Source organism: Rothia sp. HSID18067 (assembly GCF_003989445.1).
Lineage (GTDB): Bacteria > Actinomycetota > Actinomycetes > Actinomycetales > Micrococcaceae > Rothia > Rothia aeria.
Genome location: NZ_RBMF01000001.1, coordinates 343835 through 574520, shown reverse-complemented (window position 1 = coordinate 574520; position 230686 = coordinate 343835). Strand labels below are relative to the sequence as shown.

The 230686-nt window shown below is 56.0% G+C and carries 180 protein-coding genes, 10 tRNA genes and 4 pseudogenes (2 of these 194 cut by a window edge); 59 read left to right on the top strand and 135 right to left on the bottom strand.

Going from position 1 to position 230686, the window contains the following annotated elements; translation table 11 throughout:
- Both D8M23_RS02570 and uvrA read right to left on the bottom strand, forming a co-directional pair.
- A protein-coding gene (locus D8M23_RS02570) for a GNAT family N-acetyltransferase (RefSeq protein WP_126853533.1) crosses the window boundary here: on the bottom strand, positions 1–683 show its 5' portion. It extends 340 nt beyond the left edge of the window; only the first 683 of its 1023 coding nucleotides appear in the window; its start codon is at positions 681–683; the stop codon falls past the left edge of the window.
- Positions 680–3568 carry an excinuclease ABC subunit UvrA gene (gene uvrA, locus D8M23_RS02565; RefSeq protein WP_126853531.1) on the bottom strand — a complete coding sequence of 963 codons (2889 nt, stop codon included), beginning with the start codon at positions 3566–3568 and terminating at the stop codon, positions 680–682. Before uvrA ends, D8M23_RS02570 begins: the two co-directional genes overlap by 4 nt.
- Positions 3569–3756: 188 nt before the next feature.
- Between uvrA and D8M23_RS02560 the strand changes: the two genes are divergently transcribed.
- Positions 3757–4530 carry an MBL fold metallo-hydrolase gene (locus D8M23_RS02560; protein WP_126853529.1) on the top strand — a complete coding sequence of 258 codons (774 nt, stop codon included), beginning with the start codon at positions 3757–3759 and terminating at the stop codon, positions 4528–4530.
- A gap of 873 nt (positions 4531–5403) precedes the next feature.
- Here D8M23_RS02560 and D8M23_RS02555 read toward each other — a convergent pair.
- The 5 genes from D8M23_RS02555 to D8M23_RS02535 all read right to left on the bottom strand — a co-directional run bounded on the left by D8M23_RS02555 (position 5404) and on the right by D8M23_RS02535 (position 14670).
- Positions 5404–7116, bottom strand: a complete 1713-nt coding sequence (locus D8M23_RS02555) for a formate--tetrahydrofolate ligase (RefSeq protein ID WP_126853527.1) — start codon at positions 7114–7116, stop codon at positions 5404–5406.
- Between the two features lie 151 nt (positions 7117–7267).
- Positions 7268–10444, bottom strand: coding sequence for a type I restriction endonuclease subunit R (locus D8M23_RS02550; protein ID WP_126853526.1), 3177 nt, complete (start codon positions 10442–10444; stop codon positions 7268–7270).
- Between the two features lie 16 nt (positions 10445–10460).
- Positions 10461–11741, bottom strand: a complete 1281-nt coding sequence (locus tag D8M23_RS02545) for a restriction endonuclease subunit S (RefSeq protein ID WP_126853524.1) — start codon at positions 11739–11741, stop codon at positions 10461–10463.
- Positions 11742–13418, bottom strand: coding sequence for a type I restriction-modification system subunit M (locus tag D8M23_RS02540; RefSeq protein WP_126853522.1), 1677 nt, complete (start codon positions 13416–13418; stop codon positions 11742–11744).
- Between the two features lie 211 nt (positions 13419–13629).
- Complete coding sequence (locus D8M23_RS02535) at positions 13630–14670, bottom strand: zinc-dependent alcohol dehydrogenase family protein (RefSeq protein ID WP_126853520.1); 1041 nt, start codon at positions 14668–14670, stop codon at positions 13630–13632.
- A gap of 204 nt (positions 14671–14874) precedes the next feature.
- On the opposite strand from D8M23_RS02535, the gene D8M23_RS12265 reads away from it, so the two are divergent.
- Positions 14875–15264: a MerR family transcriptional regulator gene (locus D8M23_RS12265; protein WP_006887235.1), complete on the top strand. Its 390-nt coding sequence runs from the start codon at positions 14875–14877 to the stop codon at positions 15262–15264.
- Positions 15265–15424: 160 nt separating this feature from the next.
- Here the strand turns inward: D8M23_RS12265 and D8M23_RS02525 are convergent, their stop codons facing one another.
- The 10 genes from D8M23_RS02525 to D8M23_RS02480 all read right to left on the bottom strand — a co-directional run bounded on the left by D8M23_RS02525 (position 15425) and on the right by D8M23_RS02480 (position 25138).
- A complete protein-coding gene (locus D8M23_RS02525) occupies positions 15425–15988 on the bottom strand; it encodes a hypothetical protein (RefSeq protein WP_126853518.1) in 564 nt (187 codons plus the stop codon).
- 304 nt (positions 15989–16292) lie between these two features.
- Positions 16293–16820, bottom strand: a complete 528-nt coding sequence (locus D8M23_RS02520) for a hypothetical protein (protein WP_126853516.1) — start codon at positions 16818–16820, stop codon at positions 16293–16295.
- A 265-nt stretch (positions 16821–17085) separates the two neighbouring features.
- On the bottom strand, positions 17086–17646 hold the full coding sequence (locus D8M23_RS02515; RefSeq protein WP_238693737.1) for a hypothetical protein: 561 nt from the start codon (positions 17644–17646) through the stop codon (positions 17086–17088).
- Positions 17647–17804: 158 nt separating this feature from the next.
- Complete coding sequence (nrdF, locus tag D8M23_RS02510) at positions 17805–18782, bottom strand: class 1b ribonucleoside-diphosphate reductase subunit beta (RefSeq protein ID WP_126853513.1); 978 nt, start codon at positions 18780–18782, stop codon at positions 17805–17807.
- Positions 18783–18924: 142 nt separating this feature from the next.
- On the bottom strand, positions 18925–19410 hold the full coding sequence (locus D8M23_RS02505; protein ID WP_126853511.1) for a DUF2087 domain-containing protein: 486 nt from the start codon (positions 19408–19410) through the stop codon (positions 18925–18927).
- A gap of 98 nt (positions 19411–19508) precedes the next feature.
- Positions 19509–21689 (bottom strand): class 1b ribonucleoside-diphosphate reductase subunit alpha, encoded by a 2181-nt coding sequence (gene nrdE / locus D8M23_RS02500; protein WP_126853509.1) that lies wholly within the window; start codon positions 21687–21689, stop codon positions 19509–19511.
- A complete protein-coding gene (gene nrdI / locus D8M23_RS02495) occupies positions 21662–22189 on the bottom strand; it encodes a class Ib ribonucleoside-diphosphate reductase assembly flavoprotein NrdI (protein ID WP_126853507.1) in 528 nt (175 codons plus the stop codon). Before nrdI ends, nrdE begins: the two co-directional genes overlap by 28 nt.
- 42 nt (positions 22190–22231) lie before the next feature.
- Positions 22232–22471 carry a glutaredoxin-like protein NrdH gene (gene nrdH, locus D8M23_RS02490; protein ID WP_006887234.1) on the bottom strand — a complete coding sequence of 80 codons (240 nt, stop codon included), beginning with the start codon at positions 22469–22471 and terminating at the stop codon, positions 22232–22234.
- A 799-nt stretch (positions 22472–23270) separates the two neighbouring features.
- Positions 23271–24374, bottom strand: coding sequence for an App1 family protein (locus D8M23_RS02485; RefSeq protein ID WP_006887173.1), 1104 nt, complete (start codon positions 24372–24374; stop codon positions 23271–23273).
- Positions 24375–24646: 272 nt separating this feature from the next.
- Positions 24647–25138, bottom strand: coding sequence for a hypothetical protein (locus D8M23_RS02480; protein ID WP_126853505.1), 492 nt, complete (start codon positions 25136–25138; stop codon positions 24647–24649).
- Between the two features lie 143 nt (positions 25139–25281).
- Between D8M23_RS02480 and D8M23_RS02475 the strand changes: the two genes are divergently transcribed.
- Positions 25282–26232, top strand: coding sequence for a polysaccharide deacetylase family protein (locus D8M23_RS02475; protein WP_238693736.1), 951 nt, complete (start codon positions 25282–25284; stop codon positions 26230–26232).
- A 213-nt stretch (positions 26233–26445) separates the two neighbouring features.
- On the opposite strand, the gene D8M23_RS02470 is transcribed toward D8M23_RS02475, so the two are convergent.
- Positions 26446–27135: a polysaccharide deacetylase family protein gene (locus D8M23_RS02470; protein WP_238693735.1), complete on the bottom strand. Its 690-nt coding sequence runs from the start codon at positions 27133–27135 to the stop codon at positions 26446–26448.
- A 290-nt stretch (positions 27136–27425) separates the two neighbouring features.
- Positions 27426–27986: an excalibur calcium-binding domain-containing protein gene (locus D8M23_RS02465; RefSeq protein ID WP_126853499.1), complete on the bottom strand. Its 561-nt coding sequence runs from the start codon at positions 27984–27986 to the stop codon at positions 27426–27428.
- 235 nt (positions 27987–28221) lie between these two features.
- Here D8M23_RS02465 and D8M23_RS02460 point away from each other — a divergent pair, with 235 nt between their 5' ends.
- The gene (locus D8M23_RS02460; protein WP_006887292.1) at positions 28222–28653 is read left to right on the top strand and encodes a DUF4190 domain-containing protein; all 432 of its coding nucleotides are present in this window, start codon (positions 28222–28224) and stop codon (positions 28651–28653) included.
- Positions 28654–28793: 140 nt separating this feature from the next.
- Here the strand turns inward: D8M23_RS02460 and D8M23_RS02455 are convergent, their stop codons facing one another.
- On the bottom strand, positions 28794–30071 hold the full coding sequence (locus D8M23_RS02455; RefSeq protein ID WP_126853497.1) for a glutaminase: 1278 nt from the start codon (positions 30069–30071) through the stop codon (positions 28794–28796).
- Between the two features lie 319 nt (positions 30072–30390).
- Here D8M23_RS02455 and D8M23_RS02450 point away from each other — a divergent pair, with 319 nt between their 5' ends.
- The gene (locus D8M23_RS02450; RefSeq protein ID WP_161971643.1) at positions 30391–31008 is read left to right on the top strand and encodes a TetR/AcrR family transcriptional regulator; all 618 of its coding nucleotides are present in this window, start codon (positions 30391–30393) and stop codon (positions 31006–31008) included.
- 89 nt (positions 31009–31097) lie between these two features.
- Positions 31098–31868: an SDR family NAD(P)-dependent oxidoreductase gene (locus D8M23_RS02445; protein WP_126853493.1), complete on the top strand. Its 771-nt coding sequence runs from the start codon at positions 31098–31100 to the stop codon at positions 31866–31868.
- A gap of 60 nt (positions 31869–31928) precedes the next feature.
- Here the strand turns inward: D8M23_RS02445 and D8M23_RS02440 are convergent, their stop codons facing one another.
- The 11 genes from D8M23_RS02440 to D8M23_RS02390 all read right to left on the bottom strand — a co-directional run bounded on the left by D8M23_RS02440 (position 31929) and on the right by D8M23_RS02390 (position 43231).
- The gene (locus D8M23_RS02440; protein ID WP_052029782.1) at positions 31929–32438 is read right to left on the bottom strand and encodes a GNAT family N-acetyltransferase; all 510 of its coding nucleotides are present in this window, start codon (positions 32436–32438) and stop codon (positions 31929–31931) included.
- 299 nt (positions 32439–32737) lie between these two features.
- Positions 32738–32810: transfer RNA gene (locus D8M23_RS02435), tRNA-Ala, on the bottom strand.
- A 134-nt stretch (positions 32811–32944) separates the two neighbouring features.
- Complete coding sequence (gene rsfS, locus D8M23_RS02430; RefSeq protein ID WP_023132924.1) at positions 32945–33376, bottom strand: ribosome silencing factor; 432 nt, start codon at positions 33374–33376, stop codon at positions 32945–32947.
- A 53-nt stretch (positions 33377–33429) separates the two neighbouring features.
- Positions 33430–34968: a hypothetical protein gene (locus D8M23_RS02425; RefSeq protein ID WP_126853491.1), complete on the bottom strand. Its 1539-nt coding sequence runs from the start codon at positions 34966–34968 to the stop codon at positions 33430–33432.
- Position 34969: 1 nt separating this feature from the next.
- Complete coding sequence (nadD, locus tag D8M23_RS02420) at positions 34970–35719, bottom strand: nicotinate-nucleotide adenylyltransferase (protein WP_006887178.1); 750 nt, start codon at positions 35717–35719, stop codon at positions 34970–34972.
- 19 nt (positions 35720–35738) lie between these two features.
- The gene (locus D8M23_RS02415; protein ID WP_006887157.1) at positions 35739–35972 is read right to left on the bottom strand and encodes a hypothetical protein; all 234 of its coding nucleotides are present in this window, start codon (positions 35970–35972) and stop codon (positions 35739–35741) included.
- A 300-nt stretch (positions 35973–36272) separates the two neighbouring features.
- Positions 36273–37868 carry a GTPase ObgE gene (gene obgE, locus D8M23_RS02410; protein WP_126853489.1) on the bottom strand — a complete coding sequence of 532 codons (1596 nt, stop codon included), beginning with the start codon at positions 37866–37868 and terminating at the stop codon, positions 36273–36275.
- Between the two features lie 161 nt (positions 37869–38029).
- Positions 38030–38287 carry a 50S ribosomal protein L27 gene (gene rpmA, locus D8M23_RS02405; RefSeq protein WP_004004819.1) on the bottom strand — a complete coding sequence of 86 codons (258 nt, stop codon included), beginning with the start codon at positions 38285–38287 and terminating at the stop codon, positions 38030–38032.
- Positions 38288–38327: 40 nt separating this feature from the next.
- Positions 38328–38639 (bottom strand): 50S ribosomal protein L21, encoded by a 312-nt coding sequence (rplU, locus tag D8M23_RS02400; RefSeq protein ID WP_006887214.1) that lies wholly within the window; start codon positions 38637–38639, stop codon positions 38328–38330.
- A 396-nt stretch (positions 38640–39035) separates the two neighbouring features.
- Positions 39036–42503: an Rne/Rng family ribonuclease gene (locus D8M23_RS02395; protein ID WP_126853487.1), complete on the bottom strand. Its 3468-nt coding sequence runs from the start codon at positions 42501–42503 to the stop codon at positions 39036–39038.
- A 488-nt stretch (positions 42504–42991) separates the two neighbouring features.
- A complete protein-coding gene (locus tag D8M23_RS02390; protein ID WP_006888309.1) occupies positions 42992–43231 on the bottom strand; it encodes a hypothetical protein in 240 nt (79 codons plus the stop codon).
- 160 nt (positions 43232–43391) lie between these two features.
- Between D8M23_RS02390 and ndk the strand changes: the two genes are divergently transcribed.
- Positions 43392–43805, top strand: coding sequence for a nucleoside-diphosphate kinase (ndk, locus tag D8M23_RS02385; RefSeq protein WP_126853485.1), 414 nt, complete (start codon positions 43392–43394; stop codon positions 43803–43805).
- A gap of 96 nt (positions 43806–43901) precedes the next feature.
- Here ndk and D8M23_RS02380 read toward each other — a convergent pair whose 3' ends face one another.
- From D8M23_RS02380 to ileS, 4 genes are all read right to left on the bottom strand, one after another.
- The gene (locus tag D8M23_RS02380; protein WP_126853483.1) at positions 43902–44558 is read right to left on the bottom strand and encodes a vitamin K epoxide reductase family protein; all 657 of its coding nucleotides are present in this window, start codon (positions 44556–44558) and stop codon (positions 43902–43904) included.
- 186 nt (positions 44559–44744) lie between these two features.
- Complete coding sequence (locus tag D8M23_RS02375) at positions 44745–45146, bottom strand: DUF4233 domain-containing protein (protein ID WP_126853934.1); 402 nt, start codon at positions 45144–45146, stop codon at positions 44745–44747.
- 106 nt (positions 45147–45252) lie between these two features.
- Positions 45253–46782 carry a bifunctional folylpolyglutamate synthase/dihydrofolate synthase gene (locus tag D8M23_RS02370; RefSeq protein WP_126853481.1) on the bottom strand — a complete coding sequence of 510 codons (1530 nt, stop codon included), beginning with the start codon at positions 46780–46782 and terminating at the stop codon, positions 45253–45255.
- A 163-nt stretch (positions 46783–46945) separates the two neighbouring features.
- Positions 46946–50293: an isoleucine--tRNA ligase gene (gene ileS, locus D8M23_RS02365; protein WP_126853480.1), complete on the bottom strand. Its 3348-nt coding sequence runs from the start codon at positions 50291–50293 to the stop codon at positions 46946–46948.
- An 860-nt stretch (positions 50294–51153) separates the two neighbouring features.
- On the opposite strand from ileS, the gene D8M23_RS02360 reads away from it, so the two are divergent.
- Positions 51154–51996: a DUF6318 family protein gene (locus D8M23_RS02360; protein WP_126853478.1), complete on the top strand. Its 843-nt coding sequence runs from the start codon at positions 51154–51156 to the stop codon at positions 51994–51996.
- A 111-nt stretch (positions 51997–52107) separates the two neighbouring features.
- On the opposite strand, the gene D8M23_RS02355 is transcribed toward D8M23_RS02360, so the two are convergent.
- Positions 52108–52374, bottom strand: a complete 267-nt coding sequence (locus D8M23_RS02355) for a hypothetical protein (RefSeq protein WP_126853476.1) — start codon at positions 52372–52374, stop codon at positions 52108–52110.
- Between D8M23_RS02355 and D8M23_RS02350 the strand changes: the two genes are divergently transcribed.
- A complete protein-coding gene (locus D8M23_RS02350) occupies positions 52364–52954 on the top strand; it encodes a DUF6318 family protein (RefSeq protein WP_126500122.1) in 591 nt (196 codons plus the stop codon). The two genes, D8M23_RS02355 and D8M23_RS02350, sit on opposite strands and share 11 nt — an antisense overlap.
- 96 nt (positions 52955–53050) lie before the next feature.
- Here the strand turns inward: D8M23_RS02350 and D8M23_RS02345 are convergent, their stop codons facing one another.
- The 5 genes from D8M23_RS02345 to D8M23_RS02325 all read right to left on the bottom strand — a co-directional run bounded on the left by D8M23_RS02345 (position 53051) and on the right by D8M23_RS02325 (position 59748).
- Positions 53051–54856 (bottom strand): ABC transporter ATP-binding protein, encoded by a 1806-nt coding sequence (locus tag D8M23_RS02345; protein ID WP_126853474.1) that lies wholly within the window; start codon positions 54854–54856, stop codon positions 53051–53053.
- Entirely contained in the window at positions 54849–56702 is a 1854-nt protein-coding gene (locus D8M23_RS02340; protein WP_126853472.1) for an ABC transporter ATP-binding protein, read from the bottom strand. The genes D8M23_RS02345 and D8M23_RS02340 overlap by 8 nt, the downstream gene beginning before the upstream one ends.
- Positions 56703–56736: 34 nt before the next feature.
- Positions 56737–57333: an MptD family putative ECF transporter S component gene (locus D8M23_RS02335; RefSeq protein ID WP_126853470.1), complete on the bottom strand. Its 597-nt coding sequence runs from the start codon at positions 57331–57333 to the stop codon at positions 56737–56739.
- 67 nt (positions 57334–57400) lie between these two features.
- Complete coding sequence (locus tag D8M23_RS02330) at positions 57401–58948, bottom strand: ABC transporter ATP-binding protein (RefSeq protein WP_238693734.1); 1548 nt, start codon at positions 58946–58948, stop codon at positions 57401–57403.
- Complete coding sequence (locus D8M23_RS02325) at positions 58936–59748, bottom strand: energy-coupling factor transporter transmembrane component T (RefSeq protein WP_126853468.1); 813 nt, start codon at positions 59746–59748, stop codon at positions 58936–58938. Before D8M23_RS02325 ends, D8M23_RS02330 begins: the two co-directional genes overlap by 13 nt.
- 110 nt (positions 59749–59858) lie before the next feature.
- On the opposite strand from D8M23_RS02325, the gene D8M23_RS02320 reads away from it, so the two are divergent.
- Positions 59859–60368 carry a DUF3995 domain-containing protein gene (locus D8M23_RS02320; protein ID WP_238693733.1) on the top strand — a complete coding sequence of 170 codons (510 nt, stop codon included), beginning with the start codon at positions 59859–59861 and terminating at the stop codon, positions 60366–60368.
- 1 nt (position 60369) lies between these two features.
- Here D8M23_RS02320 and D8M23_RS02315 read toward each other — a convergent pair whose 3' ends face one another.
- Together D8M23_RS02315 and nirD are read right to left on the bottom strand one after the other, a co-directional pair.
- Positions 60370–61452, bottom strand: coding sequence for an ADP-ribosylglycohydrolase family protein (locus D8M23_RS02315; protein ID WP_126853467.1), 1083 nt, complete (start codon positions 61450–61452; stop codon positions 60370–60372).
- A 301-nt stretch (positions 61453–61753) separates the two neighbouring features.
- Positions 61754–62092 carry a nitrite reductase small subunit NirD gene (nirD, locus tag D8M23_RS02310; RefSeq protein WP_094757895.1) on the bottom strand — a complete coding sequence of 113 codons (339 nt, stop codon included), beginning with the start codon at positions 62090–62092 and terminating at the stop codon, positions 61754–61756.
- A 506-nt stretch (positions 62093–62598) separates the two neighbouring features.
- Between nirD and nirB the strand changes: the two genes are divergently transcribed.
- Together nirB and cobA are read left to right on the top strand one after the other, a co-directional pair.
- A complete protein-coding gene (nirB, locus tag D8M23_RS02305) occupies positions 62599–65286 on the top strand; it encodes a nitrite reductase large subunit NirB (RefSeq protein WP_126853465.1) in 2688 nt (895 codons plus the stop codon).
- A gap of 10 nt (positions 65287–65296) precedes the next feature.
- Complete coding sequence (gene cobA / locus D8M23_RS02300; protein ID WP_126853463.1) at positions 65297–66190, top strand: uroporphyrinogen-III C-methyltransferase; 894 nt, start codon at positions 65297–65299, stop codon at positions 66188–66190.
- Between the two features lie 133 nt (positions 66191–66323).
- On the opposite strand, the gene D8M23_RS02295 is transcribed toward cobA, so the two are convergent.
- The 6 genes and pseudogenes from D8M23_RS02295 to D8M23_RS12345 form a co-directional block, all read right to left on the bottom strand.
- Positions 66324–67058 (bottom strand): sirohydrochlorin chelatase, encoded by a 735-nt coding sequence (locus tag D8M23_RS02295; RefSeq protein ID WP_126853461.1) that lies wholly within the window; start codon positions 67056–67058, stop codon positions 66324–66326.
- Between the two features lie 103 nt (positions 67059–67161).
- Positions 67162–68325, bottom strand: a complete 1164-nt coding sequence (locus D8M23_RS02290) for an S-layer homology domain-containing protein (RefSeq protein WP_161971642.1) — start codon at positions 68323–68325, stop codon at positions 67162–67164.
- Positions 68326–68677: 352 nt separating this feature from the next.
- Complete coding sequence (locus D8M23_RS02285) at positions 68678–69478, bottom strand: SDR family oxidoreductase (RefSeq protein WP_039955174.1); 801 nt, start codon at positions 69476–69478, stop codon at positions 68678–68680.
- A gap of 464 nt (positions 69479–69942) precedes the next feature.
- Positions 69943–70230 (bottom strand): hypothetical protein, encoded by a 288-nt coding sequence (locus D8M23_RS02280; RefSeq protein ID WP_006888321.1) that lies wholly within the window; start codon positions 70228–70230, stop codon positions 69943–69945.
- 227 nt (positions 70231–70457) lie between these two features.
- Positions 70458–71000 (bottom strand): annotated as a pseudogene (locus D8M23_RS12350) (S-layer homology domain-containing protein); the annotation flags it as partial.
- Between the two features lie 36 nt (positions 71001–71036).
- A pseudogene (locus D8M23_RS12345) lies at positions 71037–71489 on the bottom strand (HtaA domain-containing protein); the annotation flags it as partial.
- Between the two features lie 387 nt (positions 71490–71876).
- Between D8M23_RS12345 and valS the strand changes: the two are divergent.
- Positions 71877–74609 (top strand): valine--tRNA ligase, encoded by a 2733-nt coding sequence (valS, locus tag D8M23_RS02270; RefSeq protein WP_126853457.1) that lies wholly within the window; start codon positions 71877–71879, stop codon positions 74607–74609.
- A gap of 117 nt (positions 74610–74726) precedes the next feature.
- Positions 74727–76205 carry an LssY C-terminal domain-containing protein gene (locus D8M23_RS02265; RefSeq protein ID WP_126853455.1) on the top strand — a complete coding sequence of 493 codons (1479 nt, stop codon included), beginning with the start codon at positions 74727–74729 and terminating at the stop codon, positions 76203–76205.
- 101 nt (positions 76206–76306) lie between these two features.
- Here D8M23_RS02265 and D8M23_RS02260 read toward each other — a convergent pair whose 3' ends face one another.
- The 6 genes from D8M23_RS02260 to D8M23_RS02235 all read right to left on the bottom strand — a co-directional run bounded on the left by D8M23_RS02260 (position 76307) and on the right by D8M23_RS02235 (position 81825).
- Positions 76307–76942, bottom strand: a complete 636-nt coding sequence (locus D8M23_RS02260; RefSeq protein WP_126853453.1) for a DsbA family protein — start codon at positions 76940–76942, stop codon at positions 76307–76309.
- 71 nt (positions 76943–77013) lie between these two features.
- Positions 77014–78351 carry an ATP-dependent Clp protease ATP-binding subunit ClpX gene (gene clpX / locus D8M23_RS02255; RefSeq protein WP_161971650.1) on the bottom strand — a complete coding sequence of 446 codons (1338 nt, stop codon included), beginning with the start codon at positions 78349–78351 and terminating at the stop codon, positions 77014–77016.
- Positions 78352–78728: 377 nt separating this feature from the next.
- On the bottom strand, positions 78729–79403 hold the full coding sequence (locus tag D8M23_RS02250) for an ATP-dependent Clp protease proteolytic subunit (RefSeq protein ID WP_126500133.1): 675 nt from the start codon (positions 79401–79403) through the stop codon (positions 78729–78731).
- Between the two features lie 16 nt (positions 79404–79419).
- Positions 79420–80058 (bottom strand): ATP-dependent Clp protease proteolytic subunit, encoded by a 639-nt coding sequence (locus D8M23_RS02245; RefSeq protein ID WP_006887997.1) that lies wholly within the window; start codon positions 80056–80058, stop codon positions 79420–79422.
- A 295-nt stretch (positions 80059–80353) separates the two neighbouring features.
- Positions 80354–81658, bottom strand: a complete 1305-nt coding sequence (gene tig / locus D8M23_RS02240; protein ID WP_006887985.1) for a trigger factor — start codon at positions 81656–81658, stop codon at positions 80354–80356.
- Positions 81659–81750: 92 nt separating this feature from the next.
- A tRNA-Pro gene (locus D8M23_RS02235) sits at positions 81751–81825 on the bottom strand.
- A 200-nt stretch (positions 81826–82025) separates the two neighbouring features.
- On the opposite strand from D8M23_RS02235, the gene D8M23_RS02230 reads away from it, so the two are divergent.
- A complete protein-coding gene (locus tag D8M23_RS02230; protein ID WP_006887965.1) occupies positions 82026–82211 on the top strand; it encodes a hypothetical protein in 186 nt (61 codons plus the stop codon).
- A gap of 172 nt (positions 82212–82383) precedes the next feature.
- Here the strand turns inward: D8M23_RS02230 and D8M23_RS02225 are convergent.
- From D8M23_RS02225 to D8M23_RS02215, 3 genes are all read right to left on the bottom strand, one after another.
- Positions 82384–82454: transfer RNA gene (locus D8M23_RS02225), tRNA-Gly, on the bottom strand.
- Positions 82455–82528: 74 nt separating this feature from the next.
- Positions 82529–83413 carry an Fpg/Nei family DNA glycosylase gene (locus D8M23_RS02220; protein ID WP_126853449.1) on the bottom strand — a complete coding sequence of 295 codons (885 nt, stop codon included), beginning with the start codon at positions 83411–83413 and terminating at the stop codon, positions 82529–82531.
- Between the two features lie 44 nt (positions 83414–83457).
- Complete coding sequence (locus D8M23_RS02215) at positions 83458–83946, bottom strand: ribose-5-phosphate isomerase (RefSeq protein WP_126853447.1); 489 nt, start codon at positions 83944–83946, stop codon at positions 83458–83460.
- 344 nt (positions 83947–84290) lie between these two features.
- On the opposite strand from D8M23_RS02215, the gene pepN reads away from it, so the two are divergent.
- A complete protein-coding gene (gene pepN / locus D8M23_RS02210; RefSeq protein ID WP_126853445.1) occupies positions 84291–86840 on the top strand; it encodes an aminopeptidase N in 2550 nt (849 codons plus the stop codon).
- Between the two features lie 103 nt (positions 86841–86943).
- On the opposite strand, the gene D8M23_RS02205 is transcribed toward pepN, so the two are convergent.
- From D8M23_RS02205 to D8M23_RS02180, 6 genes are read right to left on the bottom strand one after another with little or no spacing between them, the layout of a single operon-like run.
- The gene (locus tag D8M23_RS02205; protein WP_202976111.1) at positions 86944–87390 is read right to left on the bottom strand and encodes a hypothetical protein; all 447 of its coding nucleotides are present in this window, start codon (positions 87388–87390) and stop codon (positions 86944–86946) included.
- On the bottom strand, positions 87383–88318 hold the full coding sequence (locus tag D8M23_RS02200) for a HamA C-terminal domain-containing protein (RefSeq protein WP_238693732.1): 936 nt from the start codon (positions 88316–88318) through the stop codon (positions 87383–87385). The genes D8M23_RS02205 and D8M23_RS02200 overlap by 8 nt, the downstream gene beginning before the upstream one ends.
- 16 nt (positions 88319–88334) lie before the next feature.
- The gene (locus D8M23_RS02195) at positions 88335–90977 is read right to left on the bottom strand and encodes a DEAD/DEAH box helicase (protein WP_126853444.1); all 2643 of its coding nucleotides are present in this window, start codon (positions 90975–90977) and stop codon (positions 88335–88337) included.
- A gap of 12 nt (positions 90978–90989) precedes the next feature.
- Positions 90990–92948 carry a site-specific DNA-methyltransferase gene (locus D8M23_RS02190; RefSeq protein ID WP_126853442.1) on the bottom strand — a complete coding sequence of 653 codons (1959 nt, stop codon included), beginning with the start codon at positions 92946–92948 and terminating at the stop codon, positions 90990–90992.
- Complete coding sequence (locus D8M23_RS02185; protein ID WP_126853440.1) at positions 92948–93178, bottom strand: helix-turn-helix domain-containing protein; 231 nt, start codon at positions 93176–93178, stop codon at positions 92948–92950. Before D8M23_RS02185 ends, D8M23_RS02190 begins: the two co-directional genes overlap by 1 nt.
- A gap of 5 nt (positions 93179–93183) precedes the next feature.
- Entirely contained in the window at positions 93184–94032 is an 849-nt protein-coding gene (locus tag D8M23_RS02180; RefSeq protein ID WP_126853438.1) for an NBR1-Ig-like domain-containing protein, read from the bottom strand.
- 107 nt (positions 94033–94139) lie between these two features.
- On the opposite strand from D8M23_RS02180, the gene D8M23_RS11800 reads away from it, so the two are divergent.
- The 4 genes and pseudogenes from D8M23_RS11800 to D8M23_RS02155 all read left to right on the top strand — a co-directional run.
- Positions 94140–94412: a hypothetical protein gene (locus D8M23_RS11800; RefSeq protein WP_126853436.1), complete on the top strand. Its 273-nt coding sequence runs from the start codon at positions 94140–94142 to the stop codon at positions 94410–94412.
- A gap of 718 nt (positions 94413–95130) precedes the next feature.
- Positions 95131–95361 (top strand): annotated as a pseudogene (locus D8M23_RS12030) (phage holin family protein); the annotation flags it as partial.
- Complete coding sequence (locus D8M23_RS12025) at positions 95328–96092, top strand: recombinase zinc beta ribbon domain-containing protein (RefSeq protein WP_126853434.1); 765 nt, start codon at positions 95328–95330, stop codon at positions 96090–96092. The pseudogene D8M23_RS12030 and the gene D8M23_RS12025, both read left to right, overlap by 34 nt.
- Positions 96093–96282: 190 nt before the next feature.
- Positions 96283–97959 (top strand): annotated as a pseudogene (locus D8M23_RS02155) (DNA methyltransferase); the annotation flags it as partial.
- Positions 97960–98229: 270 nt separating this feature from the next.
- Here the strand turns inward: D8M23_RS02155 and D8M23_RS02145 are convergent.
- On the bottom strand, positions 98230–98700 hold the full coding sequence (locus D8M23_RS02145) for a globin domain-containing protein (protein WP_126853432.1): 471 nt from the start codon (positions 98698–98700) through the stop codon (positions 98230–98232).
- Between the two features lie 28 nt (positions 98701–98728).
- On the bottom strand, positions 98729–99523 hold the full coding sequence (locus tag D8M23_RS02140; RefSeq protein ID WP_126853430.1) for a transcriptional regulator: 795 nt from the start codon (positions 99521–99523) through the stop codon (positions 98729–98731).
- 72 nt (positions 99524–99595) lie between these two features.
- Between D8M23_RS02140 and D8M23_RS02135 the strand changes: the two genes are divergently transcribed.
- Together D8M23_RS02135 and D8M23_RS02130 are read left to right on the top strand one after the other, a co-directional pair.
- A complete protein-coding gene (locus D8M23_RS02135) occupies positions 99596–100492 on the top strand; it encodes an acyl-CoA thioesterase (protein ID WP_126853429.1) in 897 nt (298 codons plus the stop codon).
- 204 nt (positions 100493–100696) lie between these two features.
- Positions 100697–100993, top strand: coding sequence for an antibiotic biosynthesis monooxygenase family protein (locus D8M23_RS02130; RefSeq protein WP_126853427.1), 297 nt, complete (start codon positions 100697–100699; stop codon positions 100991–100993).
- A gap of 84 nt (positions 100994–101077) precedes the next feature.
- On the opposite strand, the gene D8M23_RS02125 is transcribed toward D8M23_RS02130, so the two are convergent.
- The 3 genes from D8M23_RS02125 to D8M23_RS02115 all read right to left on the bottom strand — a co-directional run bounded on the left by D8M23_RS02125 (position 101078) and on the right by D8M23_RS02115 (position 104121).
- The gene (locus D8M23_RS02125; protein ID WP_126853425.1) at positions 101078–101650 is read right to left on the bottom strand and encodes an HdeD family acid-resistance protein; all 573 of its coding nucleotides are present in this window, start codon (positions 101648–101650) and stop codon (positions 101078–101080) included.
- Between the two features lie 142 nt (positions 101651–101792).
- Entirely contained in the window at positions 101793–103472 is a 1680-nt protein-coding gene (gene ettA / locus D8M23_RS02120) for an energy-dependent translational throttle protein EttA (protein ID WP_006887972.1), read from the bottom strand.
- A 43-nt stretch (positions 103473–103515) separates the two neighbouring features.
- Positions 103516–104121, bottom strand: a complete 606-nt coding sequence (locus D8M23_RS02115; protein ID WP_065425815.1) for a CGNR zinc finger domain-containing protein — start codon at positions 104119–104121, stop codon at positions 103516–103518.
- A 90-nt stretch (positions 104122–104211) separates the two neighbouring features.
- Between D8M23_RS02115 and D8M23_RS02110 the strand changes: the two genes are divergently transcribed.
- The 3 genes from D8M23_RS02110 to D8M23_RS02100 all read left to right on the top strand — a co-directional run bounded on the left by D8M23_RS02110 (position 104212) and on the right by D8M23_RS02100 (position 106129).
- Positions 104212–104964, top strand: a complete 753-nt coding sequence (locus D8M23_RS02110; RefSeq protein ID WP_048779201.1) for an MBL fold metallo-hydrolase — start codon at positions 104212–104214, stop codon at positions 104962–104964.
- A 98-nt stretch (positions 104965–105062) separates the two neighbouring features.
- A complete protein-coding gene (locus D8M23_RS02105; protein WP_126853423.1) occupies positions 105063–105476 on the top strand; it encodes an MmcQ/YjbR family DNA-binding protein in 414 nt (137 codons plus the stop codon).
- A gap of 14 nt (positions 105477–105490) precedes the next feature.
- Entirely contained in the window at positions 105491–106129 is a 639-nt protein-coding gene (locus tag D8M23_RS02100; protein WP_126853421.1) for a hypothetical protein, read from the top strand.
- A 24-nt stretch (positions 106130–106153) separates the two neighbouring features.
- On the opposite strand, the gene trmD is transcribed toward D8M23_RS02100, so the two are convergent.
- The 7 genes from trmD to ffh all read right to left on the bottom strand — a co-directional run bounded on the left by trmD (position 106154) and on the right by ffh (position 113570).
- Complete coding sequence (gene trmD / locus D8M23_RS02095; RefSeq protein WP_006887974.1) at positions 106154–107065, bottom strand: tRNA (guanosine(37)-N1)-methyltransferase TrmD; 912 nt, start codon at positions 107063–107065, stop codon at positions 106154–106156.
- On the bottom strand, positions 107065–107685 hold the full coding sequence (rimM, locus tag D8M23_RS02090) for a ribosome maturation factor RimM (RefSeq protein ID WP_006887988.1): 621 nt from the start codon (positions 107683–107685) through the stop codon (positions 107065–107067). Before rimM ends, trmD begins: the two co-directional genes overlap by 1 nt.
- 149 nt (positions 107686–107834) lie before the next feature.
- Complete coding sequence (locus tag D8M23_RS02085; RefSeq protein ID WP_006887976.1) at positions 107835–108080, bottom strand: RNA-binding protein; 246 nt, start codon at positions 108078–108080, stop codon at positions 107835–107837.
- 2 nt (positions 108081–108082) lie between these two features.
- Positions 108083–108517, bottom strand: a complete 435-nt coding sequence (rpsP, locus tag D8M23_RS02080; RefSeq protein ID WP_006887964.1) for a 30S ribosomal protein S16 — start codon at positions 108515–108517, stop codon at positions 108083–108085.
- Positions 108518–108775: 258 nt separating this feature from the next.
- Positions 108776–109267 carry an NUDIX domain-containing protein gene (locus D8M23_RS02075; protein WP_126853419.1) on the bottom strand — a complete coding sequence of 164 codons (492 nt, stop codon included), beginning with the start codon at positions 109265–109267 and terminating at the stop codon, positions 108776–108778.
- Positions 109268–109284: 17 nt separating this feature from the next.
- Positions 109285–111780 carry a hypothetical protein gene (locus D8M23_RS02070; protein WP_126853417.1) on the bottom strand — a complete coding sequence of 832 codons (2496 nt, stop codon included), beginning with the start codon at positions 111778–111780 and terminating at the stop codon, positions 109285–109287.
- Between the two features lie 212 nt (positions 111781–111992).
- A complete protein-coding gene (gene ffh, locus D8M23_RS02065; RefSeq protein WP_126853415.1) occupies positions 111993–113570 on the bottom strand; it encodes a signal recognition particle protein in 1578 nt (525 codons plus the stop codon).
- Positions 113571–113759: 189 nt separating this feature from the next.
- Between ffh and D8M23_RS02060 the strand changes: the two genes are divergently transcribed.
- Positions 113760–114209: an NUDIX hydrolase gene (locus tag D8M23_RS02060; protein WP_126853413.1), complete on the top strand. Its 450-nt coding sequence runs from the start codon at positions 113760–113762 to the stop codon at positions 114207–114209.
- 211 nt (positions 114210–114420) lie between these two features.
- Here D8M23_RS02060 and ftsY read toward each other — a convergent pair whose 3' ends face one another.
- Positions 114421–115524: a signal recognition particle-docking protein FtsY gene (gene ftsY, locus D8M23_RS02055; RefSeq protein WP_174234613.1), complete on the bottom strand. Its 1104-nt coding sequence runs from the start codon at positions 115522–115524 to the stop codon at positions 114421–114423.
- A gap of 187 nt (positions 115525–115711) precedes the next feature.
- Between ftsY and D8M23_RS02050 the strand changes: the two genes are divergently transcribed.
- Positions 115712–117253, top strand: coding sequence for an MFS transporter (locus D8M23_RS02050; protein ID WP_174234599.1), 1542 nt, complete (start codon positions 115712–115714; stop codon positions 117251–117253).
- A 78-nt stretch (positions 117254–117331) separates the two neighbouring features.
- On the opposite strand, the gene smc is transcribed toward D8M23_RS02050, so the two are convergent.
- On the bottom strand, positions 117332–120910 hold the full coding sequence (gene smc / locus D8M23_RS02045) for a chromosome segregation protein SMC (protein WP_126853409.1): 3579 nt from the start codon (positions 120908–120910) through the stop codon (positions 117332–117334).
- 300 nt (positions 120911–121210) lie between these two features.
- On the opposite strand from smc, the gene D8M23_RS02040 reads away from it, so the two are divergent.
- The 3 genes from D8M23_RS02040 (at position 121211) to D8M23_RS02030 (ending at position 126528) form a co-directional block, all read left to right on the top strand.
- Positions 121211–122272 carry a 3-oxoacyl-ACP synthase III gene (locus tag D8M23_RS02040; RefSeq protein ID WP_023134713.1) on the top strand — a complete coding sequence of 354 codons (1062 nt, stop codon included), beginning with the start codon at positions 121211–121213 and terminating at the stop codon, positions 122270–122272.
- Between the two features lie 117 nt (positions 122273–122389).
- Positions 122390–125260, top strand: a complete 2871-nt coding sequence (locus tag D8M23_RS02035) for an alpha/beta fold hydrolase (RefSeq protein WP_126853407.1) — start codon at positions 122390–122392, stop codon at positions 125258–125260.
- Positions 125261–125391: 131 nt separating this feature from the next.
- Positions 125392–126528, top strand: a complete 1137-nt coding sequence (locus tag D8M23_RS02030) for an NAD-dependent epimerase/dehydratase family protein (protein WP_126853405.1) — start codon at positions 125392–125394, stop codon at positions 126526–126528.
- 7 nt (positions 126529–126535) lie between these two features.
- Here D8M23_RS02030 and mutM read toward each other — a convergent pair whose 3' ends face one another.
- The 10 genes from mutM to D8M23_RS11855 form a co-directional block, all read right to left on the bottom strand.
- Entirely contained in the window at positions 126536–127519 is a 984-nt protein-coding gene (gene mutM / locus D8M23_RS02025) for a bifunctional DNA-formamidopyrimidine glycosylase/DNA-(apurinic or apyrimidinic site) lyase (RefSeq protein ID WP_126853404.1), read from the bottom strand.
- Positions 127520–127573: 54 nt separating this feature from the next.
- Entirely contained in the window at positions 127574–128266 is a 693-nt protein-coding gene (gene rnc / locus D8M23_RS02020) for a ribonuclease III (RefSeq protein WP_006887990.1), read from the bottom strand.
- 17 nt (positions 128267–128283) lie between these two features.
- Positions 128284–128487: a 50S ribosomal protein L32 gene (gene rpmF / locus D8M23_RS02015; protein WP_006887962.1), complete on the bottom strand. Its 204-nt coding sequence runs from the start codon at positions 128485–128487 to the stop codon at positions 128284–128286.
- A 30-nt stretch (positions 128488–128517) separates the two neighbouring features.
- The gene (locus D8M23_RS02010) at positions 128518–129021 is read right to left on the bottom strand and encodes a YceD family protein (RefSeq protein ID WP_174234612.1); all 504 of its coding nucleotides are present in this window, start codon (positions 129019–129021) and stop codon (positions 128518–128520) included.
- 259 nt (positions 129022–129280) lie between these two features.
- A complete protein-coding gene (gene coaD, locus D8M23_RS02005) occupies positions 129281–129760 on the bottom strand; it encodes a pantetheine-phosphate adenylyltransferase (RefSeq protein WP_126853402.1) in 480 nt (159 codons plus the stop codon).
- Complete coding sequence (locus D8M23_RS02000; RefSeq protein ID WP_126853400.1) at positions 129761–130384, bottom strand: RsmD family RNA methyltransferase; 624 nt, start codon at positions 130382–130384, stop codon at positions 129761–129763.
- 41 nt (positions 130385–130425) lie between these two features.
- Positions 130426–133848 (bottom strand): ATP-dependent DNA helicase RecG, encoded by a 3423-nt coding sequence (locus tag D8M23_RS01995; RefSeq protein ID WP_126853398.1) that lies wholly within the window; start codon positions 133846–133848, stop codon positions 130426–130428.
- A 206-nt stretch (positions 133849–134054) separates the two neighbouring features.
- Complete coding sequence (locus tag D8M23_RS01990; RefSeq protein ID WP_126853396.1) at positions 134055–135197, bottom strand: kinase; 1143 nt, start codon at positions 135195–135197, stop codon at positions 134055–134057.
- A 97-nt stretch (positions 135198–135294) separates the two neighbouring features.
- Positions 135295–136494: a thiamine-phosphate kinase gene (locus tag D8M23_RS01985; RefSeq protein ID WP_126853394.1), complete on the bottom strand. Its 1200-nt coding sequence runs from the start codon at positions 136492–136494 to the stop codon at positions 135295–135297.
- Between the two features lie 17 nt (positions 136495–136511).
- Complete coding sequence (locus D8M23_RS11855) at positions 136512–138281, bottom strand: hypothetical protein (protein WP_193976819.1); 1770 nt, start codon at positions 138279–138281, stop codon at positions 136512–136514.
- Positions 138282–138619: 338 nt separating this feature from the next.
- Here D8M23_RS11855 and D8M23_RS01975 point away from each other — a divergent pair, with 338 nt between their 5' ends.
- The gene (locus D8M23_RS01975) at positions 138620–139198 is read left to right on the top strand and encodes a DUF3515 family protein (RefSeq protein WP_039955116.1); all 579 of its coding nucleotides are present in this window, start codon (positions 138620–138622) and stop codon (positions 139196–139198) included.
- A gap of 319 nt (positions 139199–139517) precedes the next feature.
- Here the strand turns inward: D8M23_RS01975 and D8M23_RS12020 are convergent, their stop codons facing one another.
- The 8 genes from D8M23_RS12020 to leuC form a co-directional block, all read right to left on the bottom strand.
- Entirely contained in the window at positions 139518–142226 is a 2709-nt protein-coding gene (locus D8M23_RS12020) for an S-layer homology domain-containing protein (RefSeq protein ID WP_238693730.1), read from the bottom strand.
- Positions 142227–142572: 346 nt separating this feature from the next.
- Entirely contained in the window at positions 142573–143685 is a 1113-nt protein-coding gene (locus tag D8M23_RS01965; protein ID WP_094757927.1) for a D-alanine--D-alanine ligase family protein, read from the bottom strand.
- A gap of 114 nt (positions 143686–143799) precedes the next feature.
- Positions 143800–144381, bottom strand: a complete 582-nt coding sequence (locus D8M23_RS01960) for a hypothetical protein (RefSeq protein WP_126853392.1) — start codon at positions 144379–144381, stop codon at positions 143800–143802.
- Positions 144382–144390: 9 nt separating this feature from the next.
- Positions 144391–145476 (bottom strand): NAD(P)H-dependent glycerol-3-phosphate dehydrogenase, encoded by a 1086-nt coding sequence (locus D8M23_RS01955; RefSeq protein ID WP_126853390.1) that lies wholly within the window; start codon positions 145474–145476, stop codon positions 144391–144393.
- Positions 145477–145489: 13 nt separating this feature from the next.
- A complete protein-coding gene (locus tag D8M23_RS01950; protein ID WP_126853389.1) occupies positions 145490–146344 on the bottom strand; it encodes a lysophospholipid acyltransferase family protein in 855 nt (284 codons plus the stop codon).
- On the bottom strand, positions 146345–147775 hold the full coding sequence (gene murA / locus D8M23_RS01945; RefSeq protein ID WP_126500165.1) for a UDP-N-acetylglucosamine 1-carboxyvinyltransferase: 1431 nt from the start codon (positions 147773–147775) through the stop codon (positions 146345–146347).
- A 366-nt stretch (positions 147776–148141) separates the two neighbouring features.
- Positions 148142–148729: a 3-isopropylmalate dehydratase small subunit gene (gene leuD, locus D8M23_RS01940; RefSeq protein ID WP_126853387.1), complete on the bottom strand. Its 588-nt coding sequence runs from the start codon at positions 148727–148729 to the stop codon at positions 148142–148144.
- 10 nt (positions 148730–148739) lie between these two features.
- Positions 148740–150179: a 3-isopropylmalate dehydratase large subunit gene (gene leuC, locus D8M23_RS01935; RefSeq protein ID WP_126853385.1), complete on the bottom strand. Its 1440-nt coding sequence runs from the start codon at positions 150177–150179 to the stop codon at positions 148740–148742.
- 103 nt (positions 150180–150282) lie between these two features.
- On the opposite strand from leuC, the gene D8M23_RS01930 reads away from it, so the two are divergent.
- Positions 150283–151143: an IclR family transcriptional regulator gene (locus D8M23_RS01930; RefSeq protein ID WP_126853383.1), complete on the top strand. Its 861-nt coding sequence runs from the start codon at positions 150283–150285 to the stop codon at positions 151141–151143.
- A 66-nt stretch (positions 151144–151209) separates the two neighbouring features.
- Here D8M23_RS01930 and D8M23_RS01925 read toward each other — a convergent pair whose 3' ends face one another.
- Both D8M23_RS01925 and D8M23_RS01920 read right to left on the bottom strand, forming a co-directional pair.
- Positions 151210–153039: a GTPase gene (locus D8M23_RS01925; protein ID WP_126853381.1), complete on the bottom strand. Its 1830-nt coding sequence runs from the start codon at positions 153037–153039 to the stop codon at positions 151210–151212.
- A 1-nt stretch (position 153040) separates the two neighbouring features.
- Positions 153041–154816, bottom strand: a complete 1776-nt coding sequence (locus D8M23_RS01920; protein ID WP_126853380.1) for a dynamin family protein — start codon at positions 154814–154816, stop codon at positions 153041–153043.
- A 166-nt stretch (positions 154817–154982) separates the two neighbouring features.
- Between D8M23_RS01920 and D8M23_RS01915 the strand changes: the two genes are divergently transcribed.
- The 16 genes from D8M23_RS01915 to D8M23_RS01840 all read left to right on the top strand — a co-directional run bounded on the left by D8M23_RS01915 (position 154983) and on the right by D8M23_RS01840 (position 169296).
- Positions 154983–155762 carry a DUF6318 family protein gene (locus D8M23_RS01915; protein WP_126853378.1) on the top strand — a complete coding sequence of 260 codons (780 nt, stop codon included), beginning with the start codon at positions 154983–154985 and terminating at the stop codon, positions 155760–155762.
- Positions 155763–155921: 159 nt separating this feature from the next.
- Entirely contained in the window at positions 155922–156731 is an 810-nt protein-coding gene (locus D8M23_RS01910; protein ID WP_126853376.1) for a DUF6318 family protein, read from the top strand.
- 289 nt (positions 156732–157020) lie between these two features.
- Positions 157021–157764, top strand: a complete 744-nt coding sequence (locus D8M23_RS01905) for a DUF6318 family protein (RefSeq protein ID WP_126853374.1) — start codon at positions 157021–157023, stop codon at positions 157762–157764.
- A gap of 133 nt (positions 157765–157897) precedes the next feature.
- Positions 157898–158764 (top strand): DUF6318 family protein, encoded by an 867-nt coding sequence (locus D8M23_RS11790; RefSeq protein ID WP_126853372.1) that lies wholly within the window; start codon positions 157898–157900, stop codon positions 158762–158764.
- 66 nt (positions 158765–158830) lie between these two features.
- The gene (locus D8M23_RS01895; RefSeq protein WP_126853370.1) at positions 158831–159589 is read left to right on the top strand and encodes a DUF6318 family protein; all 759 of its coding nucleotides are present in this window, start codon (positions 158831–158833) and stop codon (positions 159587–159589) included.
- Positions 159590–159687: 98 nt separating this feature from the next.
- The gene (locus D8M23_RS01890) at positions 159688–160290 is read left to right on the top strand and encodes a DUF6318 family protein (protein ID WP_126853368.1); all 603 of its coding nucleotides are present in this window, start codon (positions 159688–159690) and stop codon (positions 160288–160290) included.
- Between the two features lie 130 nt (positions 160291–160420).
- On the top strand, positions 160421–161215 hold the full coding sequence (locus D8M23_RS01885; RefSeq protein ID WP_006887823.1) for a DUF6318 family protein: 795 nt from the start codon (positions 160421–160423) through the stop codon (positions 161213–161215).
- A 175-nt stretch (positions 161216–161390) separates the two neighbouring features.
- A complete protein-coding gene (locus D8M23_RS01880; protein ID WP_126853367.1) occupies positions 161391–162071 on the top strand; it encodes a DUF6318 family protein in 681 nt (226 codons plus the stop codon).
- A 121-nt stretch (positions 162072–162192) separates the two neighbouring features.
- Positions 162193–162843, top strand: coding sequence for a DUF6318 family protein (locus D8M23_RS01875; protein ID WP_126853365.1), 651 nt, complete (start codon positions 162193–162195; stop codon positions 162841–162843).
- A 92-nt stretch (positions 162844–162935) separates the two neighbouring features.
- Complete coding sequence (locus tag D8M23_RS01870; RefSeq protein WP_126853363.1) at positions 162936–163589, top strand: DUF6318 family protein; 654 nt, start codon at positions 162936–162938, stop codon at positions 163587–163589.
- A gap of 135 nt (positions 163590–163724) precedes the next feature.
- The gene (cysK, locus tag D8M23_RS01865; protein ID WP_126853361.1) at positions 163725–164660 is read left to right on the top strand and encodes a cysteine synthase A; all 936 of its coding nucleotides are present in this window, start codon (positions 163725–163727) and stop codon (positions 164658–164660) included.
- Between the two features lie 218 nt (positions 164661–164878).
- The gene (gene epsC, locus D8M23_RS01860) at positions 164879–165463 is read left to right on the top strand and encodes a serine O-acetyltransferase EpsC (RefSeq protein WP_006887821.1); all 585 of its coding nucleotides are present in this window, start codon (positions 164879–164881) and stop codon (positions 165461–165463) included.
- Positions 165464–165715: 252 nt separating this feature from the next.
- Positions 165716–166771 carry a hypothetical protein gene (locus D8M23_RS01855; RefSeq protein WP_126853359.1) on the top strand — a complete coding sequence of 352 codons (1056 nt, stop codon included), beginning with the start codon at positions 165716–165718 and terminating at the stop codon, positions 166769–166771.
- A 213-nt stretch (positions 166772–166984) separates the two neighbouring features.
- The gene (locus tag D8M23_RS01850; protein WP_238693729.1) at positions 166985–167548 is read left to right on the top strand and encodes an MmpS family transport accessory protein; all 564 of its coding nucleotides are present in this window, start codon (positions 166985–166987) and stop codon (positions 167546–167548) included.
- Positions 167549–167641: 93 nt separating this feature from the next.
- A complete protein-coding gene (locus D8M23_RS01845) occupies positions 167642–168133 on the top strand; it encodes a nuclear localization sequence-binding protein (p67) (RefSeq protein ID WP_126853357.1) in 492 nt (163 codons plus the stop codon).
- Between the two features lie 419 nt (positions 168134–168552).
- Positions 168553–169296 carry a DUF6318 family protein gene (locus D8M23_RS01840; RefSeq protein WP_126853355.1) on the top strand — a complete coding sequence of 248 codons (744 nt, stop codon included), beginning with the start codon at positions 168553–168555 and terminating at the stop codon, positions 169294–169296.
- Positions 169297–169438: 142 nt separating this feature from the next.
- Here D8M23_RS01840 and gndA read toward each other — a convergent pair whose 3' ends face one another.
- Entirely contained in the window at positions 169439–170920 is a 1482-nt protein-coding gene (gndA, locus tag D8M23_RS01835; RefSeq protein ID WP_126853353.1) for an NADP-dependent phosphogluconate dehydrogenase, read from the bottom strand.
- Positions 170921–171092: 172 nt separating this feature from the next.
- Positions 171093–171165, bottom strand: a tRNA-Val gene (locus D8M23_RS01830).
- Positions 171166–171622: 457 nt separating this feature from the next.
- On the opposite strand from D8M23_RS01830, the gene aceE reads away from it, so the two are divergent.
- From aceE to D8M23_RS01815, 3 genes are all read left to right on the top strand, one after another.
- Complete coding sequence (gene aceE, locus D8M23_RS01825; protein ID WP_126853351.1) at positions 171623–174361, top strand: pyruvate dehydrogenase (acetyl-transferring), homodimeric type; 2739 nt, start codon at positions 171623–171625, stop codon at positions 174359–174361.
- A gap of 249 nt (positions 174362–174610) precedes the next feature.
- Positions 174611–176464 carry an AAA family ATPase gene (locus tag D8M23_RS01820; RefSeq protein ID WP_161971641.1) on the top strand — a complete coding sequence of 618 codons (1854 nt, stop codon included), beginning with the start codon at positions 174611–174613 and terminating at the stop codon, positions 176462–176464.
- The gene (locus D8M23_RS01815) at positions 176465–177991 is read left to right on the top strand and encodes a 5-methylcytosine restriction system specificity protein McrC (protein ID WP_126853347.1); all 1527 of its coding nucleotides are present in this window, start codon (positions 176465–176467) and stop codon (positions 177989–177991) included.
- 162 nt (positions 177992–178153) lie between these two features.
- Here D8M23_RS01815 and D8M23_RS11685 read toward each other — a convergent pair whose 3' ends face one another.
- The 25 genes from D8M23_RS11685 to D8M23_RS01695 all read right to left on the bottom strand — a co-directional run bounded on the left by D8M23_RS11685 (position 178154) and on the right by D8M23_RS01695 (position 207543).
- Positions 178154–178324 (bottom strand): hypothetical protein, encoded by a 171-nt coding sequence (locus D8M23_RS11685; RefSeq protein WP_153274068.1) that lies wholly within the window; start codon positions 178322–178324, stop codon positions 178154–178156.
- 11 nt (positions 178325–178335) lie between these two features.
- Positions 178336–182592 carry a non-ribosomal peptide synthetase gene (locus D8M23_RS01810; RefSeq protein WP_126853345.1) on the bottom strand — a complete coding sequence of 1419 codons (4257 nt, stop codon included), beginning with the start codon at positions 182590–182592 and terminating at the stop codon, positions 178336–178338.
- Between the two features lie 58 nt (positions 182593–182650).
- Positions 182651–182878: a phosphopantetheine-binding protein gene (locus tag D8M23_RS01805; RefSeq protein WP_126853344.1), complete on the bottom strand. Its 228-nt coding sequence runs from the start codon at positions 182876–182878 to the stop codon at positions 182651–182653.
- 182 nt (positions 182879–183060) lie between these two features.
- Positions 183061–184770, bottom strand: a complete 1710-nt coding sequence (locus D8M23_RS01800) for a (2,3-dihydroxybenzoyl)adenylate synthase (RefSeq protein ID WP_126853342.1) — start codon at positions 184768–184770, stop codon at positions 183061–183063.
- A 26-nt stretch (positions 184771–184796) separates the two neighbouring features.
- Entirely contained in the window at positions 184797–186098 is a 1302-nt protein-coding gene (locus D8M23_RS01795) for an enterochelin esterase domain-containing protein (RefSeq protein WP_126853340.1), read from the bottom strand.
- Between the two features lie 12 nt (positions 186099–186110).
- Positions 186111–186947 carry an ABC transporter ATP-binding protein gene (locus D8M23_RS01790; RefSeq protein ID WP_037235336.1) on the bottom strand — a complete coding sequence of 279 codons (837 nt, stop codon included), beginning with the start codon at positions 186945–186947 and terminating at the stop codon, positions 186111–186113.
- 14 nt (positions 186948–186961) lie between these two features.
- Positions 186962–188071: a FecCD family ABC transporter permease gene (locus tag D8M23_RS01785; protein ID WP_126853338.1), complete on the bottom strand. Its 1110-nt coding sequence runs from the start codon at positions 188069–188071 to the stop codon at positions 186962–186964.
- On the bottom strand, positions 188071–189123 hold the full coding sequence (locus D8M23_RS01780; RefSeq protein ID WP_006888690.1) for a FecCD family ABC transporter permease: 1053 nt from the start codon (positions 189121–189123) through the stop codon (positions 188071–188073). Before D8M23_RS01780 ends, D8M23_RS01785 begins: the two co-directional genes overlap by 1 nt.
- 198 nt (positions 189124–189321) lie before the next feature.
- Positions 189322–190428, bottom strand: a complete 1107-nt coding sequence (locus D8M23_RS01775; RefSeq protein WP_037287561.1) for a hypothetical protein — start codon at positions 190426–190428, stop codon at positions 189322–189324.
- 123 nt (positions 190429–190551) lie between these two features.
- Positions 190552–193176, bottom strand: coding sequence for a Cyclin D1-binding domain-containing protein (locus tag D8M23_RS01770; RefSeq protein ID WP_161971640.1), 2625 nt, complete (start codon positions 193174–193176; stop codon positions 190552–190554).
- Between the two features lie 143 nt (positions 193177–193319).
- Positions 193320–194363, bottom strand: coding sequence for an ABC transporter substrate-binding protein (locus D8M23_RS01765; RefSeq protein ID WP_126853334.1), 1044 nt, complete (start codon positions 194361–194363; stop codon positions 193320–193322).
- A 256-nt stretch (positions 194364–194619) separates the two neighbouring features.
- Complete coding sequence (gene rpe / locus D8M23_RS01760) at positions 194620–195309, bottom strand: ribulose-phosphate 3-epimerase (protein ID WP_126853332.1); 690 nt, start codon at positions 195307–195309, stop codon at positions 194620–194622.
- A 35-nt stretch (positions 195310–195344) separates the two neighbouring features.
- Entirely contained in the window at positions 195345–197108 is a 1764-nt protein-coding gene (locus D8M23_RS01755; protein WP_126853330.1) for an RsmB/NOP family class I SAM-dependent RNA methyltransferase, read from the bottom strand.
- Positions 197105–198034, bottom strand: coding sequence for a methionyl-tRNA formyltransferase (fmt, locus tag D8M23_RS01750; RefSeq protein WP_126853329.1), 930 nt, complete (start codon positions 198032–198034; stop codon positions 197105–197107). Before fmt ends, D8M23_RS01755 begins: the two co-directional genes overlap by 4 nt.
- A 7-nt stretch (positions 198035–198041) precedes the next feature.
- Positions 198042–198620, bottom strand: coding sequence for a peptide deformylase (gene def / locus D8M23_RS01745; protein ID WP_126853327.1), 579 nt, complete (start codon positions 198618–198620; stop codon positions 198042–198044).
- 74 nt (positions 198621–198694) lie between these two features.
- On the bottom strand, positions 198695–199570 hold the full coding sequence (locus D8M23_RS01740; protein WP_126853325.1) for a cytochrome: 876 nt from the start codon (positions 199568–199570) through the stop codon (positions 198695–198697).
- Positions 199571–199984: 414 nt separating this feature from the next.
- Positions 199985–200056 (bottom strand) — tRNA-Val (locus tag D8M23_RS01735).
- A 224-nt stretch (positions 200057–200280) separates the two neighbouring features.
- Positions 200281–200353 (bottom strand) — tRNA-Glu (locus D8M23_RS01730).
- A gap of 26 nt (positions 200354–200379) precedes the next feature.
- Positions 200380–200451: transfer RNA gene (locus D8M23_RS01725), tRNA-Gln, on the bottom strand.
- A gap of 282 nt (positions 200452–200733) precedes the next feature.
- Entirely contained in the window at positions 200734–203121 is a 2388-nt protein-coding gene (locus D8M23_RS12015) for an S-layer homology domain-containing protein (RefSeq protein WP_126853324.1), read from the bottom strand.
- A gap of 730 nt (positions 203122–203851) precedes the next feature.
- A tRNA-Val gene (locus D8M23_RS01715) sits at positions 203852–203923 on the bottom strand.
- Between the two features lie 21 nt (positions 203924–203944).
- Positions 203945–204015, bottom strand: a tRNA-Cys gene (locus tag D8M23_RS01710).
- A 48-nt stretch (positions 204016–204063) separates the two neighbouring features.
- Positions 204064–204136: transfer RNA gene (locus D8M23_RS01705), tRNA-Gly, on the bottom strand.
- 302 nt (positions 204137–204438) lie between these two features.
- Positions 204439–205491 (bottom strand): cell division protein ZapE, encoded by a 1053-nt coding sequence (zapE, locus tag D8M23_RS01700; RefSeq protein WP_126500190.1) that lies wholly within the window; start codon positions 205489–205491, stop codon positions 204439–204441.
- A 240-nt stretch (positions 205492–205731) separates the two neighbouring features.
- Entirely contained in the window at positions 205732–207543 is a 1812-nt protein-coding gene (locus tag D8M23_RS01695) for a cytochrome c biogenesis protein DipZ (RefSeq protein ID WP_126853322.1), read from the bottom strand.
- Positions 207544–207901: 358 nt separating this feature from the next.
- On the opposite strand from D8M23_RS01695, the gene D8M23_RS01690 reads away from it, so the two are divergent.
- The 8 genes from D8M23_RS01690 (at position 207902) to D8M23_RS01655 (ending at position 213561) form a co-directional block, all read left to right on the top strand.
- A complete protein-coding gene (locus D8M23_RS01690) occupies positions 207902–208279 on the top strand; it encodes a hypothetical protein (RefSeq protein WP_126500192.1) in 378 nt (125 codons plus the stop codon).
- Positions 208280–208400: 121 nt separating this feature from the next.
- On the top strand, positions 208401–209024 hold the full coding sequence (locus D8M23_RS01685) for a sigma-70 family RNA polymerase sigma factor (RefSeq protein ID WP_238693728.1): 624 nt from the start codon (positions 208401–208403) through the stop codon (positions 209022–209024).
- Positions 209014–209925: an anti-sigma factor gene (locus D8M23_RS01680; protein ID WP_126853319.1), complete on the top strand. Its 912-nt coding sequence runs from the start codon at positions 209014–209016 to the stop codon at positions 209923–209925. Before D8M23_RS01685 ends, D8M23_RS01680 begins: the two co-directional genes overlap by 11 nt.
- 89 nt (positions 209926–210014) lie before the next feature.
- The gene (gene ybaK, locus D8M23_RS01675; protein WP_126853317.1) at positions 210015–210515 is read left to right on the top strand and encodes a Cys-tRNA(Pro) deacylase; all 501 of its coding nucleotides are present in this window, start codon (positions 210015–210017) and stop codon (positions 210513–210515) included.
- On the top strand, positions 210496–211050 hold the full coding sequence (locus D8M23_RS01670; protein ID WP_126853315.1) for a GNAT family N-acetyltransferase: 555 nt from the start codon (positions 210496–210498) through the stop codon (positions 211048–211050). Before ybaK ends, D8M23_RS01670 begins: the two co-directional genes overlap by 20 nt.
- Before the next feature lie 38 nt (positions 211051–211088).
- Entirely contained in the window at positions 211089–211514 is a 426-nt protein-coding gene (gene msrB, locus D8M23_RS01665; protein WP_006887551.1) for a peptide-methionine (R)-S-oxide reductase MsrB, read from the top strand.
- A gap of 135 nt (positions 211515–211649) precedes the next feature.
- On the top strand, positions 211650–212933 hold the full coding sequence (locus D8M23_RS01660; protein WP_238693727.1) for an HRDC domain-containing protein: 1284 nt from the start codon (positions 211650–211652) through the stop codon (positions 212931–212933).
- 19 nt (positions 212934–212952) lie between these two features.
- Complete coding sequence (locus D8M23_RS01655) at positions 212953–213561, top strand: Rieske (2Fe-2S) protein (protein WP_174234598.1); 609 nt, start codon at positions 212953–212955, stop codon at positions 213559–213561.
- Positions 213562–213856: 295 nt separating this feature from the next.
- On the opposite strand, the gene D8M23_RS01650 is transcribed toward D8M23_RS01655, so the two are convergent.
- From D8M23_RS01650 to D8M23_RS01595, 10 genes are all read right to left on the bottom strand, one after another.
- Positions 213857–214615 carry a hypothetical protein gene (locus D8M23_RS01650; protein WP_126853313.1) on the bottom strand — a complete coding sequence of 253 codons (759 nt, stop codon included), beginning with the start codon at positions 214613–214615 and terminating at the stop codon, positions 213857–213859.
- Between the two features lie 514 nt (positions 214616–215129).
- A complete protein-coding gene (locus D8M23_RS01640; protein WP_126853309.1) occupies positions 215130–215828 on the bottom strand; it encodes a hypothetical protein in 699 nt (232 codons plus the stop codon).
- Positions 215829–215933: 105 nt separating this feature from the next.
- A complete protein-coding gene (locus D8M23_RS01635) occupies positions 215934–216605 on the bottom strand; it encodes a hypothetical protein (protein ID WP_126853307.1) in 672 nt (223 codons plus the stop codon).
- 283 nt (positions 216606–216888) lie between these two features.
- Entirely contained in the window at positions 216889–217455 is a 567-nt protein-coding gene (locus D8M23_RS01625) for a hypothetical protein (RefSeq protein WP_238693726.1), read from the bottom strand.
- Positions 217456–217644: 189 nt separating this feature from the next.
- Positions 217645–218298 carry a hypothetical protein gene (locus D8M23_RS01620; RefSeq protein ID WP_126853301.1) on the bottom strand — a complete coding sequence of 218 codons (654 nt, stop codon included), beginning with the start codon at positions 218296–218298 and terminating at the stop codon, positions 217645–217647.
- 43 nt (positions 218299–218341) lie between these two features.
- Positions 218342–219031 (bottom strand): hypothetical protein, encoded by a 690-nt coding sequence (locus D8M23_RS01615; protein WP_126853300.1) that lies wholly within the window; start codon positions 219029–219031, stop codon positions 218342–218344.
- Positions 219032–219077: 46 nt separating this feature from the next.
- A complete protein-coding gene (locus D8M23_RS11745) occupies positions 219078–219740 on the bottom strand; it encodes a hypothetical protein (RefSeq protein ID WP_161971639.1) in 663 nt (220 codons plus the stop codon).
- A gap of 14 nt (positions 219741–219754) precedes the next feature.
- Positions 219755–227092, bottom strand: a complete 7338-nt coding sequence (locus D8M23_RS01605) for a DUF6531 domain-containing protein (protein ID WP_126853298.1) — start codon at positions 227090–227092, stop codon at positions 219755–219757.
- Positions 227093–227262: 170 nt separating this feature from the next.
- Positions 227263–229275 (bottom strand): 1-deoxy-D-xylulose-5-phosphate synthase, encoded by a 2013-nt coding sequence (dxs, locus tag D8M23_RS01600; protein ID WP_238693725.1) that lies wholly within the window; start codon positions 229273–229275, stop codon positions 227263–227265.
- 167 nt (positions 229276–229442) lie between these two features.
- Positions 229443–230686, bottom strand: partial view of a class I SAM-dependent RNA methyltransferase gene (locus D8M23_RS01595; protein WP_006887569.1) — the 3' portion only. Its footprint extends 376 nt past the window's final position; 1244 of the gene's 1620 nt are visible here — the last part of the coding sequence; its start codon lies beyond the right edge, outside the window — the gene reads right to left on this strand; it ends in the stop codon at positions 229443–229445.

Sequence of the window (230686 nt, the reverse complement as noted above, 5' to 3'; positions counted from 1 at the left end):
TTTGCGTACCGGGCATCCCCGCGAAAACGCTCGCACTGTTGCGGGGTTAAAAACTCAAACCGCACCGGCAGCTTGGTGCCCGCAGTATCTTCCGGGCTGGTTTCGATAGCTGCCGCTGAAGCATTGGGGGCGGTTACAATAGTGTGCTCCCCCGTGACCTGATCGTATAGTGCATGGCGAAGAGATGCGCTATCAACACGACGCATCATGCCGATCCCTGGAACAGCACATTTCACTTCCTGAGCGGGAAGATTTTCGGGTACTACTGACTCCAGCAGCGCACGCGTGGGCGTGTAGTAGATGCTGGTTCCGCTCACCTGCTGGCTGTAGGGGGTCAGAAGCTCGTTAAGCTGGCGTAGCTGGGCGTAATCACCCAGCCAGTTTGGGTTATCCCCCGCCATATACTCGCGGGCTTTTTCAAGCACCCGCGGGTGCTTTGCGCACAATAGCCCCACCCCGGCATAGTTAGCGACTCGTAGTTCCCAAATATCGTCGTTGCGGCGGCGGGATGAGCCCATCTTATCCGCTGGCAGCTGCAGCTGCGCGAGTAGCCCTGTCCCCTGTCCGTGAGCCTTAGCGACTGAACCGTGCGGCAAACAAAAATCGGCTTCTAACTGGGCGGCGATCATATGCCGGGCACGGTCACGTGTGGTGACGGCACCACGTGCATGTGCAGCGTTCACAGAACCTCCTGGATAAAACGGCCGGTGTGTGAGGAAGCGACCCCAGCCACAGACTCGGGGGTTCCTTCGGCAATTACGGTACCCCCGCCATCGCCGCCTTCCGGCCCCATATCAATAATCCAGTCAGCGCATTTAATCACATCAAGGTTATGTTCAATAGTGATAACAGTGTTGCCCTTATTGACAAGCGACTGCAGAACCGCCAGCAGCTTCCGGATATCCTCAAAATGCAGCCCAGTAGTCGGCTCATCCAACACATAGATAGAACGACCATTAGAACGTTTCTGCAGCTCGGCCGCCAGTTTCACACGCTGCGCTTCACCGCCCGACAATGTAGTGGCAGGCTGCCCCAACCGGATATACCCTAGACCAACATCCACCAGGGTATTTAAATGCCGGGCGATAGGGGTAAAAGCCGCAAAAAATTCGGCGGCTTCCTCTACCGGCATTTCAAGCACATCGGCGATGGTTTTACCCTTGTAGTGCACTTCAAGGGTCTCACGGTTGTAACGTTTGCCATGGCAGGTCTCGCACGGTACATACACATCCGGCAGGAAGTTCATCTCAATCTTGAGCGTGCCGTCGCCTGAACAAGCCTCGCACCTGCCGCCTTTGACGTTAAACGAAAAACGCCCAGGGGTATACCCCCGTATTTTTGCCTCGTTTGTTTCGGCAAAAAGCTTACGAATATTATCAAATACGCCCGTGTAGGTTGCGGGGTTTGACCGCGGGGTGCGCCCAATCGGGGACTGATCCACATGAATCACTTTATCAAGGTGTTCAAGCCCCTCAATTTTCCTGTGGCGCCCCGGCACTTGTTTCGCGCCGTTGAGTTTATTGGCCAGTGAGGTGTACAGAATGTCGTTCACCAGAGTGGATTTCCCCGACCCAGACACCCCAGTGACGGCGGTAAAAACGCCCAACGGGAAAACCACATCCACATTCTTGAGGTTATTTTCGCGCGCACCGAACACTTTCACACGTCGTTTCTTATCCACCGGCCGGCGTGTTGTAGGTACCTCAATCTCACGGCGGCCCGCCATATAGTCACCCGTGATCGAGCGCTTATTCTTGAGGAGCTCATCGTATGTGCCTGAGTGCACCACCTGTCCCCCGTGCTCACCTGCGCCGGGGCCAACGTCCACTATCCAGTCTGCCTCACGCATGGTATCTTCATCGTGCTCCACCACAATCAGGGTATTGCCCATATCCCGAAGCTTCGTCAGGGTGTCAATCAGGCGCCGGTTATCCCGCTGGTGCAGGCCGATGGACGGCTCATCCAACACGTAGAGCACACCAACCAGTCCGGAACCGATCTGGGTGGCTAAACGGATGCGTTGCGCCTCGCCGCCGGAGAGCGTGCCAGCGGCGCGTGAAAGGGTCAGGTAATCAAGGCCCACGTCCAGCAGGAATTGCAGGCGCGCGTCGATCTCTTTAAGCACCTGCTCGGCGATTTTCATTTCACGCTCGCTAAGGGTCACTCCGCGCATGAACTCTAGGGCTGTGCGCAGGGGCAGTTCGGTTACTTCCGCAATGGATTTCTGCCCGACTTTTACCCCTAGGATAGTGGGATTCAGACGCGCTCCGCGGCAGCTGGGGCACGCCACCTGACGCATGTACTGTTCGTAGCGGTCACGCGCGAAGTCTGACTCAGTCTCTGCATGTTTGCGTTTAATGTAGGCTTTGACCCCTTCAAATCCGCTGGTGTAGCGGCGTTCGCGCCCGAATCGGTTACGGTATGAGACTTCGACTTTAAAATCTTTTCCGCTCAGGATTGCTTTCTGCACTTTGGCGGATAGCTTATTCCATGGGGTGTTAAGGTCAAACCCAAGTTCTTCACCCAGACCGGCGAGCAGACGTAACCAGTACTCGGTGGTTGCTTTGCCCTGTGACCAGGGCGCAATAGCGCCTTCGCCGAGGCTCAGCTCGGGGTTGGGAATCAGCAGCTCTTCGTCCACTTCGAGACGGGAGCCGATACCGTCGCACGCTTGGCAGGCACCGAACGGGGAGTTAAACGAGAAGGCGCGCGGCTCAATTGTGTCGATTTGCAGGGGGTGGTTATTGGGGCAAGCTAGGTTTTCGCTGAAACTGCGGGTACGCTTGGGGCTGTCTTCCGCCTCATCTACAAAATCGATAAGTAAACGCCCGTCGGCAAGCCGTAGTGCGGTTTCCACCGAGTCGGTCAGGCGCTGGTTAATGCCGTCTTTAATGACGATGCGGTCAACGACCACCTCGATCGTGTGTTTGTACTGTTTAGCCAGTTTCGGGGGATCGGAAAGCTGCACTGTTTGCCCGTCTACTCGGGCGCGTGAGTACCCTTGGGTTAGCAGGTCTTTGAAAAGATCGACGAACTCCCCTTTGCGTGCAGATACGACGGGGGCAAGCACCTGCACGCGGGTACGCTCAGGGTACCCCATGAGGGTATCAACGATCTGTTGCGGGGTTTGTTTAGTTATTTCTTCACCGCATTCTGGGCAGTGAGCATGCCCTACACGCGCCCACAGCAGACGCATATAGTCGTAGATTTCGGTGATGGTTCCTACAGTAGAACGCGGGTTTTTTGAGGTAGATTTCTGGTCGATAGACACAGCGGGTGAGAGCCCTTCGATGAAGTCTACATCCGGTTTGTCCACCTGCCCTAGGAACATGCGGGCGTATGAAGAGAGCGACTCGACGTATCGGCGTTGTCCCTCTGCGAAAATCGTGTCGAAGGCCAGCGAGGATTTTCCGGACCCTGATAGCCCGGTAAAGACGACCATCGCATCGCGTGGAATGGTAAGGTCTACATTTTTAAGGTTGTTCTCGCGTGCTCCCTGCACACGAATACTGCTTAGATCGTTAGCGCGCGGTGCAGCAGGCACGCTGGTGCCGGGGCGAGGGGACATCGGCTATCCTTCCGTTACTATCGAAATAATATTCTATCAGCCTTTGTCCTGGTCACGGGGTATTTCGATACGGGCGGAAGAGCCTGTGAGAAACTCATACGTTCGTAGGTATGTACAGTGATGCGTGGTTCTGCCCCAAGCTCAAGAGCCCTCAGTACCTTACACGTACCTCCCCTACACTTAAAAGTATGAGTACTTATCCCGAATCCACACTGCTGTTTGAGAATCCTGAATTCACGGTCCGCGCATTGAGCGTTTCTGAGATGGACAATAGCGTCTACCTGCTGACGATGCGCCACTCCGGTGAACAACTGCTCATAGACCCCGCAGATGACTCCGAAGCTCTCTATGCGTTTACCCTAGACGCACTACTGCACGACTGTCCTCATCTTGAGCTGACTGATGCGCAGGATCATCGCGTGCGCGTCATAGAGTCTGAGGCCGATTTTGAGGCGGTGCGGCAACGTGCGATTGGCGTAACGAGCATTGTAGTAACCCACGGGCATTGGGACCATATTCGAGCGATTAACGGTCTTGAGAAGTTCACTGGAGCCATCACCTCAGCTGGCGCGGAGGACATTGAAGCGATTCACGAGCTGGAAGGCTTTAAGGTGGAAGAGTCGCTAATGGGTGGTGAGACATTCGATTTTTACGGCAGTGATACTGTGGTTCGGACTATCTCAGTTCCTGGGCACACCCCTGGGTCGATCGTGTATGTTCTTGAAAGCGTGTGGGAAGATGGTTCACCCGCCACGCTCTTATTTACCGGAGACGCACTTTTTCCAGGTGGTGTTGGCAAGACGGATTCTCGGCAGCAGTTTGGCGAGCTTTTCGCAAACGTCCTGGAGAAACTTTTTGGCGCTTTTGATGACGACACGATTGTGCTTCCTGGTCATGGACGTTCCACGACTCTTGGGGAGGAACGCCCCCATCTGGAGGAATGGGGCGAACGGGGCTGGTAGGAAGTCGGCAGATAATCTGTTGCGTAGTGCGCGATTAGAGTCTAATGCCTAAGTTCTTCTCTATCATGCATCATTGCGCTCCTACCGAACACAAAAAGAAACGACCACGCTACCTTAGCGTGGTCGTTTCTCGATGCGTAGAACACATCTATCACTCAGCTCAAACACAAGCAATCCAAAGATCTATTCAAAACCTACGATTACCTGATGACATAAGTGTATATGAATTTTGGGCGCTTTTTTTGGGGTGTTTTGCCCCGATTGGCAGGCTCATGGCCCATAGACAGAGTTTGTAACCGTTTCGTTATATTCACCCTGTCCATAACAAGGTTTTTTAAGTACCAATTTGATTATTGGCGATTTTTTAGTGACCTAAATCATGTAAATTTTTTGGCGTGTATTCGCCTTGTTCGACGGCCTATTGTGATTCCTTCAAGATTTGGAACCGCCTCTTTCCAGGTCACCATCCCCCGGAAACGCCCGGTATATCGCGGTTTTTGAACCAGCAGTCTAAATTGTCAGTATTTTTATCAAGCTAAGCACAACCTTTAAAAATTCCGATCCAACAACCTGAAAATCAGCAAATTTAAGGTGCCGCACGGTTACAATTGGTCTGTTTTTAGGGGTCTACCAGAGCATCTGAATCTGCGCCCCAAATCCCCTAGTCAATACATGCTCAGCCAATCAATACACATTCTCTTTTGACACCCATTTATTCCCCCGCAGACAGCTATTTTTTCCCGTGGGGAACATTTCAAAAAACCTCATCTGAAAACTACACGTATGTAGTTTTATAAACTGAGCCCCGCATCTGGGGTCATATTCTGACCCAGATGCGGGGCTCACCAGCACGTACGCTGCTGCTACTGCCTCTTAGGAGAGACCAACCATCGTACCGTTTTCATCGAATCCAATGCGCTCAGCTGCGGGGCTCTTGCTCAACCCAGGCATGGTGCGCATCGTACCGCAAATTGCGTACACGTAACCGGCACCAGCTGCCAAACGAACCTCACGCACCGGCAAAGTCCAACCGGTGGGTGCGCCCTTCAGAGAAGCATCTGAAGAGATAGACAGGTGGGTCTTGGCAATCACCACGGGCAGGTTACCGTAGCCCAAATCAGCGAAACGCTTAAGCTGCTTAGCGGCGGCGGGAGCAATCGAAATACCGTCAGCACCGTACACCTTGGTAGCGACCTTCTCCAGCTTCGTTTCCAGCGAGTCCTCAAGGTCATAGGTGAACTTCAGCTCCGAAACATCATCACATGCCTCAGCAACCACATTCGCCAAATCGACAGTGCCCTTACCGCCTTCGGCAACGCCACGGTGAATAGCCACACGGGCACCTGCTTCTTCAGCGATACGGCGAATAGCCTCATGCTCGGAGTCGAAGTCGGTGGGGAACGCGTTAATAGCGACCACAGGCTGCACGCCAAAGTTACGCACAATCTCAATGTGCTTCTTCAGGTTCGCAGCCCCTGCCTCAACATCTGAGGGGCTTTCCTGCAGCATACCGTCGGGAAGAGGCTTACCGGGAACAATCTTGTACAGCCCGGAGTGCGACTTCAAGGCACGCACCGTTACAACCAGAACCGCTGCATCAGGCTTCAGCCCGGAGATACGGCATTTAACGTTAAAGAGACGCTCCGCGCCCATATCAGCGCCGAAGCCTGCCTCAGTAATCACGTAATCCGAATATTCGAGACCAACATAGTCCGCCACGATTGATGAGTTACCGGTAGCGATATTACCGAAGGGGCCCGCATGGATAAGCGCCGGAGTGTGCTCAAGAGTCTGCAGCAGGTTCGGGTTAATGGCATCAGCCAGAATGACTGCCAGGGCGCCGTCAGCCTTCAAATCGGCGGCGGTAACAGCCTCACCATCATAGTTCAGGCCCACAACGATCTTCGCCAGGCGCTCACGCAGATCCTTGAACGAGGTTGCCAGGGAGAGAATCACCATGATTTCGGAGGCGCTGGTAATATCGAACCCGGTCTGGCGGGGTACGCCGTCAATACGTTCACCCAACCCGACTACAACGTTCCGCAGAGAGCGGTCATTAATGTCAATGACCCGGCGCCATTCGATAGCGCGCGGGTCAATGCGTAGGTCGTTCCCCTGGTGCAGGTGGTTGTCGATCATCGCGGCAAGCAAGTTGTGGGCTGCGGTAACAGCATGGAAGTCGCCGGTCAGGTGCAGGTTCAGCTTCTCCATGGGCACGATCTGAGAGTAGCCACCGCCAGCTGCACCACCCTTAATACCGAAGGTGGGGCCCATGGCGGGCTGACGCAGGGTGAGCATCGCCTTGCGTCCGGTCTGTGCGAAGCCCTGGGCCAGTGATACGGAAGTAGCGGTTTTACCTTCCCCAAGCGGGGTGGGGGTCACAGCGGTTACAACAATGTATTTGGAGCCGCGCTTACGTGCGGTCTCCGCGTTAGTGGTTTCGTCCAGAAGAACCTTCGCAACATACTTGCCGTAGGGTTCCAGACGATCCGCATTAATCCCGTTTTCGGCGGCGATTTCGGTGATCGGCTCAAGGGTAGCTGCCTGAGCAATTTCAAGGTCGGAAGGGAAAGGCTTGGTCATCATCGTCCTTTGCAGTTGTAGCCAACAGTTCCTTTCCCATTTTATGCTTTAGCTCACGGATTGTCACCCATCTTTGTCTATGTTCGCAGATTCTCAATGTCTTACTTCCAGGCCCAAGAGAGGGCACTTGCGAGCACGTCAGTGCTGTTAGTGTTCACCTGCCTATCTGTCCTAGGAAAGGACGGAACCGCTCGTACAGACCTCGGGTTGCTTTTTCGACACGTTTCTTTGTGCGCGCATACGCGCTCTTTGTAGCACCAAACCTGCGTATTTTTGGCAAGATTTTTGGGAAGTCAGTTCCAGTTGTCTTGAATTCTCCTGTCTCAAAGGCCCTGTCCATAAACAGTTTGGTTTTTTCAGGGTTTAGCTTCTCATTTTTGATCAGCTCTTGCTCTTCGTTTTCACGGATTCCAGAGGCATAACGGATTAGTCCTTCAGCCGTATCGGTGTAAGCATCTGGGTTCTTTACCACTTCTTCTACATATCCCTGAATAATATCCTCACTGGGGCGTAACTCGGGGTTTGCATGTACCGCGCGGTTGATGGAGCGGCGAATGGTATCGCGTTCCTCCCTATCTTCCGCACCGTGAAGTCGCGCAACGAGTTCCAGGATATAGTCAACGTTCACTTCCTGGTGCTTCACCAAGTCGATTTCAAAAACCAGCTGTTCGAAAGCCTCAACAGTTTTTTGAGCTTCGGCTACTTCCTCGTCAGTTGATGCTGCGAACTCGTCAGGATCCTCTAAAATAATATGCGCTTCGGCAACTTCTGCACGTACATCCTGGTAGGTTCCGGTGTAGTCCTGAAGTGTGTAATCATCAATTAGCTGTGCCTGTTCGTCATATTCGTCGAACATCATGAGCTTATTATGCAGATCAAGTACCTCGCCCAAAGTCTGCACAAACTCCGCTTTCTGCCCCTCGCTAGACAGTGCTAATCCTGTAGCACCAATAGGAAATGATCCAAGCAGTTCAGTAGCTTTTTGAGTGTACTCTGTGTATATCTGTGAGTAAGGTTCAATGAGAGCGGTGCTTGCAGCATTTTTATCGCCGAAAAGCCCAAGCGCCTCATTCGTATTTTCTTCAAGATCACGGAAGCACACGATATTCCCGTAGGGTTTAACAGCGTTAAGGATGCGATTCGTGCGGCTATAGGCTTGCATAAGCCCATGCATGCGCAGGTTTTTATCAACCCACAAAGTATTAACTGTTTTGGAGTCGAACCCGGTAAGGAACATGTTAACCACAATAAGAAGATCAAGCTCACGGTTTTTCATCCGTTGAGAGACATCCTTGTAGTAGTTTTCAAAGCTGTTTCCTTCAAGCGAGAAGCTCGTCCCAAACGTGGCATTATAATCGCCCACAGCGTCTGAAAGCAGCTGCCAGTCTTCGTCGTTCAGATCATCCGTATCGAAGTTTTCCTCACTCATAAAGCCCTGCTGAGCAGCACCTGGTTTTGAGTATATGATGGCTATTTTGAGCGCAGAATCTTCACGAATATCATGACTTGCTATACGTTCTGCCTGCAGATGAGCGAACTGAGTGTAGTACTTACGTGCCGCCTCAATACTGCTGGTCGCTAGAATCGAGTTAAACCCGCGCCGTTGCGTACCTTTATAGTTGTACCCACTCCCCTGGTTAGTTTTCTTAGCATAGTTGGTCAGGATGTAGTCCGCGATAGTGCGGATACGGTCATCAGAATTTAGCAGTTCACGGGTCTGCTCGTCTTCATCACGGGTTTTTCCCTCAACGTCACGGTATTGAGCACTAACATTGTTGTACTCAATGCGGAAAGGCAGCACGTTACCGTCTCCGATAGCATTGACTACAGTATATTCATGCAGACGTTCGCCAAAGAGGCTTTCGGTGGTAGCACCCAGTGCGCCGGTAGAGTTTGCGTCAAAAATTGGTGTTCCGGTAAATCCGAAAATACTGTATTTTGTGAAGCGTTTAGTAATAGCTCGATGCATATCGCCGAATTGGGAGCGATGGCATTCATCAAAAATAATCGCCACACGTTGGGAGTACGCCGGATGTTTTGTCTCGCTCTTAATTAGGCTGTTGAGCTTGTGAATAGTAGTAATGATAATGCGTTTTGATGGGTCACTCAGCTGTGCGTTTAAAATCCGGGTTGAGCTGTTGGAGTTTGCTGCCCCCTTCTCAAAAGCGTCGTATTCTTTCATGGTTTGATAGTCAAGATCTTTGCGATCGACTACGAAGAGGACTTTTTCGACCAGACCCGTTTCAGCCAGTAATTGCGCGGTTTTAAAGCTGGTGAGGGTCTTCCCCGAACCGGTAGTGTGCCAGATAAAGCCTCCCCCTTGGCGGGTACCAATGCGGCGGCGGTCGTTATTGGCAATGAGCACACGGTTAATAATGCGTTCAGTGGCTACGATCTGGTAGGGTCGCATGACCAGAAGCGTACCCTCAGTATTCAGCACACAATAACGGGTAATAATATTGAGGATGGTTCGTTTTGCGAGGAAGGTTCGCGCAAATGGAATGAGGTCGGTAATACGATGGTTCTGTGCATCTGCCCAGTAACTTGTGAATTCAAATGACTCTGTACCTGCCTTAATATTTCGCTCTTGGGCATTTCCATATTTAGCTACCTGTGCGTTCCGCACCGTGTTGGAGTAGTATTTGGTCTGCGAGCCATTACTAATGACGAATAGCTGCACATATTCGTAAAGCCCTAAACCCGCCCAGAAACTTTCTTTCTGATAGCGGTCTATTTGTTGGAAAGCTTCTTTGATGCTTACTCCGCGCTTTTTGAGCTCGATATGCACCATAGGAAGGCCGTTAACCAAGATGGTGACATCATAGCGGTTCATCAGAGGGTGGGTGCCATCGCTGCCCTGCACACTGTACTGGTTGATGACCTGTAGTCGGTTGTTATTGGGGTTCCGGCGGTCTAGAAGCGTAATATTGCGGGTAGTTCCATTATCCCGTTCAAAAGCTATACGCGGTTCTTTCTGGACGCGGTGAGTTTTCTCGGCACGTCCCTCACTTGGTTTAGCAATGTGATCGGCAAGGAGCCGTTTCCATTCATCGTCGCTAAGAGCAAGAGGTTCATTATCACGTGTGTTAAGAAGTTCAATTTGCGTACGCAGATTGGTAAGCAGGTCTTCTTCGGTATGAATGGGTAGATACTCATACCCCTGAGAAATTAGGATTTCGATGAGCCGTTTCTCAAGCTGTGCTTCGCTCTGGTGGGCGCCATTTTTCTCGCGTGGTTCATCGTATTCTGCGATCACGGTTGCATAGTCGGCGTTGACTATGAGCGTGTCAGTGGGGTTAGTAGGCACCGGGTAGTGGGGTACAGTTTCCATACTGAGAGCCTTTCAGCTATTGCTTGTGTTCGGTGGAGTCGGATGCGCGCGGAAATGTGAGCAGACGGTCACGATAGTATTCATACTGCTTACGGCGAGCCTCAATTTCAGCAGGCAACCCTGAGCTAATATCGTTCACGAGGGCATCAAATTTATCGAGAATCTTTACGATGCGCTCCTGCTCAGCGAAGGGTGGAAGAAATATGGGGAATTCCAGAATTTTTTTCTTATTACCACGAGGCATTTTTCCTCCTCGCGAGTTTCTAACATTATAATCCACAAAACGGCTTGTAGTGAGCTGATAGTACAGAAATTTTGGGACTATATCATTCCTATATTCATCTTTAATACGGATAACTAGAACGTCACTTCCGGCTATACCCTCATTGTTAGAAATCCACATTTTCTTAAGATAAGGGCGTATATTCCCAAGGAGAATATCACTTGGAATATACCGGGTACCACTTATCGTGGATAGGCTAGCAGTGCAGCCTTGGAAATCCACGTTCAGATTTTCGACACCCACATATTCAAGAGGTTTCATAAGAGATTTTGTTTTATCCCTAACGTATTGAACCAAATCCCCTAAAATTTCAGACCCCCCCCCACTCAGATTCTCAAAGAGGGAGTTACGATAATACTCATACTGAGCACGACGAGCCGCGAGCTCCGCTTCTAGCTCCTTTTCAAGATCTGCTTCTAACTTAGTGAATTCGTCAAGAATTTCAACAATTGCATTCTGTACTTTAATTGGAGGAAGTGGGACAATATACTCCTTTACTAATGATCCAGAAATTGCTGGGTAGGCGGACCCGCTTTGGTGTTTCTCTACATACTTGTAAAAATTGTTAACGCGAATGATATGATATATATACCCTGGAAGAATCATATTCACGTTAGCTCGTAGTACTAAGTACCCTGTGCTGCATATCTGTCCATCATATTTGCTAGAGACTTTATAAACCCTTTTTAACAATGGGCGGGTTACCCCAAAAAGGACATCATTTTTACGTAATATCTGCTGTGCGCGGCTAGGGGCATTATAACTAGAAATTGTAGATGTCTCTTTAACCTCTATACCTCCAGTTGGAATAGAGGACAGGTCTATATATGTAAACTCTTGCGTTGGATATTCATTCCATTTTATTTTTTGAACGCTTGTAGTAACATCACCAAGTTTTACATACTCCACTCCATCCGGACAAAGTTCAGTCACCAGTTTTTCAATATAGTTAAGCGCTTTAGGGGCTTCTATATCCGAGGATACCTTTGGCATATCTTTTGTTTCTTCGCCCATTTATGCTTCCGTCCCTTCCAGCTCAGCCACGATCGCATCAATCTGGGTGCGAAGCTCAGTCTGACGCACTACGATCTGTTCAATCTGTGCGTTTAACTCACCGATATTGATCTGCTCGCGTGTGTCTTCTGCTTCTACCCAGCTCGAAACAGACAGGTTCGCGTCCTGCTCTAGCAAGGTTTCGTTCTTCACCAACTGGGCAAAATACTGCACATTCTCGCGCGCCCTCAAGGTTTGATAAATCTTCTCGCGGTGCGATTCAAGAAGCCTATTCTTATTACCCACACGCTCAAATTCCGCTGAAGCATCCACAAAAAGCACGCTCGTATCGCGCCGTGTACCCTTTTTGAGAACAATAATGCAGGTGCCAATTGTGGTACCAAAGAAGAGATCGGGCGGCAGCTGAATCACCGCATCAACATAGTTATTGCGCAGTAAGTATTCTCGAATCTTCCTCTCAGCACCACCCCGGTACAATACACCAGGGTACTCAACAATAGCGGCTGTACCATCTTCGGAAAGAGATGACAGTATATGCATGGTGAACGCTAAATCAGACCTTGCCTTAGGTGCCAGCACACCAGCAGGTGCGTACCGATCATCATTAATCAATAAAGGATTTGAGTCCCCTTCCCATTTCGTTGAATACGGTGGATTAGAAACAACAGCTTCAAACGGCTCAAAATCACGGTGTTGCGGTGAAGTCAACGTGTTCCCAAATGCAATATCAAATTTGTCAAAAGGAACACTATGCAACAGCATATTAATACGACACAAATTATAAGTGGTAGGATTCTTCTCCTGACCCAAAAATTCTTTCACGTTTTCTATCCCAAGGTGTTTAGCAAACTTAAGAAGAAGCGCACCCGAGCCGCAAGCTGGATCATATACACGCCCGATCTGAGTCTTACCATCGATTGCTATATGAGCAAGCAGCTCCGAAACCTCTTGGGGTGTATAGTATTCACCTCCACTTTTACCAGCATTTGCCGCATACATACCCATTAGGTACTCATAGGTATCGCCAAAAGTATCGTTGGAATGATCGTGGTAGCTGAAGCCTAGATTCATCTCAGCGATTGCTTTCATAACATTGAAAAGGACGTTATTTCGGGTCTGAATACTTGAGCCTAGAAACTTTTTACTATTCACGTCAAAATCGTCAAAGAGACCAGCGAAGTTCCTTTCACTCTGTGTACCCTTTGTAGATTTCTCAACTTCCTGAAAAACTTCTTCCAGGGTCTCGTTTAAGTTCTCATCGGTGCGAGCCTGTGCATACACATTTTCAAAAAGCTGGCTGGGGAACAGAAAGAAACCACGTTCTTTCACAATCTCCTGAACTACATCAAGGTCGATCTCCAAGTCATCTATCTGCGCATAGTCGAATCCTTCAGCTCCTGCTTCATACTCTGATTGATTGATGTACTCCGTGAGATTTTCAGAAATAAACCGGTAGAACATCATGCCCAGTACATACTGTTTAAAGTCCCAGCCGTCTACCGCCCCACGAAGATCATTGGCAATACGCCAAATAGTACGGTGCAGCTCTGCACGCTCGTTCGCCGATATTGATGCGGCACTGTGCTGGGCTACCTTGACGGTAGAACTAGTTTTTGCAGCCCCTCCCCCAGACAATTTTTCTGCGTCTGAGGAAGCGTCCTTCATCTGCTCAGTCATAAGCGGAAGGGTCCTTTTTCTATTGTTTGTGAGAAATTCTACGTGTGGTTAAGGATCTATATAATCTTTCCTATACCAACCCTTCAAGTATACGGGCGTCTTCTACGCAAATCACCCTTGGCTGTCGAAAAGGTCTAGGGAGTGTCACCGGCGCTTTACCACGCTGGCGACACTCCCTAGGTTGTCACAGAACTATCGTTCGTATCTGTCTCTACATCGTCAGCAGCACCTTGGTCGCGGTACGCTGATCCATTGCCTCATAGCCCTTGGGGGCTTGGTCGATAGGCAGTTCCAGATCGAAGACCTTACCGGGCTCAATCTCACCCTTATAAATCAGGTCAATCAGGGTCGGCAGGTATTTACGAACCGGTGCGGGACCACCTTCAAGATGAACCTGTTTACCAAAGAGCACGTCGGTACCGATAGAGCTGTCGTGGGGCACGCCTACGAAGCCAATGTAACCGCCGTGGCGTACGCATCCGAGGGCTTGGTCAAAGGCCTGCTGAGTACCCACAGCCTCTACAACACCGTGCGCTCCCACCCCGTCGGTAAGCTCTAGAACCTTGGCGATACCTTCTTCGCCGCGTTCTTCCACCACGTGGGTTGCGCCGAACTGCTTAGCCAGCTCTTGGCGCTTGGGGTTGCGAGACATCATGATGATCTTCTCAGCGCCCAGCTGCTTAGCGCCAATAACTGCACCCAGACCAACGGCGCCATCGCCAACTACAACAATAGCCTTACCAGGGCCAGCCTTGGCGGCGTCAGCTGCATACCAGCCGGTTCCCAGCACATCGGATGCCGCCATCAGATGAGGAATCTGCTCTGCGGTAGGGTATGCGGGAGTCTTAACCAGAGTGCCGTCTGCGAAAGGGATGCGGGCGTATTCCGCTTGGGTACCGTTTGAGCGCATACCAATGAAACCATCGCCTGCAGCAATCGCTTTCAGGCACCGTGACGGGTAACCATCCTGACAGGTTGCGCACTCACCGCATGAGATGCAGAAAGAACCAACGACAAAGTCGCCAGGTTTGACGGTCTTAACATCGTCGCCAACTTCAATAACCTCACCGATATATTCATGCCCCATCTGCTGGTGGTCTACAGGCTGCGCACCACGGTAGGGCCACAGGTCAGACCCGCAGATGCAGGATGCGGCAAGTTTAATAATGGCATCCGTGGACTCTAGGAGGGTGGGCATGGGGCGGTCTTCTACGACGACTTTACCGGGTTCTTCCATAATGACTGAACGCATTAGTGTACTACTCACTCTCGGCTAGTTTTAGCGGTTTACTATTGATTGCTGTACAAGACTACGTCCTTCGAGCTGCTCTAGGGCAAGCTTAAACCTTCAAACCCGATATAAAACACATTCTAAATGCGAACCATACCTGTATCACGCAAAGGCACGGGATGCTGCAGGCCCTTATATTCAGCAGGTCCGTGAAATAATGAAGGAATGAGCTACACGGTCAAAGAGGTTTCTGAACGAGTAAATCTAAGCCCCCACACGGTACGCTATTACACCGACCAGGGCCTCATTCCCACCTTGCAGAGGGACGAGAAAGGAAACCGTGTTTTTACCGATGAATGCATCGGTTGGTTCGAAACTATCCATTGCCTACGTAAATGCGGTATGAGCATTGCAGATGTGAAGACGTATGTAGATTTAGGGCGTCAAGGAAGTAAGACAGCTCCCGAACGGTTGCGCATTGTGGAGCAGTATGCGCGTATTGCCCAGCAGCAGCTTATTGAAGCACAGCAACGGGTTGATTTTGTGCACCGGAAAATTATGTTCTATCAGGAGCTGATCGAAAGTAACGATGAGTCCCGCATCTGTCCCCAATAGCCTATGCAGCATTAGCTTCCGCAAAGATATCGGGGCTCACCATTGTGAAGGAGAGCCCCGATATTTCTCTACTGTGCATCAAACAGCCACGCTATACGGAGCATATGGGTATCGCCCCTAACTGTTCACCGTACGTACTGGGCACAGGTATATCGATAAACTAGTGGGATGTATTACCACCTCCCCCACCGTTGTTTACAGCCAAGACGTGAAGAGGCTGAACCCGCAGTGTGTTGGCGTTTGCCGTGGTCTTAACTTTCACATGTTCCTGACGCATAACTGCGATGCATGCAGTATGCCTGGTAGGGTTACTGCCAATGAGGGCAACTTTTAGCACACCATTTTCTTCAATAGTTTTAGCGTGCAGGCTCGTGCAAGAGTTAACTTGAGCATCGAAAGTAATTTCGTGGTCACCGGTTATATGATAGCCACTCCATTTAACGATATGCCCGTTATACAACCGCGTGGAGTCATCGTCGCTATCGCCTGTATGCGGCAGAGGGACAACGGGGATAGGAGTAAAGGATTGTATCGCCGGTGAAGAAGTGGCGGTGGAAGCATCGGTACTTGCAGAAGCACTAGGCTGCGCCGTTACCGTTGCTGTGTCCCCTGAAGTTGCGGAGGCGGCGGGAGCGGTCAATGCAGCGGGCCCTAATGCTAAAGTCAGGGCACCGATCCCGATTCGACTAGCGTAGCGGATGGAGGAAGTACGAGATTGTGGCATGGGCATCAGCTCCTTCAGGATGGAAAATTTTCAGTTTTAGATTATTATTTCCCTAATCTTAAAGTGAAGAGTTAAATACTGGGAATGTGCCGCATGTTCCCTGAGAACGTTTAACGCTCACAAGAACCCGCCATATTGCTGCTTCCGAAGCACTATTATTTTTTCGTTTTATCCGCAGGCATCAAGAAGACCGTGGCACCCCGCCTCTCAGCGATTGGATGCCACGGCCTGCGCATAAAAGGCAGAGAGGAGCCAGCCCTACAACTTACTCCCCCTACCTTAATGAGCTTTGCAGCTCAGGCCCTTACGCAGGAGTAATCTTCTTATTAAGATGTACTTGCGACTTGGGCAGCTGCTGCACCTTGAGCGTAGATGCCTTAGCCTTAGTCTTGACCTTTACATCCTTGTAGAGCGCTTCCTCAGTACACCCATCAGGAGCACCAAGGATAGTTCCTTCCACCAGTGCGACCTTCAACGTACCGTTCTTTTCCACGACCTCCGCGCGGACGTCGTAGCAGCTAGGGGTTCCGGTAATAACAGTGAACGTAATTTCATGTTCACCAGTCACCCGATACTCGATCCAGTTAGCAATACGCTCATCCTGCATAAACTTAAAATTCTCGTCATGCTTAGCTTCGCCACTCACAACCGGTGAGTTATTTGAAGTTGACGAGGTCCCATCCTGCGAAGGCACCTGAGACAACGGACTGGCCGAAGGAGTCGCTGCCGATGCCCCGGGAACTGCAAGAGCAAATGATCCCAGCGCAAGCACTACCGCACTCACACCAAGAAGAGCAGTGCGGCGGGCAGATGAGGGGCGGGTCTTCAACATGAGTATCAGCTCCTTCAGGGTATAAAACTCTTCCTCTAAGACTAATATTTTCTCAACCTTAAAGTGAAGGGATAAAAATTAGAAATGTTCAGTAAGGTGCTGAGCCTCCCGTCCCCTACCCTGCTGCTGCGATATTATTTTCATTCACAGCTATTAAAGGAAGACCGTGGCGTCCCACCAGTCAAAGATGGAATCACCACGGTCTACTGTTTAGAGACAGCAAGAAAACCGACTCTACAGTTGAAGGCAGTTTCCTCATAATCCCCTAAGCACCTTGGATAGCTCCTTTATTGAGGCGCACCAGGGATTCAGGCAGCTGCTGCACCTTAAGCGTGGAAGCCTTAGCCTTCGTCTTTACCTTAACCTTCGCAATGCGCGCCTCTGCGGTGCAGGCATCGGGTGCGCCAGGAATGGTGCCCTCTACTAGAGCAACGTTCATCACGCCATCCTTCTCAACAACCTCCGCACGGACGTCGTAGCACCTAGGGGTACCCGTGAGGGTGGTAAAAGTGATTTCGTGTTCGCCGGTCACCTTGTAATCAGTCCAGTCGATGATGTTCTCGTACTCCAAGAACTTAAAATTCTCGTCATGCTTAGCTTCGGCGCCCTCATTCGGAGAGCCATTATCTTTCGAAGGCACCGAAGACGAAGCAGATGAAGAGGCATCCGCTGAAGCAGAAGCACTTGCCGAGGACGACGAACTTGCCGAAGAGTCTACTGCCGATGCTCCAGGAACTGCAAGAGCAGACGAACCCAGCGCAAGTACTACCGTACTCACACCAAGAAGGGCAGCACGGCGGGCAGATGAGGGACGGGTCCTTAACATGAGCATCAACTCCTTCACTCGAAATAACTTGCACTTTAACAGTACATATCCCTAAACCTTAATTTGAAGGTTTAAATCCTGTGAGTATGGTAAAAGCGAGCAGGGAAATGCCCCGCTCGCTTTTACACGTGCATAGTTATTTAAATAACACTGCGGCTTTAGAAGTCCCAGTCTTCGTCTTCGGTATTCACAGCTTTGCCGATCACGTAGGATGAACCGGAGCCTGAGAAGAAGTCATGATTCTCATCGGCATTGGGCGACAACGCCGAAAGGATAGCAGGGGAAACATTCGTTACCGAGGCCGGGAACATGGCCTCATACCCCAGGTTCATCAGAGCCTTATTGGCGTTGTAGTGCAGGAACTTCTTCACGTCCTCGCTCCAGCCTACCCCGTCATAGAGCGAGTGGGTATAAGCCACCTCGTTCTCATACAGCTCGTACAGCAGGTTGAAGGTGTATTCCTTCAGCTCTGCCTGACGCTCCGGGGTTTCCTTTGCCAGCCCACACTGGAACTTGTACCCGATGTAGTAGCCATGAACAGCCTCATCACGAATAATCAGACGGATCAGGTCAGCGGTGTTAGTCAGCTTGGCATGCGCCGACCAGTACATGGGAAGGTAGAACCCGGAGTAGAACAGGAAAGACTCCAAAAGTGTGGAAGCAACCTTCTTCTTAAGCGGGTCATCGCCGATATAGTAGGCGAGGATAATCTTTGCCTTCTTCTGCAGGTATTCGTTCTCAGAGGCCCAGCGGAATGCCTCATCAATTTCCTTAGTGGAGCACAGGGTCGAGAAAATGGAGGAGTACGACTTTGCGTGTACCGACTCCATGAAAGCAATATTGGTGTATACGGCCTCTTCGTGCGCAGTAACGGCATCGGGAAGCAGAGAGACAGCACCCACAGTACCCTGGATGGTGTCCAGCAACGTCAGACCGGTAAAGACCCGCATGGTCAGCTCTTTTTCTTCCGCGGTCAGAGTCTTCCACGTGGGTACGTCGTTGCTCAGCGGCACCTTCTCAGGTAACCAGAAATTACCGGTGAGACGGTCCCAGACCTCAAGGTCTTTCTCATCCTCTAAACGGTTCCAGTTAATAGCCTCAATTGGGTGGTCAACGAGGTGTACCTTTTCGCTCATACTTGTTTCTCCTATAGCGGATCAATGCCTTAGGGGCGTCTCATGTTTTTCTATTCTGACACAGTTCCTGCGCTCACTAGTTTCTCGCTCCCAGCTACTACCGTTATGAGCGCGCCAACTGGTTCCGTAAAGCTTAAGATAGCTACTGACTGAGGTAGTAGATCTGTGTGGCTGGGTCCCGTCGCAGCATCCCAAAATCTACCCCGTAGCGACGCACCAAAGCTGGGTCCTCGGTGTACCGTCGTATGCGGTCATTCAGTTCAGACTCTGCAAGCCGCTCGGATTCTGCAATACTTTCGGTGATAATCCACCGCAGAAGGGCGTCCTTATCCTCCGCACGGGATGGCCACCTCTGCACCCGTCCTTTAACAAGGAACCGCTGCACCCCCACAGTTTCTTGGCCCCGTTCGTGTTTACCCGCCAGTAAGTATTCGGTGAATACATCCGTCAGGATAAGGGAGCCCGCAGGGTCTTCCGCGACAAGCCCAACCGTTTTTAGACGGTCGATCAGTTTACGCTCACGCCGATTCGGCGACTCGGGTGCTTGCCCCAGAACAATCTGGGCATACATGCGCTGACAGTCAGAGTTAGCGAGTGCGGCGATTATTGGAGTGAGGTTCTGTTGCACCCTGGGTTGTTATCCTTACGTGTCTGGTTGGCTTCGGGGGTGTAAGAAGATTCTGTCTTCTCACACCCCGAAACACGATACGGGTGAGTTTCGCTGCATTACAGCATGCAGGATACGCAACCCTCAACTTCGGTACCTTCAAGAGCCATCTGCCGCAGGCGGATATAGTAGATGGTCTTGATTCCCTTGCGCCAAGCATAAATCTGAGCGCGGTTAATGTCGCGGGTTGTTGCAGTGTCACGGAAGAACAAGGTTAGCGACAGACCCTGATCCACATGCTGAGTGGCCACAGCGTAGGTGTCGATAATCTTCTCGAACCCGATCTCGTACGCGTCCTTATAGTAGTCAAGATTCTCGTTCGTCATGAAGGGTGCCGGGTAGTAGACACGCCCCAGCTTACCTTCCTTACGAATCTCAATCTTGGAGGCGATCGGATGGATTGAGGAGGTCGAACCGTTAATGTACGAGATAGACCCGGTGGGCGGAACAGCCTGCAGGTTCTGGTTGTACATACCGTACTGCGCTACATCGGCTGCCAGCTGAATCCAGTCCTCGCGGGTGGGAATATGGTGCTTGGCAAACAGTTCACAAACACGTTCCGTTTGCGGCTCCCATTCTTTCTCAATGTACTTGGCGAAGAACTCACCGCTGGCATACTTTGAGTTCTCGAACCCTTCAAACGTCACGCCACGTTCTTTAGCAATTTCCATGGAGGCGCGGATTGCATGATAGGCCACCGTGTAAAAGTAGATATTGGTGAAATCCAGTGCCTCTTCGGAACCGTAATGCACATGTTCACGCGCCAAGTAGCCGTGCAGGTTCATCTGCCCCAGCCCGACCGCGTGGCTCATGTCGTTACCGCGTTCAATGGAGGGGACGGAACGGATATCCGACTGATCTGAGACGGAGGTGAGCGAACGAATTGCCGTTTCAACAGTTTTTCCGAGGTTATCGCCGTCCATAGTCATGGCAATATTGAGCGAACCGAGGTTGCATGAGATATCCTTCCCCGTTTCCGCATACCCGAGATCGTCGTGGTATTTCGAGGGCTTTGACACCTGAAGAATCTCGGAGCAGAGGTTACTCATAATAACCTTGCCGTCAATCGGGTTAGCCCGGTTCACGGTATCCTCAAACATAATGTATGGGTAGCCGGATTCGAACTGCACCTCAGCGATGGTCTGGAAGAACTCGCGCGCATTAATCTTGGTTTTACGGATCCGCGAGTCATCCACCATTTCCTGGTATTTTTCGCTCACATTAATATCCGAGAAAGGAACCCCGTAGATGCGTTCCACATCGTACGGTGAGAACAGGTACATATCTTTGTTCTCTTTGGCGAGTTTGAAGGTAATATCGGGGATCACCACACCCAGTGAGAGGGTTTTAATGCGGATCTTCTCATCAGCATTTTCGCGTTTGGTGTCAAGGAACGAGTAAATGTCGGGGTGGTGTGCGTGCAAGTACACGGCCCCCGCCCCCTGCCGCGCGCCCAGCTGGTTCGCGTAGGAGAAAGCATCCTCAAGAAGCTTCATAACGGGGATGACACCGGAGGACTGGTTCTCAATTTTCTTAATGGGTGCACCGGATTCACGTAGGTTCGTCAGAGCGAACGCCACCCCACCACCGCGTTTTGAGAGCTGCAACGCCGAGTTAATGGAACGTCCGATAGATTCCATATTGTCTTCGATGCGAAGCAGGAAGCAGGAGACCAGCTCACCTCGCTGTTTCTTTCCAGCATTGAGGAACGTGGGCGTGGCAGGCTGGAAACGCCCCGAGATAATCTCGTCCACGATTTCCTCTGCCAGTGTCTCGTTGCCTTCCGCCAGCAGCAGCGCAACCATGCATACGCGGTCCTCAAAACGCTCTAGGTAGCGCTGCCCATCGAAGGTTTTCAGAGCGTAGGAGGTGTAGAACTTGAAGGCTCCCAAGAAAGTGGGGAACCGGAACTTCACGGCGTAGGCACGTTTGAACAGATTCTTGACGAAGTCGAAGCTGTACTTCTCGAAGAGCTCCGGCTCGTAGTACTGGTTCTCGATCAGGTACTCGATCTTCTCTTCAAGGTCGTGGAAGAATACGGTGTTGTTGTTGACGTGCTGCAGGAAGTACTGGCGTGCCGCCTGACGGTCTGCGTCAAACTGGATCTTGCCGTTTTCGTCGTACAGGTTCAGCAGAGCGTTCAGCTCGTGGTAGCTCATCCCCTGAAATTTTTCGGGGGTGGTCTTACCAGCGTGAGAAGCGCCGAGAGTTTCTAGCGCTGAGGGAAGTTTTGCTTCCAAAATTCTTCCAATCCTTCGTTCACTTTGTCTACGTCTGAGGGGGTTCCCATGAGCTCGAATTTGAAGAGCACCGGCACATCGCACTTTGCGGATACGATATCTGCTGCGATGCCAAAGAGAGGCCCGAAGTTGGTATTGCCTGCTCCGATAACACCCACCATGTTGCGGCGGTTTTCTTCAACGTTCAGGAATTTCACCACCTGCGGAGGCACGTTCCCCGCACCTTCCGGTTTACCGTAGGTGGGTACGCACAGCACATACGGTTCCTGGACGACGAGCGTGTCTTCACCGGTCCTTAACGGCAGGCGCTGGGTACGGGCATGAAGTTTTTCAACAAACTTGTGGGTGTTTCCAGAGATGGAAGAGAAGTAAACCACCAGTGGGGTCTCATCCCCTACCGGTGTGGTCGCTCGACCCTCGACGGCATCGCGGGCACCCAAGATGTACTCTCGGATCTCTGCGTTCTCGTCGGTGGGTTTCTGAGCGAGAGGGGTTGTCACTTTCTTCTCCTTGGATTGTGCCGCCGCAGGGGTGGCTGCTTATTACGCGGAAACCGCGATATCGGCTAGAGCGTTGATCCTATCGGGCTGAAAGCCAGACCAGTGGTCTTCACCGGCAATCACAACGGGAGCCTGCATGTACCCGAGGGACTTAACTTTTGCTAATGCTCGGTCGTCTTCGGTGATATCTACCTTGTGGTAGTTGATGCCTTTGGCGTCGAGGGCCCGGTAGGTCATGTTGCACTGAACGCACTGGGGCTTGGTGTACACGGTCACTACCATTGAAATTCTCCTTGTCGGCCCCGCAAGCGGCGGGAGCATTATTGCTGAATGAGTTGTGTGGTTACTTGTGCCCCGAAAGGCGGGGTGGGCGCCCCGTATCGCTCTCGTATTGAGGGAGCGTTGACGCCGATTCAGATTATCACCCGAACCGAGTATTAATACTACATGTAGTGTTAGAAATTTTTTTAACCCCAAGATGATGTGGTGCATCAATTTTTTCATGTTCGAAAAACCCACAGGAGCGCACGTTCTTCGCAGTGCCCCCACAACTTATCCACACCCCGGCCAATAAGCCTTCCCGCGCCGTTGCACGCATACCTTCAGGTTATCCACATGGTGGGGTTTACTATCAGTCTGGGAATCCCCATACCGTTTTCGCCTCTAAACTGCCGTGCGTCGTGATTTTAACGGGGTATGTGAGATTTACATCAGTTGTAATGCTTGATTTTTCCGACACTCCCGCACTTCCGCGATTTTACGGGGAATAACGGGCGATATTCTCCGAGTTGAATACTCGTTTTGAGGTCCGTACCAGTGGTTTAACTACACATATAAAGATTTCATAAAATTTTTGCTGTCCTCTGGTGCTGACATAGCACCCCGTATAGTTGGTTAAGCAACTTAAAAACAACTTAAACCCAAATATGCCATTTCTCGCGCTGAAAAAACATGTAGTTCCATAACTTTTGAGACCTTTAGAGGCTCATTATTGGTACTGTTTCCTGCCGTTACAAGAGGTCTCTACAAGAGTGATTTTCCGCCAGGGTGGGTACCAGGCCGCCCCTATACGCCGTACGCTTTAGAGCAGGCCGCGTTGGCGCAGTTTGCGGCTGAGCGTATCACCGTCATTTGCTTCCATCCACAGCGGCGACTGGGTCATCTGTTGCGCCCGCTTATCACCCCATACTCGCCCTGAGGCCAGCACCGTCTCCCCCACCGTTAGGTTACGAATCATAATAGCCGCAACATTCTGGGGGTACCGCACTGCAAACCCGTTGTATATATCCGGGTCGCGCTGGCCGTCATCACCGATGAGGATCCACTGCATCTCGGGGAACTCGTGCGCCAACCTTCGTAAGGACTGTACCTTATGTTGGGTGCCGGAACGGAACCAGCGATCTGGCGTAGGCCCCCAGTCAGTGAGCAAGAACGTGCCGCGCGGATACCCGTTACGGGTCAGAAAACGACGCAGTGTTGGGGTGATATTCCAGGCACCAGTAGACAGATACATAAAAGGGGCCTGAGGGTGCGCAGCCCGAATCCGGTCCATAAGCACAGCCATGCCGGGGGTAGGAATACGTGCGTGTTCATCAATCACGAACGAGTTCCATGCCGCTACAAGCGGACGCGGAAGCATAGTAACCATGACTGTATCATCAACGTCAGCAATTACGCCGATCTTCTGCTCAGCAGGCACAATGTAGACACTGGTGACAGCAGCACGGGAACCAGGAACATACATAATAACTTCATGAAGCCCCGCTGGCAGGTCAATATCAAGCTTAACGTCAAGGACACCGCCTCTATCGGTGCGAACCTCATAAGTTCTTCCCGCGATAATAATGGTTACGGGAGCATCAGACATGGCAATGGATGTGAAGGCACGCCACCCGCGCATGGGGTTGTCCGTATCTTGAGTACCCTCAACCACATAGAGCAGTTTCTCAAACGCCTCAGTTTTATACAGGGCACGTGCCAGTATACGCACCCACCCGTTCTTGGCGCCGGTGGCTACCCGCCCGTACCCCTCTGACGGGACAATAATAGGCTCTTGGCCTTGGGCGATAGCGCGGCGTTCACGCCACCGATGCAGGGTGTCGCCCACCCGGTAACCAATGTTGACTGCCTCATCGGCGGCCTCGGTTACCATGGTGCGTAATTCGTGGGTACCCAGATTTTCCATACGTATTAGTGTTCCATATAGACACCCCATTTTTCTTATTTGGGGAAGATTATATGGTCGCGTCACTATAATATTGGGCGCTCGGATGTCTCCAAATGGGCAGAACACAGACGCGCTCGTATCCTGCACAAGCGGTTGCGCAGGATACGAGCGGCAGCTGTTCAGTATCTATAGTGTGTGCGGTTTTTGTGTGTGCGCAGGCTTTAAAGGCTTTAAAGAATCGGTGGTGTATACACAACGCTGTGGGCTACGCGTTAGTTACCTGAGGAGCCCTAATGCGAATGCTTTGACTCGCCCGAGGCACCAGCAGGTAGCTGATAGGGTCCTGAGCTGAGCTTCACCTGGCAGTAGGCCGAGCCTTTCCCTTCGGCCTGTTCCGAGTGGTGCACCGGATGGTCTTCGCCTGTTACCTTAATAGCGCATTTAACAGTGTCTTGAGGATCATCGGCGTAGACGGCCACCGAGATAGTTTTACCGGCTAGCTCGTGGCTATTAGAGGCGCCTACGCGGTAGTACCCGGTTTTCTCGGTGAGTTTCTGCTCAGCAGAGTTCACCTCAATACCATCCTGGAAAAAGCGAACCTTACCCGCTTTGGCGTGGAAACCATTATGTTCGTTACCACTAAGCACCTCAGCTGAGACAGTAATGTCCCCATGGTTTCCGTAATCTTGGACGGGGGTGAAGGTAAGGCCGGGAGCAACTTCTGCGGAACACCCGGCTAATAGCACGGCCGTAGCCGCGAGCAATACGATTTTCTTAGCCATGCCCCCATAGTATCAGTCAAATCACTATCAACCGGTTGGTGACACACAAGCACAAAACCGCGTGGATGAGGGCACACACGGGGGAGCTTTCTCACCCTGTTGAGAATCTTAGCTGAGGGAGTATACGGGCTATGCTTAGAAGTATGACCATTCACAACTCGTTATTCTCACGCCGCACGTTTGTAGTGGGCTCTATTATCCCGCTCATAGCGGGATGCTCCTCCAAGAATACCGTAGAGAATGCCGCCGAAACGAGGTTTATCGCAGCCCCCACAGGCACGCCCCATAGCGACGATGCTTCACCAACTGCTGCCGTGGACTCCCCCGAACCTGCAGAGCCGCCGGTGTCAAAAAACCCAATCGCTAAACCCCACCCATGGAAAGATATCCAGTACCGTCTAGCTGGTGAAGGGCACTATGTGGCGTGGACAGTGGATGACGGCGCTAACCCCGAAACTGTGCGGGCTTACGCCGAGTTCGCGGCGAAAACAGGCACCCGCCTCACCTTTTTCATTAATGCCTCCTACACTTCTTTTGAGCAGAACCTTGATGTCCTTTTGCCGCTGGTGAAATCAGGACAAATTCAGATCGCAAACCACACCTATAACCACCCTAACCTGCTGAATCTTGATGATAAACAGGTGAAAGAAGAGTTCGTGCGCAATGAGGAAGAAATCATGCGGCTTTTTGGGGTGTCCTCAAAACCGTATTTTCGTCCACCCTACGGGTACTATGACGACCGGGTGCTGAAAATAGCCGCAAAAGCGGGGTTTTCACGGCCGGTACTGTGGGAAGGTACCACAGGTGATGAGGGGCAAACCACCCAACGTGTGGTGCTCAAACGTACGAAGAAGTATATGAAGCCGCAACGAATTATGTTGGGGCATCTTAACTACACCACTATTATTTCCCTGCTGGAACGTATTAAAGAGCTTCTTGACGAGCGTGGACTGGTAACAGTTACCTTACGCGACTACTACGGTGAAGCCTCAGAAGAAGAACTAAAAATTGTCCGCGATGCTGAAGCCGAAGAAAAGAAGAAAGAAGAAGAGAAAAAGAAGCAGAAGGAGAAAGAGAAAAAAGAAGAACGGTGAGCCTCAGCAAAGCTACGGCGGCCAAACCGGCTGCTGCTGCCGCGAGCGATTTAAAACCATAGGGCTGCTGATAACTCGCAGCAGCGGCAGTGCGGGGAAGGTTCTCCCGCCCCGCACTGCATGGGCTCAAGGGTTCATCATGGCATCATTGAGCGGATGTCTTCTCCTCTTGAATCCCGCAAAGTACCCAAGTGTTGGTTTATCCTCTGGTGTTTATCCCCCGTAATAGTCGCGGAGAGTAACAGTGACTAACCCGCGTTCATCCAATAACGCTTTAATTTTGTCGAGTACCGCAATGACACCCGTATAGTTCAGATGCCCAATAAGAATAGTTTGCGGGTTCGCATATGTACTGGCATATTTATAGATCTCTTCAGATGTAATAGGGGAAGAGTCAGCCAGTGAACCGTACCATAGGGTGGGCCGGTCAAACCCGGCACGCGCAGCGGCATCCAATACCCGCCGATCGTAGTACCCGTAGGGTGGGCGGAAGTAGGGCTTTGAAGACATTCCAAAGAGGCGTTCAATCTCGCGGTCGTTCTTCTCAAGCTCCTCAATGATTCCCGCATCGTCAAGATCGGTGAGAGCTGCATGTGACCATGTGTGGTTCCCGATTTGGATCTGCCCCGATGTCACTAGGGGCGCCAACACGTCAAGGTTCTGCTCGAACGAATCATAAGAGCCGTTAATGAAAAAGGTGAGGCGGGTGCCTGTTTTCGCCGCAAAATCTGCATAGGCGCGCACCACTTCGGGGCTTTTACCATCGTCAACGGTCCAAGCGATGTATTTACCGTCGCCGGGCAGCCCAACTTGCGGACCGTCCCAGGGGTACGGGGTGGAAACAGGGTTCACAGAGACAGAGGCAGTAGGGCTGCCGGAGGAGGTTTTCCCATTCACGGGCACAGGTGGAGTTTGTCCCTGGGAATTAGCGGCATTATCTACAGTGTTCTGCGCGCCGAAACTGCACCCTGCCAAAAGTGGTACAAGAGTGCCGAGCACGAATGCCCTGCGGGGCACACCAGGCTGCGCAGATTCAGTAATAGTGCGGGGTGATGAGGTATTGCACATAGGGGGTTTAGTCTTTCGAGGCATCGCCATGCACCGAAGGCCTGCGCACCAATGCAACAGAGAAGGGTGATGGCGGGGTGTTTAAGCTGAATGAGTTGAGTGAGAGGCAGAAGGCAGGAAGAAAACTATTTCCTCTTATTACCTTTTCCTTTGTAGGGTTCGCAGGCCACGCCGTCTCCATCACGGTCCAGATGAGCAGCGTATCCAGGCTGGCCTTTATGGATAGGTGCCGCGCCAGCTGCACGGACTTCGTCACAGTTCTTGTAGTACACTCCGGTATTTGCGGGAGTCTCAACCACAACAGGTTTCTGTTGCACAGGTTCCTGCTGTACCGGAGTTTGCCGAGCAGGTGCTGGAGCTTCTGTTGCTGGCTGTGTGTCTTCGGCAGGCACCGGTTTCTGCTCGGGCTCAGGCGCCGGGACTTCGGGGGTGGGTTCAGCCACAGGTGTTACCGCCTCCGGGGTTTTAACAGGTTCAGGTGTGGGCGAGGCGGTGGGGCTAGGAGTTTTCGAAGGTGAAGGACTCGGCGACTCTGTAGGTGAGGGGCTGGCAGATGTACTGCGTGCCGATGACGAAGCAGATACTGAAGATGGCGTTTGTTCTTTGCGAATATTGCCTGCGTTGCTGGAACACCCAGCAAGAAATACGGTACCGAGAAGCGCTACCGCAATAACTTGATTTTTCATATGGAATTATCCTCATTGACTGAGCGAGTGAGTAAGTGCTGAGCTGTCATTGCTCACCCCTAAGTCTATACGAAACCACCAGGTGCGGGAGAACCTCTCTGCCCCTAGCTCTAGTGCATATTTATTCTTTACTGGGAGCAAGATTTTAAGGTTTCTGAATGCTTTAGAATAGATGCAGAGCCATCGACGGTTCATGCACTTATCACTCAAAGTCTCAAATAACTTAAGGATTCCTATGTCCAATAAAACTGTGCCTCTCACCGAGGCGTATTCTGCCTACACACAGCCTTTAGAACCGCAGATTCTTGAAGAAATTCCGAAGAAAAAGTGGGCTGCCATTACCGCCTTAGTGCTCTCACTGATTGCTTTCTTCACGGGCATTCTGGTGATTGGTTTTGTACCCGCAATTTTCGCGATCGTATTTGCCGGTATCGCCCTTGGACAGGTAAAAAAGGGTGAAGCCGAAGGCGCTGGCATGGCGATCGGCGCCATTATCTTTGCGTCCCTAGCGATTATCGCCAGTGTTGGAATAGTGATCTTAGCACTTATTTCCAACTACTACACCGAGCAGCAGGTGATAGATGGATGCACCTCCGGCAAGGGCACCTACACCGTGGAGAACGGGCAGAAAGTCTGCCATTATATGGGCTATGCCATGGACATGTAGTTCTCATATTTATGCATAAAGGCTCGGTAAAAAACTGTCATACCGAGCCTTTATTGTATTTAATATCTCACTTGATGGGAGCGCCGGGATACGCGTTGTTTATTCGCTGCCTTGTAAGGTGATAAGCCCAATCATCAACCTTACACAAGCCCTATCTCATCGACGCTCTCCAACACCGCAACCTGCATTTTGCGAAGCGCTTCAACATCCGGGAGGGTGTCGTCCTGGTCAATCAGATAGACGGTGTACCCGTCAAATGTGAGTCTACGCATAATTTCCAGAAGCATATGCTGGGCAACCTCGTCCACAGAATAGACTCGCGTAACATCCAAAGCTATTTTCGTCCCCGTGTATTCGGTGTCCACAATTTCGCGGATAACACGCTCAGCACCGGCGAACCGGATCCTGCCTTGAAGCTGAATAACCTGAACCGTCTCGGTGCCAACTCCTACGCGGTAGTTAGCGCGTATTGCCGAACGGGCAACGGTGGGAATATTCATCACGTGCATACCCATGTCTGAAGAAAACCGCTCAAATAGCGACACGCCGCGGACACTATTGCCATGTATATCAAGGCGCGGTGAGAATGTTGCCACCCCCAGCTGCCCCGGCACAGCACCAATGATTCCTCCGCCCACACCGCTTTTGGCGGGAATACCCACCTGCGTTGCCCAGTCGCCAGCGGCATTGTACATGCCGCAGGTGAACATTACGCTCAACACCTGACGCACTACCGTTTTAGGTACCACCTGCTCACCGGTAAGAGGCTGCTCCCCATAATTCGCCAGAGTAGCTGCCATCATCGCCAGGTCTTTTACAGTTACTTCAAGTGAACACTGACGCGTGTACCCTTCCACCACCTTGGCGGGGTTCTCGGTGAGGATATCGTGACTACGGAGCATATGTGCAATAGCAAGGTTACGGTGCGCATGTTCTATCTCTGAGGAATACACCGCCTCATCAATCTGAAGGGGGCGCCCGGCAAATGCTGAGAGCCCTTCAACTACCCGTTCCATCCGCTTCTCTGGACTTATATTTTCGGCTCCCACCAGCGAGTGGGTGGTGATAGCCCCAGCATTAATCATGGGGTTCAGCGGACGTCCCGACTCGTCCTCAAGAGATATCTCGTTAAAAGGCTCTCCCGAAGGTTCAACACCCACTTTCGCCAGTACCTTATCAAATCCACGATCAGCTAGAGCTAGGGCATACACGAAAGGCTTAGAAATAGACTGGATAGTAAACACTTCATTGACGTCTCCGGCGCCGTAAAGTTCCCCATCAACCATTGCGATAGATGCCCCTAGTCGATCAGGGTTTACTCCCGCCAGCTCAGGAATATAGTTTGCGAGTTCCCCCGTTTTATCTGAGGCCACACTGGCGAGCACATCGTCGAGGTAGCTTGGTATAGGGGAACGCATAACAGTTTCTCCTGATAGGCGGGTCGTTACTTTCGTACGCGGTTGGTTCGGGAGCCAGACTGCAGAGTACACGCATCCTTGTCATGACAAAATATCTGCCCGAACGTTGAGCTTCTTGAAGTGTAGCTTTTCCGCTTTCAATACTCCAAATATGTGCTTGTATACAGCCGTGAGGCAGCAGCATGAATCCATGCATAGACGGTTTTGCGTCTTTGCCGGGTGAGAATACACCATGTTTTTTCTGTCCCTGGTGTGCGGGCCAAGAAATTCTTCCACCCGACCCTTGACATACCGAATAGTCGGTTTTTATATTGTCATTATGGCAGCAGATAAAACAGCAAATTCCAAGTCCAAGGGCCAGCTCACCCGGGAACATATCCTAGAAGTTGCCGCCCAAGTCTTTGCACAACGCGGCTATTCTGAAACCCGGTTAGACGACATTATTCAGGCCACCGGACTCACCAAAGGCGCCCTCTATTTCCATTTCCGTTCCAAAAGCGATTTGGCGTACGCCGTCATTGAAGACCACAAACGGCACTGGCTTGAACAGGGGATCCAGGAAATAGCTCAACACGATAACCCGCTAGAGCAACTAGAGGCGCTCAGTAACCTTCTGATTGCTCTGGTGTCGCAGGGAAAAACCGACTGGAACATTGTTCGTCTCGCCGACCAAGTGCGCTCTAAGGAACCGCCTGAAGACCTCATTAGCCCCCTTCAAAGCTGGGTTGATGTGGTGGCCGACATTATTGAACGCGGCAAGGCACAGCAGATATTCCACACAGAATTATCAAGTCAGGATGCCGCCGCGATCCTCGTTGGTTCCTTCGACGGCCTCAAAACTTCTAACGATGCTTTAGCCCAAGGAGACACCGAAAAGTTCAGACGCCAAGCTCACGCCTTAAACACAATGCTTATAGAGGGACTGCAGAGGCGTTAATCCATCCTTCTCCCCTGCCTTCCGAAACCTTTCGTCTGTTCAGACGAACTTTTGTCCTAGTCCAAAAAACTGATGATATGGAGTACTGTATGGCGACCCTCATTACTGGCGCTTCTTCAGGTATCGGCGAAGAATTCGCGCACCATTACGCCGCAGAAAAACACGACCTTGTGCTTGTTGCTCGCAGCGAAGACAAGCTGAATACTCTCGCTGATACGCTTCGTGGCCAGCACGGTATTCAAGTCACCGTCATTGCACTTGATCTGTCTGAACCGGATGCAGCTCAACGGCTCTGGGAAGAAACGAACCGCGCCAGGTTAGAGATTGATGTGCTTGTCAATAATGCAGGGTTCGGAACCCACGGTGATGTTGCTGATGATAATCCCGACCGTCTGGAGCAAGAAGTACGCCTCAACTGCCTCACGCTAACAGGGCTGACGGCACGCTACCTGCCCACCATGCGTGAACGCAAAACCGGAACCATCATAAACATTGCTTCGACTGCGGCTTTTCAGCCGCTGCCCCATATGGCAGTGTACGGCGCGACCAAAGCATTTGTGCTGTCCTTTACCGAAGCGCTCTGGGCAGAAACCCGAAAAGACGGCATCCGAGTGCTCGCGGTCTGCCCCGGCCCCACCGACACCTCATTCTTTGAAATCGCCGGTCAATCCGCAACGGTCGGGAAAATGCGTTCCACCCGCCAGCTGCTAGATAGCACCCTGCAGGCACTGAAAACCACAAAACCCAGTTTTGTAGATGGGCTAGGAAACGCCGTTGTGGCACGGCTTGTCACTCGTGTAGTACCAAAACGTGCCGTCATGGCCATAGTCGATCAGGCGTTCCAGCGCCAACGCAGCTAACATACACGGTAACACAGGGCCGCTAGCCGGTGCCTTTAGCTAAAGCGCTAAAGGTACCGGCTAGAACTCCAGAAGCATCGCTCCAGTGCTACCGCCAGCATCAACGAATCCTAGCTTTTCGTAGAGCTTACGCGCGGGATTCCCTGCCTCAACACTGAGACTAACACCCCGGTCCCCTCGCACACGAGCAACTTCTATAACATCACAGATAAGTTCCGTCCCCAGCCCAACACCGCGCGCCTCAGGCTGCACGGACACGCCCAGCTCACCGATACCAGGAGCCACAAAACCATATCCAGGATTCTGCTGAGGTAAATAGAGAACCCTTGCAGTACCAACCCACTGCCCCTGTGAGGTGCAGGCAACCACACCATAATCTCCCCGCCGCGCATCCATAACGATGTACCGCACAAATTCGGCTGTGCCGAGAAGATCCTGCATGGTGAACCTCTCCCCCGGCCAGTTCAGATTCATCAGAGTTGATTCGCGCAGAATATCAATATCGCTCGATCGTAGTTTTTTCTTGTGTAAGCCCAGGCGTGTACTTGCCCGTTCAACTGCATCAGCCATTTACCTCACCACACCTATGCCTAGTATTTGTGCTCTATCACTCTACAGACAGATACCCTGCATCGTCTAGCGTCCCGCCGACACCCATTAGCACTCAGATCTCTCCTAAAGCCGCACAAGAGTTGTTAGCAGCGTATGTTCTTTTCCAGCTCGCCTCTCACTCACTCTCAAGGGATGAAAAACTGTCTTCTTCCGCCTTAAGGCGGAAGTGTCACAATGCTTCACGCTTCTGAGTATTTGTCGGACTGTACAACAGGCACAAAAAATCACCTGGTCACATAAAACCAGGTGATGATTTGTGGAGATAAGGGGACTCGAACCCCTGACCCCCTGCATGCCATGCAGGTGCGCTACCAGCTGCGCCATATCCCCCTATTTAGTTCTGCCACCCTTTGGGGCAACAAGAAAATAATACACATGCCTGAGGTACGAATGCAAATCAGCACGGGCAGTATTCGCAAGACCACCCGCGAATACTGCCCACCCCAAGGTGAGAAGAACGAAGTTTAGCTATCGGCTGGGATAATACGCGCGGCGTCTTCCTCAGTCTCACCAGCAATATCGAAAGGTGTCTCCGTTTTAACACCCAACTCAATGCGTGGAGCTTGAGACCATAAACGATCCAGCGCATAAAACTCGCGATCTTCCTCATGCTGCACGTGAATCACAATATCGCCGAAATCAAGGAGGATCCAGCGCCCGCTCGCCCGGCCCTCACGGCGTACCGGCTTCATCCCAGCCTGCTCCCGAAGAGCATCCTCAACCCCATCAGCTACAGCGTTTACTAGGCGCTCATTATGAGCCGAAACCACCAAGAACCCGTCGATCAGACCCATAGCGTCCGAGGCATCAACAGCAAACAGATCTGTGCCCTGTTTTTCTTCTGCCGCCCGGGCGGCAATACGCAGTGCCTCAATCGAGGCGGGTGCTGCGGTCATAGTTTCCTTTCATATTCGCCGTCTCCGGCGGAGACCCCAGAAAGGGGCACATGTTACTTCTGGCTGAGCACTATAAACAGGCCGATGAGGATCACCGCGATACACAAGACCAGCAGGATCAGGCTCAAAGGACTCCGCTTACGGGGAACGTCCAGATCATCCTCATACTCGTCTTCATAATCCACGGCGTCCTGGGCCATGGTATTCGCAGCAGAGTAACCCGACTTGGCAAAGTTATTGAACGTAGGCTCCGGCTGCTCTTCAGGATCTTGGTTGTGCTCCACAATGCGGCGCACCAACTCCCCTACCTTATCAGGGTCAAGAGCTACCGTCGGGTCGTCGGCGGTGCTATCTGCATACGGCAAAGATGCGCTGGCTGACTCGGGCGTCTGGCTCCCTGCTGTCTGCTGCGTGTACGATGCATCCGGGGCGGTCGGTTTCTCGGCGGCCGTACCCTTCTTCTTGTCTAGCACCGACAGGTCCAGCCCTTGTGCATCAACAGCAGAGACAGGTGCTGGCAGCTTCGTGGGCTTTGCCTGCTGAGCATCTGCTGTCGCTGATGCGGCAGGGGCGGAAGGCTCGGACTTGGTGATATTAATATCGGGCTGTTTAGCCTGCACGAAGGAACTCTGCCCAACGGTCATGCTCGGCTTATCAGCCGCCGATACTGCCTCAGCAGTATTGGAGGCGCTGCTCTTGCGACCATCACCAGCAACATCTGCCGCGGTAAGACCGGTGCCGCCCGCCTCTGAAGTAGCAGCGAGAGCAGCTTCCGTATCAGCAGCTACCGATGCAGCACTTGAGACGGTAGAAGAACTGGTCTTCCGTGTCCCCGAGGCAGCGGCACTCTTCGCGGATTTTGAGGCAGAAGAAATCGACGTCAAGCTAATACCGCGCTCCTCCAGATCGGGAACCAAAATTGCGGTACCCGCACCAGGGTTAGAGGATTTGACGGTGTCCCAGGGGTTATTAGGGTTCAGGGGTGCCTGCCGCTTTGAAGCCCCAACGGCCGAACCGATCTTAGCTTTTTCCTTCTGCGCAGCACCAGAGGCTGTTCCAGCGTCCACATCAGATTCCACCTTCGGCTCATCACGCACCAAATAATCATGCATCGGTAACGAGCTTGTTTCAGGTGCGGGAGCAGTAAAGGAAGAGGTCAGCGGAATGTTCAAGGCGCTCAAATCTGAGGGGTCCTTGCTTGTACTCTTCTGCTGTTGCTGGTTCGGCTTAATAGCGTTCAGGCTGCTGGTCAGCGGCTCAGGCTCGTTCAGCTTATCCTCGTCGTTGGCGCTCATATCAATAGCACCCTGCGCGGCAAGAGCAGCGAAACGACGCTGAATTGAGAGCACACGGGGGTCGACCACCAGATTATTCACCACGGGGCCCATATGATCCACAGGCTCCGGAAGTTTACCGCGGCCCATAGCACGAATATACTCTGCTGCCTCTTCACGGTAACGAGCCAGACGACGTGGACCCATCATCTTCGTGGGTGGAGGAACCTCGATCCCGTCTTCAGTAACATAGGTCTCATAGAGGTAGGCTTCCTCTTCTGCGTAAGGCTTATTAGTGCCTTCCTGAGATTCAGTCATTCTAACCCTCTTCTTCCGTTACATAAACATTGTCTAACGCGCCCTGGGCGCTCGATCCCTCTACGGCTTCCCCACGCGGCAAACCCGCATCATAGGTTGACGTCGAATCGTCAGCGGAGTACAGCCCATACTTATTGATGTACTGTACCACTCCATCCGGCACCAAATACCAGATAGGTGCTCCGTCAGACGCACGGCGGCGAATATCTGTCGATGAAATCGCCATCGCAGGAATCTCAAGTGTAGTGATCTGTCTACCCTCCCCGACCGGCGGGTCAAGCTCATGGCCGGGGCGTGTGACCCCCACAAAGCTTGCTAAGTCCCACAGCTTATGCGCGTTGTGCCATGTCATCATCTGGCTAATCGCGTCCGCGCCAGTGATGAAGAATAAATCAGCATCGGGTCGTAACTGGCGTAATTCATTAAGGGTATCAAAAGTGTAGGTTGCACCGCCACGATCTATATCTATACGGCTGACCGTGAACCGTGGGTTTGAAGCGGTGGCAATCACAGTCATGAGGTACCTGTGCTCAGGATCGCTGACCCGCCGCTGCCCTGTTTTCTGCCAAGGCTGCCCTGTGGGTACGAACACCACTTCGTCAAGGTCGAACACAGCGGCAACTTCGCTAGCCGCCACTAAGTGGCCATGGTGGATGGGGTCAAACGTACCACCCATAACCCCCAGCCGGGTACGGCCAGAAGTTCGCGGCGGAATCGATTCGATATTAATTCGAGAAGGCTGAGGTGTCACAGTCTATATAATCTTCCGGTTACTGACCGTGCCTCGAGTTGTATTCCTTGAGCAGCTTAGCCTCTTCATCATCAAAAGCTTCAGGTGTGTGGTCAGGACGAACAATGCCACGGCCGCTGTATGACAGGGTTATCAACAGAAGAACAGCAAAGACCACGGCGGCGATCACACCATACATGTAGGTGGGCAGGCCCAGCAACATACCGTCTGCATGCTCAGCACCAGCGCCGTGTGCAAGAATAGCGGTACTCACGTATGTGATGTCCTTTCAACTTAGGTAAAAATCCTCATATGTTTCTATGCTACCGTGTTGCAGCGAAAATCGGGTAAATCACGGGTATTGACTGCACAGTATTGGATGTGCATTAACCACGTTTTTGTATACCCATCTCCGTTATTAGCCCTTGATGTGAGCGCCGTAGCCTATTCGAGGGGCGCTAGCAGGCTTTTTCTGATGTGAACCTCACATAGATATGTGTCAAGAGGTAGCATGTATGCCCCTAGCGAACACAGCTATTGTGTGGCAGCTAATACACCAGGAGCTTACATTGGGTTACTCAGCATCGGGCATGTCGATTCCCTCAGTGGGGCGCTTCTCCTTCAACTTTTTACGGTATTCCACAGACTCGGTCCACACGCCCGCGACACGTTCCTGCTCAAGCTCTGCACGGGCCTCAGCTTTCGCATCCATACGTTCCTTATATTCCTCACGTTTCTGCGCGCGGGTGGGACGAATAATCTCTTCAAGGCGAGTATCGGTACCGCGCGGAGAAGACAGAAGCTCAGCGCCGCCGACCATTGTGGGCTCCCAGTCGAAGACCACAGAGTTATCGTCCTCACCAATAACTACAGCGTCCCCGGCACGAGCACCAGATTTGAAAAGCTCATCTTCAACACCCAGCTTTGCCAGGCGATCCGCCAGGTACCCAACAGCCTCGTCATTGTTGAAGTCAGTCTGTTGAATCCAACGTTCCGGTTTCTCACCAATAACCCTAAAGAGCGGCTCAAGGTTGCGCTCCTCGCGGCGAATAATGAACTCTTGTTTCTTCTTAGAACGGAAACCTTTGGGACGCACAACGGGGGCGTCAACCACAGGTTTATCATCTTCACTGGCACGTTTCTGGCGGTCTTCTTCAACAAGGTTAGCCATCGCGAATATAAGCGGTTTAAGCCCTTCGTGGGAGGCCGTTGATATCTCAAACACCCGATACCCCATCTTCTCAAAATCGGGTCGCACGAAATCAGCAAGTTCACGCGCCTCGGGTACATCAATTTTGTTGAGAACGATCATCTGGGGGCGCTCGTTGAGCGGCACGGTCACGCCAGCAGTGGGGTCCACCTCATAGTTTTCGAGCTCGCCGCGAATAACCTCAAAATCGCTCATGGGGTCTCGGCCAGGCTCCAGGGTGGCACAATCAATGACGTGCACCAGCGCGGAGGAGCGCTCAACATGGCGTAAGAAACGGTGACCCAACCCCTTACCTTCGGAGGCGCCTTCAATCAAACCGGGAACATCCGCAACGGTGTACCGAACATCACCTGCCTGCACAACACCCAAGTTTGGGATAAGGGTCGTAAAAGGATAGTCAGCGATTTTGGGCCGAGCCGCAGAGATAGCAGCGATCAGCGACGATTTACCGGCTGAGGGGTATCCAACAAGCGCAATATCAGCAATAGACTTAAGCTCTAGAACAATGTCAGTTTCCTCCCCGGGAATACCAAGGAGTGCGAAACCGGGAGCTTTACGTTTGGCCGATGCCAGCGCGGCGTTTCCGAGGCCGCCCTGACCGCCCCGTGCGGCAATATATTCATCGCCTACATGCAACAGGTCGGCAAGCACGTTACCGTCACGGTCTTTAACAACGGTTCCCTGAGGTACGGTAAGCACTAGGTTTTCGCCGTTGTAGCCGTGGTGCATATCGCCGCGGCCAATATCTCCATTAGGGGCGTGCTGGTGGGGGCTGTGGTGGTATTCCAATAGCGTGGTGGTCTGGTTATCGACACGCAAAATCACGTCCCCACCATTGCCGCCGTTACCACCGTTGGGGCCGCCTAGCGGCTTAAATTTTTCACGGCGCACGGAAACACAACCGTTGCCGCCGCGACCGCCGGATACATGCAGGACCACGCGGTCCACGAATTCTGCCACGGGTGTTCTCCTTCTACATTTTCACGTGTGATGTGTTAGCGCGCCACTATGAGCGCGCAGGCACCGCCGTTACTGTTGGCGGTGGGCTACCGGTGTTTAAGCATACGGTAAGAGGGGGTAAGCCGTGAAGCCTACCCCCTCTTGCCTGACTGGCGCGAGTCTTACTCGGCGGCTGCCAGGATGTTAACGACCTTGCGGCCCTTGCGGGTACCGAACTCGACGGTGCCTGCTGCCAGAGCGAACAGGGTGTCGTCGCCACCGCGGCCAACGTTCAGGCCGGGGTGGAAGTGGGTGCCGCGCTGACGAACAAGGATCTCGCCTGCGTTGACGGTCTGACCGCCGAAGCGCTTAACACCGAGGTACTGGGGGTTCGAGTCACGACCGTTGCGGGTGGAGCTTGCGCCCTTCTTATGTGCCATTCTGTTTTCCTACCTTAAGGTTTATATCCGGTGGTTAAGATTACGCGTTGATTGCGGTGATCTTAACGGTGGTCAGCTCAGCGCGGAAGCCCTGACGCTTCTTGTAACCGGTCTTGTTCTTGTACTTCTGAATAACGATCTTCGGACCGCGCAGGTCTTCAATCTTTTCAGCAGTTACCTTGGCGGAAGCCAGGGACTTTGCGTCAGCGGTGATCTTGTCACCGTCAACGAGCAGCAGTACGGGCAGCTCGATGGTGCTACCGGGTTCACCTGCAACACGGTCAAGGGTAATTTTGTCTCCGACGGAGACCTTCTCCTGGCGGCCGCCAGCGCGTACAATCGCGTATGCCACTTTGGGACTCACTTTTCTCGACATCTTGCTTCTTCGTATCTCACACGTGCAGACAGCCTGCGCTTTCATTGCTGTGCGTTCCACAGGTATCTCATATGATCCTGGTGTGGATGCGGCCCGTGTCCCTCGTGGGATTGCCCAGTTGGATACACGCTCGGTCTGCCGGTGGTGTCTTCCAGAAACGCTGTAATAAGGGCTTCCAGAAGTGGTATCTCCCGCTGACCCTGCGTCGATAGGGCTTCACTGAGATAAATACCAATCGTTAAGGATACTGTATGCGCGGGTTTAGGCGCAATCCACCCCTTTGGGCAGTAAATAACAACGCCAGCACCGCAGTCACCTTCGGACTTGTGGTACCGGCGTTATTGTTATTTCCGATACGAACAGATCTAGGCCCTATTCTTTGCCGGCTCGTTTAATATCGGCAGCGGAAACACCGATGCCGAAAAGGGTCGGGGTTTCGGATTCGACGGGGGCTTTCGCGTCCGCCACAGAGGCCGAAGCCACCACCGAACCATGAGCCGACTCGGCGGCATCCACCGTCACAACCTTCGACTGTGCACCCGCCGAAGACGCCGCACGACGAGAACGACGCTTACGCGGCGCGGCCGCCGGTTCAGCAGCAGCCGTAGACGCCTGCTTCACCGGCTCAGCCTCAGTGACCTGAGCCCCGGCAGAACCACCCACACGGATGACACCCGAAACACGCGGCGCACCCGCATCAGCGGCGGGAGCATGACCCACCACACCCGAAACGGCGGTTTGGCCCCCCTGTGCAGCCCCATCAGCGGAGACGGCACGGCGCGAACGGCGGCTCTTCTTGGGGGACTCATGAACGTCCTCCACCCGCACGTCATCGCGGGTTTTCTGGGCCTGCTCATCCTCAACCCGTTTCGACCGGAAACCGCCGCCCTCCGTGCGCGCGATACGGCCTGCCTTCTGCGACGCACGAGCCTTCGCCTCGCCCGCCCTAATAGCCTCATACCGGGCAGAGCTACGCGTAAACCGGGAATCCAGCTCAGGGCTGTACGAGTCCGCGAAATCCTGCGCCGTAAACGCGCCCTGCTCGCCGCTCCAATGGGAATCGTCGTCAATCTTAGCGATCTTCGCCTCAGCCTGAGCCACATACTCATGAGCCTGTTCACTCGCAGCCTCGGGGGCTGTCCCCTGAGCGTTCTGAGTATTCTGATCCTCAGCACCCTCAGTGCGGCGTGAGCGTTTACGACGCTTACGCTTCTTACGTCCCTGCTCCTCAGCCTCATCAGACTGCTGGGATGCTGCCGCGATTGAGGCCATAGCGCTGCGGCGCTCCGCCTTCTTCTCTTCCTTCTCGGCATCTACCGAATCAACACGGCTAGCCGCAGCACGGGAACGTTTGCGGTCGGTGCGTTCTTGGCGGTGAATAAAATCTGAGGCGCCGCCCGAGCGGCCGCTAAGCGGCTGGTCGTGCACCAGCAGTCCGCGACCACCGCACGACTCGCACTGCTGTGAGAACACCTCAAGCAAGCCTGTACCCAGGCGTTTACGGGTCATCTGCACCAGACCCAGGGAGGTCACTTCAGCAACCTGGTGCTTAGTGCGGTCGCGCCCCAAGCACTCGATCAGGCGGCGCAGCACAAGGTCACGGTTCGATTCGAGCACCATATCGATAAAGTCGATCACAATAATGCCGCCGATATCACGCAGGCGAAGCTGACGCACAATCTCCTCAGCCGCCTCCAAGTTATTCTTGGTGACGGTCTCCTCAAGGTTGCCGCCGCTACCAGTGAACTTACCGGTGTTCACATCCACCACGGTCATAGCCTCGGTGCGGTCAATCACCAGCGAACCGCCCGAGGGCAGATACACCTTGCGGTCCAGGGCCTTCGACAACTGCTCATTCACGCGGTAGTGGTCGAAAAGGTCATCCTCCCCTTCCCACTTCTGCAGTCGGCCCATCAAATCCGGGGCCACATAGGTCACGTACGCTTCAATCGAATCCCAAGCGTCAGCACCCTGCACCTGCATGGCGGTGAAATCCTCATTGAACACATCACGCACCGTCTTAATCATCAGGTCAGGCTCCTGATACAGCATCTCTGGGGCGAGCACCTTACGGGAGTTAGCCTGCTGCTGGATCTCCTCCCACTGCGCACGCAGACGGTTAATGTCGTGAGTCAGTTCCTCCTCAGAAGCACCCTCAGCGGCGGTACGCACAATCACGCCTGCCCCATCGGGCAGCTTATCTTTCAAAATCTTCTTCAAGCGCGCACGCTCAGTATCGGGAAGCTTACGCGAAATACCGGTCATTGAGCCGCCCGGCACGTACACCAAAAAACGCCCCGGCAAAGACACCTGGCTCGTCAGGCGGGCGCCTTTCTGCCCAATCGGGTCTTTAGTGACCTGCACCAGCACCGAATCACCAGGTTTTAAGGCGTTCTCAATCTTGCGGGGAGTACCCTCAAGACCGCTCACATCCCAATTCACCTCACCGGCATACAGCACAGCATTCCGGCCACGCCCAATATCGACGAACGCCGCCTCCATTGACGGCAGTACGTTCTGAACCTTCCCCAGGTACACGTTACCGATCAGCGAATCCTGCTGCGTCTTCGACACAAAATGCTCCGCGAGCACCCCATCCTCAAGCACAGCGATCTGGATACGGTCATCCTTCTGCCGCACCAGCATCTGCCGGTCCACAGACTCGCGGCGCGCCAAAAACTCCGCCTCAGTCACAATGTGACGGCGGCGTCCCATCGACCGGGACTCGCGGCGGCGGGCACGTTTAGCTTCAAGGCGGGTTGAACCGCGCACACCAGTAACAGTGTTTGAAGTGTGAGAATCCGGCAGACGCGGTGCACGCACCTTCGTGACGGTCTCCACCTCATCGTCATCACTGCCCTCAATCTCAATGTCCTCAGTACCGCGACGACGACGGCGACGGCGGTGACTTGTGACCTCAGCCTCAGCAGCAACTTCCTCAAGGCGACGAGCCATCCGTGCCGCACGCTCGGCCTCAATACGTGCCGCACGCTGCTGTTCATACTCAAGAGTTGCTGCCGCTGAAAGCTCAGCAACATTTGGAGAATAAAACAGTGGCATAGCCCGTGGCGTTAACGAGGCGCGCATCTGTGCGAGCTTCTGCTGCTGCACATCACGCAGAGTTTTCGATTCCCCTTCAGAACTGGACTTTTCCTCAGATTCATCCTTCGGGGTATCTACCTCCGGCAGGGCTACAATGTCTGTCTCCGGTTCAGAAACCTGCGGTTCTTCGGCGGTACCAGCGGTAGCAACCGATGTATCTGCCTGAGCAGCCGGGGTCTGAACCGCTGTGACGGGTGAATCTTCTGAACTGGGTTTCTCAGTCACAGATTCAGGAGCTTCAGGTTCTGCGGCGGAGGTGTCTTCATTAGTTCCCTGCTCTGTATTCGGCAAAACGGCGGTCTGCTGCTCAGCTGCTGCCTCATCCTGAGAGGATTCGGAGCTATTGGCGGCATCATCAGCGCCTTCAAAAATTCTATCGATAGTGCTCGCGACCTCATCCTCCGAAGCTGGTTCGGCAGATTTTTTCGGGGCAGGAGCATGCTTCGCCTTTAAATTCCGTAGATCACTCAGGCTCTCAGCAACTGCACGTTCAGGGCTCAGCTCCTCCGAATCCTTAGACCCAGATTCAGCCTTGGAACGGCGAGAAACCGTACTCTTTTTTGAGGAACCGCGCCCCCGTTTTTTCTCGGCCTGATCGGCCTTATCCGCTCCCGGCACTTTCTCATTCAGGGAACGCACCGTCTCATCAGAGACATTCTTCTCACTCGCAAGTGATGCGATGTCGGCCAAAACACCCATATTCAGGCCGGATTCATTGGCGTTCATCTCTTCAGCCATATTTCCTTCTCTTGGTGCTCCCAAGCCGCATCTTGACGCACTAGCATTCGTTGCGCGCACGCGCATAAGCCTATCTACCCTATTCACAGCTCAAGCCCCCGGGTGCGCACACTATGCGCAACTACCGCGGAGGCGAGCGGCGGAGCGTCCTTTCGCATTCATAGCAGCACCCCGCACTAAATGGGCCGATTTTTTCGGTCGAGCCAGCGGACTTCCATCAACGCCAGACTTCGGGGGTATCTCGCCGCGCAAACGTTCTGCGGCCTAAGGCATTCCCCTCGACGAAAATACCGGATGCGCCCTTTACATGCGGGTCAAAAGGCGCACCTCTGCTATTCTCTCACATTCACGCCCTCACCCGCCATATTTGGGGATAAACACCCACCGATGCTCACACATCAACACAGAAAAAGCGGCGTGATGCACAAATCAACACGCCGCTCCTCCACGCTACGGTGGTGGCATCTTAGCTATTGGGTGGGCTGCTACTAACCCAGGCCCAGTTCGGCATCACGTTTTTCACGTTCTTGCTGTGCCAGTCTTGGGTCAGTTGGCAAATATTCCGGACCAGACCCGGTAGCGAACGGGATACCCACCATAAAAACAAACGGGGCAATGATCAGAAGTATCACCCACAGGAGAGAGAAATGACCGGCCGTCAGCAAAAACAGTGCCGTCAAAAATACAACGGCCGATGCAAGCATCATAGTGGTGCCGAGGGCTTTCACAGATATCTCCTAGAGGTTAACGGGTCTCTCCAGTTACCCCATTATACGCACCGCCGCACAGCAACAGCCAGCCGCAGCGCAAAGCGCATCATTGAACCGGCCACAGCTGCATACCCTATGATGGTGAACACCAACTCACCAACCTGTGAAGGAGCAAATCATGAGCGAGCGTACCCTCATCCTTGTGAAGCCCGATGGTGTTGAACGTGGGCTGATCGGCCAAATTTTGAGCCGCTTTGAATCAAAGGGGTACACGATTGAGAAGCTGAAAATGCTTCAGCCCACCAAAGAACTTCTGGCCCAGCACTACGCAGAGCATGAAGGCAAGCCTTTCTACCAGCCCCTCGTGGATTTTATGGTTTCTGGCCCCGTGGTTGCTGCTGTTCTTTCGGGAGAGCGCGTCATTGAGGGGGTGCGCTCCATGCTCGGTACCTCAGACCCGACCCTAGCAGCACCGGGCACCATTCGCGGAGACTTAGGGCGTGACTGGGGCGATTCAGTACAGAAAAACCTGGTGCATGCCTCTGATTCCCCTGCCTCAGCCGAACGTGAAATTGCTCTTTGGCTGGCGTAAAACACCATCATAAAAGCTTGGGGTCTGCAGAAATATTGTTGTTTCTGCAGACCCCAAGCCCCATAGTGGGTGCTTCGAAACACCCAGTAGTTTCGGCTACATCATGCCCATGAACACGTTGAAGAACCGGATAATAATAATCCCGAATATCAGCAGGATCAGAAGCAAAATACTAAACCAGGTCCACCCCGTTGCGCTTTGCCGCACTTGTTCTGAAGCGGGGATAACTCCCTCGACGATATTTCGAATCGTCACCTTCACGAACATGATGATCGTCATCACCCATACGATCATGCAGAACAGGCAGAGAGCATTTATCACGAACGTTGTTTCAAACCAGAGCCACAGCACAAAGACTACTGCAGCCCCCAGGCCCGCATTGGTTGCCAACCAGAACCATTTTTTATACCGCGCCCCGGCTAAAGTACCCATCGCAATGGTCATGAGGATGGGGAAGGCAACCAGCCCAATGAACGGGTTGGGGAAGCCGAAAAGTTCCGCCTGCGGGGTGCGCATCACGGTACCGCAGTTAAGGAGAGCGTTAATATCGCACAGCGAGCTGTGACCTGCATCAATAAAAATCTGTAGGCGCTCATGCACCAACATAGCTGATGAGGCGAGCGCAACTGTGGCCGTCACCATCAGCCACACGGCAAGTGAGCGTTCAGAGGATTGTGGCTCTAGACTATCTGCCGATCCTGATGCGGACGGTGTGTCCTCGTTGTGCTCCTGGGTGCCCTGTTCAACGCTCATATGCTTCTCCTGGTTGATATGAATACAGTCGGATTCGACGGTTGCAGCGTCAAAGCCTATTAGCTATCTTAACCTGTTATTTTCTTCCCGTTAAGCTCCAGACCTTGTGCGGATATAGCAGGGATGCACCACCATCCCTTTTCATGTGCACATCCCGGAGTGGGTGCAGCTATGCATCCTCATAGGTCAGTGCTGTGGATGCTGGCGTTCCCATTCTGCTTGTTCGGCCTCACGTGCCTTATTTTCAGCATCCAACCGTGTGCCCGCCCGCAGGCCATACCACCAGCACCCTACAAACCCGGCCACTACGATAAGGGTAAGCGGCAGAGTCAATGCCGACAGCGCAAGCAGAACCACCTGGAGTACCCACCCTGCGGTGTATCCCCAGGAGGATTTCAGCTGGGCGGGCAGCAGCATGAGCACCGCTGCGACCGTCAGCCCCACAGCCCAGATGAGGATTTTTACCTCAACGGGGTCGCTGAAATGATGCCCGAATACCGCTAGGGTGCCGAAGAAGGCCACAAAAGCCTCCAGTACTAGAATTGTTGAGGCAAACATGACTTTCACTGAACGGGATTTTTTCTTCATCCCCGGCTTCCAGTCACGCTGGGCGCGAGTCAGGAACTGTTTTTTCTCGGGATTGTTCTGTGCCACAGCTCTCCTGTTCAAACTTTCGGGGTCGGTGAGGGTGTCGCTACTGTGTTTCGTCACTTTCAGGTTCATCGTGGGCCAGCTCCGCCAAAATGTCATCCAACAGCCCACCGTCCGGTGCGGCGCTGGGGATAAGCCCTATATCACTATCAAGTCCTTCAGGGGCGGGCCGGGAAGCTGTGGGGCTCTCCTCGGGCTGTGCCAGCAGGGTACGCGCCTCACCAATGACCGTGACCGATCCTGTGACCAGCACACCAGCGGATTCCTGCTCAAAGAGGGCGTTTTCCATAGCGGTGGCAAGCGCCTCATCCAAGTGGTCACATACCGTAATAATGTCTTCGTCGAACCCGGCGTCGAGGGCGATCTCTTGAAGTTCTTCCGGGGCAATGGCTCGGGAAGATTCTGAGGCAGAAAGATACAACCGGAATGTGGCATCGGTTGAGTCTACGTATTCTTCACGAAGCACTTCAAAAATACCGAGAGCGTCTTTTTCGCCTAGAATACCGACAACTGCATGCACGTGGGACAGTTCAAATGCCTCTTTAAAAGCCGTAGATGCGGCGCGCACCCCATGCGGGTTATGAGCGGCGTCAAGCACTACCAAGGGCTCGCTGCGAATCATCTCAAGTCGCCCTGGCGAACGTACCTGAGCAAATCCGGCGAGTACTACGTCTCGTGCAAGGGCACGATCCCCACCGAAAAATGCCTCGACTGCGGCAAGAGCTAAGGATGCGTTCTGCCCCTGGTGCTCACCGTGTAGGGGGAGCTCAATATCGGGGTATTCTCCTGCTAAACCTCGGAGAGTCAAAAGCTGCCCCCCGACCGCGCGGGCACGCTCAACCACACCAAATTCAACACCTTCGAAGGCGTACTTGGCGTTCTGCTTACGAGCAGTATCAAGGAGTATGGTCGCTACTTCAGGGTCTTGCGCCGCAGAAATAAGGTATCCGTCGGGTTTAATAATCCCGGCTTTTTCCGTTGCAATCTCGGCCAGAGTATCCCCCAGCATATCGGTATGATCAAGGCCAACGGGTGCCACGACGGAGACAAGACCGTCGGCTACATTCGTAGAATCCCACGAACCGCCGATCCCGACTTCTAGAATCACCACGTCCACGGGCTCATCGGCAAAAATAGCGAAAGCAAGCACAGTGATGGACTCAAAGAACGTAAGTTTTGGTTCTCCGCGTGCAGCAAATTCTTCGTCCACAAGAGTGAGGTATGGCAAAATTTCATCCCAAACGCGCACGAACGTGGCATCAGGCACCGGTTCACCGTTAATGCTGATGCGCTCAGTAACACTTTCGAGATGCGGGCTCGTAAAACGCCCGGTGCGCAGATCATGAGCCAACAAAAGCGATTCAATCATGCGGGCGGTACTGGTTTTGCCGTTAGTTCCGGTGATGTGGATGACCGGGGCGGCGCGGTGTACATCCCCGAGGATTTCAACGGCTCGGAGAACCGCATCCAGCCGGGGAGCCATCTTATTTTCGGGGGCGCGTGCCAGCAATTCACCGTAGACGCGTTCAACCCCTTCGGGGTTCGGGATTGCCGGGTAGCTCATCTCGCTCATAGTGTTCTTTCCTTGACCGGTATCAAGCTGTGCGGCACAGCATCTCTACCAGGGTGCTGCCTCATGCGGCATATGTTTTTGGGTGTATAGCCGCCCCAGCACGGTACATACCGCGGTGTGTTATATGTGCCGGGGCGGCTTAGCGGCTATATTGCCCCTAGTTCTATGCTGCCTTTGCGACCGTAATGTTCAGGCTCTCGCCCTCCGTGAGGTCCAGGGAAACCGCTAGGGTCTCGCCAGTGACCAGTTCCTCGTGGGTGCGCAGAGCCTCTAGGGTGTCCTGTGGGGCACTTACCGTTAGGTTAATGCGGTCAGAGACATTCAGTCCGGCATCTTTACGGGCCTGCTGAATAGCGCGAATAGTATCGCGGGCAATACCTTCCGCCACAAGTTCATCGGTTAATTCGATGTTCAGCACTAGGAAACCGCCAGGCAGCACGGCTGCCGCTTCACGCTCGGTACCGTCATCCGAGGACGCTACCACGGTTACCAGCTCATATTCGCCGTCAACTAATACAAGCCCACCGTCGATAGTGTCGAAAGCAACGGTCACGGTGCCGTCATCGGCGATTGTCCAATCGCCAGATTTCGATGCCTTAATAGCTGTCTGAACCTGTTTGCCAAGGCGGGGACCTGCGGCACGGGCATTCACCTTCAACTGCTGCGAGATACCGTAGTCGGCGGGGTTAGCGTCCTGTGCATTCACGAGGATAACCTCACGCAGGTTCAGCTCGTCCTTCACAATCTTGACGAAGTAATCGGCGCCCTTAGTACCGAATGCGGTTTCCAGCTGTGCGAACTGCTCGTTGGCAATGGCCGCCGTGAGCGATTGCAGAGGCTGACGCACACGGATCTTCTTCTCTTTACGCAGAGAAGACCCTGTAGAGCATACAGCCCGCACGGTTTCCATGAGCGAAAGCAGCTCAGATTCATCAGCAAAGTCTTCAGCGGCAGGCCAGTCGGCAAGATGTACCGAACGCTCACCGGTCAGACCACGGTAGATTTCTTCGGTCGTGAGCGGCAGAAGTGACGCCGCTACCTTTGATACCGTCACCAAAGCGGTGTACAGGGTATCGAAGGCATCGGGGTCTTCGTCAAAGAAACGTTCACGTGAGCGGCGCACATACCAGTTGGTGAGCGCATCAGCATAAAGACGCAGATGCTCGCAGGCACTCCAGATATCGTAAGAGTCCATGTCCGCGGTAACCTGCTGTACCAGCTCCCGGGTTTTACCCAAGATAAAGCGGTCCATCACATGCTGCGAATCGTACTTCACCTGTGCCGTATATCCCGCGCCTTTGTTGGCAGCATTCGCATAGAGAGCGAAGAAGTGATAGACGTTCCACAGCGGAAGCATCACCTGTCGTACCCCTTCACGAATCCCCTGCTCGGTCACAATCAGGTTGCCGCCGCGCAGAATCGGCGATGACATGAGGAACCAGCGCATAGCATCCGAGCCGTCGCGGTCAAGAACTTCAGAGACATCCGGGTAGTTGCGCAGCGACTTTGACATTTTCTGCCCGTCAGAACCAAGCACGATACCGTGGCTGACAACATTCTTGAAGGCAGGACGGTCAAATAGTGCGGTCGCTAAAATATGCAAAGTGTAGAACCAACCGCGGGTCTGACCAATATACTCAACGATGAAATCCGCCGGATAATGGTTCTCGAACCAGTCCTTATTCTCGAAGGGATAGTGAACCTGCGCATACGGCATCGACCCGGAGTCAAACCATACGTCCAGCACGTCTTCGACGCGACGCATCGTAGACTTACCCGTTGGATCATCAGGGTTTGGACGCGTCAGCTCATCAATATAGGGACGGTGCAGATCTGGCTGCCCCTCTTTGTTCAGCGGCAGGCGACCAAAGTCAGCTTTGAGTTCTTCGAGCGATCCGTAAACATCAACACGAGGATAATTTGGATCGTCCGAAACCCAAACGGGAATAGGAGAACCCCAGAAACGGTTACGCGAAATTGACCAGTCGCGAGCGTTCTCAACCCACTTACCGAACTGCCCGTACTTGACATTTTCGGGAATCCAGTTGATCTGCTCGTTCAGCTCAGACATGCGGTCTTTGAACTCGGTCACCTTCACATACCAAGAGGTAATGGCGCGGTAAATAAGAGGATTACGGCAGCGCCAGCAGTGCGGGTAGGAGTGCACATAGGATTTCTCCACGATGAGCGCACCATCTGCCTTGAGAGCATTAATAATGGTGCGGTTTGCCTCGAAAACCTGAACTCCGGCGATACCCGCAAGCGCGGTAGACCCCGAGGGGCTAGGCTGTCCGAATAGGGGAAGGAACTTGGCGCCTTCATCTACCGAAAGCACCACGGGAATATCGTAGGATTCACAAACTTTCTGGTCGTCTTCACCATAGGCGGGTGCCTGATGAACGATACCGGTACCATCAGTGGTACTCACGTAATCGGCAACGAGAATCTGCCAGGAGGTTCCTGTGCCCCATTTCTCGGCATCGGCGAAATAGTCCCACAGCGGGGTGTAGCGCACACCTTCGAGCTGGGAGCCGGTGTAGCGCGCTGTGACGGCAGCTGCCGCATCCTCGGCGGGGCTCTCCCCCGCATACCCAAGGTCTTTCGCATAGGTTCCCAGCAGATCAGCGGCGATCAGGAAGCGCCGCCCGCCATGCTCCCCGGCACCGGGAACTACGACGTATTCAATGTCGGGTCCGACGGCGAGCGCCTGGTTGGTGGGTAAGGTCCAGGGGGTGGTGGTCCAGGCAAGTGCCTCAACGCCAGCCAGTTCAGCGACAACGTTTTTATTGGCGGCGAGCGAGTCGTCAGCGGTGAGGGTAAAAGCTACTGTGACGGTCTGATCCTGGCGATCCTGGTAGACGTCGTCATCCATGCGCAGCTCGTGGTTCGATAACGGGGTTTCGTCTTTCCAGCAGTACGGCAGAACACGGAACCCTTGGTACGTGAGCCCTTTATCGTAGAGACGCTTGAACGCCCAAATCACGGATTCCATGTACTCGACATTGAGGGTCTTATAGTCGTTCTCGAAGTCCACCCAACGCGCCTGCCTGGTCACGTATTGTTCCCATTCGTTGGTGTATTTGAGCACGGAGGCGCGTGCGGCATCGTTGAAATTATCGATGCCCATCTCTAGGATTTCTTGTTTATCGGTCATGCCGAGCTGTTTCATGGCTTCAAGCTCGGCAGGCAGACCGTGGGTGTCCCAGCCGAAGCGGCGTTCTACTTTATGCCCGCGCTGAGTTTGGTAACGTGCTACAAGGTCTTTTGCGTAACCGGTGAGCAGATGCCCATAGTGCGGCAGACCGTTTGCGAATGGAGGGCCATCGTAGAAGACGAATTCGTTATCGCCGTGGAGCCCGGCTTCGCGGTTATCGATAGATGCTTGGAAGGTTTCGTCTTTCTTCCAATAGTCGAGTACAGCTTCTTCGAGCTTAGGGAATTTAGGTGATGCGCTTACACCGTAGCCTGAGGCTTCAAACGCGCTCACCTTGGGGTAGACATTTTCTGACATGCAGTGCGCCCTATTTCTTTTCAGATTCCCGCCATTGGGTACGTGAACCGCACCCTTTGCCGAGGATGGACAAACGGGTGCAAGGACGCCTTCATCGTGCACCCCTCATGGGACGTATATGCTGGCGCGGTACCACCTTGCTTACTAACACAGCGAAACGCACCGACCCCTCCCGGGGCTGGTGGGCTTTTCGGCTCTTTTGCCCCCGGAGAGCGGCGCGTTCCGCGAGTATCAGTCGCTTATTAACAGCTGTATCGGGCTTAACCGTCCGGTTCTACTGGGACTGCATCTGTTCCGCTAAGATCCCCTCGCCGCAGCGATTAGAGTGGGGATCCGCAGGTGCGGTCTGTTCTTCCGAATTGCTCGCCGGTGATGGCCGGGTCGTTGCAAACATTTACAGTTTAGGGTGTTTCTGGGGGCCGGTGCAAGCCGGTTCGCCCCCAGTTCTTCGGGAATTATGTGCATCCCGGGCGTGTCGCCCTCGGATAGTTTTATGCCCCTTCCCCAGCACCCCATCCGCCACACCATATATTGTGGCCACGACATTCATTGCTCACAACATATGTTTGTTTCTGTGGGTTTTGGATGCATAATCACGCATCTACTGGGGGAAGGAAATGTCCATAGATATGAGCAAATTTCCCTCCCCTCCTGAGCCCCGCTTGTCTTCCTGATTGTTGAGGTACCCCCGCTCAAAGCTGCTTAAGTAAAACCGTGTAGAAGGTGTGAAACGTAGCCCAGGAATCAACCATATAACTTTCAGAGTGTTTCCAGCCTGTGGAAGTGAAAAGTCAGAGTCTTTTCAGGCGGCGGTGCCACGATAAAAATACATGCAGTACATAGTGAAAAGAGGAACCACCATGATGACGCCCCGTCCCACCGTAGTTTCTGCACCATCGCGCCGCACAGTGCTGTTTGGCTTCAGTGCGTTTGGAGCTGCCGCGCTCACCGGGTGTGTGCCGCTTTCAAGTTCGAAGAAGGCCGAAGAATCACCAAGTGATACCGCAACCACGACGTCTGCGAGCTCCTCTTCCTCCCCTTCACATTCGACGTACTCCCCCAGCACGTCCGCTTCCAGTAGTTCCAGCGGTTCATCCTCGCCGGTGGATCCCGCACAATTTATTGCTGACTGGCAGAAGTATACGGGGGATGCCAAGCTGCCGACCAAAGGCGACAACGGATATGTTCCAGCAACCGGAAGTTCCCCAGCGCAGAACGTTCCCGAACCGGATATTAATGAGGAGGCATCACGTAAGAACACTTTGGAAGGTTCGTACCAGACGCTGCTCGCCTTCCAGTCGGCCTTCAACTATTTATCGCTCACTGGCAAGGATGAACCCATTAAGAAACTTATCTTCCCGCAAGATTTTTCGATGAAACTTGAGGTCGAAAAGCACCACAGCCTGTACAGTTCAAAGGGGTGGATTGAAGGTTACAACCGTTCCGTTAAAATCAGTGACCACAGGCCTGCAGTGGCCTTTTCCGATACAGTTATCGGTGTCTCTTGGTACTTCTCTGAGAGCTATGAAAAGTTCATAGTTCACCAAGCGGGTGGGACGAATGAGGAAGTCCCCGCCCGCACGAGCGAGGGCATCATGACTACTATCTACGAAAATGGTGTGTGGAAAGTTATAAGTAACGACTACCTCAAAGAACACTACTCGTATCTCACGAGTCAAGGCCGGGAAAAGGGCGGCCACTAGCTGCCACCCGTTTCTAGCCCGGGAGGCTATGCGCAGGGCCGCCCATGTATGATGTAGGTAGCGCATCACATTGGCGTTATACTGCCCACCACCGAAAGAATCAGATATGAGCTACCAACCAACCCAGCGCATAGCCTCCCGTCGCAATGTACTAGCCGGTCTCGGAATTCTTGGGGTGAGCGCGCTTGCCGGATGCTCATCTGTAACAGTTGCAGCGACTTCTCCCTCCCCTAGAGATGAAAACAGCTCCGATTCCTCCGAGGCTTCCCCCTCCCCCAGCAGCTCCTCTTCGTCATCGTCTGAGACGTCTGCTTCGCCGTCTCCCACCAGCGAAAGCACGGAAGACTTCGCCAAGTATATAAAGACGATGGAGCCCAAGTTTGAGGACTCCCCCAACTACAAGCCAGCCACAAAAGATACCCCGCCGCAGAACCCGCCCAAGCCTGTGCTTGACCCTAAATATAAAGAGAAAACCCTTGAAGGGGCTTACCAGGCGGCGCTGTTTGCAGTAGCCACAATAGATTACATGTCCGACGGTGGCGATGAGAGCATCTATGATCAGGTGATCGTATCTGAAGATAAAAAAATGCAGGAGACTAAAGCGAGCAACACCATGCGGCGCGACCCTACGAGGTGGGCTGTTGGGTATAAAAACACCTACGATGTGCACAAGATGGTAGTGCTGCTAGAAGATACCCCACCCGCTGTCCTGTTCCATTGCATCTCAAAAACCCCAGATTTCACTGTCATTTCCAAAAAGGATGGGGAGACTAAGGAGCAAAAAGTAGCAGCAAAGGAGCGCTCAGTTCGTCTCGTTATGGTGTATCTGGATGGGAACTGGCGGCTTATTTCCAACAGCTACTGCCAAGAGAAATACCCGAAAATCTATGCCCAAGGTGCTTCTGGGGAGAAGAATTCACCCGAATCTGCATCGACCTCATCAAGCGGTCCTGTCTAGCATGATAAACGTACGCAGCAACTTCCACAGCCTTTAAAAAGTGCCCTGTCAGTTTTAACTGACAGGGCACTTTTTCGGGGCCTGGGGAAGAACGGACTATACGAGAGACCACCCCGCCGCGTCTACGCGGGCCTGCCAGAACCGGTGGTACAGACCCTCCGCTGAGACTAGTTCGTCGTGGGTGCCAACCTGAGAAATCCCGCCGTGCTCATCCAGCACAATAATCTGGTCGGCATCACGGACCGTATCCAGCTTATGCGCAATCACCAACACGGTTGCGTGCTTCCGAAGCTCCCGGATGGAGCGCTGCACTCCAGCCTCGTTCTCGGGGTCAAGAGCGCTCGTTGCCTCATCGAACAGAAGTATCGGCGCATTCTTAAGCAGGGCACGTGCAATAGACACACGCTGACGCTCCCCGCCGGAGAGTCGTCCCCCGCCCTCGCCAACCCGGGTTTCCCAGCTCTGCGGCAGGCGCTCAGCAATCTCGGAGCATCCGGCGAGTTGAGCCGCCTGTAGCACCTCATCGTCGGTGGCCCCTTCACGGCCCACACGAATATTCTCTATGAGGGTATCGTCGTACAGGTAAACGTCTTGGAACACCATAGATAGCTGCCCCATCAGCTGCTCGGTGGTCTGCTCACGCACATCCGTGCCGCCCACACGAACAGTACCGGAATCAACATCCCAAAACCGGGCAATGAGCTTAAACAGCGTAGTTTTACCGGAGCCTGACGGGCCAACGATCGCGGTCATGGTGCGTGGTGGGGCTGTAAATGAGACATCGTGCACCACCGGGGTTCCCGGAACATATGAGAACGTCGCATTCTGCACCGAAACCTCACCAGGGTTCGTAAGCTCAGCAGATGAAGATGGAACCGGGAGCAGTTCAGCGTTCAGAATCTCATGCACATCACGCAGGGGCACACGCGAGCTTTCAGTGCTCACCAAGAAATTCACCGTGTCTTGCAGGTTACGCATGAACCGTAAGGCTATCCCGATAAACACCACAGTAGCCACCGGGTCAAGAGAGCCGCTCAGTGACAGCTGCACGGTGACCGTAATAACCGCTACCACCGTTAGCTGTGCGCTCATACCGCCTATCGCCAGCCCTGCCATTGCTACCCACTGCGAGACGCGATTGCGCCTCTCACACTCACGAACCGCCGACAACAGAGGCTCGTATTCGGTGCTGCGGCCCGCCGAACGCAGGGCGCTTTGGCAGCTGGCGTATTCGACAATACGCCCGGCAAGCTCCTGCTCACTACCGCTTTTCATATCGTGGCTTTTCTTCTCCAGCTTATTAGACACCAGCGTTAAGGCCACAATCACCGCTAAGGCTATCCCTAGGGTAAGACCCAGAACGGGGTTCCAGATAGAAACACCTACCAGAAGGGTGAGAGCAGTAAGTGTGTTGCGGATGACTGGCACAGTAAAGTGCGCAAGCCCCGAACCGACAGACAGAAGCCCGTCTGTCACCAGGCGAGAAATACGACCGTTCACTCCGCCGGTAAACCAACCTAGCGGTAGTTTCGCCAGCTGATCCCCCACCTTAATCAGAAGAAGACGCAGAGCTTCCAACGCGGCCCGGTACGAGCTTAATGTCATAGCGTATGTGGTAACAGCGCCCACAACGGCAAGTACAGCCAGTGTTATGAGCCAACCGCTGAGCCCCATACCCCACGCGGGTTTCCCCGTGGCTATCGTGTCTGCCGTTGGAATAATCACCAAGTACACCAAGCCATCGATAACACCCGCTACTATCATCAGCGTCAGCGACAGACTCAGCTGAGCGTTCCCATACGTATTGAGGATTGCACGGTACTCCTTCAATAGGACCGGGTCTTTGGCGAAGCTCAGATCAGTCGTTGTGTTCTTGGACGATGTCTCAGTTTCGTTACGCATCTTTCATTCCCTCCTCAACGGTGTCCAAGGCGGCAGATACCTCACCGGTGAGCGAGCGCCAGTAGGGGTTATCCTTCAGCTCATCAGCGGTGCCGCACGCCGTTAAGGCCCCGTTTTCCATAATGCAGATTTGGTCGGCCCCGGCAATTGCGCCCGCCGTGTGCCCAATCACCAGCACGGTACGTCCGCGCGCCAGAATATTCAGTGCCCGCTGAATCTCGGCGGCGCAATCGGGGTCGGTGTTAGCTGTCGCCTCGTCTAGGATCAAGATGGGCGCATCCGTCAGCAGGGCCCGCGCGATCACGATGCGTTGCTTCTGCCCGCCTGATAGGTTTGTTTCGTCTCCAATCACCGTGTCAAGCCCACGCGGTAAGGCAGCTATATCGTCCCAGATCTGGGCTTTACGGGCTGCCTCAATCACCTGTTCGTCGGTGGCCTGCGGGACTGCCAGGCGGATATTCTCTCGAACTGATTCTCGCAGAATCTGGGCGTTTTGAAGCACGAATGCAACCTGGCGGTACAGCTCCTGCTCAGGCAGCGAACGAATGTCGCGCCCGCTCAGGAGTACTCGGCCGGTGTCGGGCTCCTGGAATCGGGCCAGCATTGTTGCCAGGGTGCTCTTGCCTGAACCAGAAGGGCCGATAAGCGCGGTCACGGTTCCCGGTTTCAGGGTGAGCGAAACATTATCGACAGCCTTCTGCTTTTCCTGGCCGCCATATGAGTAGCTTACCGCCTCAAAAACGACTGTTCCGGGCGCATCGGTGCGGTTCTCAGTATCTGCGGCGGGGATATTCTGCAGGGGCTCAACCTGGGTGAGTTCCACCAGGCGCAGGGCGGCATTGCCAGCCAGCTGATAGGACATAGTAGTAAACGTCACCACATCAAGGGTTAGTGGGATCACTAACGCGATCAGTGAGCACACCAAAACCTGAGGCAGGGTTGCTACCTGCGCGTTCACCAGCAGGGCACCAATACCTAAACTGATGAGCATCACCACGGGAGCCGAAATAGCTGCCAGTGAGAGCGAAGACCCCTTCAGCATGGGCTGGCACCAGGCCCAGTAGAAGTCCGCGAAGTCTTTCGCCGACTGGGCGAAGGCCTTATGCGCTTTACCGGTCCGGCCAAAGGATTTTACGACCTCAATACCGTCCACGAATTCCACGCCTTTCGCCGAGGTATCGCTCAGGCGCTCGTCCATTTCGGCTGTTTTTTCGCTCATGCCGCGCGTCATCCATACTTGAGCGAGAAGGTATAGCGGCAGGGTGGCAATACTGAGCAGCCCCAGCCACGGGTTCAGGATAAACGCGTACACCATTAGCGAGAGCGGGGTGACGACCGCTGCTACCATCTCGACCGGTTGGTGTGCCACGAGGGTGTGCAGGGTTTTTGTATCGCCCTGCAGCGCTTTACGCACCCTACCCGAAGCATGGTTTGAGAACCAGCTCAGCGGCGCCCGCCCCAGGTGGTTGAGGATGCGCTGCTGCAGGTGCCCGCGGAACTTCACATCGGCGAAGTGAGTAATTGCTAAGGCCAGGAAGTATAGGAAAAGCTGTAGAGCGAAAGCCACCATGAGCTCATTGACTTGTGCCAGCACAGCGGATTTATCAATAGCTTCCCCATGTGCAGCAGGTAGCAGCAGCTCCCCCAGGCGGGTCAGCACAATATAGGGCCAGATCGCGGCCACTCCCGACAGCGCCGCAATCCCCTGCCCCAGGTAGATGCGCCCCTGCACGGGTGCGAGTAGCTCCTTGAACGCTTTACGTCCGTCAGTGGCTTTAGCCTTGTAATCCTTCCCGGTGGCGTGTTCTCCGGTGGTGCTGGTGCCAGACTGTACCTGAGTAGTCATCGGTTGTCCTCTCTAAAGTTCAAGACGCGCGTATTTAAGAAGTTTTTATGACTCCGGCACGCTCAAAGTGTTTGCGGTTGGCGCGTATCCCCAATTGGGCCCCTATCAGTGCTATAAGGAGAATGGCGACTGCCCAGACGATAATGACCCACGGCTGGAAAATGGCACGCATATCGGCGGCGTAATCTGCGCTCCAGGATTCAGCAATCTTAGAGAAGTACGAGTCTGCATCGTAGAAAACTGGTATGAGCGGGCTTACGCCCCACACGCTGAATACGGCGTAAGCAAGCTGCCCGCGGCGCGGTTCTAGGGTTTTTGCCCGGCCCGCTTTGGAATGGATAAGATCCGCGATAACGCCACATAGAATGCCCATAATGATGGTCCAGTATGAGTGCCCCACGCTCATGACAATGCCTATGAGCAGTCCGGTAATTGTCAGCGCCCCAAATTTTGGTACCCGTGAGAGGTAGAGCATGATGACGATACCGTTCAGCAATAGTGCAAACGCCCCGGCGATGGGGATCATCCACGGCCCGAACATACCGAGCATCCCGGTAGCGTAGGTCACGATGAAGTAGATGACTGTAAAGACACCTACGTTGACGAGATCACGGACTTTAAGGGTGTTCATAGTTCCCTCCTGTAACAACTATTTGTTCTTCGATAAGCTTCTGCTGTCGGTATAGGTTCTCGATATGTTATGTGCCGGGTACATGTGGTTCCTTGAGCGGGAGATGACTAATAACCGCCCCATCCCGCAGCCGGGGCAGGTACACGGCGTAGTCGGCACATTCCTGTATTAGTTCCGCATCGTGCGTAATACAGATGACGGTCGCGCCCGCATCCGCCAGTTCCCGCAACCGGGTGGCGATTGAGCGCAGGTGTTTAGCATCCACACCAGATGTCGGCTCATCAAAAATCACCACCTGTTTCTTCCCGGCCATCGTTGCTCCTATTACGAGGCGCTGCTGCTGCCCACCGGAAATAGCCGCAGGATGCTGGGACGAGAACTCGCTCAAGTCCAAGGAGTCTAGGATTGCGGGCACATCCACAGCGGCCTTTTGGGCTTTGGTAAGCCCCATGGTGATTTCGTCGGCGACCGACTCTGCGAAAAGCTGACGGCGCACATCCTGCATGACAATACCGCAGGCACGCATACGTTCTTTCGGGTTCAGCGGTACGCCATTAAGCGTGATGGTGGCACCTTTTTCAGGTTGGGAAAGACCGCAGATAATACGCGCCAAAGTGCTTTTACCAGCACCGTTTGGACCACACAGGGCGGTAACTTTCCCCGCAGGAAAGTACATAGTGGAGATGTCGAGAACCGGCTGCCGTTCAAACCCCGCCTTAGGCTTATACGCAAATTTGAGATTGCGAATGCCTAGCCCTTTACTGTCAGGGCAGAGGGCAGGCGGTTGAGGAGCCAGCAGAGCGGGTTCTTTAAAAGCCCGTAACCCTAAGCTAGTGCGTTGCTCAGCAGTGAGCGCAAAGAATTCCTCACCGGTGTACTGGCCCATAAGCTTGCCCGCAGCAATACGGTATACCCGGTCGGCAATACCTTTCATGAAGTGAATACGATGTTCAGAAATCACCATAGTTTTACCCATGCGTTTCATATCCAGCAGCAGGTTGCGGAATTGGGTGATAGCGTGCGGAGACAGATTCGAGGTCGGCTCGTCAAAAAGCAGCAGCGGCACCCGTGCGACTAGCGCGCAGGCGCAGGCTACCCGCTGCAGTTCACCCCCGGAGAGCCCGTGTATTTCCCGGTTCATCAGGTGCGTTATACCTGTTTGTTCGGCAACCTCATCAATAGTCTCAAGAATCCGTGATGGTTCTACCCCCAGATTTTCGAGGGTTAGGGCCATCTCTGAACGCACCGCCGAGGTGAAAAATTGGGTGCGCGGGTTTTGAAAAACCATTGCGGAACGGCTAGCCATATCGGCGAGTTTAAGCTCGTTCACATCGGTCCCGTTGACATGTACCGTCCCGGTCAGTTCACCGTTGTAAAACTGCGGAATGAGGGCGTTCATAGTGCGCAGGCAGGTGGATTTCCCGCTGCCCGATGCACCGACCAGAAGCACGGTTTCACCTGTGTTAATATGCAACGTTACGTTATCAAGAGTGAGTGTCTTCTCTTGACTGCCTGTACCCTCAGTATCGGCACCTGTGAAGAAGCTCGGGTAAGCGTAACTCACGTTCTGCATCTGCACGGCGAGTGGAGTTGTCTTGGTTATTAGCTTATCCATAACTGCACCCCTTCTGCGGCGACTAACATAATGCACAGTCCTATGGCGAGTGCATCGTAACGGGTGAAACGTGTGGGGATGATTGTGGTACGCGGGGCCCGTTCCGCACTTTTACCCACCCCGACGGCTTTCAGCAGTGCTGCCGCTGATAGTTCATCAACAATGCGGGTAGCAGACAGTAAAAACGGTATGAGAATAAGTTCTAGATGGCGCAGCGGGTGAAGGATCATCGCCCGGGGTCCGGGTTGTAGCCCGCGCAGTACCATTGCTTCTTGAATGGATGAGAGCTCATCGCGAGCTATGGGGAAGAACCTGTACATGACCATAATCGGCACGTAAATAAATACGGGAACACGCAAGCGGGTAAGAACAGCCGATACCTGGTGCGGGGTGATGGCAGTAAAAAACATAATGCCGAATGCCGCGGTGATATTGAACTTCATGAACCAGAATGCTGATACTCCCACGGCAACACTCACGTGGCTGGGGGCGATCACGGGAGGTACAAAAGCACAGATAACGCAGAGAAGCTCAAACCCTGCCCACCACATAAAGAGGCGCCACGGTAGGGCGCATAGGCTAAATAGTGCTGTGGTGATGATGCACAGCAGAATCAGCCAGGTAGCGGTGCTATTAATGGCAATAATGTTGGTGAAAAACGTCAGGAGTATGAGTGAACGGGGGTCGAGCTTCCCGCCGCCATGTGCGGATACGCCCTCCGATTGAATCTGTGATTGTTGTGCACCTCGTGCCGCCCCAACTGATAGTTCAGGCAGCTCCAGAAACCCGGAACCCTCCATAGAAAGCACTCCTTTATATCCTACTTAGCTTAAGCTTAGCAATATTTTTGGGGGTATGATACATAAATTGCTTTTATGACAATACTTATGTTTCCCTCTAGCAGGAAGAGGTGACGACTTCTAAACTGTATGGCATGGAGAAAACCCGCACGAAACCTCCCGGCACACCACTATTTATTGGGGCCGCCATCGCAGGTTTATTGCACGCCGCACCCAGTTTTTACTGGATGTGCGGCGGGATGTGGCTGTTAGATACCGTGGGGCCAATGGCTGTCAAGCTACAGCAAGAGGGTAACGTGCCGGTGCGGTTTTTACTGGCGGCCGTGTTTATCGCCAAAGTTACGGGCGCACTTGTGCCGCTTATAGACCATCTACGACCACCCGCGCACGCGTGGGTTCGCATTGTTTCTTGGGTGGGCTCTATAGTGCTTATAGGCTGGGGCGGCCGTGGAACTTTTACGGGGTGGCAGCGTGTAGTAACTGGCAAAGCTTCCCTGGATCATCCAATCATCGCGGGGCACACCTACTTGTGGAGTCCCCTTTTCCTCATGTGGGGACTGCTGCTGTGCGGGGCGTTATTCGTCTCGCGCGCCCGCCGCCAGAAAGTATCGGCAGCCTAAGTCAGGGGATACTGAGCGTATCTGCCGCCGCAAGGGTCTGCACACCGGCATTGAGAAGATGCACAGCTTCTGCCAGTGCAGGTTGGTACAGTGGCTCAAGCTCCCGCTCTATGTCTCGATCAAAAGCTGTGCAGAGCGTCTCATACCCCCAGAAAGCCCCGTACAGGCACCCACCAATTGCCGCAATCGTGTCAGAATCTCCGGGGGTATTCACCAGCGCCAGTATGCCATCTTTCGGGCTTCTGAAAGCGCTAAAAACTCCCAGAACGTTAAAGAGGGCTTCTTCAGCCACCCAGCCTTCACCGAAAAAGGCGTTAGGGTTTCTTCCGCCCTGCAGTGCGCAGATGAGGTCTGCCCACGACAGCTCAATATTATTCACCGCCTGCTGTACGAGCATTATGCCTGGCTGCAGGTACGCAAAGGGTGTCCCTTCAACAAGGTTCTGCAGTTCACCGCAAATAATGGTGGCGGCCGTAAAAATCTGTTCCCGCCGCACCAGCTGCCCGCTCAGGATACGATGCGTAAGGTTGGTGAAAAACGCGGCCGAGACTGCGGCGAGCATATGCTCGTGTGTAGTTTCGGATTGGAGTATGCTCAGCACTGTTGCCGTTTCCCGGTCGAACGGTAGCGCCCCCAGCCAGCCGGAGCGCATGATTGTTCCGTTGCCTTTGCTGTCGTTCCCGTAGGCGGGTTCTTTGCCGGTAAGTGCAATAGCCGGATTCTTGCGGTAGTTATTAATGGAGCTCATGCAGGCGTTGCCGGGTGCCCGATTATTATGTTTGCTAGTCCCGAAGAGCACATATTCGTCAAGGAAGGCACGGCGGGCAGCATTGTGAAATCCTGTATCGAGCCGCGGTGAACGCAGCTTATGGCCGTATGCCCGCACTATCTGTTGGAGGGCCGCCACATTATGCAGGCTCATTTGGGTATCGTCACTAATGATGAGTGTTCCGCTGATCCCCGTGACGACTGGGGCATTCTCAAATTCTACGGGGTACCCTAGGGCATCCCCCAGAGCCAACCCGTAGACCATACCGCGAATACGGCTTTCGCGTTCCCCGGTGTTTACGCTCTGCTCTGTCACGGGCACCCCCTACTTAAACGGTGTTATTATCTACCACTTTATCGTCACTCGCTTAAAAACGCGCAAGGTAAAGCGGGGCAAAAAGATATGCACAGTGCGGCTAGCAGCGCCTATCACTCACCAAACCACATGCGCGCCGTAACGCACATCCGTTCGGGCAGGTGGGTGAACAGCAGGGATTTAGGCCCTGCGGCTTCTACGCCATTGTATTTCGCCTCGTCTACTAGCCGCACGTGCACGGTTTTACCTCGGCAGTGAAGGTATATGCATTATTGAGTTTCCGGTAGGTGCCGTGAACGTTTTAGTGAATGAGAAAAACCTCGCCGTCACGTACTTCTAGGGGGTACACGCCAATCGTGTAATCAGCACCCGAGACGCATTCACCGGTGGTGAGGTCATACACCTCTTTATACAGAGGGGAGGTGATGGTTGGGTGCCCGTCCTTCTCCCCCACAATGCCGCGGGCAATAACGAGGGCACCGCTATTAGGGTCGAGGTGGTCGCAGGCGTAGTAGCCGTGCTTAGTTTTGAAGATTGCGTACTGATGACCTTCCACAAGAGCAACTTCGCCCCAGTTCTCTTCGAGGTCAGTTTCAGTGCAGATGCGGGTAGAGAGGGATTCGGGAGCCTGTGTGCCCATGAGGTTTCCTTCCTATCAGCTTGCCCCGCGCAGCTTATATAGAGTACACCGCTACCAGTAAATTTCAGCGGGATTCTTAGCAAGCCAGCAGGACAGCATAAGATATGTGCGACATTTGGAGTTTACACCAAAAACACAACATAAAAAAATATGACTCCCGTTAGCTTGCAAAAGTACCCATCACCCTATTTTCCAGCTAGTTTAGCCTTACCTAAACCTCTTTCTTCTTAGGGTCAGAAACACCCAATATTTCCGCACAAAATCAAGGATTTTTTATAGAAATTTTGTTTCAAAACAGCACTAAAGACACCTTTCTCACCTGCGTTATGTGTAATATAAAGTCGTGACCTCTATGGAGACGCAGACACCCCCGAGAAAACCACACATTCCCACACTCGCTGTGGTTTACTCCATGCCGAACATTGGTACTCCCGCATACTAGGACGGCAACCCCAGTGGGCGCGCCTGCCGCAGTCACACGCACCATAAAACCAGGAAGGAAAAACATGTCGCAGCACACCACTGCAACATCAGGCCGTAATATACTCGTTGTTGGCGCAGGCCCCGCCGCGTGGCGTTTCGTACGTGCCTATCATGAAGGCGCTCAGGACGCTGGACGCGCCTCTGACACCATTACCGTTCTCAATGATGAACCGTATATTCCGTACGACCGCGTTGCTATCGAACAGCTTTTTAAAGATACCGACAAAGACCTTACCCTTGGCGACCCAGCGCTCTGGGACGAGTCCACGATCAACCTGGTTAACAATACCCGTGGCGAATCACTCAACCGTGACTCGCACGTTGTTAAAGGTTCAGACGGCGTAGACTACCCCTACGATGTGCTTGTATTCGCTACCGGTTCAAGTGCGGTGCGCATTCCGATTCCTAACGCAGATTGCGCCCATGTATTCCGCACCGCAGACGATGTTAAAAACATGGTCTCCGAAGTTGAACGGTTGCAGACTAAACTTGGGCGCGCACCGCGCGGTATTGTTGTCGGCGGAGGCCTTCTCGGGCTGGAAGCCGCAGAAGGTCTCAAAGACCTTGGTGCCGAACCCACCATCCTCGATGTTGCCCCGTGGCTTCTCTCCGTGGAGGTCGATCAGGGCGGCGGTTACGCGGTCAACGCCCAGATCAAAGCAACCGGGATCGACATCGAGACCGGTGCGTTCATATCCGCTATCAACAAAGATGCCTCAGGCGAGGTTATCTCGGTTTCCGTAGCAGATTCCACCTCGGACGAAGCCGTTATTCACCAGATTGATGCAGACCTCGTGGTCTTCGCTGCGGGTATTCGCCCCAACGATGAGCTGGCACGCACCGCTGGACTAGAGACTGGCGAACGCGGCGGTATTCTCGTCAATAATGCGTGCCACACAAGCGATGAGCATATCTGGGCTATCGGTGAAGTAGCCTGCGTACTTGGACGAACCTGGGGTCTGGTTGCCCCCGCCAACGCAATGGCAGATGCGGTCGCCAAGAATCTGCTCAACGGCAACGAAGATGCTCAGGTCGAAGAGTTCGATATCGCCACGAAACTTAAGTTCTCGGGTGTACAGGTCGCTGGCTTTGGTGACCGCCGCGGCACCACGGAAGGCTGCCTCGAAATTCTCTTCGCAGACCCCGCGCGCGGCATGTACCAGAAGATCGTGACCAGCGGCGACGCCAAGACCCTCCTCGGCGGTGTTTTCGTGGGAGATACCGCTCCTTTCGATTCCCTCAAACCGCTGCTGGGGCGAGAACTTCCGGCTGAGCCCAATGTGTACCTCACCGCAGCGGGAGGCGGCGACGGTATTCCCGATACCGAGCTGCCCGACGATGCCATTCTCTGCTCGTGCAACAACATTAGCTTCGGCGAAGTCCGTCAGGCAGTGGTTGACGGCAACCACGACGTACCAGCACTGAAGGCATGCACCACGGCTGGTACCCAGTGCGGCTCCTGTGTGCCCATGCTGCAGAAAACCCTCGAACAGCAGATGAAAAAGATGGGTATGACCGTCTCCAAGGCGCTGTGCGAGCACTTCGACTTCTCCCGTGCAGAGCTTGCGGAAGCGGTACGCCTGACCAACCTCGACGACTTCGATTCGGTCATTGCACGCTTCGGGCACGGCGGTGACGGCTGCGCTATCTGCAAGCCGACGGTCGCCTCAATCCTTTCATCTTTCCGCAACTCCTACGTGCTCGATGCCGGTCGCGGTGGAATACAGGAAACCAACGACCGTGCCCTGGCAAACATGCAGAAGAACGGCACCTACTCGGTTGTGCCACGCATCCCCGCAGGTGAAATTCCCGCTAAGAAACTGGCCGTCATTGCCGCCGTTGCGGACGAGTTCAACCTCTACGTCAAGATCACCGGTGCCCAGCGTATCGGTATGTTCGGTGCCCGGCTGGAGCAGCTGCCCTACATTTGGGAACGTCTTGTCAACGCCGGATTCGAGTCCGGTCAGGCATACGGTAAGTCGCTGCGTAACGTTAAATCCTGCCTCGGCTCAACCTGGTGCCGCTACGGCGTTCAAGACTCGGTGGGTATGGCCGTCGAGCTGGAGAATCGCTACCGCGGCCTGCGTTCACCTCACAAGTTCAAGTTCGGTGTCTCCGGCTGTAACCGTGAATGTGCTGAAGCACAGGGCAAAGACGTGGGCCTGATCGCCACCACCAACGGCTGGAACCTATATCTGGGCGGTAATGGCGGCGCGAACCCCGCTCACGGTCGTCTGTTCGTCAAAGATGCCTCCAGTGAAGAAGTTGTTCGTTACATCGACCGCTACCTCATGTACTACATCCGCACAGCGGATAAGCTACAGCGCACCGCCCGATGGCTCGAAGACCTTGACGAAGAGCACGGTGATGGTTTAGCTCATCTGCAATCCGTACTCATCGAAGATTCTTTGGGAGTCTGCGAGGACCTGGAACGAGATATGCAGCGCCACGTGGATTCTTACCAGGACGAATGGGCTGCCACCCTCAAAGACGAACGCCGTCTGCGCCGCTTCCGCGCCTTCATCAACGAGCCCGACGGCAGCGATGAGGCAGCGCACCTGTTTGTTCTTGAACGTGAGCAGATCCGCCCAGCAACACCCGAGGAAATTGCTGCCGCCGAGAAGGGCGAAGGCAATACCGTGCTGGTGACGGGAGCGAAAATCCCAGTCGGCCCACCCAGCGCGCATAATCCTGTTCCAGCGAACGCATAAGGACCCGCCCATGTCACCTAAAATTCCGCCGTTTCCACCGCGCGAATTTGCGACGATAGATGAGGTTCTAGCCAATATTCCGGCGGGTGTTGCTCAAGACGCGCCTTTAGTTCCAAGCTCCCGGGCAGATGTACCCGGTAAGGTGTACATCGCCGGGGGCGGTCCCGGTGCTCTCGATTTGCTGACTCTACGTGCCGTCCGAGCGCTCGGTGAAGCCGATGTGGTGCTGCTGGACCATTTAGCCCCGCAAGAATTTGCCAAGTACTCCCCAAACGCTCTTATCGTTGATGTGGGTAAGGTGCCTGGCAAACACGCGGTGCCGCAGTCACGTATCCAGCAGCTCATGATTGATTATGCACTCGCGGGTAAAACCGTGGTACGGCTCAAGGGTGGTGACCCATACGTCTATGGGCGTGGGGCAGAAGAGCTAGATGCGTGTATCGCGGCTGGGGTTGATGCTGAGGTTATCCCCGGTATTACCAGCGCAGTAGCGGTTCCGGCACGTGCGGCTATTCCCGTGACCTTGCGGAAGGTATCGTCCATTTTTACGGTGGTCTCTGGGCACTCTGGTTTGAACGAGGCCGAAGTGAATACCCTTGTGGCAACCCTGCGGGCTAATGGCACCGTGGTGCTTCTCATGGGTGTGCGCACCCTCCCTGATACCGTTGCTGCACTGACTGCGCACGGGATAAGCGCCGATACCCCTATGGCAACCATAGAGAACGGCTATTCCGACGCTGAACGAGTTACAATCACCACTCTCGAAAACTCCGGGCGAGACTGTGCGGAAGTAAAAGCTCCGGCTATTACCGTTATCGGAGAGGTGGTGTACTACGCCCGCGATGACCAGCAACAATTCGTGAGTGAAGTGCACGAAAAGCTCAGGGCGCAAAGCACCTCATAGCCCGTTTAGGTGCTCGTATCTGCCTTCGGCGCATCCGTTTTAGGGTGTGGCCGTTGTGGAAGAAGCCCCCGCCTACTGGATGTCCTGGTTTCCAGTGGCGGGGGCTTCTGCATGCCTCTTTGTGCCTCTGCGGCTAATTTCTGAGCGCTTCCATCACACGGTTCAGTGCACACGCGGCAATAATACGGGCTGAGGCCGTATCATGCGAGTTCACCAGCGGAGCTGCGACGGTTGTGCCGGGGCTGACACGTTCAATATCACGGCGCATCTTTCCCGCGAAAAAACCCTCTGCCAGAAGATAGGGGGATGCGAAGCTTGGCTGTTCTGTCTCGGCCAGATCCGCCAGTTTCGGGTCTATGGCGGCTACGAAGCTGTTACGTACCGGTTCCCCCAGTTCAGCTTCAAGCAGCGCTGCGGCCTGGCTCATATCCTCCCTGCCATCTTGCCGGGAAGATCCCGCCGACCCCTGCACCACCATCCCGGCCCCCGGCGACCAGCCTGCCTGCTCTAGGCGTGCCCTCTGTAACGCGGCCAGGGAGGCATCTGGCCCCAAAGGTTCAGCGATACGCACCTGTGCAATACCACTATTTTTGGCAGCGCGCCGCAGATCAACCTGCGTGTGGAACCCTGTTGAGAGCAGAATCGGGACGATAACGCACAGCTCTTCTTTGGGTAACGCAAGCGCTGCCTCATCCACGTTTGGGGATTGCACATCGACATACGCCTCGTGTACCTGATACTGCGTATGCTGAGAGCCGCCGTGAGCTCTCAGCATATCGTCCAGTTCGACGCGAACTAGGTTGATGGCAGCGCGACCTTCAGCAGAGTCGGTGCCGTGCGCAGTGGCCAAAATATGTATGGTTTTCATATCTCGATTCTACTGAGAAGACAACTGGCAGGCACCCGTAAAGGTAGACTGGTCCTTTACCGTGTATCCCTCAGGTTTCGGCGTGAAAAGGGGCGCAGGACTGTTATCGAACCATACGGTAGATGAATGCAGCCATCGCGTCACGTTGCACAGGCTGCAGCGGACGGAAGGTACGATCAGGCCAGCCGTGCGCAATATTCTGGCTGTGCATCCAAGCAATTTCTTTATAGAACCCGTCATGTGGAGCCATGTCGGTAAAGGGTGAGGTCGCTGGCGGCGTATAGTCTGGCTCCTGCGCGGCACGGTAGAAGAATGCCGCCAGCGCATCACGGTTTATAGGCGCATTGGGGCGGAACGTACCATCGGGGTAACCGGTGGTGATGCCGCGGCGGTGCAGCCACACAATTTCTTTGTAAAAGGGGTGATCGGTGGGCACATCAATGAATGGGGATTCTTGGGGCAGCGTCACAGCGGGCGAGCCAGCTAGGCGATAGAAATAGGCTGCAACAGCGGCCCGTTCCACGCTCTCATGGGGGTGGTAGGTTCCGTTGGGGTAGCCGGTGGTGATACCACTCGCCGCTAACCATTCAATTTCTGGTTGCAGGTGTGACCCGGCCGGAACATCGGAGAATGTGGAGTGTGTCAGTGGGGCGTTAAAGGTGATCGGGTCTAGCTCCCGGTTTTGTGGCAGCAGTTGGGTGCCGTCAAAGATGCGAGCGCCGTCGTCGGTCATGGTCAGTGGGGCTTTGTCGAGGCTTATGCGTCCATCAGCCACTTTGAGGTTCTCGGTATTAATGGTGGCGAAATCCACGTTTGTGTAGGTTTTACGCTGCCCATCTAGTGTGGAAATGGTTGCGTCGAGGGTGATTTTGCCGGAGGCTCCACCGTCACCGATGGTTATCCGTACACGGCTAAAACGCATATTGAGTTGGCTGTGGTTGCTGCGCAGGCTGAGTACACCTGGAATCATGATTGTTCCTGACCCGTTGGTGTAGCTGCCTGTACCGTTCTTCCAGATGAATTCGCCTTTGTCATTATGGGTGACATCGGTGAGGTCCAATACTGCTGAAACGTAAGGGTTGGAGGCGTACTCGCGGAGGGCGGGCATCACTCCCCAGTCGATCGTGCCGTTAGTAATAGCGTGGTCGTTGTTTGTTGTGGCAGCCTGGGCCGCTGGGGCCGGTACCTGCTGGGTGGGGGATGCCAGTAGTGGTGTGGGTGTGAGGATGCTGGTGCTTGCGGCAAGGAGTACAGCGGCGGTCGCCATACAGATACGGTGACCGCGTCTGTGTAATACTCCAGTATGGTTGTGCTGGATGTTGGCATATGTAGTGTAGCGCATGGTGCGTAACCTCTTTGTGTTAGTGTATACTCCGCGCGCTGCAGTTCAGTTTTTAGGTATGCTGTAGTGCCTGTGTGCGGGGCATACGGTCGTACCGGTGACATTTCAAGAATAATGCGCGTGATGGTTTTCCGTGCACCGGATGTGAGGATTCCAGCATTTTTGTTACAATAATCTCAATTTTTGATATCTTTTAGTAGCTTTACGCATAAAACGGGCCTGTGGCAGCGCCATGAATTCGCCGCCGCAGGCCCGTGACTGGGGCCGTGGGTACGGCCTATTTATTACGGATAACCTTGAACTGGCTGGCCTGCGCAACGGGGCGCAGGGTAATACAATCAAGGTTCACATGGTGAGGAACGTTCAGGGCGAACACGACGGTTTGGGCAACGTCTTCGGCCACCAGGGGTTTCTCAACTCCTTCATACACTTTTGCAGCCATCTCAGCTGAGCCGAGCCTATTGAGGGAGAACTCTTCGGTGTGCACCATGCCGGGGCGGATCTCAATCACCCGCAGGTTATTGTCGGCTTCTTCAAGGCGCAGGGCCTCAGTCAAACCGCGCGCACCGAATTTGGCGGCATTGTACCCCGCCCCTCCTTCGTAGCCGCCTTCTGCTGCGGTTGAGGTGAGGTTAAGGATGCTCCCTTCACCGCTGGCACGTAGTGCCGGAATGAAGGCCCGCACAGTATTGAGGATACCGAGCACGTTAACCCGGTACATGGCCAGGTAGTCTTCCGGGCTGCCGTCAGCCACGCGGTCAAGGCCAATCGCTCCCCCGGCAATATTGACGAGAGCATTCACACGACCACCGGTTTCAGCGAGGATGTTCTTGGCCGCGGCCCTTACGGCGGCTTCATCAGTGACATCGCAGGTAACAGGGTGCGCACCGGTTTCGGCTTCAAGAATCGCGAGACGTTCTGCGCGGCGGGCTAGAGCATACACGTTCCAGCCGGTGGCGGTGAGCTGTTGGACGGTGGCGCGGCCTATGCCGCTAGAAGCACCGGTAACAACAGCAACTTTACCGGCTTGTGAGTTGGGGGCGAAAGGGTTTGCGGGCATAGGTGTAGGTTCCATCATGCTTTTAAGGGTACAGCCGGTGGTTGTGTGGCGCAGAATATTACACGCCTAATAGTGATTTTTATACTCACCGCATAAAGCGTGCGCCACTAAACACTGAGGTGGGAAAATGTGTGGGGATTTTTGCAGATGTGAGTGAGATTATGAATTAGAGTGTTTCAAGATCTGGGCGTCTTCAGTCAACAGTATAGGGCGAAATATGTGCGCCTTTTGCGCTTTTATAGGCGTACATCCTAAAACTGAAATAGACATTTCAGATGGTATGGGCTGTATTTTTTATACTCCCATTTCCACCAAGATTCAGTGTTGGTTATAAACTCATTTAAATGTATCTGCTAAAACCTCTTTGATGTCCCAAAAAAAATTTAAATAGCTAAACCAGTTATCCATATCATTAGGACTTTTGAGAGAAACTTCGCCCCCGCAAAAGTGCACAGGGTACACCTGCCAACTAACGGTCTGGGTTACTTTTTACGGCGCGGCAGACCCCATTTGGAGCGTTCCCCGTCACGGAACCCCAAGCGATGCTCAAAATGCCGTGAGCTGCTTCCGGTTTTAGTAGAATCTGGAGGTACAGTACCGGCCCGAGCAGCCAATAGGTAGAGAAGCCCAGTGCCCGGCACAAACAGAATAAGCGGTAGTACGAAATTTAGGCGAGCTTCGCTATAGCGGGTGCGTGTGGTCAGATGCCACAGGCAGAAACCAACAATTGCTGCATGTACGATAAGTAGCGTAATTTCGAAACTATACATAGGGAACCCCCTTACGTTGTCCCGGCAGATACCTTAATCCTACGCCTCTTTCTGTAGCTGGCGGAAGAGATGCAACCACCATCACCCAGATTTTCTACACAGCTCCCCTACTATCAGGCGTTCTCCTCTTATTCTTGTGATGCTGCGGCTTCTTCAGAGGGCGGCGGCCCACCCAAAAGTGAAACGCCGCCCCAATACGTGCAGATTCTTTGTGCGTTCTCTATTTGCTAGCGGTTCAGGTGCTTGTATCGGTAGATGAAAGCAGCCATTGCGTCACGATTAATGGCGTTGCCCGGGCGATAGGTTTTATCGGGCCAGCCGGTGCTAATCTTCCGGTCGGCAAGCCAAGCAATTTCTTTATAGAACTGGTTGTTGGTAGAAACATCTGCAAACGGGGACTGGGCGGGCGCTAAGTACGCGGGTGAGCCAGCGGCGCGGTAGAAGAACGCCGCCATTGCGTCACGGTTTACAGGCGCATTGGGACGGAACGTACCATCAGGGTAGCCGGTGGTGATGCCTTGATCACGCATCCACGAGATTTCCTTGTAGAAGGGGTGGGTGGTGGGAACATCACTAAATTTTGAGGTGGCCGGTGCGGTGTATTTGGGTGAGCCCGCCATGCGGTAGAAGAAAGCAGCCATCGCGCCACGTTCAACATTTCCCTGCGGACGGAACGTGCCGTCTGGATACCCGGTGGTGATCTTCTGCTGGGCGAACCACTGGATTTCCGTGTAGAAGGCGGCCCCCTCAGGAACATCTGAGAACACTGCATGAGTTCCCCGCAGCCCGGCGTTTACAGTAAGCGGGTCAAACCTGTATTCCTCGGCTTTGTTATAGAACCCGGAGAATGCTTGAGCACCCGCCGGGGTGAGGGTTACAGCGGCATTATTGAGGGTGAGTGTGGATCCGTTCACGCGAACCGAGCTGGTGTCGACGGTAGCAAACTCGGTGTCTTTAAACACGTGATTATTGCCCTGCATATCTAGTGAGGAACCGTCAAGGATAAGCTTGCCTTCGCGCCCGTTCAACTGCAAACGGACGTTTGTGAAAGTCATATCAAGTTTCCCGTGGTGGCCGGTGATATGCAGAGTGCCGGGGAAATTGATAGTGCCAGACCCATTCTGGTAGGTGCCGGTGCCCGCAGACCATTTAAAGGTGCCGTCAGCATTACGCGCCAGACCGTTGGTAGTCTCGATACGTGAGCCAACCGCAGGCTTGGCCAGGTAATCACGGAAGGACTTTTTCAGTCCCCAGTTCATGGTGGCGTTCTGAACCACCTGGGAATTCGCGGCGGGGTTAACTGCATCGGTCACAACCGCCGCAGGGGCCTGCTCAACGGCGGTTGCCGCGGGTACGGTGGCGAGTGTACTTACGCTCAAGGCTGCTGCTACCAGCAGGGCAGCAGGACGTTGCGCTCTAATAATCACAGAAAAATCTCCTTCGACATGATGGTGCGCTGTCACGGTCGCTGATTTAGCGCATCACAGCTAGATACTAAGGTTATCCTATTTTCTAAATAAAGTGGTACTGCTTATTTTCTTGCACTGCTGCTTGAAGGTGCGGTTCACAGGCCCCACAGCCGAAGCCTGCAGCAGGGTGCGTGGTTTTGCCTGCTGCCACCTACTAAATGTGAGAAAATAGCCCCTATGGCTGAAAATACTCAGGGCTCAGACTCGCCCGCACAGATTAACGTTCCTGATCGTCCCGCGCTCGAAGGCCTCGAAGAGAAACTCTCCGAGCGCTGGGCACAGCAGAAAACCTATGCCTTCGACGAGAACACGACGCGCGAACAGGTCTATTCGATTGATACCCCACCGCCGACCGCATCCGGCTCGCTCCATGTGGGGCACATGTTCTCCTACACTCAAACCGACGTCATCGCCCGCTACCAGCGTATGAGCGGTAAGAATGTCTTCTATCCTTTGGGCTGGGATGATAACGGCCTGCCCACCGAACGTCGCGTACAGAACTACTACGGTGTGCTGTGCGACCCTTCCGTTCCCGATAACCCAGATTTTCGCCAGCTGATTCCGCTCAAGGCCGATGGCTCGCCCAAACCCGACCGCAGCCAGGCAAAATGGCCGCGTATTTCACGCAATAACTTCATCGAGCTGTGTGAAGAACTCGCTGTTGAAGACGAGAAAGTTTTCGAGCATCTTTTCACAACCCTGGGGCTTTCCGTCGACTGGTCCCACACCTACCGCACCATAGATGCACATTCACGCAAAGTCTCGCAGCTTGCATTCCTCAAAGACCTTGAGGCAGGCAACGCCTACATGGCGGAGGCACCGACCATGTGGGACGTTACCTTCCGAACCGCCGTAGCGCAGGCCGAGCTTGAAGATAAGGAACGCGACGGCGCCTACCACCGTATTAGTTTCCACCGCGAAAACGGCGAAAAAGTCTGGATTGAAACCACCCGCCCCGAGCTGCTGCCTTCCTGCGTGGCGCTGGTGGCGCATCCCGATGATGAACGGTATCAGCCGCTCTTCGGCACGAAGGTGACTTCTCCCCTATTCGGTGTTGAGGTTGAGGTGAAAGCACATCCGCTGGCCCAGCCCGATAAGGGGGCAGGTATCGCCATGATCTGTACCTTCGGCGATACCACCGACGTTACCTGGTGGCGCGAATTGCAGCTTCCGACCCGTGCCCTCATCGGGCGTGACGGCCGTTTCTCCCGCGAAACTCCCGAATGGATTACCTCTGCCGAAGGCCGCGAACGCTACGAACGTATGGCGGGCACCACCGTCTTTACCGGTCAGAAGACCGTAGTTGAGATGCTTGTCGAAGCTGGCGAGATGGAGGGTGAGCCAAAAAAAATTAAGCACCCCGTCAAGTTCTATGAGAAAGGCGATAAGCCCCTTGAGATCGTGGCTTCACGCCAGTGGTATATTCGCAACGGTGGTCGCGACGCCGAGCGCCGCGAAAAGCTCATTGAGCGCGGACGCGAAATCAACTGGGTTCCTTCCTTTATGCGCAGCCGCTACGAAAACTGGGTGGAAGGTCTTAACGGCGACTGGCTGATCTCCCGTCAGCGTTTCTTCGGCGTTCCGTTCCCGCTGTGGTACCCGCTTGATCCCGAGGGTGAGCCGGATTATGAGAACCCGATTCTGCCGACTGAGGATATGCTTCCGGTGGACCCGGCCTCGCAGACTGCCCCCGGATATTCGGAAGACCAGCGTGGTATGCCCGGCGGATTTATTGCCGATCCAGATGTTCTCGATACCTGGGCTACTTCTTCACTCACCCCGCAAATCGCGACCGGCTGGGCCACAGATCCTGAGCTGCACGCAAAGACCTTCCCGATGGATCTTCGCCCGCAGGGACACGATATTATTCGTACCTGGCTCTTCTCCACCGCTGTGCGCGCCGAGACCCTGGCGTCCTCTGTGCCTTGGCACAATACCGCGCTGTCGGGATGGATTCTTGACCCCGACCGCAAGAAAATGTCGAAGTCTAAGGGCAATGTTGTTGTCCCGCACGATGTGCTCGATAAATACGGTTCGGATGCGGTACGTTATTGGGCGGCTTCGGCTCGTTTGGGTGCTGATACCGCCTATGACGAAGGTCAGATGAAGATCGGCCGCCGCCTAGCGATTAAACTTCTCAATGCCTCAAAGTTCGTGCTGAATTTGGGTGCTACTGAGAAATCGGTGATTACCTCACAGGCGCAGGGGCGGGTTCTCACGAATGCGCTGGACCGTTCTCTGCTTGTGCGCCTAGCCTACTTGGTTGAGGAAGCAACGGCAGCTTTTGAGAAATACGAGTACGCTCGTGCCCTCCAGATTGCGGAGAGCTTCTTCTGGTCTTTCACCGACGATTTCGTGGAGCTCATTAAGGATCGTGCCTACGGTGCTCGCGGTGAGACCGAGCAGGCTTCCGTGTTGGCGGCTCTCGCCACCACCCTGGATGCGCTGCTGCGGCTCTTCGCGCCTTTCCTGCCGTTTGTGACCGAAGAGATTTGGTCGTGGTGGCGCGCGGGCAGTGTGCACCGCGCACCTTGGCCGCAGGCTCTGCCGGTTCTTGAGGGTGCTCTGCTGGCGGATTACAGCGCGAATAACCCGACCGCCGGTATTTCGGCGCAGTGGGTGCTCGCTGATGTGAACCCCGATCAGATTGAAAACCTCAAGCAGATTCTTCCCGATGTTGCTGAGGCCCTGGGGCGTCTGCGTAAGGAGAAGAGCGACCGCAAGGTGAAGCAGCGTGCCGAGGTGAAGACCGCCCAGGTGAATGCCCCCGCCCAGAAGTTGGGGCGTATTACACTGGGGCTGGATGACTTGAAAGCGGCAGCGAACGCCCACGAACTGGTGTTCGTTGAGTCTGAGGGTGAGCTCACGGTCAGCGGTTTTGAGCTGGTGCCTGAGAACACCGAACAGTAGCACACCCGCAAGTGATACATGATAAAGTGCCGAAGTATCGGGGTTTTACGTCCCGGTGCTTCGGCGCTTTTATGCCCCATACTGTAACCCCGACAGCCTAAGAGACAGGAGCCGCTCATGACTACCGCCCAAGGCGATTCTGACGGTGCCGTGCCCGAACCTGCACCTGCCGGACCGCCGGTGTACCGTGGTGATCTTGAGCACCGTGGCGAGTATCAGGATATTGTGCCCAAGAGCTTCTGGACAGGGTTTACGGATACGGCGTTTTTCATTTTTGCGGGCGTCGCCTCACTGGTGCTGACCATTATGCTGCTAACCTCAAGTTTTACTCACTCGTGGTGGGGCCTGCTGTTGGCGCTCGTGTTCTGGGGGTTCACCGCCTATCTGACACTACCGCGTTTCCACGCGATTATGAGCCGCATCTATGTGCCGGATTATTTTATTGGCCGCACCCGAACCTCTGACGGTCTGCTGGGTGATCCCGTGAACCTGGGGCTGATTGGTACTGAAGAGCAGATTCACCAGGCCATGTTGAACGCAGGCTGGACCCGCGCCGACGAAGTGACCTTGGCGTCATCATGGAAAATTGTGGTATCGACACTTACCCGCCGCTCGTATGCGGAGGCCCCGGTTTCTCCGCTGAAAATTTTTGGGCGTGTACAGTCCTTTGCCTACCAGCAAGAGGTTGATGGAAACCCTAAGAAACGCCACCATGTGCGGTTCTGGAAAACCCCCGATGGGTGGCTTCTGCCCGGTGGCCACCGGGTGGACTGGCTGGCCGCCGGAACCTACGATTCGGGGGTGGGGTTTAGTTTCTTCACCCTGCAGGTGACCCACCGTATTGACGCGCAGACTGATTTTGAGCGTGACTATATTGTGGAGTCTATTCAGTACGCCTACCCGCAGACTGAGGTTGAGGTGATTAAGGATTTCTCGACCGGCTATCACGCGCGTAACGGCGGGGGCGACACCATTGTGACGGATGGTGCTTTACCGATTGTGACCCTGCGGAACGAGGGGCTTGAGCGGCAGGATGCGGAAGCCCTAGATGTGCGTCTTACCAGTGCGCACGATATTGCTGAGAAGCTGCCGATTGTACTGTTAACGGCGTCGCTGATGCTGGTGATTTCGAGTGTGGCTGAGCTAGTCACTTCGATATTGACGGTGGCGAACCGCCACGAACTGGTGTCGAATTTGACGGGTCAGGGCTCGGATACCGCAATGGTTCAGGTGCTGGACGGGCCGGAAGGTGATACGTTCATGATTTTTACGTTGGTTGCGGCCATAGCAGTGGTGGTTATTTTTGAGTCTATACACATGTTTATGCTGTGGGCTACTCTGCGGGGTTCGTCGAAGGCACGGCGGATGGTGCTGCTTCTGCTGGTGGTCGGCTTCGCAGCCCAAGCTGCCTCAGTATTTGCGGCTGGTGAGGCGTTGACAATCAGCTCCCTGTTCTTCCAGTTGGGCGTGGCGGTGTTTGCGATGCTCGGGTTCACCTCGGACGCTGCCGTGGATTACACTGCCTCCCGCAACTTTAGGCTGCGTAACTTGGAGAAGATCCGCGAAAAAGTACGTCGCAAGGCAATCCATCAGTAGCCACGTCCCCTTGCCGGCGCATATTTATAAGAGCATAGGGGCGGGGTGCCCACCATAACCGGTGGGCACCCCGCCCCTATTCGTAAAGCACTGTGGTGTGACTACTGGGCGTCACCGTCTTCGCCGTGGAAGATAGGACCGACCGTACGGGTGCGTTTGAGCTCAAAGAACCCCGGGTATGAGGCCAGCGCCACGGCACCATCAAACACTTTACCGGCCTCTTCCCCACGGGGTGAGGGTGAGAGCACAGGGCCGAAAAACGCTACACCGTCAATGGCAATGAGCGGAACACCCACATCGTCGCCAACCTTCTCAAGGGCCTGCGCTACTGATGCACGCAGCGGCTTATCGTATTCGTCAGTGGTCGCATAGTTCACCAGTTCTGCGGGAAGTTTCGCCTCCGCCAGGGCAGCCTCAATAGCGGGCAGGTATTTATCGCCTTGTGCGGTGTTCTTCTGGTGGTGGATCTGCTCGCCCAGCGCGTCGTAGAGAGGCTTCAGCGCATCATTGCCGTGCAGCTGGGCGGCAGCGGCCACCACTCGGGCCGGACCCCAGGCGTTATCCATCATGGCACGGTAACCGGGGTCAAGGTCACGTCCCTCATTCAGCACTGACAGGGAAAATGGGCGCCAAAGCACCTGAATATCACGGACTTTCTGCACTTCCCCAATCCAGCGGGAAGTAATCCAGCACCACGGGCAGGTGGGATCAAACCAAAAATCGACGGTAGTTGTCACAGGATTTTCCTTTCTTCTGTATCAGCTTCGTTGGCGCCCCATCGTTGGGGCACTTATGCAGACCTCGCCCTTTAGGCGGCCTTTTTCTTTGCCGCGGTGCTGCTCTTGCGAGTGCGCGGTTTCGCGGGCTTCTCAATGGCCTCCAGCACATACGCAGGTTCGCTTTCTCCCCTGGCTGCTGCCTCCGTAATCACCACAGCGGTAATATCGTCACGATCAGGAATGTCGAACATGATGGGCAGCAGAATGCTTTCCATCATGGCCCGCAGCCCGCGTGCGCCGCTGTTTCGTTCGGCAGCGCGGTGGGCGATTATCCGTATTGCTTCTTCCTCAAACATGAGGTCTACGTCGTCTAGGGCGAACAGGTGTTTGTATTGTTTCATGAGCGCATTCTTCGGCTCGGTGAGTACCTGGTACAGCTCCTCCTCAGTGAGTTGCTGCAGTGTGGTTACTACGGGCAGGCGGCCAATCAGCTCTGGGATCAGCCCGTAGTGTGCCAAATCGTCGGGGGTTAGATCGTTCAGGTATGAGCCAGTATTTTTTCCGGTCTCCAGTTCCGCGCCGAACCCGATCCCTGCGGGGGCTGTGCGTGAGGCCACGCGTTCCTGAAGCCCGTCGAAAGCGCCCGCGACGATGAACAAAATATGTGACGTGTCAATCTCTAAGGTGGTCTGTGTGGGGTGTTTACGCCCTCCCTCGGGCGGCACCCCCGCAACGGTTCCTTCAATAATTTTCAAAAGCGCCTGCTGCACGCCCTCACCCGAGACGTCACGGGTGATTGACATGTTCTCGCCTTTACGCGCGATCTTGTCGATTTCGTCAATGTAAATAATGCCGCGTTCGGCCTTTTTTACATCCCCGTCAGCGGCGTTAATCAGGCGCAGCAGAATGTTTTCAACATCATCCCCCACATACCCCGCTTCGGTGAGAGTGGTTGCGTCCACGAGGGCACAAGGTACGTCTAGCTTTTTAGCAAGCGACTGGGCCAGGTAGGTTTTACCGCACCCGGTGGGCCCAATCATGAGGATATTCGATTTACCCAGGTCAATCTGCTCCCCCAGGCTCGCAGCAAGGGTGCGCGAAGACAATAGCGGGTTATCCGACTCTTGGATGCGTTTGTAATGGTTGTAGACGGCCACCGCCAGGGTGCGTTTGGCGTCCTCTTGGCCCACCACATAGTCCTGTAGGTGATCAAAAATCTCGCGGGGCGTAGCGAGAGTCCGCTGCGACCGAACCTTGGGGGCTGTCTCGCGTTTCGTCTCTTCTTCGAGAATATCGTTGCACAGCCCCACACACTCGTTGCAAATATTTACGTTGGGACCGATCACGACTTTACGCGCGGGTGTGCGCGGCTTATCGCAAAACGAACACCGTACCCCTGGTGAGGTGTCGAATGTATCCACGGGCATCCCTTTCCGTCGTAGGCCCATTACAGCACGCGAACCTAGTACGCAGCGGGCCTTTTACAAGGCTACCGCAGATTATTCAGGAACGCAGACGCCGAGGTGTCATTGAACCTCTTACGGTAGATTATCGGTGAGTATGACGAAGATTGCGAAATGTGACGAGTTTAAACTTCTGCGAGCGAAAACATGGCATGTGCAGTTGAAGCATAGTCCCCGTTTGTGTCCAGTGATGTTACACGGGCCTTACCTCAAAGACCGGCGTGATTCTTATGCGGACAGTACGCATAAGGACGGCGGCCTACCCAGCTCTACTAGGTAGACCGCCGCCCTCACGTTTAACACGGTCAGCAGTTCCCCGCATAAAAACCGGGGGTTAGCTTCTAGGTGTAAGACTCAGGGGTGTTAATCGCAGGTTTGTTAAGCTTACGCGAGTCTAGTACCTTATCGATCAGGCCGTACTCCAACGCGGCAGAGGCAGTCAGGATGTTATCGCGTTCAATGGAGCGGTCGACATCCTCATAGGTCTTCCCGGCATGCAGCGCCAAAGTCTTAGCGGTCCACTCACGCATACGCATCACTTCATTAGCATGGATTTCCAGGTCAGATGCTTGTCCACCCTGCTGCCCGCTCAGTGCCGGTTGGTGGATAAGCACGCGGGCGTTCGGCAGCGCAAGACGCTTACCCGGAGTACCAGCGGCCAAAAGTACAGCCGCAGCCGAGGCCGCCTGCCCCAGGCACACGGTCTGAATCTCGGGGCGAATATACTGCATGGTGTCATAGATAGCGGTCATCGCGGTGAACGAGCCACCGGGCGAGTTAATGTACAGGGTAATATCCCGATCCGGGTCCTGCGCTTCCAGCACCAGCAGCTGCGCCATAATATCATCAGCTGAGGCATCATCCACCTGAATGCCCAGGAAAATAATGCGATCCTCAAATAGCTTTGCATACGGGTCCTGGCGTTTGTACCCGTAGGGGGTACGCTCCTCAAAGCTGGGAAGCACATACCGGTTCGACGGCATCTGCGGCGCAATATCGTTCGGCAGGTAATTCATATCTTCTACTACTCCCCTACTTGCTTTCCTGAGCGAACTGTCCACCGGCAGTAGTCGCAATATGGTCGAAGAACCCGTAATCTAGCCCCTCCTGAGCGGTAAACCAGTTATCGCGGTCATTATCCTTCAGGATGGTTTCAAGGGTTTTACCAGTACGCTCAGCAGTGATCTCAGCTAACCGCTTCTTCATATCAAGAATCAGCTCAGCCTGAGTACGAATATCAGAAGCCGTACCACCAATACCGCCCAGAGGCTGGTGCATAAGAATACGCGCATTGGGGGTAGCGTAACGCTTACCAATGGTGCCAGCGGTTAGCAAAAACTGCCCCATGGAAGCAGCCATACCAGTCACCACTGTCACCACATCGTTCGGGATAAGCTGCATGGTGTCGTAAATAGCCATACCTGCGGTCACCGAGCCGCCCGGCGAGTTAATGTACAGGTAGATGTCAGCCTTCGGGTCCTCAGCCGAAAGTAACAGCATCTGCGAGCAGATCAGGTTAGCATTCGAATCACGCACCTCAGAGCCGAGCCAAATAATACGCTCTTTAAGCAGGTGATTATAGACATAGTCTTCCTGGCTGCCAACAGCTGTGGATGCCATGCGTGCGGCGGCACTACCGGATCCAGTGGGCAGGGGCATGTAGCCTGACATATTCCCTCTTTTTCTTAACTAGGAGGCTCGCGCTGTCCCCTCTACGGGATACGCGACATTTGCTTGAGTACTACAATACCCTCTCTTCCCCTGCTGGTGCGCGGGTTCTTGCCGTAGTTCGCCAGAGGGCGAACGGTTACGCCCGCCGAAGCCACAGACCCCGCGCCAGCGCCACCCGCTAAGTATTGTTCTTCACCAGCAGTTTTAAAATATTGTGGGCGCACCCAAACCTAACGGTTGGATGCGCCCACAATATGAGGTTAAGCCTGTTCAGCCAGCGGGAGTAACGAGGCCGCTACTTAGCCTCTTCTTCCTTGTTGTCCTCAAGGTATGAGGACAGGTCCACAACGTTACCCTTGGAGTCCTTCACCACAGCCTTCTTCAGCACCTCAGCCAAAGCCTTGGAGCGGCGAACCTCGCCCACCAGCATACCCGCCTGGCCGGAGCCATCCAGCATCTGAGCAAACTGGTTCGGGTCCATGCCGTACTGGGAGCTCATCGTGATGATGTACTCGATCATCTCGTTCTGGTTAACCTCAACCTCTTCGGCGTCGGCGATAGCATCAAGCACCATCTCGTTCTTAAACGCGGTCTTGGTGTTCTCACGAACCTCAGCGCGGTGCTCCTCAGTGTCGTGGTCAGCCTCAGCGTTCGGGTTGTTGAAGTGCTGCTCCAACTGGTCCTCAATAACCTTCTCAGGCACCGGAATCTCAACCATCTCAACGAGCTTAGCCAGCACCTTATCGCGTGCCTGCGAACCCTGATCGGCGACCTTAGCCTCGGAGACCTGCTTCTTAATGTCTTCCTTCAGCTCGTCAATGGTGTCGAACTCAGAGGCCAGCTGAGCGAACTCGTCGTCAGCTTCGGGAAGTTCACGCTCCTTCACAGCGGAAAGCTTCACCTTAATAACAGCCTGCTCACCGGCGTGATCCCCACCAGAAAGCTTGGTCTCGAACGTTGCGTCCTCACCAGCCGACAAGCCCAGCAGGGCCTCATCAATGCCCTCAAGCATGGTGCCCGAACCGATCTGGTATGACAGGTCGTTGGCAGCGTCCACCTGCTCGCCGTCAATTTCGGCCGCAATGTCAATGGTTACAAAGTCGTTATCTGCTGCGGGACGCTCAACAGTCTTCAAAGAACCGAAACGCTCACGCAGCCCGTCAAGGGCTTCCTTCTCGTCGTCGGCGGTTACCTCAACGTCATCAACCTCAACCTCAATCCCCTCATACTTGGGAAGTTCGATCTCGGGTCGCACAGTCACCTCAATGGTGAGCTTAACATCAGCTTCGCGCTCCTGCACGGTGGGCTGAGACTGCACGTTCAGTTCCGGCTGAGCCAGCGGCGACAGTTCATTCTCACCAAGAGCCTGGGCGTAAAAATCGTTCAGAGCCTCATTCAGAGAAGCCTCAACAATATAGTCGAAGCCCGCACGCTGCTCAATCAGCTGCTTAGGCAGCTTGCCCTTGCGGAAACCGGGGACGCTAATCTGCTCGGCAAGGTTCTTGTAGGTGCGGTCCAGGTAAGGCTTGAACTCAGCGAAAGGAACCTCGACCTCAATTTTTGCCAGGGTCGGGTTGAGCTTCTCGACGGCGGTCTTCACGTCCGTTGATCTCCTCGTAAGTAGTTCGGTGGCGGAACGTTCTCTGAACCGCTCATGGTGTCTGAAAAAGGCACTGGGTGAGCCTATTTCCGTCGGGGCGACAGGATTCGAACCTGCGATCTCCTGCTCCCAAAGCAGGCGCGTTAGCCAAGCTACGCCACGCCCCGTAAGGTACTTTTCGCATACCCAACACACAAGTTTAGCGGGTATTTGGGTAAATGCCTAACAGGGGCCGCATATTTATGTTCCTGGGCGTCCATAGCGGCCCCAACAGGCCGCTGACAACGGTTTTTATATTAAACCTCACGTTAAGACCTTGTGTTTTGAGGCTCTCAGCCATAGCATATATAAAGACACGGAGGTAAGCATGAACCTGAAAACATATGACGCTATTGCCCACCGGGAAGGAACCGGGTGGGTTGTTGACGTGCCTGAGCTAGAAACAGCCGGGCAGCCAACTAACTTTAGCGGTATTCTTTTAGCAGCCACAGAAGCTATCTCCCGTGCCACCGGGCTGGAACCCGGAAATTTTGGGGTGCGGCTGGTGATCTAGCCCGCCCGTTTCTTTGACGTTAACGGCATTAGCCCTTGTCACAGGTTATTTCAGCAAGTTAGCAAAAATCAGCGGCTTCGTCCCTGCTCCAAGCCAGGGGCAGGTATTTTTTAATCTACTTCTCAAAGCACAAAGAGACCCAAAGGTAAAAACCTTTGGGTCTCTTTGAGTGAGGGGATGACGGGAATCGAACCCGCGTCATCAGTTTGGAAGACTGAGGCTTTACCATTAAGCTACATCCCCAAAGAACTCACTTAGATTAGCGGCATATGTTTGAAGCTGTCAAGTTCTACCCAAAACCACCCCGAACATACGAGTTATTTCTGGCACCCAGGGCACCAGTAAAGTTTACGCCCGGCGATTTCTTCCATGCGGATGGTGGCACTGCATCGCGGGCACTTCTGCCCGTGGCGCATATACACATAGTTTGCGTGATCAGGCCACGCCTCAGTTTCAGGGATACCGGGACGATCCTGCTGCTCGGTGGTAATGATTCTGCCCACACGCACACCAATGGTGAGCAGATGCTTATTATCGTCCCACAGGCGGTGCAGCTCATCATCACTGAGTGTCTTCCCGGGGCGTAACGGGTCAATTTTCTGGCGGTACAGCGATTCGGCACGAAAAATATTACCCACCCCGGAAATAGCTGCCTGATCCATGAGAATCACCCCGATCGGGCGGCTGCTTTTAGCGGCGGCACGGTAGAACTGCCCCGGGTCAGCATCAGCGTTCAGCGGATCTGGCCCCAGCTTCCCACGCACCACAGCAACCTCGTCCGGGGTGAGAGTGCGGCAAACAGTGGGGCCCACAAGGTCAGCCCAGCCATGCTCCGAGACGATACGGCAGCGAGTAGTTGCTTTTGGCTGAGGAGGGCCAGAATACTCGGGGCGCTCCCCACCACTGTATTCTTTCTCACCAATCTTGCGAGGCGCCCCAATACTTGAGGCGCCCGTGAACGACTCATCCCCGCCAAAACTCCAGTTGCCATAAATCCCCAGGTGCACGTTCAACGTCAATTCGTTGTCGAACCCAACAAAAAGATGCTTACCGTGCGCAAACGCCTGGGCAATACGTGCCCCATCAACCAGCGCAGCCCCTTCAGCGTAGCGGCCCTGCGGGCTAGTAACACGCACCCGCTCCCCGGTAAACACATCGTTGAATTGGCGGGCTATACGGTGAATAGAGTGGCCTTCAGGCACGCGCTTCTCCTTAGCGGTAGGGGCAAAAGTGGGGCGGGACTTATTTATTCGTCAATATGTTTGCCAGAGATCTTCCCGGTCTGCTCATACTCGCCAAGCTGCCCAATACGACGGGCGTGGCGTTCCTCACCGCTCCAGGGGGTGCTGAGGAAAACTTTAATGATTTCCAACGCCTCATCCGGTGAATGCTGGCGCCCACCCACAGCAACCACTTGCGCATTATTATGATCGCGTGCGAGCGCCGCCGTACTGTGGTTCCAGGCTAGGGCTGCACGGATACCCTCAACCTTATTAGCCGCCATCTGCTCCCCATTACCGGAGCCGCCAAGCACAATGCCAAGAGAATCAAGCCCGGCGTCACGGTCACGTTTCACCGCGAGAGCCGCGTTAATGCAGAAGCTGGGGTAATCATCCAGCGGGTCATATTCGGTGGGGCCGTGGTCGATCATCTCGTATCCTGCGGCGGTGAGTTTCTCAATCAGGTAGTGGCTCAGCTGCAGACCGGCGTGGTCGGTGGCGATGTGTACGCGCAAGGGAGGTTCTCCTATGATTGTGTGCCCGGCGGGGCTGCTGGTGACATGCTCACCCCAGGCCGCTGGTGCTGGCAGGTGCGGGGTGTGCCCTCATTAACTGTAGCGAATACAGCGGTATTCCTGTAACTGACAACATGTCGCAGACGGGCTTTTATGGGTGGGCCTGTGGGCAACAGTTTTTCGGGTGTTATCCCGCCGGGCATACGGTAAGATTGTGGTTTGAGGCACTGTTGCGTGGCTCTGTACCCCCACGCCCCAGATAACCAGCTGACACCCGCGACATTGCGGGGCTAACAGCTGTGATGACGGTACCAAAACCATATACATTTTTAGAAAGGGAACCTATGCCCGGCCTGAACCTAACCCGCGATGAAGCGATTGAGCGTGCCACAGTCATTAAGCGCGTGCACACCTACCGTATTGAGCTTGACCTGCCCAGCGACAAAGATGTTTTTACGTGTAAAACCGAGATCCGTTTTGACGCGGTACCCGGCGCATCCACGTTCATTGACGCTATCACCAGCACGGTGCGTTTGATTGAACTGAACGGTGAACAGTTGGATACCAGCCTAGCTGACGGGGAGCGCATTACCCTGCCGAACCTTGCCACGCAGAACGTACTGGTGATTGACGCCGATATGTTCTACACCAACACCGGTGAGGGCCTGCACCGGTTTGTGGATCCGGTGGACGGGGAGGTGTACCTGTACTCACAGTTTGAGGTACCGGACTCGCGCCGTGTTTTCCCCGTGTTTGAGCAGCCGGATTTGAAAGCGGAGTTCGAGTTCATCGTGCGGGTGCCCACACCGTGGGTGGTGGTTTCTAACCAACCCGAGGTGAAGATCGTGCCGAAAGACTGCGGGTGCGGTCGGGCACAAACCTGGTATTTCAAGCCGACCCCGCGTATCTCCTCCTACATTACGGCGATCGTGGCTGGCCCGTACGAGAAAGTCACCAGCGAACTCACGAACTCTGAGGGGCGCGTCATCCCCCTGGGCGTGTACGCCCGTAAGTCGCTCATGCCGTTCGTAGATGCCGACGACGTGTTCGAGCTGACCCGCCAGGGGTTCGAGTTCTACGAGGAGCAGTTCAAAACCCCGTACCCGTTTGAGAAGTACGATCAGCTGTTCGTCCCCGAGTTCAACGCTGGCGCAATGGAAAACGCCGGGTGCGTGACCTACCTTGAGGCGTACGTCTTCCGGTCCAAGGTGGCTGAGGCTCTGCGTGAGCGCCGCGCCATTACGGTGCTGCACGAGCTGGCGCACATGTGGTTCGGTGACCTGGTGACCATGCAGTGGTGGAACGACCTGTGGTTAAACGAGTCGTTTGCCGAGTTCATGTCTACACTAGCGGCTGCTGAGAATACCCGGTACGCGAAAGAAGCCTGGGCCACGTTCGCGGCCTCAGAGAAAACCTGGGCGTACCGGCAGGACCAGCTCTCCTCAACCCACCCGATCGTGGCCGAAATCCGTGACCTGCAGGATGTGCAGGTGAACTTTGACGGTATCACCTACGCGAAGGGTGCCTCGGTGCTGCGGCAGATGGTGGCGTGGGTTGGCCAGGAGAATTTCATGGCGGCCCTCAAAGAGTATTTCACCAAGCACGCCTGGGGCAACACGGTACTGGACGACCTGCTGGTTGAGCTTGAGAAAACTTCGGGGCGGGACGTGCGCGCATGGAGCGCCAAGTGGCTGGAAACCGCCGGGGTGAACACCCTCACTGTTGAGGTTGCTAACGATGCGGAAGGGAACATTACGTCCCTGGGCGTGCGCCAGTCATATGCTGAAGGGTTTGAGACCCTGCGCCCGCACCGTGCAGTCATTGGTTTCTACAACCTGACAGACGGCAAGCTGACCCGCACCGACCGCATTGAGCTTGATATTGATGGGGAACTAACCGAGATTACTGAAGCTGTGGGGAAGAAACGCCCCGATCTGCTGCTGCTGAACGACGAAGATTTGGCGTACGCGAAGGTACGCCTGGATGAGCGTTCCATCGAAACCGCCGTGAAGCACCTGGGCGACATTGATTCGTCAGTGGCTCGCGGCGTGGTGTGGGGTTCCCTGTGGGATACTGTGCGCGATGCGCAGATGCCCGCCCGCCAGTACGTTGAGCTGGTGCTGAACAATATTGGGCAGGAGACGAACTCCACGGCGATGCGCACCCAGCTGCAGGGCCTCTCAACGGCGTTACGCACGTTCGTGAATCCCCAGTTTAGGGACGAGACCCGCGAATACGCAGCCGACAGGCTGTGGCAGCTGGTGCTGGCGGCAGAACCGGATTCGGATGCGCAGCTGCAGCTGGTGCAGGCGTTCGTTAACCAGACCCGCACCGCTGAACAGTACGAGAACGTGCAGCGCCTCTTCGACGGGTCGATCACCCTCGACGGCCTGGAAATTGATACGGACCTGCGGTGGAACCTGCTGTGCCGCCTGGCAACCGGCGGGCGGGCCACCAGCGAGCAGATTGCGGCCGAGCTGGAGCGCGATAACACCGCAAACGGCCAGCAGTACGCGGCGCAGGCGTACGCATCGTTCCCCACCGCCGAGGCTAAGGCAGAGTACTGGGAGAAGATCATGGTGACCGGTGAACTGTCGAACATGATCCAGCGGTACGCCATTGCCGGTTTTAAGGCTGGCGAGAAGGAACTGACCGAGCCGTATATTGAGCCGTACTTTGAGCTGGTTGAGGGCGTGTGGCGTTCCCGTTCGCATGAGATTTCTTTGCAGATTATTAGCGGCATGTACCCCTCAGAGCCGACCGCCGAGCTGCTGGAACGCACCGAAACTTATTTGGCGTCATTGCCTGAGGATGCGGCGGCGCTGCGCCGGCAGATTGCGGAGGCGCGCGACGGCGTGGCTCGTGCCCTGAAGGTTCAGGCGGCTGATATTTAACCCCGACACGGCATTCTCGCAGAGAAATTTTGGGGCTGAAAATGCCTAAACATTCTTCCCCAAAAGGTGCCACAGAAATAACGGGTTACCAACGCAAAACCCCTCACTCCCCCGTTCTTCCATGAAGAAAAACCTGGGAGTGAGGGGTTTGGTATTCGGCTTGGTAGGCATTGAATGCGGCGTCGAGGATGCCTGCATCGGAAGTCACGCCCAGCTGCTTCAGGCCTGGGTAGTTACCTAGCGTGGTGAAGATTGCAGGAACGTATGCTTTCGTTCGTGCGTCTTGTGGGTAGAGGATGTGGCACAGGAGCGCGATTTCTTGCGCCCACACCCTGTGCCGGTCACGATTGTTAGGGTGGATTGATTTCGACAGCAGGTCAGCGAACCGCAGGGCGGCTTCAAGATCCACATCGTATGGTTGACGATCCGCCAGCCCCAATCGATGTAAGCCGTAGTTGTGGAGCAAATTGGCGTACAGCTGTTTGAGAAATTCGTTGGAGTCGATATCGGCAAATACGAGCTCGTCGACTGTTACTTGCTTGTCAGACATGGCTACCATCTGGCCCGTTGACGAGCCCATCCATGATTGCGACCGCGTCGACGTCTACTTCATTGAGGGGCAAAACGTAGATGTAGAAGGAGTAGTTATCTAGGTTTCGTGTGTTGATCTCGTTGGCGATCATTTGGGTGTGTGCTGTGATATCGCCCTGCATTTTCTGATCGAGCGCAGCTCGATATTGCTGGTTGCCATAGTTCTTTGGATCTAAACCGATGTCGTAGCCCAGGAACATCGAATAAGCGGTATCGAACACGGGTGCCCCGCCAGGCTTCGGGATCAACAGATCCTTAACGTATCCTGCGGTCGTTTCGTCGAGGGTCTTGGTGAACACGGTATTCTCAGCGAGCTGAACTTCGCGTGTTCGGTGCTGTTCGATGTCTACGACGCAGTCGAATGCTGCAGTGATAGCATCACCGATGTTGCCGACCACACTGGAGGTTCCAAACACTATGCTGCTTGTGGTTCGCTGGCCCACTGGTGTGAGCAGGTGGATGGCGTCGCAGCGGCTGTGGATCTGGCCTTGCGCTTGGTTGAGCTCGATCTTGCTCAGCACTTTGGGCGCTTCGAGGATTTGTTCGAGCAGGACGTAGAGCAAGATTTCGCCCAGCCCCATGTCGTCTTGTTGTGAACGCATTAGGTTCACCGCGTCGAGAGCGACCTCTTCGAGATCGTCTCGTTGCTTATAGCCTTCGTATTCGGCGCGCGAGAAGACGTAGCGTCCAACGTTTCGTTTGAGGAATTTGACAAGGGCTGTGTGGTCGAAGCGGTTGTTTTGAACAGACAGATGGAACAGGCGTAACTGTTCGTCGTTTCGAAGCCCTAACGTATTCGAATGATGCACCTCGGTGAACGTGGACTCGAACGTGTCACCGCGCAGCGTTGGCGTGATTGTCGCCTGCGCCATCTCGTCTTCCCCCAAAAGGTGTCCTTCCCGCCTACAGCTTTTCGAGGATACGCACGAGCTCCGACAAAGTGACCGCCTCGTCCGGTGGAGTGACGCCATCTTCGAAGACCATGTAGTAGCGGTAGCCATTGCCAGACCTGTTTGCCCACTCCCGGCCGAGTTTGATCTTGCGGTTGGAATCGTCGTTCTTCAAATGTTCGCCCTTGGTCTCGACGACCACGATGGTGCCGTTGGTGGTCATTACGACGAAATCTGGGTAGTGATTGAACGGACCATTGAGGCAAAAACCCTTGCGTTCAATCACGCGGTGCCACCAGCGAACGTTGTCCATTCCGGAGAAACGACCAGCGAGTTCGAGCTCAAAGTTGTTCATCTTGTCTTCGGCCTCATACAGCGACCTGCCAATCAGGGAGCTGGCATGAATGGGCTGGATCGCTTTCGGAAACGTGTATAGCGCTTGAACATCAACACGCCGGGTCTGGATGTCCCCATAGAACCTCTTGACCTTATGCGCTTCCAAAAGACCATCGATTTTTTGCTTGACCTTGCTTGCTACCGCATGCGGGTGCTCTTGATAGGTCAGCAGCTGCTCGGTGCCGAACGCTTCAACCATCCGCACAATGTATGCGTGCAAATCAGAGTCAGTGATCGAATTGATCGGTTTGATCCGTTGGTAGATCGCTTCAGCTGTGTTGCGTTTTTGTCCTTCGACGCTCAGTTTCGAGAAGTGTTCGCGCATGAATTTCTGATCGGTACTCGACATCCGGAAGGCTTTAGGAACCTCGGAGTCTTTTCGCACGTCGATCTTGTACATCTGCTCGTCTGCCGTCGACAGGTCAATGTCGATGTCTTTCGTCTTTAAGTCAAAGTCACCGGCTAGTGCCTCGTGCTTGAGCTCGTTGTATCCCTCATGAGCAGTAGGGAACAATGCTGATCCGGGTTCTTGGATGACGAATTGGGGAAGGCGAAGGGTTTCGATCTCGTCAGCAAATTCGGGGTTCACGAAGCTCGTGTCCACAGCATCCTCCAAATCCGAGGGAACGAAGCCCCCACCCATCTGTGCAGCTTCTTCGGCCTCCTGCTCATAGTCCGCACCCTGCTGGGCAGCCTGCTCGATCATCGAAGCCACTGTCGGATCAGCTGAAGGTTCTTGTGAACTTGCGGATTCTTCTCGCGCATCTAGATCAGCTGCAACTTCCTGCTCATCGAACTCCAAGAACTCTTCAACGTCCACACTCTGCTCCGGGTCTGCAGGCGTCGGGGCAGGTTGGGTTGACTGGCTCGTGTTGGTGAAGTCGAAAGCTACTTGGTCGGCTGCGCGGAAGTCGCGCTTGGAGAATCCTGCACTGTTGAGACCCGCAACGATCTGATTGAGCGTGGCCCCGAAATCGTTCGAGGAGGTCAACACGTAACTCATGTTCAACAGCGTGTTCGGCTGCTGCTTAGTGTGGGGTTGGCGCAGAACACGGCCAAGAATCTGTTCAACATCGACCTGGCTGGTCTTGTTCGCCAACGACGCCAAAATATAGGCGAAGGGACAATCCCAACCTTCTTTCAACGCGTTCACCGTGATGATGAACCTGATCGGGCACTCTTCGCTGAGCAGATCTACGCCCTTGAGCTCGTTCACGTCGGCGGTCTTGATCGCGATCTGCTCGGCAGGAATACCCGCCTTGACGAGCTTGTCACGCAGCCGCTCAAACGAGGTAGCGTCCTCACTCGTCTTCGGCTGAGCCTGAAACAACACGATTGGGCGAATATAAGCGCCACCACTTTTATACTGCTGTGTAGCAGCGACTTCTAGTGAACGGCGTAGGTCGATCGCGTCAGTGACAACATCCTTTTGCGACGCCCGGTTATATGCGATGACTGGAAGTTTGACCATGCTCTCGTTCTTGAGTGAGAGCGCATCCACATACGAGATCACGTTCGCTTGCCGCTTCGGGGTTGCGGTCAGATCAAGAATGAATGCAGGGTTGAAATTCGTGAGCATCTCCTGGCTCAACGTGCTCGTCGCATGGTGCGACTCATCCACGATCACGACGGGATTCAACTGGTTAATCACCTGGAACAGTGCAGTCTCATCCGCGTTCTCGATCGGCTGCTCCGGGGCACCAAACGCGGTCGCGAACGAGGCGAGATTCCCATTAGCTTGGTATGCCTTGCGCCCGTCCTTTGTTCGTGAGCGGAACGAGTCGTAGGAGAGCACCATCACTGACAGCTGCTCAGCCACCGTCGACGGGCTGAAATTCTGCCCTGCCAGCAACTCTTCTTTCGAATACACCTCAACACGGCCACCAAAATCAGCGTTCAGCTTCTGCCGATACGGATGGGCCGGATTCTTCAATGCCGCCAAGGTTTGCGTCAAAATCGAATCTGAGGGCACCAGCCACACTACGACCTTCTTCCGTGTCGGTGGCAGAGCCTCGAAAATCGGCTTCACTGATGCACACGCCAAAAACGTCTTCCCACCACCGGTCGGGACCTTGTAACACACGTGCGGGACGCCGTCGATCACGTTCTGGTAGCCCGGCATCTGCGGGGTGCCAACCTCGATCTGGCGGGACTCCCAAAACACTTTGAACGCATCGCTCAGAGTGGGCTGCTCGTTAAGCTGGGTGAGGTAATCCTCCAGATCGGCAATCACCCGGTTTTGATACTTCTTCAACTCCATAACCAACACTCCTTAGAGACGGGTGATATCCCGAGGGATCTTCTTAAACGTGATATTCAGCGAGCGCAGCTCCTCATCCGACAACAAACACGTGTCGGCATAAATAACATACGAACTAGCCGCACACTCGATCGGGATAGAGGCCAGATAGTCACGATCCAAACTCGTCACACGATCCGGGTCGAACACGAAAAACAACGACGCATCCTCATGCCGTCCTAAGAAATACGGATGGGCACTGGTCGGATTCGAGAACGGCTGTCCCGTCTCGGTGAACCACACATACTCACGAACCCGCTCAAGAGGAACGTCGGGATTCAAATCGCCCTCCACAAGCAGCGGCGCGCCAAGCTCATAGAAGGAGAAGTCACCTCCCGTACCCGAAACATCATGGTCGTGTGACTGCGTAGCGACAACTTGTAGATAGGAGCTACCCGATTTACCTGTCACTTTCGTGACGATCTTCGGGCGTGACACCTTGGTGTACTTGCCCTGAGCCTCCTCATAAATCTTGTTCGCCTCGGCGAGCAGGCCATCGGCTTTCTTCATCGCCGCCAACGTGAGCTTATGCTCGTACAACGTGATCGATTCTTCAGACTCACCCTTGTATCCAGTGATCGCGCGACGGACACGCTCGGCAGTCACCGAGTCGGCATAATCACCCAGCTCGACAAGGATAAACGAACGCTCGCCCTTATCAGCCTTGTTGACGTTAAGCACTGCATGGCCCGTCGTACCAGACCCCGCAAATGAGTCGAGGACGATGTCCCCCGGTTTAGTCGCGATCTTCAAGATCCGCTCGATGAGCCGGGTCGGCTTCGGAGTATCAAACGCGACACGGCCATCGAAGATCGCACGGACCTCCTTCTTCGCCTCATCGGTATGCCCGGCAACCTCATACGACCAAAAGTTCGTCGGAAGCAACCCACCCACACTATCTAGGTATGTCTTACGACGAACGCCGCCTTCGCCACCTTTCGTGAAGTAGAAACGCGGCCATTGGCCACGCTCATAGACAGCCTCGGCGTCGGCGCGAGCCTGATCCAATGGCTTGGCAAGCACAATGCCCAACACTCCCGGCTTGACCTCGTCAGTAGCGACGCCGCACACCCGCGCGCGCTCATCAGCATCGTCCAGGTCACGCAACTCGTAATCAGTCCATCCCGAGAGAATACGCAGTACCTCAGCCTGTTCAAAAGTCCAACAACGGCCTCTGGCGGGATACACCAGCTCCCCGGTAAATGGGTGTTGAATCGCGTAAACCATGCCCTGGTGGGTAGCCGCCCCTGGAGCAAATGGATTATCCGAAGTCCAGGCTCCTGAATCATTATCGGGATTCTTATAAATCGAATCCATGTCGGCTGTGCGTTCGAGCTTGTTGGGGTTCCATCCTGGCTGTTTGGAGAACACGAGCAAGTGTTCAACCTCGGCAGGGATTCCTTTGGAATCATTACGGGTCGAATAATTTCGCTGCCACGAGATGTCAGCCACAAAGCATCGGGCTCCGAAGATCTCGTCGCAAATAGCTTTCAGATGCGCGGCCTCGTTGTCATCGATCGAAATGAAAATAGCACCAGTCGGTGCAAGCAAACGCTGCAGCAGGCGCAGGCGCGGATACATCATGCATAGCCATTTGTCGTGGCGCGAGAGGTCTTCGCCTTCCTTGCCAACGACTTCACCAAGCCATTTCTTAATTCGCGGGTCGTTGACGGCGTCTTTGTAGATCCAGCCTTCGTTACCTGTGTTATAGGGAGGATCGATGTAGGTACAGTCGACTTTTCCTTCATAGCGCGGCAGGAGGGCTTTGAGGGCTTCGAGGTTGTCGCCGTGGATGATCATGTTCTGCGAGCCGTTGTCCGCATCGTGTTGGCCGTGCTCGTCATATGAGTATTGGCGGTCAAGGACGCGGTAGGGAACGTCGAGATGGTGGGTGATCACCTTGTCTTTGCCGACCCAGTTTAGTTCTGGCATTAGCGTTCCTCCTTAGGCTCGTGAGTGTTGTTGGGATGTGGTTCTTCTGCGGCTTGACCGGTGCGAACCCACTCGTCGATTTCTGAGAGTTTGAATTTCCAGACCCTGCCGACTTTGTAGGCGGGAAGATTGTGCGTTGTGATCCATTTCGTGATGGTCTCCCGGCGCACCCCAAGGTGAGCTTGCGCTTCTTTCATAGTGACCCAGTTTTCTAGTTCAGCTTCGCTCATCATCCCTACCTTGTCAAGTGAAGATCCGGGTTAATAACTGTGGCATCGACATTGAAGGTCGTGCTTTCACGAGGGAAGCAGTTCTCGCCTTCCTGGTTGCGCATTTCCCAGTGGCTTGAGGCTGCTCCTTCGTAGCCTTGCGCCCGAAACGTGCAGGAGATCTTTATGAACTTTCCTGTCGCTGGTGGGCTGTCAGGAATGTCAATCGTGATCGTGTCGACGGGGCGGAGTCGCGGGTCTGTGGGATTCGTACAGACGAGTGTCCGACCGGTCCAGTCGATGCTGCCAACGTTGCGCATTGTCCATGTGTGAGTGAACTCGTCCCAAAATCCTGGCCTGTGTTTTTGCAGTGCAGGCGGTTCCGTCACGTCGACGCGATCTCCTTGATAGAGCGGCTGCGGCGCGGGGTTTATTTCTTCTGGTTCCAGGTCTTCAAGGCGAAGTCGGTAGCAGCGTTCGAGGACATCGCAATGGTCTGGATCGTGGATGATCGCGTCGAACCAATCCGTAAGTGCCCAAATGAACGCTTCTGGTTCGATAGTGAGGGTTGAGGGCAGCCCGGCGTCTTTGCCGACTTCTTGGCAACGATCATCCAACGTGCGCTTCGTGCTTGGGAGGGGCGTCAGGTGGCTAAGAAGGAAATCATGCAACGATTTCTTGCTCACCGGTGTAGGAAATGACTCGTATTGCGGTTCGGAGATCGGTTTTGCCCCGGTAAAGATCTTGCGTGCGTACTCGTCGTCTAACCGCTCTGCACTGCCAGCGTGTTGGAATACGGCTTGGACGAATTTTGCCTGGTTGGTGATGGGACTCTTGCGCTTATAAACAGCGCGACAAAAATCGGGCAAACCCATATGTTTCACGCTCCTTTACTACGAGTCCCAAAAACTAGTCCCAGAAGTCCCAGCTTCTGCTCCTCTCACCGATCTGAAGTCCCAAAACCACAGCGTTTGATGAATATGTGAGCAAAACACGAGCCGACGAGACGAGCAACTGTCATCTCATTATCGCACGCCGACTCGCGCTAACGCTCACGAACACGCACCAACTGGTGGCGGGTGCTCTGAACGTAGCGAAGGAGGTGAAACACATGGGTAAGAACGTGAAGCAGACGTCTGCGAAGGTGGCGTCCAAGGCGTCGAAGATTCTGACCGATGGCCGTTATGGCAAGGACTCGAAGTCCGTTGCCGCATCAGCATTGGCGCAGGCCAAGTCATCCAAGCGCGGCAAGTAGCCGCAGCTACTCCTGTCTGGTGTGAGTGCTTCTCCCACTAGGACGGGAGGAGACGGTAGAGCTGGTGGCCACCGGTACTGACGTTCTCCAAGCCTGAGCGTGATGCTCAGGAGCTCATCTGGCGGATGGGCAAGCCCTACGGCGGGTGCAGGCCGTGGGGTTAGGACAAAAGATTCACTAGTGAGACCTGCTCTGGGAACGCTCGGCGGGTCACCTCACCCAACCCTTCTTCGCTGAAGGGTTGGTGGGGTGGCTCGCCTTTGTCGTCTTCCTAGCAGTTCTCACCAGTGATCTGAGCCAAACAGATCAGGTCTCCAAATCACCGGGATTCCCGGAGAAATGGAGATCCTTCGATGAAGGTCACCTTCAAGCACGAAGCGGAAAACAACAAGAACGAGTCCATCACTGACACTTTCGACATTGGCCCTGGCGAGTTCGCTCTCATGATCGCTACCGACCGGCAGCAACGTGCCGCAGCTACTGGTGTTCCGCTTGATCAGGTTAAGCCCCGCACGGCACAGAAGATTCTCGACGAGTTGTGGAACGCAGAGGAAGCTGCCACGCATCAGGCGGTTCGCAGGGATCGCAGCAAGGGTAAGAAGAAATGCACGTGCGGGGCTGGGTGCGGTCCTCGACGTGGATGCCGTCTGCCGAACAACGCACCGTTTTCGTATGAGCAGATGCTCGAGATCGATCTTGACCCTGCTTCGCCAGGTATGAGCGCCGCCTCTCCAGTTCCGTCGGTTTTAGGGGTATCAGCCGAAAGATCCTCATCTTCACCCTCGTCGGCCTCGCCCACCTCATCGACGTCCACGTCCTCGGAGCTCCCGGCGTCCTGCGAGCGGCGGTCATTTTCTTCTACCTCTCACGCCGCGAGGAAAAACCACGTGGTCGGTCTCGACGATCCGTTCGATCTTGTCGAACGAGAAGTACCGAGGCGATGTACTGATCCAAAAGACCATCGTCACCGATTTTCTGACCAAGCAGACCAAACCCAACGAAGGTGAAGCCCCGCAATACTACGTCTCTGACCATCACGAGCCGATCATCGCTCCTGAGGTGTGGGATCAAGTCCAAGTCGAGCTCGCCACCCGCCACTCGGATGCCCGAACCGCGAAGAAGGGCTTGTTCGCCACGCGCCTGAAATGCGCCGAATGCGGCAACTGGTACGGACGCAAAACCTGGGCATCCACCTCGCCATCGAAGTACACCGTGTGGCAGTGCAACCACAAATACCAAGGAGACCACATTTGCCGCTCTGCGACCTTGCGTGACCAACAAATCCAAGACGCATTCCTGCAGGCGTTAAGCAAGCTCGCTGACCGTGTCAAAACCGAGCGGCACCTGCAAGAAGTCATTGATGAAGTCTTCGCAACCGACGAACTACGCGCAGCCATCGACCAGTTTGAACAGGACATCGTGGAGATGGAGGCTGAGCTTGACGCGATGATCCACGCGAACCAGACCACCGCTCAAGACCAAGACGCCTACCTGCTGCAGTTCACCGCTCTCGAAGCGCGCTACCAACAAGCCATCGTCGACAAGCGCCAAGCCGAAGCCGACGTCGAAATCCGTGAAAGCCGCCGTGCTTCGATCACCGCCGCCTGCCAGCAGATCGCCGATCAGCACGTTCCGCCCTTCCCAATGGACGGCCGTCATCGACTACGCCACCGTGAGTGAGGAGTCCATCGCGTTCACCTTCAAAACCGGAAGCGACATCGTCGTCAGCCTTTAGGGTTTTCGAGAAATCTTGCCCGCCTTGTGTGCGGGCTTTTTCTTACCCATATACGCGCTAACGCAACTCAGTGAGCAGACCCCCTCGGTAGGTACTCGCTAACGCAACCCAGCATTTATCATTTTCGGAGTCCAGTTGGATCCGGCGTGCGGCTCTGGGAACTTCCTGCAGGTTGCGTATATGCAGCTGCGTGAGCTTGAGACCCGTGTGCTCACTGAGATTCACCGTCTTGAGGAGTCGGGTGGCTTTACGCTGGATGCGTCTTTGAGCACGCGCCTTTCCATTTCGCAGTTCCACGGGATTGAGATTAACTGGTGGCCTTCAAGGATTGCGGAAGTCGCCATGTTCTTATCGGAGTTTCAGGCTGACCGTGCCTTGGCGCGCGCTTTGGGCCAGGTTCCCACACGTTTGCCGATTACCTCGGTAGCTCATATTGTGCATGCGGATGCTCTCACCACCAATTGGCGTGAGATGATTCCGGCAGAAGCCACCAAGGTTTTTATATTTGGGAACCCGCCGTTTTTGGGACAGTGGACGATGTCTAAAGCACAGACTTCCGCCATGAAAACAGTGTGGGGTAAAGATTATGACGGTTACCTGGATTTTGTGACCGCTTGGTTCTGGAAAGCGGTACAGTTCTTTGATCAGGATTTTGAGGGCGAATTTGCTTTCGTATCGACTAACTCTATTGCACAGGGACAACCGGTTCCGGCCCTTTTTGGCCCGATTTTTCGGGAAGGATGGCGCATTAAATTCGCGTATCATACGTTCCCATGGGATTCTCAAGCACCCGGTCAAGCTGCGGTACACTGCGTAATTACCGGGTTCACCCGCTCTGAGGACTATAAACCGCGCCTATTTGAATATGACTGGAACGCGAAACAGACTCGTGAAGCGGCAGAGGTCAAAAGTATTAATGCCTATCTTCTGGATGCCCCTAATATTCTGGTGAAGAAACGGTCAAAGCCGTTGTCACAGCAACTTCCAGTAGTGGTGCGTGGCAGCCAACCTACCGATAATGGAAACCTCATTGTGGAAGAAAAAGATTATGCAGAAGTATCGGCTGATCCTATCGCTGCAAAATATCTGCGGCCTTTCCGTATGGGAAAGGAACTCGTGCGCGGGCTTGACCGATGGTGCCTCTGGCTTGAAGATGTAAACCCGGCAGATATTGCTAAGAGCCCAGTTCTTAAAAAACGCATTGAAGCTAACCGGGAATGGCGCAGTAAACAAACCTCGACAGGAGACGCTTATAAATTAAAGGATATTCCACACCTTATGCGTCCTAATAAAGAATACCCACAAACCAGTTATGTGGGTATTCCAGTTGTAGTTTCCGAAACTCGTGATTTTTATACAGTTTCTCTTTTGCCCAAAACAACGGTTCCAGGAAATAAACTTTTCACAGCTTTAGATCCTAGTGGCTTCCTTTTTGCTGTTATGAGCTCATCAATGTTTATTGCCTGGCAGCGTGCTGTAGGTGGACGAATGAAATCAGACCTCAGTTTTTCCAGTACAGTTGTGTGGAACAACCTTCCGCTTCCTGAAGTAACTGAGGATTTGCGCTCCAAAATTATTGCGGCTGGCCAGAAAATTCTGGAAGTTCGCGAGGCACTCGCAGAAAAGCACGGTGGCCGTGTTTCGCTCGCGGATATGTATAATCCGCTGGCGATGAATTCTGATCTATTGAAGGCGCATAAGGAATTGGATCGCCACGTCGACAAGGCATTCGGTGCCGCCAAGCTGTGCGCATCCAACAATAAACGCCTCGAAATCCTCTTCGCCCGCTACGCAGAACTCACAGCAGAATAACTGATATAACGTCTACTAAGCCCGGTGCGGGGTTTACCTCCCTGCACCGGGCTTTCTCATACCTGCACTCTGCCAAGCTGTAGACCAGCCTTGAGGGTAGAACGCATCATAGACGAACTCGGGGACGTCGTTGTGCATCCGCGGAAAACGGGTCCCCAGGCGCGAAGTGAAATATTCACAGAAGAGCTTCCCGATATTCAGGGTTATAAGAAATAATCCGCATTGTTACAACCTACAAAAGCAACGTCTGAAATGCAATGCTGTCTTGAACTACGCCCGGTTCTGCATGGCACGTGCCGCACGCTCGAAATAGTCCCACATGGTCGCATCAATCATCATCGGAAGATCAAGAGTATCCATTGCCTGCCGCATATACTTCAGCCAAGTATCGCGTTCTTTCGCCCCGATCGGGTACGGGTTATGCCGAATGCGCAAACGCGGGTGACCTCGCTGTTCCTGGTAGATGCTGGGCCCGCCAAAGTACTGAATCAGGAACATTTTCAGCCGCCGCGCCGCCGCATCGAAATGGTCAGTATCGTTTGCTTCAATCTCGGCGGTCTGTTCCTCTGTGAGGTGTTCAGGCGGAAACGGGTCAAAATCCGGGTACATGGCGGAAAACTCAGGGTCGGCCTTCACGAGCGCATAGAACCTGCGGGTGAGCTTATCGAAGGTTTCCTCACCGCCCACCTGCTCATAAATGCTGACCTGCTCGCCCGGCTGATTCGCAGAATACTGACTCATACTGCCTTTCATACACTCAGAAGAATAACTATACGGTTTGTAGGCTGGGGGTGGCGGCACGCACCAGCACCTGCCCGCCGGGAGCCGCGATACGCGTCCACTCCCCCGACTTCGACCGCGCCACAAACACAGGTAGCTCGCCCTCAAACGCGTCCGGTAAGAACCCAAACACTTTCAACGCGAATGCCGCGCCGGTCGGCACGGAAATATTATCGAACTCGGGCAGATGTTCCAGCACCATAGGTGATGACCAAATCCGTGAACGCACCGTCGCTAATACCGCCGCGCCCGGGTTCGCGGGCAGGGAACGATCCACCGCCTCCAGCCCCTCGCGGCAGGCCCGCCGAAACTCGCTGGCGGCAACAGCGCCCACACGCGCCCAGCCGCTCACTGGGGCGGACTGCCCAGCCCACACCGCGTTCACAGTCACCGGCGGTAAATACAGCACCATCTTCGACTCCTGGATACGCGCCAGCCGGTCAAGAAGTGCTTGCGCCTCAACCACAATATCCAGCTGTGAAGGAGCCGCCAGGGTCAGGGCGCGCGTACCAAGAATAGTGGGGGTCGCATCCAGCAGGGTCTCGGGTGCAAGAGAGCAGGCAAACACCCCCAGCACAGTACCGCGGGCAATCAGGCGGATGGCCGCGCCTTTATCCACCGATTTGGCGCGCGAAATGTAGGTGGCCAGATCTTTCGCGGCGGCCACCCCGTTCTCGCCGTCAGCGAGCACAAGGTAGGGCTCTTCAACACCCTCATGCGGGTTATATTTGAGCTCGATTCTGGGGTGCGCCCGCCCGGCACCGTCCGCGCCATGAATAGCCATACGTGCCTTTCGATCCGTGAAAGTTTTCGGGTAATACTCCTCAACTCTACTCCCCCGTGGGAAAATTAAAGAATGACGAAGCCCACCCCCACCCAGAACCTCATGACCATGCTGAACCTGACCCCCACCGAGCCGGTGGGCGGCGACGAGGCGTTTAGCGCCGTCACCCTAACCCGTGAGTCGCCGCGAACCTACGGCGGGCAGGTACTCGCCCAGGCCATTATGGCCGCCAACAGCACGGTTACCGATAAGGTTCTGCACTCAATTCACGCGTATTTTCTGCGGCCCGGAGACATTACGAAAGAACTAATTTTTACCTCTCAACGCCTCAATGACGGGCGTTCTTTCGCAACCCGCCGGGTGCAGGCCCTGCAGGACGATATCCCTATTTTCTCTGCGATCGCATCATTCCAAGCACCCGGCCGCGGCCCCGAGCACACGGCTGTTACGATGCCGCAGGCTCCCGACCCTGAAGGGCTGCCGAGTGTGAGCGACTATATTGGCGAGGTGCCGCACCCGGTAGCGCAGGCTGTGGCGTGGGAACGTCCCATCGATATTCGGTATGTGAGCCCGCACCTGTACACTGCTCCAGATCCAAGTTCGCAGGAGCCGGTTGCTACGGTGTGGTTTAAAACTTTCGACACGTTAGTTGATGCAACGGGCGCGCCAGCTTCAGAGGCGGCGCATCAGGCGGCTATCGCCTACGCCTCGGACTATCTGCCTCTAGAACCGGCGCTGCGCGCGCACGGCAAGTTTTGGCTAGAGCCGGGGATGAAGTCGGCGTCGCTGGATCACGCCATGTGGTTTCACCGTGCGGCACCAGCAGACGAGTGGCTGCTGTATGTCTTGGACTCCCCCACTGCGCAGGGCGGGCGGATACTCGCCCGTGGCTCAATTTTTACGCGCGATGGGGAGCTGGTGGCCACAATCGCGCAGGAAATGATGTTCCGCCTGCCGGAGTATAAATAGTGGAGTATAAATAATTTGAGGCGCCTCAGCCGATATAGTGCACGGTTTTGGTTATTATCTGCTGCTGCCAGCATGACAGACTAGCCAAAACCATGTCATACATCGGGGTGCTTGTCACCGAACGCGCAGTGTACCCTATGCTGAAAATAGCGCCATAGCAGGCGCCCCTAAACACCCAGCCGCCTAACCAATGGAGGGATCATTATGGCAGTTGTGAAGATTAATAAACTCAGCGTCCAGGAAGGGATGGGCGAGGAGCTGGAACGCCGTTTTAAAAACAATAGCGAAAAGCTCAGCGAAGTACCCGGGTTCATTAGCTTTGAGCTGCTGCGCCCCACCAGCGGCGGCACCGAGTACTTCGCAATGACCCACTGGCAGGACGAAGAATCATTCCGCAACTGGCTCGCAAACCGGCACGTGGTGCGCGATAAGCCGGTGGTGAGCGCATCCGAGGGGATTCTCGGGTTTGAGGTCGTCGATTTTGAGGCCATCAGCGGGTAGCACGGCCAGCCAGCGCTTTTACCTAGCGTGCGTAAGCCCCGGTTTCTGCTTCAGATACCGGGGCTTTACATTCATGCGGGTTAGCTACCGCGCCTCAACATCAATAATGCCGTCATCGTACGGGCCGGGCCTATTCGCCTTACGAGACACAAAGAAATCACCAATACACACCATACCCACCAGCAGAAGCGCGAGCGCGATAAGCCACACCACCACCGAGCCGAACACCACCGGGAAGAGACAGATCAGAATCCCCAGAATAAGCGGTACAACACCGGAAAATACCATATGTTTACCGGCCCCGGAGCTCAAGTAGGTGGCGCGGCGGCCAGCAGAGAGGCGGGAGAGGCCCACAATAATCATCCACACCCCCACAATCACGGGGATAAATGCTGCCTGCGCGGCGGCTGAGGCAGATAGCAGCAGCACCCCCACCAGTACGGTAATGATGGCGCTGATGAGGCTCCAGACGCTACGGGTTGAGGCTGGGGTGAAGAAGTAGCGGATGGTCTCAAGCACCCCGCCGATAAACATAATAATGGAGAAGAAAATACCCAGCGCAGTCAGCGGTGCCGAAGGGTTAGCGAACATGAAAATTGAGCAAGCGAGGAAGAAAATACCTGCTATCAGAGAAAACCAGTGACGTTTTGTGCGCATATTGGGTTCCTTACTGTGCGTCGCATGTGCACACTATTCTAGCGGATTCCCAAGACACGGCTGGCGGCGTGTTCTTGCATCATAATGCCCCGCGTATCCGGCAGAAATAGCGGATGCGCGGGGCATTATTTTCGCGTGCGTTTTAGCGGGTGAGCTTGCGGTGCACCACGCGGTGCGGTTTCGCAGCTTCCGGTCCCAGGCGCTCGACCTTGTTCTTCTCGTAGGACTCGAAGTTACCCTCGAACCAGTACCACTGATCCGGGTTTTCTTCGGTGCCTTCCCAGGCGAGGATGTGGGTTGCCACGCGGTCGAGGAACCAGCGGTCGTGGGAGACGACGACGGCGCATCCGGGGAATTCCAGCAGAGCGTTCTCAAGCGATGCCAGGGTTTCCACGTCAAGGTCGTTGGTGGGTTCGTCCAGCAGCAGCAGGTTACCGCCCTGTTTGAGGGTCAGCGCCAGGTTCAGGCGGTTACGCTCACCACCGGAGAGCACACCCGCTTTCTTCTGCTGATCCGGCCCCTTGAACCCGAACGCCGAAACATAGGCACGCGAAGGCATCTCAACATTGCCGACCTGAATATAATCCAGACCGTCCGAGACGACCTCCCATAGGCTCTTTTCGGGGTCAATGTTGGCGCGGTTCTGATCAACGTAGGAGATCTTCACGGTTTCGCCAACCTTAAGGGAGCCGCCGTCAAGCTCTTCCAAACCGACGATGGTCTTGAACAGGGTCGATTTACCCACACCGTTCGGGCCAATCACACCCACAATGCCGTTCCGCGGCAGCGAGAATGACAGGCCGTTAATGAGCGAGCGCCCGTCGAACCCCTTCTGCAGGTTCTCGGCCTCAATCACCAGGTTGCCCAGGCGCGGCCCCGGCGGAATCTGAATCTCTTCAAAGTCGAGTTTGCGGGTCTTCTCAGCCTCGGCCGCCATCTCTTCGTAACGTGCCAAACGTGCTTTCGACTTCGCCTGCCGGCCCTTCGAGTTTGAGCGCACCCACTCTAGTTCTTCGTTCAGGCGTTTAGCGAGTTTCGCGTCCTTCTTGCCCTGAACTTCAAGGCGGGCGCGCTTCTTCTCAAGGTAGGTGGAGTAGTTGCCTTCGTAGGGGTAGAGGTTGCCGCGGTCAACCTCAGCGATCCATTCGGCAACATGGTCTAGGAAGTAGCGGTCGTGGGTAATCGCAATGACCGCGCCTTCGTAAGACTGCAGATGCTGCTCAAGCCACAGCACCGACTCGGCGTCTAGGTGGTTGGTGGGCTCATCCAGCAGCAGCAGGTCTGGTTTCTGCAGCAGGAGCTTGCACAGCGCCACGCGGCGGCGCTCACCGCCGGAGAGGTGGGTGACGGGGGCGTCGGCGGGCGGGCAGCGCAGCGCCTCCATCGCCTGTTCCAGCTGGGAGTCTAGGTCCCAGGCGTTTGCGGCGTCGATAGCTTCCTGCAGCTTGCCCATTTCTTCCATGAGGGCATCAAAATCGGCGTCAGGTTCAGCCATGAGCGCGGAAATTTCGTTGAAGCGGTCCAGCTTCGCCTTGATCTCGCCCACGCCTTCTTCGACGTTGCCGAGCACGGTTTTCTCTTCGTTCAGCGGCGGTTCCTGAAGCAGAATACCTACGCTGTATTCGGGTGAGAGGCGTGCCTCGCCGTTCGAGGGCTGATCCAAGCCAGCCATGATTTTCAGGATGGTCGACTTACCGGCGCCGTTGGGACCAACCATACCAATCTTGGCGCCCGGGAAGAACGACATGGAAACGTCGTTAAGAATGACCTTATCACCCACAGTTTTGCGGGCTTTGGTCATCGTGTAAATAAATTCAGCCATAGTGTTCTATTCTACCGTGATTCTTTGGGTGCGCACGCGGTTTTTAGTCACCTTCAGCTTGTGCGCGTTTACGTTCATAGGAGCGGGCAGCTCGGATGCGGTCGCCACAACGTACGCTGCACCACCTACGTCGTGCGTGGGTTCGTAGCATTATGCGGTCGCAGTCAGGAGCTTCGCATTGAGAGAGTTTATCTCCTTCTTCGCCAGTCAGTAATGTGATGGCATCGTAGGCGATGCGCGCGATTGCATAGTCCACCTCTTGGGTGAGGGGGTCTTCAACTCGCCGGGTGTACCGCTGGTTTTCCGTATCCCAAGCTAGAGCGTTCATGGTGAGTGCTTCATGTGCTGTCTTATTGACGGCGTGAAGCGCACCCGGGTAGGGAGGACGCTGGTTTAGATACGCGTCAAGAAGTTCTTTGATGACGTACCGAAAGCTGATGAATCTGCTGGTGCAATAGCCTTGCAATTCATATGAGTCATTCACGATGTGGTGTTCGTGCGCCCATTCGGTAGCTATTTCTGGGGTTGCGAGCAGATCGTATTGTTCGCCACCGGGTGTTTTATGGAGGGTATTAGCTAGCGCTATGCAGGGGTGTTCTTGACTTCCGGGTGCCGCCGGAAGGTGGGAGGTTCGGTGAGAATTTTCCATATTTCTCATGGTATCACTTGCCTTTTTCCATGAATGACCCTATTGTTAATCACGGCAAAAATATATTTTATCCATGAGAGGACTATTTTTATGCCTACGATTAACGTCATCACCGGCCCTACCGTCCTGATCGAATACGCGGGTTTGCGCTTCCTGACCGACCCTACCTTTGATGCCCCTCAGGACTACGACATGGGCATTACCGTTCTCAAGAAGACTGCCGGCGCACCCATCACTCCTGAGTCGGTTCTCCCCATCGATGCAGTCCTACTCTCGCACGACACCCACCCCGACAACCTCGACACAAGTGGTCGCGCCCTCCTCCCCGAGGTTGGTCACGTCATCACCACCAAAGACGGCGAAAAGAACCTTCAGGAAGAAGGCCTCACTAACGTCACCGGCCTGGCACCTTGGAATACTTTCATCGTGTCAAAGGATTCTGCCGAAGTTACTGTCACCGCAATGCCCGCACTCCACGGCCCGGATATCCCTGCAATTCAGGAGAAGGCCGGTCCTGTCATTGGCTTCCTCCTTCAAGCCGAAGGAGAACCGACCGTATACATTTCCGGCGACAACTCCGAGCTCCACATTGTAGAGGAAATCGCTAAGCGCATTGCCCCCGTTGACGATGCTGTTCTTTTTGCAGGGGCAGCCCATCCCATTGGTCCGGAGTTTGATATGACCATGACCGCTGAGAATGCCGCAAAGACCGCGAAGCTCTTAGGAGCTCAACGTGTATACATTGCTCACACTGATTCCTGGGGCCACTTAGGTGAAGATCTGCAAGATACAATTCGAGTCTTTACCCAAGAGGGACTTGGCAATAAGCTCATGAATAAGTAGATCATTAAGATTTCTGGGGTGTGTGCAGACTATTGCATACACCCCAGTTTTTGTGTGAACACTTTAAGGCTCACTTATGACCAGTTAGACTCGAAGGTATGGGTACACCGAATTCTCGCGAGATAACCGCCGAAGACCTCCATAAGGTTGTCGATCAGATTGCGCTGACTATGCCGTTAGCGACCTCCGATCAGCCCTTCGGCCCACGTAATACGGTATACCGCATTAGCGGCAAAATTTTTGCGATGTACACGGACGGTATCGGCTACCCGATCGTGAACCTGAAGACCGACCCCGAAGAATCCGAGGTGCTGCAGCGCATGTACCCAAGCATTATTCCGGGGTGGCATATGAATAAACGGCACTGGATTTCGGTCGGCGCAGGCAAGGGCGTTACGCGCCAGCTTCTTGAAGAGCTCATTGAAGACGCTTACCTGCGTATTATGTACGCCCTGCCCAAGGCAAAACGCCCCATCGAATTCCGCGAGCGCCCGGTTCCCGCAAAACATTAACTTGGCAGGCTCACATGTGTATTCCTGCCAGCGGCCCCGTTCTTTTCCTGAAACTCTCCGCTGACTACAACTATGCGCATGTGGCGCATGGGCGCACAGGCGGGGTGGTGTGGGCGAAAGAAAACATGTTCCAGCGGGCGCACGCGCTGAGCATCCCGGCTGTCCCCTGGGGTTTCACCTGCCCGGATCACACCGTGGCCCACATTCAGGAAGCGATGCACCAAGCCCGCGAGCGCGGCAGGCGGCTGCGTATGCTCATGATCTACCGTGCCCCCGACCTTCCCATCACCCCGGCACCCGCCACGCATGAGGGGAACCCACCGAATGACCTGCCCGCACTAGAGCCTTCACCGCTACGAGATGCCTGGTGCGAGGCGGGTTTTACGGCCCAACGGCACGGTGGTCTTCATGACAGGATGCTCGCGCTCGCCAATGTACGAGAGCTAGATGAGCCCGAACCGATAGACCTCGCCCGATACGAAAATACCAGCACTTTCAGGCCGCTCTCACACTCAATGCGCGGTTCACTATCACGCGCGTTGGGGAAGAAGTACACCCCGGCGCAGGACCCTGGTGCGCCCAGTAAAATCTACTGGGTACAGGGCCACGCCGAGGTGCAGGACATCCTCAGTTTTAGGCGTTTCACCCCGTAACACAGCAGGCCATATGAGCAGCTGCTACTTGGGGTCTTGTGTGTTCGGTTTCGGGAAGTGGACGCCGCGCTCAGCAAGAAAACGGCGGTCTTTCTTATCCCACTGCTGGGTGGGGTATGCTGCGAATAAATCCGGGCGGCGTGCCATCGTACGCTCAATCTGTCTCTCCCGCCGCCACCGCGCCACCGCGCCGTGGTTGCCGGACAGAAGCACCGGCGGCACCTGGAACCCACGCCACGAGGCAGGTTTTGTGAACACCGGGTACTCCAGCAGCCCGCCCGTATGCGACTCTTCGGTCAGCGACTCGGGGTTGCCGATCACTCCTGGGATCAGGCGTGCGGTCGCTTCAATCATCGCCATGACCGCAACCTCACCACCGTTGAGCACATAGTCGCCAATAGAGACGGGCATCATGCGAAAACGCTCACTCGCCCACAGCAGCACCCGCTCGTCAATCCCCTCATACCGTCCGCACGCAAAAACAATGTGCTGTTCGGCGGCGAATTCGTAGGCCATCTCCTGGTTAAACACGGCACCTGCTGGTGAAGGCACCACCAGCAGCGGACGCCCATCGGGTTCGGGAACGTGCTGCGGCGCGGGCAGCAGCGGAACCTCATCACTGCCGGAAGCGTCTTCCGTACCGGGTGTACCCTCAGCAGCCGCACCAGCAGTGTCCGCTGGGGCGGGTTCGTTGCTCTGATGCGGGGAGGAAGCAAGGACGGCATCCAAGGCCAAGCCCCACGGTTCGGGTTTCATAACCATGCCCGCACCGCCACCATAGGGGGTGTCGTCCACGGTGCGGTGCCGATCAAACGTGTAATCGCGCAGGTTCACCGTGTTCAGGCTCAGCAGCCCGTCTTCACGCGCTTTACCGATGAGGGAAAGTTCAAGAGGAGCCAGGTACTCCGGGAAAATACTAAGAACGTCGAACCGCACTACTTCCCTTTCAACGGGGTGCTCAGCTCAATCAGGCCCTCCGGGGGGCTCAGCAGCACAAACCCCGGCTCGTCCCCTTCAGCTGGCACCACCTCGGGCACAATCTCATCAACAAACGGGACCATAATCTCCTGACCGCCATAAGCCGGGGACAGCTTAACCAGCAGCAGATCCTGCACCGGCATCGTCTGCAAACCAATCACCGTGCCCAGCGGCTCCCCCACAGCAGGGTTATCGTTGGGGATTTCCCCATCAGGAACATCCTCCAGTAAGAACACGGGCAGCTCTAGCAGCTGATGCTCATAGAACCCTTCTTCTTCGCTGTTCACGTCTTCGGGAACCTCAAACATCAGAAGGGTGTTCCGCAGATCCTCAGCATGGTTACGGGTGGTGATCTCCTCAAAACGCACCACCAGAATCTTCTTATTCCAGCGGGCTGAGGCGACTGTCAAAGCCCCTGCTGGGGCTACGGTTGCGGCAACAGTACCGTGGGTGAACCCGTCAATGTGGAGCACCTCGCCGCGAGAGAATCGTTCTTCAGGGGCATCGGTAAACAGCTCAACCGTGACCTCACCACGAATACCGTGCGGTTTGCCGATACGCGCAACCAAAACCTGCATGAAACTCCTCAAACTTCTACACACCGCGCTGGTACTAGACACTTATTTTACATTGCTTACCTTACGAAAAGTGTCCCTCGCCCAAAAATTTGGGGCCGCACGTAAGAACCCCGCCACCGTAAAAGGTGACGGGATTCTCAGCAGAGGTTTTACTTGCGTTTTTTATCAGTGTCGACGATATCGATACGAACCTGAGAACCATCAGAGATCGCATCCATAACGGTGCGGATGCTCTTAGCGGTACGGCCCGAACGGCCGATCACCCGCCCCAAATCCTCGGGGTGGACTCGCACCTGCAGGGTCTCCCGGTACCGCTGCTGGCGCACACGCACCTTCACATCATCCGGGTGTTCAACAATCCCGCGAACCAGGTGTTCGAGCGCGTCAGCCAACACGATTACTCAGCCGCTTCCTCGGTAGCCTCAGCTTCAGCGGTCTCGCCAGCTGCTTCAGAGGTTTCTTCCTCAGCCTTCTCAGCCTTGGGGGTGATAGCCTCAGGCAGAATGACGGAGCCCTTCTGCGGAACAACGAACTCGGGCTTAGGCTCAACCGGCTTAACCTTGTTCTCAGCCTTCTCACCCTTGAACGCTGCCCAGTCACCTGAGAGCTTCAGCAGAGCCAGCACCTGCTCGGTCGGCTGCGCGCCAACGGAAAGCCAGTACTGTGCACGCTCAGAGTTAATCTCGATACGCGAAGGCTGCTCAGTCGGGTGGTAAATACCGATCTCTTCAATGGTCTTACCGTCACGCTTCACACGCGAATCCGCGATCACAACACGGTAGCGAGGATCGCGGATCTTACCCATACGCTTGAGACGAATTTTAACAGCCACTTTTGTGGTTACTCCTGTTTCAATACTTGGTGCGGAACCGCGCTTCTCGCTCCCGTGGGGCGGGCCGTCCACGTGGCTCCTAATGGACACAACGACACGCGGAGAGAGGGGCCGCGCACGCCGGGTACTCAGATAGGGTAACAAACCCGCAGCATTTAAGCCAGTAGAGGCGCCCCATCAGTGTCTCAGCCAATGCCCGCCTCATGTGCTGCAGCATACTACAACAAAAAATATTAGTGACAACACACCGGGACAGGTTTAAGGCCGCTCATCTGAGCTCATCTCAATCACCTCACCGGTTCTCAGCGCCCTCAGACAATCATGCAGCCGCTCCGCGAAACCCGGGTTCACATACTCCTGCAGCTGTTCTGGCGCCACCCACTTGTAGGTGATCAGCTCCTCCGTTTGCAAGTTTACTGGGGTGTTCTTAGCGATCACACCAGCATCGTACATGTAGTAGGTAGAGTCTCCCCACACGCCTCTCGCCAAACCGTGAAAAACCAGCAGAAGACGCCCCGGGGCAAGACGCAGACCCAGCTCTTCCTCCACCTCACGGAAACACCCCGGTTTAGGGGCCTCCCCGGCCTCAACGGTGCCACCGGGCAAAATCCACCCGTCCTTATAGTTGGGCTGCACCAGCAGAAGCTCACCGTGCTCATTGCGGATGACCGCGCCCGCCGCTAAACGCCGTGTGGGTAAGGTCGCAATGAACTTGATCAGCTCCTCACGGCTTAAATACGAATCCTTCACGGGCGCTCCTTACCACTCTACAGGCCGAAAAAACGTTGGCTCGCACGGCGCAGGCGGGCCCCCAACCGGGAACGCTGCCCCGCCGCTGAGCTGTAGCTGCCCCGCACCGCCGGGATGCGGTTACTCTCCACCAGGTCATCAATTAAAGTACGTTTAGCGGGAGCCTGCGGCTCGCGTTCACCCACCGCGCCCTGCCCGAGGGAAACGGCAGAGCCGTCACTCTCTGGTGAGGAGGCACGCACTACCTCCCCCTGCACGGGCTGTTTCCCGGCGGGTGTTTTAGACCCCAACGGGGTCTGCCTCAGCAAACGTGCCAGCCGGGAAGCTAACAGGACCTCAGCGGTACCACCCATCGCAAAAAATGACGCCAAAGCCGTCGGCACAATCGCGCCCCGCCCCGCGGCACGGCGGCGGCGGGCTAAGGCAATGAAGAACGCTGAGAGCCCCAGCTGCACTGTGCCATCAGCACGAAAAATACGGGTACGCAGCACATCCGCCGGGTCAGCGGCAGGTGCCCCGCCCCCGGTAACACCCGAACCCTGCTGCCCCGGAACACTGCTGGGCTCCTGCTCCTGCGTGCTCCGGCCGCTGCGCGCCGTGGTCTCCGCCGGTGGAGCATCCGGAGCGGCCTGTGCGCCCCGCCGGGCCACCACCGACGCCGAAACACCATTCACCGGCTCCTCAGCAGCTGACCCGAATGAGAACGCCCCACGAAGCCCGCCACGCATCCACCGGTTTAATGCGCTTTCCTTAGGCGGCAGGTGGGTGAAGTCAAACGGGATCCTGCCGGTAGCCATCACGTCAAGCCACTGCTCAAGATTCACCTGACGGTCAGTTGCCACCAGGCGATACGAACGATCCAGCGGGCTCGCCAGCGTGGACTCATCCTCACCAAAAATACGGGCCGTGCTAATGGACGAAACCTCAATGCGCCGCCCCGGAACATCAGCCAGCTCAACCGGCAGCCCCAACAGCTGAAGCACCGACTCCAAGGCAAGAGTGTTCTTCACGTCATGAACATAAGAAGCCAAACGGCGCTTCTGCTGCCCCGTCACCTCAAACAGGTCAGCCAGCACCTCCACCGAACGTTCCCTCGCATCACGTGTCTCAGCCGACTCCAGCGGCATACCGGGAAGGTCCAGCAGCACATCCGCGAGCTCAGGCCCGCACGCCTGCCTCTGCTCATCAGATATGGGACGAGTCAGCTGCTTCGGTACGCCCTGCCACCGCAGCTCAAGAAGCATAACCTCAGGGTCCGTAGGAACCCCAAGCACACTCTGTACCCAATCATTCAACGATGCGGCATCCGCAGGATCCTCATCCAAGGAATCTGGCTCCTCAGGAGGCACAATAACCACCAGATGCTGCTGGTTCTCGTTACCCTCCGCGACAAGGGCTGTGCACTGCACATCATCAATGAGCGCCAACAGGTCATCGGGCATACCCGCAACCAGGGTCCAAGCACCGGCAGGGGCCACCGCGAACTGCCGTTCACCGCGCGTTAACAGCAGGGCGGTCAGCACATCAATATCAACATCCAGCAGGGCCGCCGCATCAGCATCCGTCAAAAACTCCAGCTCATCGGCACCCCCAAACAGAGGCACCCAGATAGTTGGCGAATCCTCAAGTGCAGCACCTGTAACAGGAAGCTGATCAACCAGCCAGGCCACATAGTCCTCAAGGGGCTCGCCCACAGCAAAAACGCTGCCGGTGCGGGCCTGCTGCTCCGGGCGCAGCTGAAAAACGTTTAAATACCCGTCGCTGTCAACACCGCACAGCACATACACCTGCACCTCGGTCTCGCCCAGTTCGTAGGCCACAAGCTCAGGCCGCTCACCGGTGAGCGCAATAAGCTTCTGCACAATATCATCGTGGGAGGCACCGCGTGCAAGCACCCGGCGCCGGTGCAGCTCCTCTTCCTGGGCAGGGTCAATAATATTTTCAAGACCCAAACGCACCTCGGAGGTACCGGCTTTACGCTGGTTTTTCCCCGGCACAGTGCTATCTGATGAAGGCATCGGGCGAACCTCTACGGTAAACTCCCCCGTATCCTGCAACGGTTGAGTCCGTTCCTCCGCGCCGCCGGGCGAAGCAGCACCATCTGCTGCACCGTTATGAGCGTCAGAGACGGCATCAGAATCCGCCCACATTTCGCTGAGCTTCTCAAAAGTCAGCTCACTATTTTCCAGTGACTTCGCCAGCTCATCCAGCCGCTCAGTATCCTCCACCTGATTCGGGGTGGCGTACATCTGCTGCGCTTTACGGATCAGCTCAACAATGCTGTCAGCCACAGCAGCATCACCGTCAGCTAACTGGCCCGAAACAGTTGAATACACTACCTGGGCCTCGCCCATCGACGGAGTGTTCTCACCGTATTCCAGAGAAAGCCGCACCCACACCGGCTCCAAGCCTTTCGCGCTGCCATACTCGGATGCATCACCATCCCGCTGCGGTACGGTGAAGTCACTCGGGGTATCCGGGGCACCAAAATTATGCTTGTCTTCACTCGACACGGGGACTCCTTACATTCCTTGCAGCATTGCTTTCCACCGGCCTGTTGGACTTCACCCCTTAAATCGTTAGACCGAACGGGGTGCGCACCGTGCCCGCGCTTAGGGCACGGGCCTCAGCAACCCGTCTAATGTCAATATTCTCTCACCAGCACCACGGCCAGACACCCTATTCGGCTGAGCGCCAAATCTGGGCTAACACAGTACGTTGAGCTCTACTTCAAGAACTTCTCAAAGCCCTTAGGCAAGTTCATATCCGCAAGGTCAAGCTCCTGCTGCTGCGTCTGCTGCCCAAAGGCAGCGCCCTGACGGGCTTTCTCCGCCTGCTGCGCCTGCGCCTCCTGCTGTGCACGCTTCATGGGGTTGCCCGAACGTGACCCCTTCTTCTTATTCTTCTTGTTCTTCTTACGGTTACTGCCGCCAGCAGAGGCCATACCGGGCATCTGCATACCACCGGGAACACCGGACATCTTACCGGCGGCAAGCTTCTTCATCATCTTCTGAGCCTGAGCGAAACGCTCCATCAGTTGATTCACCTCAGAGACGGTAACGCCCGCACCCTTCGCAATACGCGCACGGCGGGAACCGTTAATAATCTTCGGGGCCACACGCTCATGCGGAGTCATTGAACGCACAATAGCCTCAACCCGGTCAATTTCACGCTCGTCAAAAGCCTCCAGCTGCTGACGGATCTGCGCCGCGCCGGGCATCATCATCAGAAGCTTCTTCATAGAACCAAGCTTGCGAATCTGCTGCATCTGCGCCAAGAAATCCTCAAACGTGAAGTCTTCCTGGTCAATGAACTTCTTCGCCATGCGGTCAGCTTCAGCCTTGTCCCAGTTAGCCTCAGCCTGCTCGATCAGGGTCAGAATATCGCCCATATCAAGGATGCGGCTGGCCATACGGTCGGGGTGGAACTGCTCAAAGTCACCCACGTTCTCACCCGTGGAAGCAAACATAATCGGTTTGCCGGTCACCGAAGCAACCGAAAGCGCCGCACCGCCGCGGGCGTCACCATCAAGCTTGGAAAGCACCACGCCGGTAAAGTCCACGCCCTCGTTGAAGGCGTTCGCGGTGTTCACCGCATCCTGGCCGATCATCGCATCAATCACGAACAGCACTTCTTGCGGCTCAATGGCATCACGAATATTACGCGCCTGCTGCATGAGCTCAGCATCCACACCCAAGCGGCCTGCGGTATCAACAATCACCACATCATGCAGCTTCGCACGCGCCTCAGCCACACCATCGCGGGCCACCTGCACCGGGTCACCAGTGGGGGTGTCGAACTCACTAGTCACACCCGGGTGAGGCGCAAAAACAGGCACGCCCGCGCGTTCACCCACAATTTTCAGCTGGGTCACCGCGTTCGGGCGCTGCAAATCAGATGCCACCAGGATGGGGGTGTGTCCCTGACCCTTCAGCCACTTTGCGAGTTTACCCGCCAGCGTGGTTTTACCGGCACCCTGCAACCCAGCAAGCATAATAATGGTGGGGCCGCTCTTCGCCATATTAATACGGCGAGTCTGCCCACCCAGAATACCCACCAGCTCCTCATTGACGATCTTCACGATCTGCTGCGAGGGGTTCAGAGCCTCCGACACTTCCGCGCCGAGCGCACGTTCCTTCACATGCGCAACGAACTCACGCACCACCGGAACGGCGACGTCCGCGTCCAGCAGCGCACGCCGGATCTCCCGCACGGTCGCATCAATATCAGCCTCTGAGAGGCGTCCCTTGCCGCGCAGGTTTTTAAAGGTTGCCGTCAACCGGTCTGAGAGCGAATTGAACACGAGCCGTGGTCACTTTCTATACGTCGGTGAGCGGGACACACGGCAATATTATGGCCGCACCAGCCCGCATCTTTAACATGGGTAATCAATCTACAAGGATACAGGATATGCCCTAATATGCTGACAATAGCACCCTTTAATGAGCGTTTGGCGAAACCGCACAACAGCACACAGCCACATAATAGAGGTATGGACTTTCGGACGACAGCTGCAGGACACCAATACGGGGTGCGAGCCTCTGCGCTGATCATGCACGCGGGAAAACTTCTCACCTACAGTAACCACAACAAATACTTTGTACCCGGCGGCGCAGTGCACGTCGGTGAGCACAGCACGGATGCGGTACGCCGCGAAATACGCGAAGAACTAGGTATCGACTGCACGGTTCGGCAGCTTGCGTTCGTAGGAGAGCACCTTTTCGAGGTGCACGGTATGCCGAACCACCGCATCGAATTCCACTACCTCGTAGATGTTGATTCTGAAACGGTCCCAATAACCACCCGCGATGAAGGGCACCACTACCCCTGCGTGTGGCTACCGCTTCAATCCCTGGCGGATTATCCGCTCAAACCAGAGTTTCTTACACATGAGCTGCCGCGGTGGGATGGGAAGCTAAAACACCTAACGACCCGCGAATAGATTACCCGATTAGTCAATAGGCACAATGCGGGGAGCCTCTTCTGCACATGGAGACGAGTTACTGACATCCGGTTAAAGAAAACATTCAAAAAATTGGGGTCTTGAACATACATCCAACGGAAACACACAGCGCCCCCGGCAGGAAATTTTTACCCCTCCACCTGGAGGTTATTTCCTATCGGGGGCGCCGCATGCGGTTATTTATAGGCAGCTAGTCGAGGAGCGCATCCACGAAACCTTCGGGATCGAAGGGGGCCAGGTCGTCCGGGCCTTCGCCGAGTCCCACGAGCTTGACGGGAACACCCAATTCTTCCTGAATAGCCACCACGATGCCGCCCTTTGCGGTACCGTCGAGCTTAGTGAGCACAATACCGGTCACGTCCACGATTTCGCCGAAGACCTTCGCCTGCACCATACCGTTCTGCCCGGTGGTTGCGTCAATCACCAGAAGCACCTCGGTCACGGGGGCTTCCTTCTCAATCACGCGTTTGATCTTACCGAGCTGATCCATCAGACCGGCCTTATTCTGCAGACGACCCGCAGTATCAACCAGAACCGTGCCGATGCCCTCAGCCTTAGCGGTCTTCACCGCGTCGAAAGCGACAGAGGCGGGGTCAGCGCCTTCCTTCTCGCTGCGCACGGTCTTCACGCCCACGCGGTCGCCCCAGGTCGTCAGCTGTTCGGAAGCCGCAGCACGGAAAGTATCAGCCGCGCCCAGCAGAAGCGAATCCCCGTCCGCGACCATCACGCGGGCGATCTTACCGACCGTCGTGGTCTTCCCCACGCCGTTCACGCCGACCACAAGCACCACGCCGGGGTTGCCGTCGGTGCCCTCGGTTTTCAGTTCACGGTCCATCGTGGGGCCAATAATCTCAAGAAGCTCCTCATGAAGCATCTTCTTTACGGCGGCAGGGTTGTCGGTTCCCTCCACACGCACCCGCTTCTGAAGCGCCTCCACCAGGCGGGTGGTGGGCTCAGCCCCCAAATCCGCCATGAGCAGAGTCTCTTCGACCTCGTCCCAGACATCCTGATCGATGCGATCTCGTGAGAGCAGAGCCAATAGCCCCTTGCCCAGCATGTTGTTCGACCGCGCCAAACGGGCACGCAGCCGCATCAGACGCCCCGCGACCGGCGCGGGAGTCTCAACCCCCGGCTCCTGCGGCTCGTCATCCTCAGGCTCTTTGGCACCGCCGGTATCATCGGCGTCGCGGGTGCTCGGGTACCCGCCGCGAGGCGCCTTCGGGGAACGCAAAAACGCAAAGAGCACACCGACAAGAACCAGCACGCCCAGCACAATTGCAAGGATTATCCACATAGTTTCATTCACATTACTAGCTTACCGGTTCGCACCCTCCCAACACAGTGTTTCTAGGAGATGAATCGTGCAGATAAACCCCGGGCAGGAGTAGACTAGCGATTGTAGAAAACGCCAGCACACCAGCGTCAGCTCACGCCCGCCCATTAGCGCATCGGGCACACAGATACATCAACGAAGAAGGATAATGCCAGAACCCGCAACACCCGAACGTAACAATCACTGTGACCACCCCAGCACCACCACCGGTTCGCTGCCCATTATCACCCCCGGCGCGGACGCTCTGGGTACCGCCACCATCGAAGAAGAAACCGGGCGGCGCATCCGTTTTACTCGCACGCGAGAAACTGTTCAGGGCGGTAAAATCCCCACCGGCCTTAAAGTTCTCATCGCCGCGTCGTTCATGATCGCCCTCGGGTACGGGCTTGTGGCGCCGGTACTCCCCAGTTTTGCGCGTAGCTTTAATGTGGGTGTTGCGGCAACAACGATTGTGGTCTCGGCATTAGCAGCCATGCGGTTAGCCTTCGCGCCGAGTGCGGGCAAGCTTATCTCCCGGTTTGGTGAGCGACCAATCTACACCTGCGGCATGATTATTGTGGCGGTTTCGTCCTTCGTGAATGCCGCCGCCTGGGATTACTGGGTGCTGTTGGCTTCGCGCGCGTTCGCAGGTATCGGCTCGGTCATGTTCACGGTTTCTGCGATGGGTCTTCTGGTGCGTTTAGCGCCGTCGCATATGCGCGGGCGGGTTTCGGGATACTACGCTACCGCATTCCTGCTTGGGAACATTATGGGGCCGGTCGTCGGCGGTGCACTCAGTGGCTTAGGGATGCGCCTGCCGTTCGCCCTCTACGGCTGCTCTCTGCTGGTGGCTGGGGCTATCGTGTGGTTTATGCTGCCCCCGGCAGATCAGATCGATGCCGAACGTGAAGCGTACAGTCTTCCCACCCAGGATGATGTTGCCCCCAGCGCTTCACCTGATGCCGGAAAGCTCGGTACGGCCGCTGCCCCTGCGGCCGATGCACCAGCTTCGGGTAGGAAATCCGTATCGGGTCAGGAGCCGTCTCAGCAGAAAACCCCCGCACCAGCCATTATGACCGTTCGGCAGGCACTCAAATTTACGAACTACCGTTCGGCGCTTTTCACGAACTTCACAATTGGCTGGGCGGTTTTAGGCATACAGTCCTCCCTGATTCCGCTGCTCGCGGCGTATTTGGCGACGGGCGGTGATGCGTCTAAGGCATCGGAGGGAACCGTCCTTGCCTCTACGGTGATGGCGGTCGGTTCGTTAGCGAACGCTCTCACCCAAACCATTTCGGGGCGTCTATCTGATAGCCTGGGGCGACGCATCATGATTTTTATCGGTTTGCTGATCGCCGGAACCGCCATTTCAACCATTGGTATTTCTTCGGCACCCTGGATGCTCATCACCCTCATCGTGGGCATGGGGGCCGGTGCTGCACTAATCACGCCCTCGCTGCAGGCTTCTGTTGCCGATGTAATCGGCGGTAAACGCGACGGTGCGCCTGTGCTTGCGACCTTCCAAATGCACAGTGACTTTGGTATGATTCTGGGTCCGCTTCTCGCCGGTGCCGTCGCCGATACGTGGGGGTTTACGCCCGCGTTCATACTCTGCGGAGGTTTACTCCTGGCGGCTTCACTCACCTGGCTGCCGTTCCACACCCCGCGCTGGCCCCGCGAACTGGCGGACGAGAACTATACCGGGAAATAAAGGAACATTCACAAAACATGTGGGCTTAAGAATACTTGGAAGTATTCTTAAGCCCACATGTTTTATGCGCAGAAAACGCTAAAGAAGCTCTCGCAGTTCCTCCACGCTCTGCGAAATAACGGTTGAAACCCCCTCACGCATCGACACCCCGTACAGGGTTTGTGCCACCTGCATTGTGCGTTTCTGGTGCGTGATCAGAATCAGCTGCGAGCACTGCCCCAGCTGCTCAATCACCTCAAGCAGACGCCCCAAGTTGCGGTCGTCAAGGGCCGCTTCCACCTCGTCAAGGGCGTAGAAAGGGCTGGGACGGGCCATAAAAATAGCAATGAGCAGAGCCAGAGACGCTAACGACCGTTCACCGCCTGAGAGGAGCGAGAGACGTTTAACTTTTTTGCCAGCGGGCCGCGCAAAAATCTCGATACCCGAGTTGAGGGTGTCTTCGGGGTCCGTGAGTTCTAGCCGCCCCTGACCGCCCGGGAAAAGCGTGGCGAAAATATGCTCATAATGCTCATTAATATCGGCGAGCGCGGCGGTGAACACTTCGGTGATGCGGCTGGTGACTTCGTCCATGACGGTATTCAGGTCAGCACGGGACTTTTTGAGGTCTGCGATCTGTTCGCGGAGGTAGCTGTGCCGCTCGGTGAGCGCCTCATATTCTTCCAGTGCTAACGGGTTGACACTGCCTAGTCGGCGGAGCTCGGCTTCGGTGGCGGTGAGGCGCTCTTTGAGGGTTTCTTCGCTGACTTCTTCGTCCCCTGCCGCAGCCTGCGGGTGGGCGGCGGTGATCTCATCAAGGGTGAGGCTGGTGAGCAGCTGGGCTCGTTCGGACAGGTTCTCACGGCGGGTTTCGATGCGCGCAATGTCGGTTTCGCTTCGGGCGGCGAGGGTGAGGGCTGCGGTGCGGGCGGTTTCAAGCTCTTGCTGTTCGGCACGGTTTTTGGTGCGCTGGGCCGTTATTTTTTCGATTTCGCCGGTGGTGTCGGCAATATGTTGGCGCAGCTTTGCTGTTTCGTGTTCAAGAGCGTGGGCGAGGGTGAGGGCACGGGCGTGCGTACCCTGGGCGCGTTGTGCAACGCGCTGGGTGTGAGCAGCCGCAGCGTGGGCGTTCTTCCGGGTGCTAATGGCGCGCTGGTGCAGGTCTTGAGCGCGGGTGAGGGCTGTTTGTGCTGCTGCGTGTTCCGCTTCGATGCGCACCATAACGGAGTGGGCTTCTTGGCGGGTTTTTTCTGCTTGCGTGTGGGTATCACGCGCAGCAGCCAGCTCGGCCTCTAGGGCCTGTTGTGTGGTGGGCGGGTGCGTTTGCGCCGCCTCTGCGGGGTGCTGCTGCGCGGTTTCGTGGGCGTCAAGTTCGGCTCGGGCGTGGGCGTAGGTTTCGTTCGCTAGGCGTGCTGCTGTGCGGGCGGTTTCGAGTCGTTCTTGGGCGCGGCGCAGTTCCGCATCCATGCTTTCACCACGAACAGTAATGCGTTCTTGCGCGGTTTGGGCGGCGCTCAGTGCGGCACGCGCCTGCCCCAGGGTTTTGGCGGTATCCCGTTCAGTGGTGAGTGTTTCGGCGAGCTTTTTCTCTGCGGCTGCGAGTTTCTGGGCGGCGTGCTGGGCTAGACGGGCGGTAGCCTCGGCGTGCTCTTGCGCTGTGCGGGCGGCGGCGGCCAGTTCGAGGGCGCTGGCCCCCGCGTCGGGGTGCAGCTCAGCGTGGCGCGAGTACACGATACCGTGCGTATCTATTGCTAGGCGGGCCCCCGCTTTAAGTGCTGCGCGGGCGTGGTGTGCGGTGGGAGCACAGTAGACTCCCGCAAGCTGTTCGTCGAGTGCCGCTTTTAGGGCCTGGGTTTCTGCTTTCCGCAGCGGTTTGGGGCCGGTACCGGCTGGGTCTTCGGCGCGTATGGTGATGATGTTGTGTGCAGCATGGGCTTTTACGGTTGGCGGCATCACGGGTTCGGGACGCTTTTCAGGAGCACTGTTTGGTGAGCCAGCGGGGAGGATGCGTGAGATGCTGGCTGTTCTGGGTGCGTTCAGTGCGGCGGTTGCCAGCTGCGCCAGGGCGGAGGCGGCGGCTTTTTCCCAGCCTGGTTCGATGGTGATAACGTCCAGAACACGTAGCAGGTTCTCGGCTGCGGGGCTTGACGCCCCCTGTGGTTCCTCCTGGTTCAGGTGGGTGCCGAGAGCTTCGCGCAGGGTAGCGGCACGCTCGCGGGCACCTGCTGCCTCTTGGGCGGTGCGGGCGGCTTCTTCCCGAGCGGCGTCGCGTTTTTCTTCTGCGCTCATGCGTTCTTGACGGATCTTCGTCAGACGCTGCTCGTGGGCGTCATGTTCGGCCTCGGCGGCGGTGCGGGCGGCCTCAGCTTCGGCGCGTTGACCAGCGATTCCGGCTGCTTCTGCGGTGAGCTGTTCCACCTCTGCCCTGCGGTTCGTTTCCTCATCGTTGGCCCGCTCGTACCCGGCGCGTGCCACGGCGGCGGCTTCGGTGAGTTCGGCACGGCGCTGGCGCTCCTGCTGGGCTGCGGCGGCGTGGGCGGTGAGCTTCTGCTCGATACTCTGCACCTGGGCGCGCGCCGATTCGGCGACCTCGGCAGCCTGTTGAAGTGTTTCGCGGGCTTGTTCGAGGGCTGCGGTGCTTTGGGCCAGCGCCTGCTCGTCGGCCTCCATGCGCTCTGCTGCCCTGTTGACTTCGGCGTCGTAACCGGTCATATCTGCGTTTTGCTGCCCGGTTTTTGCGCGTTCGGCAGCCACGGAGGCGGTGGCGTGCGTGCGGGTGAGCAGCTGGTTCAGGTGCGAAAGCTGCTCGGCGTGAGCCGCCTGGGTGGCGCGTAAAAATTCAAGGTGCGTATCGTGTTCCAGGCCGTCGGCGTGGGCTTGTGACCACTGCTGCTGCAGCTGCTCGGCGTGTTCGGTGGCTGCGGCGCCCCGCTCACGTTCGGTGTCTAATAAGCTGTCGAGGGCGTGGGCTTGGCGGGCAATCAGCAGCGCGTTGAGTTCACGGATACGCGCCTGCAGTTCGCGTGCTGCCGCAGCAGATTCGGCTTGCTCCCCCAGCGGTTTCAGCTGGCTCTGCAGCTCGGCTGCTAGGTCGTTGAGCCGGGTGAGGTTCGCGCTCATCGCCTCAAGTTTACGTGCTGTTTTATCTTGACGGCGGCGGTATTTGAGGATTCCGGCGGCTTCTTCGATCACCTCGCGGCGTTCGGCGGCGGAGGCGTGCAGAATCTTATCCAGCTGCCCTTGGCCGATCAGCACGTGCATCTCAGGCCCCAGGCCCGCCTCAGACAGCAGGTCTTGCACATCGGACAGCCGGGCCGGGGAACCATTAATCTCGTATTCACTGCCGCCGGCGCGGAACATGGTGCGGGAAATTTCGACCTCTGCTGAGGGGATCGTCAGCGCCCCGTCTGAGTTGTCGATGCGCAGGCTCACCTTTGCCCGCCCCAGTGCTGATTTGCCGCCCTGTTCGGCCCCGGCCCCGGCGAAAATAACGTCCTGCATGGACCCGCCGCGCAGGCTTTTAGCGCCTTGTTCTCCCATGACCCAGGCAAGCGCATCCACAATATTTGATTTGCCTGAACCGTTCGGCCCCACCACTGCGTTAATGCCGGGGGTGAACTCGAACGTGGTGGCGGAGGCGAAGGATTTGAAACCGCGCAGGGTGAGCGAATGCAGGTGCACGGGGAGTATCCTTCCGGTAGTGGTTTTCGGCCCAGCCGTGATTTTCAGCTACCTATAAGGTTAACGTATCAGGGTTTGGCGGGCCCGGCGGCTATACTTGGGGCGTAGGGTTACAGGCCTACGCCCGCAGTGAACGGGTGGTGCTTATTACTCTTACTGACGGGTTTTATATGCCCGCCCTAATAACTGATACGGGCCTTGGTAGGGTAAATTTTAAGTAACCAACACTGAGGCGGGGAGCGCACAAGCTCCCCTTCTTTCGTGAACGAAATAGTACTGTCCAAAACATACGAAGGCATTATGTCTGCACAAAACGCTGCTTCGCCCGGATCAGGGGCGAACTCCGATATCCGCCACCGCAACGCGGCGCTACTTTCGATTGAGAACGAGCTACCACCCCTGGTGGTTTCGAGCGACTACTTTGATGAGCAGCTGGCAGACACCTACAAGCGGTTGCGCATGCCCAAGGGCCTGCTGGAGCGGCTGGCTGGCATTAGTGAACGGCGTGGCTGGGCGCAGGGGCAGACCTTTGAGGACGGCGCGGTTGCCGCCGCTGAGAAGGCGATCTCCTCCGCCGGTATTGACAGGAACCGCATCGGTTTAATGATTAACGCCTCGGTGACGCGCGATAATTTTGAACCCGCCGTCTCGGTGGGTGTTCACGACCGCCTTAACCTGCCGCGGCACGCTTTGAACTTCGATATTACAAACGCCTGCCTGGGGTTTGTGAACGCCATGACGGTGGCAGCGACCATGATCGACTCGGGCGCTATCGAGTACGCCCTGGTTGTGGCCGGCGAGGACCCTTCCCCCTGGCACCGTACCGCCCTGCGCATCCTAAACCAGCCCAATACTTCCCGCGATGATGTGCTCGCGCAGTTCGCCACCCTCACCCTCGGCTCGGGTGCGGCAGCAGCCGTAATAGGCCGGGCGGATGAGCACCCCAACGGGCACCGTATTGTGGGCTCCGTGTCGCGGGCAGGTACGGAGCACCGCGATTTGTGCATCGGCGGCGAAGCCGACCAAGGAATGAACACCGATGCTGCCGGGCTGCTGGAGCACGGCTTGGAGCTGGTGGCGCAGGCGTGGGAGCAGGCGCATCAGGACGGCTGGGACTGGGGCAGCATGACCTCCTATGTGACCCACCAGATTTCAAACGCCCACACGAACGCCATTATTGAGGCGGTCGGTATTGAGCGGGAACGTATTCCGTTGACTTTCCCCCGCTGGGGTAATGTGGCGGCGGCGGCGCTGCCGATGACCCTGGCCGAGTACGCACCCACCTACGCTAAGGGCGACCGGATTTTGTGTATGGGTGTGGGTTCGGGGCTTAACACAGCGCTCATGGAAATCACCTGGTAACCATATGATGTACCGCAGGGAGCCTTGGCAGTGAGGCTCCCCGACACACACCACCGCAACCCACCCACAGAGCAAATCACCGGTTATACAGCGTAAAGAGAGCAAGGACACGGTTCTATGCGCCACCTGAACTTCCCCAAAACCCAGCCAACGTACAGCCCTCAAGAGTGGACGGGTGTTGACCCCCGCTACTCGCACAGGCTTGAGGTGCCCACCACCGCCCCTATTGAGGCCCGCGCCAATCAGGCGCAGGCGCGCCGCTGGCACTACCTGGATAACCTGCCGGTGCTTCAGCAGCAGGGGCTTGAACCGATCGGTACGGTGCTGTGCGTGCACGGGAACCCCACCTGGTCGTACCTGTGGCGCACCGTGCTTGATGCCGGGGTGAACACCGAAAACCCGTGGCGCGTGGTGGCGGTAGATCAGATCGATATGGGCTACTCCGAACGCACCCACCTCGACTTGGAGGGTGAGAGGCGTTCCCTTGAAGACCGTATCGCGGATTTGGGTGATTTTACGCGCGAAACCGGGCTGGATGAGACCAAACAGCCACTAGTAATCCTGGCGCATGACTGGGGCGGGCTGGTGTCTTTAGGCTGGGCTCTTGAGCACAAGAGCATCCTCTCCGGGGTGATGCTCACAAACACCGCTGTTTACCACGACGGTATTGAACGTATACCTGCGCCGCTGCGGCTCGCCCTGAGCGTTCATGAGCTGGGCACAAAAGACTCCACCGCGTTCCTTGACGTGACCCTGGGGCTGGCACAAAACCGGGGGCGCCTGCCGGATCCAGGCACCCCGGGCGCTGCTGAAGCCGCGTTGGCTGGCCCCACCGTGCACCAGCCGCGTGCCCTGTATCCGTATAAGCTTGACGAAGGTATCCGGCGCACCTACCGCGCCCCCTACGCGCACCCGGCGTGGCGTGAGGGTATCCGCAACTTCGTGGGTGATATCCCCACAGGCACCGACATTCCATCCTACAAACATATGGTGCGTATCGCCGAAGGTATTCGTGAGCTGAAGGTCCCCGCGTTCTTCCAGTGGGGCACTAAAGACCCCGTATTTCAGCGCCGCTACCTTTTTGACCTGATGCGCCGCATGCCGCAGGCAAAAGTACACCGCTACGAGAAGGCCTCACATCTTCTGGCGGAAGATTACGATATTGCCGCCCCCATCTTCAGCTGGCTGGGGCAGAACTTCGGGGTGCTCGCCGAGGGTACCCTCCAGGAGCCGGTTAACGCTGAGGCGGCGCACCGCAAAGCCCGGCAAGAACTTGACCATCTTCACCATAGCGATACCACCCAAAACGCCGGATTCCGGCCCATACTAGCGGCACTCACCGAACGCGCCCGAGACACTTCCCTGGCTGTGGTCGATATGGACACCAAAGGCGACGGCACCCAGGTGGCGGTTCAGCTCACCTGGGAGCAGCTGGCTGACAGGGTAGATGCTGCAGCCGCCCAGCTTCACAAGCTGGGGGTGCGCCCCGGTGACCGCGTGAACCTCATGGTTCCGCCCGGGTCCCGCCTCACCACCCTTATCTACGCCTGTTTGAAACTGGGTGCGGTCATTGTGGTGGCTGACACCGGGCTGGGTTTGAAGGGCCTCACCCGTGCGCTCAAGGGCGCTAACCCGCAGTTCATTGTGGGTATTCCTGCTGCGCTCGCCGCTGCCCGCTCGCTGCTGTGGCCGGGTCAGCGTATCTCAGTCGAGCCGTTAAACGCCTTCCAGGAACGGCTGCTTGGTGTGAGCGGCTCCGTATTCGCAGTGGCGCAGAAGAATCAGACCGGCACCGTAGATTTCCCTGCCCCCGCACCGGATGCGGATGCGGCGGTGCTCTACACCTCCGGTTCGACTGGTCCGGCCAAGGGCGTGGTGTACACGCAGCGGCAGCTGGCAGGGATGCGTGATGCGATCGCTCATACGTACGGTTTCGAGGAAGGGTCAGCCCTGGTGGCGGGTTTCGCCCCGTTCGCGCTTCTTGGCCCGGCCCTGGGAGCCACCAGCGTGACCCCCAAAATGGATGTGACCAAGCCGAAAACCTTGACCGCGACCGCGTTGGCTTCGGCTGCTGAAGCCATTGACGCCTCCACGGTGTTCGCCTCACCGGCGGCGCTGGTGAACGTGGTGGCTACCGCGAAGGAGCTGACCGAGCCGCAACGTTCCGCCCTGGCGAAGGTCACCACTGTGCTCTCGGCGGGGGCGCCGATTCCCGTTCCTCTGCTGCAGGCGCTCTCCCAGCTGGTACCTAACGCCTCCCTGCACACCCCGTACGGGATGACTGAGGGGCTGCCCGTAACCGATGTTTCGTTTGAGATGATTCAGCAGGCGATTTCTGAGGGTGCCCCGAACTCTCAGGGTGATGTCCTCGACCCGTTCGCCAAAGACGGGGTATGTGTGGGCTACCCCGTGTACGGTGCGGCAGTAGCAATCGCCGCGTTGCAGGACGACGGTACTCCTGCGGCTAAGACCACCCGCGAGCCCGGTGTCACCGGCGAAATTCTGGTCTCGGCGCCGCATGTGAAAGACCGCTACGACACCCTGTGGGTTACTGAAGAAGAGTCAATCTCTACCCCCGGCTGGCACCACACCGGGGATGTTGGGCATCTGGATGCTTCCGGCCGTTTGTGGGTTGAGGGGCGGCTGGCGCATGTGCTTCTCACCGCTCAGGGGGTGCTCACCCCGGTGGCTGCTGAGCAGTCCGCAGAAACTCTAGCTGAGGTGCGCCGTGCCGCGCTGGTGGCGGTGGGCCCGGACGGTGCCGCCGCCGCGGTACTGGCGATTGAGGCCACCGACCGTGCGCTCAAGCAGGGGCAGGCGCCCCTTGCCCTGAGCAGCGCAGTGCGGGAACGGGTGAAGGAAGATACGGGTATTGAGCTGGCGGCTGTGCTGGTAGTACGTGAGCACCCCACGGACATTCGGCATAACTCTAAAATTGACCGAACCGCCTTGAGCACGTGGGCTCAGAAGGTACTTGCCGGAGCGTAATATAGCGCATTTTATGCGTTACACCCTGGTGCCTGCATACCCCCTTCAAACCTTCTCCTATCCTGTGTCTGTGCCCTGCGTACACACCATAAATACACCACATAGTGATACATAATCTTTCGGAGGCGATGATGACTAACCCCGCTCCCCTGGCGGCACGCTACACCGACCCATCTCCCCGTTCGCTACGGCCCGTTGAAGAATCAGATTTTGCCCCGAGCAACGCAGAACGTGTGCTGCTGACCGGTGCCAGCGGCATGCTGGGCCGCGAGTCTGCGCTGGCCCTATTGCGTGCCGGGTACACTGTGCGGGTGTTTCAACGCTCAGATTCGGGAATAGCCGCCCTGCTGCCGGATACTATTCGCCCCAGGTTCGAGCAGGTGCGGGGTTCCCTCACCAACCGGCAAGCCATTGAGCAGGCGCTGACAGGCGTGAACGGTATTGTGCACGCAGCCGCGAAAGTGTCGGTCTCCGGTGACTGGCGCGACTATGAACGGGTGAATATTGAGGGAACCAAGAGTCTGCTGGATGCTGCGGTTGAGCATGCAATCCCCAAATTTCTGTATATTTCCTCCCCGTCAGTAGCGCACGCCGGAGCGGCACTTGTAGGTGCAGGGAACGGGGATGCCTCCCCCGAACATGCGCGCGGCAACTATGCCAGGTCAAAGGCGGTGGCGGAGAAAGCGGTGCTGCAGATGAACGGTACGGCGCTATCCACCGGGGAGCATCTGTGCACCGGTGCCCTGCGCCCACACCTGATCTGGGGCCCGGGAGATACGCAGCTGGTGGAACGCATCCTGGAGAGGGCCCGTGCGGGGCGGCTGCCGCTTCTATCCGGTGGGACTGGGCTGATCGACACCCTGTACATTGATAACGCCGCCGACGCGGTGGTGCACGGTTACGAACGGTTGGAGGCGCTTGCCGGGCGGGCTGTAGTGGTCACCAATGGGCAGCCGCGCACAGTTGCCGAGCTCATGAGCGGCTTCTGCACTGCTGTGGGCGTTCCCGCACCGCGTTTTTCGGTACCGGCACCGGTGGCTGTGGTGGCCGGGCGCCTGATTGAGAAGGTGTGGGTTTTACTGCCTCATTCGGTGACCGCCGGTGATGAGCCTCCCATGACGGGGTTCCTGGCGGAGCAGCTGTCAACGGCGCACTGGTTTGATCAGCGGGACACTCGTGAACTGCTGGGGTGGGAACCGGCCGTATCAATTGAAGAAGGATATGAGCGGCTACGCTTGTTTTACGGGGATAAGTATTCTCGGCCGTAAAGGTTCATTACCTCCGGTCAAGCCCGCGCGGGGTACGTTGGCAGTGGGGGCACCGGTATGAGGAGCGGTTCATAAACGGTTCACGCACGATAATGCTGGTGCGTCCCTCATCCAGGCAGCGGCGGCACGGCTCACCGGCGCGCCCGTAGGCGTTCAGCGACCGATCAAAATAGCCGGACTGCCCGTTGACGTTCACATACAGGGCGTCGAAGCTGGTGCCGCCGGCGCGGAGCGCTTCAGTAAGTACCTGCTGCACGGCGGCAAATAGTTCCCGGGTCTGTGCGGCGCTAAGTGTGCGGGATGGTTTGGCGTAGTGAATCCTGGCCCGCCACAGCGCCTCATCCGCATAAATATTCCCGATACCGGATACCACGGACTGATCTAGCAGCAGGCGTTTAATGCCGCTGGCGGTGCGGAGCATCTTCGCCCGTATCAGTGACAGATCAAAATACGGGTCTACAGGGTCACGCCCAATATGCTGCACGGCCTGCGGCACCAAAAACTCTTCCGGTATTTCTTCTGCACCGGACAGCGAAGCACTCGCAGGAATGTCAGACACTACATCCGAGAGGAACATGCCGCCAAAGATACGCTGATCAACAAACCGTAATTCGGTGGTTTCACCGGTACTCTCGCCATCGGCAGGTTCGAGTTCAAGGACGATTTTGAGGTGCTTCTCGGGTGCAAAATCTGGGGTTTTTACCAGCAGCTGCCCGCTCATTCCCAGGTGTATGACCAGCGCATACGGCAGCAGCTCACCGGAGGCGCATCCGCCCCTGCCGGTGGCTGCGAGCGTGAGCCACATGTATTTGCCGCGCCGATACGCCCCGTGAATGCGGGTTCCTTCCAGGCGGGCGGCAAAATCTGCTGTGCCCGGTACATGGCGGCGAGTAGAACGTGCATCCAGAATACGCACACGCTCAATGATCCGGCCCGCGGCGTGGGTCTGAACACCCTCACGGACGGTCTCAACCTCGGGAAGTTCAGGCACTGTGCCCTCCTTACTGCCTCATCTGAACCGCAAACAGGCACCGTCAGCCCGGGGTCACAGCAGCACCCGGTAGGCTGCCTCGGCCGCCAGGCGTTCCGCTTCTTTCTTGCTGGTGCCTTCACCGGTTCCGGCAACTTGCCCGGCAACCACGGCTTTGGCCGTGTAGTGGCGTGCGTGGTCTGGCCCTTCGCCGCTCACCTCATACCGGACCTCGCCCCAGGCCCTGGAAGCCACCAGCTCCTGCAGATCGGTCTTCCAGTCACGCCCGGAATTCAGTACGGCCTCATCATCCAATAGCGGCGCAATTAAGCGCAGCACAAGCTCCCGGGCGGCTTCCCTGCCAAGGGTCATGTAGGTTGCACCGAAAATAGCTTCCATCGTATCGGCAAGGATTGAGTCTTTATCGGCACCGCCGGTCAGCCGCTCCCCCTTGCCCAAACGGATATGCGGCCCCAGCCTCAGCTCACGGGCAACTTTTGCCAACGCCACGGTGGACACCACCACGTGGTGCCGTTTCACCAGTTCCCCTTCCGGCATATCCGGGTAGCGGCGAAACACCTCCTCTGCGATAGCGAGCGAAAGCACCGAATCTCCCAGAAATTCCAGGCGCTCATTATGGGCGACCCCGGGATTCTCAAAAGCATAGGAACGGTGCGTTAGGGAGCGCAGAAACGTCTCGGCGTCAATAGTGACGCCGAGACGTTTCTGCAACTCCCTAGCGTCAGATGCACTAGGAACGTTATTCATTGGCAGCCAACTGTAATTTATGCGTCGGCGACCTTGCGGCCCTTGTACTCCAGGAACAGGGCGTTACCCGCAGCATCGGTGACAACCTTAGCCCGGTGCGGCAGGCTGTAGGTCACACGACCGTTCTCGATGGTCTTCACCAGCGGGGGCACAGAGGCCTTCCACTGGGAACGGCGTGCGCGGGTGTTAGCGCGGGACATTTTGCGCTTGGGAACAGCCACAGCTATCTCACAATCTCTAGTAATAACAATTTAGTTTTCGGTACCCGCACTAAGCAGCCCCTGCAGGGCCGACCAGCGCGGGTCTAACGCCTCGTGATGATGCCCTGGGTTCTCCTCCAGGCGCGCTCCGCACTCGGAGCACAGACCCTGGCATGTTTCCCTGCATACGGGCTGGAACGGCAGCTGAAGGATCACTGCGTCCCGCAGTGCCGGTTCGAGGTCAAGCGTTTCTCCCTCAACGGCGTACTGCTCATCCACTTCGTCTTCGGGGCCGCCCTCAGGGGCCTTCTCGAACACGAAAAGCTCTTGAATGTCGGCCGACATTTCATAATCAATCGGATCCAGACACAGGCTACACTCGCCGTGTACATCCACAACGGCGTCGCCGGTAACTAGAATACCATCTACCACAGACTCTAACCGAACATTCATATCAATATCGGTACCCTCAGGAACGCCAATAAGCGCATTTCCTAAATCAGCCGGTGCGGGAACAACCTCGGCAAATGTTTCCGAAGTACCCGGGCGATGCATCAGGTTAGTCACCGAGAGCACCAGCTCAGACGAGTCTTTACGTGAAATGACGTATCTCCTTATGAAATGTATAAACCAAAATCTCAGTCTATAGCGTGCGCAAGCACAATGCAAGATAACACACTGTTTATGAGACCTTAACCATACGATCCGGGCGTGTCTAGGCGTTTGAGCCGCCCTGCAAGCCGCGCCTCAAGAGAGTGAGTCCGACCCGGATCGCTGTCATTGTGCCCTTTGCGGGTCCCCTACCACAGGTACATTAATGCCGCTGCGCAAGAGCGTGGGCTACTACCTGCGGAACAAACGGACGCACATCCCCTCCCAACGAGGCAACCTCACGAATAATCGTGGACGACACCCCACCGTAGCGGTCTTCTCCCGCCAAGAAAACGGTCTCCACCTTCGATAAATGCCGGTTCATACTCGCCATTGGGGCCTCATACCCATAATCGGTACCCGAGCGCAGACCCTTCACTAAGGCGCTGGCGCCACGTTGAGCCGCGTACTCCGCCAAGAGCACCCCGGTTGGGATAATCTCAACGTTCACCCCTTCAATACCAAGTTCCGCTAAAGAATCCGTGACCAGCCACACGCGTTCCTGAAGGCTAAAAAGGTACTTCTTCGAATGGTTATGGGCAACACCCACCACTACCTCATCGAAAAGCGAAGCGGCACGCGCAATAATCTCAAGGTGCCCATTATGAACAGGATCAAATGACCCGGGGCAAATCACCAGCATCTAGTTCTCCTTCTCAGCTATACCCAGCTCAGGCTCTGCACTCAGCTCTGCGGCATCTGGTTCAAGATAATACACTGCCGTCTCCCCGTGATTTTTGGCTGCAAACCGGCGCACGCTCTTGGGCCATACCGGCTCACTATCACGTGCGGAACGCTCCACCACCACAATGGCGCCCTCGGCGAGGTGAGGGGCGATCTGCTGCAGATCCTCCACCACCTGCTCATTCGGCAGCGCATACGGAGGATCCACGAACACAACATCCCACACGTCTAAAGCCCCCAACAGGTAGGTGCGCGCGCTTGAATGCCGCACCTTCACCTGCGGGTTCAGCCCACTCACAGAGCACGCCCGCACCACCGCATCCACGTTGCGCTGTATGGTTCGCACCGCCTTCAGGTACTTATCGACAATCTCAACAGAGGCGGCACCCCGCGACGCGGCTTCACAGCCTAACGCCCCCGAGCCGCCATACACATCAAGCACACGCGCACCCTCAAGCACCCCGTAGCTTTCCAGCTTAGAAAATAGTGACTCTTTCACCCTGTCGGTCGTCGGGCGAGTAGTATCACCCGGCACAGAGGCAAGGCGTAAGCCGCCCGCAGCCCCCGCAATAATGCGGCTCATTTTCTCTTCGGTCCCTTCCCTCACCGGTGCGGCAGATGCCTCTAGCCCCTGCCTAAAAACGCCTCGCGGTCAGCGTCCAAGGCGCGGTCAATAGTACGCGCCAGATTCGGGTGCTTTGCCAGCGTCGGATCATCTGCCACAATACCCCGTGCATCTTCACGGGCGCGCTCAATAATTTTCGCATCTGTAAGCGCACGCAGGAATTTTAATGTGCTTTTACGTCCCGACTGTGCGGCCCCCAGAATATCGCCTTCACGCCGCTGCTGCAGGTCGATGCGGGACAGCTCAAAACCGTCCGTAGTGCCCGCCACCGCGTCAAGACGTTCACGAGAAATACCGTCTGCTTCCTGACGGGTCACCAGCAGGCAGGTGCCTGCCGCCCCGCCGCGCCCCACACGGCCGCGCAGCTGATGCAGCCCCGAAATACCAAAGCGGTCGGCATCCATAATAATCATGAGCGTAGCATTTGGCACGTTCACGCCCACCTCAATGACGGTGGTGCTAATAAGAAGGTCAATCTCTGCCCGCTCAAATGCAGTCATCACGCGAGTTTTCTCGGCAGCGTCCATCCGCCCGTGCAGGGTACCGATGCGCACTCCCGAAAGCGCCGGGACATCTTGCAGGTAGGCGTTCATGGCTGTGACCGATGTCAGCCTGATCTTTCCATCCGAGCTTTTAGCTCCTTCACGCCCGCCATCGCCAAATAGCTGCACCCCTTCTTCGGTGTCATCACCATCATCACCGATTTTGGGCACCACCACATACACCTGGTGCCCAGCGTCAATCTCCTCCCGAGCTCGGCTCCACAGGCGGGAAGCCCACCCCGGTTTTTCGGCGAGGGGAACCACATGCGTAGAAATCTTCTGCCGCCCGGCAGGCAGCTGGTCCAATACCGACACGTCCAAATCACCGAAAACGGTCATCGCCACGGTACGCGGTATGGGGGTGGCTGTCATCACCAGCCGATGCGGCAATTCCCCGTGGGGACCGCGCAGGCCATCACGCTGTTCCACACCGAAACGGTGCTGCTCATCCACCACCACTAAACCTAGATCGTTGAACTCGACTCCTTCAGAAAGCAGCGCATGCGTACCAATCACAATCTGGGCGGTACCGTCTGCAAGTTCGGCCAGTACCTCTTTTTTACGTTTAGCAGACATGGAGGCCGTTAAAAGCCGTACCCGAACCTGAGGCCCGTCACCGGTGTGATCCGTGACCGTATCGGGGGTATCAATGCCGGGGATTGTTCCGGTATCAGCCATAGCCCCTAAAACATCAAGTACAGACCGCAGATGCTGTTCAGCCAGCACCTCGGTAGGGGCCAGCATGGCAGATTGTCCACCGGTATCGGCTACCTGAAGCATGGCCCGCAGGGCCACCACGGTTTTACCGGAACCAACATCACCCTGTAATAGGCGGTTCATTGGCGAAGAACCGCCAAGATCGGCGGCGATCTGCTCCCCCACAGCCTGCTGTCCGGCGGTGAGCTGATAGGGAAGAACCTCCAGCAGGCGATCCGCCAGCCCGCCCGGTACAGCAGCACGGGCAACAGTGCTGTGAGCAGCACGGGCAGCCTGCAGCCTGGCCAACGCAACCTGAAGTACGAACGCCTCACGGTAACGCATCTGCTGCTGCGCTGCGTACTGGGTGGCTTCACTATCCGGTGTGTGCAAAGCACGGTAGGTCCACTCCAGCGAAGGAATTTTACGGGCACGCCGTAGTTTGAACGGCACGGGATCTTCCAGTTCTTTCAACGGCACAGCTTCTAAGAGCTGGGTAATGTAGGAAGCAATCCGGTCGGTAGGCAGCTTCACCGGGGCACGGTACACGGGAATAGGGGCGCCCGCTTTCTCTTGGGCTGCATCCACCGCCTCATCACTTTCGGAAAGCACCGCATAGTGCGGGTTTGTGAGGGTGTATTCACCACGATAGGTACCGACTTTACCCGAGAACATCACGTGGTCGCCTTCGTGGATATCACGTGCGGCGGTCCATGCATTAAAAAATGAGAGTTTCATCGTTGACCCTACGGGTGAGGAACCCGCAGGAACACCAAAAAGACTTTGAGACTGCCCGTAAGAATCCGCGTACCCCGAGTATGAGGCACCATTGGCGGCAAGCCCCGCCACACGCGGGTTGGTGCCCCCGTACGACAGGCGGCTGGGCTGATGCGCCCGTCCGTTTACGGCGGCATAACGCCCTGTGGCTCCGCCCGGCTCGCCGCCAGCGAGAGTATCGGTAATGGTGACCTCAGTAATACGCCCTCGGCGTGCCGCCATGGTACGAGTACTCACATTCAGCACCCGAGCAATAATTGTGACTTCCTGCCCCTCGACCAGCTCGGCAAACGAGCTGAGTTCACCGCGCGGTAAGTATTTACGGGGGAAATACTCCAGCAGTTCCCCCACTGTCCCCAGCCCCAAATGGGTTTTTACGGCCCGCACGGCCGAGTCAGGAAGGTACTTTTTTAAGGGTGCGTTCTCAACGCGGTCTTCGGTGTTATAGCGGTTGAGGGCACGTTTTTTCGCCTGCCCATTTTCTGTATTTTTATTCCCCTTAATGGTTTTCTGTGCTTCTGCGGTCGGGGTACCTACGGGCGTATTCCCGGATGTCTTCCTCTTCGCTTCACCGGCGGCGGGTTTACGCTTTGCGGTGGCGGCTCCTTGCTCCGCCGCCCGAGAATCAGCCTGCTGCTCTTTTCCCCGGACCCGCCGGGCAGCGGTATCGGGGGCACCTGAACTGCCGGATTGGCGGGCGGCTACGGGCTTCTTCCCGTTCTTCTGCTTATTATTCTTTTGCCTCGCCCGTGTCTTTACTGCCTTCGCTTGTGGTGCGGGGGCCACCGGGTTCCTCTCAGCGTGTTGCGGGCGAGCCTCTAAAGCAATATCCACCAGTTCGTACAGTTCCGCCGGATCCATTGCCCCAGCGGCTTCTCCTAAAGATTTTGTGAGTGAGGCAAGAGCCGCTTGATACTGTGGCGAGCGGCGGCGTTCTACTGTTTCTTGGAGCGCCGCTAAAGTGGTTTCATGGCGCGCGTATGCGGCTAAATCCTGCACGGTCAACAGCGGGTTATGAGCTACTTCGGCATCTGTGAGCACACCCTCAGGTATATCCCCCGCAGCATGGTGGTTAGCGTCTGGCTCTGTGATTTGTTGGGGGCGAGTGGTTTTGATCCCCCTACGGGTGCCCTTTGTGTGGTGCGCGGCTTCCTGTTGCGTCTCGGTCTCCTGCTGAACAGATGACTTCCCCCGACTCGCATTTTTATTCGACTTGTCCCCGCGTGTTGAGGCCGCTGCGCCGTCAGCATGGGTATCTTTACGCTGAGTGGCAGCATTGCGTGGGCGCGAAGGTTTACGGGCAAACTCCCCCCAGAGCGCACCCGAATCAAGCCCGTCAAACAGGCTGGGTGCAGACGTCGAAGGTTTCGGGGAGTCACCTTCACCGGTGCCGTGCCCTGAGTTCATCGCCTGCCCTCCCCTCAGCTTGCACACGCTCTCTCATCCAGCCGCAGGCCAGGGCCTTCCCCACCCCGCGTTTACCTGGCACGCACCGCATCATACCGGCATCGTGCGCATTATTAGATTAATTGTACGGTAAATAACACCATATTAGTACATATATTCAGGTGCGGCGTGCCTCTGAACCGCGAACACACGTATTCTCACACCGCTCAATCTGCGGCACACGCACTATCAGCAGGCCCCTCACGCAAAGACGACACCCGCTCCTCACGCAGCATACCGTGCCGGGCAATTGCTGCGCGAGCATCATCAAGCGAAAACACGTGCACATGCAGGCTCCACATCCCCGCAGAAACATCCAACGGGGTTAACAATAGCGAATCGCCCAGCTGCTCAAGTTCCGATCGTATCTGCGCCACCGCCACAGGGTCAGCATCCACCGTACCCATCAGCTCCCACTCGGGAACTCGCGCGCTCGCAGCAGTGCTATCTCCGCGTCGTTCCTGAAGGTGACGTGAAGGCATAGCGGGCGGCACCAGCATACGCTCAATCTGGGCATCGTCCAACCTGCTGGTACGCCACCGCGAGTTCGTGTGCACCACCGTCAGGTAAAGCCCAAGGGCGCCCGCATCCACTGTCCCCTTCAGCTCCGGGGCGGGCGGATGCTCTGCGGTTCCTTCCAACGCCCGCAGCACGCTAGTGCGCCGGTACTCTGAACGATTTAGCATATCCTGCAGTTCACTACCGGGCCGGTAGTGGAACCGATAGTCCGCCACTGCGAGCATTACTGCCCCCATAGTGCTGCGCATGAGCGAGGCATCGGGCACGCTCTGACGCACCCGTTGCGCCGCAGCGCTGAGAGCAAACGCCTCACGATAAGAGCTCTCACGTATCTCTGCGGCAGGTGCTTCCTCATACTGTTGGTGTAACGCCGAGAACACGGGAATCTGCACTACCTCCGACTCGTCCATATCCTCGGTGAGGTGTCCCGGTAAACCCCAGTAGCTCCGTACCGCTTCCAAAGCCCAGGTACACAGCAGGGTGCCCGAGTTGCCCCTAGCTGACCGGTAAGCCTGCATAATAGCCCGCTCATATAACTGGCCTATCCGCAGGTTAAGTGCCGCCGCATCCGCTGGTTTGGGTTCTTTCTGCAGCACCTCATATTCTGCGTCGAATGCTTCTTTGAGGGCGGTGAGCGTTACGGTCAGATTTGACCCGGTGTCCTTATCCGGTACGGGGAACGCATTCAGGCTATTCAACCCGTCACGGTACTTCCGGGCTTGTGCGCACGCTGCGTCTACCCAACCGATACCGAACGTAAACTCGGTTTTAGGCGCGTTATCACCTAACACAAACACTCCTTACACGCTGAGGCACCTCACTCCATTCTAAGCCCCGGCCCCGCAGCCATGTTTAGGCCCTCCCTCGGCACGTTTAGATGCGCTCGCGTTAGAGGGGCTGATAATGTTCCCAACCGCGTGCTTGTGCCTGCCGCTGACCCAGCAGCACCCGCGGCTGCTGCCCTTCGGGAACCAGGCACGACCCCAGAGCCACAAACCCCTCCGGTAATAGTGCCCCGGAAGGGAAACATGCCAGCAGTCCGTGGTCTTCTCCCCCACCAAGTACGCATTCCTGTGCCAAGCTCACGTAACTGTCTGCGTCCTCATTGCGCGGCTGCCCGTGCAGGATTGCCTGTGCCAGCGGTACCAGGGGCTTGGACAGGGCCTCAATAGCCTCTGCTGATAAGGAAATATCTACCGCAGAGGCATATGCTATACGCTCTGCATCTTTAAGAAGTCCATCAGAAACATCAAGCATGGCAGTAGCCCCCGCCCGTGCGGCGAGCACACCGGCGGGTACGGGCGAGGTGGGCCGCAGCTGGGCTGTTAGGGCGCGCTGTACCGCATTGTCATCGCAGCGCGGGCGCTTACCCGTTGTTTGTTTGGTAGTAATGTCCGCAAGGTAAGGGTTGTGGGATTGGAGCAGAAGCCGTAAACCGGCATCAGCCCACCCCACCTGTCCAGCAAAAGCAACGGTGTCTCCTGCTTGAGCGCCCGAACGCAGCACCGGTTTGGGAGTATTCGGGTGCATCCTCCCCATCGCGGTGATACTCACCGTAATATCGTTGGAGGTTCCCAGGTCTCCACCGCTGACAGTACACGAATGTGCCCCACAGGCTACGATACTGTCGCTGATCCCCCGGGCGAAGTCCTCCACCCACCCGTAGGTAGTGTGGGCAGGCATGCTCAATGAGACAACAAGGGTTACCGGTTCTGCCCCCATAGCCGCAATATCTGCAAGGTTCTGGGTGGCCGCTTTATACCCCACCTCGTACCCTCCGCTAGATAGCCCGGCGGGCCACGGGTCCAGAAAATCTTCGCCCTCCACCAGGGTATCGGTGGTGAGCACCGTGGGGGTGGGGCTACCAGCGAAAACCGCGCAATCGTCACCGGGACCCACCAGCAAAGGATCCTCAGCGCCCTGTTGATGCTGATGGTCTTTTACAGCAGCATTATGGTTCTCAATAATGGGCAAAAAAGCACGCAAAATACGAGACTCCCCCAAGGCGGCAGCGGTAGTATCCCGCAAAGGATGTTCCTGCCGTTGAGAAGAATCCCGTATTGTGCGCGCGTTTTTTTGAAGGCTCACGCGAGTATAATACCCGTCTACCGTACGCGGTAGAAGTGACGGATAGCGAAACCAATAATGGCGATAGCTAACAGGCTAAAGACGACCAGCGGGATCGCACCATAGGGGCCTGAGTTATTGCTGTTATCAACAGCCGCCTGGTTATTGGAGCTTGACGAGTTCGACTTTGAGGGCTGCTGACTTGACGGCTCAGCCGAAGTGCTGCCGCTGCTGGATGAACGCGAAGTGTTCGAAGGAGTCGAACCAGTGGGCCGGGAATCAGCCGTTCCCGTCACGCTCGGAGTCAACCGCAGGCCACCGTTCTCTCCCTGAGACAGGTACCCGGCCACCCAGTCAGCCGCACCGGGGATAGCCTCCTGGGAACCACTATTAGCCCCGATGCGCCCCAAGGTGGTAACGCCGTTCGGCAGCAGCTCACCGCGAGGGTCCTCGGTCGGAGTGTTAGGCACAGGCGCGGGGCTGGGGCTGGGCGCTGGCGCAGGAGTCGGCTCCGGCGCAGGCGCGGGTGCAGGAACAGGGACCGGCTCAGCGGTTGGTGCCGGGACAGGAACCGGTGTCGGCTCCACGACAGGAGGCGTCGGCACGGGAGTAACCGTCGGGTCCGGAACCGGAGTAGGATCCACCGGCGGAGTCGGCACAGGATCCGTCGGTACCGGCTCTGGAGTGGGTGTCGGGTCCGGCGTAGGCGTCGGGTCAGGTGTTGGGGTGGGATCCGGAGTCGGAGTCGGCACCTCAGGGGTCGGGGTGGGTTCCGGCGTGGGCTCCTCAGGCGTAGGGGTAGGATCCTGAGTCGGCTCTGGCGCGGGAGTCTCCGGGCTAGGCGTGGGAACCTCGGGTGTGGGTGTCGGCTCCGGCGTAGGCGTCGGGTCAGGTGTTGGGGTGGGATCCGGGGTTGGAGTGGGCTCAGGCGTTGGCGTAGGAGCCGGGGTCTGATTCTGCTCGGGACTCGGAGTTGGAGTCGGCGCCTCAGGGGTCGGCGTAGGATCCGGTGTAGGAGTAGGTGTCGCATCCGGAGTCGGAGTGGGCTCAGGCGTTGGCGTAGGAGCCGGGGTCTGATTCTGCTCGGGACTCGGAGTCGGTACCTCAGGGGTAGGGGTGGGGTCCGGCGTAGGGGTAGGCGTCGGCTGCTGAGGGGCAGGTGTCGGTGTAGGAGCCGGGGTCGGGTTCTGCTGAGCAGGCGCAGGAGTCTGATCCTGTGCCGGAGCAGGGGTTACCTGCTGGTTATTACCACCCTGATTATTACCGTCCTGAGCGGGGGCAGGGGTCGGGGTAACGTTCTGGGCAGGCTGCTGCGGTGCAGGGGTTGCCTGCTGATCCGGTGTAGGAGTCGGAGTATTATTAACCGCTGCACCAGTATCGTTAGCCGCCGCACCCGTAGCAGCAGGCTGCGGGGTTGGAGTTACCTGCGGGGTGGGAGTAGGCGTTGCCTGCTGAGCTGCTTCAGGCGTGGGGGTAGCATTATTAGCCGCGGGGGTGTTCTTCGCGGGGGTTGCCTGCGCGTTCGGCGTGGCATCTGCAACGGGCTGCTCACCGGTCTGTGCAGCCGCAGGTTGGGCAGGGGCAAAGGATGGCGGGGCCTGAACCTCCTCCATACCGGCATTCACATTATTAGGAGTTCCGGTGGCATTATCAGTTGGTGCTTGAGTGAGAGCGACTGCGGGGTGCACAGGCTGCGGGGTGTGCACTAGTGCAGCCCCGGGCAGAGACACAGCGGCAGGGAGTCCCCCGACCGTCAGTAAGGCGGTCGCTACACCAGCTGATACCACCTTGTGGTTTTTATTTCCCAAAAGGTCATCCTTATATGTTTTTGAGTGAACATGAATGTGCCCCAAAAGTAAGGGTGCTTCTAAATATTAGCGAATATTCCCAGGAATTTCTTCCCGTAACAAGCTTTATAACAAAATCATAACAGGTAAGTTTAACCACTCAAACATTAAGGCGCAGCTTCAGGTTCATGTTCTCATAAAATATTTCCTGCAGCTTCCCTGCCCTTCAGCCTTCCCCACACAGCCCGGTTAATACCGGGTAATACGGTAGAATGAAGGGTGTGAAACAGCTATCTCAGCCCGCACGCACACACCGCCTCCTTCGCACCCTCAGCAGGTCTTTTACTGCATGTGGGTGCATATTTTTTCTGAGTGGCTGTGGCGCCGGGACAGTCAGTCTAGAGCCCGCACCGGATGCCGCGAACCCGGTGTGTGCATACGCACTAGTGGCAATGCCAGAGACCCTCACCGGATTCCCCCAGCGGGAAACCACGGCACAAGCCACCACGGCTTGGGGAGATCCCGCAACAATTGTTCTCAAGTGCGGCGTGTCGGCCTCCGAACCTGTCTCGGATCCCTGTGTTGAGGTAAACGGTATTGACTGGATTCTGCGCCCCCAAGAGGCTGAATCAGACCCTGCGAAAGCTGCCAGTGCCACCGCTAGCTCGCATAATACGACGCCTGCAAACAGCGCCTCCTCCACAGCTTCTCAAAAGACTGGCACGAGCACCCCAGCCCCGGTGAGGACCTCCAACGTTCAGCGGTCGGGCGGAGTGTGGACAGCTACCACATACGGCCGTACCCCGGCTATTGAGGTGACGTTCGATGCTGACAAGGTACCTTCATCTACTTTACTGACCAGCCTGAGTTCAGCTGTGAAGCAGGTTCCCGCTCAGAAGAAATGCACCAACCTCAACGAAGTCCCCGGCGGCCATTAGTGCATATAAATCCGTTTTTTGTCTAATAGTATGCACGACCCACCGGTATACTCGACAGCCTTAACTTTCCTTAAACCTACCGGCTATCGAATTATAGCTCTCCCGCACTATTACGACTTTATAGCGGAATTTATAGCACTATTTAAGCAGTCGTGATGGGGCTTATACACCCGGCTTGAGGTTCGCTATCATATTTTATTTCTCCATCACATATAACTGAATACTTATTTATATATAGGGTATAAAAACACCCAATCTGCTGGTTTTATTCAACAGATTGGGTGTTTTTTAGAGACGGCCTCTTCGCTAGCTATTAGCGTTACTTCTTTACGATAGCGCTATAGCGGTGAATGAACGCGGCCATTGCATCACGGTGAATAGGCTCACCCGGACGGTAAGTACCGTCAGACCAGCCTTTCGTAATACCCTGCTGCTTCAGCCAAGTAATCTCCTGATAGAAAGCATCACCATTCTGCACATCGTTAAACGGTGAGTTCACCGGAGCCGTATACCCCGGAGCACCAGCATAACGATAGAAGAACGCCGCCATCGCATCACGATTCACCGGATCATGCGGACGGAACGTACCATCCCAATAACCGGTAGTAATACCCCTCTGATGCATCCACACAATCTCCTTATAGAACGGGAACGACGGATCCACATCCTTAAACGGAGACTCCTTCGGTAAAGTTACCTCGGGTGAGCCAGCCATACGGTAGAAGTATGCAGCCATCGCAGCACGCTCAACATTCTGACCAGGACGGAACGTACCATCCGGGTAGCCGGTAGTGATGTTCTGAGAACCCAGCCACTGAATCTCAGCGTAGAATGCCGTATTCTGGTTCACGTCCTTGTAGAGAGGAGTATCAGGAATCGGCTTAAAGTCGGGCTTCTGATCCGCAGGTTTGACGGTCAGCGGGGTTTCCGCATGCATCCCGGCCTCAGCCGAGACGGTGGCAGCTACAGCCACGTATTTCTTGGAGGCGTCCAGTTTGCTACCGGGAATGTTCAGCGTCACTGAGAAACGACCATCGTTAATGTCAGAAGCGTTGATAAGCTTCTCATCCACAATTGACTCACCCGTGGGTTTGCCCGAAGCGTCAGCCTCGTACACCCCTACACGCACACCCTTTGAGGTGATATGACCGTAGAAGCCGCTGCCGTTTACCTGCAGCTCGTTATTGTCAGCTGCCGCATCAAGCTCGGTCTTGGACGCCTGAATCTTGGGGTCCGCCTGCTTCGTGGGAGTGGTGGGGGTGCCCTTGGGGTAGGTGACCTCGTTCGTGGACTTGGTGGGGGTTACCTGAGCGGTCTCTGCGGGGGCGCAGGTGTCCTTATCCTGGTTACCGCCAGCAGCTTCAACGTTCACATCCAGAGTGAGCGAGCGGATAGGATCCTTACGGTTGCCTGAACCAGTCAGCAGGGTAATGCTGTGCGTGGAGCCAGCGGTCCACTGCTCCGGTACTGAAATGGTGGTCGAGAAGTTGCCCTCAGCGTCAGCATCCACAAAGATGTGTCCCTTACCCTCAACGGGGGTAGCACCGCCATCGAACTTCACGGCAATCTTGGAGGGCCCGCCTTCCTTATCTTTGAATGCCTTACCGGTGATGGTCAGTTTGCCTTTCTCCTGCACAACCTTCTGCACAGAAGCGGTAGCACCGTCATCAGCGGCGGCGGTAACCTGTTCACCCTGGTCCGGTTTAGCGGCGGGTTTCTCGGTCACGGTGGTGTTAATCTTCACCAGCGAATTGGCATTAATTGAGGTCTCTGCACCGTCCTTGCCCTTGGGCTCGGTTGTGGATTCGCGGTACTGCCCAGTCTTCGGATCAATGGTGTAGTCGGTCTTAATACCCTCAGCATAGGCATCACGCGTGACAGCATAAGCGGTGCCCTCGGGGGTGACCAGCACATCATTAGCGCCGTTCTTACCGGCATTCACCTCAGCAGATACGGTACCGGTGCGGGCGTCAATGACGCCCACCTTGCCGGTGGCGAAATCGGTGGCGTACACCAGGTCGTTTTTCTCATCGGCGGTAATGGACAGGGTCTGCTTACCGAACTGGATGCTCTTCTTGTACTCACCAGTGTTCAAGTCATAGACGGTTACCCCGGCGTTGCCTTTAGATACACCGCTCTGGCGATCCATCTCGCCCTGGGAGGAGACATAAATCTCCTGCAGGGACTTATCAATGGTCACATCCGAGGGGCGCAGAGCTGCACTATCCACATCCTTGTGCAGGGTGATAGTCTTCTCGTTCTCCAATGTGCCGGTGTTAATCACATTCAACGTGCCAGCGCCCATAGCCGGGACATAAAGCTTACCGCCGGATGAATCAAGTTCCATATTCATGGCGATATCCTCTTCACCATTATTGGTGAACGCAATCTTCTTGATAACCTCGTGGGTCTTCAAGTCGAAGACGGTCACGCCACCGGAGCCCGAAACGAAGGCCCGGCCTGAGGCGGCATCGACCTTAACTTCGCGCGGATGCTTCACAGCACCCTCAGAAGGGTTAGCCTCGTTATAGCTGCTCCACACCAGCTGCTTGGTGTTAATGTCATACACAGAAACTGCATTAATACGGGTCTGAGTCACCCAGATGGTGCCGTTAGCCTCGTCCACTGCGATACCGTAAGGAGCCGCCACCTGCTTACCGGTGGGGGCGTTAGCGCCGCGCGGGGTGAAATCCACGGTGGAGGGCTGAAGCACCTGGGTCAGGCTGGGGCCTGCAGCGCTTTCATTCCACACACCAATACCGCCGGTCAAAATCGGGGGACGGCCATTAGCGAACGTGGTGTACAGGTTACCGTTCGAATACGCCAGCTGATATTCACCGGGAAGGCCCTGGTAGCTGGTTGCGGTAGCGGCAACGTGTCGGCAAGAACCGTTGTTCTCAGCAGCTGCCGCAGGAGGATTCTCAGCCGCGAACGATGCGGGAACAGCCGCGAAAGAAGCAGCGATGATAGAGACGGCGCCTGCAGATGCCAGAAGTTTATGCATAGGGCTCTTGTGAGAATAAGTCATTATTCATCCTCAATGATATGTAATGTGAGTAATTCCCCTTTTCCAACCACGGAGAAGGGTTCAGAACCGGCTATTAGACACACATAGTGTTTAGCCTAGACTTATCAGCCGGTGTCTCCATGCTACCACTCAGGCAAGGCTAACCCAATGAAAATGAGGTATTTGACACTGTGGCTCATCCCATATCTGTCATTATATGCGTTAGTGGGCGCTGGCTTCGCCGCTACGGAAACCAGCACCCCACAACAAAAGCAATGCAGCTGCCCCTATTGCTTCGGCATACAACACCTTAAAGCGGGGCGTGTGCAATAAACACTGTTAGCGCATCATGTGAAGTTTTCGCTCACTACCGCAGGCCTACTGGGCGTTCCAGCGCCAACATCAGCAGCTCATCAATAAGGTCCTTGTACTCAATTCCGGTGTTCTCCCACATAGTCTTATACATCGAGATCGGCGTGAACCCAGGCATGGTGTTCACCTCATTAACGATCAGGCGAGCATCGGGGGTGTAAAAGAAATCAGCTCGGGAGATACCTTCGCCATCCAGAGCCAAGAATGCCTTGACCGCCAGCTGACGCATACGCTCCAGATCCTCGGGGGGTAGGTTAGCGGGGCATCGGGTCACAGCGGTAGTCTTCGACACGTATTTGGCCTCAAAATCATAGAAGCCTCCCTGCTCCCCCTGCATCTCAATCTCGCCGGGATATGATGCGCGGGGCATATCGCCATTATGACCATCCAAAATACCGCACTCAATCTCGCGGCCCACAATACCGGCCTCAATCACCACTTTCGGATCATACACGCGCGCCTGCTCAATTGCAGGCACCAGCTGCTCAGCTGTGTCTACCTTCGTGATGCCGAACGACGAACCTGCACGAGCAGGCTTCACAAACATTGGGTAACCCAGCCGGGCCACACGCTCCAGCGCCCCGTCACGGTCATGGCGCCACTGGCGGTCTGTGACCACCTCATACGGGCCAACTTCCAGCCCGGCATCAGCAAACGCAACCTTCATAAAGTGTTTATCCATACCCACGGCGGAGGCGGTCACCCCGCACCCCACATAGGGCAGGTTCGCCATTTCAAGCAGGCCCTGAACTGTGCCGTCTTCACCGAAAGGCCCGTGCAGGAGCGGGAACACAACATTAATAGCGGGGCCAAACTCAAGGTGCCCCGCCGAGTCTACAAGATGCAGCCGGGAATCCCCCGCGCCCAACGGCAAAAACACCTGCTGTGCGCCGCCGGTGAACTCTGCCATGTCCGATCCTGCGGTGAGCTTCTCCAATTCTTGAGCGTTCGTCAGGTACCAGCGGCCGTCCTTGGTAATGCCCACAGGTACCACCTCGTATTTGGCGGTATCTATCGCGCCAAGCACCCCCACAGCGGTAATCAGCGAAATAGAGTGCTCCGAAGAACGCCCACCACACAATAGAGCCACGGTAATTTTATCGGTCATTGTTTCTCCCGGTTCGTTTCAGGGCGTACCCGCCCCACTTACAGCCCATTGTATCGTCTCTTACGGGCCTTTCTGACACTAGTACCCAAGCCGCGGTAACCGCAGATACCGGGGTCATGGCGCACGGTGGATACGCAGCACAGGCCCATCAAATAGGGCGGTAATCAGCTGATGCATGTGCGCATCGTCGGTGGTGAGAGTGGCGGTGCTGGGGCGCTTGGGGTGAGTTTTTACCGGCTCCATCACATCTGTATCCGCCAGATGATGAGCGGTAATAGTTAGCACCGCCACACGTTCACGCCGCGTTGGAAACTCAGTGTGCAATATCTGCTGCAGATGCTCAGACACGTTCATGGTGTCCTCGGCAGAACCTGCGGCTGCGAGCACTATAGCGGTTTGAGGCAGCAGGTATGCCCATCGGCGGAACGCCATAAACCCCGTCATCTTCTCGGGGCACGAATCAGCCTGTTCGTCCCAGGGAACCACCACAATATCTGCGTTCTCAAGAGCCTCGTATATATCGATGGTGTAAGTCACCGGAAGCTGGTGCGCGGTTTCTCCCGTATTGGTGGGTTCCCACAGGTATACCGGGCGATCGCACTCGGCCTTGTGAGCTACCGACCCTGTAGCTGCAGCACACAGCGCCCCATACCCTGCGGAGCCCAACACGGCGATGGTCACCGAGCTCAGGTTCATTGCGTGCTCTTAATGCCCTTCATGTTTAAGGGAACGCCCCAGCAGCAGCGGCGCCAGCTGCTCCACGCTAATACGCCCAGTCAGCACCGCAACCACGGCCTCCACAATGGGCATCTCCACACCGTGGCGGCGCGCCAACTGCGCCAGCACCGGGGCCGATTTAATGGACTCAGCGGTCTGGCTCATATGCTCCCCCAGCCGGTCTGGGGTAACCCCCTCAGCCAGCAGACGGCCCGCCGTGTGGTTCCGTGATAGCGGTGAGGAGCAGGTGGCGATCAGATCGCCCATACCAGCCAGGCCGCTCATTGTGGCAGGTTCACCGCCAAGGGCCACCGCCAAACGGGTGGTTTCAGCAAGGCCGCGTGTCATCACAGATGCTTTTGAGTTATCGCCATAGTTGCGGCCTTCGCACATACCAACGCACAGGGCAATCACATTCTTAACCAGCCCCCCAATTTCGGTGCCTACCACATCCGTATTGGTGTAGGGCCTGAAATAGCTGCACGCACAAGACTTAGCGACAATCTCAGCGACCGGTAAAGTTCGGGCCGCAATCACCGAAGCGGTAGGTTCCTCCCCCATAATTTCGGTGGCTAAATTGGGGCCAGATAGCACGCACACGCGGTGCGGAATATGCCCGATCGCCCGGATATCAACGCCGCGCATTGCCAGCGCCTCTTCCAGTTCCTCGGTAATCACCTGCGACATGCGCATCCCAGTGCCGGTCTCCAGGCCCTTTGCCAGGGATACCAAAAACGCGTGGGGCTCAATAAAACGCGCGAAAAGTTGCAGCTGCGACCTGAGAACCTGGGCAGGGAGGGCAAGCACCACAATATCCGCCCCGGTGAGGCCCTCACGCGCATCCGCAGTGAACAGCAGGTTATCGGGCAGTTTCATGCCCGGAAAGTAGCGTGCGTTCTCACGGGTCTGAGTGCACCGCTCCATCGTGCTGGCCTCTCGCCCAATGAGCACCACCTGCACCCCGGTGTTGTTCTCCCGCGCCGAATCAGCCGCGATCTTTGCGAAAGCAGTGCCCCAGCTACCGGCACCCAATATCGCGATCTTACGCACCTGCCGCTGTTCACTCTTCTGCACGCTCTACCACCTTCTAGTTTTCGTCAGGTTCCCCAAGAGTGCCGGTCACACCCGTGGTCTCCCCCGGAAGTTCACGGCGTTTCGTCTTGGGATTCCACCGTCCCTTGGGGGCCTGTTCCCCGCGGATGTGCGCCAGCAAAGCGGTGATTTCATCCATCATCGCCTCGGTGACAATATTAAGCTCGGTGCGGGTACGTTTGGCCTGCGGCGACGGGTCATCTACCAGGGCCGCTATATTCATTGGCTGCCCAATTTTAACGTGCACCGTTTTACGCGGCCACAGAGAAACTTTGCGTTTCTCCTTCTTCTTGCCGTCGGGGCCGTCTACATACTCGTAGCTGAGGATCTGCTCGTCTCCCCAGTGCGCCACCGGTATAACAGGTGCGCCGGTGGCTAAAGCCAACCGAGCTGCGCCAGTACGCGCCTGCATCGGCCAGGTATCAGGGTCATGCGTGGTGGTGCCTTCCGGGAAAATCACCACGGCACCCCCTGCTTCCACCACAGACCTGGCGGTAATGAGTGACTTTCGGGCATCAACAGACCCGCGAATCACCGGAATATGCGCCATTTTACACATGAGCCATCCGAGCACCGGGGCCCGAAACAAAGAATCTTTCGCCAGAAAACGCGGTAGAGCCCCGCTAATAAACGGCGCGTAGGCCACGGTAATGGGGTCCACCTCTGTGGTGTGGTTAGCCACCACAATGTACCCGCCCTTCTGCGGCAGGTTCTCACGCCCCTCAATCTTTATGCTGGCGATGGCGTGGTAGGTGGGGCGGACCATGGTGCCCAGCACCCTAAACAGCCGATCGCCGCTGGTGCTGGGGGCGATCGTCGGCAGCGTTTTCTTTCCCTGCTGACCGCTCATTTAGTCCTGAACCTCAACGGTCTCAGGAGTGGGCACATCGATTTTGGCATCGGGCTTGGGAGCCTCACTGGCCTTGCGTTCAAGCACCTCAAAGGTGGCGCCTAGATCCTTGAGTTTCTGCTCAAAGTTCTCATAGCCGCGTGCAATCACCTCAACACCGCTCACTTCGGAGGTTCCTTTAGCCGCCAGCGCCGCAATGACATGGGAGAAACCGCCGCGCAAATCGGGCACCTGGAAGTTGTCGGCCCTCAGAGCGGTGGGACCGTTAATAATGGCGGAATGGCCGAAGCTCTTGCCGTAGAACCGGCACGAGACGTTACCGATGCAATCACGCAGCACCACAATATCGGCACCCATCTGCTTGAGCGGGTTAATGAAACCAAAACGGTTCTCGTACACGGTCTCGTGCACAATGGAGGTACCCTTCGCCTGGGTGAGCGCCACCACGAGCGGCTGCTGCCAGTCGGTCATGAACCCGGGGTGCACGTCCGTTTCAAACACCACCGGCTTCAGCTCACCACCGGGGTGAGTGAAGCGGATTCCCTTATCTTTCCCGTGATCAATGACTTCGTAACGTCCCCCAGCCTTACGGAAAACATTAAGAAACGCCGTCATATCCTGCTGGTCAGCACCGCGCACAAAAATATCACCGCCGGTAGCGAGCGCCGCTGACGCCCAGGACGCTGCCTCATTGCGGTCCGGGAGTGCAGTGTGGTCGTAGCCGGTGAGCTCATCCACGCCTTCAATGACGATGGTGCGGTTATCGTTAACGAAAATAATGGCGCCCATCTTCTGCAGTACGGCGATGAGATCAATGATTTCGGGCTCAATCGCGGCGTTCTTCAGTACGGTTTTGCCCTGTGCGCGCACTGCGGTGAGGAGCACCTGCTCGGTGGCACCCACTGAGGGGTAAGTTAGTTCAATGTCAGTGCCTTTGAGCCCGTCTTCGGGCACCTCCAGGGTGATGCCGCTCGCATCGTCTTTGGCAACATTGGCGCCGAACTTACGGAGTGCGTTGAGGTGATAGTCGATGGGTCGGTCACCGATTTTGCAGCCGCCCAGGTTGGGGATGCGCGCGGTTTTAATGGTGTGCAGCAGCGGGCCAACCATGAGGATGGGGATACGTGAGTTACCACCGAAGAGCTGGATATCTTTCGCGTTGCGTTCGGCGGTCTGGGAGTTGTGGTCGGGGGTGAGGGTGAGCACGCCGGTTTCGCGGTCGTAATCAACTTTCGCGCCGTGCAGCTCGGCGAGGATAGTTACGACTTCTACGTCGCTAAGGTCTGGGACGTTACGCAGCACTGAGGGGGTGCTGCCGAGCAGGGCAGCAACCATTGCTTTGGGCACCAGGTTTTTGGCGCCGCGAACCGTCACCTGGCCCTTGAGCGGGGTTCCGCCGTCAATGCGAAGCTTGCTGATATTAAGGGTCATGGTGATTGTCCTTATGGTAATCGGCCGCCGGTGTCAGCGGTATAACTGGGCACGTGCGTACTCGGTAAATGCACGCAACAAGACATCATTATTCTACGGCCTGTACCGGGTAGCTCCAAACATGTTCACCCTGTGCAGCGGCGGTGAGAGGCTGCGCACGGTGAGGGCCATTCTGAGGCGGTACTGCGTCGCGGGGAGCATCTAAGGGTGGGAGATTAAATACCCGAAATACGAAGTTGTGATTGAAGTTTTTTAAACTGTTGCATACAGCTTAAAAATTATCTGCATCTCGCGATTAGGGTTCCTCGCAGCAGCTGCTTCACGTCCTTCGCCGCTAAATATAAGGAGGCAAGGCAACGGGTGTTGTTACTGTGTCCGGGGCATCCAGGCGGGCCTGCGTGCCTCGTACGCTTTGATTGCCTCAATATTTTGCAGGGTCAGGCCAATATCGTCGAGACCTTCCATGAGGCGCCAACACACATAGTCGTCTAGCTGGAACGGAACCGTCAGCGCCCCCACTGCAACGGTTTTTTCTTTGAGGTTTACGGTGATTTCAGTTCCAGGCTCATCCTCAATAGCTTTCCAGATGAGTTCAATATCATCTTGGGCAACTTGGGCGGTGACCAGCCCCTGTTTACCCGCGTTACCCCGGAAAATATCGCCGAATCGTGCCGAGATAACCACCCTAAACCCGTAGTCTTTGAGGGCCCACACGGCGTGCTCACGGGACGAGCCGGTCCCAAAATCAGGCCCAGCCACCAGCACAGAGCCGTGACGGTAAGGCACTGTGTTGAGGATGAATTCGGGGTCTTTACGCCAGTTGGCGAAGAGAGCATCGTCGAAGCCGGTTTTGGTGACGCGTTTGAGGTACACGGCTGGGAGGATCTGGTCGGTGTCCACGTTCGAGGTGCGCAGGGGAACACCAATTCCGGTGTGCTCAATAATCGGTTCCACGGTGTTCTCCTTAGGCCGCTGCAGGCTGGTAGTCAGACAAATCAGATGGGGAGGAAAGGGTTCCGCGCACCGCCGTGGCGGCGGCGACTAGGGGTGAGACAAGGTGGGTACGTCCGCCTTTGCCTTGCCGCCCCTCAAAATTGCGGTTTGAGGTGGAGGCGCACCGCTCCCCCGGGGCCAGCTGGTCGGGGTTCATTCCCAGGCACATGGAGCATCCGGCAAACCGCCAGTCTGCGCCAAAATCTTTAAAAACCTTATCGAGGCCTTCTTCTTCGGCCTGTGCGCGAACTTTCTGTGAGCCGGGAACGACCATCATCCGCACCCCCGGTGCCATGGTACGACCGCGAATAATATTGGCGGCGGACCGAAGATCTTCAATACGTGAATTGGTGCAGGAGCCTAAGAAAACCACGTCTACCGGGATGTCCTTCATTGGAGTTCCGGCGGTGAGGTTCATGTACTCTAAGGCACGGGCGGCGGCGGCTTTTTCGTTCTCGTCCTCAAAGTCATCGGGGGACGGCACGGCCTGGCTCAGGGGAATACCCTGTCCCGGGTTAGTGCCCCAGGTGACGAAAGGCTCCAGCTCATCCGCATTAATGTAGATTTCTTGATCGAAGACGGCCCCCTCATCGGTGGGCAGGGTCTTCCAGTAGGCCACCGCCTCATCCCAGTCCTGCCCCGTGGGTGCATGCGGTCGTCCTTTGACGTACTCAAAGGTGGTTTCGTCAGGCGCAACCATGCCGGCACGGGCACCTGCCTCAATCGACATATTACAGATGGTCATGCGCCCTTCCATCGACAGAGAACGGATGGCCGAGCCACGGTATTCAAGTACGTAGCCTTGACCGCCCCCGGTTCCGATCTGGGCAATCACGGCCAGAATAATGTCCTTAGCAGTCACCCCCGGTTTGAGGGTGCCTTCAACGTTAATGGCCATGGTTTTAAAACGCGCCAGCGGCAGGGTTTGGGTGGCCATCACGTGCTCAACCTCAGAGGTGCCGATACCAAAGGCCAGCGCTCCGAAAGCACCGTGGGTTGAGGTGTGCGAATCGCCGCACACCACGGTCAGCCCGGGCATGGTCAGCCCCAGCTGCGGGCCAACCACATGCACAATTCCCTGTTCTTTATCTCCAAGGGGGTGAATTCGCATCCCAAATTCAGCGGCGTTACGGCGCAGAGTCTCAATCTGAGTACGTGAGGTGATATCCGCAATAGTTGAAAAGATATTCTCGGTGGGGGTGTTGTGGTCCTCGGTGGCGATTGTCAGATCCAGCCTGCGCAGGGGCCTGTTCTCAATGCGCAGCCCTTCAAACGCCTGGGGTGAGGTGACTTCGTGGACGAGATGCAGGTCGATGTACAGCAAATCGGGTTTGCCGTTTTCGCCGGGTACCACCACGTGGCTGTCCCACACTTTTTCCGCGAGAGTTCGCGGACCGGGGTGAGCCGCCATTTTTCCTCCTATTGGTGCTTGGGGTGTACTCATCATGATTTTGTTTTGATGGGGAGTCTACACAGTACAACGTATCTTCCACATTCTGAGATACACTGAAAGTATGACCGTATCCGCACACAATCACACATCACCTTCATCTCGTAAACCTACCGGGTCTCATCAAGCCACCAGGAGTGTTCCCCCGGTCACGGCGCCGCTTAAGGCGCCGCAGACGCTCAGGGACGATCAGCGGGTGGTTGAGGTTGAGCCGGTCAGCTCCTCCGGCGTGGGTGTGCTTGACAAAGCCACCCTCATTCTAGACTGCCTTGAGGCGGGGCCAGTAACTCTTGGACAGTTGGTGAACGCCACAGGCCTTGCCCGGCCCACCGCACACCGTCTCGCTGTTGCACTCACCCACCATCGTCTTGTGGCGCGGGATGTGCAGGGGCGTTTTATGCTGGGGCCGCGTTTGTCGGAGCTTGCTTCCGCCACCGCCGAAGACCAGCTGCTGGCTGCCGCCGCACCGGTACTTGATAAGCTACGGCACGCCACCAACGAGTCGGCACAGATTTACCGCCGTCAGGGTGACTGGCGTGTCTGCGTGGCCTCCGCGGAACGCCCCGTGGGTATGCGCGAAACCATTCCCGTGGGTACCCAGCTTTCAATGAAAGCCGGCTCGGCAGCGCAGGTTCTTCTGGCGTGGGAAGACCAAGGCCGCATTATTGAGGGGCTGCGCAATGCGCATTTTAGCGCCGCGATGCTCGCCTCGGTGCGGCGTATTGGCTGGGCGCAGTCCGTGGGTGAGCGCGAGCGCGGTACCGCATCGGTATCGGCCCCGGTGTACTCCCCCACTGGGAAGGTTATCGCCGCAGTTTCGATCGCTGGCTCTATTGACCGTATGAGCCGCCAGCCCGGGCGCATGTACGCCGAGGCCGTTCTTGAGGCCGCCGCCGCGCTCACCGCAGCGTTACGAGCCAGCTAGCACGCGGCGACGCAGACCACCAACCCGGCACGCCCCGGTTCGGAGTATTCTCCGTACCGCATGATGCTACCGCAGGTGGTTACGGTAAGTTTCCAGGCGCATTATTTCGTTCTCGACGGGGTGCACAACCTGCTCGTTGAGAGCGGCCTCAAGGCCCCGGGTGAGGGCGCGCTGTATCCTTTGACGGTATATTCGCGCGCCCATGGCGGTAAGCGCCCGCCCTGCCCCCGCAGCCACAATCCCCAATAGCACCCCTAAGAGCAGCAGCAGAGTAGGCACCGGCACGGGTGAGCCGTCCGGTGTGGGCGGTGGCGGAAGCGGCACCTGAAAGTATGCTGCTGCCGCCATGCCGGTGAGCCACAGTACCCCCGCTAGGGCGCTCAGCAACGCCACCCACTGCACACTATTCAGGAGCGCCCACCACCACTGACGCCGGTCCGTGCGGTAGTCAACACCCGCTATAGCGCGTTCAAATGCGGCAGGCAGCTGCTGTTCGTGTTCTAGGGCGGCATTACGAATGCTGCTGTTCCAGGGCTCTTCAATACCGTGTGCGGTTTCGGCGCCAAATGCACGTACCGAGTTCGCCACGGATGCCCGCTGCGCTGGGCTCAGCGGGGGTAATGACGAGGCCACCAGGTGCGCGGGAACCGCTGAAGGCTGCCCCGGTTCCACATCAAACAGCTCATCAACAGCGGTGTCCTGTCGCGTATCAGAGCCGTCCGCGTACCCCAAGTGCAGGCGCTTCAGCGGGTCGGGCCGGAATTTAGCAACCCAGCGGGTCGCTATCCACCCGGTGCGCGCCCCGGCACGGCGCTTGTAGGAGCTAACCGCCGCATCCAGCACGGTACCCGCACCGCTGGCTGTGAAACATGAGGCGGTGAGTGTATCCACCGACTCTTCGCTAATAGAGGCCTCCACCGGGCCGCCGTCACGGTCTGAAAGCTCGCCGTGGATAGCGTCCAGGTCGGCAGTAACCCGCTGCAAAGCGGCACTTTTCGCGGCAGCCACCTGCCCCAGTAACGATTTGAGGGAGTCCAGCCCGGCACCTGTGCGGGCTGAAACCGCGATCGGCTCAGCCAGCAAGTGGTGGCTAATACCGTCCTGAACCAGCAGCTGCCGCAGGGAGTCCAGTACCTGGGGAAGGTCGTGTGCATCCAGCAGATCTGACTGGTTAAGTACACACAGCATCGTGCCGCCGTGTGCGGCTAGGGGCTCGATAAACTCGTGGTGCAGCACCGCATCCGCGTATTTCTGCGGATCTACCACCCATACGAGCACATCCACATACCCCACCATGCGTTCTACCAGTTCACGGTTATCGCGGCGTACCGAGTCGAAATCGGGTAGGTCCAGCAGGATTAGCCCGCCGGAGCGGGTGTGGGTCTGCCCTTTACCAACCATGGTGCGGATGCGGTTCCACAGCCCGGGGGCGGGCACCCTGGTCTCATTCAGGGCGGCGCTGGGTGTCTCAGGTACCAGCATTTCAGGTGTTATAGGTGCTTCGGCTGGGTCTTCCAGCGGGTACACCCGTTCAGAGACTCCAAGCCAGTCAAGGACCTCTTCGCTGCCTTCCCTGCCCCATACGGCGGCCTGCGCGGCGACCGTGGTGGGGCGGGTATGGGCGGCGTGGGCAATTTTTTGGCCCGCCACAGCGTTAAAAAGGGAAGATTTGCCGCTGCCAGTCGCCCCGAAAAACCCCACGATAGTGTGCTCGCCTGAGAGGCTAAGGCGCTCTCGGGCATGGCTGATGGTCGTGGCGCTACGCTCTATAAGGGTTGTTTCGATACGCCCACGGCCTGCCTCAAGCGCGGCGTTGAGCGAGTCTGCACGCTCTGTGAGTGTGCCGCCTCGCTGGCGAGCCATGGTGGTGCTCGAAGGAACGAGTTCGTCGCCCATGCTACCCCCTTATTTCTTTGCTGGCGGGGCTGCCGTCCACGGCTAGTTCATGACCAATACGGTGTGTCTGCTGTGCGGCCTCAAGAACCTGGGCTGGCTCAGGCCCCGCATTAACGGTATTGAGGGAATCGGTGAACCGCTGCCGGTGTGCATCCAGAAGGTTTTGCATCCGCTCGATGAGGTCGATGCGGGCACGCTGGGCCATTCGGCGGGCGGCGTCCTCACCGAATACCGATTCCAGGAGCTTAGATCCCACCACGCCGGAGCCGCCTGCGATGCCGATTTCCAGCCCGGTCAGCCCACCAGTTGCGGAAAACACAGCGACCATCAGTAGCACGGCGGCAGCATTAACACCCAGCGAGAGCACGCGTGCACGCTGGCGTTTACCGGCGCCTTCGGCGCGGATTGTCTCAAGGATTCCCTGCTGCCAGGCACGGATCTGCTCCGCAACCTGCGTCTCGAATGTGCTCTGCTCGGTCTGCGCCTGTTCGGCGGTGACACCCGCATCGTGTTCCTCAAGAAGAAGCGCACCCGGGCGTTCTGAGCCCCACGAGCGCCGTACCTGTTCGGCGGCACGGGCGGCAGCGTCCACGGCCACTGCGTGCAGCCCGTGCTCTAACGCCTGTTCCACTTTTGCGGCTTGGGCGGGGGTGCCCCGCATGATCCCGACTAGCCGGTCCCGCAGGCGCCCGATTCCAGATTCTAGTGAGCGGAAGAACTCTCCGGTGCCCACAAAATCTTGCCAGCGCATCAGCACCTCACCACGCAGTAGCGTACCGTCGGAGGCAGCCTCACGGATGTTCTCCAATGCGGTGTCGTAGGCGTCGTCCACTGCGGCCCTGAGCCGGGTGAGCGTCTCGTGCTGGGATTTTTGTTCTGCGGCAATAACCTGCAGGTCTTCTCCCAGCCCGTTAATAGCGCCGCTGAGGGTGCGGCGGGCGATTGCCGCGCGTGCCGGGGCGTCTGCCCCCAGCTGCTCTAGCCAGTTCCGCACTTGACCTATAGCAGCAGGCGGCAGCAGGCCGCGATTATCGCGCTTCTGCTCGGGGATACACACCAGCAGTGCCGGGGTGATCCCAGCTTCACTGAGCATATGTTGCAGGTCTTCTTCTATTTCGTGTTCGGCGCCTTCTGGTACTCGGTTGAGTATCACCGCCACCGTAATATTGCGTTCGGCCGCACGGTGCAGTAATTCCCACGGCACGGCGTCCGCATACCGGTTAGCGGTGGTCACAAAAAGCCACAGGTCGGCGGCAGAGAGCAAATCTTTAGCTAACCGCCGGTTCTGTTCAGAGACAGAGTCAATATCTGGGGCATCAATAAGAGCGATACCGGACGGTACCGTCTGGGTCTGTAATGTCACCAGCACGTCGGCTTCAGTGTGTGCGTCAGCTCCCGGCACTGTTTCTCCGGCGGCAACGCTATGATGCCTCATGCTCGGCAGGTAGTGCTCGGATCCCAGGTAGGGTGTATCTTCGGCGCGGTGCAGCAGAACAGGCTGGCGGGTGGTGGGGCGGATGGCCCCGGCACGGGTGAGGGGCTCGCCAAGGAGCGAATTCACCAGCGTGGATTTACCGGCGCCAGTGGAGCCGCCCACAACCACGGTGAGTGGAGCATCCAGGCTGCCAGCACGCGGCAGAATATAGTCATCAAGTTGTTTATTGGCCGCACGAATACGTTCACGGGCTAAGTCCGCGTTGAGAGTTTCTAAGGGAACATCACAGTGGGCGAGTAGTTCGCGCACACGCATAAGGTGCGTATAATCGGTGTGTTGCACGCAAACAGTTTATCCTGATTTGTGTGCGCAATGATACTCCGACTGGTTCAGGCACCTTCCCAATATGCGTGTGCGGGGTGCCTTCTGCTACGGTAGTAAGTGCTAGCCGCGAGTGTTTATGGCCCGATTAGCTGGCCGCATCACCGATAAGGATGGGACCCCATAAATGCACCATAGTTTTGCTCGTCGCGCGCTCCTGACGCAGACTGCCATCGTAGGAGCTGGCTCCCTTTTGAGTGCGTGCGCGGGTTCTTCTATTTCTACCGCGAATAAACGTCCTGCTGCCGCTTCTTCGGCGGCGCCTTCACCAGTTGCAGCTTCTCCCCAGGTGGACCCTGCCTCAGGTTCGCAGGTGCGCGGTCCGGTGGTTCTGCCAGCCCAGTACTATGAGACAGCAAATGGGCCGTTTGAGGCTGGCACATTGGAGCACGGACCCCGGAATGTGGCCAAGCCTAAAGAACCTGAAAATATGCGTGAGCTTTCTGAACAGGGCATTCTTAGCTTCCTGCAGTACTGGTGCGCGGCGCAGAACTACATGTACCTTACCGGTGATATTTCTCTCTTTGAGGCTCTGCCAGGCAACGATAAGTACAGCACAAATATCGGTATTTATTCGAAGCTTTACTCTCGTGATGAGGGGTGGGTTGTGTGTGATACTGAACGCCCCACCGGTATTACTCTCAATACTGACAGGCCCGTACGGATCGGCTCTTCAGAGGTATTCCGCTGGGAGTCCATGTACACGGTTGACAGTAAAGCTCACCTGTACCTGCTCAAGGCACAACGTAACGTGTCTTTTACCGACATGTACGGTACAACCCGCCGGGCGGATGTGTTCGTCAAATACGGTGACAACGGTTGGCAGATGATGGATGATGCGGAGGTTTCGGCGGCGAAGGAGTCGCTGGCCCCCTCAGCATCCGCTGCGTCCCCGTCTTCCCGGTAGCAGCCGCATAATGAGCACCGCCGCTGACACCGCCCCTTCCCGGGGCAGCTGGATGTGAGTAACAGCTCTAGAACTGGCGACGTATTCGTTTGTGGTTTTACCCTGCACCGCATAGGCTTTGTATACAAGTTGCGGTGTTCTTAGAAGGGATAGTCCACCATGATTCGATCTGCTGTTGCCTCACGCCGTATTTTTTTGGTTGGAGCAGCCTCTTCGCTGGGTGCTGCGGCGCTCTCCGCCTGCGGCTCTAGTTCTTCTTCCCGCACCGCAGGCAATGCAGGTGTACCAGCAGGCGGTTCCAGTGTTCAAGCCACCACCGCGGATACCCGGGAGAACCTCTCCGGGGAGCTGCTGTGGCAGCATTACAGATCTGCTGGCCCTCAGCCGTCAGCTGGGTCAACGGCGGCACCTACCGGCAACCCTGCATCGCTGCAGTCAAAAGCCACAGATGTTCCCGTACCCACCGAGTACGACTATATGCGTGATGAGGACACCTCGGGACTAAGATTCACGTTCGCTTACTATATTGCGGCACTCAATTATGCGCGAGCCACAGGCGATATGAAACCAGCATTGAAGGTGGTGCATCCGCAGAACCAGCCCGCTATTGCACAGTTGCAGGGGTATGAGCAGCTGTACATGAGTACGACGCAGTGGATTGTGGGTGGTTCGTGGACAGTCTCCCTCACCGAGAAACAACCGGATGAGAAAGGCTATAAGTACGCTTGGGCCTGCTCAGTGAAGCAAGAGAGCGGTGTGCTGGTTAATGCTGCCGCTAACACGAATACTGCCCTACCCACGGAGGAAGCCCGCACAATGCGTAAACTGTACGGCATGTGGGAGGGTGAACAGTGGTGGATTATTTCAGCTGAGCAGTACGACCCGTCAGCCAGTCCCCGACGCACAGCCCTGCCCCAGGTGACACCAACGGTTCCTGCGAAAGTTGTGACCGTTCCTGCCTCTCGCTAGACCCACAATAGTGCGCGTCTACTCTAGGGCCGGTAGCGTATAACCCATAATGTGCCTCAGGTGCGGTGGGATATAACCTATGTGATGTTCCAGATATATTTTTTTGAACGTATCCCCCGGGTTTTACAATCACAGGGACGCCTTGTGTGCATCAGCGCAGGTTGGAGTAAAACAGCGTGAGACAAGCGTCTGCGTAGTCACCGGTTTGCGGCCTCAAGATGACAGGGTGGGCACGCTAGAGTAGGTATAGAATAATGAGGATTATTCCCGTTGAAAAGGAGCCCTCGCTATGTCCCGAGCTGCACTCACCCGTAGAACTGCAATAGCTGCTGCGGGGCTGACGTCGGTAGGAGTGGGAGGCGCTTTCCTGCTGGATACGGTTAACTCCACCTCAGCTAACGAGCAGCGGCCGCAGGCAGGTTCGCAGTCCCTCACCCCCGTGCCCACAAAATCACCGGGGTACCGGGGAGATGTGAAATTCACCTCGTACTCTGGGGATGTGGAGGCTGTGGTTCTCGGGAATGACAATGAGAAAGCCAAGAATGTGCCCGCCCCGCAGGAGCCTCACGGCATGACCGAACCAAATGTTGAGGGGCTGTACAGCTTCATTGGGTTCTGGGTTGCCGCGCATAATTACCTGCTATTAACCGGTGATGCTTCAGCGCTCAATAAGGTCACTGACGCCCAGTCGCAGGAGGATGCGAAGGAGCTGGGGGAACTGTACGCGAAGGGTGCATGGCTGCGTAGCTCCACGGCGCACCCTTTTACTCTCTCACTGGATACTGAGCAGCCAACAAAAGGCGAGAGCGAGAACACCTACATCTGGAAGTGCACACCGGGGTTTGACCCGCAGGCCCGGGTGGTGGGGGCCGCAAACACTATTTACGAAGATTTTAAATCTAATTTCGCGGTCGATACCGACCCGCTGTTTGTAGTGTATGACCAGGGTTCGTGGCGCATGACGTATGACGTGCTGCCCGAGACACGCGGTAAGGTTCCGGAGGCTGCCGCTGGCACCGCTGCCCCGGCATAACCTTCACACGAACCTGCCTGATACTGGTTCCCAGGATTTTCGCCGTAAGCTATAAGGTGGCGCACCCCCACAGGTAGATGTGTGGGCGGTATAGTTGATGTATCTCAACCTCACCGAGTGAAAGATTGGGTATATGACTTCCGACTTGACGCGCCGCACAGCTTTAGGTTTTTTCACCGTAGCCGGTATAGCTGCTGTCTCAGGGTGTTCCAATTCTATTTTTTCTTCTACTTCTGTTAAGACGCACACCCCTTCCTCGAGTGATTCTTCCGAGCCTGCGACAACAAGTTCCGAGGCCTCCCCCAGTTCCTCTTCGGCTTCGTCTCCCTCATCATCATCTTCATCTTCGTCGAGTAGTTCTGACTATTCTTCCGAAGTCAAGATTGATAAATATGACACATCAGCGGGCAACTTTGAAGCAGCCACCAAGGAACACCCGGCAAGAAACGTGCCTAAACCGGTTAAGCCCGAGAAGATGAGCGAAAACTCAGCCGAGGGCCTGAAAGCGGCATTAGGGTACCTTTCGGCGGCTTTGAAATACTACTATTTGACCGGGGAAACCGAGTTTTTGCGTGAGGTACGTCTGTCGGAAGACACATTGCCGAAGTATGAAAGCAAAGGTGCGCCCATCCGGGAGAAACGAAGCTGGTACGGTTCTCCCGAAGTGAAGATTTACCTCAATAGCCCCGAGCCGACAAAGAACGGCGATAAGTATATGTGGCCGTTTACCGCTAAGACGGATCAGGGGCCTTTCATCGTGAAAGATGGTAAGTACAGTTCACTATCTTCATACAGCCGGTATGGTGAATCACGCCAAATAGCTGTGGGTACATACGAGGGTGGGCACTGGACGATCATCTGGTATTCGCGTAGTTCCAGCAGCTCTTCGCCAACCCGCAGCCCGTCGTCGAGCAGCAGCTCCTCGTCTTCCTCTAGCAGCCCATCACCGTCCGAAAGTTCTTCCTCTTCCTCATCATCAGGTGGCGGCAACTTCATCTAATTGTTTCTAGGTGTCCACACACCTTCCGCCCCTCACGGTCGGTTCAGGCCGGAAAGGATGACTGCGTTGGCCTCTTCCATTACTCGCCGCACGGTTTTGGGCATGTTTTCGGTCGCTGGTGTGCTTTTTACCAGCGGGTGCTCCGGCGCTATAGTGTCGGCACCCGTCAAGCCAGCCCTGGCGGAGAGCCCCTCACCGGCGGAGAGCACCACGCCTGTGAGTGGTGAGACGACGTCGCCAAGCGCCTCCCCCACGCCTGCTGCTAAAGACTACAGCGGGGAGGCGAAACTTGAAAAATACGACACGTCGGCGGGCCCCTACGAGCCAGCGACCAAAGAGCATCCCGCCAAGAACGTACCAAAGCCGGTGGTTCCGGAGCATATGTATGAAGATTCGGTGGCGGGGATGCACGCCACAATTGCCTACTACGCCGCGTGCCTAACCTACCTCAATATCACCGGAGACCCCTCGCCCATACGCGCCCTCAAATGGCCGAATGAGAGCTATAAAAGTTTCGAGAAAATGGGTGCAGAAACTAAAAACGGTACGCTCTGGTACGCAAACCCAAATTTCAAGATTGTGCTCATTACCCCGCAGCCCACCCGGGAAGGCTCGCAGTACCGCTGGCCGTTGCGCATCATTAACGATCTGGGCTCTTTCGCGGTAAAAGACGGAAAATATACGGAGCTTTCGCCTCAAGACCAGCATTACGATAAAGAGGTTGTTGGCCTTGTCAATTACCAACAGGGGCGCTGGGAATTCCGGTGGGAAGGCGATGAAGATGACGACCCTTCACCGTCGGCAAGCCCGCGCGCGTCCCAATAATACATAACCATTACGGTGGGCTTTGTCGCCCTCATATTTTGTGCGTAAACTATCATTGCATTTGTTTTAGGGTTCTATAAATCTGTGAAAGGACAACGATGTTTCCTGCCGTGACGCGCCGCTTTGCGTTGGGATTAGCTGGCGTAGGCAGCGTGGTTGCTGCGCTCACCTCGTGCGGCGCGGGAGCAGATTACAAAGGCGAAGCGAAACTTGATAGATACGACACCTCCGCTGGCCCCTATGAGCCAGCAACTCAGGAGCATCCCTCGAAGAATGTGCCGGTTCCTATCAAGCCCGATAATATGGGGGAGAATTCCGTGGCAGGGCTTCATGCAACAATCTGTTACTTCGCGGCTTCTTTGCAGTACATGATGAACACGGGTGATTCCCAGCATCTGAAAGACATCAGGTTTGACCGGGAAGATCTGAAAAGCTACACCGATGTTGCGGAGCTTTTTGACGATAAAACCTGGTTGAGTGAGGTCACGGTGACTGTTGAACTCACCACTTCCGCCCCAATCAGGAACACTGATGGCTACCAGTGGCCCGCCAAACTCACCATGAAACAGGGTGATTTTGCGCTGATCCGCGGCAAAGTCTCGCAGGTTCCGCAGAACCGTAAACTGGTGCAATCCGAGGGTGATATTACGGGCCGCTATGTTGAGGGGTCCTGGAATCTGAGCACACCAAAGAAACGCTAGGATCGGAGTTCAGCCCGAGCGTGGCGCCCTGCGTCAATCATGCTTCAGGGTATGCTATTCTCTATCACGACACGATAGCAGTCACCGAAATATTCACTCGCAAACCAAAATTTTGAAAGGTATAGCTCTCATGTCATCCCCCTTGACCCGGCGCACTGCACTTAGTGTCATTGGTCTCAGCAGCGCAGCTTTTTTGGCTGCGTGCAGTTCTGAGTCGCAGCAGACCACTACCACCGCCTCTGCACCGTCTCCTTCTGAGCCTTCCTCAAGTACATTTGAGGTTCAGAGCGCATCTCCCCGCGCATCCCGTACCGCAACTGCCAGTGCCTCTGCGACGCCTTCAGCCTCTCCCTCCGAGTCTGCCACCGCCACCCCCTCAGCTTCTCCCACCGTTGAGGAGAAAAAGGACTTTAGTGGTGAAGCGAAGATTGATAAATACGACAAGCCCGGCGAATATATGGCTGCCACCGAGGAACACCCGGCGCAGAATGTCCCGATCCCAGTTCAGCCTGAGTCCATGAAAAAAGATAATGCAGCCGGGTTCGCGGGCGCATTGGCCTGGTTTGGGGCAGCGGTGGATTATCTGCTGCAGACTGGCGATATGCAGTACGTTAATACGGTAACCCTCAATGCTGAGGCAAAGAACGTACTGCAAGGCTATGCGGAGAGTACGAAGAAAAGCGAGGCCGATAAGATCTGGTATGCGAAGCCGTCCGCCTCGTTAATTATTACCGCCCCGCAGCCGGTGTATGCTGGCGGTTCGTGGAACTGGCAGGTGAAGCTGAATATTGACGTGGGCGAGAAGATTTACCGTAAGGGTACGCTGCAGGATACCCCCGCCGATAAACGCCATATCTACATGTCTGGTGAGGCTGTAGGCACCTATATGAACGGTATTTGGGATCTGAATATGGATATTAACTAGGTTCATTTAGCCTCTTCCCGGCAGGGTACCCTGATGCGCGTACCCCGCCGGGAAGGGCCCGTCTAATCCGCTGGGATACTGATGCTTTAGTAGATGAAAGTGGCTTGCATATCCCCAACTTTTGAGTGGGTAAAAGCTATAATCATGCTAGCTACTTCAACTGAAAGGCGTCCCGATGTCTGCTTCCGTGTCTCGTCGTTTTTTATTTACTGGCGCAGTTGGGGGTGCCTCCATCCTGTTTTTAAGCGCTTGCAGCTCCGGGGCGTCAGTGGTGGCCGCAGAGCGCACAGATTACAGCGGTGAGGTAACGTTCGATAGTTTCCGCCGCGAAGGTGAATATACGGCACCTACCCGCACTGAGCCCGCTAAGAATGCTCCCGTACCAACGCTTCCACACAACGTTAATGAGCACACAGTGGCGGGCCTATATTCCACTATTGGTTTTATAGCTGCGAGTGTTACATATGCCTACCAAACTGGTGATACGGGCCGGAATCTGCTTGATGGCGAATATCATAAACGCCTTGATACAGATTCACAGTCTTCTAGTGACTCTAGCGATTCTAGTGATTACAAGATATGGTCTGAGGCTCCCGATATCAGGTTTACGTTGAAGGATCCTATGCCAACGCGTGAGGGCGATACGTACTCGTGGCCAGCCATAATGACGGCGAAACTGGGGAGTTTCCTGGTATCTGCCGGGCGTGCACGGGAGATCCCAGCTGAAAAGCGGGAACAAAAATACGAAGGCACTATAAAAGCGAGGTACAGTGATGGCGTGTGGCGTCTCAAGCTCGAGGAGTTACTCAGCGACGATACAAACAGCAGGTCTTCGGGCGGGTCAAAAACTATCTAAGGTCTACGGTGCTGCAGGGTTGGTTATTGGGGCCTAGCCCCCGTCTTTTGGGGTTTCGGTGCGGCCTCTTATAATGTTTGAGGTATCTCAACTTCGTGTGTTCTAAGGATTCCTGATCACCGTGCCTACTTCCATGAATCGACGGTCTTTGTTTGCTCTAGCCGGTTGCGGCGGCGCTCTGCTCCTTGCAGGGTGCAGCACCAGCAATATGTGGCTTGATCGGCAATATGATTACAGCGGAGAACTGAAGTTCGACAGCTACCGTCAGAATGGTGACTACCGGGAAGCGACCCGATCTGAACCCGCCCAAAACGTGCCGGTTCCGGTGCTTCCTGCCCATGCGGATGAGCGCTCAGTGGCTGGGCTGTACAGCACTATTGGCTATATTTTTGCTTTCACAGAGTACATTATTGAAAGCAGAAACACAGGCGAAGCGCAACCCTATATGGAACGGTACCAGGGTCTTACCCAAGGGGAACTGGATCGGATGATCGGCAGCGGCAATAGCTGGTTTTCAAAGGTTCGGTACCACTGCACCATACACGCCCCGCACCCCCAAAAGAAGGAAGAGGATGTGTATGAGTGGCCAATGGAGTATTTCATTAAATTCGGTGATTTTGAGGTTATCTCCGGGAAAGTACGCGAGACCCCAGCCAGCGCTACTAATAGTGTTACCAGGTCAGGCCCGTTAAAGGCACGGTATGAGGATCATAAATGGGTGATTGATTTTTCGGAGTTTACCGCCAACACCAACGCATCTTCGGGTGTGTAATTAACGTATTTTCAGTATGTGTCGCACGTTTGCGCAAGAAGCTGCGGGGTATATAGTTATATCATCAGCGTCGTAAGTAGAGAGGTTCCCTCATGCCTTCTTCCGTGACTCGTCGCACTGCCTTCGGTGTATTTGGTATAGCTGGCATTAGTTTACTGAGCGCGTGTTCCGCTCGAAGCTCCTATAAAGGGAAAATTAACTTTAACTCCTACAAGGGCATAACCGCCGCCCTGTACAAACCCGGTACAGAGCAGGATCCTCCCGCTAATATTCCGGAGCCGATGTATTACGCCGGGCTTAACGAACGTACAGCCGAAGGGTTGTACAAATTTATCGGCTTTGAAGTAGCCTACTATAACTACCTCTTGTTTAGAGGCTTTACGTCTCCTTGGATTGAGCGCGGGTTTACGGATTCCTCTTCTTGCCCCTGCTACAGTACGTATCGTGATATTAGTGATAGGTGGCTCATTAGCGACACTTACGCTCCGCTGACGGTATCCATCATGGACGATATGCCATTTGAAGGGCCCAAAGACAATACCTATGTGTGGACTATAAAGCTCGAAGCGGACTCTGCCGCCCGCCTGTATGACAAAACAAGCCACCAATCCGTAAACCTTAACAGTCTCGACGGTATCGGCACAGAATATAAAGGGTATTTCGAATACTCCTACGGCAGGTGGTGGATACTTGACAGGAGCTTCCTGCCATCCAGCTGGTCTCCCGGGAAAACAGCTTCTTTCTAATCTGCGTATCTGAAGACCCACTATATCTGTACCCCTGTGCCTCTGTTACGAACTGTGACAGCCAGCATTACACCGGCACCTTATGGGGGTAGAGTTACTGACGAAGAAATAAAATCAAACAAAGGAATTAGATTCATGGCGCAAATCGTTAACAGCATTGTTGATGCTATCGGCCAGACTCCGCTTGTCCGTTTGAACCGACTCTCTGAGGGTCTGCCCGGCAATATTGCGGTCAAACTTGAATTCTACAACCCCGCTGGTTCTGTGAAGGATCGCATCGGCCGCGCCATTATTGACGCTGCTGAGGAAGCTGGTGCACTGAAGCCCGGCGGCACCATTGTTGAGGGCACCTCCGGTAACACTGGTATTGCCCTAGCGATGGTGGGGGCAGCACGCGGCTACAACGTTATTCTGACCATGCCCGAGACCATGTCAGCCGAACGTCGTGTCCTACTGCGTGCGTACGGTGCGAAAATTGTGCTCACCCCCGGTACTGATGGTATGAAGGGCGCCGTGGAGAAGGCTAAAGAGATTGTTGAGAGCACCGATAACGCGGTTCTCGCGTCCCAGTTCTCAAACGAGGCTAACCCCGCAATCCATTACAAGACCACCGGCCCCGAAATTTGGGACGCTACCGACGGCAAGATTGATATTTTTGTCTCTGGTATTGGTACCGGCGGCACCATCTCCGGTGCGGGTAAGTATCTGAAGGAGAAAAACCCGAACCTGAAGATCGTGGCCGTTGAGCCTCAGGATTCTCCGCTGCTTTCCGAGGGTCGGGTTGGCCCGCACAAGATTCAGGGGCTGGGGGCGAATTTCGTGCCTGATACTCTCAACCGTGATATTTATGATGCAGTTATCGCTGTTAGCGGTGAAGAGGCCATCCGCACCTCTCGCGCATTGGCTACCGAGGAAGGTATCCTGGGCGGTATCTCCTCGGGTGCAGCGGTGTATGCGGCTGTTGAGGAAGCCAAGAAGTCTGAGAATAAAGACAAGCTGATTGTCGCTGTTGTCCCCGATTTCGGTGAGCGTTACATTTCCACCGTCCTGTACGAGGATATTCGCGGCTAAACGTCCACTGCAAACGCCCCACTACCCCGGTGCGCGGGGTGCGGTGGGGCGTTCTTGCGTGTTAAGGTGCACGGGAATTTCCGGGCAGCTCACGATGTTTTACCACTGTGGTTCCCGCATAAGTGTTCGCTGTTCTCTCCCGCTCAGGTTTCCCTAGCGTGAAAACAGTCCCTGATGTTGGTACCTTTGGATGAACGCACAGTAAAAGAAGGATGACCATGGGATTCATCGCCCGTTTGCGTGAAGACATTGCAAACGTTCGCCAACACGACCCGGCCGCGCGCGGCACGGTCGAAATTATACTCAACTATTCGGGGATGCACGCCATCTGGTCGCACCGACTGAGCCACAGACTGTGGCAGCGGGATACAACGAAGGCCCTGGCGCGTTCAATATCACAGTTCACCCGTTTTCTGACAGGCGTTGAAATTCACCCCGGAGCTACAATCGGGCGCCGGTTTTTTATTGACCATGGCATGGGCATTGTGATTGGTGAAACCACCGAAATAGGTGACGACGTGATGCTCTATCACGGGGTGACCTTAGGCGGCCGCTCCTTAGAGAAAGTGAAACGCCACCCTACGATCGGTGACCGCGTGACGATTGGGGCGGGCGCTAAAGTACTCGGTCCGGTACAGATCGGTGCTGACAGCGCTATTGGCGCGAATGCGGTGGTGGTAAACGATCACCCGCACGATTCGATTATTACAGGTATCCCGGCAAAATCGCGCCCGCGCACCCCAGAAAAGAAGAAACCGCTGGTGGATGCTGTGGAGTATATAGACCCGGCCATGTGGATCTAGCAGTATCTGTTTCCTTCACCAGCCACACGGCGCATTGAAAATACTGCCGCCTCGTTTTAAAACCAGGCGGCAGTAATTCCTAGGCGCACTGACCTTTGCCTGTTCACCACCATCTACCAGCCGGAGCTAAACGTAGAAGATCCATAATTCCGGAGAGCCTGGGGCACCGCATACAGCATTTGTTCAAAGATTCGCGGTAGCATGGGAAGGTCAGTGTTCCTCGCGTGAACCACCATCCTATGAGGAGAATCAATGTCTCAGTTCCCACCTACAGAAGGCCCTGATGGAGCGAACAATAATAGTGGCGCAGATCAGGCCGGAACACAGGGGTACCCGGATACGTCAGGGGCTACCAATCACGGGCCCCAATCGGCTCCCCTGAACGGACCGGATGGTAACCAACAGTATGGGGACGAAACGCTCCCTATGGATCCTTCAGCCGTGCGGCAGGCAGCCCAGTATAACGGCTACAACTCCGGGAACCTGAACGGGCAGGGATATAACACCGGCAATTTGAATGGCCAAGGGTATAACACTGGGAACCTTGGCGGCTACGGATACAACACCGGGAATCTGAACGGTCAAGGGTATAACACTGGGAATCTTGGCTACGGCCAAGGCCCCTATCAACAGGGGTACCCAAGCGGCCCTATTCCGCCCTATAACGGTGCTGTACCTGGCGGCCCATACGGCAGGAATTACGGTGACCTCTATGAGGAGGAAGATCGTCCCCGTCCCGTGTGGCCGTGGATGGTGGGGTTCTTGTGCGGTGCTGGCGTAATCGCCCTCGTAGTGGTACTCGTAGTTACTATCACAACACGTAATAATGAACCGAATAATATTGCTGGTGGAGCGACTTCTTCCTCCGCCTCGCCGTCGTCGTCTTCAGCGTCTTCTTCTTCGAGTTCCCCCTCGCCGTCAACGTCATCGTCTTCACCGCATTCCTACGCCTCTACCCCATCCGCATCACGTTCTGCTTCTGCTACGCCTTCTATTGACCGGGCTACAACAAAGGTGAAGGTTGATGTTGAGGTCAAGGCTAACGGTAAGGCCCGCGTCTCTTACGGCCCGTACAGTTCCACCAGTACCGAGAACATTTCGAGCGACTGGCGTAAGGAAGGCATTGAGACTACTCTCAAGGACAGTTATACCCTTAATGCTTCCGGCTCGTACGGTGATGGTGGGGCCACTAAGGTTAGCTGCAAAATCACTGTTAACGGGGAAACCGTCTCAGAGAACCAAGCCAGCGGTACCTACTCCACGGTTTCGTGTCACATCCCTTACAGCTACGTGCCCAAACAGCAATAGCCTTTGAGCTTAGCAATCTTTGCAGCGCCATAATACTTTGATGATATATATCACGCACAAATGATGCGCTTTCTAGCAAGTTGCACCCTACAGAGTAACTAGATTGCAAAGTCGGTTCCCAAAAAATCTTCCTTTTTGGGAACCGATTTTTATACCTCAAGGATAGATAGGGTATTCTATAGATGTTCTCTGCGTAGAACAGGATGTGCACCCGTGGACAACGCTTCTCACGGTACTAACACGCCACAAAATAAAACCGGCACCTATGCACTTGTAGGTTGCCTAGGATGCGCAGGGCTGCTATTACTTGTCATTGTGGTTGTAGGGACGATAGCTGTTATTGGCTCTTCCTCCTCCAATAATTCCTCAGTGACGAATCCAACTAGTGTTGCTTCTTCCGAACCTGGAGGAGTATCATCTTCAAGCGCCCCTACCGCGCAACCTTCAACTGAAGAGAAAAAAGGAGAATCTCCAAAAGCAACCCATAGCTCAAACAACAAAAAGACACGCAGTGTGACCATTGAGGTGACTGCCTCAGGATCAGGACAGGTATCTTATGGGGGTTCAGGCTCTCATAACACTGCTAAGTTTGAAGATTCTTGGTCACACACCGAAGAAATCGGCAAGAGCGACTACTACACTGTTTCTGTCAGTGGAGATATTTTTAGCTCTGATGATTCACAAGTTGTCTCATGTAAATTACTCATTGACGGCAAGGTTAAATCAGAGAAAAGCGCCACTGGTAAGTACGGTCACGCTTTTTGCTCCACGTTCTAACCAACTCAACATATTCACCACGCAGAGAACTATATTATTGTGACGCCAAAGTCGGTGTCACCACCATACAATCACTTGCAAGGAGACACTATAATGTCCCAGACCCCTGGACCTTACCCCTCGGTGCCTACACCTGAGAAAAAGCCCAAGTGGCCTTGGTTTCTCGGAGGAGGTTGTTTGTTCCTAACCTTACTCATTATTCTCATATTCGTAGGATGCTCAGCACTCGTTGTTGGCGGCGCAAAATCTGCATCTGATTCCATCAACTCAGCATCAGCCCATGCAGAAGAAACTGTCAAAATTGAAATGGTTGCAACCTCTACAGGTAAAGGGCACGTAACCTACGGTGCTTCATTATCGGGCTCCACTAGTAGCGCAGACTTCGAGGGTGAGTGGACCCAAGAAGCAGATTTTAAACGTAAAGAGGGCTACAGCATGAGCGTTAGCTCTACTGATAATGGTGTAGAGCTAACCTGTAAAATCCTTGTCAATGGAGAAGTCAAAGAAGAGCAGAAAGCCAGCGGTGACGGCTACTCTAGCGCTCATTGTCACCTCCCAGCAGATTTCGGGTATGGCGATAAGTAATATTTCAAAGAGTATTTTTGCAGTCACTTTGCCCAAGCCCATCTGTATTTGACCGCGTGTCAAAGCAACAATAATCCAGCAGTGGCACGCAAACACTCACAATACAGGCCCCGGTATCTTTAGATGATACCGGGGCTTTGTGTGCTCTCAGTAACCCGCAGGTTCACCCTGCACAGTTTCTGATGCTTACAGAAGGGCCTTTCGCAATATTAAAACATCAAAATGTACGTCGAATAATCATAATAACCCTGGGTAAGGTTATTATAGACTTATGTACTATATTCTTCCGGGAACACCTCTGAGTACATACATATGCTTTTTAGCATTATGACGCTACAGTTAGTAGTTTTTAAGAGCGAACTATGAACTTACCTGTAATATCAGAATAAACTACCAAAGACTAGCAGAAAGGTAGAAACATGCCTTTATCCGTAACCCGCAGAGGCGCGGTTGCCCTCCTGGGCTTAGGTTCCGCATCCCTACTGGCAGCCTGCAGCCAGAGCAGTACGTCCACATCCGGCAGCTCATCATCAGCTTCAGAGACATCATCCTCGCAAACCAGTCCAGCTTCCACTAATGCATCGACAGAAGCCACCGGGCAGAAATACGATGCTGGTTCCAAAAACTACAAAGGGGTAGTTCCTCTAGTTGACCATTATGAGAGTAAAACCTACGAGCCAGGTAATGAAGAGCATCCGCCCCGGAACGCGCCTAAGCCCCTCAAACCTGAGAATATGAATGAGGACTCGCTTGAAGGAGCGTACGCAACGCTCCGATATCAGGCATCGGTTTTTGATTACATCACTAAAACAGGTGACCTTGAACCACTTAAAGAGATGGAAGCCGCCAAGCCTGATATTGAATACATGCAGAGCTTTGAGACTTTCTACCAGAATATGGAATCATCAAAAACGTGGTTCTTTGATCGCAAGTTTGAGATGGACATCCTTGCCGACCCCATCGTATCCTCCTCTAAGATTACGTGGCGGTGCACCGAGACTTTCCTTAACGGCACCAAAGCAATTATTCGGGGTGAGTACCACGACGATCTCCCCGAAAAATACCAGTGGACGCGGCTGACCGGGTACGTTACCACCGAATACGTTAACGGACGTTGGGCTGTAACGCCTTATGTATCCGGCGGAGGTACCGGCGGGCACTAAATACAACGTGCCCTCAGCCTCAGGGCGCACCTTCTGCACACACTGATGCGGTGCGGGTATCTTCACCGTCTGGCCTAGAACCAGATACACGAAGACGCCCGCACCGCATAGTTATACAACCAAGGCAGCCCCGGGTGCAGTATTAGTGCACGTGAATGTCGGCGGCGTTCACCTCAGAACGGTCACCACTCCACATAGTATGGAAAGCCCCTTCTTCGTCTACACGCCCGTAAGTGTGCGCACCGAAGAAATCACGCTGCCCCTGAATTACGGCCGCAGGCAGGCGGTCACGGCGCAGGCCGTCATAATACGACAGGGCCGAAGAGAACACCGGTACCGGAACCCCAAGAGCGGTGGCTTTACCCACCACCCGGCGCCACGACGGGACCAGCTCATCCATCAAAGACTTGAACTGGGGTGCCAAAAGCATATTTGCCGGACGCTCACCGGAGTAGGCAGCCATAATATCGCCCAGAAGCTCGGCGCGGATGATGCACCCGGCACGCCACAGCGAAGCAATCACATCAAGCTTCAAATCCCAACCGTACTCATCCCCCGCACGGGCAATCATATCCATGCCCTGCGCGTAAGCAACCAGTTTCGAGGCCAACAGGGCACGGCGCACATCCTCAACAAATTCAGGATCCCCAGCACCGACACCGGTAGTCGCGATCAGGCCCGCAGGAAGCTGCTGCTGAGCCTGCTCACGGGCAACCGGATCAGATGATGAAAGCGCGCGGGCAAACACCGACTCTGCAATGGCAGAGACCGGGGCCCCCAAATCAAGGCCAGCCTGCACCGTCCAGCGGCCGGTTCCTTTCTGGCCAGCCTGATCCAGGATCACATCCACCAGAGGCTTACCGGTTTTAGCATCCACCTGGGCCAGCACCTCAGAGGTAATCTCAATCAGGTACGAATTGAGCTCGGTTTCGTTCCACATCTTAAAAATCTGTGCCTGCTCCGCTGGTTCCAGCCCGGCGATAGAACGCAGAATATCGTACGCTTCCCCGATCACCTGCATATCGGCGTACTCAATACCGTTGTGAACCATTTTCACGAAGTGCCCCGCGCCATCGGTGGAAATCCAGGCGCAGCACGGTGAACCGTCCTGGGGTGCCTTTGCCGAAATCTTCTCCAACATAGGGCCCACATGATGATACGACTGGGCAGATCCGCCCGGCATAATAGAGGGACCCCACAGTGCGCCCTCCTCACCACCGGAAACACCCACGCCCACAAAGTGCAGGCCCTTCTGCGCCAGCTCACGCTCGCGGCGGATCGTGTCTGGGAAATGCGAGTTACCGCCGTCAATAACAATATCGCCCTCATCCAGCAGGGGTGTTAGCTGCTCAATCACGGCATCAACCGGAGCACCAGCTTTCACCATCACCAAGATACGCCGCGGCGACTCCAAGGAGTCAACCAGCTGCTGCAGTGATTCGGTACGAATAAATTCACCATCTTGCCCGTGCTCGGCAAGAAGCGCGTCGGTTTTCTCGACGGAACGGTTATGCAGCGCCACAGTGTAGCCGTTGCGGGCCAAGTTACGGGCCAGGTTCGCGCCCATCACTGCCAGGCCGGTTACACCAATTTGCGCCTTTTTACTCTCGATATTTTCAGTCATGTATATAAGGGTACGCTGATTTATACACAGATGCGGTGCGCGGATCGCCAATTATGCGCACGGGTGAGCGGCCCGCTGCTATCTCGGTAGACCACCACAGCGAATGTACCCATGTCCCCAGGGACAATAACGACAAGGCCCCGTCCTTAGACGGGGCCGCATCGATAAATTGTGGGTCCTACCGGGATCGAACCGATGACATCCACGGTGTAAACGTGGCGCTCTACCAGCTGAGCTAAAGACCCATTGTGCTCACCAAACCGGCGAACAAGGTAATACTATACGGGGTCTTTGCAGGGAGCGCAAACCCGTTGAGGGTGTTATACATCTCAGTGCTTTGGGGCGGCGCGGGTGAAGAAAATTACACGGCACAGTACAGCCCGCCCCCCTTCACCTCAAAAACCCAAAGTAATACCGCAAACCCCAACACAGAACCACCATGCAGCGTAAAATCTGCACGGTACAGGCAAAAATATCTTTGGCTTTTCTCCTGCAAATCCGCAGGCACCCAACCCACCCGCTGACAGCAGTCCCCAAAAAAACCTTCACAACAGCAAAACCAGGGTCAAATAAGGACTAAAATAGTAGAGAAAGAAGTGCGCCGACCACCACGTTCGGCCCACTTGCCTGCTAGGGGTGTCACCCGCGGAGAATCGCCGTCGTAACACCTTCACAACTGAACACAAGAGAGGTTGGATTAGTTTGGGTAACGCAAAACCGAACGAACACGCCCTGAGCACTCTTCTCGACGGACTGAAAGACGTCGATGCTGAAGAAACCCAGGAGTGGGCCGAGTCCCTTGAGGACCTTATTAAAACTCACGGCACCGAACGTGCCGAATACATCCTGCGCTCGCTTCTGCAGGAAGCTGGCAAGAAGGGTGTAGAGGTACCCACCATTGTCAATACCGACTACATTAACACTATCCCCGCCGACCAGCAGCCTGCTTACCCCGGCGATGAGGAACTTGAGCGTCAATACCGCGCCTGGATCCGCTGGAACGCAGCCATTATGGTGCAGCGTGCACAGAAGAAAGGCATCGGCGTTGGCGGGCACATCTCCACCTACGCGGGTATCGCCGACCTGTACGAGATGGGCCTGAACCATTTCTTCCGCGGCCGCAACCACCCCGGCGGCGGCGACCAGGTCTTCTTCCAGGGCCATTCCTCCCCCGGCGTGTACTCCCGCGCATTTGTTGAGGGTAAGCTCACCGCTGAGCAGATGGATGGTTTCCGTCAGGAAAAAACCAAAGGCGCGAATGGAATCCCCTCATACCCGCACCCGCGTTGCATGCCTGATTTCTGGCAGTTCCCGACCGTTTCGATGGGTCTGGGCCCGCTGAATGCCATCCACCAGGCATCCTTTAACCGCTACCTGCACAACCACAAGATTAAGGACACCTCCCAGCAGCACGTGTGGGCGTTCCTTGGCGACGGCGAAATGGACGAACCGGAATCGCGTGGTGCACTGCAGCTGGCAGCCAACGAAAAGCTCGACAACCTGACCTTCGTCGTGAACTGCAACCTGCAGCGCCTCGACGGCCCCGTTCGCGGTAACGGTAAAATTGTTCAGGAGCTTGAGGCATTCTTCCGCGGTGCAGGCTGGCACGTCATTAAGGTGCTGTGGGGCTCCGACTACGACGCCCTGCTTCAGAAGGATAAGAGCGGCAAGCTCATCCAGCTGATGAACGAGACCCTCGACGGCGACTACCAGACCTTCCGCGGCGAAGACGGCGGGTACATTCGCGAGCACTTCTTCGGCAAGTACCCCGAAACCAAGGAACTGGTTGCAGACCTGAGCGACGAGCAGATCTTCAACCTGCGACTTGGCGGGCACGACGACAAGAAACTCTACGCCGCCTACAAGGAGGCGCTGGAAACCAAAGGTCGCCCCACCGTCATCCTGGCTCAGTCCATTAAGGGTGCTGAGCTGGGCCCCTTCTTCGAGGCACGCAACTCAACCCACCAGATTAAGAAGTTCACCATGGAAGCCCTCAAAGGCTTCCGTGACCACCTGAACATCCCCATCTCGGATGAGGAGCTGGAGAAGGACCTCTACAACCCGCCGTACTATGTGCCTTCGGCAGATCACCCGGCCCTGCAGTACATGCACAAGCGCCGTGAGGAGCTGGGCGGGTACATTCCGCACCGCCCGAACACTCAGCCCGAAATCACCCTGCCGGATGATAAAGCATACGCCGGTGCTAAGAAGGGCTCCGGTAAGCAGGAAGCCGCCACCACCATGGCGTTCGTGCGCCTCATGAAGGATTTGATGCGTGTGAAAGGCTTCGGCCACCGCATCGTACCCATCACCCCGGATGAGGCACGCACCTTCGGTATGGACGCGTTCTTCCCCTCCGCTAAGCTGTACAACCCCAACGGCCAGAACTATGTGCCGGTGGATCACCAGCTCATGCTCTCCTACACAGAGTCGCCCGAGGGTCAGATCCTTCACGTGGGTATTAACGAGGCGGGCGCAACCGCAGCGTTCACCGCTGTTGGTTCGTCCTTCGACACCCACGGTGAGCCTATGATCCCGATCTACATCTTCTACTCGATGTTCGGGTTCCAGCGCACCGGCGACGCCTTCTGGGCTGCTGCTGACCAGATGGTACGCGGCTTCGTGATCGGCGCAACCGCAGGGCGCACCACGCTCTCCGGTGAGGGTCTGCAGCATATGGATGGCCACTCGCCCATCCTGGCAAGCACCAACCCTGCGTTCAAGATCTACGACCCGGCGTACGGCTACGAGATTGCACACATTGTGAAGCGCGGTATTGAGCAGATGTACGGCAACCTCGACGAAGATCACGACGTCATGTACTACCTAACCGTGTACAACGAGCCGATCCACCAGCCCGCAGAACCCGAAAATGTGGACGTGGAAGGCATCGTCAAGGGCATCTACAAGGTGCAGGACTCCCCGCTGGCATCCGGCCCGAAGGCCCAGCTGCTGGCATCCGGTGTTGCTGTACCGTGGGCTATCGAAGCGCAGAAGCTCCTGGCCGAAGACTGGGGCGTATCCGCCGACGTCTGGTCCGTAACCTCCTGGACCGAGCTGCGCCGCGATGGTGTGGCTGCCGAAGAAGAAGCCCTGCTGAACCCCGGCCAACCCGCTCGCGTGCCCTACGTGACGCAGAAGCTCGCCGGTGCGAACGGCCCGATCATCGCATCGACCGACTACACCTCGGATGTGCCCGATCAGATCCGCCAGTTCGTGCCGAACGACTTTGCAACCCTCGGTGCCGACGGCTTCGGCTTCGCCGACACCCGCCCGGGTGCACGCAGGTTCTTCCACATCGACGCACAGTCAATGGTGGTGCGCACCCTGCAGATGCTCGCCAAGAACGGTGAAGTACCTGCCGACGCCGCAGCCCAGGCATTCGCAAAGTACGACCTGACGAACGTCAACGCCGTTCAAAGCGCAAACAACGACGACTAGTCTAATGCGCCACACGGGCACCACCCGGTGACCGTTTCGGGGGCTTCGCTTCCTCACCCACGGTGAGGGCGCGAAGCCCCCGAATCTATGTCCGCACACGGCATATTATGCGCCATTACCACCCACAAGAAACCGCCTATAGGGTTCATCCTCAGGGTTAGCCGTTCCCCGTGATACCCCCACAAAATGGTAAAAATATGTGGGCATATTTGCGATAATAAGAAAGGCAGAAAAATAACTAGGAGAGCCATGTCCGACACCACCTACACTTCACAGGCGACCACAGCGCCGTCATCCGGTGCGGGGATGTCTCACGCCTACAACCTGTCAAAAGCGGTGCACCAGCTGCAGACCCAGCTTCAAGGCAAATGGCCCACAGGACACTCAGTTTTCCACCCCAGGTTCACCCCGCTCAGAGAGCTCAGGGACAAACTGCACATCACCGACCCGAACGGCGTACCCACCTACTGCGACCCCGAGAATATTAGCCTTAAATCCCTCGAAGACGGCATTATGATGCACTGCATCATCCTCGATAAAACCAAAGGGCTGCTCGCGATCACCGAAGACAACGGCGACCCCAAACCCTACCGGGGAAAATACGTCACGAACTACATTAACTATGTGTTCAGGTACCTCTCCATCGACACGAAAGTGAATATTAGCGAGATGGACGGGTACCCCAACATTAACACCAAAAACGCGAAAAACCGGTCGCTGCTGGATATCCTAGACTTCCTGTACGAACACCAAGACAGCATAGTGCACGCCCTCGGCTTTAACCCGCTGGACGATTTACAAATATGCTTCTTCCCCATCCTGCACCCCGGGTTCAATTTTCCCCGGGACACTCCCCAGCAAATCCTGGACTGGTACACCACATCCTCATACAAGATAGGGCTTTTCAGCTCGCCCCTCGAAAACAAAAACATGGGAATCATTAAAAAACTCAACGACTACTCAAATGTCATTGCCGAAGGCGTTGCCGGCTGCGGCAAGTCCCACATGCTTGAAAGTCTGAAAGACACCACCATCAACGGCGGTTACGGACCCGAAAACGTGACCACCGTGGTGTTCCACCCCTCCACCTCGTACGAAGAGTTCGTGAGCGGGTTACGGCCCAACTTCGCTTACGGCACCGAGACCCCGGACTTCATCTCCCATGAGGGGATCTTCCTGCAAGCCTGCGCCAAGGCGGTGCGACTAGCCCGCAGCTACGCCGCCCACCGTGCCCGCACCGGGGCAGACACCTCCCTGGGGCAGGACCCCGCCCACCGGGAAGCCCCAGCTCACCTGCTCTTTATCGACGAGATCAACCGCGCCAATACCTCCCGTGTCTTCGGCGACCTCATGCTCGTTCTTGAAAAGTCCAAACGCCACAACTACGCCACCGACACCGATGGCGACTGGCAAAACCATATGCACGGGGCGCTCGTGGCAAACTACGACCGGGAAGATTCCTCCAGCAGTGCCCAGCCCGTCACCATCCCCCCGCATGTAACCTACGCAACCCTGCAAACCCCCGTGTTTGTGCCGCGCATTCGCGACGACGGCACCCAAGACTGGTCACGCGGGCGCAGCTACAGCCGCCTCGTAGTGCCCGACAACCTGCACATCCTCGGCACCATGAACTCCACCGACCGGTCCGTAGGAACCATCGACCTAGCGCTGCGGCGCCGCTTCCACTGGCACGAGATGGAACCCATGCGCAAAGACGATTTGAAAGAAGCCCTCACCGCCGCAGGCCGGGACCTTGAGGCAGACCCCGAGCTATCGCTGCTGGTCGACGCCTACGACAGGCTCAACACCTCCCTCAAAAACGAGGTGGGGCCCGACGCCCGGCTAGGCCACGCCTACTTCTTTGAGCCCAAAGCCAGCGCACCAGAAATTGCCGACGCGCTACTCACCCAGCTCGCAGAAGTCGCCGCGACCTTCAACATTAAAGAAACCCCGCACACCAACCCGGACTTCCCCCGTAAACTTGCCGGGATAAGCGACCTGTGCGGCCGGTACGTGGAATACGTGGGCCACGGGCTGGGCAGGCGCCCCCACATTGGCGGCACCTGGAACCCGATCATGGCGCGACTATACGAGGCCGCATAAGTGGGCGAATACTGCTATTTCCAGGCGGGAGTCGCCGGACAACGCGCCGGGGTAACCGTCGTAACACTCGGCGATAACGGACATATCCGCACCCCCGAGACAGTGCGCACCCTCGCCGTTCACGTACTCCCCAAAATCTGGTCACCCAACGGGCGGCGCAACATTATTGAGCCGCTGCCCGCCGACCGGCCGCACCCCACGCACCTGCTCGATGAAACCGGCTGCCTGCACGTATACCTGTACGAGCGGGAAATCCTGAAGCTGCCCGCCGACTGGCAGCAGCCCTTCAGCGCCGTCGTAGGCTCAGGCAACGAACCCGCCGAAAGCAACCGCCGGGAAGACACCCCCTACGTTGACCTGTGGAACGCCCCCGCGTGGGAGCCGCACACCCGCGACGCAGATTTCACCATCGGACGAGTCATCCGCCCCGGCAGCGACGAAGAATTCAGCCCCGTACGGCAGTTTTGGCGCATCCTCGAACACTACCACCAGGCACCGGTTGAGGACGCCACCTCCCGCACCGTACCGCCGCAGGGCCTAGGCATTTTCTCGCGCATCGACTGGCTGCAAGAGCCGACATACCGCAAATTCCTGAACCTATGCAAAAACGCGCTGGAACACCGCCGCCCACGGTTCGAATCAGAAACCGACGAACTGGGGTTCGTGCGGGGCCGTATGGTGCTCGATAAACTTATCGACCGGCAAGCCACCCACCGCACCGGGGTGGTGTGCGAATTCGACTCACTCACCACAGACATTCACCTGTGGCAGGTGATCCGCGCCGGGCTGCAGCGGGTAGCGATGCAGGCGAAAGACGCCCAGCTGCGCCAGCAAGCTCTCGGCTACGAAGCGACCCTGCGCGATGTGAGTGTACACAACGCCCAAACCCTGCTGAATGAGCGGCTCTCCCCCACGTTCATGGCACGCATCCCCGATGAGCAGGCGCTCGCCTACCGGTATGCGCGGGCAATTATTGCCCAGCAGTTCGGGTTCGGGTTCGATACCGACCCGTATGAGGCCGGGGTAATCGCCAACATTAAATACGACACCTCCATTCTGTGGGAGACAATGCTGGAAAAAGCCCTCCTGCAGGCGCTCCCCGCAGGCATGTACACGCTCAATACCCTGCCGAAGTTCAGCTACATTCGCAGGCCCGCCACCAACAGCGCCGTGCTGAAACGCCCCGCCGAGATCCGCCCCGGGTTCGTGGTACGCACCGCCGACACCGGCGCGCCGGTATGTGTGCTTGAGGCGAACTACGACCCGATACCGCGCAGCTTTGAGCACGTGCGGGAACGCGATTTTAACCGGATTCTGCAATACGCGTACCGGGTAGGGTGCCACGCCCACCTGCTGTTCCCCGACACGAGGGTGCACAACGGTCCGGTTGATATTGTGTACACTGGCTCCCCCACCGGTGAGGATTTTCACCTGGGGATTTTTGGGGTGCAGTTCCCCGACCCTATTGACTCCTCCATCACCCTGGATGTGAGCCATATTGTGCATGGGATTCTGCAGAATAGCTGATTAACTATTTTTCATTTGTCGGCGCCTTATTCACGGTAATTTAGCGATAAAGGCGGCGGCATCATTAATAGCCAAGACGAGCTGCCCCAGACTATTGGCAGCTAAAGAGCGCAGCGGGCACTGCCAGTCACAGTTCCCAATCACATACACTATGAACCCGCCCTACCCGGCACCAGCGGAATACCAGCCCACATCCAGCAGGTACTTCCCGTCACCGTACGAAACCTGCAATAAGTCCTCGACAGGATCCGGCTCCTCGGCTATTTGCGGGTTTTCCAGCGCCCACAAAAGGTTATCGTAAGTGATAACACCGCCCCTGAAATCTACCGGCATGACTGCGCCACCTACTCTGCTGGCCCCGAACCGAACGCCTCGGCAACGATCTGCGGGATATACGCCGGGTTCACCAAATCCGGGTGGGTGCCGTCGACCCACACCACACGCAAAGCACCCGCGTGGCTTTCCCACCCGTGAGCATCCAGGTACGGCTGATCCTCATGGGGCACCGCGAACATTGTGACCGCGCCCGAAAAGTCCAGTTGCCGTGCCCCGCGCATGAGTGCAGCCGAGGCGCGCATCGACTTCAAGCACACGCCCAGCTTATCCTCGGGCAGGTGCCCCATCGCCGAACCGGCCTGCCGCAGCCGCTTCAAAGTACCGGGAAGATCCAGCACCTCACCGGGGGCAGCCTCCGGCAGGCCACCCATCCGCAGCAAGGCACGGAAGCTTTCCTGCTCATCCGGGGCGGGAACGCCCTGCCATTGCTCGGCGGGGTACGCATCCAGCAGCACTGTGCGTTCCACGGCAATGCCGGCGTCCTCCGCCAATGCGGCAACCTCTACAGCGGCCGTACCGCCCACCGACCAGCCCATGAGCTCAATACGCGCGGGTAGGTTAGCGTCCCGCAAGGTCTGGCGGATACGCCCCAAATACTCCTGAGCAAGCTCACGTAACGTGCTGGGGAACCCTGCGTGCGGGTCGGAAAACGCGGACGCCTGCACGGCGTACACCGGCTGGTTCGCGGGCAGATGCGCCAGGTACCCGGCGTAGCACCAGCCCAACCCGCCCGCCGGGGGCAGCACAAACAGCGGCGCGGGGGTATCGAGGGTCAGTTCCGCGTCGGCGGCACGCAGCGGCAGCACGGGAGCAAATTCCAGCCCCGCATCCTGCTCCAATGCCCGGGTGAGGCCCTCAACCGTGGGATTCGCAAACAGGGCACCGATGCTCACAGACAATCCCAGCTGCTCGCCAATAGCGGCAATAACCTCAAGCGCTGCCAGCGAATGGCCCCCGGCTGCGAAGAAATCTTCGGTGGTGCCGAACCGTTCCCGCCCCAGCACACGCGCGAAAATAGTGCACAGTTGCTGCTCCAGCAGCCCGTGCGGGCCGCGCGCATCGGCAGCGGCGGTAGCGAACCTGAACTGAGCCAGCTGTTTACGGTCCGCCTTACCGGAGGCGCTCACCGGCAGCACCTCCATCGTGTGCCAGAGGGAAGGAACCATGTAGTCGGGCAGGTTCCGCTCGCAGGCCCGGCGCGCGTCAGCAATAATCTTTTCACGCTGTTCCGTGCTGAGGGTGCCTACCTCAAGGAACGCGGCGAGCGCGGGCTCCCGCAGCCCCGTGTACAGCAGCGCCACCGCGCCGGTGACTGAGTGAAGCGAAGTGAGTACCGTCTCAATATCGCCAAGTTCGAGGCGCTGCCCGCGCAGTTTCACCTGGTTGTCGGAGCGCCCGCGGTACACGATCACTCCGCGCGGCGGCTTATCGTCTGCGGCCCCCGGCAGTATCTCCCAGGTGGCAAGGTCACCGGTGCGGTACACCCTCATGCCGCTGGGGGCGTCCTGCCCGAATGCGGAGGCGGTGGCTTGCGGGTTATTCACATACCCCTGGGCCAGCTGCACACCTGAGAGGTACAGTTCGCCGGTAATGCCCGGCGGTACGGGCCGTCCCGCCCTATCTAGAATATGCGTTCCTGTGTTCCACACGGGCTCCCCGATGGGGATGATTTCCCGTTCTGGGTCTTCGGCGGTATCCCAGAACGTGACGTCAACCGCGGCCTCGGTGGGGCCGTACAGGTTCAGCGGGTACGCCCCAAGCACCCGGTGCGCGCCGAGCACCTGGTCTTTCTGCAGGGCTTCACCGGAGCAGACGAGGTAGCGTAAACGCCGGTCGGTTTCTTGGGGTCCGAACCCGGCGCTTTTAAGAACACGCCGGGCGGTCGGTGACGTAATAAACGCGGCGAGCATGGTCGGCACGAAGTGCACGCACGTGATGTCCTGCTCGGCGGTCACGCGTGCTAAATATTCGGGGTCGCGGTGCCCTTCGGGGGCGGCGATAACGACCGCTGCGCCTTCTTGAAGCGGCCAGTACAGTTCCCACACGTGCACATCAAACGAGATGGGGGTTTTGTGGAGTACCCGGTCACCGGGGGCGACCGGGATTTTTGACTGCTGCCAGCGCAGCCGGTTGTCGATGGCGCGGTGGCTGACGGCCACGCCTTTGGGCCTGCCGGTTGAGCCTGAGGTGAAGAGAATATAGGCGGTGTCGTCAAGCTCCGTCTCGTGTCCGGGCAGAATAGCGGATGCTGGTGCGGCGTCCGCGGGGAGCGGGTGCTGCGCGGTTGGGGTGAGGGCGGTGAAGGGCAGCTGCGGCAGGCTCGTGAACCGTTCTGGGTTTTCCGGGGACAGTTCGGCGGGGGCGAGCAGGCCCAGCCCGGGCCCGTTGAGCAGGGCGGAGCATCCGGCGTCGGTGAGCATGTGGCCGACCCGTTCTGCGGGCAGTTCGGGCAGGATCGGCACGTAGATAGCACCCGCGTAGAGCGCCGCGTAGACCGCAATATACTGCTCGATACCCCGGTTGAATCGTAGACCGACGGCGGTTCCGGGGCGTACCCCGGCGGCCACGAGGGAGGCAGCGAGCGCGCGGGCGCGCGCATCAAGCTGCGCGTAGGTGAGGGTGTGGTTGAATTCGTGTGCGTGCGGGGATTCAGGGGTGAGGGTGTACCGTTCCCCCGGTGCGGCCGCGATGAGGGCGGGTTCGTTGGGGTGTGCGGCTACTGCGTCGGTGAACCGCTGCAGCAGGGTTTTGTATTCGATGTGGTGCCCGGTGCTGTTGAAAGCGTTAATGGTCTCCAGTTCTGTGGGTAGGGCTGTGGTGATCGCCTCAAACGGCAGCTCGTTGGTGGCTGCGGTGGCCCAGTTCTCCAGCCAGGCGCCCATATGCCGTGCGTGTGCCTGCACCTGTTCCATGGTGTACAGGTTAGGGTTGGCGTCTAGCTCCAGGTAGATGGGGTTGCCGCGCCCTGGCATGCCGCGCAGGGTGACGGTCATGTCGGCGACCGGGCCTGCGCTCACATTGTGGATGCGCGCCACGGGCGCGGGGGCACCGGGCAGTTCGTCGGTGCCAGGTGTTGGTACGCCGAGGGTGAGCACCGCATCGAACGGGACAATATTAATCTGCGCCCCAAAGAGGCGGGAGTCGTTGCGTGCTGCGGCCCGTTCCAAGTCTTCTTGACGTGCCAGGGGGTGCTGGGTGTTGCGGGCGAATTGGTCTTTGACGGAGCTTAGGGCCGCTGCGATGGACCCGAGGGAAGGTACCTGCACGGGCAGCACGTTCACGGCGGTGGTTCCGGTGTTTGCACTGGTTTTGCCGAGGGCGCGGGTTGGTTCGGGCAGGGTGGGGCCGAACATGCGGTTCATTTGGGGGATGCCGAACGCGGCCGTATCGTACCCGCCAATACGTCCCAGGTACGCGCCGATGGCTGCGGTTGCGGCGACCGGCCAGGACGCCCCATATTTTTTGGCCGCCGCCAGCATGTTCTGCTGTACCGTGTTCGGGATGGGCAGTGAGGCCCGTAACGCGCGGGGGGCGGGTGCGGCGGTGTGCGCGGCTAGGGAGGTGTCGGGCTGTTCGAGCGCGGTGGCCCCTTCACCGGCGGTCCAGTATTCGTAGTCGCTGGCGCGGGCGGGTTCAGCGGCGTTATCGGCGGCGATAAGTTCGGCCAGCGAGGCGCGGCTGACGGGTGGAACCGGGTGCCCGCTGCTGAGCGCACGGTAGATGCTGGCGATGCGGGAAAGCTCGTTGAATGCCGCGAACCCGTCGGCCACTACGTGGTGGAAGCTGTGGTACACCCACAGCCTGTCGGCGTAGAAGGCGACACGGGAACGAACGGTAATACCGGCATCCGGGTTGAGGGGTTCGGCGATGAGGGATGACGCCCAGGCGCGCACCATGGCCGGTACCGGCTCATTGTCCGGTTCTTCCTCATGAGGGTTCTCGGGTACGGGCAGCAGCTCAATGTTTTCCAGAAACTCAGTGTTTTCCAGAAATTCGTCGAGACCCAGTACCTGCTGTTCGGCGCGGCCCGCGTGCAGGCGGGTGCGCACCCGGAACCCTTCGTTTTCTTCGTAGAGGTGCCGCAGGGCTTGCCGCAGCGTGTCAAGGTTGGTGCCGACGGGGCATTCGAGCAGCTCTGCCGTGTTATAACAGGGGTTGGTGGGGTCAATTGCGGCGGCAAGGTAGATGCCACGCGCGTTCACACTCAACGGTAGCCAGGGCGTCGTATCCGGGGTGCTGGCGGGTGCAGGCTCGGTGGTGCTCATGGCGGGCTGGCCTTTCGTGCAGCAGAGCTACATGTGGTTTTATATTGCTTGTGGTGTATTAGGCGATGCGGCTGGTCAGGAATTCGACGGTGGGGTTTTCCACCAGTTCGGTAAATTCCACAGCAATCCCCTCAGCGGCGAGATCATCGAGCAGGGCGAAGGCCCCCATGGAATCAAACCCGAGCAAGAACAGGTCGGTGGTGGGCTCGGCGAACGCGGTGTTCAGCGAGTCTTCTTCACGAATGTACTTGGCCAGTAGCGGGCGCAGGGTTGCTTCAGCGCTCATGGCGTAACTCCTTAAATAGTGTTTATCTGATGCGTTCTATACAGTTTTAGGTGCGGCGTCAAGGGTACAAGCCTGCCGCCGCATAGGGAGAGGAGGCATAGGGCGCATGATGACCCGCCCCCATGCCAGCAGCCGCTCCTGTGCTCGCGGCGGTGCCCCCGCCCGGGAACACCAACACGCAACTATTCTGTGAGCATCTCTGCCAGGCGGGCACGCAGCTCACGGCGGGAAATTTTACCCACATTCGTGGTGGGCAGCTCCTTGAGCACCTCCACCCGCTCCGGGATTTTAAAGGCGGCCAGCTTCTTCTGCGTAAAATACTCGTGCATCGTACGGCGCGGGTTCTGCCCCAGCGATGCGCCTTCCTGGGGTACAAGCACCAGGCAGACACGCTCCCCCACCGCCTCATCCGGCAGCCCCAAAGCCACGGCGTCCAGCACATCGGGGTGGGCTAAGGCGAGCGCCTCAATCTCATCTACCGCGATTTTTTCGCCGTTACGGTTAATCTGGTCTTTTGCGCGGCCCACTACCTCAAGGTACTTCCCGTCCACCAGGCGCACCAGGTCGCCGGTGCGGTAGTAGCCTTCATCAGTAAAACTGTAGGTGTTGGCGTTTTCTTCCCTGTAGTAGCCGCGGATCGTGTACGGCCCGCGGGTCAGCAGGTGCCCAACCTCGCCGGGTGCAACGGGCTGGTCGTTATCATCAACAATCAGAATTTCGTCATCGTCGCTAATGGGCCGCCCCTGCGTATGTAACCGGATGCGCGGACTATCCCCGGCACGGGTGTAGTTCACCAGCCCCTCAGCCATGCCGAAAACCTGCTGCACCTGCACACCAAGCACAGATTCGATCTTGCCCGCTACCGTGGCGGCAAGCTTAGCGCCGCCCACCTGAAGAACGCTCAGCGACGGCAGCTGCACACCACGTTTCTCGGCCGATGCCACCCACGCCTGCGCGAGCGGAGGCACCAAAGCGGTGAACGTAACCCCCTCATTCTCAATGAGCGCGAACGCAGTCTGCGGGCTGGGGTCCGCGGCGAACACCATTTTCGCCTGAACACACATCGCCCCCAGAATACCGGGTGAACTCATGGTGAAATTATGCGCCGCCGGAAGCGCCACCAACATGGTGGTGTTGCAGGTGAGGTTGCAAATATCCGCCGAACCGCGCACCGAATACAGGTAGGCGGCGTGAGTACGCGGAATCAGCTTCGACACCCCGGTGGTGCCGCCGGAAAGCTGTAAAAACGCCACCTGCTCGCTTGCACGCGGACTATCAGTATTTTGGATAACCGCCGGGACAAACGGCTCGGCGAGCTGCTCGTCGCTAAGCGGCACCAACGGCTCAGCCGCATCAATACCCACGGGCGGGTTCAGCCCTTCAGCCTGCAGCTGTTCGGACACGTCCTGGTGCAGCGCAGTAAAATCTGTGCCCGGAGTGCGGGACGAATACACGTGCGCGGCCGCATCCGCACGGGCCGCAAAATGCGTCAGCTCACTGGTGCGGTGCTGCGGCAAACAAAATACCGGCAGTGCCCCAGCCCAGAAAATACCCATCAGGTAGACGAGATACTCGGCAGTATTGCCCAGCTGCAGCAGCACACGGTCACCAGGCTGCACCCCGGCAGCGGCGATACGGGCCGCAGCAGCGCGGCCAGCAGCCTCCAGCTCAGCATACGAGTAACGAACCTGCTGCGGCTTACCGTCCTGCAGGTGCGCGTGAGAAAGCGCCACCAGGGCCGGGAAATGCGGTTTAGCCCGGCACGCATCCAGCAGAAACTCGGGGATGGTCTGATCAATCCAGTACCCGGCCTGGCGGTATCGGGCGGCGAACTCCTCAGGGATCAGCGGGGTTACCCCCAGATCGCTACGTTCTAGAGTCTGCTCGGTCATCTGTGATACGTTCTCCTTGGTCGAGGCTACTTCGCCGTTAAAATACGCTCCAAAGCGGGCACAATCGCCCCGCGCCAGCAGGCATAATCATGCCCGCCGTTGAACACCGTGTAGTTCAGGTGCATGTCCACACCTTTAAGCTCCTGCACCAGCCGCTGATGCGGGGGCACCAGCACCCACTCCTGCTCCCCCACCTCAACCTCAAGATGCAAATGGCGCAGACGGTGCAGCTCATCAGCTGAACGCAGCTGCTCCAGCCGGTCAAAAACCTGCGGCTGCCACAGCGACGCGGACTGCGCGATTGCCGCCCCGAACGCCTCCGGCCTGGAAATAACCGCCAGCAGAGAGGACAACCCGCCCAATGACTGCCCATTAATAATAATGTTCTCGGCAGGGGTGCGAATATTGTGGAATTTGGCCAGGTGCGGCAGCGCCTCATCCACAATATAGTCGGCGATCGGGTGCTCACCGTTTAGTTCCTGCCAGCGGCGCTCACGGCCACCGGAATGCAGGAAAAACACGTGGAACGACGGGATACGACCGGCACGGTACGCGCGGTTAAGAGTGTGTTCCATGCCGTGGTTAAACCACACTTCACCGTCGAACAGGATGAACAGGGGGTCCTCCGGGGCCGGGTTGCCGACTTTACCCACCACATACATGTGCCCGTCAGGGGTTTTGAGCCAGCGCGGGGCTGGCAGCGTATCAAGCTCCTGCTGGCTCAGCAGAAACTCGTGTACCGGGGCGTCCTTCAGCTCCACCACGCCCATGCACCGGCCAATGCGGTTACACACGGTTTTAGGGTTGAACGGGTCACCCTCGCCAGCGTCAAGAGCTGCCCGCAGCATGACCTGGTCGCTCTCGCTCAGCCACACCGGGCGTTCCCCCGGTAGTGCAGGCACGAAACTATACGAGGCGCGCCAGTTAGTGGCCATCTGAAAGCTCAGCTGCCACCAATCTGTGCCTTCGATACGTTCCATGAGCGAAAGCGGCAGGTTTTTCTCATCAGTCAGACGGTTCACGAAAATAAGCACCTGCTGCGCCTCAGCGTGCCGGTACAGGAACGTGACGATGCGCTCGCCCTCATTCACGGTACCGTCCGGGTTATGCACCTGCTCAATGAGGGGGGTTCCTTCCCCGACGACTTCCAGGATACGCGCATTGAGCTCGTCCGCGTTGATGGCTTGGTCAATGAGTGTGCTGATGAGAGGGCTGCTGACTCGGGGGGCGGGTGTGGGGCGCGGAGTTTTTGGCGGCACCGGTCGATCCATGATCGACGGTTTCATGGTCTGAACTGTGTCACACGGCGGGTTGTCTAGGTTACCCATGAGGGAGCCTCCTCAGTTACCTTCGCGGGCGGCGGCAATGGCGTCTGCCGCAATCGAGATGTTCTGCTGCTCAGTGGGGATCACGAGAGGGGTGCCTGTGCAAGGGTCATCAATGATAACGGCCTCCAAATCAAAAACCTCCCGGATCAGCCCAGATGTGACAATTTTCTTAGGATTACCTTGCGCAATGATTTGCCCACGCTTCATTAATACCACATGTGTGGCATAACGGAAGGCAAGGTTAAGGTCATGAAGCACCACCGCCACTGTGCGGCCTTGCCTGTGCAGCTTTTTCGTGAGGTTAAGCACCTCAATCTGGTGGGTAATATCAAGGTAGGTGGTCGGCTCATCCAGCAGGATCAGCGGGGTCTGCTGCGCCAACGTCATGGCGATCCACACGCGCTGCCGCTGCCCACCCGAGAGGGCTTCGATGGGTCGTTCAGACAGTTCCAGCACATTCGCCGCCTCCATCGCCTCAATACAGGCTGCCTCATCCTGAGCAGACCAGGAGCGTAAAAGCGACTGGTGCGGGTAGCGTCCGCGCGCCACCACATCCGCCACGGTAACCCCCGACGGGGCTTCCGGGGTCTGCGGCAGCATTGAGAGGATCCGCGCAATAGCACGCGATTTCAGCCCTGAGAGAGGCTGCCCGTCAAGATGCACCTGCCCACCTTTAAACGGGATAACACGTGAGAGGGTTTTGAGCAGGGTGGATTTGCCGCAGGCATTCGGGCCGAGGATAACAGTCAGTTCCCCCTCAAGCACACTGAAATCAACGCCGTCGAGCACTTTATGCTCGCCGTAGCCCACCACTAAGCCGGATCCCTGCAAACGGGCGGTGCTGTTCATAGTCTGTGCGCTCACTAGCTCTTTTTCCTCTCAAGATAAATCAAGTACATCAGGTACAGCCCACCAATAGCGCCGGTGACCACGCCCACCTGCATACCGCCTGGGATAACGTACCGCCCAATCAGGTCCGAGCCAAACACCAGCAGCGCCCCCATGAGTGCAGAACTGGTGAACCCCACCCCGTTTGTTTTGGTGAGGGTCTTGGCAATATGCGGGGCGGCCAGCGCCACAAACGCGACCGGGCCGGTGGTGGCGGTCGCCAAAGAAACCAGCAGCACACCAATAAACAGGGCCGCCACACGGTAACGGTTCACGCTCACCCCAAGACCGGCAGCCACATTATCCCCAAACCGGATGGCACCCAGCGGGCGCGTCACAAGCAGCAAAGCTGGTACCACAAGCGCCATTGCGATCATGAGAGCAAAGCTGCGTTCCCACACAATATCGTTAAGGGAACCGGCCAGCCACGAGGCGGCGGTCTGCGCTTGGGTGAGGGAGGCACGCACCACCAGCAAAGAATTGAGGGCAGCCAGGGTGGAGCCCACCCCAATACCCACCAGCACCAGCCGGAAACCGCGCAGCCCCGTATGCCGGGTCATGAGCCACACCAGCAGGGAGGTCGCTAAACCACCGATGACGGCTCCGGCGGCAACCTCAACAGGGCCGGAGTTAAAAACAATAATTTGAAGAAGCGCACCCGTGGCGGCACCATTGGTGAAACCGATAATATCGGGCGAGCCGAGAGTATTACCGGAAATCACCTGAAAAATAGCGCCCGATAGACCCAGTGCGGCACCCACCAGCAGCGCCGCAACAATACGCGCAGCCCGCAGGGGGACGAAAATGCGGGACGACCGGGTTCCGCCCCCTAAGAGCGTGTCAATCACCTGGAATGCGCTGTATTCACGATCACCCTGCATGAGTGCCCAAATACTCAGGCAGAGGATCACAGCAACAAGCACAGAGTTCAGAATCACCACACGCCACGGGATTTGCGCGGCGACAGGACCACGCAGGGTTACCACAGCTTTCCCGCCGAGGCTGCGGCTGCGGTTGCGGCGTTTCGTTGGGGCCTGCTGCGAATCAGCGGATTTTACGATATTGATAGTGGGCGAGGTGGCCATTAGAGCGCCTCCACCTTCCGCCGGGTCATGAGGAACAGGAACACTGGTGCGCCCGCGAGGGTAGCCACAATCCCCACCTGGGTTTCGTGTTCATGCTGAAGAACGCGGGCAAGCACATCAGTGCCTAAAAGCCACACCGGCCCCAGAAGTGCTGAACCTATATTCACCCAGCGCACGTCGTTTCCGAGCAGGGCGCGCACCACGAACGGCACCGCCAAGCCCACGAACGAGATGGGCCCGATGGCGGCCGTTGCGGCACCGGCGAGAACCGTCACCGCCAGCAGGGTCAGGTTCTGAGTGGTCTGTACGCTCACCCCCAGAGAAATGGCAGCGTCCTCCCCCATGCTCAGGGCGTTAATAGCCGGGGCCACGAAAAACGCCAGCAGCACACCGGCGGCGATCACCGGGCCGATTGCTGCAGCGATTGCCACCCCACGCCCTTCCAGGGAGCCGGCCACCCACAGGCGGAACTCGTTGTAGGCGTCCTGGTTAATGAGAATAAGGCCCTGGGTGAAAGAGCCCAAAGCCGCAGAGATTGCCACACCGGCGAGGGCGAGTTTGACAATGGAGCCGTCTTTACCACGCCCTAAAACATACACTGCTGCTGCCGCAATAGCAGCACCGATAACAGCGACTACCATATACTGCCAGATGCCCATCACGCCACCGATGAACACCGAAAGAACCACCGCCACAGCAGCACCCGCATTGACACCCATGAGGCCGGGTTCGGCCAGCGGGTTACGGGTGAGAGACTGCATGAGCGAGCCTGCCACCGCTAGCGCCGCGCCGCAGGTGATCCCCACAATAGTGCGGGGAATACGCTGCTCAAAAACGATAATACTGGTCTGGGGTGATGCCGTGCCGTTGAAGGCGTCAAGAACCGCTTGAAGGGAGATAGAGTTGTTGGAACCGAAAAGGAGCGAGGCGATAATGCTCGCCCCCAGCAGAGCCGCGAAGACGATGAGCCAGGTGATCCGTTGAGCGGTTTTAGCACCGTGGCCGCTGAGCGCGGTTGTTGGGACTTCGGCTCGCTGAGTGGTAGTGCTCAACGAGACTCCTTGGGAATAGTATTGGTGTGGCTTGTGATGAGTAAACCTGCAGCACCCGAAAATGGTTCTCACACCGCCCTTTGAGTGGCGTATACAGTGTACGTTTCGGGCGTTGGTCGGCAGGTCTTGTGAGATGAGCGCACGCGCCGCAGGGCTGGTATACCGGGGTGCCGTGCGGCGCGTGCGTGTCTTGAGGGGTTACGCCTTACGGCGTACGATCACGATAATGGCTGCCGCAATAGCTGCTGCGGCCAGTACGATCGTACCAATCCACGGGAACTCAGAACCGTAGGTGATGGTCGTGTTCGTGGTTTCGTTCTTGGCCTGCGCCTTATCGGAGGAGTTCGACTGCTTGTTCACCCCGGAAGCATTCGCCTTTGCGGTAGCCTTCTTCTGGGTGGTACCGTTCGAAGACTTCTGCTTTTTCTCACCGTTGGTGGTGGTACCGTCCTCAGCGTTTGAGGTATCGGCGTCACCTTCGGTTTCGGAGTCGCCGCCATTTTCGGAGTTCAGACGGTCGTACTCTTCTTTGGTGATTGTGTTGCCGTCGGCATCCACGTACTCGGTTTCTCCGCTGTCAGCAGTCCCGCCGCCGTTAGCAGAGGTGCCGCCGCCGGAGGTCCCCCCGCCGCTGTTATTGGATGAGCCGCCATCACCGGAAGCCCCACCACCGTTATTGGAGGATCCGCCGCCGCCATTATTATTGGAGGCACCACCGCCACCAGATTTATTGCCGCCGCTGCGGGATCCGCCGTTTGAGCGTGATCCACCGCCGTTGTTATTGGAGGAACCAGAGTCTGAGGATGAACCGCCGGAGTTGCCTCCACCGCTCTTGTTTCCGCCGTCGCTACCGCCGGTGACAGTAAAGACCGGGCTCTTATTACTGTATGGATCGGTGCCCAAATATGTACCCTTTGAGTCTTTCTTTGCACCGGCGGCCAAGAAACGCAGGGTGTGCTCGCCGTTTTTCAGGTCGCGGGGCAGCACGAACGAACCCGATACGTTACCGTTACCGTCACTCTTCTGCTGGTGCACCACACAGGCGCCCTGGGGTGCATCGGCGGGGCAGGCATCACCGTCATCAATCTTGACAGACACCATAGTGTTCTGGGGGAATCCTTTGAGGGTAAACGAGATCACGCCTCCGGGTTTTACCGTGGGGCTCACGGTGGAGCTGGTTCCGGTGGTGTTGCCGCTGGCGCCGCTGGGGGGCAGTGCATATGCGGTACCTACGCTCAGCCCCAGGCTGAGGGTGGCAGCGGCGCATACGGTAGCGGCCTTACTAAAAGGTGTAGAGAAACGCACGGTAGTCCTCTCGTAACAATACTAAATCTTAGGGGCGGGGCACCCTCACCCCGTGGTCCTGTGGCAGCGGGGCGGGGCGCCAGAAACGGTGTGTTATAGACACCCTATGAATGGTCAGGAAATCTAGTCGCTGTTCTTTTTCTTGAAAGTCAGCGCCAAGGCAAGCAGCACAATACCGGCCAGGGACATCAACAGGTTATTGGCGTTATTGGCAAACCACTTGGCGAAACCGGTCAGTTCGGTGCCGTTCACCCGGTGCTCGACCTTAGCCTGGGGGCTGCCGCCCTGTGATGCGGTATCGTTGCCGTTGTTGTCGTTGGCGGCCTTTGCCTGCACCGTCTTCTTGGCGGCGTTCTTCACCGGGCCCGTTGACTTTGACTTCCCGTTCGCTGAGGTTGCTTTGCGGGCAGAGACTGCCTTTGACTTGGCGTTAGCAACCACCACGCTCCGGGTGCCCGAAGTAAACGGTGCGATGGAGGCGGGGCTGGTGCCGATGCTGCTGGAGACATACCCAACCCCTGCGTTTTGGTAAGGTGCCGGGGCGGTGGTTACGGATACCGCATTGCCGCTGCTATCCCATGCCTGTCCGTCTTCATCAATCGTTACGTCAGGCTCAGCCGAATCGTAGGAAGACTGGTCAGCGGGTGATACGCTGCCACGCCCTGATGTGCCACCACCACTGGGGGTGCTCTCGGTTGCTTCGGCAACGTGCAGCGGGGCCCAGCCAAGAACCTTGCCGTTCTCCCCCTGGTTACCGCTCTGTACCACTATGCGGTAGTCTGCGGCGGGCAGCTCCCCGCTCATGGTGTAGCTGACGGTGCGGTTCTGATCCAGCTGCACCCACTTAGAAGCCCGAGCCAGCTGCGCTGAATCACCCAGGTAGGGGGTAACCTTCACCCAGGTGCCCGGTTCAGCTTCGGGAACCTTCACGGTCAGCTGCTTACCGTTGTGTTCAACGCTCACGCCGTGGCGGTCGCCTTCACCCAACTGGCTGGCGGGTACCGATGCAGGGTCGGCGCCGGGCTTGTAGTCGCCAATCACGAACTTGGTATTCACACCATTATCGCCTTCGGGGCCACCGTAGGTGCCGTGACGGTCTCCCTTACGGAGGCTGCCGGTGAGCAGGCGCAGGGTGTGCTCACCACTGGTGACATTCTTGAGCGCTTCCCCACTCAGACCGGTATTTTCGGCGGTGGGCAGGTCAATATAGGTGTCGATATTACCGGTCTTCGCATCGGGTTCTACGATCGCCCAGATGGTGAGGTTCGAGTTCACTTTAGTGGCATCATTGTGTGGGACGGAGCCGTCATCAATCTTCAAGCCGATCTTTGAGACGCGCTTATCGTCTGGGTTGCACCAGCCACTACCGGTAATATGCAGCTTACCGCCGGGTTCCACGGTCGGGTTCTCAATCTTCAGCTTGGGGCTGAAGTCCCCGCCTTCAGGGGAGCACACATCTGTGTTCTCGGGTTCCTTGTATTCTGCGGCAGCCTGACCGTTCACGGGAATGGTCTTGGAGGTTGCCGCGCGCTGAGTGTCGTTCGGGGCGTTACGGCCACTTTGTGCGGTAATGCTCAGGTAGTCGCCTGTCTTACCGGTTTGCAGCTGCTCGGGAACGTCGATCTCAATATCGAAGGTGCCGTCAGGGTTCAGCGCGTAAAGCCCCTGGGCGGGGTTTGCTTTGCCGGCATCGGGAATCAGCAGAGCCCACGTGGTGGAGTCCGCCTTCTGCCCTTTACCCTGCAGGTACCGATCGATGGCACCATGACCACCGGTACGCGAATACTGGGCGGGCTTGCCGTCCTTCAGGTAGTTCAGCTTCAGCGCCACGGTGGAGCCACCATCGCCTTTGGTGTTCGTCCAGCCGCTGCCTTTAATACGTAGCTTCGAGCCCTTACCGGTGGTGTAGGGTTTAACGTACATTACGCCCGCGCTACCCTGCCCGGTTGCGGGGGCATCAAGCTTAACCCAGTTGGACGTATCATTCTCATCCGTGGGCTGCTGGGGCTGCACCTGGGCTTGGTCTTTGTCCTTGGATGGCTGCCGCGTCTGGTTCTCGCTCCGCGGGGTCTGTGGCATTGCCTTAGGCTGCTGGGGCTGTTGCTGTTCCTCCTCAGCAGGCTGTTGCGGTGCGGGGGTCTGCTGGGGCTCTGCTTTGGTGTCGCCTACTGTCACCTCCAACTCAGCAGAACGCACCACATCAACCTTCTTACCCCCACCATCAACCTTCAAAGACCCCGACAAAAACGTCACAGTATGCTTCGAACCAACACCCCAATCCGAACCCTTCACATTCGAATTATCAGCCGAAGGAAACGGAATCCGAGCCACAAAATTACCCGCATCATCCGCCTCAACAACAGCAACAACACCACGCGAACCATACTCCTTACCACCATACGAAACCTGACCACGAGGCACCACAGCACCCCCATCAAGCTTCACAGCAGCAACAGACCCACCCCCATTCTTATCCTTCCACCCAGAACCAGACACCACAATCTCCTGCCCCACCCGAGCAACCTTCACACCAGATAGCGACGCACCATCATCAGCCGTCACAGTCTGCTGGTCGGTATCGGTGTTATTGGCCTGCTGGGTGGCGGCCTTGGGGCGCTGCTGAGCAGCGGGGGTTATTTCCCCACCGGTGGCATCCGGTGCAGCAAAAGCTGCGGAGGGCGCCACCAAAGCGCTGGCGAGAGCAACAACTGCGCCGTAAGTAACAGCGTAACGAGTGTGCCGAGTCATGCGATTGTTCCGTTTCTTCATGTGGATTAGTGGTTGGTGGCGGCTGGGGACCGCCTCATATAGTTATGGTGTGCGATGCTGTTTGTGTCCGAAAGAATACCCGAAGTTGGGTGCTTCAACGGGATCTTTTCTCTCGGGGGAGTCTAGCCCAGCAGGTCCTTCTTGACGTCTTCAATAATTCCCTGCATGAGAAGCGGACCACCGGTTGAGGTCCACTTGGAGCCGTCCACGAGTTTTACGTGATTCTCCTTATATGCTTTCAGCTCGGTAAAGCCGGAAGTTTCTTTCGCCTTCTTGAGCGCTTCTTCAGCGCCTTCAAGGCCCGCATTGCCCTGAGCTTCGGGGTTTTCTTGGCTTGCGCCGCCCAACGTGCCTAAGAACATGTAGTCGGCGTCAATATTTGCCAGGTTCTCCAGAGACACCGGGTCGGAGTGTCCCTGCCCCTTACGGTCCTGTGCGGGCGGGCGTTTTAGGCCCAAATCTTCAAGAACCTGCCCGGCAGGCAGCTCCTTGAGGATCAGGGCGGGCCCGTTACCAGCCCAGCGCACGATGGAGAAGGTCTTATCCCCGTACTTGGGGGCGAGTTCTTCCTTGGTTTTTGTGGCTAAAGCCTCATAGTTTTTAATGAGATCCTCGCCCTGATCTTTGAGGTTCAAAGCGTTGGCAACATTGCGGAAGTTAATGCGCCAGTCACCGCCAGCGTATCCGCAGTACACCACCGGGGCGATTTTTGTCAGAGTGCTGTAGGCATCAGAACGCTTATCCACACCGGTGGAATCGACAAGGATCAGATCCGGTTCCAGCGCATCAATTTTCTCGTAATTCACCTGTGCCACGGTACCAATCAGCGGAACATCTTTCGCTTTCTCTTTGAGGTAGTTCGGCACAGTTGACTGCCCACGCCCCGACACAGTACCTACGGGGTTGATTCCCAGGGCCAGGGCCGCATCCAAAGTAGGTTCAGAGAGAGTAACCACACGCTGAGGTTTTACAGGGACATTGACCTCTTCCTCGTCAATATCCTCTATCTTGCGGGTTTCCCCACTTCCACCGGAGGTGCTTGAGGAGGTGGATTCACCGCTGCATGCAGCGAGTGTGAAGGCCGCACCAGATGCCAGTGCCAAGCCCATGAAGTTTCGGCGATTAATGATCGACTCGCTAGAAACTTCGTTTTTCTCGAAAGACATAGCTCTCCCTAATTACTACTAAACTCCACCTAACCTTACCGCTATCTTAGCTTTACTTCAAGGAAACGAAAATTATGACTCACCGCAAGAAAGATGGCTGTACTTCCCTGTTTTTACAGGGAAGTACAGCCATCTTCACATATTTTTTACGGTTATGATGACACTATGTCCCTAAAAAATATGTGTGATGTTCATATAGTCCGCAAATATTTTTAGGTAAAACATTTATTAAGCATCACAATGCCCACAATGGTTACTACCCGCACCCACAGGCACCCCATGTTTTAGCGTATGCGCGGGTTGCCCTCTCACGAAGCGACGTGATCGCCTGCTGCGGGTCCTGCGCCCCGTACACCGAGCTGCCCGCCACAAAACATGTAGCCCCTGCCTCTGCCGCCCGCACAATGCTCTCCTGCGTCACTCCCCCGTCAACCTGCACAACCACCGGAGTCTCAGAACCGGCAACGGCCTCGGCGGCACGGCGGATCTTCGGCAGCGTCACGTCCAGAAACGCCTGCCCGCCAAACCCGGGTTCTACCGTCATCACCAGCAGCATATCCAGCTCAGAGAGCATATCCAGGTAAGGCTCCACGGGGGTAGCAGGGCGCAACGCCATACCTGCTGCAGCGCCCAGCTCCCGCAACGTGCGGGCCAGTTTAATGGGGGCCGTTGCGGCTTCGGCGTGAAAAGTCACCGATTCGCACCCCACCTGCGCATACTGTGGGGCCCACCGGTCAGGGTCCTCAATCATCAAATGCACATCGAACGGCACCGGGGAAACCTCACGCAGACGCTTCACCACAGGAAGCCCCCATGTAAGGTTGGGAACAAAATGGTTATCCATCACATCAATATGCGCCGCGTCCGCGGTTGAAATATTCTCCAGCTCAGCCTGCAAATTTGCGAAATCGGCCGACAAGATTGAGGGGTGAATATGAATCCCCACTGTGTGAACCTCCTCGTGTGGTGCCCGTCCCTTTGTTATTTTTTACGGAACAACGCCAAAAACATGGCGTCGGTGCCGTGCACATGCGGCCACAGTTGTGCCGTGCTTGATGCAGCATCAGTCACGGCTGGCGCACCCCGCTTCACGTGTACCTCAGGCTGGGTTCCGGGGTCTTTCTCCCCCGCCAGCACGCTCCTAGGCGAGCCGTCATCCCCCGATTCGTCACTGCCTGATTCTCGCAGGGCCACCGCCTGCAGGGCGGTGCGCGCATCCAGCAAGTGAACTTTCCCGCTTTCCAGAGCTTCAGCCACAATATTCTGGGTTTCGGCGGCGTGCGGTGAACACGTCACATACGCAATTACACCGCCGGGGCGGGTCACCTCAATCGCCGCATCCAGCAGCTGCCCCTGCAGCGGCAGAAGATCCGCAATATCGCGCGGGGTCTTACGCCAGCGGGCCTCCGGGCGGCGCCGTAACGCGCCCAAACCCGAGCAGGGCGCATCCACCATAACACGGTCAAACAGGGCATCCGGCCCCACGCTATCCGGTAATTTAGCGGCTTCACGGGTGAGGGTTGCGGTGATACTCCTGCCGTCCCCAGTGAGTACCGTATACGTTTCTTCAGGGAGTGGGCGCATGGACTGCTCAACCAGCTTCGCGCGGTGCGGCGCTGATTCATTCGCCACCAGGTGAGCCCCCCGCTGGGCACCAAGAGCGCCCAGAAGAGCCGCCTTACCGCCGGGACCTGCGCACATGTCAAGCCAGGTGCGGTCACTGCCCTCAATAGGTACGGCGGCCAAGGCACGGGCCACCAGTTGGGACCCCACATCTTGAGCCCGCACGGTGCCTTCTCTCACGCTTTCTAGACGCGCCAAGTCGCCAGCAGAGTACAGGGCTGAGCCCTCAACGAGTTCCCCGGGGACCGCACCGTTTTCCTCTGCCTCACGCAAGTCTCCCACCCCCGGCAGTGCCACCAGGTTCACCACGGGTGAGACGTTATTAGCCTCCAGCAGTGCACGGATCTCTTGAGGGTCACGCCCGTGCGCGGCAAGCGCCTGACGCATAGCACGCACAATCCACGCCGGGTGCGAGGTTGCAAAACCCATCCGTTCAGTCTCGTCCTTTGACTCGGCTTCAATGAGCTCAAACCACTCATCGGCGGTGCGCTCACTCACCCGGCGAAGCACGGCGTTAATGAACCCGGATGGGCCCGAGCCGATTCGCTCACGCGCCAGCGAAACACTCTGATTCAGGGCCGCGTGGGCGGGCACCCGCATCTTAAGCAGTTGGTGTGCGCCCATCCGCAGAATAATGAGGGTGGTGGTGCCGATCTTATGGAGGGGCCGGTCGGCGCAGCGCGCTAAAACAGCGTCATAGGTGCCCTGGTTGCGTAAGGTACCGTAGGTAAGTTCAGTAGCGAGCCCGGCGTCGCGGTGGTCAAGCCGGTGCGCGCGAATAGTTTTGGGAAGTACCAGGTTCGCGTAAGCGTCAGATTCGGCAACGGCACGTAACACCTCGAAAGCTACCAGCCGGGCGGGGTCTGCGGTACGGCTACGCTGTGATGGGGCGCTGGCAGAGAAGCTGCGCTGTGACAGGCTGCGGCGGTTACGCTCATGCCCTTTCCGGTTGCGTTCAGTGGCGCCGCCTCCGCCACGTTTCTGCCCACCACCGGTGGGTTTGGTGCGGGAGGTGCGGCGCTGTTCACTGGTGCGGCCATCAAATCGCCCGCCGCGAGCCGTTCCTTTTGCAGCGGGGCGGCGGGGCGGATGCTGGCCGTCGTTATTATGCTGTTCGCTCATGCCAAAACCACTTTCCCTTCGGCGAGGTCGCTGCCTACCCCGCGCGCCCAGGCGGGCGCATCCATAACCTTTTTCCCGGCGGGCTGCACACGCACCAGCTGCAACTCCCCCGCCCCGGTGCCAACATACACCTTTTTGCCCCGTAACTGTACCTGCCCGGGGGCAAGCTCAGTTTCGTGCGAGCCGCGCTGCAAGGCAGCGATTTTGAAGCGGTTGCCCGCAAGTTCGCACCAGGCACCGGGTTCTGGGGTGACGCCCCGGAACGTCGCAAGCACCCGTTCGGCAGGTCCGTTAAAGTCTAGGCGCCCGTCAGCGATACTCATCTTATGGGCGTAGCTTGCCTGACCGGTTTGGGGGGTTCCGGTCTGTCCCTCAGCAATGCGTGCGAATGTGCGCAGCAGCAGCTCCCCTCCGGTTTCTGCCAGACGGTTCAGGATGCTCCCTGCCGTGTCTTCATCGCCGACCGGGGTCGAGTCACATTCAAAAACTGGCCCGGTGTCCAGCCCCTCTTCAATGAGGAAAGTGTTCGAATAGATAGTGGTTTCCCCCGCCATCAGGGCACGCTGCACGGGGGCTGCGCCGCGGTATGCGGGCAGCGCCGAGAAATGCAGGTTCACCCACCCGTGGGGCAGTAGCTTAAGTGCTTCTTGAGGCAGTAACGCCCCGTAGGCGACAACGGCGGCGGCGTCCGCCCCGAGGGACGCAATAGCGTGGGCGGTCTGCGCAGACCACTGGGAGGCTTTAATTACTGGAATTCCCAGCTGTTCGGCTCGTTGGGCTACGGCAGATGCGCTCAGGATCCGTTTACGCCCCACGGGTGCGTCTTCTCGGGTGAGTACCCCCACCACCTCTACTTCTTGGGAGGCAACTAGAGCGTTGAGGGGGGCCACTGCTATTTCTGGGGTGCCGGCGTACAAGATTTTCATGGCTCTCCTACTTCCCGAGGCTTCCGGCGGCACCGAAACTGCCGAATGCACCGCTCACCCTGGTGGCGCGTTCGGCCGTAGTTTTACCGGCGACAGCGGCGTATTTCCCGGCGCGGATAGTGCGCATCACCCGTTTACGGTCATCTCCGGTGAGTTTGTCGATGAATAGGGTGCCGTGGAGGTGGTCTGTTTCATGCTGAAGCATGCGCGCGAACAGTCCTTCCCCCTCAAGTTCTAGGGGGTTACCGTGCCGGTCTACTCCGCGTACGCGCGCCCAATTTTTGCGGGGTGTCTCGGATTTAATGCCTGGTACGGAGAGGCACCCTTCACCGCCTTCTTGGGTTTCCTCACCGGTTTCTAGCACCGGGTTAATAATGTACCCTTCACGGTCATCAATGCCGCCGTAGGTGAAGATTTGCTTGTCTATGCCAATCTGCGGCCCGGCTAAGCCCACTCCTTCGACGTCGTACATGGTCTCTAGCATATTGTCGATGAGTGCTGCTAATTCTTTGTCGAATACTGTGATGGGCTGGCATTCGCTCCGTAGCACAGGGTCGCCTACGGTGCGGATACTCAGGATTGTCATGGGTGCCTCCTTTAGGCGGTGTGCCCGCGCACGATGTGTCGCTGTCTGTGGGTGTTAGAACCGGCGGGTTTATATTATGCGGCGTTGTGATGCGGTTGTGCTTTGGGTGCGGGCGGAGGAATAACGGGCATGAGGGCGGCGTCGTCGAATTCGTTGACGTCGCGGTTGTATTCCCATACTCGGCGAAGCGCACAGAATTTCCGCCAGTTTTTTTCGAGGATGCGCGGGTTTGCCTGGTGCGGCACCACCTGGGTTTCGCCAAGGGCCACGCCCATGAGGATGGGGGCGTCTCCGTACTGCCAGGGTTCCCATTCTCCGGTGTCTGGGTCTATGAGGGCTTCTTCGGCTTTGAGCCCGGCAACAAGCTGCATCACGACTTTTGCGTCTAGGGGTTTTACCCTGCCTTTGCGGTCGGTGCCTTTGGTTTTGTAGTCGATAATGCAGGTGCGTCCGGCGATTTCGGCGACGAGGTCGAGGGTCCCCGCGTACCCCACGGTATCGTTCCAGATGGTTACTTCTGCGGCGAGGGGCTTGGGGCGGAAGGCGTCCCACCATTCGTCGAACCGGTCTGCGTAGGCTTGTTCTCCGTTGCGGATGAGGTGTTCGCGGCAGGTTTCAACGTCGTGGGGTTTGCCCATGGCGCGTAAGGCAATGTTTTCGGCGTAGTTGTGTACCCTGTCGCCACGTTCTGCTGCGGCATCCCGGTAGCATTCAGAGGCTGCTGAGGCGTCTTTAATAATGGCGAATTTGAGGCCTTGGGAGCCTGAGGCCCGGTAGGTACGGTGATCTTCAAGGGCGGCTTTGGCGGCCATGTAACTGTGCCAGCCGCTGAGGTCTGTGGCGTGCTGCCCAATAACGGTGGTAATGGAGGGGACGAGCAGTTCACCTCCGCGGATGCGGGAGTACATGCGGCCGTGGTCGGTCGCAGTTGCCAGTTGTGGCGCTGTCACTGATGGTACCTACTATCCCCCGCCGGTGCGGGCCGAAAGATTTTCTTCGGTTTCAAGTCTACTAGATTGGGCTCAGGCACCCTAGCAGGTGGGGTGCCGTGCGAGTTCTCGGGGGCTGGGTTATGCGTCCTTTTGCGGTCATATTGCTGGTTATGTCCAGAGATTTAGCCAGAAAACAGCGGCTTCAGGTTATCCGGTAACAATACAAAAAATCCCCGGATCTAACATCCGAGGATTCCTAATCATTTGTGCGCGATACTGGGTTCGAACCAGCGAGGGGAAGAATTTTCCGAGCGCGCGAGGCACCAATAAATCTTTCCCTCGCCGAGGGCGTCAGCCCGAGGAGGTCACTGGTTCGTCCCTGGGTACACAAAAAATCCCCGGACTTACCATCCGAGGATTCCTAATCATTTGTGCGCGATACTGGGTTCGAACCAGTGACCTCTTCGGTGTGAACGAAGCGCGCTACCACTGCGCCAATCGCGCTCACAGGTAAATACTCTACCGCCGCCGAGGGCCTTCGTCAAATTTGTTGGGCGGGTTTTGGGGTTAGTTTCCTTTCCCGGCAGGTGGGGGTTGAGCATTTATCTTTTAGCGGGGCTGCTGGAGGGGAATGCAGGGTTTGCATCAGCATTGTGGTGGCTTGCGGATATGCCGCGGCAATAGAAAATCCCCGGTTCTTTGGAACCGAGGATTCTTTGTTTCTAGCGTGACCCCAACCGGATTTGAACCGGTGTTGCCGCCGTGAGAGGGCGGAGTACTAGGCCGCTATACGATGGGGCCGAAACACCCAAAATAGTGGGTGTTTGCTGGGGTACCAGGACTCGAACCTAGAATGACGGTACCAGAAACCGTAGTGTTGCCAATTACACCATACCCCATTACTCTATTGAGTTATTGTTGCTTGTTTGTAATGCTGTATCACTGCAACGGATAATAACTATACCGAGTTATTTTCGGGCGTGCAACTTCGCATTAGTAGACGTGCATCACAGCCGCTCACGGTGCCTTACCCCTGCCGTTTCAAGGCCAAGCTCTCCCCTTCTGCATGCCGATTCCGCGCAACGGCGGGGTGGGCGCTCCCATTAATTCCGGGTTTGCGTCCACCCCGCCCGTGAGAGGGTAGAACGGTGTGAAGTTACCGTTTCACCTGTTTACGCCTCTTAATGTGCGGGCACAGTCTGCACGTGATCGAACTTCTTCATGTAGCGTGCAATGAATGCGGCCATAGCATCACGGTCGATAGCCTGTCCGGGACGGAAGGTGCCGTCGGGCCAGCCGGTGGTGATGCCCTGTTCCTCAAGCCACGCAATTTCCTTAGCAAAGGGGTTATCCTGCACGTCGCTGAACTTGGCCGGGTTAGCGTTCGTGTACTCGGGCGATCCAGCAGCGCGGTAGAAGAAGGCAGCCATGGCGTCACGGTTCACGGTCTCGTTGGGGCGGAAAGTACCGTCGCTCCAGCCGGTGGTAATGCCGGTGGACTGCAACCAGGCGATCTCCTTGTAGAAGGGATCGGTGGTCTTTACGTCCTTGAAGGGAGACTCTGCCGGTGCTGCGTAGCGGGGCGAGCCTGCCAGACGGTAGAGGTAAGCAGCCATTGCACCGCGCTCAATCTTATCGCCGGGACGGTAGGTGCCGTCGGACCAGCCGGTGGTGATCCCCTTCTCGGCAATGAAGTTAATCTCTGCCTTGAATGGGTTGGAGTCGATGTCTTTGAAGTTTACCTTAGCCAGAGACTTGTCCGGGTCGGTGGGGGTGACCGGCGGGTAGCCTTCGAACTTTGCCTGGCGGGGGGTGATCTTTGCGACCTCAGCCTTGGCGTCTGCTGCGTTATCGGCCTTCGGGGCATCTGCTGCGGGGGCGGCAGCCGCTTCGCCTACTGTCACCTCCAACTCAGCAGAACGCACCACATCAACCTTCTTACCCCCACCATCAACCTTCAAAGACCCCGACAAAAACGTCACAGTATGCTTCGAACCAACACCCCAATCCGAACCCTTCACATTCGAATTATCAGCCGAAGGAAACGGAATCCGAGCCACAAAATTACCCGCATCATCCGCCTCAACAACAGCAACAACACCACGCGAACCATACTCCTTACCACCATACGAAACCTGACCACGAGGCACCACAGCACCCCCATCAAGCTTCACAGCAGCAACAGACCCACCCCCATTCTTATCCTTCCACCCAGAACCAGACACCACAATCTCCTGCCCCACCCGAGCAACCTTCACACCAGAAAGCGACGCACCATCATCAGCCGTCACAGTCTGAGTCTCAGGAGCAGGGGTAGGTTTGGGGTCGGGCTTGGGTGCTTCGCCTTCGGTGGTGCTGACCTTCACCTTGGTGATGGAGTCAACGGACTGGGTGGAGTTAGTGTAGTCGCCGGTTGCACGGTCTACGGCGTAGGGTACGGTTGCCTCAGCTACGTAGCCGTCCTTGTTAGCGACGTAAACTTCGCCCTCGGCACCGATGGTGATGTCGTTAGCACCCTTGGCGCCGGCCTGAACCTCACCAATAATCTGGGAGGAGCGGGTGTCGATCACACCAACCTTGCCGGTCTTAAAGTCGGTAACGTATACGAGGTCGCGCTCGTCGTCGTTGACCATGGCCAGGGCCTGTTCACCGAAGGGGATGCTCTTCTTGTATTCGCCGGTGTTCAGGTCGTACACGGTCACACCGGAGTTGGCGCCATCCAGCCCCTGGGACGAGACGTACAGTTCGTTAGTGCTGTGGTCTACTACAGAGTCGGAGGGGCGCACTTCTTTGCCGGCAACATCGGCGTGCACCTTGTATTCTTTCTCGACACTGAAGCTCTTGAGGTCAATGATCTTCACAGTGTCAGAGGAGCGAACCGGCACGTACATCTTGTCGCCATCAATGTTCATGTTCATCGGCGAGACACGACCGGAAGCATCGGGGTCGATCCGCAGCTTTTTGACCTCGTGGGTTTTCAGGTCGATGGATGAGATGTAGTAGCGGCCGGTCACATATGCCTTACCGGTCGCGTGGTCAATCTTCACATCGCGGGGGTGCTCAATTTCAGCTTCGGTGCCCTCATAACCGGGGGTGTAGTTGGTCCACAGCAGTTTGAGGGTGTTCTGGTCGTACACTGAGACGGAGTCGTTGCGGGTATTGGTTACCCACACGGTATTGTTTACGTCATCTACGGTGATACCGAATGCTGCAAGAGAGCTGTAACCTGCCTCGTAACCGGTGCCGCTACGGGTAACAGGCAGCCCTGCTACTGCCTCAACTTTCATGCTGGTTGCGTCAAGACGGGCCAGGGTTGAGGCACCCATGGTACGGTCTGAGCCTGCTACGAAGACTTTGTTGTTGTTCTTGGAGTGAGCGATCTGGTACTGACCTGCGATACCCTGAATCTGCTTTGCCAGAGTCTTTTCAGTATCGACTTTCTGCGCCGAGTTCTCGGCTGCGAATGAGGCGGGCATCGTAAAGGATGCGCCGATCATAGAGAGCGACAGTGCGCCAATGGTGATTCCCTTGAGAGTCTTTCCCTGCGTTAGGTTAAAGAGAGGAGCCATGTATATTCCTTTGTATGTGCGACGGGGTGAAAGCCCGCCGGTTCTGACTTAGGATAGATAACCCTAAGATGATACAGAGTCAATAATTACCTTTTCAGGGGCAAAAAGCAACAGACCAGGGTGGCTCAGAACGATATTTTACAGACATTCTGTCTGCATATTGTTATATTTTTTCACTCCCCTGTTTTTATTCTCATTCAGTGTTCCCGGACTCCTAAGATTTTCATGGGTTCTAGCAACCTGCTGGGCGGGGCTCCTCGACAGATATCTATTTTTATAATTCTGTAGCATTTTAAAAAACTTTAATGACATACTGTCACTATGCTCTGGCCTCGTACCCCTATGGCGGTACGTTGCTGCCGTGATTGGCAGGCAATAATAGTGACGTATGATATGAGCTTCTGTCTACATCGCCACAGGTTATTGAGGGTGTAGTGAGCGGGCTTTGTGTACGCACTATGTGCGCCCTTTCTTTCTCGCAGCGAGGGCGTCAGCCCGAGGAGGTCACTGGTTCGCCCCCGGATACACAAAAAATCCCCGGACTTACCATCCGAGGATTCCATACTTGTGCTCGATACTGGGTTCGAACCAGCGAGGGGAAGAATTTTCCGAGCGCGCGAGGCACCAATAAATCTTTCCCTCGCCGAGGGCGTCAGCCCGAGGAGGTCACTGGTTCGCCCCCGGGTACACAAAAAATCCCCGGACTTAACATCCGAGGATTCCATACTTGTGCGCGATACTGGGATCGAACCAGTGACCTCTTCCGTGTCAGGGAAGCGCGCTACCGCTGCGCCAATCGCGCTCAACATTATGATGTTGTGCGAGGTGAGGACGGGATTCGAACCCGCGTACACGGCTTTGCAGGCCGCTGCCTAACCACTCGACCACCTCACCGTATATCTCTCTGTGAGAGATGGGGTTCCGAACTCTAGGAGTCCTACGAGCGGTTGACGAGACTTGAACTCGCGACATCCACCTTGGCAAGGTGGTGCTCTACCAACTGAGCTACAACCGCGTATCAGCTACCTTTTGAGGTTTTCGCACGAGGTTTGACCCCCGGTCGTTCTGACAGATAAAAACTATACGCGGTTTTTGGGTTCTTGCCAAATCATTGGCTGTTATCCACGCGTTCCTTGATTTTGCGGGCTAGAACTAGTTTTTCGGGCGGATGTAACACCGAATACATCAAGAATTTTGGGAGTGTACCCGCTCACACTTCACCGGTTTATGTGCTGGAAACACCCGAAAATACCCCTCAGGTACCCGCCCTATTGCGGGCGGACGCTGAGGGGCGTATCAGGGAGGGCGGGCACGGGCTTATTGTTCGGTTTCGCCAAGCAGACCTTCACGGGCGAGCGCCGTTAGACGGGAGACCGCGCGGAAGTATTTCTTCTGGTACCCGCCAGCGAGCATTTCGGGGGTGAACACCTGGTCGAAGGGCACCCCGGATGAGACGATCGGCAGGTCTTTGTCGTAGAGGCGGTCGGCGAGCACCACGAAACGTAAGGCCACCGCTTGTTCAGTAATGGGCTGCACGTTGCGCCAGGCTATGCCTTCTAAACCATCAATGAGTTGGCGGTAACGGGAGGGGTGCACTTTCGCCAGGTGCGCTACGAGGTCGGTGAAGTTATCAACGGCGACGGGTTTGCTGCCGAAGACTTCCTCCGTTTTCGCGTCAAGTTCCGCGTCGGTGACGGGCTCGGGAGCGGCGGGGAGACCACGGTGGCGGAAGTCTTCACCGTCCACACGGTGTACCTCAAACTGCTGTGAGAGCACCTGGATTTCGCGTTTGAAGTCTTCGGCGGCGAAGCGCCCTTCACCGAGGGCACCGGGGAGGGTGTTGGAGGTTGCGACGAGTTTAACGCCCGCATCGGCGAGTTCGCGCATCAGGCGGGACATGAGCACGGTGTCACCGGGGTCGTCAAGCTCAAATTCGTCAATGCACACCAGCTTGTAGCTGCTGAGTGCCTCCACGGTTTTGCGGAAGGTGAGGGCACCAACCAGGTTGGTGTATTCGACGAAGGTGCCGAAGGCTTTGGGACCGTCAACGTAGTGCCACAGGGAAGCTAGAAGGTGGGTTTTACCAACACCGAACCCGCCGTCGAGATAGAGTCCGGCTTTGGTGGTGTCTTTTTTCTTACCTCCGAAGAGTTTGCCGAAGAACCCGCCGGTTCCTCCCCCTTTATTGATTTTGTCGCCGAAGGTTTTGAGTTTTTGTACTGCTTCGGCTTGGGAGGGCTGGTTGGGGTCAGGAATGTAGCTGTCGAATGACACTTCACCGAACCGTTCGGAGGGGCGGAAACCCGCGAGTAGCTCGTCGGCAGAGACGTGGGGGGTACGGTCGGTAAGGTGTTCGTAGGTGACGGGCACGATATAACTTTCTGAGTGACATCTATGTTACTTGTCTTAAGTTTAGTACGGATGCGCGGGGCCTACTGCCGCCTGGTGCTCAGAGCTCTTTCCCCTCTGGGTGCAGCGGCGGGAAAACCGCGGTAAAACCCGGGACTATGCGTTGTACGTGGTTTTAGTCATGTGCGATCTAAAACCTTGAAAACACAGTCCCGGGTTTAGTTTTAGGGGTGAGCCTGCCTAAGGTTTCGGGGTGTAGATTTATGAGAAGGTGAGCGAGTACAGCTGCACTCCCGGCGAGACTTTGAGTTCAATAATTCCGCTGCTTTGCTCATCGCCACGCACAATGTGGTGAGCATTAGGAGCGCCGTCAACGTGGATCTTTTCCGTTGTGCCGTTGCGCCGCACTTCAATGGTGCCGCTGCCACCGGCAACAACCTGTACTCCGTGGGCACGATAGTTAATCCGCAAAGTGCCGTCGCTTCCTTGAGGCTCAATACGTTCGGGGGTCATGGCCCACGTACCATTGAGGTCGAAGTGATCAATGTCTAGACGGTCTGCCGGTTTGAAGGTTTGGGTTCCGCTGGAGTAGTTTCCATGTCCTGCGAAGTACATTGCACGTTTAGCCCCCAGGTATGTTTCTGGGGTTCGGGCATCGTGCGTGTTCTGTGTTTGTTCTTGCGCATCGTCCTTGTGAATGGGGTCTGGAAGCTGCACTTGTGGGTTTGCGGCTTTGAGAAGTTCGCGCACCTGCGCTTCAGTCACCTTGTGCCCGCCTTCACCATAGTGAACAGCACGAAGTTTGCCTTCGCTATCGATGAGGTAGTGCGCGGGCCAGTAGCGGTTGCTGTAAGCACGCCAAATGGCATAGTCGTTGTCTTGAACTACCGGGTATTTAATACCTAGGTTCTCAATGCCCGCCTGGACATTCTTAGCTTCGTGCTCGAACGCATATTCCGGTGTGTGTACTCCCACTATTTCCAGGCCATAATCACGGTATTTGGCGTAGAGTTCATTCAGATGCGGTGCGGTCCTCTGGCAGTTAATGCACGAGTAGGCCCAGAAATCAACGAGTGTGACTTTTCCACGCAGATTGGTGAGAGTTGGCTGATTCTTGGTGTTAAAGTTACCCGTGCCGCCCGCTATTTCCGGGGCAGAGCCACAGTCCTGCAATTTTTCTTCGTCGGGTCGGCATGTGCTGATCGCCCCACCGGCCGAGGAGGAAATAATATTGTTCTGCGTACCTTGACTAATGGCCTGCTCAATCCCTTCCGTATAGTTCGGGATTGCGCGCTGCAGCTGAGCGGGAACGTTAAATATCAGCCCGATCGACAGGGCGATTAAGAGTATGCCCGAGGCGGTGCGTACTCCGCGCTGGTGGGTGCGGAACGTCTTAACCCGTTCGGCGATACTCCGCCCCGCAAGAGCAAAGATCAGCAGCGGGATGGCTGTTCCAAGAGCAAAAGATAGGGTGAGTGCTACGGTTTCGACGCCAATATTTCCGGTTGCGCCGGCAAGGGTAATAGCTGCAAGAACCGGGCCCGCGCAGGGCACATAGACGAGGCCGAGAGCAAGCCCCATGAGGAAACCGCCGCGTGTGGTGCTGCGTTTCGCTCCGAGTTGTGAGAATTTCGCGAAGGGTTTTTCGAGCAGGCGCTCCAGCGGGGGTATAAACATACTCAACCCAACAATAATGAGGAAGGTTATTCCTAGAATCCTCAGCGTGTCCTGCGGCAGGTGCAAGGCAGCAAGAATAACCGAACCGAGCAGGGTAAAGAGGCTGAAACTCAGAACAAGCCCGCCCACAACTTGGTAGGGGCGCCAGCGTGATGCGGTGCGCTGTGTGGGTGCTGAAGTTGTGTTTGTCAGGGCCGCGCTTCTGCGTGAGAACAGGGCTTGCACATTGTTCGCGGAGTCTTTTACCGTGTCTGTTTGCCCGTTGTCAACGGATGCGGTGCGCGCCGAATCGGCACCGCCGGTGACAAGAATAACGGGCAGGATAGGCAGGATGCAGGGTGAGATTCCGGTAATAAGACCACCGAGTATGCCAAGGATGATGAGTGATAACAGCATAGTTATTTTCCTCTTGGATTGCTCATACGGGGCGATGCTGCCCCGCGTGTTGTCATGGTTATATTCGGAACAGAGTGCGGTTTCGGTTTGGTTGGAATTATTTTTATGGCGGCCCCTGCACACTTGGCGGCGTTTTCATGTGCTCTCTTACTGCGCAATACTACAGCCCATGAAATTTCTCTGGGGTTGTTCACGAATGGCCGCACACGCATCGTTTAAAAAATTTTTGAGGTTTTGCAATCCGAACGGGCTGCATGTTCCGAATACTTTGTGAGTCCGGTTCAGGATTCTGAATATTTCGCAATGGCATGGGTGCACCTGTGGGCTGCCCGTGCCGGTATAAGATTTGGAGTTATGTATGTCCGCTATTCTTCGCACTGTGTCTTTCGCTGCTGCTTCTGTGGCTCTAGTTGCTGGTGTTTCTGCATGTTCTTCTAACGCCTCCAATCAGAACTCATCGCCGAGCGCATCGTCGAGTTCTTCTGCGTCGTCCGCCCCCTCTTCTTCTGCCATGATGAGTTCAGACGCAATGATGTCTCCCTCAGCTATGCCGAGCCAGTCCGCCATGTCTGGGGACAAGATGGATGGCGACCACGGCAAGATGGGCGGCGATAAAATGCAGGGAGATCATGACGAGAAGAAACATGATGATCATAAGATGGACGGTGATAAGGACGGCAAAATGGAGAGCAAAGACGCCATGATGTCTCCTTCGGCCTCGGCCATGTCGAAATAGTATTTTGCCGGTATGCTGCTTTACACCCTGGAATATTTTCTGGGGTGTAAAACATACCTAAGCTTTATTTCCTATAGATAGAATAATCAAATGTCACTATTGAGGGTGATATGATATGGTTATGACTTTTTTGGATCGTCGGGTGACTTCGGCGTATAAAGAAGCTCAGAAAACCGCCCAAATCCCTCAGGAATATCAGCGCTTAGCTGCATTGATGGAGTGCGCTGCCGCAGGGAACGAGCACTGTTTTGAAGCTCTATACGATGCACTTGTGCCGCGTCTGTACGCGCTTATTAACCGCATTCTTCATAACCGAACGCATGCGGAAGAAGTCACCCAAGAAGTTTTTCTCGAAATATGGCAAAAAGCGCCTTTATACCGTGCAGAACGCGGTGCTGTATTGTCGTGGGCTGCAACTATTGCTCACCGCCGTGCGGTTGACCGGGTACGCTCCGTTGCGGCCTCCGCAGAACGTGATTTCACACGCGGTCTTGAGGAGTATCGGGAATCGTATCATCACGTTGATGACGCACTAGCTGCTTTTATGGATACCGAGGAGGTTCATCATGCCCTATCGGGTATTCCACGTGAACAAGCTCAGCTGCTCACCATGGCATATTTCGGTGGTAAATCGCAGCGTGAGATCTCTGATGAAACGGGTATTCCTCTAGGAACTGTCAAAACCCGTATGCGCGCTGGCATGCAGAAACTACGTGAACGATTGGAGGGCACCCGTGAACGCTAAAGACTATCCCGAAGATTTTCCCGATAAACTCGACTATGCCCTCCACACGCTTTCGCCAACACAGCGCGCAGCATTTGAATCGTGGGCTTCCAAACAGGAGCGCGAAGACGCTGAGGCTGATGCTGCGGCTCTCTCCGAGGTTTTCGGCACTTCGCTCACCCCGCTTGAGCCGTCCGTTGAGATTAAAGCCCGTGTGATGGCGCAGGTTGCGCATACCGAGCAAATCCAGCCAGCCCACGAGATAGGCGCAGATGATGAGCTTACCGAGCATACGAGCGATTCTGCCGAAAACCAAAGTCCCTCTGCCTCAGATCCTGCGGACGACACTGAAACTACCGCAGGCTCAGAGGATTCCGCCTATGCGCGGGCTAAGCGGCGGTGGTTCGGGGTTCAGGGGTTGCTCTCTCCGTCTCGCCTGACAGCTGCGGCGAGTATTGTTATTGCCGCTAGCCTGGGTGTGTGGGGGTTCGCACAGCATCAGCAATTGGAGCGTACCTCTCAGGAGCTTCAAGCCGCGAGGGCGTCTTCTTCGGCAGCTGCGCACCCCGGTGACCAGTCGATCGTCGAGCAAATCAGTACGGCGCCTGACCTTTCAATGGCTCAGGGGAAAGTCAACGGTATGCCGGTATCGGTCATGTACTCCCCATCCCACAATATGGCGGGTGTTTCAACAACAAATCTGCCTGCACTGCCTGAAGGGAAGGTCTATAAACTCTGGCTGTACGATGCTCAAGGCACTATTGTGGGGTCGGGAACCCTCAATTCTGCTGGCCGTGGTGCCGGGGTCACAACCATGACAGAGCATGACCTGAGTAGGGTCACCGACTTTGGTATATCGATTGAAGATGAATCGGCTCATTCCCCTAGTCAGAAACCCGCCATGCTGGAAAATGTTGTGTAGGAGAACGCGTGCAGGCACCCCAGCCCTATGCAGGTGGAGGTAATACGTGCCTTAGAGGTTGGCCCTCTCGTTTTCGTAGAATAGTCCCTATGGCTAAGAAGAATAAAGGCGGCAAGAAAGGCGCATCCACCGCTGCGGTTGCGCTCTTGAAGGAAACTGAAACTCCTTTTGAGATCCGCGAGTACGAGCATGCGGAGGGAGAAACTTCCTTTGGGCTGGAGGCCGCACAGAAACTTGGTGCTGACCCCGAGCAGGTGTTTAAAACGCTTCTGATTGTGCACGACAAAGATTTCGCGGTGGCAGTGGTTCCGGTGAGCGGGCAGCTGAATCTGAAAGCGGTGGCGCACGCCCTTGGCTGGAAGAGCGCCTCCATGTGCGACCCGAAGATTGCCGAGCGCCGCACCGGGTATGTGGTGGGCGGTATTTCGCCATTAGGGCAGAAAACTCCTTCCCCCACGCTCCTGGATGCCAGCGCCGAACAGTATCGGACCATTATGGTCTCTGGCGGTAAACGCGGGCTTGATATTGAGCTCTCCCCCGCCGACCTGCTCAAACTTACCGGCGGCAGCTATGCGCCTCTTCGCGCCTGAGCCGCCGTGCCTTGAGCTGCGGGTCCCCACTGCGGAGGACGCCACCGAATGGTATGCGCTGTTCAGGGATACGCGCATCATGGAGTATTTGGGGCGCCCCGCAGATTCACTCGCCCACTATGAGGATATGGTGGTGCGGGCTCGTGCCGACTATGAGCGGGAAGGGTTCTGCCTTTACACGGTGCTGGCTGATGGTGAGGTGGCTGGTTTCACCGGAGCCCATCGGTGGGTGAACGATTGGGGCCCGACCGGGCAGATTGAGCTGGCCTGGCGGCTTGGGTGCGCCTTCTGGGGTGAGGGCATCGCCACCCGTGCCGCCCAGCAGGTGATGGGTGAGCTTACCGATGCTGGGCATCAGCAAGTATATGCCGTTATTCACACCCGCAACCGGGCATCAGCGGCAGTGGCCCAACGTTTAGGGATGCGTCAGCGCAGCAGCTATGAGGCACAGGTGAACGGTCTGGCCCTGCCCGTCACCGAATGGGTCACGAACCTGTACCGCCCGGGAACAAAACCTGAGCCGGAACCGTTATAACGACGACAGCTCATAAGAGAAGATTTGAAGGAGCAGCAGTGGGAAACTCACTACCGGGCACCGGGAAGATTGAGAAAAACTGGCGTGAAATCCTCACCCCTGAGGAGTATGCGGTGCTGCGTGAAGGCGGCACCGAACGAGCCTTCACCGGTGAATACTGGGACACGAAAACCGAGGGTGTCTATTCGTGCCGAGCCTGCGGCACCGAGCTTTTCCGCTCTGCTGAGAAGTTTGAGTCGCACTGCGGCTGGCCCTCTTTCTTCGCCCCGCTTGCAGAAGAACGTGTGCGGTATCTGGAAGATACTACGTTCGGGATGCGCCGGGTAGAGGTGCGTTGTGCCGCCTGCGATTCGCATCTGGGCCACGTGTTTGAAGGTGAAGGGTACGGCACCCCCACCGACCTGCGGTACTGCATTAACTCGGTGTGCCTGAGCCTTGAACCCGCCGCCGGCACCACCCCATAGGTTATGCAGTACAACACACTCACCGCTGCCGTCAGGGGCAGCACCCGGTGGGTAGAATAAAGTGAACGCCCGTTTCGGTGCGGCCGCCACCCCTTGTGGGCATACCGCACACCCCAGCAAAGGATGCCGCATCTTATGAGCCCCAGTTCTACAGAGCCGTCTCACTCCCCTGTCTCAGACGATACGCTTGGGGAGCTACGGGGGTTCGTGGTGCCTGAGGTGGTTCCCCTTGACTCTCCTTCCGTGCCTATTCCGCCCGTTATTGACACCGAAAGGGCATTACACCGAGCAGCTGACGAGTTGGCAGGCGCATCGGGACCGGTCGCGGTTGATACGGAACGTGCGCAGGGCATCCGTTACGGCAGACGTGCATTTTTGGTGCAGCTCAAACGCGACAATAAGATCTACCTCATTGACCCGGAGGCATTCAAGGATTTACGCATCATTAACGATGCGCTCACCGATGCGGAATGGGTGATTCATGCCGCGATCCAGGATTTCCCCAGCCTAGACATGCTGGGGATGCGCCCTAACCACCTGTTCGACACTGAGCTGGGTGCACGCCTTGCGGGTATGGAGCGCGTGAACCTAGGCGCCGTAGTCGAGGAGCTGCTGGGGTACCGGCTGGCGAAAAAACACTCAAAGGAAGACTGGTCTACCCGGCCTCTACCGAAAAACTGGCTGAACTACGCCAGCCTGGATGTGGATGTGCTCATTGACCTGCGGGACGCCGTGGAGGAACTCTTAGATTCGCAGGGTAAGCTCGGTATCGCTCGGGAAGAGTTCGCGCACCTGTGCCTCATGCCCGCCTTCGATGAGCAGCAGTACCGTGCCGAGAGGTGGCGCAAAACGAAGGGCCGCAACGAGCTGCGTTCGGTGCGGCAGCTCACGGCGCTGCGGAACCTGTGGTTCGAGCGGGATAAGCTGGCGCAGAAGAAAGACATTGATTCCAAACGGCTGCTGAGTGATGCGGCGCTGGTGGCGGCAGCAAAAACCATGCCGCACACGGTGCCGGGTATCCTGGAAATCCCAGGGTTTCAGACGCGCCTGCTGAAACGGGAAGCCACGCGGTGGGTGCGTGCCATCACCGATGCTGCCCGCGATCATGACCCGGTGCCCTACTCCACCCCCTCAAGCGCCCCTCCCCCGTTAAAAGCGTGGGAGACGAAACGCCCCGAATCTTTAGCAATATTCACTGAGGTGCGTGAGGTCATTAACGCACTGTCGGAGCGGCTGGACATCCCGGCACAGAATATTATTAACACCGAGTACGCGCGGCGCCTATGCTGGGAACCCCCTGAACCGTACTCTCAGGATGCACTGGCTGCTGCACTCTACGAGTGCGGTGCACGCCGATGGCAGGTGCAGCTCTTAGCACCCCAAATGCACCAGATTTTCGTGGCACACCTGGAGAAGTAACCGCTGTGGAACCCAAATTATGGGACGCGCCCGTTTTGGGGATATGGTGGTGCTAAGGGCGATTACCCCATTGACCCGCGCCCGCGCATACACACCCGAAGGAAATAACGTGACCATGAGCGAAACCACAGAATCGTGCGGCTGCTCGCGCACCACCACCCAGCAGGCCACCGGAACCGCCCCGAACGAAGGCACCATCTCCCGCCGGAATGCGCTTATTGCGGGGGTAGCCGGAGGCACCGGTGCGGTGGCACTAAGCGCATGCAGTGAAGGAGGCTCCTCCCGGGGCTCAGGAAACAACAATAGCAGTGCGGGCGGCCAAGGCCCGAACGAGCCCACAGATATGGGGTCCGCCGCCGATGTGCCCGCCGGTAAGGCCGCGAAACTAACCGCCGGTAAAGTCACAGCTATTGTGTCCCAGCCGCAGGAAGGCACGTTTAAAGCGTTCAGCTCAACGTGCACACACCAAGGCTGCCAGGTGAACGTGCAGGGCGGGGCGAAAATCGTGTGCCCCTGCCACAATTCACAGTTTTCCCTCTCCGACGGAGCAGCCCAAGGCGGCCCCGCCGAAAAACCACTGGAATCATACAAGGTAGAGGTAAAAAACGGGCGCATCTGGGTGGGATAGTTTTTCAGCGAAGCACCGGAGGTAGTCACCTGATTCGCTCATCCCATCACCAGCGTATGAGGTGCTCTTGGGTTACTCATCAGGATCGTCAGTCCCCTACCCGTCATCATAGAGTGAATCTGGAAAACATTAGGGAAATGTTTTCTTCCGATCTACCTAACGAGACCAATGGTGTTTAGCATCAGGGCCGGTAAAAAACTACTTCGTGGCCTGCTCCCAGTACTCGCTCTCCTGAGTGAGCACAGGAACAACAAACTCATCCTTGTAGTCGCATTTATTTTATAGCCCATAATGCTTATACAGAAGGGTCTGGCTCGTCAAATTCACTATGCACCAGGTGCACCTTGGAGGCAAGAGCAGGGTCATAAAACGGTGACTCAGGATAATACCGAGGATCATCCACAAAAACTCCTGTCGCGTCATCATAGTCATTGGTGAATCCGTAGATTACCCCTTCTTTATCGTATAGAGGGTCCGGGGCTCCGTTCGGGAAATTCCTTCGCTGTTCTTCCTCGAAATCAGACCAGGGGTATCGCACACCCTCACCGGCAATCATCACATTTTCCGCACCCATCAGCTCCTCAAGCTGTGGAATATATGAGGTGGGTAGACCAACACCATACCCCGCCACTACAGGAAACTCTTCATAGATATTTCCACGTAGCCTGGAATAATGATGAACTATACGTTCGATTAGCTGAAGCATGAACTCAGCCCCATACCCCTGATGCAAATCAGGGTGGGTAGAGAAGATATCTTCAAAATTCTTATAAAACACAAAAAGGCCTTTGCGCATATTAATGCCGTAGATGTCAGTGATATTATCTTTGACCCCCATAGCGTTAATGTATCCATGCTCAGGAACTTTAAAGTTGAGTTCACCCAGAAGCCTTGTGCCGCAATCCTCAATATCCTCTACATTCGCGCAGTCTACTTCAGCGATATACCACCCCTGCTGCTGTAAACGAGGCTTCATGATTTTCTCCCAGTACCCACTCTCCTGAGTGAACGCCGGAACAATGAACTCATCTTCATGTTCGTTTTCATAAACCATATAGTTATTTCCTTAAGAAATCCTACACAGGGGGATTCATAAAGAACCTACCTAAGTCCCTGATGAATAAACCCTTAAGCAATATTCCAAAATTTTAACCTCAAGTACTATCACGTTTATCCCATTCCTATAAGCCTCGGACCGTCTAGGGTACGCTGAAACTCTATTCGGCTAGCTAGTTGACTTCATTATTCTGACTACTAATCCGCTAAATAGGTTATACTTGAGCGCACGATCTCGGTCATACCAGCTTTATCTACCGAATCCATGACCGAAAACAACGCAGCTGATAATAACCGCGACTCAGTATAAGGCCTGAACCGGTACTGTTGTAGGCTAGGTTTCTTACCCGCAATCAAGGTCAGCAAGAAACTACCAAGCGCCCAATCAGGTGCATTTTTAACAGCTTTGACCATATCCGACCCATGGGTCTGCATCCACGCCTGATCTATAGTCTGATTCTCGAACCCAGTACCAGTTGAATTAAGCGGATACAGGCTGAGCCTAAAGGCGGTTATTCTTCTACGGGATATCCTGCATCACCCGTAAACGCAGGACTCTCCGGATACCTTTCAGGATCAAAAATCCACTCCCCCCGCTCATCACACCGAGGAGCCGGGAACCCCTGAGGAAAATATTTTTTCTTCCGCTCCTCATGCCAAGTCCACGGATACTCCACCACCTCCGGGCCAGCAATGAGGATCTCGTTATTTCCTGTAAAGAACTGCTCCACACGCGGCAAAGAAGCCCGGCTCACCCCGAACCCGTACCCTAAAGTCACCTCATAATCATCCCCAGACCGAGGACGTGGGCTAGGACGCATAGGATAGACCAGACGCATATAATCAACCATATGCACGGCATAAATAGCGTAACTATCGTTCCCTAAACGATCCGCCATCGACAGTACGTCCTCAAAGTTTTTATAGTACACAAACAGTCCCTGACGCAGATCAAGCCAATCAACCTCAGTAGCATATTCAAAAGCCCAATGGACATCAAACTCATACGGAAAAGAATCCCAATCAAACTCCAGAGCTGTTAAAAAACGACGCCCAAATTCCAATGATCCAGTGGCTCCAGCACAGTCAACCTCTGCGATATACCACCCTTCACGCTCAAGATAGGGCTTCATACAATTCTGCCAATACCCATCTTCCTCAATGAAGATCGGGGCAATAAAAGGTTTTGAAAGATTATGTTGATATGGCATGCTGTTTCTTTCCCAAAATTAACTCACGAGGCAAATAAAGATATAGAGCACGACCTGGGGTATAACCCGTATACGTCATCTAGCTAACCACCAGATGCCTTGATACTATGAGTCCTTACTGCCAGTGTAGGATGTGCTCTCGGGGTATACGTTGGGGTCAGTTATCCAGATACCATTCTCATCATACCGAGGATCGGGAAAACCATTAGGGAAGTATTTCTTCTTCCGCTCCTCCTGCTGAGACCAAGGGTATTCAGTATCAGGGCCAGCAAAGATTATTTCGTGACCTCCAAAATACTCTTCGACACGAGGAAGGGAATCTTTCGACACCTCAAACCCGTACCCAAAAAGAACCTCGTATTCGTCATCACGCCACATAGGACGCCGTGGGTAATAAGCATTCATAATGTAAAGGATATCCACACTATACCTAGCATAACCCTCCATGTTTAAACCGTCAGCCATAGATAGAACATCTTCAAAGTTTTTATAGTAGACAAACAATCCTTGACGCATATCAAGCCAATCGATATCTTCTGCATATTCTTCAGCCCATTTCAAATCAAATTTATGCGGGAATGAACTCCAATCAAAACTGATAGCATTCATAAAACGAATAGCAAAATCATAGGCATCCACAACCCCTGCGCAATCAACTATAACAACATGCCACCCCTCCTGACGCAGAGAAGGAAGCATATAGTTTTCCCAATAATTATTATCTCGTATAAAAACAGGGATACTAAACGGTTTAGAATATAAAGCCTCATAAGGCATATTCGTTTCCTTTCAAAATTAATCAACAAGGCGGACAAAAGTTAAATAGTGATCTGGCGAATAGTAAATACTTCCATTGCTTCCTACTACGATACGATGCGTTCCCCGATTAAGTCCTGGTTTACCATTTTCCTTGATGATATACTCTGGTGGTTTTGCATCATATTCAGTATATGTAATAAAATTACCATAGGAATACAAGCCAGCAGGGCTGCCCACAGGCGACACCAACCGGTCATAGACAACCCTGCCTTTTCTTATATAGGTTATTGATTCTATTCTGCTACTCTGGCAAATGCGGATACTCATCTGCGAAAGGCCCCAGCGTCTCTGCACTCTCAAACTCAGGATGCTCAGGATCAAACCTATCCACAACCACCACATGCCCCCAGAAAAACTCCCGCACCAGCGGAAGATTTTTCTCAGAACATTCAAAACCATAAATAAACTTAAGATTTTCATCTCCGTCGCGAAGACGCTCCCAGCGATAACGATCCTGCATACGTGCAATATGCTGGTATAAGGTATCCGCTTCTGCCGGGCTACTGCGGATTAAACCATCAAAGTCAGAAACATAAACAAAAAGTCCTTGCGACAGGTCCTTCCATTGATCAATTTCTTCAACAACATCAAGTGTCCACCACACAGCTTCGTCTGGCAAAGGCCAAGGACAATCAATGGCACGAATAACTTCCGCTTCTAGACTATCCGAGTCAGAGATATTGGAACTTATAAAATTTACGATTTGCCAGCCTGCTTTTACAAGAGACCCAACGCGCTCCCGCAAAATATGGGACTCTTTAATATATATAACTGGAATAAATCCCCAGACCTCATCAACTTGCTCCACACTAATTCCCCCTCAATAATACAAAATCTTTATAATGGTTGGGAATATAGTAAATATCACCATTACTACCAATTACCGAACGTTCATTGTCCCGTTTTACCGGCAACCTAGGTTCGTCTCGCATAATATGCCCAGCGTCACGAACGTCAATTTCAAAATATCGAATATTGAGGTTTGTTCGGATGTGCTTTACCCATTACTGCCGCCGGTATAGGTGGTGCTCTCGGGGTACTCGTCAGGATCATTAATCCAATCCGTACCATCCTCATACAACGGGTCAGGAAAACCATTCGGGAAGAAAAACTTCTTGCTCTTTTCCATTTCAGTCCAAGGGTACTCTGCCTCGTCTGCCGCGATGACTACTCGATTTTCAAAGAACTCTTCTATCTGGGACACGTTCTCTTGTGAAATATCAAAACCGTACCCAACTAGAACTTCGTACAGACCACTGCCATGTAGTGGACGACCAGCATAATTTACTTCCATGATCTCAAGGACATTTACACATGCGCTTATATCATCATCAGCCATAGTAAAAAGCTGCTCGAAATTCTTATACAAAACGAAAAGCCCCTGACGCATATCCCTATCCCTAATCAAGCATGCTTCTTCGGATGCCCAGCGCATATTGAAACCTTCGGGAAAACTGTAGTTAGGGTCGATAGTTTTAACTAACCGCCTGGCGAAGTCCATGTACGATACCACCCCAGCACAATCAACAGTCATGACAGCCCACCCTTCTGCTTCTAGATAGGGCAGCATATGGTTTTCCCAGTACCCATCCTCACGGATAAACAAAGGGGCAATGAATTCCTCAGCAGACCGTTCTTGTTGATAAGGCATGTTTCTCTCTAAAATGCAGACAGGCAAAGAAGTCTAACGATGCTTACTCAGATGAACTTTCTCCCTCACCACCGCCAGTATAGGAAGTGCTCTCAGGGTATACGTTGGGGTCAGTTATCCAGATACCATTCTTGTCATACAACGGATCGGGAAAACCTTTAGGGAAATATTTCTTCTTCCGATCTTCCTGCTGAGACCAGGGATATACAGCATTGGGATCAGCGCAGATCGTCTGATGACCTTCAAAATACTCCTCAACGCGAGGGAGAAAATCTTTCGACACCTCAAACCCGTACCCAAAAAGAACCTCATACCCTTCATAACCGGCAGGCCGCATAGGGTAATGAAGCTGCATCGAATCAATGAGACGTACTACATAGTTCGCATAACTATCAGCCCCCAGATAATCGGCCATCTTTAGAACATCTTCAAAATGTTTAAGATAAACAAACAGCCCTTGGCGCATATCTAGCCAGTCGATTTCAGTAGCAAGTTCTTCAGCCCAGTATGAGTCAAATCCACCACTAATCTCATTCTCCCAATCAAGTCGGATCGCTTCCATAAGTCGATACCCAAAATCCCTAGTACCTTGCGCTCCTGCGCAATCGACCTCCACAACGCACCATCCTTCTTTCTCGAGGTAAAGGCGCATATAATCTTCCCAGTATCGATCTTCTGCAAGAAACAAAGGCGCGATGAATTTTTTAGAAGACTCTGCTTGTCTATAAGCCATTTTCTACCTCTTTTGGAGCGCAACTCGACAAGAGAACTAACTTGTATTATTCAGAAGAACCTTCCTCACCACTGCCGCCGGTGTAGGATGTGCTCTCGGGGTATTCATCAGGATCATCAATCCACTCCCCATCCTCATACAACGGGTCAGGAAAACCCTGAGGAAAAAACACTTTCTTGTACCTCTCTACACCGCTCCAAGGATATTCCACCCCATCCTTGGCGGTTACAGTTTTATCTTCAAAGAATTTTTTGATCACAGGTAGGCTCTCGCGTGAAAATTCAAATCCATATCCAAAGAGAACCCGATAAAGCCCACTACCGAAAACTGGACGAACAGTATAACGACCGTCCATAGTTTCCAGAATATTTACGCATGCTGTAACAGCCTTATCATCCATCACGAAGAGGTCATCAAAATTCTTGTACAGCACAAACAGTCCCTGGCGCATATCAAACCAGTTAATCAGACAGGCATCTTCGGACGCCCAACGCAGGTTAAAATCATCCGGAATAGCATAGACACTCTCAATACTCTCAACCAGACGATAGGCAAAATCCAACGTAGTTTTTACCCCAGCACAGTCAACAACAATAACCTTCCACCCCTCCGCTTCCAGATAGGGCAGCATATGGTTCTCCCAGTACCCATCCTCACGGATAAACAAAGGAGCTACAAAAGATTTCGGCCTTTCTGGTGTATAAGCCATGGTTATTTTCTCCCTTACTCTGCTATCAAGATAAACGTGTGATAATGATCCGGACTGTAATAGATACTGCCATTACTACCCACTATCAACCGGTCATCACCACGAGTCGTCTCGGGCTTCCCGTTCGGCTTCAACTCAACTCTACCGTTTTCACCAATCTTCGGTTGAGGAGCCATGAAATCCATTTCCGTATACGTGATAGGGTTCCCCTCAACATCAGTAGTGGGCAAAATATCACCTACACCCTCACCATCCATAGGATGGTTTCCAAATTTCCTGCCCTCATTAGCGCCAGGATAGTGCGGAGGAGCTCCATCCTTCATGATCTTCTGCGTAGCCTGCTGGAGGTGTTCAGCAGTTTCTTGAGGAATCTGACCCTGATAGTCCTCGCTCCTCACCACCCGGTGGTGCTTCAAACCCTCCTCATCAAGCTGCATCGCAGTCTGCAAATCCGGGGCGAAACGTTCCTCAGCGCCCTTCCACAACGCATGCTGAGGACGAGGACCCGGATCCTCCGGGGGTGCCTCGGTAAATTCTCTGCCTTCAAGCTCAGCCTGCTTCTTACGAGTCTCGTAATCCCGTAATTTAGCCCTAGCATTGAGGTAATCCTTATCTGCATCAATATACTCGTTGTAGTCATAATAGTCAGTGCGTGGGCGTCCTTTCTTATCCTTCCCCCTCCACTCTTTACGACGAACACTCTCCAACTTCTCGTCCAGATGAGTCTGCACATCACGCATCGAAACCGTCGGCCCCTCAGCGGCACTAGCGCCCCTTGCTGGAGGCAGGTTCTCAACCTTCGGTTCCTCCACCGGCCTCAACTGCACACCAGACTCACGCACACCACCAGCAGAACCACGAGCCACCACAGCATCATCAGCCACACCACCAGGCTTAACAGCCTGCACACCAGCAGCACCAGACCCAACACCCGAGACAGGCCGAACCTCACCCACCTGCGGAGCCTCCACAGGCTTGAGCGGCACCTGCGAACCACCACGAGAAACACCCGAACCCTGCACCGGAGCAACCTGCGGAACATCAACACGCGACACCGCAACCGGCGGAACCTCCGTCGCAGAACGAGCGCCAGCACTAGGACGCAACGGCACATGCGCCCCACTCTCAGGGACTACAACCCCAGACGCAGCAAAACCACTACCCCGAAAATCCAGATTCGACGCATCAAACAACTGCCGACCATACCGGCCCTCATACAGCGCTTCCTCAGCACTACGCCCACCAGAAGACACAGTGCCCTTCCGATACAACTGCGGGTACTTCACCACCACCGAACGCCCAGGCACCATCCCAGGACGAGCACGCCCTGACGACGACATACCCCCGGGCACATGCAGCTCATGAGCACCCCACCGAATCCCAAAACGACTCAGCAAAGGCTTTAAAACAAATTTAAGACCCTTACCAACACCAAGCGTTACCAAATCAATAAGAGCGCTAAACAGACCTTCCTGAATAATCTCATTCGGGTCAGCCTTACCCTTATGCCATATTTGAGAAAAATACGACCATTCCATCGAAACAAGCATAAAAGCGCCCATAGAAGCTATGAACGGGTTGAATGTTATAACGCCCACTACAATAAGAGCGACAGCCACAAGACCCAGCCCAAGAACAGCCATTTCCGAAGGATGCGAAGTAATCCACCCCCAAGGATCACGCATAAAATCTTCATAGAACTTAATCTGAGTAAACCCATAATTAAGCGCGAAACGATTAAAATCTTTGCCGAACGAATCCAGCTTCTCCTCGAGGGAAGGAGTGTAATATGCATCATGTAACTGACGAGCCTCGTCAATCGTCAAAGGACGCCGCCCCGTCGGGTCAAACATATTCACCGGATCCCCACCAGCAAAAACATACGGAGCACCCATCCACCCCGAACCCATCACAGAATCCAACGGGTCAGGAGCAAGGAACCCGGCAGTGGCAGGATCATACACGCGATCCCCCATCAGCTCACCACCAACAGTCACCAACGACCCATGTGCACTCAGCCCCACGCCCGCGGGCAAACCAGCCTGCCCCAGAGCGAACCCCTGATTATCAGAAGACACGCCCCAACTAATAGGAGCCGGAATTCCCCAAACATCCACGCCAAACCCGGCAGGCTCAGATACAGGTCCTGAAGCACGCTGAAGCCCATACCCCAAGTTTTCAGTACCCAACGGGGTGTCACGACCGCCTATAACCGTGCTGGATGCAGGCGTCTGCACCGCACCCACGCCCAGCAGCTGAGGAGCATTACCAGCCGCCGGGCCCCATAACATCGGGGAATAGTTACCAGCCTCGCCAGAGCCCAAAGACCCACCAGAAACCGCTACAGGCATGCCCCGTTCTGCTGAGTTAACAAACTGCACATCAGACGTGAGTACTCCTGAGTTTTCATGATCACCTGAATACGTGTGCACCCGCTCCAGGGACCCCAATACATCCCAGTCCCACCGGGTTACAGAACCATCACACCCGGTGGCCTGTGTACGGAAGCCACGCTCATTATAGGTGTACTCAATAGCGGCAACACGCACCATGCCTTCAGGCGCCTCACTAGCAGAATCTGCATTAACAGCACCAGCTGAGGCGGCTTCGCCCTGCACGGCTAAGGCCTTTTCATACACGCGCATAGACTGAACCCGTCCACCATCAGCGTAAGTGAACACACGCAGCCTCACCAAGTTCTCACCCTCGCAGGATTCTTCCCGCAGGAGCAGCCCAGCATGGTCATACACCCAATCCACCGCATGGCCTGTGGAATTTACCGCGCGAATCAGCCTGCCAGCCGCATCATAAGAATACGTGCACGCAATACCCGCTATGGTGTCTTCCACTCGCGTGATTTTCCCAAGCTCATTACGTTCTACCCGCACACCACGTTCGGGCCCACAGGTGCCCTGCTCGGTATACTCCACCACAGCGCCAGCAGCATCCCGCACCCACCGGGCAACCGTCTCATCTAACTGGGTGCTTTCCAAGTATCCCAAAGCATCGTAGGCAAACCGGGTAGGTTCCTGCTCCTGAACCGTCATATAGTCAGAACCGCTACGAGCCTGTGAGAGCCGACCCGCCGGGGTGTACGCCAATGTTGTGTGTTCGTAAGGTTTTACCTGCTCAACCAGCCGTGAATCAGCATCATAAGCGTAACGCACCGTGTACGCACCGGCAGCAGCAAAATCGCCCACAGGGTCATCCCCATACCCGCAGGCGGAACCGGCCCCACCCAGTAACTGGGCACGCTCCACACGCTCAAGCCTGCCCAAGGCGTCAGAAACATATGTGGTCTCCACAAAAGGCTGCGCCGAATCGCCCCCAGCGCCAGCACCGGTTTTCGGAAGGTTAGCAGCCGCCAACCAGTCACGTACCACTAGCTTGCGACGCTGCACATCCTGCGCCCACTCGCAAGCCAACTGTGGTGCCCCGCCGGGCGGCACCACCGACGTGCTCGCAAGTTCACCAGCCTCATCATAGGCGTACAAGACCCGTGACGAATCAGCATGAGTCACTGCTGTGCACCGGTGCGCGGCATCGTACTCGTAGCTAGTTGTAGCCCCAGCAGGGTCGGTAGTAGAAACCATATTCCCAGCCGCATCATACGAATATGTAGTAGTTGCAAACCCGTCGGCTGTCGCCACCCGCTGTGCCACCAATCGGGACGCAGCATCATAATCGAAGAAACACACGCCACCGGTGCCTGAGATGGTTTTGGTGACGCGCCCGCATGCATCGTATGAGAACCTGCGTGTGCCCCATGCACTATCCACCACGAGCACTGGGCGGCCAGCGGCATCATAAGAATAACGGCCAATAAGCTGGCCGCCACGGCGGTGCTCAAGAACCCGCCCCGCGGGGTCATAGCTAAATGATTCCACAACGGTACCGGCGCAGGTTTTGGCCACCAAACGTGAATCCGCATCATAGGTGTGTTCAGTTGTATACCCGTCAGGGTCAGTCACAGTGGACACCCTGCCGCAAGCATCATACGTGTAAGCAGTTACCGCCCCCGTAGCAGAGATCTGCTGAATCACCCGGCCAGCGGCATCGTAAACCTCACGATGCTCACCATCAGCAGCATCAGTACGAGTTACCACCGTATGCGCGCCAGGATGGCTTTTTATATCCTGCTGAGTGTGTGAGATAGAAGGCAGGTTAGAAACGGACGGTGAGACTGACTGGTGCGCACCAGATGTCACACCGGTAGCCAAGTTTTCATAGGACCAACGGGTCAGCCCTCCGGAAAGGTCAACAAGTTCACGGATCCTTCCCAAAGAATCCAGCGTGGTGCGCTCAGTACCGTTCGCGTTCTGAGTCTTATACAGCCCCTTGGCAATGTCACGGGTGGTACGCTCCCATACACCAGTGGGGTCAATATGCTCCACCAGTGTGTCAGCAGCATCATAATCTGTGCGCCACACCGACCCAGCTGGGTCAATCAGTTCAGTCACACGACCCATGCCATCACGCAATATACGTGTCACAGCACCGGACGGATCAACAATCCGGTTCAAGTACCCTATCTCGTCAAATTCGCTGGTGGTGCGGGCACCGTCTGGCGCAATAACAGCCGCCACATCCCCTGTCTCGTTATATTCAAAACCATATATGGCACCAGTTGGGTCCGTCACTGTGGAGATTTTTCCCGCCTGTGTATACGTGTAACGGGTAGTGGCTCCTGTCGGGTCGGTCAGCAAAACAGGGCGTGAAGCATCATCATACTCAGCATATGTGGTTGCGCCCGAAGGCATTCGTACAGCGACAACCCGATCATTCGTATCATAAGACATAGTGATGGTGTCGCCTATAGCATTACTGGTCTGCACCAGGTTATCCCGCTCATCATAAGCAAAACTGGTAAATACCCCGGTCGGGTCTGTGACACGAGCTACCTTCCCAGAGGGAGTGTACTCATACCGGGTGGTGGCACCATTACGAGTAACTGCCGAATGCAGCCGTGAAAAATCATCAACATACTCGTAATCGATGCTCTCCTGGGCAGGCTCATTATTCGCACATGCCATCCGCGAGGCATATACACGCACACTGCATAAACGATCCAAAGCATCGTAGGTGAAAGTTGTTAACGTACCAGCTGGGGTGAGTTCCTTAATAATGCGCCCACGCTCATCAGCACTACGCACAATGCGAGCGCCGTCAGGAGAAATGGATTGTATGCGGTTGCCATACATGTCATAGATGAACCCGGAGCGCAGCCCCTCCGCAGAAGTAACTGAAGTTAGTCGGCCTTTTTCGTCGCTAACCCACGTATCTGCGTATCCTATGCGTTTCTCTTCACCATCGTGTGAGGTTTGTGAATGTGCCGTCGTTTCCTCAGCAGTTGCAGGAGCGTCATAGCCCTTCTCGGAGTCCTTAACAACCACCTGCGTAATGCCGCCTGGCAGGTACGTATAGTCGATGATGCACCCATGTTGGCCGATCTGTTGGGTAACACGCCCAGGGTATTCTGGGTCCTCATAAATATTCGTAACTTCACGTACGTCACCGAAGCCAGTGACTGCCTCAATAAGCCCCTGCTCTGTATGCGTATACACCCGTGAGTCGAGGACCTCAAGAGGTTCAGTGTTGTTGGTGGAGCTTTTCAGGGTGCTATATGTACGGGCTGATGCTAAGTGCCCCGATTCAGTGTACGTATACTCTACCCGGCGAGTACCGGCAGAGGCCGTGACCACACGGCCTACATCTTTATTCGAACCGTAACTTAAGCTAATGCACTGTCCGCCTGCACCCGCAATCGCGCAAAGCCGGGCGCTAGAGCGGTTTTCGATCTCACAGCCTTGCCCGCTGCCGGTGTACAACGCTGCTACCGTAGACTGCGCGTTCCCGTGCCACGAGCCTATCCATGCTCCGGTAAGCGTGTAGTAATGAAAGGCTCCAGCGTTATTAGAAACAACGTAAAAATCAGTGCTGCCGTCCAGTGCACTGTACCCATCGGTCGCCGGTACGCTGGCTACTAGTTCCGCGATAGCGCGGTACCCAACGCGGAAAGCACGGGTACGTTGAGCGTCCTTATCGTCTGTATTGTGAGCAGAAGCGGAATGGGGTCCACTAGCGCAACGTGCAAGCCACCACGGTTCACCAGCCGCACGTTCAAACCCAGTACCCATGCGTGAGAAGAACAACTGACGCCCATCGGCACTTACCCAAATGGCACCTGCATTAGTTACCTTAAGGTGCGTATCAATGGTGGAAGACCAGCCTACTCCGAAAACACCAGTGGGAGGCTCATACCCTTCAAAGCTGCTGGCAGAACCGGTGGCAGCAATGCTGTTATACATGCGGCTTAGCTGTAGACTGCCGAAGGTCAGATCATGTTCTTCCTCAATAAAGTTACCGGTGGCAACATTGACCGGGTCACTCGCGTAACCACTCGTGGGGGTAGTTCCGTATACTTGCACGTCCGGGACTTTAAGGAATTTACGTCCCGGATTAATACTGTTGCGCTTCAAAAATTCGGTGAGAGCAGCATCCGTAATAACAAATTGCCCGTTCGAGCCAGCCACCCGGAAAGCCTGGGCAACAGCTTTCAGCCACATGGCGTCATGGGAGTTATCATTCAGCCAGTGAACTGTCGCTTCCAGCAGGCCATCAATCAGGAGAGTGCCCCAATGGCAGGTCTGCTGGTATCTCTCATATGCAGTGCTGATGGATTTAAAGTAGAAGGTCATATCATCGTAGAGGGGTCCCATCACGAAGTCTGCGAACTGTTCAAGGGCAACAGGAACAGCAGATGAAACCCCTGTTGATGACCCTAAACTCTCGGCGTATTTCTCACTATCGGAAGGGCGTGAGCTTCCGTAAGAATTGGATAAATCATGGTCCATGCCGTTAGGGTTCACAACGATAGTGGGCTCTTGTGAGGCAACATATGAAGGCCCTTCCCCCTGAATATGGAGGGCTCCATCTTGATAAGAAATGCGAGACAGGGTATCAAGTCCGTTAGAAGATATAGCATATTTCAATGCCTCATCCCGCATCTTGCGCCGGTGCTCTTCTTCAGCTTCCCGCGCTTTACGCCGGTTATCCTGCTCGTGATCTGCTGCCTCCGCGATCTTACGCACAGCCTGGGCAGCCCGGGAACACGCATCTGCTAGCCGACCGGCATCAGTAATACACTGGTCACAATTTATCTTAAACAGCTCAGCATACTTACCATTAAACTGCTCTTGAGCCTTATTCGCCTCAGCACGAATACTCCCCTTGTATTCACGGAGTTTACTTGCGGTACTGTCAAAGGTATTAGCGAGTGCTGCAGCATCAACCTGACTATATACAACAGGTTCAGTATTCGGATTAGCGTTGACATGTACGACTATACGCATGTGCTGGGTCAGCTCCCCGGAAGCTAGAAGCGAATATTGCCACAGTAATCATAAGTGATTCTTGTAGATTACTATTACACAACACTGTAAATGTTCAGATTATTTTCAAACATTTCTCTAGCTCAAGTATCCATTTACCCCAAGGTGCCCCAGAGCTGCCAGTAGTCTTATTAGTGGGTGTGCCGCGGCTTCTGGCCTTCTTCACGAGCGAACGGCACCTTATCGCCAGCCAGTTGGGCGAGCACATCGGCTGCGATGGTTTCGGCGCTCAGGCCAGTCTCCTCAAGGATTTCTTCGCGGGAGGCGTGCGGGATGAACTCTGCTGGCAGCCCCAGCTCGCTCAGGGCCGTGTCTACCCCGGCGGCGCGCATCTCTTGACGAATGCGGGCACCTACCCCACCGGAACGTACCCCGTCCTCAATGGTGACCACGATGCGGTGGTCTCGGGTCAGCTCCACCACGGAGGCCGGTACGGGCATCACCCAGCGCGGATCCACCACGGTAGAATGCACCCGGTGCGTCTCAAGAATCTGGGATACTTCAAGGGCCACGCGCACCATGGCACCCACTGCCACGAACAGCACGTCACGCTGACCGGTCTGCGGGTGTGCCGCACCGGTGCGCACCAGCACGTCCACGCCGTCTTCGCGGCGTTCCAGGGCGGGGATGTCCTCCCCCACGGAGCCTTTGGGGTAGCGGATTACGGTGGGGGCGTCGTCAATGGCGACCGCCTCACGCAGGGCCTCGCGCAGGGTCGCGGCGTCACGCGGTGCCGCCATGTACAGCCCGGGGATGAACTGCAGGAGCGCCAGGTCCCACATGCCGTGGTGGCTTGCCCCGTCCGGGCCGGTAATACCCGAGCGGTCAAGCACCAGCGTTACCCCGGCCTTGTGCAGGGCAACGTCCATGAGCAGCTGGTCGAAGCCACGGTTCAGGAACGTCGCGTAAAGCGCCACCACCGGGTGCATCCCCCCGTAGGCGAGCCCGGCGCTCATGGCCACCGCGTGCTGCTCGGCAATGCCCACATCGATCACGCGCTCGGGGTGCGCCTGGGCGAACTCACGCAACCCCACGGGGATGAGCATCGCCCCGGTAATACCCACAATGTCTTCACGCTCATCGGCGATCTGTTTAATTTCGCGCCCGAAGACACTAGTCCACGACTCTTTGGTGCTCTTTGAGACTTCTTTGCCGGTGAGCGGGTCAATGGGGCCCACAGCATGGAACTGGTCGTCTTCGTTTGCACGCGCCGGGGCGTAGCCGTGCCCTTTCTCGGTGATGGCGTGCACAATCACAGGCCCGCCGTAGTTCTTCGCAGCACTCAGGGCGGTCTCAACCGCTTCCTGGTCGTGCCCGTCGATAGGGCCCACATATTTCATGCCCAGATCTTCGAAGATGCCGCCGGGGACCACCACATCTTTAATACCGGCCTTCATGCCATGCAGGCCCCGGTAAATCATCTGCCCGAATGAGCCGCCGCGCTGCAGCTTCTCACGCATAGCGTTCAGCGCCCTGTCGTACCGGCGGTCCAGGCGCATCTTATCCACCTGCTGCTGCACGTTATATTTCAGTGCTGAAAGCTGGTTGGCGAACCCGCCAATAGTTGGGGCGTAGGAGCGGCCATTATCGTTCACCACAATCACAACTTTGCGGGTGCGGTCGGCGGCGATATTATTCACAGCCTCCCAGGCCATGCCGCCGGTGAGTGCGCCGTCACCAATAAGCACCACCGTGTACCGGTCATTCTGCCCGTTCAGCTTATGCGCACGCGAAATACCGTCAGCCCACGAGATGGATGAAGAGGCGTGCGACGACTCGATAATGTCATGCACCGACTCGCTGCGGTCGGGGTACCCTGAAAGCCCGCCTTTCTGCCGCAGGCTCTCAAAGTTATGCCGCCCGGTCACCAGCTTATGCACATACGACTGGTGCCCGGTGTCGAACAGGATATTATCGTGCGGCGAATCAAACACGCGGTGAATGCCTAAGGTCAGCTCAACCACGCCCAGGTTCGGCCCCAAGTGGCCGCCGGTGACCGCCACATGGTTCACCAGGAATTCCCGGATCTCCCCCGCCAGCTCACGTAGCTGCTCATAGGTGAGGGGTCGCAGATCTTTGGGGTCGTGAATGCCGTGTAGCATCTCGGGCTTGGCGTTCTCACCCGGTACAGTCTTTTCGGGCATACACACTCCTTTTGACTACTGCGACTGTTGCAGTTCTCTCCATCCGGTACGTTTCCGGCTTCCTTAGGCGAAAAACTCGGGTACCGGTCTCTTCGATTCTACCCGGTGCGGACCTCAAACCTCGACTCTACGCGCCCGGTGCACCCCACCGGTTACCGAATCCCGCATTAGCGGATGCGGCGCGGTTTAATACGTGCCGGGGCCCGATAGAACAGGGCTGCCGCCTCCACGTGGTGGGTGTTGGGGTACATGTCGTAGCCGCGTACCTGCACCAAATCCCAGCCGAGTTCACGCAGGATCGCGGTGTCCCGCCCCAGCGCCGCAGGGTCGCACGCCACGTAGAGGATACGCCCCGGCGACAGCTTATTCAGCCGCTCCAAAGTTTTCTTGCCCGCACCTTCACGGGAAGGGTCAAGTACCACGGCGTCAATATGGGGCAGCTCGTCCAGTTCAAGGGCCGTTTTCAGATCCAGGAGGGTGCGCGCCACATCCCCGTGGATCACCTCGATACGGGTGTCTTTGGCCGATTCGCTGCGGGCCGCGCCGTCGGGGGCGAAATTGGCGCGCGCATCCCGGTGCGTCACCGGTGAGCCCTCAACACTGACCACGGTGCCGCGCTCACCCACCGCATCGGCAAGAGCGGCAGTAAACAGGCCCGCGCCAGCGTACAAATCAAGGGTGCATTCGCCTTCAGCCGGCCGCAGCATAGTCAGCATGGTTCCCACCAGGGCTGACGGGGCGCAGCGGTGCACCTGCCAGAACCCGCCAGCAGAGACCTGGTAGCTGAACCTACGGGCACCGAAAGTAACGTCCTCGGTCACGGATTTCAGGCCGCCGCCCAGAAGCACATCCCCCTGGCGTACCCTGCGGTAGGGGCTGCGCAGGCTGGGGCGCACCCCGTACTCCGGTTTAGCGTTTGACCGGTTTTCGGGGGTGAAAAATAACGAAATTTTGCGTTTTGCCAAGTCCCCCCACAGCTTCTCAGCCTGCCGGTAAATGGGCTGGGACACCTCGCTGGCCGTAAAACGCGGGTCTACGGTGAGCTGAATGAGGATACGGCCCCGCGAAGAAAGCGCCGCATCCACCTGCCGGATACCGTGTAAATCTAGTTCGTGCAGGTTCAGCTGCCGCAGCTCGCGCGCCGCTAACGGGAAGTCGATCACGGGTACGGCCCGTGAACTCTGGTGCGGGTACATGCCGATACGCCAGCCGGAGGGGGTTTTCACCACGGTGTACCGCACCCGCGAGCGCCACGACAGGTCCCCTTCGGTGAGGTCTTTGGTAGGCATTGGTTCGACGGTCAGACTGGTAATGAGAGGCGAGTCGGGCGATATGCCGCCCAGGCGGATCAGCTGGGTGCGTAGCGTATCTGTTTTGTATGCGCGCTGTGTGGCGGGGTCAATATGGCCGT

Excerpts from the sequence above, each read along its gene's own strand:
- pepN (WP_126853445.1), top strand. The coding sequence starts at position 84,291 with ATGCCCGGCCTGAACCTAACCCGCGATGAAGCGATTGAGCGTGCCACA.
- D8M23_RS02515 (WP_238693737.1), bottom strand. The coding sequence starts at position 17,646 with ATGTTAAGGACCCGTCCCTCATCTGCCCGCCGTGCTGCCCTTCTTGGT.
- D8M23_RS02330 (WP_238693734.1), bottom strand. The coding sequence starts at position 58,948 with ATGGATAAGCTAATAACCAAGACAACTCCACTCGCCGTGCAGATGCAG.
- D8M23_RS01640 (WP_126853309.1), bottom strand. The coding sequence starts at position 215,828 with ATGCCATATCAACATAATCTTTCAAAACCTTTTATTGCCCCGATCTTC.
- D8M23_RS02130 (WP_126853427.1), top strand. The coding sequence starts at position 100,697 with ATGGCAGTTGTGAAGATTAATAAACTCAGCGTCCAGGAAGGGATGGGC.
- D8M23_RS01635 (WP_126853307.1), bottom strand. The coding sequence starts at position 216,605 with ATGCCTTATGAGGCTTTATATTCTAAACCGTTTAGTATCCCTGTTTTT.
- D8M23_RS02425 (WP_126853491.1), bottom strand. The coding sequence starts at position 34,968 with ATGACTGAATCTCAGGAAGGCACTAATAAGCCTTACGCAGAAGAGGAA.
- D8M23_RS11790 (WP_126853372.1), top strand. The coding sequence starts at position 157,898 with ATGACTTCCGACTTGACGCGCCGCACAGCTTTAGGTTTTTTCACCGTA.
- D8M23_RS02345 (WP_126853474.1), bottom strand. The coding sequence starts at position 54,856 with ATGCGTAACGAAACTGAGACATCGTCCAAGAACACAACGACTGATCTG.
- D8M23_RS02230 (WP_006887965.1), top strand. The coding sequence starts at position 82,026 with ATGAACCTGAAAACATATGACGCTATTGCCCACCGGGAAGGAACCGGG.
- D8M23_RS02035 (WP_126853407.1), top strand. The coding sequence starts at position 122,390 with ATGCGCCACCTGAACTTCCCCAAAACCCAGCCAACGTACAGCCCTCAA.
- D8M23_RS02205 (WP_202976111.1), bottom strand. The coding sequence starts at position 87,390 with ATGTCTGACAAGCAAGTAACAGTCGACGAGCTCGTATTTGCCGATATC.
- D8M23_RS01915 (WP_126853378.1), top strand. The coding sequence starts at position 154,983 with ATGCACCATAGTTTTGCTCGTCGCGCGCTCCTGACGCAGACTGCCATC.
- valS (WP_126853457.1), top strand. The coding sequence starts at position 71,877 with ATGGCTGAAAATACTCAGGGCTCAGACTCGCCCGCACAGATTAACGTT.
- D8M23_RS02115 (WP_065425815.1), bottom strand. The coding sequence starts at position 104,121 with ATGGAAAATTCTCACCGAACCTCCCACCTTCCGGCGGCACCCGGAAGT.
- D8M23_RS02250 (WP_126500133.1), bottom strand. The coding sequence starts at position 79,403 with ATGAATTACCTGCCGAACGATATTGCGCCGCAGATGCCGTCGAACCGG.
- D8M23_RS02440 (WP_052029782.1), bottom strand. The coding sequence starts at position 32,438 with ATGGCTGATGCAGTTGAACGGGCAAGTACACGCCTGGGCTTACACAAG.
- rsfS (WP_023132924.1), bottom strand. The coding sequence starts at position 33,376 with ATGACCGCAGCACCCGCCTCGATTGAGGCACTGCGTATTGCCGCCCGG.
- fmt (WP_126853329.1), bottom strand. The coding sequence starts at position 198,034 with ATGAAAATCTTGTACGCCGGCACCCCAGAAATAGCAGTGGCCCCCCTC.
- D8M23_RS02040 (WP_023134713.1), top strand. The coding sequence starts at position 121,211 with ATGTCTGCACAAAACGCTGCTTCGCCCGGATCAGGGGCGAACTCCGAT.
- D8M23_RS01805 (WP_126853344.1), bottom strand. The coding sequence starts at position 182,878 with ATGAGCGCTGAAGCAACCCTGCGCCCGCTACTGGCCAAGTACATTCGT.
- D8M23_RS02550 (WP_126853526.1), bottom strand. The coding sequence starts at position 10,444 with ATGGAAACTGTACCCCACTACCCGGTGCCTACTAACCCCACTGACACG.
- D8M23_RS01810 (WP_126853345.1), bottom strand. The coding sequence starts at position 182,592 with ATGAGCACCACCGAGCCTGCACCCGCCAGCACCCCGGATACGACGCCC.
- cysK (WP_126853361.1), top strand. The coding sequence starts at position 163,725 with ATGGCGCAAATCGTTAACAGCATTGTTGATGCTATCGGCCAGACTCCG.
- D8M23_RS02125 (WP_126853425.1), bottom strand. The coding sequence starts at position 101,650 with ATGCGCACAAAACGTCACTGGTTTTCTCTGATAGCAGGTATTTTCTTC.
- D8M23_RS02295 (WP_126853461.1), bottom strand. The coding sequence starts at position 67,058 with ATGAAAACCATACATATTTTGGCCACTGCGCACGGCACCGACTCTGCT.
- D8M23_RS02265 (WP_126853455.1), top strand. The coding sequence starts at position 74,727 with ATGACTACCGCCCAAGGCGATTCTGACGGTGCCGTGCCCGAACCTGCA.
- D8M23_RS02360 (WP_126853478.1), top strand. The coding sequence starts at position 51,154 with ATGATGACGCCCCGTCCCACCGTAGTTTCTGCACCATCGCGCCGCACA.
- D8M23_RS02135 (WP_126853429.1), top strand. The coding sequence starts at position 99,596 with ATGACGAAGCCCACCCCCACCCAGAACCTCATGACCATGCTGAACCTG.
- D8M23_RS01885 (WP_006887823.1), top strand. The coding sequence starts at position 160,421 with ATGTCATCCCCCTTGACCCGGCGCACTGCACTTAGTGTCATTGGTCTC.
- D8M23_RS01655 (WP_174234598.1), top strand. The coding sequence starts at position 212,953 with ATGGGACGCGCCCGTTTTGGGGATATGGTGGTGCTAAGGGCGATTACC.
- D8M23_RS02180 (WP_126853438.1), bottom strand. The coding sequence starts at position 94,032 with ATGGGTTTGCCCGATTTTTGTCGCGCTGTTTATAAGCGCAAGAGTCCC.
- D8M23_RS01690 (WP_126500192.1), top strand. The coding sequence starts at position 207,902 with ATGTCCGCTATTCTTCGCACTGTGTCTTTCGCTGCTGCTTCTGTGGCT.
- D8M23_RS02280 (WP_006888321.1), bottom strand. The coding sequence starts at position 70,230 with ATGTATAGTTTCGAAATTACGCTACTTATCGTACATGCAGCAATTGTT.
- dxs (WP_238693725.1), bottom strand. The coding sequence starts at position 229,275 with ATGCCCGAAAAGACTGTACCGGGTGAGAACGCCAAGCCCGAGATGCTA.
- D8M23_RS02555 (WP_126853527.1), bottom strand. The coding sequence starts at position 7,116 with ATGATGACCAAGCCTTTCCCTTCCGACCTTGAAATTGCTCAGGCAGCT.
- ybaK (WP_126853317.1), top strand. The coding sequence starts at position 210,015 with ATGGCTAAGAAGAATAAAGGCGGCAAGAAAGGCGCATCCACCGCTGCG.
- D8M23_RS02105 (WP_126853423.1), top strand. The coding sequence starts at position 105,063 with ATGGGTACACCGAATTCTCGCGAGATAACCGCCGAAGACCTCCATAAG.
- D8M23_RS01800 (WP_126853342.1), bottom strand. The coding sequence starts at position 184,770 with ATGACCGAGCAGACTCTAGAACGTAGCGATCTGGGGGTAACCCCGCTG.
- D8M23_RS02140 (WP_126853430.1), bottom strand. The coding sequence starts at position 99,523 with ATGGCTATTCATGGCGCGGACGGTGCCGGGCGGGCGCACCCCAGAATC.
- D8M23_RS12015 (WP_126853324.1), bottom strand. The coding sequence starts at position 203,121 with ATGGCTCCTCTCTTTAACCTAACGCAGGGAAAGACTCTCAAGGGAATC.
- D8M23_RS01925 (WP_126853381.1), bottom strand. The coding sequence starts at position 153,039 with ATGGGCGACGAACTCGTTCCTTCGAGCACCACCATGGCTCGCCAGCGA.
- D8M23_RS02465 (WP_126853499.1), bottom strand. The coding sequence starts at position 27,986 with ATGAAAAATCAAGTTATTGCGGTAGCGCTTCTCGGTACCGTATTTCTT.
- D8M23_RS02285 (WP_039955174.1), bottom strand. The coding sequence starts at position 69,478 with ATGATGGAACCTACACCTATGCCCGCAAACCCTTTCGCCCCCAACTCA.
- D8M23_RS02335 (WP_126853470.1), bottom strand. The coding sequence starts at position 57,333 with ATGAACACCCTTAAAGTCCGTGATCTCGTCAACGTAGGTGTCTTTACA.
- nrdH (WP_006887234.1), bottom strand. The coding sequence starts at position 22,471 with ATGGTAGTGACCGTGTACACCAAGCCCCAGTGCGTTCAGTGCAACATG.
- D8M23_RS02325 (WP_126853468.1), bottom strand. The coding sequence starts at position 59,748 with ATGGAGGGTTCCGGGTTTCTGGAGCTGCCTGAACTATCAGTTGGGGCG.
- D8M23_RS02000 (WP_126853400.1), bottom strand. The coding sequence starts at position 130,384 with ATGAGCCGCATTATTGCGGGGGCTGCGGGCGGCTTACGCCTTGCCTCT.
- D8M23_RS01650 (WP_126853313.1), bottom strand. The coding sequence starts at position 214,615 with ATGGTTTATGAAAACGAACATGAAGATGAGTTCATTGTTCCGGCGTTC.
- D8M23_RS01605 (WP_126853298.1), bottom strand. The coding sequence starts at position 227,092 with ATGCGTATAGTCGTACATGTCAACGCTAATCCGAATACTGAACCTGTT.
- def (WP_126853327.1), bottom strand. The coding sequence starts at position 198,620 with ATGACAATCCTGAGTATCCGCACCGTAGGCGACCCTGTGCTACGGAGC.
- D8M23_RS12265 (WP_006887235.1), top strand. The coding sequence starts at position 14,875 with ATGAGCTACACGGTCAAAGAGGTTTCTGAACGAGTAAATCTAAGCCCC.
- D8M23_RS01890 (WP_126853368.1), top strand. The coding sequence starts at position 159,688 with ATGTTTCCTGCCGTGACGCGCCGCTTTGCGTTGGGATTAGCTGGCGTA.
- D8M23_RS02450 (WP_161971643.1), top strand. The coding sequence starts at position 30,391 with ATGGCAGCAGATAAAACAGCAAATTCCAAGTCCAAGGGCCAGCTCACC.
- D8M23_RS01660 (WP_238693727.1), top strand. The coding sequence starts at position 211,650 with ATGAGCCCCAGTTCTACAGAGCCGTCTCACTCCCCTGTCTCAGACGAT.
- D8M23_RS02475 (WP_238693736.1), top strand. The coding sequence starts at position 25,282 with ATGACCATTCACAACTCGTTATTCTCACGCCGCACGTTTGTAGTGGGC.
- rpmA (WP_004004819.1), bottom strand. The coding sequence starts at position 38,287 with ATGGCACATAAGAAGGGCGCAAGCTCCACCCGCAACGGTCGTGACTCG.
- D8M23_RS11685 (WP_153274068.1), bottom strand. The coding sequence starts at position 178,324 with ATGCCGGTAGATTTCAGGGGCGGTGTTATCACTTACGATAACCTTTTG.
- D8M23_RS01855 (WP_126853359.1), top strand. The coding sequence starts at position 165,716 with ATGTCTCAGTTCCCACCTACAGAAGGCCCTGATGGAGCGAACAATAAT.
- gndA (WP_126853353.1), bottom strand. The coding sequence starts at position 170,920 with ATGACTGAAAATATCGAGAGTAAAAAGGCGCAAATTGGTGTAACCGGC.
- nirD (WP_094757895.1), bottom strand. The coding sequence starts at position 62,092 with ATGGGCACACAGGCTCCCGAATCCCTCTCTACCCGCATCTGCACTGAA.
- rimM (WP_006887988.1), bottom strand. The coding sequence starts at position 107,685 with ATGCAGGTTTTGGTTGCGCGTATCGGCAAACCGCACGGTATTCGTGGT.
- D8M23_RS02340 (WP_126853472.1), bottom strand. The coding sequence starts at position 56,702 with ATGACTACTCAGGTACAGTCTGGCACCAGCACCACCGGAGAACACGCC.
- D8M23_RS01870 (WP_126853363.1), top strand. The coding sequence starts at position 162,936 with ATGCCTTCTTCCGTGACTCGTCGCACTGCCTTCGGTGTATTTGGTATA.
- D8M23_RS01795 (WP_126853340.1), bottom strand. The coding sequence starts at position 186,098 with ATGGGTAACCTAGACAACCCGCCGTGTGACACAGTTCAGACCATGAAA.
- D8M23_RS01615 (WP_126853300.1), bottom strand. The coding sequence starts at position 219,031 with ATGGCTTATAGACAAGCAGAGTCTTCTAAAAAATTCATCGCGCCTTTG.
- D8M23_RS02145 (WP_126853432.1), bottom strand. The coding sequence starts at position 98,700 with ATGAGTCAGTATTCTGCGAATCAGCCGGGCGAGCAGGTCAGCATTTAT.
- D8M23_RS01995 (WP_126853398.1), bottom strand. The coding sequence starts at position 133,848 with ATGAACTCAGGGCACGGCACCGGTGAAGGTGACTCCCCGAAACCTTCG.
- D8M23_RS02545 (WP_126853524.1), bottom strand. The coding sequence starts at position 11,741 with ATGGGCGAAGAAACAAAAGATATGCCAAAGGTATCCTCGGATATAGAA.
- D8M23_RS12020 (WP_238693730.1), bottom strand. The coding sequence starts at position 142,226 with ATGACTTATTCTCACAAGAGCCCTATGCATAAACTTCTGGCATCTGCA.
- cobA (WP_126853463.1), top strand. The coding sequence starts at position 65,297 with ATGTCACCTAAAATTCCGCCGTTTCCACCGCGCGAATTTGCGACGATA.
- D8M23_RS01930 (WP_126853383.1), top strand. The coding sequence starts at position 150,283 with ATGACCGTATCCGCACACAATCACACATCACCTTCATCTCGTAAACCT.
- D8M23_RS01695 (WP_126853322.1), bottom strand. The coding sequence starts at position 207,543 with ATGCTGTTATCACTCATCATCCTTGGCATACTCGGTGGTCTTATTACC.
- D8M23_RS01820 (WP_161971641.1), top strand. The coding sequence starts at position 174,611 with ATGTCCGACACCACCTACACTTCACAGGCGACCACAGCGCCGTCATCC.
- D8M23_RS02480 (WP_126853505.1), bottom strand. The coding sequence starts at position 25,138 with ATGGCTAAGAAAATCGTATTGCTCGCGGCTACGGCCGTGCTATTAGCC.
- D8M23_RS02560 (WP_126853529.1), top strand. The coding sequence starts at position 3,757 with ATGAGTACTTATCCCGAATCCACACTGCTGTTTGAGAATCCTGAATTC.
- D8M23_RS02380 (WP_126853483.1), bottom strand. The coding sequence starts at position 44,558 with ATGAGCGTTGAACAGGGCACCCAGGAGCACAACGAGGACACACCGTCC.
- D8M23_RS01670 (WP_126853315.1), top strand. The coding sequence starts at position 210,496 with ATGCGCCTCTTCGCGCCTGAGCCGCCGTGCCTTGAGCTGCGGGTCCCC.
- rnc (WP_006887990.1), bottom strand. The coding sequence starts at position 128,266 with ATGAATAACGTTCCTAGTGCATCTGACGCTAGGGAGTTGCAGAAACGT.
- D8M23_RS01845 (WP_126853357.1), top strand. The coding sequence starts at position 167,642 with ATGTCCCAGACCCCTGGACCTTACCCCTCGGTGCCTACACCTGAGAAA.
- D8M23_RS02350 (WP_126500122.1), top strand. The coding sequence starts at position 52,364 with ATGGAGCCCAAGTTTGAGGACTCCCCCAACTACAAGCCAGCCACAAAA.
- D8M23_RS02395 (WP_126853487.1), bottom strand. The coding sequence starts at position 42,503 with ATGGCTGAAGAGATGAACGCCAATGAATCCGGCCTGAATATGGGTGTT.
- ettA (WP_006887972.1), bottom strand. The coding sequence starts at position 103,472 with ATGGCTGAATTTATTTACACGATGACCAAAGCCCGCAAAACTGTGGGT.
- D8M23_RS02060 (WP_126853413.1), top strand. The coding sequence starts at position 113,760 with ATGGACTTTCGGACGACAGCTGCAGGACACCAATACGGGGTGCGAGCC.
- D8M23_RS01910 (WP_126853376.1), top strand. The coding sequence starts at position 155,922 with ATGATTCGATCTGCTGTTGCCTCACGCCGTATTTTTTTGGTTGGAGCA.
- D8M23_RS02030 (WP_126853405.1), top strand. The coding sequence starts at position 125,392 with ATGACTAACCCCGCTCCCCTGGCGGCACGCTACACCGACCCATCTCCC.
- D8M23_RS02195 (WP_126853444.1), bottom strand. The coding sequence starts at position 90,977 with ATGGAGTTGAAGAAGTATCAAAACCGGGTGATTGCCGATCTGGAGGAT.
- D8M23_RS02190 (WP_126853442.1), bottom strand. The coding sequence starts at position 92,948 with ATGCCAGAACTAAACTGGGTCGGCAAAGACAAGGTGATCACCCACCAT.
- nrdF (WP_126853513.1), bottom strand. The coding sequence starts at position 18,782 with ATGAGCGAAAAGGTACACCTCGTTGACCACCCAATTGAGGCTATTAAC.
- D8M23_RS01880 (WP_126853367.1), top strand. The coding sequence starts at position 161,391 with ATGTCTGCTTCCGTGTCTCGTCGTTTTTTATTTACTGGCGCAGTTGGG.
- nirB (WP_126853465.1), top strand. The coding sequence starts at position 62,599 with ATGTCGCAGCACACCACTGCAACATCAGGCCGTAATATACTCGTTGTT.
- D8M23_RS02010 (WP_174234612.1), bottom strand. The coding sequence starts at position 129,021 with ATGCATCGCCCGGGTACTTCGGAAACATTTGCCGAGGTTGTTCCCGCA.
- D8M23_RS01965 (WP_094757927.1), bottom strand. The coding sequence starts at position 143,685 with ATGACCGATAAAATTACCGTGGCTCTATTGTGTGGTGGGCGTTCTTCG.
- D8M23_RS01770 (WP_161971640.1), bottom strand. The coding sequence starts at position 193,176 with ATGACTCGGCACACTCGTTACGCTGTTACTTACGGCGCAGTTGTTGCT.
- D8M23_RS02460 (WP_006887292.1), top strand. The coding sequence starts at position 28,222 with ATGTCCAATAAAACTGTGCCTCTCACCGAGGCGTATTCTGCCTACACA.
- murA (WP_126500165.1), bottom strand. The coding sequence starts at position 147,775 with ATGACCCTTAATATCAGCAAGCTTCGCATTGACGGCGGAACCCCGCTC.
- D8M23_RS02375 (WP_126853934.1), bottom strand. The coding sequence starts at position 45,146 with ATGAAGAAAAAATCCCGTTCAGTGAAAGTCATGTTTGCCTCAACAATT.
- D8M23_RS11745 (WP_161971639.1), bottom strand. The coding sequence starts at position 219,740 with ATGGCTTATACACCAGAAAGGCCGAAATCTTTTGTAGCTCCTTTGTTT.
- leuC (WP_126853385.1), bottom strand. The coding sequence starts at position 150,179 with ATGGCGGCTCACCCCGGTCCGCGAACTCTCGCGGAAAAAGTGTGGGAC.
- ftsY (WP_174234613.1), bottom strand. The coding sequence starts at position 115,524 with ATGTGGATAATCCTTGCAATTGTGCTGGGCGTGCTGGTTCTTGTCGGT.
- epsC (WP_006887821.1), top strand. The coding sequence starts at position 164,879 with ATGGGATTCATCGCCCGTTTGCGTGAAGACATTGCAAACGTTCGCCAA.
- D8M23_RS02110 (WP_048779201.1), top strand. The coding sequence starts at position 104,212 with ATGCCTACGATTAACGTCATCACCGGCCCTACCGTCCTGATCGAATAC.
- D8M23_RS02100 (WP_126853421.1), top strand. The coding sequence starts at position 105,491 with ATGTGTATTCCTGCCAGCGGCCCCGTTCTTTTCCTGAAACTCTCCGCT.
- D8M23_RS01765 (WP_126853334.1), bottom strand. The coding sequence starts at position 194,363 with ATGTCTTTCGAGAAAAACGAAGTTTCTAGCGAGTCGATCATTAATCGC.
- ndk (WP_126853485.1), top strand. The coding sequence starts at position 43,392 with ATGAGCGAGCGTACCCTCATCCTTGTGAAGCCCGATGGTGTTGAACGT.
- D8M23_RS01620 (WP_126853301.1), bottom strand. The coding sequence starts at position 218,298 with ATGCCTTATCAACAAGAACGGTCTGCTGAGGAATTCATTGCCCCTTTG.
- coaD (WP_126853402.1), bottom strand. The coding sequence starts at position 129,760 with ATGCTGGTGATTTGCCCCGGGTCATTTGATCCTGTTCATAATGGGCAC.
- D8M23_RS02290 (WP_161971642.1), bottom strand. The coding sequence starts at position 68,325 with ATGGCGACCGCCGCTGTACTCCTTGCCGCAAGCACCAGCATCCTCACA.
- D8M23_RS01685 (WP_238693728.1), top strand. The coding sequence starts at position 208,401 with ATGACTTTTTTGGATCGTCGGGTGACTTCGGCGTATAAAGAAGCTCAG.
- D8M23_RS02185 (WP_126853440.1), bottom strand. The coding sequence starts at position 93,178 with ATGAGCGAAGCTGAACTAGAAAACTGGGTCACTATGAAAGAAGCGCAA.
- D8M23_RS02485 (WP_006887173.1), bottom strand. The coding sequence starts at position 24,374 with ATGGAAAATCTGGGTACCCACGAATTACGCACCATGGTAACCGAGGCC.
- D8M23_RS01840 (WP_126853355.1), top strand. The coding sequence starts at position 168,553 with ATGCCTTTATCCGTAACCCGCAGAGGCGCGGTTGCCCTCCTGGGCTTA.
- D8M23_RS01755 (WP_126853330.1), bottom strand. The coding sequence starts at position 197,108 with ATGAGCGAACAGCATAATAACGACGGCCAGCATCCGCCCCGCCGCCCC.
- D8M23_RS02525 (WP_126853518.1), bottom strand. The coding sequence starts at position 15,988 with ATGCCACAATCTCGTACTTCCTCCATCCGCTACGCTAGTCGAATCGGG.
- D8M23_RS01785 (WP_126853338.1), bottom strand. The coding sequence starts at position 188,071 with ATGGCCACCTCGCCCACTATCAATATCGTAAAATCCGCTGATTCGCAG.
- D8M23_RS01960 (WP_126853392.1), bottom strand. The coding sequence starts at position 144,381 with ATGAACCTGAGCTCGGTGACCATCGCCGTGTTGGGCTCCGCAGGGTAT.
- D8M23_RS02050 (WP_174234599.1), top strand. The coding sequence starts at position 115,712 with ATGCCAGAACCCGCAACACCCGAACGTAACAATCACTGTGACCACCCC.
- D8M23_RS01950 (WP_126853389.1), bottom strand. The coding sequence starts at position 146,344 with ATGAGCGGTCAGCAGGGAAAGAAAACGCTGCCGACGATCGCCCCCAGC.
- D8M23_RS01905 (WP_126853374.1), top strand. The coding sequence starts at position 157,021 with ATGTCCCGAGCTGCACTCACCCGTAGAACTGCAATAGCTGCTGCGGGG.
- D8M23_RS02245 (WP_006887997.1), bottom strand. The coding sequence starts at position 80,058 with ATGTCAGGCTACATGCCCCTGCCCACTGGATCCGGTAGTGCCGCCGCA.
- D8M23_RS02520 (WP_126853516.1), bottom strand. The coding sequence starts at position 16,820 with ATGTTGAAGACCCGCCCCTCATCTGCCCGCCGCACTGCTCTTCTTGGT.
- clpX (WP_161971650.1), bottom strand. The coding sequence starts at position 78,351 with ATGCCCGTGGATACATTCGACACCTCACCAGGGGTACGGTGTTCGTTT.
- D8M23_RS02535 (WP_126853520.1), bottom strand. The coding sequence starts at position 14,670 with ATGCGTTCAGTCATTATGGAAGAACCCGGTAAAGTCGTCGTAGAAGAC.
- uvrA (WP_126853531.1), bottom strand. The coding sequence starts at position 3,568 with ATGTCCCCTCGCCCCGGCACCAGCGTGCCTGCTGCACCGCGCGCTAAC.
- D8M23_RS02455 (WP_126853497.1), bottom strand. The coding sequence starts at position 30,071 with ATGCGTTCCCCTATACCAAGCTACCTCGACGATGTGCTCGCCAGTGTG.
- D8M23_RS01790 (WP_037235336.1), bottom strand. The coding sequence starts at position 186,947 with ATGAACAGCACCGCCCGTTTGCAGGGATCCGGCTTAGTGGTGGGCTAC.
- D8M23_RS02540 (WP_126853522.1), bottom strand. The coding sequence starts at position 13,418 with ATGACTGAGCAGATGAAGGACGCTTCCTCAGACGCAGAAAAATTGTCT.
- D8M23_RS02445 (WP_126853493.1), top strand. The coding sequence starts at position 31,098 with ATGGCGACCCTCATTACTGGCGCTTCTTCAGGTATCGGCGAAGAATTC.
- ileS (WP_126853480.1), bottom strand. The coding sequence starts at position 50,293 with ATGTCAGAAAATGTCTACCCCAAGGTGAGCGCGTTTGAAGCCTCAGGC.
- D8M23_RS02370 (WP_126853481.1), bottom strand. The coding sequence starts at position 46,782 with ATGAGCGAGATGAGCTACCCGGCAATCCCGAACCCCGAAGGGGTTGAA.